Origin of the sequence: Caldicellulosiruptor kronotskyensis 2002 (assembly GCF_000166775.1) — a bacterium.
Classification (GTDB): Bacteria; Bacillota; Thermoanaerobacteria; order Caldicellulosiruptorales; family Caldicellulosiruptoraceae; genus Caldicellulosiruptor; species Caldicellulosiruptor kronotskyensis.
Genome location: NC_014720.1, coordinates 1864559 through 2095244, shown reverse-complemented (window position 1 = coordinate 2095244; position 230686 = coordinate 1864559). Strand labels below are relative to the sequence as shown.

At 34.8% G+C, this 230686-nt stretch carries 209 protein-coding genes, 7 tRNA genes, 9 pseudogenes and 1 riboswitch (2 of these 226 cut by a window edge); of the genes and pseudogenes, 206 read left to right on the top strand and 19 right to left on the bottom strand.

What is annotated here, in order from left to right; genetic code table 11:
- The 5 genes and pseudogenes from clpX to CALKRO_RS13345 form a co-directional block, all read left to right on the top strand.
- A protein-coding gene (clpX, locus tag CALKRO_RS09710) for an ATP-dependent Clp protease ATP-binding subunit ClpX (RefSeq protein WP_013430844.1) crosses the window boundary here: on the top strand, positions 1 to 598 show its 3' end. 704 nt of this gene lie to the left of the window's left edge; the window shows 598 of its 1302 coding nt (coding positions 705–1302); the start codon falls outside the window, past its left edge; its stop codon occupies positions 596 to 598.
- Between the two features lie 192 nt (positions 599 to 790).
- Positions 791 to 1795: a deoxyguanosinetriphosphate triphosphohydrolase gene (locus CALKRO_RS09705; protein ID WP_013430843.1), complete on the top strand. Its 1005-nt coding sequence runs from the start codon at positions 791 to 793 to the stop codon at positions 1793 to 1795.
- Complete coding sequence (gene dnaG / locus CALKRO_RS09700) at positions 1792 to 3645, top strand: DNA primase (protein WP_013430842.1); 1854 nt, start codon at positions 1792 to 1794, stop codon at positions 3643 to 3645. Before CALKRO_RS09705 ends, dnaG begins: the two co-directional genes overlap by 4 nt.
- 3 nt (positions 3646 to 3648) lie before the next feature.
- Positions 3649 to 4902: an RNA polymerase sigma factor RpoD gene (gene rpoD, locus CALKRO_RS09695; RefSeq protein ID WP_013430841.1), complete on the top strand. Its 1254-nt coding sequence runs from the start codon at positions 3649 to 3651 to the stop codon at positions 4900 to 4902.
- A 157-nt stretch (positions 4903 to 5059) separates the two neighbouring features.
- Positions 5060 to 6284, top strand: a pseudogene (locus tag CALKRO_RS13345) (IS256-like element ISCbe6 family transposase).
- A gap of 299 nt (positions 6285 to 6583) precedes the next feature.
- On the opposite strand, the gene CALKRO_RS09680 reads toward CALKRO_RS13345, so the two are convergent.
- Complete coding sequence (locus CALKRO_RS09680; RefSeq protein ID WP_013430840.1) at positions 6584 to 8233, bottom strand: bifunctional metallophosphatase/5'-nucleotidase; 1650 nt, start codon at positions 8231 to 8233, stop codon at positions 6584 to 6586.
- Positions 8234 to 8466: 233 nt separating this feature from the next.
- Here CALKRO_RS09680 and CALKRO_RS09675 point away from each other — a divergent pair, with 233 nt between their 5' ends.
- A complete protein-coding gene (locus CALKRO_RS09675) occupies positions 8467 to 9585 on the top strand; it encodes a metallophosphoesterase family protein (protein WP_013430839.1) in 1119 nt (372 codons plus the stop codon).
- A 241-nt stretch (positions 9586 to 9826) separates the two neighbouring features.
- Here CALKRO_RS09675 and CALKRO_RS09670 read toward each other — a convergent pair whose 3' ends face one another.
- Complete coding sequence (locus CALKRO_RS09670; protein ID WP_013430838.1) at positions 9827 to 10549, bottom strand: glycerophosphodiester phosphodiesterase; 723 nt, start codon at positions 10547 to 10549, stop codon at positions 9827 to 9829.
- A gap of 221 nt (positions 10550 to 10770) precedes the next feature.
- Here CALKRO_RS09670 and CALKRO_RS09665 point away from each other — a divergent pair, with 221 nt between their 5' ends.
- The gene (locus CALKRO_RS09665) at positions 10771 to 11700 is read left to right on the top strand and encodes a carbohydrate ABC transporter permease (protein ID WP_013430837.1); all 930 of its coding nucleotides are present in this window, start codon (positions 10771 to 10773) and stop codon (positions 11698 to 11700) included.
- Complete coding sequence (locus tag CALKRO_RS09660) at positions 11697 to 12524, top strand: carbohydrate ABC transporter permease (RefSeq protein WP_013430836.1); 828 nt, start codon at positions 11697 to 11699, stop codon at positions 12522 to 12524. The genes CALKRO_RS09665 and CALKRO_RS09660 overlap by 4 nt, the downstream gene beginning before the upstream one ends.
- A gap of 305 nt (positions 12525 to 12829) precedes the next feature.
- Here the strand turns inward: CALKRO_RS09660 and CALKRO_RS13340 are convergent.
- Positions 12830 to 14265, bottom strand: a pseudogene (locus CALKRO_RS13340) (transposase).
- 169 nt (positions 14266 to 14434) lie between these two features.
- Between CALKRO_RS13340 and CALKRO_RS09650 the strand changes: the two are divergent.
- From CALKRO_RS09650 to sigK, 6 genes are all read left to right on the top strand, one after another.
- Positions 14435 to 15796, top strand: a complete 1362-nt coding sequence (locus CALKRO_RS09650; protein ID WP_013430835.1) for an ABC transporter substrate-binding protein — start codon at positions 14435 to 14437, stop codon at positions 15794 to 15796.
- Positions 15797 to 16106: 310 nt separating this feature from the next.
- A complete protein-coding gene (gene typA / locus CALKRO_RS09645) occupies positions 16107 to 17957 on the top strand; it encodes a translational GTPase TypA (protein WP_013430834.1) in 1851 nt (616 codons plus the stop codon).
- A gap of 83 nt (positions 17958 to 18040) precedes the next feature.
- On the top strand, positions 18041 to 19048 hold the full coding sequence (gene mltG / locus CALKRO_RS09640; RefSeq protein ID WP_013430833.1) for an endolytic transglycosylase MltG: 1008 nt from the start codon (positions 18041 to 18043) through the stop codon (positions 19046 to 19048).
- A 2-nt stretch (positions 19049 to 19050) separates the two neighbouring features.
- The gene (locus CALKRO_RS09635; RefSeq protein ID WP_013430832.1) at positions 19051 to 19689 is read left to right on the top strand and encodes an O-methyltransferase; all 639 of its coding nucleotides are present in this window, start codon (positions 19051 to 19053) and stop codon (positions 19687 to 19689) included.
- A 29-nt stretch (positions 19690 to 19718) separates the two neighbouring features.
- Positions 19719 to 20948, top strand: coding sequence for a peptidase U32 family protein (locus tag CALKRO_RS09630; RefSeq protein ID WP_013430831.1), 1230 nt, complete (start codon positions 19719 to 19721; stop codon positions 20946 to 20948).
- A gap of 85 nt (positions 20949 to 21033) precedes the next feature.
- Positions 21034 to 21693 carry an RNA polymerase sporulation sigma factor SigK gene (gene sigK / locus CALKRO_RS09625; RefSeq protein WP_013430830.1) on the top strand — a complete coding sequence of 220 codons (660 nt, stop codon included), beginning with the start codon at positions 21034 to 21036 and terminating at the stop codon, positions 21691 to 21693.
- A gap of 2 nt (positions 21694 to 21695) precedes the next feature.
- Here the strand turns inward: sigK and CALKRO_RS09620 are convergent.
- Positions 21696 to 21773, bottom strand: a tRNA-Pro gene (locus tag CALKRO_RS09620).
- A gap of 99 nt (positions 21774 to 21872) precedes the next feature.
- Between CALKRO_RS09620 and CALKRO_RS09615 the strand changes: the two genes are divergently transcribed.
- From CALKRO_RS09615 to CALKRO_RS09270, 70 genes are all read left to right on the top strand, one after another.
- A complete protein-coding gene (locus tag CALKRO_RS09615; RefSeq protein ID WP_013430829.1) occupies positions 21873 to 22337 on the top strand; it encodes a DUF402 domain-containing protein in 465 nt (154 codons plus the stop codon).
- A gap of 9 nt (positions 22338 to 22346) precedes the next feature.
- On the top strand, positions 22347 to 23144 hold the full coding sequence (locus CALKRO_RS09610) for a dihydropteroate synthase (RefSeq protein ID WP_013430828.1): 798 nt from the start codon (positions 22347 to 22349) through the stop codon (positions 23142 to 23144).
- Positions 23145 to 23168: 24 nt separating this feature from the next.
- Positions 23169 to 24470, top strand: a complete 1302-nt coding sequence (locus CALKRO_RS09605) for a DUF512 domain-containing protein (RefSeq protein WP_013430827.1) — start codon at positions 23169 to 23171, stop codon at positions 24468 to 24470.
- Entirely contained in the window at positions 24467 to 25789 is a 1323-nt protein-coding gene (der, locus tag CALKRO_RS09600; RefSeq protein ID WP_013430826.1) for a ribosome biogenesis GTPase Der, read from the top strand. The genes CALKRO_RS09605 and der overlap by 4 nt, the downstream gene beginning before the upstream one ends.
- On the top strand, positions 25786 to 26394 hold the full coding sequence (plsY, locus tag CALKRO_RS09595) for a glycerol-3-phosphate 1-O-acyltransferase PlsY (RefSeq protein WP_013430825.1): 609 nt from the start codon (positions 25786 to 25788) through the stop codon (positions 26392 to 26394). The genes der and plsY overlap by 4 nt, the downstream gene beginning before the upstream one ends.
- A gap of 5 nt (positions 26395 to 26399) precedes the next feature.
- On the top strand, positions 26400 to 27128 hold the full coding sequence (locus tag CALKRO_RS09590; protein WP_013430824.1) for a class I SAM-dependent DNA methyltransferase: 729 nt from the start codon (positions 26400 to 26402) through the stop codon (positions 27126 to 27128).
- A 71-nt stretch (positions 27129 to 27199) separates the two neighbouring features.
- A complete protein-coding gene (locus CALKRO_RS09585) occupies positions 27200 to 27400 on the top strand; it encodes a cold-shock protein (protein ID WP_013290001.1) in 201 nt (66 codons plus the stop codon).
- A 92-nt stretch (positions 27401 to 27492) separates the two neighbouring features.
- Positions 27493 to 28347: an Hsp33 family molecular chaperone HslO gene (gene hslO / locus CALKRO_RS09580; protein ID WP_013430823.1), complete on the top strand. Its 855-nt coding sequence runs from the start codon at positions 27493 to 27495 to the stop codon at positions 28345 to 28347.
- 167 nt (positions 28348 to 28514) lie between these two features.
- Positions 28515 to 28590 (top strand) — tRNA-Val (locus tag CALKRO_RS09575).
- Positions 28591 to 28598: 8 nt separating this feature from the next.
- Positions 28599 to 28675: transfer RNA gene (locus CALKRO_RS09570), tRNA-Asp, on the top strand.
- Between the two features lie 15 nt (positions 28676 to 28690).
- Positions 28691 to 28766, top strand: a tRNA-Phe gene (locus CALKRO_RS09565).
- A 13-nt stretch (positions 28767 to 28779) separates the two neighbouring features.
- Positions 28780 to 28855, top strand: a tRNA-Gly gene (locus CALKRO_RS09560).
- A gap of 23 nt (positions 28856 to 28878) precedes the next feature.
- Positions 28879 to 28953 (top strand) — tRNA-Cys (locus CALKRO_RS09555).
- Positions 28954 to 29116: 163 nt separating this feature from the next.
- A complete protein-coding gene (locus tag CALKRO_RS09550) occupies positions 29117 to 31252 on the top strand; it encodes a sodium-translocating pyrophosphatase (protein WP_013430822.1) in 2136 nt (711 codons plus the stop codon).
- Between the two features lie 190 nt (positions 31253 to 31442).
- Positions 31443 to 31769 carry a hypothetical protein gene (locus tag CALKRO_RS09545; RefSeq protein ID WP_013411584.1) on the top strand — a complete coding sequence of 109 codons (327 nt, stop codon included), beginning with the start codon at positions 31443 to 31445 and terminating at the stop codon, positions 31767 to 31769.
- A gap of 1014 nt (positions 31770 to 32783) precedes the next feature.
- A complete protein-coding gene (locus CALKRO_RS09540) occupies positions 32784 to 33449 on the top strand; it encodes an ATP-binding cassette domain-containing protein (RefSeq protein ID WP_013430821.1) in 666 nt (221 codons plus the stop codon).
- Positions 33427 to 34662: a hypothetical protein gene (locus tag CALKRO_RS09535; RefSeq protein ID WP_013430820.1), complete on the top strand. Its 1236-nt coding sequence runs from the start codon at positions 33427 to 33429 to the stop codon at positions 34660 to 34662. The genes CALKRO_RS09540 and CALKRO_RS09535 overlap by 23 nt, the downstream gene beginning before the upstream one ends.
- Positions 34663 to 34882: 220 nt before the next feature.
- Entirely contained in the window at positions 34883 to 35167 is a 285-nt protein-coding gene (gatC, locus tag CALKRO_RS09530) for an Asp-tRNA(Asn)/Glu-tRNA(Gln) amidotransferase subunit GatC (RefSeq protein WP_013430819.1), read from the top strand.
- A 30-nt stretch (positions 35168 to 35197) separates the two neighbouring features.
- Positions 35198 to 36658 (top strand): Asp-tRNA(Asn)/Glu-tRNA(Gln) amidotransferase subunit GatA, encoded by a 1461-nt coding sequence (gene gatA, locus CALKRO_RS09525; RefSeq protein ID WP_013430818.1) that lies wholly within the window; start codon positions 35198 to 35200, stop codon positions 36656 to 36658.
- Between the two features lie 58 nt (positions 36659 to 36716).
- Entirely contained in the window at positions 36717 to 38159 is a 1443-nt protein-coding gene (gene gatB / locus CALKRO_RS09520) for an Asp-tRNA(Asn)/Glu-tRNA(Gln) amidotransferase subunit GatB (RefSeq protein ID WP_013430817.1), read from the top strand.
- Positions 38160 to 38194: 35 nt separating this feature from the next.
- Positions 38195 to 38530 (top strand): nucleotidyltransferase domain-containing protein, encoded by a 336-nt coding sequence (locus CALKRO_RS09515; protein ID WP_041741688.1) that lies wholly within the window; start codon positions 38195 to 38197, stop codon positions 38528 to 38530.
- On the top strand, positions 38502 to 38903 hold the full coding sequence (locus CALKRO_RS09510; protein WP_013430815.1) for a nucleotidyltransferase substrate binding protein: 402 nt from the start codon (positions 38502 to 38504) through the stop codon (positions 38901 to 38903). The genes CALKRO_RS09515 and CALKRO_RS09510 overlap by 29 nt, the downstream gene beginning before the upstream one ends.
- A gap of 94 nt (positions 38904 to 38997) precedes the next feature.
- On the top strand, positions 38998 to 40272 hold the full coding sequence (yfmF, locus tag CALKRO_RS09505) for an EF-P 5-aminopentanol modification-associated protein YfmF (protein ID WP_013430814.1): 1275 nt from the start codon (positions 38998 to 39000) through the stop codon (positions 40270 to 40272).
- A complete protein-coding gene (gene yfmH / locus CALKRO_RS09500; RefSeq protein ID WP_013430813.1) occupies positions 40256 to 41536 on the top strand; it encodes an EF-P 5-aminopentanol modification-associated protein YfmH in 1281 nt (426 codons plus the stop codon). Before yfmF ends, yfmH begins: the two co-directional genes overlap by 17 nt.
- Before the next feature lie 28 nt (positions 41537 to 41564).
- Entirely contained in the window at positions 41565 to 42368 is an 804-nt protein-coding gene (gene lgt / locus CALKRO_RS09495; protein WP_013430812.1) for a prolipoprotein diacylglyceryl transferase, read from the top strand.
- A 97-nt stretch (positions 42369 to 42465) separates the two neighbouring features.
- On the top strand, positions 42466 to 42645 hold the full coding sequence (locus CALKRO_RS09490; RefSeq protein WP_013430811.1) for a Spo0E family sporulation regulatory protein-aspartic acid phosphatase: 180 nt from the start codon (positions 42466 to 42468) through the stop codon (positions 42643 to 42645).
- Positions 42646 to 42830: 185 nt separating this feature from the next.
- Positions 42831 to 43262: a division/cell wall cluster transcriptional repressor MraZ gene (mraZ, locus tag CALKRO_RS09485; RefSeq protein ID WP_013430810.1), complete on the top strand. Its 432-nt coding sequence runs from the start codon at positions 42831 to 42833 to the stop codon at positions 43260 to 43262.
- A 27-nt stretch (positions 43263 to 43289) separates the two neighbouring features.
- A complete protein-coding gene (gene rsmH / locus CALKRO_RS09480; protein WP_013430809.1) occupies positions 43290 to 44213 on the top strand; it encodes a 16S rRNA (cytosine(1402)-N(4))-methyltransferase RsmH in 924 nt (307 codons plus the stop codon).
- A gap of 22 nt (positions 44214 to 44235) precedes the next feature.
- Complete coding sequence (locus CALKRO_RS09475) at positions 44236 to 44736, top strand: cell division protein FtsL (protein WP_013430808.1); 501 nt, start codon at positions 44236 to 44238, stop codon at positions 44734 to 44736.
- A 37-nt stretch (positions 44737 to 44773) separates the two neighbouring features.
- Positions 44774 to 46933: a stage V sporulation protein D gene (locus CALKRO_RS09470; protein WP_013430807.1), complete on the top strand. Its 2160-nt coding sequence runs from the start codon at positions 44774 to 44776 to the stop codon at positions 46931 to 46933.
- A complete protein-coding gene (locus CALKRO_RS09465; protein WP_083789252.1) occupies positions 46923 to 48410 on the top strand; it encodes a UDP-N-acetylmuramoyl-L-alanyl-D-glutamate--2,6-diaminopimelate ligase in 1488 nt (495 codons plus the stop codon). The genes CALKRO_RS09470 and CALKRO_RS09465 overlap by 11 nt, the downstream gene beginning before the upstream one ends.
- Positions 48407 to 49753, top strand: coding sequence for a UDP-N-acetylmuramoyl-tripeptide--D-alanyl-D-alanine ligase (locus CALKRO_RS09460; RefSeq protein WP_013430805.1), 1347 nt, complete (start codon positions 48407 to 48409; stop codon positions 49751 to 49753). The genes CALKRO_RS09465 and CALKRO_RS09460 overlap by 4 nt, the downstream gene beginning before the upstream one ends.
- 3 nt (positions 49754 to 49756) lie before the next feature.
- Positions 49757 to 50719, top strand: a complete 963-nt coding sequence (gene mraY / locus CALKRO_RS09455) for a phospho-N-acetylmuramoyl-pentapeptide-transferase (RefSeq protein WP_013430804.1) — start codon at positions 49757 to 49759, stop codon at positions 50717 to 50719.
- Between the two features lie 18 nt (positions 50720 to 50737).
- The gene (gene murD, locus CALKRO_RS09450; RefSeq protein ID WP_013430803.1) at positions 50738 to 52114 is read left to right on the top strand and encodes a UDP-N-acetylmuramoyl-L-alanine--D-glutamate ligase; all 1377 of its coding nucleotides are present in this window, start codon (positions 50738 to 50740) and stop codon (positions 52112 to 52114) included.
- Positions 52115 to 52136: 22 nt separating this feature from the next.
- Positions 52137 to 53222 (top strand): putative lipid II flippase FtsW, encoded by a 1086-nt coding sequence (gene ftsW / locus CALKRO_RS09445; RefSeq protein ID WP_013430802.1) that lies wholly within the window; start codon positions 52137 to 52139, stop codon positions 53220 to 53222.
- On the top strand, positions 53219 to 54325 hold the full coding sequence (gene murG, locus CALKRO_RS09440; protein WP_013430801.1) for an undecaprenyldiphospho-muramoylpentapeptide beta-N-acetylglucosaminyltransferase: 1107 nt from the start codon (positions 53219 to 53221) through the stop codon (positions 54323 to 54325). The genes ftsW and murG overlap by 4 nt, the downstream gene beginning before the upstream one ends.
- Positions 54326 to 54405: 80 nt before the next feature.
- Positions 54406 to 55674 carry a UDP-N-acetylglucosamine 1-carboxyvinyltransferase gene (gene murA, locus CALKRO_RS09435; RefSeq protein ID WP_041741684.1) on the top strand — a complete coding sequence of 423 codons (1269 nt, stop codon included), beginning with the start codon at positions 54406 to 54408 and terminating at the stop codon, positions 55672 to 55674.
- 10 nt (positions 55675 to 55684) lie between these two features.
- Positions 55685 to 56419, top strand: coding sequence for a cell division protein FtsQ/DivIB (locus tag CALKRO_RS09430; protein WP_041727350.1), 735 nt, complete (start codon positions 55685 to 55687; stop codon positions 56417 to 56419).
- Positions 56420 to 56425: 6 nt separating this feature from the next.
- On the top strand, positions 56426 to 57169 hold the full coding sequence (locus CALKRO_RS09425; RefSeq protein WP_013430798.1) for a DUF881 domain-containing protein: 744 nt from the start codon (positions 56426 to 56428) through the stop codon (positions 57167 to 57169).
- A 7-nt stretch (positions 57170 to 57176) separates the two neighbouring features.
- Positions 57177 to 57539 (top strand): small basic family protein, encoded by a 363-nt coding sequence (locus CALKRO_RS09420; RefSeq protein WP_013430797.1) that lies wholly within the window; start codon positions 57177 to 57179, stop codon positions 57537 to 57539.
- Complete coding sequence (ftsZ, locus tag CALKRO_RS09415; RefSeq protein WP_013430796.1) at positions 57536 to 58618, top strand: cell division protein FtsZ; 1083 nt, start codon at positions 57536 to 57538, stop codon at positions 58616 to 58618. Before CALKRO_RS09420 ends, ftsZ begins: the two co-directional genes overlap by 4 nt.
- Positions 58619 to 58918: 300 nt before the next feature.
- Positions 58919 to 59752: a sigma-E processing peptidase SpoIIGA gene (locus tag CALKRO_RS09410; RefSeq protein WP_013430795.1), complete on the top strand. Its 834-nt coding sequence runs from the start codon at positions 58919 to 58921 to the stop codon at positions 59750 to 59752.
- A gap of 22 nt (positions 59753 to 59774) precedes the next feature.
- Positions 59775 to 60509, top strand: a complete 735-nt coding sequence (gene sigE, locus CALKRO_RS09405; protein ID WP_013430794.1) for an RNA polymerase sporulation sigma factor SigE — start codon at positions 59775 to 59777, stop codon at positions 60507 to 60509.
- A gap of 85 nt (positions 60510 to 60594) precedes the next feature.
- Positions 60595 to 61362 carry an RNA polymerase sporulation sigma factor SigG gene (gene sigG, locus CALKRO_RS09400; RefSeq protein ID WP_013430793.1) on the top strand — a complete coding sequence of 256 codons (768 nt, stop codon included), beginning with the start codon at positions 60595 to 60597 and terminating at the stop codon, positions 61360 to 61362.
- Between the two features lie 119 nt (positions 61363 to 61481).
- A complete protein-coding gene (locus CALKRO_RS09395) occupies positions 61482 to 63143 on the top strand; it encodes an AMP-binding protein (RefSeq protein WP_013430792.1) in 1662 nt (553 codons plus the stop codon).
- A gap of 85 nt (positions 63144 to 63228) precedes the next feature.
- The gene (gene lysA / locus CALKRO_RS09390) at positions 63229 to 64530 is read left to right on the top strand and encodes a diaminopimelate decarboxylase (protein WP_013430791.1); all 1302 of its coding nucleotides are present in this window, start codon (positions 63229 to 63231) and stop codon (positions 64528 to 64530) included.
- 23 nt (positions 64531 to 64553) lie between these two features.
- Positions 64554 to 65189, top strand: coding sequence for a site-2 protease family protein (locus CALKRO_RS09385; RefSeq protein WP_013430790.1), 636 nt, complete (start codon positions 64554 to 64556; stop codon positions 65187 to 65189).
- 43 nt (positions 65190 to 65232) lie between these two features.
- Positions 65233 to 66210, top strand: a complete 978-nt coding sequence (trpS, locus tag CALKRO_RS09380; protein ID WP_013430789.1) for a tryptophan--tRNA ligase — start codon at positions 65233 to 65235, stop codon at positions 66208 to 66210.
- Positions 66207 to 66917, top strand: a complete 711-nt coding sequence (locus CALKRO_RS09375) for a segregation and condensation protein A (RefSeq protein ID WP_013430788.1) — start codon at positions 66207 to 66209, stop codon at positions 66915 to 66917. The genes trpS and CALKRO_RS09375 overlap by 4 nt, the downstream gene beginning before the upstream one ends.
- A 4-nt stretch (positions 66918 to 66921) precedes the next feature.
- Positions 66922 to 67467 (top strand): SMC-Scp complex subunit ScpB, encoded by a 546-nt coding sequence (scpB, locus tag CALKRO_RS09370; protein ID WP_013430787.1) that lies wholly within the window; start codon positions 66922 to 66924, stop codon positions 67465 to 67467.
- A gap of 76 nt (positions 67468 to 67543) precedes the next feature.
- The gene (locus tag CALKRO_RS09365) at positions 67544 to 68101 is read left to right on the top strand and encodes a hypothetical protein (protein ID WP_041741679.1); all 558 of its coding nucleotides are present in this window, start codon (positions 67544 to 67546) and stop codon (positions 68099 to 68101) included.
- Entirely contained in the window at positions 68085 to 68468 is a 384-nt protein-coding gene (gene ytfJ / locus CALKRO_RS09360; RefSeq protein WP_013430785.1) for a GerW family sporulation protein, read from the top strand. Before CALKRO_RS09365 ends, ytfJ begins: the two co-directional genes overlap by 17 nt.
- A gap of 81 nt (positions 68469 to 68549) precedes the next feature.
- A complete protein-coding gene (locus CALKRO_RS09355) occupies positions 68550 to 69125 on the top strand; it encodes a peptidoglycan DD-metalloendopeptidase family protein (protein ID WP_013430784.1) in 576 nt (191 codons plus the stop codon).
- A 112-nt stretch (positions 69126 to 69237) separates the two neighbouring features.
- Positions 69238 to 70893, top strand: a complete 1656-nt coding sequence (locus CALKRO_RS09350; protein ID WP_013430783.1) for an HD domain-containing phosphohydrolase — start codon at positions 69238 to 69240, stop codon at positions 70891 to 70893.
- The gene (locus CALKRO_RS09345; RefSeq protein ID WP_013430782.1) at positions 70886 to 72010 is read left to right on the top strand and encodes an RNA-binding domain-containing protein; all 1125 of its coding nucleotides are present in this window, start codon (positions 70886 to 70888) and stop codon (positions 72008 to 72010) included. The genes CALKRO_RS09350 and CALKRO_RS09345 overlap by 8 nt, the downstream gene beginning before the upstream one ends.
- Positions 72011 to 72030: 20 nt before the next feature.
- Complete coding sequence (locus CALKRO_RS09340) at positions 72031 to 73416, top strand: tetratricopeptide repeat protein (RefSeq protein WP_013430781.1); 1386 nt, start codon at positions 72031 to 72033, stop codon at positions 73414 to 73416.
- Positions 73417 to 73467: 51 nt separating this feature from the next.
- Positions 73468 to 75387: a threonine--tRNA ligase gene (thrS, locus tag CALKRO_RS09335; protein WP_013430780.1), complete on the top strand. Its 1920-nt coding sequence runs from the start codon at positions 73468 to 73470 to the stop codon at positions 75385 to 75387.
- 116 nt (positions 75388 to 75503) lie between these two features.
- Positions 75504 to 76721, top strand: coding sequence for an iron-containing alcohol dehydrogenase (locus tag CALKRO_RS09330; protein ID WP_013430779.1), 1218 nt, complete (start codon positions 75504 to 75506; stop codon positions 76719 to 76721).
- Positions 76722 to 76764: 43 nt separating this feature from the next.
- Positions 76765 to 77835, top strand: coding sequence for a chemotaxis-specific protein-glutamate methyltransferase CheB (gene cheB / locus CALKRO_RS09325; RefSeq protein WP_013430778.1), 1071 nt, complete (start codon positions 76765 to 76767; stop codon positions 77833 to 77835).
- Positions 77836 to 78162: 327 nt separating this feature from the next.
- Positions 78163 to 81807 (top strand): DNA-directed RNA polymerase subunit beta, encoded by a 3645-nt coding sequence (rpoB, locus tag CALKRO_RS09320; protein WP_049775641.1) that lies wholly within the window; start codon positions 78163 to 78165, stop codon positions 81805 to 81807.
- Between the two features lie 28 nt (positions 81808 to 81835).
- Positions 81836 to 85327 carry a DNA-directed RNA polymerase subunit beta' gene (gene rpoC, locus CALKRO_RS09315; RefSeq protein ID WP_013430776.1) on the top strand — a complete coding sequence of 1164 codons (3492 nt, stop codon included), beginning with the start codon at positions 81836 to 81838 and terminating at the stop codon, positions 85325 to 85327.
- Between the two features lie 179 nt (positions 85328 to 85506).
- Positions 85507 to 85761, top strand: a complete 255-nt coding sequence (locus CALKRO_RS09310) for a L7Ae/L30e/S12e/Gadd45 family ribosomal protein (RefSeq protein ID WP_013430775.1) — start codon at positions 85507 to 85509, stop codon at positions 85759 to 85761.
- 23 nt (positions 85762 to 85784) lie between these two features.
- On the top strand, positions 85785 to 86222 hold the full coding sequence (gene rpsL / locus CALKRO_RS09305; RefSeq protein WP_013290052.1) for a 30S ribosomal protein S12: 438 nt from the start codon (positions 85785 to 85787) through the stop codon (positions 86220 to 86222).
- Between the two features lie 67 nt (positions 86223 to 86289).
- On the top strand, positions 86290 to 86763 hold the full coding sequence (gene rpsG / locus CALKRO_RS09300; RefSeq protein WP_013290053.1) for a 30S ribosomal protein S7: 474 nt from the start codon (positions 86290 to 86292) through the stop codon (positions 86761 to 86763).
- A gap of 29 nt (positions 86764 to 86792) precedes the next feature.
- The gene (fusA, locus tag CALKRO_RS09295; protein WP_013430774.1) at positions 86793 to 88868 is read left to right on the top strand and encodes an elongation factor G; all 2076 of its coding nucleotides are present in this window, start codon (positions 86793 to 86795) and stop codon (positions 88866 to 88868) included.
- Between the two features lie 83 nt (positions 88869 to 88951).
- Positions 88952 to 90154 (top strand): elongation factor Tu, encoded by a 1203-nt coding sequence (tuf, locus tag CALKRO_RS09290; protein ID WP_013403741.1) that lies wholly within the window; start codon positions 88952 to 88954, stop codon positions 90152 to 90154.
- A gap of 156 nt (positions 90155 to 90310) precedes the next feature.
- Positions 90311 to 91837 carry a GTPase HflX gene (gene hflX, locus CALKRO_RS09285; protein WP_013430773.1) on the top strand — a complete coding sequence of 509 codons (1527 nt, stop codon included), beginning with the start codon at positions 90311 to 90313 and terminating at the stop codon, positions 91835 to 91837.
- Positions 91838 to 91929: 92 nt separating this feature from the next.
- The gene (locus tag CALKRO_RS09280; protein WP_013403739.1) at positions 91930 to 92352 is read left to right on the top strand and encodes an NUDIX hydrolase; all 423 of its coding nucleotides are present in this window, start codon (positions 91930 to 91932) and stop codon (positions 92350 to 92352) included.
- Between the two features lie 129 nt (positions 92353 to 92481).
- Positions 92482 to 93102, top strand: a complete 621-nt coding sequence (locus CALKRO_RS09275; RefSeq protein ID WP_013430772.1) for a YigZ family protein — start codon at positions 92482 to 92484, stop codon at positions 93100 to 93102.
- A gap of 21 nt (positions 93103 to 93123) precedes the next feature.
- Positions 93124 to 93735 carry a hypothetical protein gene (locus CALKRO_RS09270; protein ID WP_013430771.1) on the top strand — a complete coding sequence of 204 codons (612 nt, stop codon included), beginning with the start codon at positions 93124 to 93126 and terminating at the stop codon, positions 93733 to 93735.
- Here the strand turns inward: CALKRO_RS09270 and CALKRO_RS09265 are convergent.
- A complete protein-coding gene (locus tag CALKRO_RS09265) occupies positions 93706 to 95193 on the bottom strand; it encodes an oligosaccharide flippase family protein (protein ID WP_013430770.1) in 1488 nt (495 codons plus the stop codon). The genes CALKRO_RS09270 and CALKRO_RS09265 overlap by 30 nt on opposite strands.
- Before the next feature lie 136 nt (positions 95194 to 95329).
- On the opposite strand from CALKRO_RS09265, the gene CALKRO_RS09260 reads away from it, so the two are divergent.
- The 3 genes from CALKRO_RS09260 to CALKRO_RS09250 all read left to right on the top strand — a co-directional run bounded on the left by CALKRO_RS09260 (position 95330) and on the right by CALKRO_RS09250 (position 97157).
- Complete coding sequence (locus CALKRO_RS09260; RefSeq protein ID WP_013430769.1) at positions 95330 to 96061, top strand: YebC/PmpR family DNA-binding transcriptional regulator; 732 nt, start codon at positions 95330 to 95332, stop codon at positions 96059 to 96061.
- Between the two features lie 75 nt (positions 96062 to 96136).
- Positions 96137 to 96709 (top strand): BofC C-terminal domain-containing protein, encoded by a 573-nt coding sequence (locus tag CALKRO_RS09255; RefSeq protein ID WP_013430768.1) that lies wholly within the window; start codon positions 96137 to 96139, stop codon positions 96707 to 96709.
- 85 nt (positions 96710 to 96794) lie between these two features.
- Positions 96795 to 97157 carry a hypothetical protein gene (locus tag CALKRO_RS09250; RefSeq protein ID WP_013430767.1) on the top strand — a complete coding sequence of 121 codons (363 nt, stop codon included), beginning with the start codon at positions 96795 to 96797 and terminating at the stop codon, positions 97155 to 97157.
- A 40-nt stretch (positions 97158 to 97197) separates the two neighbouring features.
- Here CALKRO_RS09250 and CALKRO_RS09245 read toward each other — a convergent pair whose 3' ends face one another.
- A complete protein-coding gene (locus CALKRO_RS09245; protein WP_013430766.1) occupies positions 97198 to 97947 on the bottom strand; it encodes a fumarylacetoacetate hydrolase family protein in 750 nt (249 codons plus the stop codon).
- 262 nt (positions 97948 to 98209) lie between these two features.
- On the opposite strand from CALKRO_RS09245, the gene CALKRO_RS09240 reads away from it, so the two are divergent.
- The 11 genes from CALKRO_RS09240 to CALKRO_RS09190 all read left to right on the top strand — a co-directional run bounded on the left by CALKRO_RS09240 (position 98210) and on the right by CALKRO_RS09190 (position 107788).
- Entirely contained in the window at positions 98210 to 98620 is a 411-nt protein-coding gene (locus tag CALKRO_RS09240; protein ID WP_013403731.1) for a 4Fe-4S binding protein, read from the top strand.
- Between the two features lies 1 nt (position 98621).
- Positions 98622 to 100382, top strand: coding sequence for an aldehyde ferredoxin oxidoreductase N-terminal domain-containing protein (locus CALKRO_RS09235; RefSeq protein ID WP_013430765.1), 1761 nt, complete (start codon positions 98622 to 98624; stop codon positions 100380 to 100382).
- Positions 100357 to 100587 carry a MoaD/ThiS family protein gene (locus tag CALKRO_RS09230; protein WP_013430764.1) on the top strand — a complete coding sequence of 77 codons (231 nt, stop codon included), beginning with the start codon at positions 100357 to 100359 and terminating at the stop codon, positions 100585 to 100587. Before CALKRO_RS09235 ends, CALKRO_RS09230 begins: the two co-directional genes overlap by 26 nt.
- Positions 100588 to 100590: 3 nt before the next feature.
- Complete coding sequence (locus tag CALKRO_RS09225; protein ID WP_013430763.1) at positions 100591 to 101277, top strand: HesA/MoeB/ThiF family protein; 687 nt, start codon at positions 100591 to 100593, stop codon at positions 101275 to 101277.
- Positions 101271 to 101403, top strand: a riboswitch (molybdenum cofactor riboswitch). (Overlaps the previous gene by 7 nt.)
- A gap of 91 nt (positions 101404 to 101494) precedes the next feature.
- Positions 101495 to 102310 carry a substrate-binding domain-containing protein gene (locus tag CALKRO_RS09220; protein WP_013430762.1) on the top strand — a complete coding sequence of 272 codons (816 nt, stop codon included), beginning with the start codon at positions 101495 to 101497 and terminating at the stop codon, positions 102308 to 102310.
- 19 nt (positions 102311 to 102329) lie between these two features.
- Positions 102330 to 102962 carry an ABC transporter permease gene (locus CALKRO_RS09215; RefSeq protein WP_013430761.1) on the top strand — a complete coding sequence of 211 codons (633 nt, stop codon included), beginning with the start codon at positions 102330 to 102332 and terminating at the stop codon, positions 102960 to 102962.
- On the top strand, positions 102955 to 103542 hold the full coding sequence (locus tag CALKRO_RS09210; protein ID WP_013430760.1) for an ATP-binding cassette domain-containing protein: 588 nt from the start codon (positions 102955 to 102957) through the stop codon (positions 103540 to 103542). Before CALKRO_RS09215 ends, CALKRO_RS09210 begins: the two co-directional genes overlap by 8 nt.
- Positions 103539 to 104753 (top strand): molybdopterin molybdotransferase MoeA, encoded by a 1215-nt coding sequence (locus CALKRO_RS09205; RefSeq protein ID WP_013430759.1) that lies wholly within the window; start codon positions 103539 to 103541, stop codon positions 104751 to 104753. Before CALKRO_RS09210 ends, CALKRO_RS09205 begins: the two co-directional genes overlap by 4 nt.
- Positions 104750 to 105913, top strand: a complete 1164-nt coding sequence (locus tag CALKRO_RS09200; RefSeq protein ID WP_013430758.1) for a molybdopterin molybdotransferase MoeA — start codon at positions 104750 to 104752, stop codon at positions 105911 to 105913. Before CALKRO_RS09205 ends, CALKRO_RS09200 begins: the two co-directional genes overlap by 4 nt.
- Positions 105914 to 105918: 5 nt before the next feature.
- The gene (gene moaA / locus CALKRO_RS09195) at positions 105919 to 106854 is read left to right on the top strand and encodes a GTP 3',8-cyclase MoaA (RefSeq protein ID WP_237699156.1); all 936 of its coding nucleotides are present in this window, start codon (positions 105919 to 105921) and stop codon (positions 106852 to 106854) included.
- A 7-nt stretch (positions 106855 to 106861) separates the two neighbouring features.
- Entirely contained in the window at positions 106862 to 107788 is a 927-nt protein-coding gene (locus tag CALKRO_RS09190) for a cyclic pyranopterin monophosphate synthase MoaC/MOSC-domain-containing protein (RefSeq protein ID WP_013430756.1), read from the top strand.
- Positions 107789 to 107796: 8 nt separating this feature from the next.
- Here the strand turns inward: CALKRO_RS09190 and CALKRO_RS09185 are convergent, their stop codons facing one another.
- Positions 107797 to 108291 (bottom strand): MogA/MoaB family molybdenum cofactor biosynthesis protein, encoded by a 495-nt coding sequence (locus CALKRO_RS09185; protein ID WP_013430755.1) that lies wholly within the window; start codon positions 108289 to 108291, stop codon positions 107797 to 107799.
- 120 nt (positions 108292 to 108411) lie between these two features.
- Between CALKRO_RS09185 and CALKRO_RS09180 the strand changes: the two genes are divergently transcribed.
- The 11 genes from CALKRO_RS09180 to CALKRO_RS09130 all read left to right on the top strand — a co-directional run bounded on the left by CALKRO_RS09180 (position 108412) and on the right by CALKRO_RS09130 (position 116822).
- Complete coding sequence (locus tag CALKRO_RS09180; protein WP_013430754.1) at positions 108412 to 108798, top strand: GNAT family N-acetyltransferase; 387 nt, start codon at positions 108412 to 108414, stop codon at positions 108796 to 108798.
- A gap of 24 nt (positions 108799 to 108822) precedes the next feature.
- Positions 108823 to 109605: a CheR family methyltransferase gene (locus CALKRO_RS09175; RefSeq protein WP_013430753.1), complete on the top strand. Its 783-nt coding sequence runs from the start codon at positions 108823 to 108825 to the stop codon at positions 109603 to 109605.
- Positions 109602 to 110114: an ECF transporter S component gene (locus CALKRO_RS09170; RefSeq protein ID WP_013430752.1), complete on the top strand. Its 513-nt coding sequence runs from the start codon at positions 109602 to 109604 to the stop codon at positions 110112 to 110114. The genes CALKRO_RS09175 and CALKRO_RS09170 overlap by 4 nt, the downstream gene beginning before the upstream one ends.
- Entirely contained in the window at positions 110107 to 111087 is a 981-nt protein-coding gene (locus CALKRO_RS09165; protein WP_013430751.1) for an MraY family glycosyltransferase, read from the top strand. Before CALKRO_RS09170 ends, CALKRO_RS09165 begins: the two co-directional genes overlap by 8 nt.
- 108 nt (positions 111088 to 111195) lie before the next feature.
- Positions 111196 to 112179 (top strand): GerMN domain-containing protein, encoded by a 984-nt coding sequence (locus CALKRO_RS09160; protein ID WP_013430750.1) that lies wholly within the window; start codon positions 111196 to 111198, stop codon positions 112177 to 112179.
- A gap of 21 nt (positions 112180 to 112200) precedes the next feature.
- A complete protein-coding gene (rph, locus tag CALKRO_RS09155) occupies positions 112201 to 112977 on the top strand; it encodes a ribonuclease PH (protein WP_013430749.1) in 777 nt (258 codons plus the stop codon).
- Entirely contained in the window at positions 112946 to 113560 is a 615-nt protein-coding gene (locus CALKRO_RS09150; RefSeq protein ID WP_013430748.1) for an XTP/dITP diphosphatase, read from the top strand. The genes rph and CALKRO_RS09150 overlap by 32 nt, the downstream gene beginning before the upstream one ends.
- Positions 113538 to 114014: a metallophosphoesterase gene (locus CALKRO_RS09145; protein WP_013430747.1), complete on the top strand. Its 477-nt coding sequence runs from the start codon at positions 113538 to 113540 to the stop codon at positions 114012 to 114014. The genes CALKRO_RS09150 and CALKRO_RS09145 overlap by 23 nt, the downstream gene beginning before the upstream one ends.
- 6 nt (positions 114015 to 114020) lie before the next feature.
- Positions 114021 to 114572: a GNAT family N-acetyltransferase gene (locus CALKRO_RS09140; RefSeq protein WP_013430746.1), complete on the top strand. Its 552-nt coding sequence runs from the start codon at positions 114021 to 114023 to the stop codon at positions 114570 to 114572.
- Positions 114573 to 114627: 55 nt separating this feature from the next.
- Positions 114628 to 116049 (top strand): rhamnulokinase, encoded by a 1422-nt coding sequence (locus CALKRO_RS09135; protein ID WP_013430745.1) that lies wholly within the window; start codon positions 114628 to 114630, stop codon positions 116047 to 116049.
- Between the two features lie 8 nt (positions 116050 to 116057).
- On the top strand, positions 116058 to 116822 hold the full coding sequence (locus tag CALKRO_RS09130; protein ID WP_013430744.1) for a DeoR/GlpR family DNA-binding transcription regulator: 765 nt from the start codon (positions 116058 to 116060) through the stop codon (positions 116820 to 116822).
- 23 nt (positions 116823 to 116845) lie between these two features.
- Here CALKRO_RS09130 and aroA read toward each other — a convergent pair whose 3' ends face one another.
- From aroA to hisC, 4 genes are all read right to left on the bottom strand, one after another.
- The gene (gene aroA, locus CALKRO_RS09125; protein WP_013430743.1) at positions 116846 to 118147 is read right to left on the bottom strand and encodes a 3-phosphoshikimate 1-carboxyvinyltransferase; all 1302 of its coding nucleotides are present in this window, start codon (positions 118145 to 118147) and stop codon (positions 116846 to 116848) included.
- A complete protein-coding gene (locus CALKRO_RS09120; RefSeq protein ID WP_013430742.1) occupies positions 118144 to 118986 on the bottom strand; it encodes a prephenate dehydrogenase in 843 nt (280 codons plus the stop codon). The genes aroA and CALKRO_RS09120 overlap by 4 nt, the downstream gene beginning before the upstream one ends.
- Before the next feature lie 5 nt (positions 118987 to 118991).
- Complete coding sequence (aroF, locus tag CALKRO_RS09115; protein WP_013430741.1) at positions 118992 to 120005, bottom strand: 3-deoxy-7-phosphoheptulonate synthase; 1014 nt, start codon at positions 120003 to 120005, stop codon at positions 118992 to 118994.
- A gap of 77 nt (positions 120006 to 120082) precedes the next feature.
- The gene (gene hisC / locus CALKRO_RS09110; RefSeq protein WP_013430740.1) at positions 120083 to 121159 is read right to left on the bottom strand and encodes a histidinol-phosphate transaminase; all 1077 of its coding nucleotides are present in this window, start codon (positions 121157 to 121159) and stop codon (positions 120083 to 120085) included.
- A 297-nt stretch (positions 121160 to 121456) separates the two neighbouring features.
- Between hisC and CALKRO_RS09105 the strand changes: the two genes are divergently transcribed.
- The 24 genes and pseudogenes from CALKRO_RS09105 to CALKRO_RS08990 all read left to right on the top strand — a co-directional run bounded on the left by CALKRO_RS09105 (position 121457) and on the right by CALKRO_RS08990 (position 150504).
- On the top strand, positions 121457 to 123127 hold the full coding sequence (locus CALKRO_RS09105) for an ABC transporter substrate-binding protein (protein ID WP_013430739.1): 1671 nt from the start codon (positions 121457 to 121459) through the stop codon (positions 123125 to 123127).
- 111 nt (positions 123128 to 123238) lie between these two features.
- Positions 123239 to 124324, top strand: a complete 1086-nt coding sequence (locus CALKRO_RS09100) for a uroporphyrinogen decarboxylase family protein (protein WP_013430738.1) — start codon at positions 123239 to 123241, stop codon at positions 124322 to 124324.
- 139 nt (positions 124325 to 124463) lie between these two features.
- Positions 124464 to 126140, top strand: a complete 1677-nt coding sequence (locus CALKRO_RS09095; RefSeq protein ID WP_013430737.1) for an ABC transporter substrate-binding protein — start codon at positions 124464 to 124466, stop codon at positions 126138 to 126140.
- A gap of 127 nt (positions 126141 to 126267) precedes the next feature.
- On the top strand, positions 126268 to 127206 hold the full coding sequence (locus CALKRO_RS09090; protein WP_013430736.1) for an ABC transporter permease: 939 nt from the start codon (positions 126268 to 126270) through the stop codon (positions 127204 to 127206).
- A 49-nt stretch (positions 127207 to 127255) separates the two neighbouring features.
- Complete coding sequence (locus tag CALKRO_RS09085; protein WP_013430735.1) at positions 127256 to 128155, top strand: carbohydrate ABC transporter permease; 900 nt, start codon at positions 127256 to 127258, stop codon at positions 128153 to 128155.
- Positions 128156 to 128272: 117 nt separating this feature from the next.
- Positions 128273 to 130105, top strand: a complete 1833-nt coding sequence (locus CALKRO_RS09080) for a sensor histidine kinase (protein WP_013430734.1) — start codon at positions 128273 to 128275, stop codon at positions 130103 to 130105.
- A gap of 24 nt (positions 130106 to 130129) precedes the next feature.
- Complete coding sequence (locus CALKRO_RS09075) at positions 130130 to 131659, top strand: response regulator transcription factor (protein ID WP_013430733.1); 1530 nt, start codon at positions 130130 to 130132, stop codon at positions 131657 to 131659.
- 57 nt (positions 131660 to 131716) lie between these two features.
- Positions 131717 to 133798 (top strand): alpha-glucuronidase family glycosyl hydrolase, encoded by a 2082-nt coding sequence (locus CALKRO_RS09070; protein WP_013430732.1) that lies wholly within the window; start codon positions 131717 to 131719, stop codon positions 133796 to 133798.
- A 35-nt stretch (positions 133799 to 133833) separates the two neighbouring features.
- On the top strand, positions 133834 to 135453 hold the full coding sequence (locus CALKRO_RS09065) for a mannitol dehydrogenase family protein (protein WP_013430731.1): 1620 nt from the start codon (positions 133834 to 133836) through the stop codon (positions 135451 to 135453).
- 43 nt (positions 135454 to 135496) lie between these two features.
- Complete coding sequence (gene uxuA, locus CALKRO_RS09060) at positions 135497 to 136576, top strand: mannonate dehydratase (RefSeq protein WP_041741979.1); 1080 nt, start codon at positions 135497 to 135499, stop codon at positions 136574 to 136576.
- 138 nt (positions 136577 to 136714) lie between these two features.
- Positions 136715 to 139147 (top strand): glycoside hydrolase family 2 TIM barrel-domain containing protein, encoded by a 2433-nt coding sequence (locus CALKRO_RS09055; RefSeq protein ID WP_013430729.1) that lies wholly within the window; start codon positions 136715 to 136717, stop codon positions 139145 to 139147.
- 243 nt (positions 139148 to 139390) lie between these two features.
- On the top strand, positions 139391 to 140050 hold the full coding sequence (gene cbiM / locus CALKRO_RS09050) for a cobalt transporter CbiM (protein ID WP_013430728.1): 660 nt from the start codon (positions 139391 to 139393) through the stop codon (positions 140048 to 140050).
- Between the two features lie 15 nt (positions 140051 to 140065).
- The gene (locus tag CALKRO_RS09045; protein WP_013430727.1) at positions 140066 to 140386 is read left to right on the top strand and encodes a PDGLE domain-containing protein; all 321 of its coding nucleotides are present in this window, start codon (positions 140066 to 140068) and stop codon (positions 140384 to 140386) included.
- A gap of 6 nt (positions 140387 to 140392) precedes the next feature.
- On the top strand, positions 140393 to 141184 hold the full coding sequence (locus tag CALKRO_RS09040) for an energy-coupling factor transporter transmembrane component T family protein (RefSeq protein ID WP_013430726.1): 792 nt from the start codon (positions 140393 to 140395) through the stop codon (positions 141182 to 141184).
- Positions 141181 to 141930, top strand: coding sequence for an energy-coupling factor ABC transporter ATP-binding protein (locus tag CALKRO_RS09035; RefSeq protein WP_013430725.1), 750 nt, complete (start codon positions 141181 to 141183; stop codon positions 141928 to 141930). The genes CALKRO_RS09040 and CALKRO_RS09035 overlap by 4 nt, the downstream gene beginning before the upstream one ends.
- Before the next feature lie 51 nt (positions 141931 to 141981).
- The gene (locus CALKRO_RS09030; RefSeq protein ID WP_013430724.1) at positions 141982 to 142101 is read left to right on the top strand and encodes a hypothetical protein; all 120 of its coding nucleotides are present in this window, start codon (positions 141982 to 141984) and stop codon (positions 142099 to 142101) included.
- 309 nt (positions 142102 to 142410) lie between these two features.
- Positions 142411 to 143850, top strand: a complete 1440-nt coding sequence (locus CALKRO_RS09025; protein ID WP_013430723.1) for an ISLre2-like element ISCbe4 family transposase — start codon at positions 142411 to 142413, stop codon at positions 143848 to 143850.
- A 150-nt stretch (positions 143851 to 144000) separates the two neighbouring features.
- Positions 144001 to 146266: pseudogene (locus CALKRO_RS09020) on the top strand (N-6 DNA methylase).
- 69 nt (positions 146267 to 146335) lie between these two features.
- Positions 146336 to 146486, top strand: a pseudogene (locus CALKRO_RS14225) (ATP-binding protein); the annotation flags it as partial.
- 83 nt (positions 146487 to 146569) lie between these two features.
- Positions 146570 to 147787, top strand: coding sequence for an RNA-guided endonuclease InsQ/TnpB family protein (locus CALKRO_RS09010; RefSeq protein WP_013430722.1), 1218 nt, complete (start codon positions 146570 to 146572; stop codon positions 147785 to 147787).
- Between the two features lie 50 nt (positions 147788 to 147837).
- Positions 147838 to 148077: pseudogene (locus tag CALKRO_RS13335) on the top strand (DeoR family transcriptional regulator); the annotation flags it as partial.
- Between the two features lie 56 nt (positions 148078 to 148133).
- Positions 148134 to 149387: a restriction endonuclease subunit S gene (locus CALKRO_RS09000; RefSeq protein WP_013430721.1), complete on the top strand. Its 1254-nt coding sequence runs from the start codon at positions 148134 to 148136 to the stop codon at positions 149385 to 149387.
- Entirely contained in the window at positions 149384 to 149674 is a 291-nt protein-coding gene (locus tag CALKRO_RS08995) for a nucleotidyltransferase family protein (RefSeq protein WP_013430720.1), read from the top strand. Before CALKRO_RS09000 ends, CALKRO_RS08995 begins: the two co-directional genes overlap by 4 nt.
- Before the next feature lie 155 nt (positions 149675 to 149829).
- Positions 149830 to 150504 (top strand): M48 family metallopeptidase, encoded by a 675-nt coding sequence (locus tag CALKRO_RS08990; protein WP_013430719.1) that lies wholly within the window; start codon positions 149830 to 149832, stop codon positions 150502 to 150504.
- 111 nt (positions 150505 to 150615) lie between these two features.
- Here CALKRO_RS08990 and CALKRO_RS08985 read toward each other — a convergent pair.
- Positions 150616 to 150692: transfer RNA gene (locus CALKRO_RS08985), tRNA-Arg, on the bottom strand.
- Between the two features lie 192 nt (positions 150693 to 150884).
- Between CALKRO_RS08985 and serS the strand changes: the two genes are divergently transcribed.
- Complete coding sequence (serS, locus tag CALKRO_RS08980) at positions 150885 to 152147, top strand: serine--tRNA ligase (RefSeq protein WP_013430718.1); 1263 nt, start codon at positions 150885 to 150887, stop codon at positions 152145 to 152147.
- A gap of 37 nt (positions 152148 to 152184) precedes the next feature.
- Here serS and CALKRO_RS08975 read toward each other — a convergent pair whose 3' ends face one another.
- Positions 152185 to 152895 carry a TVP38/TMEM64 family protein gene (locus CALKRO_RS08975; RefSeq protein ID WP_013430717.1) on the bottom strand — a complete coding sequence of 237 codons (711 nt, stop codon included), beginning with the start codon at positions 152893 to 152895 and terminating at the stop codon, positions 152185 to 152187.
- Between the two features lie 238 nt (positions 152896 to 153133).
- Between CALKRO_RS08975 and CALKRO_RS08970 the strand changes: the two genes are divergently transcribed.
- The 33 genes and pseudogenes from CALKRO_RS08970 to CALKRO_RS08815 all read left to right on the top strand — a co-directional run bounded on the left by CALKRO_RS08970 (position 153134) and on the right by CALKRO_RS08815 (position 189417).
- Positions 153134 to 153712 (top strand): 2-oxoacid:acceptor oxidoreductase family protein, encoded by a 579-nt coding sequence (locus CALKRO_RS08970; RefSeq protein ID WP_013430716.1) that lies wholly within the window; start codon positions 153134 to 153136, stop codon positions 153710 to 153712.
- The gene (locus CALKRO_RS08965) at positions 153709 to 154008 is read left to right on the top strand and encodes a 4Fe-4S binding protein (protein ID WP_013290123.1); all 300 of its coding nucleotides are present in this window, start codon (positions 153709 to 153711) and stop codon (positions 154006 to 154008) included. The genes CALKRO_RS08970 and CALKRO_RS08965 overlap by 4 nt, the downstream gene beginning before the upstream one ends.
- 31 nt (positions 154009 to 154039) lie before the next feature.
- Positions 154040 to 155221: a 2-ketoisovalerate ferredoxin oxidoreductase subunit alpha gene (gene porA, locus CALKRO_RS08960; RefSeq protein ID WP_013430715.1), complete on the top strand. Its 1182-nt coding sequence runs from the start codon at positions 154040 to 154042 to the stop codon at positions 155219 to 155221.
- Positions 155222 to 155238: 17 nt separating this feature from the next.
- On the top strand, positions 155239 to 156177 hold the full coding sequence (locus tag CALKRO_RS08955; protein ID WP_013430714.1) for a thiamine pyrophosphate-dependent enzyme: 939 nt from the start codon (positions 155239 to 155241) through the stop codon (positions 156175 to 156177).
- Positions 156178 to 156325: 148 nt separating this feature from the next.
- Entirely contained in the window at positions 156326 to 157156 is an 831-nt protein-coding gene (pheA, locus tag CALKRO_RS08950) for a prephenate dehydratase (protein WP_013430713.1), read from the top strand.
- Positions 157157 to 157176: 20 nt separating this feature from the next.
- Positions 157177 to 158085 carry a DUF2232 domain-containing protein gene (locus CALKRO_RS08945; protein WP_013430712.1) on the top strand — a complete coding sequence of 303 codons (909 nt, stop codon included), beginning with the start codon at positions 157177 to 157179 and terminating at the stop codon, positions 158083 to 158085.
- Positions 158082 to 160085, top strand: coding sequence for a DHH family phosphoesterase (locus CALKRO_RS08940; RefSeq protein WP_013430711.1), 2004 nt, complete (start codon positions 158082 to 158084; stop codon positions 160083 to 160085). Before CALKRO_RS08945 ends, CALKRO_RS08940 begins: the two co-directional genes overlap by 4 nt.
- Positions 160086 to 160115: 30 nt before the next feature.
- Positions 160116 to 160562 (top strand): 50S ribosomal protein L9, encoded by a 447-nt coding sequence (gene rplI / locus CALKRO_RS08935; RefSeq protein ID WP_013430710.1) that lies wholly within the window; start codon positions 160116 to 160118, stop codon positions 160560 to 160562.
- Positions 160563 to 160587: 25 nt separating this feature from the next.
- Positions 160588 to 161931 carry a replicative DNA helicase gene (gene dnaB / locus CALKRO_RS08930; RefSeq protein WP_013430709.1) on the top strand — a complete coding sequence of 448 codons (1344 nt, stop codon included), beginning with the start codon at positions 160588 to 160590 and terminating at the stop codon, positions 161929 to 161931.
- Between the two features lie 32 nt (positions 161932 to 161963).
- Positions 161964 to 163214 carry an adenosylhomocysteinase gene (locus tag CALKRO_RS08925; RefSeq protein ID WP_013430708.1) on the top strand — a complete coding sequence of 417 codons (1251 nt, stop codon included), beginning with the start codon at positions 161964 to 161966 and terminating at the stop codon, positions 163212 to 163214.
- A gap of 5 nt (positions 163215 to 163219) precedes the next feature.
- Positions 163220 to 164506: an amidohydrolase gene (locus tag CALKRO_RS08920; RefSeq protein WP_013430707.1), complete on the top strand. Its 1287-nt coding sequence runs from the start codon at positions 163220 to 163222 to the stop codon at positions 164504 to 164506.
- A 34-nt stretch (positions 164507 to 164540) separates the two neighbouring features.
- Positions 164541 to 166097, top strand: coding sequence for a murein biosynthesis integral membrane protein MurJ (gene murJ / locus CALKRO_RS08915; protein WP_013430706.1), 1557 nt, complete (start codon positions 164541 to 164543; stop codon positions 166095 to 166097).
- 30 nt (positions 166098 to 166127) lie between these two features.
- Positions 166128 to 167318 (top strand): tyrosine--tRNA ligase, encoded by a 1191-nt coding sequence (gene tyrS, locus CALKRO_RS08910; protein WP_013430705.1) that lies wholly within the window; start codon positions 166128 to 166130, stop codon positions 167316 to 167318.
- 330 nt (positions 167319 to 167648) lie between these two features.
- A complete protein-coding gene (locus tag CALKRO_RS08905; RefSeq protein WP_013430704.1) occupies positions 167649 to 168449 on the top strand; it encodes a hypothetical protein in 801 nt (266 codons plus the stop codon).
- Between the two features lie 43 nt (positions 168450 to 168492).
- Positions 168493 to 168852, top strand: coding sequence for a hypothetical protein (locus CALKRO_RS08900; protein WP_013430703.1), 360 nt, complete (start codon positions 168493 to 168495; stop codon positions 168850 to 168852).
- Positions 168853 to 169368: 516 nt separating this feature from the next.
- On the top strand, positions 169369 to 170436 hold the full coding sequence (locus CALKRO_RS08895; RefSeq protein WP_013430702.1) for an amidase domain-containing protein: 1068 nt from the start codon (positions 169369 to 169371) through the stop codon (positions 170434 to 170436).
- A gap of 37 nt (positions 170437 to 170473) precedes the next feature.
- Positions 170474 to 171229, top strand: a complete 756-nt coding sequence (locus CALKRO_RS08890) for a hypothetical protein (protein ID WP_013430701.1) — start codon at positions 170474 to 170476, stop codon at positions 171227 to 171229.
- Positions 171230 to 171408: 179 nt separating this feature from the next.
- Positions 171409 to 174489 carry an MMPL family transporter gene (locus CALKRO_RS08885; RefSeq protein ID WP_013430700.1) on the top strand — a complete coding sequence of 1027 codons (3081 nt, stop codon included), beginning with the start codon at positions 171409 to 171411 and terminating at the stop codon, positions 174487 to 174489.
- Between the two features lie 450 nt (positions 174490 to 174939).
- Positions 174940 to 175116, top strand: a pseudogene (locus tag CALKRO_RS13545) (IS481 family transposase); the annotation flags it as partial.
- A gap of 292 nt (positions 175117 to 175408) precedes the next feature.
- Positions 175409 to 175792 (top strand): lasso peptide biosynthesis B2 protein, encoded by a 384-nt coding sequence (locus CALKRO_RS08880; protein ID WP_013430696.1) that lies wholly within the window; start codon positions 175409 to 175411, stop codon positions 175790 to 175792.
- 18 nt (positions 175793 to 175810) lie between these two features.
- Positions 175811 to 176086: a PqqD family protein gene (locus CALKRO_RS08875; RefSeq protein ID WP_013430695.1), complete on the top strand. Its 276-nt coding sequence runs from the start codon at positions 175811 to 175813 to the stop codon at positions 176084 to 176086.
- 17 nt (positions 176087 to 176103) lie between these two features.
- Positions 176104 to 177153: a radical SAM/SPASM domain-containing protein gene (locus CALKRO_RS08870; protein WP_237699057.1), complete on the top strand. Its 1050-nt coding sequence runs from the start codon at positions 176104 to 176106 to the stop codon at positions 177151 to 177153.
- A gap of 53 nt (positions 177154 to 177206) precedes the next feature.
- Positions 177207 to 178268 carry a phosphoenolpyruvate carboxykinase (ATP) gene (locus tag CALKRO_RS13905; protein WP_013430693.1) on the top strand — a complete coding sequence of 354 codons (1062 nt, stop codon included), beginning with the start codon at positions 177207 to 177209 and terminating at the stop codon, positions 178266 to 178268.
- 44 nt (positions 178269 to 178312) lie between these two features.
- Complete coding sequence (locus CALKRO_RS08860) at positions 178313 to 179920, top strand: ATP-binding cassette domain-containing protein (protein WP_013430692.1); 1608 nt, start codon at positions 178313 to 178315, stop codon at positions 179918 to 179920.
- A gap of 17 nt (positions 179921 to 179937) precedes the next feature.
- Positions 179938 to 181542, top strand: coding sequence for an ATP-binding cassette domain-containing protein (locus tag CALKRO_RS08855; RefSeq protein ID WP_013430691.1), 1605 nt, complete (start codon positions 179938 to 179940; stop codon positions 181540 to 181542).
- 29 nt (positions 181543 to 181571) lie between these two features.
- Entirely contained in the window at positions 181572 to 183188 is a 1617-nt protein-coding gene (locus tag CALKRO_RS08850) for a nucleotidyltransferase family protein (RefSeq protein WP_013430690.1), read from the top strand.
- 272 nt (positions 183189 to 183460) lie between these two features.
- Positions 183461 to 184671 (top strand): annotated as a pseudogene (locus CALKRO_RS08845) (MMPL family transporter); the annotation flags it as partial.
- A gap of 204 nt (positions 184672 to 184875) precedes the next feature.
- Complete coding sequence (locus CALKRO_RS13900) at positions 184876 to 185238, top strand: hypothetical protein (protein ID WP_237699056.1); 363 nt, start codon at positions 184876 to 184878, stop codon at positions 185236 to 185238.
- Between the two features lie 14 nt (positions 185239 to 185252).
- Complete coding sequence (locus CALKRO_RS13895; RefSeq protein ID WP_237699055.1) at positions 185253 to 185747, top strand: hypothetical protein; 495 nt, start codon at positions 185253 to 185255, stop codon at positions 185745 to 185747.
- Positions 185737 to 185982: a polymorphic toxin type 44 domain-containing protein gene (locus tag CALKRO_RS13890; protein WP_237699054.1), complete on the top strand. Its 246-nt coding sequence runs from the start codon at positions 185737 to 185739 to the stop codon at positions 185980 to 185982. The genes CALKRO_RS13895 and CALKRO_RS13890 overlap by 11 nt, the downstream gene beginning before the upstream one ends.
- Positions 185966 to 186433, top strand: coding sequence for a DUF5412 family protein (locus CALKRO_RS08825; protein WP_011917022.1), 468 nt, complete (start codon positions 185966 to 185968; stop codon positions 186431 to 186433). Before CALKRO_RS13890 ends, CALKRO_RS08825 begins: the two co-directional genes overlap by 17 nt.
- Positions 186434 to 187034: 601 nt before the next feature.
- Positions 187035 to 188234 carry a hypothetical protein gene (locus CALKRO_RS08820; RefSeq protein ID WP_013430688.1) on the top strand — a complete coding sequence of 400 codons (1200 nt, stop codon included), beginning with the start codon at positions 187035 to 187037 and terminating at the stop codon, positions 188232 to 188234.
- Positions 188235 to 188334: 100 nt separating this feature from the next.
- Positions 188335 to 189417: a hypothetical protein gene (locus tag CALKRO_RS08815; RefSeq protein ID WP_013430687.1), complete on the top strand. Its 1083-nt coding sequence runs from the start codon at positions 188335 to 188337 to the stop codon at positions 189415 to 189417.
- 129 nt (positions 189418 to 189546) lie between these two features.
- On the opposite strand, the gene CALKRO_RS08810 is transcribed toward CALKRO_RS08815, so the two are convergent.
- Positions 189547 to 190152 carry an FMN-dependent NADH-azoreductase gene (locus CALKRO_RS08810; protein WP_013430686.1) on the bottom strand — a complete coding sequence of 202 codons (606 nt, stop codon included), beginning with the start codon at positions 190150 to 190152 and terminating at the stop codon, positions 189547 to 189549.
- A gap of 100 nt (positions 190153 to 190252) precedes the next feature.
- A complete protein-coding gene (locus tag CALKRO_RS08805) occupies positions 190253 to 191347 on the bottom strand; it encodes an iron-containing alcohol dehydrogenase family protein (protein ID WP_013430685.1) in 1095 nt (364 codons plus the stop codon).
- A gap of 153 nt (positions 191348 to 191500) precedes the next feature.
- On the opposite strand from CALKRO_RS08805, the gene CALKRO_RS13695 reads away from it, so the two are divergent.
- From CALKRO_RS13695 to CALKRO_RS08790, 4 genes are all read left to right on the top strand, one after another.
- A complete protein-coding gene (locus CALKRO_RS13695; protein WP_013403648.1) occupies positions 191501 to 191671 on the top strand; it encodes a hypothetical protein in 171 nt (56 codons plus the stop codon).
- A 157-nt stretch (positions 191672 to 191828) separates the two neighbouring features.
- Positions 191829 to 193268, top strand: coding sequence for an NAD(P)/FAD-dependent oxidoreductase (locus CALKRO_RS08800; protein ID WP_013430684.1), 1440 nt, complete (start codon positions 191829 to 191831; stop codon positions 193266 to 193268).
- 1 nt (position 193269) lies between these two features.
- Positions 193270 to 194532, top strand: coding sequence for an NAD(P)/FAD-dependent oxidoreductase (locus CALKRO_RS08795; RefSeq protein ID WP_013430683.1), 1263 nt, complete (start codon positions 193270 to 193272; stop codon positions 194530 to 194532).
- Between the two features lie 28 nt (positions 194533 to 194560).
- Complete coding sequence (locus CALKRO_RS08790; RefSeq protein ID WP_013430682.1) at positions 194561 to 194938, top strand: DUF1667 domain-containing protein; 378 nt, start codon at positions 194561 to 194563, stop codon at positions 194936 to 194938.
- Here the strand turns inward: CALKRO_RS08790 and CALKRO_RS08785 are convergent.
- A complete protein-coding gene (locus CALKRO_RS08785) occupies positions 194927 to 195490 on the bottom strand; it encodes a glycerol-3-phosphate responsive antiterminator (protein ID WP_013430681.1) in 564 nt (187 codons plus the stop codon). The genes CALKRO_RS08790 and CALKRO_RS08785 overlap by 12 nt on opposite strands.
- Positions 195491 to 195571: 81 nt before the next feature.
- Here CALKRO_RS08785 and lon point away from each other — a divergent pair, with 81 nt between their 5' ends.
- The 7 genes from lon (at position 195572) to galE (ending at position 203115) form a co-directional block, all read left to right on the top strand.
- Positions 195572 to 197899: an endopeptidase La gene (lon, locus tag CALKRO_RS08780; RefSeq protein ID WP_013430680.1), complete on the top strand. Its 2328-nt coding sequence runs from the start codon at positions 195572 to 195574 to the stop codon at positions 197897 to 197899.
- An 18-nt stretch (positions 197900 to 197917) separates the two neighbouring features.
- The gene (gene yihA / locus CALKRO_RS08775; protein ID WP_013430679.1) at positions 197918 to 198532 is read left to right on the top strand and encodes a ribosome biogenesis GTP-binding protein YihA/YsxC; all 615 of its coding nucleotides are present in this window, start codon (positions 197918 to 197920) and stop codon (positions 198530 to 198532) included.
- A complete protein-coding gene (locus CALKRO_RS08770; protein ID WP_013430678.1) occupies positions 198529 to 198945 on the top strand; it encodes a DUF523 domain-containing protein in 417 nt (138 codons plus the stop codon). Before yihA ends, CALKRO_RS08770 begins: the two co-directional genes overlap by 4 nt.
- 24 nt (positions 198946 to 198969) lie before the next feature.
- A complete protein-coding gene (locus CALKRO_RS08765; protein WP_013430677.1) occupies positions 198970 to 199845 on the top strand; it encodes a PocR ligand-binding domain-containing protein in 876 nt (291 codons plus the stop codon).
- 94 nt (positions 199846 to 199939) lie between these two features.
- Entirely contained in the window at positions 199940 to 200929 is a 990-nt protein-coding gene (gene galT, locus CALKRO_RS08760) for a galactose-1-phosphate uridylyltransferase (RefSeq protein WP_013430676.1), read from the top strand.
- The gene (locus tag CALKRO_RS08755) at positions 200930 to 202099 is read left to right on the top strand and encodes a galactokinase (RefSeq protein WP_013430675.1); all 1170 of its coding nucleotides are present in this window, start codon (positions 200930 to 200932) and stop codon (positions 202097 to 202099) included. It abuts the gene before it with no gap.
- 32 nt (positions 202100 to 202131) lie between these two features.
- The gene (galE, locus tag CALKRO_RS08750; protein ID WP_013430674.1) at positions 202132 to 203115 is read left to right on the top strand and encodes a UDP-glucose 4-epimerase GalE; all 984 of its coding nucleotides are present in this window, start codon (positions 202132 to 202134) and stop codon (positions 203113 to 203115) included.
- 57 nt (positions 203116 to 203172) lie between these two features.
- On the opposite strand, the gene gltX is transcribed toward galE, so the two are convergent.
- Positions 203173 to 204615, bottom strand: a complete 1443-nt coding sequence (gene gltX, locus CALKRO_RS08745) for a glutamate--tRNA ligase (RefSeq protein ID WP_013430673.1) — start codon at positions 204613 to 204615, stop codon at positions 203173 to 203175.
- Positions 204616 to 205196: 581 nt separating this feature from the next.
- On the opposite strand from gltX, the gene CALKRO_RS08740 reads away from it, so the two are divergent.
- Positions 205197 to 206042 carry a DUF6345 domain-containing protein gene (locus CALKRO_RS08740; protein ID WP_013430672.1) on the top strand — a complete coding sequence of 282 codons (846 nt, stop codon included), beginning with the start codon at positions 205197 to 205199 and terminating at the stop codon, positions 206040 to 206042.
- Between the two features lie 19 nt (positions 206043 to 206061).
- Complete coding sequence (locus CALKRO_RS08735) at positions 206062 to 207000, top strand: hypothetical protein (protein WP_013430671.1); 939 nt, start codon at positions 206062 to 206064, stop codon at positions 206998 to 207000.
- 105 nt (positions 207001 to 207105) lie between these two features.
- On the opposite strand, the pseudogene CALKRO_RS08730 reads toward CALKRO_RS08735, so the two are convergent.
- Positions 207106 to 207363 (bottom strand): annotated as a pseudogene (locus CALKRO_RS08730) (glutamate--tRNA ligase family protein); the annotation flags it as partial.
- 437 nt (positions 207364 to 207800) lie between these two features.
- Between CALKRO_RS08730 and CALKRO_RS08725 the strand changes: the two are divergent.
- The 6 genes from CALKRO_RS08725 (at position 207801) to CALKRO_RS08700 (ending at position 215523) form a co-directional block, all read left to right on the top strand.
- Positions 207801 to 209438, top strand: coding sequence for an Ig-like domain-containing protein (locus CALKRO_RS08725; protein ID WP_013430669.1), 1638 nt, complete (start codon positions 207801 to 207803; stop codon positions 209436 to 209438).
- Positions 209439 to 209594: 156 nt separating this feature from the next.
- A complete protein-coding gene (locus CALKRO_RS08720) occupies positions 209595 to 209837 on the top strand; it encodes a hypothetical protein (RefSeq protein ID WP_041741662.1) in 243 nt (80 codons plus the stop codon).
- Positions 209838 to 209900: 63 nt separating this feature from the next.
- Positions 209901 to 211865 carry a hypothetical protein gene (locus tag CALKRO_RS08715; protein ID WP_013430667.1) on the top strand — a complete coding sequence of 655 codons (1965 nt, stop codon included), beginning with the start codon at positions 209901 to 209903 and terminating at the stop codon, positions 211863 to 211865.
- Positions 211866 to 212050: 185 nt separating this feature from the next.
- On the top strand, positions 212051 to 212308 hold the full coding sequence (locus tag CALKRO_RS08710) for a hypothetical protein (protein ID WP_013430666.1): 258 nt from the start codon (positions 212051 to 212053) through the stop codon (positions 212306 to 212308).
- A gap of 115 nt (positions 212309 to 212423) precedes the next feature.
- Positions 212424 to 214649 carry an RCC1 domain-containing protein gene (locus CALKRO_RS08705; protein ID WP_237699053.1) on the top strand — a complete coding sequence of 742 codons (2226 nt, stop codon included), beginning with the start codon at positions 212424 to 212426 and terminating at the stop codon, positions 214647 to 214649.
- Positions 214650 to 214938: 289 nt separating this feature from the next.
- Positions 214939 to 215523: a hypothetical protein gene (locus CALKRO_RS08700; RefSeq protein ID WP_013430664.1), complete on the top strand. Its 585-nt coding sequence runs from the start codon at positions 214939 to 214941 to the stop codon at positions 215521 to 215523.
- Here CALKRO_RS08700 and CALKRO_RS14220 read toward each other — a convergent pair.
- Positions 215480 to 216301: pseudogene (locus tag CALKRO_RS14220) on the bottom strand (transposase); the annotation flags it as partial. The gene CALKRO_RS08700 and the pseudogene CALKRO_RS14220 overlap by 44 nt on opposite strands.
- Positions 216302 to 216622: 321 nt before the next feature.
- On the opposite strand from CALKRO_RS14220, the gene CALKRO_RS08690 reads away from it, so the two are divergent.
- The 20 genes from CALKRO_RS08690 to CALKRO_RS08595 all read left to right on the top strand — a co-directional run.
- On the top strand, positions 216623 to 217738 hold the full coding sequence (locus tag CALKRO_RS08690) for a tripartite tricarboxylate transporter TctB family protein (RefSeq protein WP_013430663.1): 1116 nt from the start codon (positions 216623 to 216625) through the stop codon (positions 217736 to 217738).
- Positions 217739 to 217746: 8 nt separating this feature from the next.
- Positions 217747 to 218109 carry a GntR family transcriptional regulator gene (locus tag CALKRO_RS08685; RefSeq protein WP_013430662.1) on the top strand — a complete coding sequence of 121 codons (363 nt, stop codon included), beginning with the start codon at positions 217747 to 217749 and terminating at the stop codon, positions 218107 to 218109.
- A complete protein-coding gene (locus CALKRO_RS08680; RefSeq protein WP_013430661.1) occupies positions 218096 to 218719 on the top strand; it encodes a hypothetical protein in 624 nt (207 codons plus the stop codon). Before CALKRO_RS08685 ends, CALKRO_RS08680 begins: the two co-directional genes overlap by 14 nt.
- Before the next feature lie 4 nt (positions 218720 to 218723).
- Entirely contained in the window at positions 218724 to 219818 is a 1095-nt protein-coding gene (locus CALKRO_RS08675; protein WP_013430660.1) for an alpha/beta hydrolase, read from the top strand.
- A 37-nt stretch (positions 219819 to 219855) separates the two neighbouring features.
- A complete protein-coding gene (locus CALKRO_RS08670) occupies positions 219856 to 220710 on the top strand; it encodes an ABC transporter ATP-binding protein (RefSeq protein WP_013430659.1) in 855 nt (284 codons plus the stop codon).
- A 174-nt stretch (positions 220711 to 220884) separates the two neighbouring features.
- The gene (gene ylxM / locus CALKRO_RS08665; protein WP_013430658.1) at positions 220885 to 221235 is read left to right on the top strand and encodes a YlxM family DNA-binding protein; all 351 of its coding nucleotides are present in this window, start codon (positions 220885 to 220887) and stop codon (positions 221233 to 221235) included.
- Positions 221228 to 222559, top strand: a complete 1332-nt coding sequence (gene ffh / locus CALKRO_RS08660) for a signal recognition particle protein (protein ID WP_013430657.1) — start codon at positions 221228 to 221230, stop codon at positions 222557 to 222559. The genes ylxM and ffh overlap by 8 nt, the downstream gene beginning before the upstream one ends.
- Positions 222560 to 222595: 36 nt before the next feature.
- Positions 222596 to 222841 (top strand): 30S ribosomal protein S16, encoded by a 246-nt coding sequence (gene rpsP, locus CALKRO_RS08655; protein ID WP_013430656.1) that lies wholly within the window; start codon positions 222596 to 222598, stop codon positions 222839 to 222841.
- Positions 222842 to 222869: 28 nt separating this feature from the next.
- Positions 222870 to 223103: a KH domain-containing protein gene (locus CALKRO_RS08650; protein ID WP_013290831.1), complete on the top strand. Its 234-nt coding sequence runs from the start codon at positions 222870 to 222872 to the stop codon at positions 223101 to 223103.
- Between the two features lie 49 nt (positions 223104 to 223152).
- Positions 223153 to 223662, top strand: a complete 510-nt coding sequence (rimM, locus tag CALKRO_RS08645; protein ID WP_013430655.1) for a ribosome maturation factor RimM — start codon at positions 223153 to 223155, stop codon at positions 223660 to 223662.
- Positions 223663 to 223664: 2 nt separating this feature from the next.
- Positions 223665 to 224402 carry a tRNA (guanosine(37)-N1)-methyltransferase TrmD gene (gene trmD / locus CALKRO_RS08640; RefSeq protein WP_013430654.1) on the top strand — a complete coding sequence of 246 codons (738 nt, stop codon included), beginning with the start codon at positions 223665 to 223667 and terminating at the stop codon, positions 224400 to 224402.
- Positions 224403 to 224510: 108 nt separating this feature from the next.
- Entirely contained in the window at positions 224511 to 224897 is a 387-nt protein-coding gene (gene rplS, locus CALKRO_RS08635) for a 50S ribosomal protein L19 (protein WP_013430653.1), read from the top strand.
- A gap of 52 nt (positions 224898 to 224949) precedes the next feature.
- Positions 224950 to 225798, top strand: coding sequence for a ribosome biogenesis GTPase YlqF (gene ylqF / locus CALKRO_RS08630; protein ID WP_013430652.1), 849 nt, complete (start codon positions 224950 to 224952; stop codon positions 225796 to 225798).
- Entirely contained in the window at positions 225779 to 226399 is a 621-nt protein-coding gene (locus CALKRO_RS08625; RefSeq protein WP_013430651.1) for a ribonuclease HII, read from the top strand. Before ylqF ends, CALKRO_RS08625 begins: the two co-directional genes overlap by 20 nt.
- Before the next feature lie 11 nt (positions 226400 to 226410).
- Positions 226411 to 227823, top strand: a complete 1413-nt coding sequence (locus CALKRO_RS08620; protein WP_013430650.1) for a hypothetical protein — start codon at positions 226411 to 226413, stop codon at positions 227821 to 227823.
- A 4-nt stretch (positions 227824 to 227827) separates the two neighbouring features.
- A complete protein-coding gene (locus tag CALKRO_RS08615) occupies positions 227828 to 228106 on the top strand; it encodes an EscU/YscU/HrcU family type III secretion system export apparatus switch protein (RefSeq protein ID WP_013430649.1) in 279 nt (92 codons plus the stop codon).
- Positions 228107 to 228110: 4 nt separating this feature from the next.
- On the top strand, positions 228111 to 228470 hold the full coding sequence (locus CALKRO_RS08610; RefSeq protein ID WP_013430648.1) for a YraN family protein: 360 nt from the start codon (positions 228111 to 228113) through the stop codon (positions 228468 to 228470).
- Between the two features lie 125 nt (positions 228471 to 228595).
- Positions 228596 to 229474, top strand: a complete 879-nt coding sequence (dpsA, locus tag CALKRO_RS08605; protein WP_013430647.1) for a dipicolinate synthase subunit DpsA — start codon at positions 228596 to 228598, stop codon at positions 229472 to 229474.
- A gap of 4 nt (positions 229475 to 229478) precedes the next feature.
- Positions 229479 to 230075 carry a dipicolinate synthase subunit B gene (locus tag CALKRO_RS08600; protein ID WP_013430646.1) on the top strand — a complete coding sequence of 199 codons (597 nt, stop codon included), beginning with the start codon at positions 229479 to 229481 and terminating at the stop codon, positions 230073 to 230075.
- Positions 230076 to 230171: 96 nt separating this feature from the next.
- Positions 230172 to 230686: the start of an FtsK/SpoIIIE family DNA translocase gene (locus CALKRO_RS08595; RefSeq protein ID WP_013430644.1), read on the top strand. It continues 1672 nt past the right edge of the window; the window shows 515 of its 2187 coding nt (coding positions 1–515); the start codon lies at positions 230172 to 230174; its stop codon lies off the right edge, out of view.

Genomic DNA, 230686 nt, shown 5'->3' with positions numbered 1-230686 from the left:
GATAGACACAACAAACATCCTGTTTATCTGTGGCGGGGCTTTTGAGGGTATTGAAAAGATAATTGAAAAGAGAATTGGTGAAAAGACACTTGGTTTTAACGCAAAGATTGAGAGCAAAAAAGAAAAAAAGATTGGTGATATACTAAGACAAATAATGCCTCAGGATCTTCTAAAGTTTGGAATGATTCCAGAGTTCATAGGACGCGTGCCTATAATAGTTACATTGGATGCACTTGACAAGGAAGCTTTGATAAAGATACTAACAGAGCCCAAAAATGCTCTTGTAAAACAGTATCAAAAGCTCTTTGCAATGGATGGTGTTGAGCTGGAGTTTGAAAAAGATGCATTAGAAGCGATTGCTGACAAGGCTATTGAGCGCAACACAGGTGCAAGAGGTCTTAGAGCTATAATGGAAGAGATTATGCTTGATGTGATGTTTGAGATTCCGTCAAATGATAAGATAGAAAAGGTTATTATTACAAAAGCTGCTGTTTTAAAAGAAGACAAACCTATTGTAATAATAAATGAGAACAAGAAAGCTCAGAAAAGACCAAGACTAAAACAGCGACTTCAGGAAAGAAGAGGAAATGTTTCATAACACAAAAATCTGAAATGTAGAAACTGACAATTGGAATGGAAGGCTGGATGAAAATGCCAGCCTTCTTCTTTTTGAATTTTTCATTTCCAAGAAGGGAAATTTGAGTTTGTAGAGAATTTAGATATTATAATAAGTTTGGCATAAATAAAACAAGTATAAACTTGGCCTTATAAAAAGGTTCGGTGAGAGGTTTTGCTTAAAATAAGAGAGTATCAAGAAAATTTAGAAGAAAAGATTCTTTCTCCCTATGCAACACTTTCAAAAAATACAAAAGGGAGACAAAAGCAAGAACAGAAATGCGATGTGAGAACAGAATTTCAAAGAGATAGAGATAGAATAATACATTCCAAGTCTTTCAGGAGGCTAAAACACAAAACCCAGGTGTTCATATCTCCAGAAGGTGACCATTACAGAACAAGGCTCACGCACGCTTTGGAGGTTGCGCAGATTGCAAGGACAATATCAAGAGCACTGAGACTTAACGAAGATTTGACAGAAGCAATAGCGCTTGGTCATGATTTAGGTCATACACCATTTGGGCATGCAGGTGAGGATATCTTAAACAAGATAACTACAACTGGATTTTCACACAATGTTCAGAGTTTACGTGTTGTTGATTTTCTGGAAGGTGAAGACGGTCTCAACCTTACTTTTGAAGTTAGAGATGGGATTTTGAATCATGTCTGGGGCAGAACGCCCGCTACCTTAGAGGGCAGAGTTGTCCAGTTTGCAGACAGAATTGCCTATATCAACCATGACATTGACGATGCTATGAGAGCAGGTATATTGAAAGAAGATGACCTGCCTAAAGACTGTCTTAAAATACTGGGATATTCTAAGAGAGAGAGAATTAATACATTAATTAGGGATATAATAAAAAATAGTATGGACAAGCCAGAAATCTCCATGAGTGAAGATGTTTTTTATGCTATGCAGACTTTACGAAGTTTCATGTTTGAAAATGTGTATATTGGTTCTGAAGCAAAAAAGGATGAAAGTAAAGCCAAATATATTATACAAGCTCTCTATGAATATTTTATGTCGAACTGTGACGTCTTACCTGACGATGTGAAAAAGAATATCGACAGATTTGGAAAGGAACAGGCAATAGTTGACTATATAGCTGGAATGACAGACAGGTATGCTATGCGAAAGTTTTATGAATTATTCTTACCGTCACCATGGAACAAGCTTTGATTTTTATTAAAAATGCTAAAAGGTATTTTAAAAAATTTGTCGAAATAAAATTAAATTGTTTAAAAAAACGCGAAGGTGAACATGATGTGCTGGAAAGAGTTGTAGAACAGGTTCTAAGCAAAGTCGACATTGTTGATGTTGTCTCAATGTATGTACCGCTTAAAAAAGTAGGAGTGAACTTCAGAGCGCTTTGTCCTTTTCATCAAGAGAGAACACCCTCTTTTTATGTCTCACCGGCAAAACAGATATTTCACTGTTTTGGATGTGGAGTTGGTGGTAATGCTATCCATTTTGTAATGCGAATAGAAAATTTAACTTTCACAGAGGCACTTAAGGTTTTAGCAGAAAAGGCTAAGATTAATGTAGATTTTTCTCAAACTCAGTCGTCAAAAGATAAAGTATTAGCAAAACAAAAAGAAGAGCTTATTTCTCTTCACAATGATTGTTTGGAATATTTTCAGAGGCAGTTATATTTAAGAGAAAACATGGATGCTGCAAGGTATGTTTTGAAAAGGGGGATAAGAAAAGAAACTGCAAAGCAGTTCGGACTTGGATTTTGCCCTGAGGATAACAACTTGTATGAGATGCTTTCAAGAAAGTATTCTAAAGAGATTATTGATAAAAGTGGAATTTTTATTGAGAGAAATGGAAAGAATTATTGTAGATTCGAAGGCAGGCTCATTTTTCCTATATTCGATACAATGAACAGAGTAATTGGGTTTGGTGGTCGTATAATTGACGACTCCCAAGCACCTAAATACATGAATTCACCCGATACTCTTATATTTTCAAAATCGAAGGTTTTATATGGTCTTAACATTGCAAAATCAAGCAAAGAAAAAGATTTTGTAATTGTTGAGGGGTATATGGATGTCATTTCTCTTCATCAAGAAGGTATAGACAATGTTGTGGGAGTTTTGGGCACAGCACTTACACAAGACCATAGTTTTCTTCTGCGCAGGTACAAAAATGAGGTTGTTCTTTGCTTAGATAGTGACCAGGCAGGAAGAAATGCTACATTTAGAAGTGCTGATATACTTTACCAAAATGGGCTTATAGTAAAGGTTATGGAGCTTGAAAATGCCAAAGACCCTGACGAGTATATAAAAAAGTTTGGAAAGGATGCGTTTTTACTAAAGAAACAAAATGCTATGTTTGTAATAGATTTCAAAGTAAAGCAGCTTTCTTCCAACTATGATTTATCAAAATCAGACCAAAAGTTCAGATTTGTACGAGAATACTTTGAAAAGATTTTGATGCCGATTACAAATGAGGTTGAGAGGCAGGAATATATAAGAAAGTTATCGCAACTTACACAAATTGATGAAGAAGCAATATTAAAGGAATTTACCAAAAATGAAAACATAAAACTAAAACGCTTGGAAAGTATTCAACATTTTAAACAAGTTCAGCAAAAAAGTAACTTAACAGAAGAAGAGAGAATCAAAAAAAATGACATAGACCTTTTATCTATCTATGTGGAATGGGCTAACAAGTCAGAAAGCATCAGAAATGCTGTTGCCGAGGATGATTTTTGCACCGAGGATATAAAAATGCTTTTCAGTTCAATAAAAAACTTAATTAATGAGGGGATGGAATTGACCTATTCAATGCTTTTGACGTTTGTCGATGATGAAAGGGTATTGTCAGAGCTCACAAGCTTTTCGTCAAAAGGATTCGAAACAGAAGAGGCTGCAAAAAAAGCGATAGATGAACTAAAGACAAACAATAGTAGAATGTTATGGTTAAAACGCGAGATGTTGGAGGCACAAAAGAGAGGAGATAATGAAAAGGTATTGAAGTTACAAATGCTGATTAGAAAAATCAAAGACAGAAAGGAGGGAATTTAAGGGATGTCAGAGCAGAACATGGAAAACAATGAGGTAAAAAACCTCAATGACAAAAATATAAATAAAAATAGTGAAAACGAACACCAGCAAGAAGCTGAAAAACAATTGCTTGCATCACAGAAAAATGAAAGTCAAGAAAAGCAGTCTACAAAAAAGAGCACAGAAAGTAAATCAGATGGTAAAAAAATAAGTGAAGAAAAGAAGACACTTATAAGAGAGAAGGTCAGAGAACTTATCTCACTTGGTCAGAGCAAGGGTTTTTTGACATATTCAGAGATACAGGAGATTCTTGACAAGGTAGAGCTTGATGCAAGCCAAGTTGAAAATATATATGATACCTTAGAGAGCATGGGAATTGACGTTGTTGACGACAGAGTGTCAGAGGAGGAGCTCTTAAAAGACGATATAGAAAATCTGCCTGAAGGTATTGCAATTGATGATCCTGTTAGGATGTATCTTAAGGAAATTGGTAAAATACCTCTTTTGACTCCTGAAGAAGAAATCGAACTTGCAAAGAGGATTGAACAGGGGGATGAAGAGGCTAAAAAGAGGCTTGCTGAGGCAAACTTGAGGCTTGTTGTTAGCATTGCAAAAAGGTATGTAGGGCGTGGAATGTTATTCTTGGATCTAATTCAAGAAGGTAATTTGGGACTTTTAAAAGCAGTTGAGAAATTTGACTACAGAAAAGGCTATAAATTCTCGACATATGCAACCTGGTGGATTCGCCAAGCAATTACAAGGGCAATTGCCGACCAAGCAAGAACTATAAGAATTCCTGTTCATATGGTTGAGACAATAAACAAGTTAGTTAGAGTATCACGCCAGCTTCTGCAAGAAAAAGGTAGAGAGCCAACACCTGAAGAGATAGCAAAAGAGATGAACATGCCAGTTGAAAAGGTGCGTGAGATTTTGAAGATTGCCCAGGAGCCTGTATCGTTGGAGACGCCAATCGGTGAGGAAGAAGACAGCCACTTGGGTGACTTTATCCCTGATGATGATGCTCTTGCACCCTCTGAAGCAGCGGCATATTCAATGTTAAAAGAGCAGCTTTTAGAGGTTTTGGATTCATTAAACGAAAGAGAAAAGAAGGTTTTAAAGCTCCGATTTGGCCTTGAAGATGGCAGAGCAAGAACCTTAGAAGAGGTTGGCAGGGAATTCAATGTGACACGTGAAAGAATTCGTCAAATTGAGGCAAAGGCACTGAGGAAACTTAGACATCCGAGCAGGAGTAAGAAGCTTAAGGATTTTTTGGAGTAAGAGTGAAAGGGGATTACATGGCATAAATATTTGTGGTTCCTTGGTAAAAGTGATAGAATTTTAGAGACTATAAATAATTTTGTGTAAAGTATAAGAACCTCCTTCTTGGTAAGAATCAGAATATAAACAAAAATATCCAAGAAGGAGGTTTTTTGTTATGGAGAATGTTTTAACAAAAGAGCAGCTCTTAGAGTTTATAAGAAAAAATAATATTCAGAGTGTAAGTGATATTTACGAAAGTTTAAAAGACCTGTTCAAAGATGTACTTCAAAGCTTTTTAGAAGCAGAAATTGAAGAAACTCTGGGTTATGAAAAATATGATATTAAAAACAAACAAACTACTAACTCTCGAAACGGATATACCCAGAAAACCGTAAAAACAAAATTTGGAGAGATGGAAATTGATATTCCAAGAGACAGAGAAGGTGAATTTGAACCCAAGATAATTCCCAAATATAAAAGACATATCTCTGAAATTGAAGATAAAATAATAGCTTTATATTCCAGAGGGATGACAACAAGAGATATTCATGAACAAATAAAAGATATCTATGGTATTGAAGTATCTGCTGAGATGGTAAGCAAAATTACAGAAAAAATAGTACCATAGAATAAGAGAATGGCAAAACAGACCATTGGAAAAGATATATCCGTTTATTTTCATGGATGCAATCCATTACAAGATAAAAGATGAAGGCAAGATTGTAAATAAGGCTGCTTACGTTGTTTTAGGGATTAACATTGAGGGATATAAGGATGTTTTAGGAATATGGATAGGAGAAAGTGAAAGTTCTAAATTCTGGCTTGAAGTTTTGAATGATTTAAAGACAAGAGGAGTAGAAGAAGTCCTGCTGTTTTGTGTTGATGGTCTTACTGGTTTAAAAGAAGCAATAGAAGCAGTGTTTCCAAAGAGTGATATTCAAAGATGTATAATCCACCAGTTGAGAAATTCATTTAAGTATGTTTCGTATAAACACATAAAAGAATTTTCAAAAGATTTCAAGAGAGTATACCAGGCAACAAATGAAGAAGAGGCATTTGAGAATTTTTGTCAAATAAAAGAGAAATGGGGGAAACAATATCCTTATGCATTTAGAAGCTGGGAAAGCAACTGGGAAATGCTGACCTCGTTTTTTAAGTTTCCCCCGGAGATTAGAAGAATAATTTATACAACAAACATTATAGAAGGTGTTCACAGACAGTTTAGGAAAGTTACAAAGTCAAAATCAGTATTCCCAAATGATATAGCTTTAGAAAAGATGCTTTATCTTGCGACTAAAAATGTTGTAAGAAAGTGGACGCAAAGATACAGAAACTGGGATATGATATTAAACCAGCTTTTAATAATGTATCCTGAGCGGTTGAGAGAATATATAAAGTAGAAGCAATCATTTGTTCGCGTTTTTTTAACTGCTTCTATAGAAGCAGTTAAAAAAACAAATAAAAAAAAAGATAATATAACCCAGTATTAAATTTTCTCCATGAAGTTAAAAATTTATGCATAAAAAATATTGAAATGGAAATACTAAAAATAGAAAGTTGGCAATAAAATTTTGAATGATTACTTACCAAGAAGGACGGCTTATCTTAAATACACAAAATTATTTACACACCCGAATTTTAAGAGGGACTGGTTTTTTAACCCAGTCCCTCTTTCAGTTTGGTCCAAATAGTTCAAAATTTATTTCATAATCAGCATAGATTCATTTAAATACCCATGCAAGCTTAAAGATACCTCATCGGAAGAGAATATTCGTCGCTCAAGTGATGGTTTTAATTCTTTTTGTTTTTGTATCTTCTCAATAAAAACATCTCTCAAAAGCTTATAAGTATCAGTATAGGTTTTTGCAACCGAAGGGTCTGTGAACTCCTTAAATCCATCACCCCCAGTTGCCATAAAATTGTTTGTAGCAACAGTATATACTTTATCCATTTCAATAGGTGTTCCATTTGACATTTTCATATCATAAACCCTATTCATAGATGGTTTTTTCATATCATATTTGAATGTTAATCCAGATACCTGAATTCCTTTTCCATTATCTTGCACTGCTTCTTCTAAAATAGTTTTGATTTGACTTCCTTTCATTTTAAGTATAACAATAGTATTATCAAAAGGCATTAATTGGTAAATATCGCCAAGAGTAATTGGTCCTTTTTTGAGGTCAATTCTTAGTCCTCCATTATTAGTAAATGCGAAATCTGTGTGAGCAAATTCTCTGATGGCATCTGTAGCCCAGTTTCCTAAAGCGGAATCACCATATGGTTTTGCCCTCTGTTCACGAGTTATATCTGACACTGCTGTTCCTATGACCTTGCTAAACTTCCGACTCACTTGTTTATCTGCTTTTTCAATAACTTCTAAAACTTCTTTATCCATGGGGGGATTACTAATATTAAATAAAGGAGTTATATCCACATATTCTTGTTTTACTACATTAGCTACTCCGTTTTTTAATTTTACCTTGATATGAATATACCCCTTGCCTTGACAATTAGCTACACAAACAGGTATGCCATTGATTTTAGTATTTACAACTGAATGGGTATGTCCTCCGAGGATGATATCTACTCCTTTCACGTTCTTAGCAAATTCAGCAATATTGCCTGTTAGGATATTATTATTCATATAGCCTCCCATATGAGCAAGTACTACTATTATTTTAACTCCTTCACTTCTCAATTTTCTTGCAAGATTGTTTACTATAAACACAGGGTCTTTAAATTCAACGTTTTTGATATAAGCTGGTAAAATGATGTTGGGAAATTCTTTATTATCTACTACTCCTATAATTCCAATTTTTGTATTGGCTTTATTGACTACTACATAAGGCTGACAGTAGTTTACTATCTTTTTAGTATTTTTGTCATATATGTTGGCACCTAAAACTGGTATATCAGAATTTTTAAGAGTCTTTCTTTTTGTGTCGATTACTGCATCAATGCCCCAATCATATTCATGATTACCTATAGTCATGGCATCAAATCCAATATTTTTCATCATATCTATAACTGGTTTACCTTTTAGTATATTTGAAACCGGAGTCCCTTGAAACATGTCGCCTGCTGCTAAGATTATTGTGTTTGGATTACTGTTTTTTATCTTTTTAATTTCATTAGCTAAAATAGCTCCAATCTGCTGTTTTAGAGTACTTCTATCTTGCATTTTGACAGTATTATATAAATAGCCGTGTAAGTCAGTTATTTCTACAATGTCTATTATTTTCGTAGAAGAAGCAGCAGAGGATATAGGAATATACGTTAAAATAATTGATAACATTGTAATAAGTATAATTAGGAGTTTCAATATACATACATTTTTCTTTTCCATCTTTTTCTCTCCTTTCGTAAAGTTTCTTTTAACTAATACTATATAACTTTTTTGTTAATTTGGTATTAAATTAATGTAAAAATAAGTTTGAAAATCCGGTCTTTTTTGTAATATAATACAGTTATTGTATTAGATAAATTCTTAACAAAGATTTAACGTGTAATTTAATTGAATTTAAAGAAACACCAATATAATATATGCCGTAATAAAAAGAGAGGAGGAGGTGCAGGGTTGTGAGGTTAAGAAAATTACTTCTAAATGTAATAAGTATATGTTTACTTTTGTTTTTAACTTTTTATATCATCCATATAAAAGGAGTTGCAAGGTCTGAGAAATTACAAAGATTATCAAGTATTTCTGAAAAAACATTAAATTTTAAGTTTGCTGTTATTTCTGATCCCCATATTTCAGTGTTTGAAAGTAGCATGTCTCCTACTAACGAAGTTAAAATGTTTAAAGATTCTGTAAGTTTACTGGAAAGCACTGTTAAGGAAATAAACAAAATTCTGGATATTAAATTTGTTTGTGTATTGGGAGATCTCACAAAAGACGCGGAGCCATGGAATGTTGACAAGGTTAAAGAAATTTTGGATAGGTTACAAGTACCATATTATGTTGTATTGGGGAATCATGATGTAAGTGTGGTTGATTCACATCTCAAAAATATGGGACCTTCGGTAACCCGTAGTACAATGATTTGGACTTTTCAAGGACACGGTTTTAGTGGACCCAACCGTTGGTGGAGTTTAGATCCATTACCAGGAGTTCACCTGATTGGTCTTGATTCTACAATGATTGGTGATTGGGGAGGCTATATTGATAACCAACAACTCAAATTTTTAGAGAAAGACCTTCAGAATAACAAAAGTAAGCTTACAATAGTAATGCTTCATCATCAACTTCTTCCATACACTAAAGCAGAAGAAACAGGTGAAAATAATTTTAATAAGTTTGTATTGTATAATAGCAAACAGGTTCGAGAAGTATTAGAAAAATTCCCTCAAGTAGCTGTAGTGTTATCAGGTCATCGACACATCAGTACGCGCTATAAGATGGAAAAGGGTATCGCATATTTTACTTGCGCTTCTACAGTTACGTATCCTATGCGTTATACTATTTTTGAAATAAAAGGTTGGAAGTTAACTTATACAACAAAAGATGTGCCTTGTGACCAAAAGGTATGGGAAGAAGCAAGGAAAAATGCACTTAATACTAACATTAATACCTGGCCTCGCTGGAGTGCTCATCCAAACACACCTTCTGGTGATAAGTCTTTGTTAGAAGAGCTTGAAGGTCCAAGTTTTCAAAAAGGTTTTGTTTCTTTGGCACGTTTAAAAGATATAATAAAATAAATAGTTTCTACAAAAAACACGAAAGGGTTGTCACATAACAAAAGAGGTGACAACCCACTTTTGCTTTTGCAATCACGGGTGTAATGGGAAATAGCGATAGCATAACCCTTAGCTTTCCAGATTGACTTCTTCATATTTGAGTTTAATCAGTTCTATTCCATTTTTTCTTTATTTTCATCTGAGTGATTAGATGAAAAGTGATTAGATGAAAATTTTAGGTCCTCCTAAGTTATTCAACAGTTTATGTATATCCTTTAAAGTTTTTTATAGTCTCTATAACAATATCTGGTACATCTGTTATAAGCCCATCAACACCTAATTTCAGCAATCTTTCAACATATTTCTTTTTATTAACTGTAAATACATTGATTCTAAAGTTTTGTTGTTTAAGATGTGAGACAAATTTCCGAGTGGTAATAAAATAATTTGGATGTACAATTTCGATGCCGAGTGATTTAAGAGAACCAAGCTTTAAAACTTTTGTTGTCAAATATGCGAGTTTGATTTGGGGGTCAATGCTCCTGCACCTTATAAGAGATGATAAGTGAAAGCTTGAAATAATGACATTTTCCTTCATATCATATTTATGTATAGTGTTTATAAGTTTTTCTTCTGTATTTAAAAAAGCTAAGCAAGATTCTTTTAACTCAAAATTAATAACAAGATTTTGATTTTTAGCTAATTCTAAAGCTTCTTCCACTGTTGGAATTTTACATGAAGAGTATTTCATATAGTATCCTGCATTAAATTTTTGAATTTCAGCAAACGTAAGATCTTTTACATATCCAACTCCATCAGTTGTTCTATCGACTTTTTCGTCATGAATTAGAACAAGTACACCATCTTTCGTTACTTGGACGTCTGTTTCAATTCCTGTTGCTCCCATTTCCTTTGCCTTTTCAAAAGCAACGAGAGTATTTTCGGGGAAATATGCGCTTGCTCCTCGATGAGCAAATATCTGCATTTTATATGCCTCCTTTGAATTTTGGATAGAAAAGTAATTTACCTTGTTTCAATCATACTTTACGTATGTTAAATAGAAGTTTAAATATTGTTAAATTTAGATTAAGTAAATATTTGGTACAATATTTAACAAAGACTTAACAGCTTCTTAATAATAATTTAAAGAGGATGTAGTAAATTAATATCAGAAAATTTACGAGAAGGGGGAAAAACCAGAGTGAGATGGAATATGCATATGAGAAAGAGTTGGTAGGGATTAAAGTAAAAAAGCGAAGGAAAAGATCCATGAAAGAAATTTGGGAATTTGTTCTCTTAGTATCTCCTACTTTTATTTTATTGACGAGTTTTGTATTTTTACCATTTTTAAAAACGTTGTACACAAGTTTTTGTATTACTGACTTTAATGCTAATGTAAAGAAGTTTGTAGGATTTGCAAACTATATTAATTTACTTACCTCTCCGGATTTTTTAAATAGTCTTTTAGTTACATCAAAGTATGTTGTAGTTAATACAATGTTCTCTATTGTTGGAGGTTTAGTATTAGCATTAAGCGTTGATAACAACAAATATTTCAAGAAGTTTTTTAAAATCTTCTTCACGTTACCTATTTCTCTTTCATCAGCTGCAGCTGCTATTGTGTGGGGAATTTTATTTAATCCCACTGTAAGCATTATTAACTATGTGTTAGAATCATTTTGCTTTTCCAAAATTGAGTGGTTGACAGACCCCAAAGTAGCTCTATACTCTATAGTATTAATAAATGCATGGCAGAACATTCCCTTTAATTTTCTGTTTTTACTTGCAGGACTTCAGAATATTCCTCAAGAGTTATATGAGGTTGCAGAAATTGATGGAGCAAATTTTGCGAAAAAGTTAACAAAAATTGTTTTACCCCTCCTTACACCATCGCTGTTTTTTACTCTTGTTATAAATGTAATAGACTCATTTCAGCAATTTACGGTAGTTCATATATTAACAAGAGGCGGTCCAGTAAATTCGACAAAATTTTTAGTGTATCTAATATATCAAGATGCCTTTTTCAATTTTAAATTTGCTCAAGCATGTGCTGAATCTATTATATTGTTTGTGTTGTTACTATTGCTTACCATTATTCAGTTTAAAGTACTGGAAAAGAAGGTGTTTTACCAATGAAAAGAAAAATGAAGGTAAAGGATATACAACTTTTGGCAACAAATGTCTTTATAACAGGTCTTATTTGTTTTCCTATAGTGTATATTTTTTACATGAGTATTCAACCGGCGGCTAATATACTTTCTTATCCTCCTCGGTTCTCTTCTAAGAGTATTACTTTAGAGAACTACAAATCAGTATTCGTTCTAACTCCTTTGGTGAGGTTCATTATTAACAGTTTGTTAGTATCTGTTGCATCTACATTTTTACAAGTAGCATTGGCGTGTACATGTGCTTTTGCACTTTCATTTTACAAATATAAGATAAAAGATTTTCTTTTTCTTGTGATTTTATCTACCGTAATGATACCTGCTCAGACAATTTTTATTGGTAATTATTTGATAATTCGCCAAATGGGACTTTTAAATACCTATGCTGCCTTAATTCTTCCCAACAGTGTTTCAGCTTTTGGAATATTTTTTATAAGACAGTATTTTAAGACCATACCATTTGAATTTTATGAAGCTGCTAAAGTAGAAGGATGCTCCAATTTTGATTATCTTTTTAAAATCTTAGTACCCCTTTCAAAGCCGGCAATAGGATCATTTATGATATATTCATTCGTAAGTGTTTGGAATCAATATATGTGGCCGCTTTTAGTAACTGACAAGGATGAAATAAGAACTGTACAAATAGGAATAAGTATGCTGCAAGCGGCAGAACAACAGAACATAGGTTTAATTGCAGCTGGAGTGATAGTAGTAATACTACCAACTTTACTAATTTTTATCATTGGGCATGATCAACTTATCAAAGGACTGACAGCAGGTGCTTTAAAGAGTTAATAATTGGAGAAATTTTTCTTCAATTATTTCAAAAATATAGGCGTTTGCAAAATGGGTGATGATTGAAGGTAAGAGATGCCAATACTAACATTGAATACAATCAAGATACAAAAAGAAAAGCGAAATGATAACCAAATATTATCTATACCAACAAGATTAATCAGCAACAAACATATGACGAAAATTAACAACTTTAAAAAAGACAATAGTACCCTAAACCTTCTAAACTTCTTGATTTTAGAAGGCTAAGTAAAAAACAAAACCATAAATTTTTTGTAAGAAATAGATTCAAAAAAATAGTGGTTTTAAGCGATAAGTTTTTTGAGTTTGTTAAGCTTTTTGATAGTCAATAAAGAAGCAATAAAGCTTAATGTTGTGAGCGAGGATAAACAAGAGCGAAAAAGTAATGGCAGATAGCAAGAAATCAGAGAAAATAGAAATATGGTCATAAGGATAGAATAGTATCAGAACCCATGTAGGATTTTAAGTGGTAAATAGTCTGCTCTACAGCGACACGTTTTTTGTAGAGGTCAAAAAACTCTTGAGAATTTCTGTTTATACCTGGGAAAGAGCGAAAATCGTCAGGGTAAGTGTAAACTATTGCCCCTGATTTAGAGGTAGTACAAGCTTGAGGGCAAGAGCAGACACGTTTGCCATCTTTGTATTGTGACATAGGGCAAGTCCATTTAAGGCGCAAAGAGCGATTTTTACCCTGACATTTGCCTTCAGGTTTAAAAGGTTGATTGAACTTTTTACAAGAAGAAGCACCATCCTCAGAAATAATGATATTGGGGTCTGATGTAGGTGTAGTATTTTTAGAAGCTCTTGTATTTAGAGGGATAACGATTTTGGAGAAGTTAAAAGTATTTTTTAAAGTGGAGTATATGTTGTGGGAATCCAAAGCACTGTCAGCGATTGATGGTAGAGAAATTATTGGGGATGTAGGAGAATAGAGTTTTGAGCGAAGGAATTAAAGCGGCAGAAGTCAGAGATAGCTTTTTCTTGATGTGGGTCGGAGGAAGTAGAATCATAGTTAAATAGAGGAACTAAAGCTAAAGGGATACCAAGAGCATTTGTAATGACAGCAAATTTCAAAGCCCAGCAGAAATGGCCATTTGTGAACATAAGGCGGATGTTAGGATTAGCGTTGGCACTTTTAGGCAAAGAAGAATAGACAGCAGAAGTAGATTTTGTCAGAAGACAGTTCAGGATTAGCTTTTGATGTATTTTTCAGCACTAGATGAATGAACTTAGGGTTATTTTCACGAACCTTTGGAACAATACCAGTTGTGTCGAAGATTAAGATTGAAGAATCTTGGGGGTATTGTTGGAGAGAAATATTGTGTGCATGGATAGAGATATTTTGAAAGAGTTTATGGATTTCACTGTTAAATAGTTTTCTGAAGCGAGAGAAAGTAGAAATAGAGGGGACATTGCCATTTAAGTTACAAAATAAACGGAGTTCATAAGAGTTAAGAAGAACAGCGCGAAGCTGTGTAAGGGTATTTAGTTTGAGTAATTTTTGGACAAGGAAGCACAGAAGCATAGATTCTAAGGAGAAGTATCTATGCTTGCCAAAGTGTTTATAGTAAGCATTGTAGAAAGAAGAAGGTATGTAGTTTGACAAGTCGATGAATTTATTGAACAAGCCCAAGAGGCTTTCAGGCTTGTAGAGAGCCAAAGCCTTTAGGTGGGAAAATAAGTCTAAAAATGAAAGTTGTTTAGGTTTGGTGTTGAACATTTTGGAACCCTCCTCATAGTAGAAAATTTGTTTTATATAATCATATTTTACTACAATTATGAGGAGGGTGACCAGACTTTTTTGATTCTATGTAAAGCTTGATAACGCTCATCTTGAGCGTTTCTGCAAAAGGCTATAATTTCAAAAATAAATAAGGAGGTAATTGAAAATGAGTCGGAATAAAAAGCTTAAAACTTGTTTTTTTGCTGTGATGTCTATATTCATGATAGTAAATTTGCTGGTATTTTATTTTAAACCTGCGTATTCTAAATCATCATCCCCCGTCCAAATAATATTTTGGCATTCGATGGGAAGCAATTTAGGCAAAACGCTTCAACATTTAGTGGATGAATATAACTTAAAGAAAAAAAATGTGAAAGTTGTAGCCCAATATCAAGGTTCCTATGATGACATGATTACAAAATTGAAAACATCCCAGGCTGCAAAAAGAGGTCCTGATATTGTTCAGGTTTATGAGATTGGAACACGATTTATGTTAGATAGTGGGTGGGTCGTTCCAATGCAAAAATTTGTAGACGCAGATAGGTTTAATCTAAAACAAATTGAACCCAATCTTTTGGCATATTATACAGTAGAAAATACGTTGTGGTCAATGCCGTTTAACTCTTCAACTCCTATCCTTTATTACAATAAAACAGCTTTTAGAGAAGTAAACCTTGATCCTAACAAACCTCCGAAAACTTTTAATGATGTCGAAACATATGGGATGAAACTTCTAAAAAAAGATGAAAAAGGCAAAGTAATACGGTATGGCCTTTCAATGGCTATTTATGGTTGGTATTTTGAACAGTTGTTAGCAAAGCAAGGAGCTTTATATGTGAACAATGGGAATGGAAGAGAAAAGAGGGCAACAAAGGTAGTATTTAATAGTGAAGCAGGAAAAAATATTTTAAGATGGTGGAAAAGGCTAATTGATAAAGGAGTAGCAGGAAATTTTGGGCGCAACTATGATGACACTATCAATGCTTTTATCTCAGGTAAGACATGTATGATAGTTGCTTCTACTGCTTCATTAAAAACTATATTAGACGGGGCAGGAAAGAAATTTGAAGTAGGGACAGGCTTTATTCCAGCTTTAAATAATACTAAAAATGGTGGAGTAATAATAGGTGGTGCTTCACTATGGATTTTGAAAAATCGGGAAGATCTATATCAAAAATCAGCGTGGGATTTTGTAAAATTTTTAGTATCAACAACATCTCAGTTATATTGGCATCGAAATACTGGATATTTCCCAATAAATAGAGGAGTCTATTCGTTAAAAGAAATGAATGAACATTTGAAGAAATTTCCTCAGTTCAAAACTGCGATCGACCAACTACATGCGACTCCTATAAATTATGCAACTCGTGGTGCTTTGATCGGTGTGTTTCCAGAAGCGCGCCAGATTATTGAAGAGAGTATAGAAAAAGTAATCGTAAAAAACTATTCTATTGATAAAGCGTTAAAAGAAGCAGAAGCAAAGATAAATAAAGCTATAAAGGATTATAACCAAATTTTTGGATATTAAATTTAGGAAATAGGAAATAATAATGATGATACTATATCTTAATTGTAATTATTATTAGCCCTTGCGTAAATGTTCATTGATGTTTCTTCACGCAAGGGCTACATTTGTATTAAAATCAAGAAAGCGATAATATTTTCTTCTTATTCAAGTTTTTTCTATTTAGTATTATTATAAAACTTTTCACTGCGGTAGATATTTTCACCCTATTCAATATCAAACTTTCTAATTTCCTTGACTTTAAAAAGCAGATTATTTTAAAATTAATAAAGCTCCCTATTAAACTTTCAAAGGAGGCTTCTAAAATACCAAAATGCTAACCCAAAGAGACGACATCAGAAACGTTGCTATAATTGCCCATGTTGACCATGGCAAAACAACTCTTGTAGATAGTATGCTGAAACAAAGTGGTGTATTTAGAGAAAATCAAGTGGTTGAAGAAAGAGTTTTAGATTCAAATCAGCTTGAAAGAGAAAAAGGAATTACCATAATGGCAAAAAACACAGCCATTATGTACAAGGGAATAAAAATAAATATAATAGACACACCGGGGCATGCGGATTTTGGAAGTGAAGTTGAAAGGTCGCTTGTTATGGCAGATGGTGTGCTTCTGGTTGTAGATGCCTATGAAGGTCCAATGCCCCAGACAAAGTTTGTTTTAAGGAAAGCTTTACAACTTAAACTCAAGCCAGTTGTAGTTATAAATAAAATTGACAGGCCTTTTGCAAGGCCTTATGAAGTTTTGGATAAGGTTCTGGACCTGTTTATTGAACTTGGAGCAGATGAAGACCAGCTTGACTTTCCATACGTTTTTGCATCAGCAAAAGAAGGCATTGCAAAGTTTGATTTAGAAGATGAAAATCACAATTTAGAGCCACTTTTTGAGGTGATTATAAACAATATTCCAGCACCAACAGGTGAAATTGATGCACCTTTCCAGATGATTGTGACTTCAATTGACTATGACAATTACCTTGGAAGAATTGCCATTGGAAAGGTTGTAAGAGGAAGTGTAAAACTCAATCAGCAGGTTGCTGTTTGCACAAGTCAAGATGGAGTTTTGCAAAAGACGAGGGTTACAAAACTGTATCAGTTTGAAGGTTTAAAAAGGGTAGAATGTAGCGAGGCAAAGCTTGGTGATATCATTGCAATTGCAGGAATTGAAGGAATAAACATTGGTCAGACTGTGGCAGATGCAGAAAATCCAGAGGCTTTGGAGTTTATAAAGATTGATGAGCCAACAATCTCCATGATATTTTCAACAAACGACTCACCTTTTGCAGGAAAAGAAGGTGAGTATGTAACATCAAGGCACTTACGAGAGCGCCTTTTCAAAGAACTTGAAAGAAACGTGGGTTTGAAAGTTGAGGAGACCGATTCACCCGATTCATTTAAGGTGTCAGGAAGAGGGGAGCTTCACCTTGCAATCTTAATTGAGACTATGAGAAGAGAGGGCTATGAGTTTCAGGTTTCAAAGCCGCAGGTTATAACAAAGATTGTAAATGGTGAGCTTTATGAGCCGTATGAATATTTGATAATTGATGTTCCTGAAGAATTTATGGGCACTGTCATGGAAAAATTGGGTCCGCGAAGGGCACAGCTTCAAAATATAACTATCTTAAACGATGGATTTATGCGTCTTGAGTTTATAATACCTGCAAGAGGACTTATAGGTTTTAGGTCTGAGTTTTTGACAGATACTAAAGGTAATGGCATTATGAACCATGTGTTTTATGACTATATGCCACATGCTGGCGACATTCCTGAAAGAAACAGAGGAGCACTCATAGCATTCGAAACTGGTGAAGCTGTGACATATGGTCTTTACAATGCCCAGGAGAGAGGTCGACTTTTCGTTGGACCTGGAACTCAGGTATATGAAGGTATGATTGTTGGTGAAAGTTCGCGCCCAGAAGATATTGTTGTGAATGTTTGCAAGAAAAAACACCTAACAAATATGCGTTCAGCAACGGCTGATGAAGCTTTGCGTTTAACTCCACCTCTGCAGCTTTCGCTTGAGGAATGTATAGAATTTCTGGCAGAGGATGAGCTTTTGGAAGTGACACCAAAGAGCTTAAGACTTAGGAAAAAGATTTTAGATCATGAGATGAGAAAGAAGATGGAGGCAAGAGCTAAAAAAGAAGAAAAGGAGCCTGTTTATTGACGGCTCTTTTTCTTTTTTGGTTTTTCATTGTGGTATAATATTAGCATAAAAATTAAAAGAAAAGTTTTGAGGTAAATAGTACTATGAGATTATGGCAAAAAAGTTTTAAATATTATTTGGTTGTATTACTCTTCTTAGTCTTAATGGTTTCACTTATTTATGTATTCTTCAAACCTCAAAAAGAAAAAGTAATCGAAGCTATGGTTGAGATTCCACAAAATACATCCACAAAAGATGTTGCTATGATTTTAAAGAAAAATGGAATTATTGAAAACCCATACTTTTTTATGTTTTACGTCAAACTCAACAACTACAAAATAGCAGCAGGAAAATACAAACTTTCATCTGATATGACATATAGAGAGCTTTGCAAAGCTCTTGAAAAAGGTTTTGTTCCAAAAGTTGCTATTAAGTTTACTATTCCAGAAGGATTTACGGTCCAGCAAATTGCCAAAAAACTTCAAAGTCTTGGACTTGTAGATGAAAACAAGTTTTTGGAAACTGTTAATAGTTACGACTTTAATTTTAAGTATAAATACAGTTCGAAAGAAGTAAAGTATAAGCTTGAAGGGTTTTTGTTCCCAGATACATATGAAGTATATCCCGGCGCTTCTGAAAAAGATATTATAAAAATGATGCTAAATAGATTTTTAGAAGTATATGAAAACATAAAAATTAAAAAGATAACAAATTTAGATGACATTCAAACAGTTATACTTGCTTCAATTGTTGAAAAAGAGGCAAAAAAAGATGACGAAAGAGGAATTATTGCCGGTGTGTTTTTAAACAGATTACAAAGAGGTATAAAACTTGAAAGCTGTGCAACAGTAGAATATGTGTTGCCTGTTCACAAAGAGGTTCTTTCTTTGCAGGATGTTAGAATAGAATCTCCATACAATACATACATAAAAAAAGGACTGCCACCTTCTGCTATCTGCAGCCCTGGTAGAAAAAGCCTTCTTGCAGCTTTAACTCCTGCAAAAACAGATTATCTATTTTTTGTTGCAAAAAAGGATGGAACTCATATATTTTCAAAGACATTTGAAGACCATTTGAGGGCTCAAAAACAAATAGAAGAAGGGAAAAAATAAAAATGGATATATCACAGGACATTTTAAACCAGTTCATAAGAAGTAAGCTTACAAATTTGGACCCAAGACTTTCTAAGATTGAAAAGGAGGCTCAAAAGAGAAATATACCAATAGTTTCAAGAGAGGTATCGAGGCTTTTAACAATACTTTCAATGCTGAAAAAACCAAAGAGAATAATGGAGATTGGCACTGCAGTAGGGTTTTCAGCGCTATCCATGCACCTTGGCTGGCCTGAAGCAAAGATTATTACAATAGAGATAGACTTTGACATGGTAATGGAGGCTAAGAAAAATATAAAAGAGTTTGGTGCACAGGACAAAATAGTTGTTATTGGTGGTGAGGCAGAAGAGGTTTTAGAGGCAATTGAAGGTGAGTTTGACATGATATTTTTTGATGCTGCAAAAGCTCAGTATATTGATTATTTCAACCTTGCTAAAGAGAAAATGGCAAGAAATTGCCTCCTTGTATGTGACAACGTGCTTTTTAAGGGAATGGTTGTGGGAAGAAGATATCTTAAAAGAAGGATGATAACAATTGCAAAGAGAATGAACAAGTTCATAAAAATGATAGAAGATGACCCTGACTTTGTAATGACACTTCTTCCCATCAGCGATGGAGTGCTGATAGCCGTAAGGAAGTAGAAAAAAGGTTTGTGGAGGTTTTTGAGAAGATGATGAAGATAAAAAAGCCTGAGCTTGTTGCACCTGCGGGCGATTTGGAAAAGCTCAAAACTGCAATTTTGTACGGGGCAGACAGTGTATATATTGGCGGCAGGGAATTTGGACTTAGAAAATATGCGGGCAATTTTGATTTTGATGAGATGAAAGAAGGCATTGATTTTGCACACAAACATGGCAAAAAGGTGTATCTTACAGCTAACATATTTGCAAGGAATGAAGATATTAAGAAAATAGATGAATTTTTTGACATTATAAAAAGCTTTGAATTTGACGGAATAATTGTGTCCGACCCAGGGATATTCATGAAAGCTAAAAAGCTTGGGATACCAATTCATATAAGTACTCAGGCAAATACAACAAACTATGAATCTGCTCGTTTTTGGCATCAGCTTGGAGCAAAGAGGATTGTACTTGCAAGGGAGTTGTCTTTGGATGAAATCAGAGAAATAAGAGAAAATGTTCCAGATACACTTGAGCTTGAGGCTTTTGTTCATGGAGCGGTCTGCATTTCATATTCAGGCAGGTGTTTTCTAAGTGCGTATATGACATACAGAGACGCAAACAGAGGGGAGTGTGCTCATCCGTGCAGGTATAAATATTATGTCATGGAAGAAAAAAGACCAGGCCAGTATTTTGAGGTGTTTGAAGACGTTGATGGCACGTATATTTTTAACTCAAAAGACCTTTGCATGGTAGAATTCATTGACAAGCTTGCTTTTGCGGGTATTGATGCTTTCAAGATTGAAGGAAGGATGAAAAGTAGTTTCTATGTTGCAACAGTTGTAAGTGTATACAGAAAAGCAATTGACAAGTTTATGAAAGACCCTGAACATTTTGAACCGGAACCTCAGTGGCTTGAAGAGATTGCAAAGTGCTCTCACAGAAGTTACACAACAAACTTTTATTTTGGAAAACCAGGAGCAAATGATTATAGGTTTGAGTCAAGCAAATATGTCAGGGAATATGAATTTGTTGGAATTGTCAAGGAGGTTTTGAGTAACGGCTGGGCTGTGGTCGAGCAGAGAAACAGATTTTTCAAAGGAGATACTGTTGAGGTTATGCTTCCAAACGGAAAATATTTTATACAAAAACTTAATGAAATATACGACTTAGAAAACAATCCTTTAGATGTTGTTCCTCATGCCCAGCAACTTACAAAAATAAAATTTGATAGACCTGTTGTAGAGTTTGCAATGCTGAGAAAGAAAATAGAAAGTTAAAAATTAATGGTGGACATGCAACAAAATGGGGGAATGAGCATAAACTATATGCTGACCTTAAAAAATGTGGCGGGGAATAAGAAAAATGTTTTACATCGAAAATCAAAGCTCATTCCCCCAACCGATGTCTCCTGAAGAAGAAGAAATGTATCTGAACAAGATGTGGGAAGGCTGCAAAGAAGCGCGAAATATTCTCATCGAAAAAAATCTGCGTCTTGTTGCGCATATAGCAAAAAAATACACATTTTCATTCCCAAATTTAACAGATGATATCATTTCTGTTGGAACAATTGGCCTTATAAAAGCAATTGAGACTTATTCTTCAGCTAAGTGCACAAAGCTTTCTACATATGCAGCAAAATGTATCGAGAACGAGATACTGATGTATCTTAGGCAGAACAAAAAATTTTTGTCTCAGCTTTCACTTGAAAATCCAATTGGTAGTGACAAAGACGGAAATGAGATAACGCTCATGGACGTTTTGCAAAACGACCAAAACGATATAGACGAGCAGGTTGATTTAAAAATCCAGATAAAAAATCTTTTGAAAAAGCTTGACAAAATTTTAAAAGGTCGCGAAAAAAAGATCATTGAGCTCAGATACGGGCTTAAAAATGGCATAGAAAGAACACAGATGGAGGTTGCAAACTTGCTTGGTATTTCCCGCTCATACGTTTCACGAATAGAAAAAAAAGCACTTCAAAAGCTCTATGGGGAACTTCAAAAGTTAAGTGATGGTATATAAAATGGTCGGGATGACAGGACTTGAACCTGCGACCTCCTGGTCCCGAACCAGGCGCTCTAGCCAAACTGAGCCACATCCCGACCTTTTTCTTTATATGTTTTTTAAAATAAAGTTTACAAACCTCTATTTAACATTATATAATAATTTTCAAAAAAATCAATCGAAAAAGGGGAATAGATTTGAAACTTATAAGAAAAAGATTTTACCCAGAAGAAGAGATAGATATCTCATCTGATCAAATAGTGTACTTCGACGGACAAATATTAGTTACTAAGTGGTTACCAATCAAAAAAAGAGAGGATATCAAATGGGGAGCTTCTTGCATATACTTTGACAAGGGAATAAAGATTAGCAAGGTCTATGGCCATGATGATAGACTAATTTATACCTATTGTGATATCATTAATACACGAAAAGATGAAGAAAAGATTGTCACAGAAGACTTGCTTGTTGATGTTGTGGTGTATCCTGACGGCAGCTACAGAATAATGGACATAGATGAGCTTGTAATGCTGAGAAAGGAAAACAAAATTTCAGAAGAAATTGTTTTAGATGCGCTGCAAAAGCTCAATTTTCTTTTAAACGACATTTATAATGGCTTTGAACTGGACAAGGTAGAAGAGTATCTTAAGAAAAAGGAGTGAAAACCCAGAATGATAATTATTGGTGAAAAGATAAATTCAACAGTCAAAAACGTTGCAGATGCTATAAAAAATGAGGATTACAATTTCATAGTTTCCCTGGCAGAAAAACAGGCAAAAGCAGGTGCTCATTATATAGATGTAAATGCTGGGGCATTTGTGGACATTGAAACAGAGATACTTAAAAAGATGGTTCAAAGCATTCAAAGCAGAGTTAACATTCCACTTTCAATTGACAGTCCGAGACCAGAGGTAATTTCTGAAGTTATGAAAGTCTACAGGGGTCAAAGAGCAATTTTCAATTCTGTCATATATGAAGAAGCAATATTAGATAAAGCCTTGCCAGTAATAAAAGAGTACGACATGAAAGTTGTTGCGCTTTTGATGGAAGACAGTGGTATTCCTGAAGATCCTAAAAGTAGACTTGAGATAGCAAAACGGCTTGTTGACAGATTTGACAAGGAAGGAATCTTGCTTGAGGACATTTTTTTGGACCCGATGGTTCAGCCAGTTTCTGTGGATAAAAGATATGTTGATATTGCACTTGAGACAATCAGGCTTTTGAGAAATGAATTTGAGAACGTAAATATTATATGCGGACTTTCGAATATATCCTTTGGTTTGCCAAAAAGAAGGTGGATAAACAGAGCATTTTTGCCTATTGCAATCTATTTTGGACTCAACAGCTGTATTGCTGACCCTCTTGACGATGTTTTAATGAAGCTCATTTATGCTTCTGAGACTTTATCTGGGCAGGATGAATTTTGCATGGAATATATAACAAAAGCAAGGGAAGGTTTTTTAGATTAAAAAGGGTAAGCGAAAGGTGAAGAGATGTTAAAAGTTTCAAAAGTTTTGGAAAAAGGTTTGGCATACAAGTGTGGTATCAAGCAAGGCGATATAATTTTGAGCATAAATGGTAATGAAATTTACGACATTCTTGATTATATGTATTACTCTAAAGATGAAATCCTTTTGATAAAGTACTTGAGAGATGGACAAATTCGAAATGTGGGACTTATAAATAGAAAATTAAAGCCTCTTGGCATTGAATTTGAATACGAAAATGTAAAAAGGTGCACAAATAAATGCATATTTTGTTTTATAGACCAGCTTCCCAAAGGAATGAGAGAAACTCTTTATATAAAAGATGATGATACTGTTCTTTCTGTTTTGAGCGGAAATTATATAACTCTCACAAATTTGACAAAGAAAGATTTTGAGAGAATAGTTAAGTTTCACTTGAGTCCATTAAAAATTTCTGTGCACACAACAGACCCGCAACTTCGAAAATTCATTCTTAAAAATCCTAAGGCTTCTTTGATTTTAAAGCAACTTGAATATTTATCAAGCCACAACATTGAATTTGATGTTCAAATAGTTTTGATGAAAAATATCAACGATAAAGATAATCTTGACAGAACAATCTCAGACCTTGCTAATTTTTATCCAAATCTCAGATCAATTGCTGTTGTACCTGTTGGACTTACAAAGTACAGGGAAGGACTTTTTGAACTTGAACCTTTTTCAAAAGAGGATGCAAGAGAGGTTCTTTTGCAGATATCAAAATGGCAAAAAGAGTACGAAAAAAGATTTGGAACCAAACTCGTATTTGCTTCAGATGAGTTTTATGTAAAGGCGGAAGAGAAAATACCTGATTATTGGTTTTATGAAGAGTTCAGACAAATTGAAAATGGGGTAGGGCTTCTTGCACTTTTTAAAAAACAGTTTTTATATAGCTTAAAAAAACTAAAACCAAATGTTAAATTAAAAAAACGTATAACTCTTGTGACATCTGTAGCAGCATATAAGTTTATGAAAGAGCTAATTGAAACTTTTAACCAGAAATACCCAAATATAAAGGTTGATGTTGTGGCTATTGTCAATGATTTTTTTGGTGAAAATGTCACTGTTGCAGGGCTTTTGACAGGCCAGGATATTATAAGCCAGTTAAAATGCAGAGAACTTGGGGATTATGTTTTGGTTCCTGCATGTGCTCTCAATCATGAAAATAAATTTTTAGATGATGTTCATATAGATGATGTTACCAAAGAAATAAAAAAGCCAGTATATCCTGTGCAAAATCATGGCAAAAAACTTTTATATTACCTTTTGAAAGGTGGTGAAAAGAATTGAAACCAACAGTTGCAATAGTTGGAAGACCGAATGTGGGTAAGTCAACACTTTTTAATAGGCTCATTGGCGAAAGACGTGCAATTGTGGATGACACACCGGGTATTACCCGTGACAGGATAATTGGTGAGACAGAATGGAGAGGAATCACTTTTAATGTGATTGATACTGGTGGAATTGAACCATATTCGGAAGATATAATATTAAAGCAAATGAGAAGACAAGCCCAGTTTGCAATTGATATGTCTGACGTTATTATTTTCATGGTTGATGGCAAGACTGGTCTTACTGATGCAGACAGAGAAGTTGCAAATATGCTCAGAGCTTCAAAAAAGCCAATAGTTCTTGCAGTGAATAAAATTGATAATATTTCGCAGCAGGCTATGATATATGAGTTTTATGAGCTTGGGCTTTCTGACCCGATAGCAATGTCTGCTGAGCACGGAGCGGGAGTTGGAGATGTTTTAGATGCTGTTGTTAATTACTTTAATAAAGAGGGAATAAATGAAATAGAGGAAGGAACAATAAAGGTGGCAATAATAGGGAAGCCAAATACAGGAAAATCTTCTCTTGTAAATTATATTCTTGGTGAGGAAAGGGTTATTGTGAGCGATATTCCTGGGACAACGCGCGATGCGATTGACTCTACATTTGAATTTGAAGGTATTCCTATAACTTTGATTGACACGGCTGGACTTCGGCGAAAAAGCAAAATATATGACAACGTGGAAAGGTATAGTATGCTAAGAACTCTGCAGGCAATAGAGAGAAGCGATATTTGTATAATTTTGCTGGATGGGACAGAAAATGTTTCTGAACAAGATGCAAAAGTTGCGGGATATGCTTATGAGGCTGGGAAAGGTTGTATTGTGGCAGTCAACAAATGGGATGCTGTTGAGAAGGATGAAAAAACTGCAGATGAATTCAAAAAACAGATAGAAGAAAAGCTCAGTTTTCTAAAATTTGCACCTGTACTTTTTATTTCAGCAAAAACAGGCTTCAGAGTAAAGAAGCTGCTTGAGACAGTATTATATGTATATGACAATTATACACGACGAATAACCACCGGTCAGCTAAATGATGTTTTAGCAGAAGCAACCACAATTTACCAGCCGCCAAGCGACAAAGGAAAACAGCTCAAAATCTATTACATGACCCAGGTGGGTGAAAAACCGCCCAAAATAGCTATTTTTGTGAACAGCAAGGACCTATTTCATTTTTCTTATCAGAGATATATTGAAAATTATCTTAGAAAGACATTTGATTTTACTGGAGTTCCGATAATATTTCTTATTAGAGAGAAAGGGGAACAGGACAAATGAAAGCACTTCAGATTTTGATTATCCTTGCGGTGGGTTATTTACTGGGAAGCGTTCTTCCAGCCCTCATAATTGGCAAGATGGTAAATGGTATTGATATTAGAAAGTATGGAAGTGGAAATCCAGGAACAACGAATGTTCTTAGGACTCTTGGAATTGGTCCTGCAATTTTAGTTTTTGCAATTGACGTTTTAAAAGGTGTTGTTGCTACCTTGTTCGCAAAGATAGTAATGCCAGATGACGTTGTGCTTGGTGTTACTTTGGCTGGATTTGCAGTTATTTGGGGGCATACTTTCCCACTTTATTTCGGGTTCAGGGGAGGAAAGGCAGCGGCAACTTCAATTGGTGTTGCGCTTGTTGCAACACCTACCATAACACTTGTTGTGATTGCTTTAGCGCTTATTGTTCTTCTACTGAAAAGGTACATGTCTTTGACAGTGATTGTTGGAGCAATATTGTATTTCTTAGCAGTTTTGTTATTCACAAGGGAGTACTGGTTTTTAGCTTTAGTTATTTTAGTGGTTATAATCGTAAGACACAGAGAGAATATTAAAAGGCTTTTAAATGGCACAGAAAGAAAGGTAGGGGAAAGGATTAAGCTTCAATAAACAAAATGAATTCATATAGTAAAATAGCTGCTTACTATTCAAAATTTTCGTCGTCGTTTTTTAGTAGGAAAGATATTTTAAGATTTATTGAAAAAAGTTTTTTGAATTTTGGTTTAAAAAAAGATTGTAAGATATTAGATATAGGTTGTGCAGATGCTAAATTGTTATTTCTTCTAAAAAGAAGAGGTTTTGAAAAACTTTATGGGGTTGATATTTCTTCAAAGATGATAGAGCTTGCTTTCAAAAGAGCCAGTTTTAAAGGGATAAAGCTTTACAATCTGAATTTTTTGAATTTTACACCCAGGAAAAAATTTGATGTTGCATTATCCACAGTAGATGTTGTAAATCACATTTCTAATAAAGAGATATTTAGCTTTTTTAAAAATGTCAACGCTATTTTGAAGAAAAATGGGATATTTATTTTTGATATCAATACCAAGCAATACCTACAAAAGCTTGGCGAGAGAAGATTTGTTGTCAAAAAAATTGGAGGAACACTTTTGAGATGGAAGTTTAGCTTAAGCTCAAGGTATCTCAAATTAAATTTCTCAGTAAGAGAAAAAAATGGTGAGAATGTTTCGGAAGATGTATACCAGTTTATATATGACGAGGAATTTATTGAGAATATCTTAGAAGATTGCGGTTTTGAGGTCTTAAAGAAAGTGTACGATTATAGATTGCCTTTTGAAACCAAATTTTCATCAAAAGTGTGTTATGTGTGTAAGAAGGTTTGATGAATAATAACATCTTAAGCAGAGAATAATATTCCGTGTAAATCATTTTTGGAGAAGGTGGATTTTTAAAGATGCGAGGAAGAGTTAAATGGTTTAATCCCGAAAAAGGTTATGGGTTTATAAGTGCTGACAATGGTGAAGATGTGTTTGTGCATTTTTCTGCTATCAATATGGAGGGATACAAGACACTTGCAGAAGGACAGACGGTTGAGTTTGACATTGTGAAAACAGAAAGAGGCAATCAGGCTATGAACGTAAGAAAAGTAAAATAAGCTTCTGGCAGTTTTGCTGGAAGCTTTTTTGTTTTTGGATTAAAATAGACTTATATAACTACAGATAATTGAATTTCGGAGGGAGAATTTACATGGCACAAATTTTAAGGGCTCTGTCAAAAGACAAAAACATAGCAATCTTTATCATGGAGTCAACAGATATAGTAGAATATGCACGCAAGATACATAATCTTCCACCTATTCCTGCAGCAGCTTTAGGAAGATTATTGACAGCAACATCTATGATGGGCATAATGCTCAAAGGCGAAAATCATTCTGTATCAGTTCAGATATCATGTTCAGGGGTACTCAAAGGTTTGGTTGCTGTTTCTGACTCAAAAGGAAATGTAAAGGGATATGTAAAAAACAAAGAGGTGCTCACAGAGATTGATGAGAGAGGAAAGTTAAATGTAAAAGGAGCAATTGGAGAAGGCACGCTAACGGTGATAAAGGATTTGGGTTTGAAAGAACCTTATATAGGTCAAATTGAACTTGTATCTGGCGAAATAGCCGAGGATATAACACACTATTTTGCCATGTCAGAACAAATTCCTTCAGCTGTTGCGCTTGGTGTTTTAATTGACAGAGATGAAAGTATAAAGTCGGCAGGAGGCTTTATTATTCAGGTTTTACCTGAGACAGATGAGAAGGTTATTTTGGAACTTGAGCAAAAATTGAAGGATTTTTCGAATATCTCATCAGTACTTGAAAATAAAAGTATTGAAGAAATTGTAAAAGAACTTTTTGGCAATATAGAATATGAAGTGTTAGCTAAGTATCATCCAATATACAAGTGTGACTGTTCTAAAGAAAAGGTGGAATCTATAATTCCGCTTTTAAAGGACGAAGAAATTTCAAATGAGATAATAGAAATTGTATGCATTTTTTGCCAGAAAAAATACTATTTTTCCAAGGAAGAAGCTTTTAAAATTAAATATGGTGAATAATTGAGAGAAAAATCGAGATTTTTTTAGCAATAGTAAGGAGAAGCTAAAATTTGAGCTAAAACGGCTGAATTTAATAAAATTTTGCCCAAAAAACGCTATTGAAAAAAACACGCATCTTAAGTATAATAAAACATGTCGCCGCTGATTGAAGCGGCGATTGGAAAAATGGGCGGTTAGCTCAGCTGGGAGAGCACCTGCCTTACAAGCAGGGGGTCGCAGGTTCGAGCCCTGCACTGCCCACCATATAAAATGGCCCAGTAGCTCAGTCGGTTAGAGCGCCAGCCTGTCACGCTGGAGGTCGAGGGTTCGAGTCCCTTCTGGGTCGCCAGCTAAAAGTAAATGTGCCTCGGTAGCTCAGTTGGTAGAGCAGAGGACTGAAAATCCTCGTGTCGGTGGTTCGATTCCGCCCCGAGGCACCATCTTTTAAAATGAGCGGGAATAGCTCAGGTGGTAGAGCGCTACCTTGCCAAGGTAGATGTCGCGGGTTCGAGTCCCGTTTCCCGCTCCAAAATTTTATATAAGAAAAAATACGGCGCCATAGCCAAGCGGTAAGGCAAGGGTCTGCAAAATCCTGATTCCCCGGTTCAAATCCGGGTGGCGCCTCCAATATGAGAAAGTTATAAAACCTGCTCATAAAAGCTTGAGCAGGTTTTTGTTTTTCTAAAGAAGGATTTTTTGAGCTTTGTGTCGAATAAAAATATATTGTACGCTTTTTTAAAGGTTGTCAAATTATTGACAAGAAATTTTATTCTAAAGAGGAGGGATTATTGTGGGAGCCTACATAGCTTTAATCTATGGAGTTATTGTATTTGCAATTCTTGTAATCATTGGTCTTGTCAGATTTATCTTTTCCCAAGAAAAAGGCAATGAAAAGATGCAGGAGATTGCAGGTGCAATTAGAGAAGGTGCAATGGCATTTTTAAACAGGCAGTACAAAACTATAGGTATTCTTGCGTTAATTGTTGCTGTTATTATCGTTATTGCAAACTATTTTGGTAACCTTTCAAAAGGTTCGTCACAGGCTGCTTCGATTGCTTTTCACATAGGTTTTGCTTTTATAACAGGTGCACTCTGCTCAGCAATATCTGGGTATCTAGGAATGTATATTGCAGTGAATTCTAATGTCAGAGCTGCAGCAGGTGCAAGAAAAGGCCTGAACAGAGCCTTGCAGATAGCTCTTCGTGGCGGTGCAGTGACAGGGTTGGCTGTGACCGCGCTGTCGCTTTTGGGTGTTGCGACACTGTTTTTACTGTACGGAGGAGCTTCTGAAAAAGAAAATCTTATAAAAGAGGCACCTTCGCTGATTGTTGGTTTTGGCTTTGGTGCATCGTTTGTGGCTCTCTTTGCTCAGCTGGGCGGAGGAATTTATACAAAGGCTGCTGATGTAGGTGCTGACCTTGTAGGTAAAGTAGAAGCAGGAATTCCTGAGGATGATCCGAGGAACCCAGCTGTTGTTGCTGACCTTGTTGGTGACAATGTTGGCGACTGTGCAGGCCGTGGTGCAGACCTTTTTGAGTCAACAGCAGCTGAGAATATAGGTGCTATGATATTGGGTGTTGCACTGTATCCGGTGTTCGGATGGAAGGGAATTTTGTTCCCGCTTGTTGCACGTGCTATAGGTATTGTTTCGTCTGTTATTGGTCTTTTCTTTGTCAACACAAAGGATGAAAGCAAAGACCCAATGAAGGCTTTGAATAAAGGTTATTTTGTTACTACAATTTTGAACTTGATAGTATTGATTTTCATAGTAAAAGCAATGCTCTCTGGCAAGCTTCCAAACGGTCAAGAGGTTAACTGGTGGCTTTTGTATGGCTGTGCAGTTGCAGGAATAATTCTTAGCTATATTTTCGTATGGCTTACAGACTTTTATACCTCATACCACTACAGACCTGTTCAGGAGATAGCTAAAGCATCAACAACCGGTCCTGCAACAAATATCATAACAGGTATGTCTGTTGGTATGGAATCAACTGCACTACCGGTTATATTTATCTCAATTGCGATTTATATCGCATACAAGCTTGGTGAACATGCACTTCCTGGGTTTGCAAACGGAGGACTTTACGGAACAGCAATTGCGACAATGGGTATGCTTTCAACCTGTGCATACATTTTAGCAATGGACACATTTGGACCGATTACAGACAATGCAGGTGGTATCACTGAGATGTCAGGTGCACCTGAAGAGGTAAGAAATGTTACAGACAGGCTTGATGCCTGCGGTAATACTACAAAAGCCTTGACAAAAGGTTATGCTATTGGTTCTGCGGCACTTGCAACTTTCTTACTTTTCTCTGCTTACCTTGATGAGGTCAAAAAGATACTGGGAAGACCACTTGAGTCTTGGTTCTCTGTTGATATTGGAAAACCTGAAGTATTCATCGGTGCATTTATCGGTGCGATGGTTGTTTACCTTTTCAGCTCAACAGCAATAAGGGCGGTTGGAAGAGCTGCTCAGTATGTTATCTTGGAAGTAAGACGTCAATTTAAAGAGATACCTGGTATTATGGAAGGAAGAGCAAAGCCTGACTACGCAAAGTGTGTTGATATTGTTACAAAAGGTGCTTTGAAAGAAATGGTTGTTCCTGGAATGATAGTTGTAATTGCACCTATTTTGGTTGGGATTTTACTTGGGAAAGAGGCAGCAGCAGGCTTTTTAATGATAGGAACAATTGCAGGTGTAATCTTGGCACTTTTCCTCAACAACGGCGGTGGTGCTTGGGACAATGCAAAGAAGTTCATAGAGCTTGGCAACTACGGCGGTAAGAGGTCAGATGCACACAAGGCAGCAGTCGTTGGCGATACAGTTGGTGACCCATGCAAAGACACAGCAGGTCCGTCCTTGCATGTGCTTGTAAAGCTTATATCTACAATTACTCTTGTATTTGTATCACTCTTTAGATAAAAGATTTATTTGGGAAAATAGAGGCAAAAGGGAAGAAGGGAAGCTACAATCCTTCTTCCCTTTTTTTGTTTTTGAGAATTGAAGATAGGGACTGAATTTAAGTTTGCTTATACAGAAAATAAATTAAAGTTGTTAAACAATTTTAAAAAATGGTATAATAAAATTAGGAAATGAATAGGGGGGAGCACAGATGGGCCTGTTTGGTTTGGGTGTTCCAAAACAGATAAAAGAGCTTGGACGCGACATCTGTGAGCCGCTTGATGTTGAGTACATTGAGGGTCATCCCGATATCAAATACCAGGGTAGAATGAAACTGCATGTATGTCAGAATGGTTTTTATCTGATTGACCCATCTAAAAAGCATTTCGGTGTTGTCAAGTGGACAGATTTTAAAGATGCATACCCCAGCAAGACAGGTGACAGAAGAACAGTGATTGCAACAAAAGACTATAAGATTTACTTACTTGGTATTGAAGAAAGGGTTTGTGAGGTTTTGACAAAGAGAATGGCAAGCTAAGGTAAGTATATGCTTGAAAGGTGTTTTGTAAGGAGAGGGACTGCACTTTGCAGTCCTTTATTTTTTGGTCTAAATATGTCAAAATGATTACTCTTCTACAGAAAAATATATTGAGGTGGGAAATTTTAAATTAATCGAGACCTAAACTCAAAAAATGGGATTACTTTAACAAAAAAGCAAAATTGATAATTGACAAAGTTGCAAGTGGTTATATAAAATTTTAACAGAAAACTACTGGGAATAAGTGGTTAAAAGATTAATTGTAGCAAAAATCATAATAGAACAAGAAAAAACATAAAAGCTATATTTAGCAAAAGTATACGGATAATGAGTGGAAAATACTGCTATGTAAGACAGAGGAATATACTAAGATTAGAGCAATCTTACTTTTGATGTACGGTCACAATTTCTATTGTGCTCATAGGAGGTGTGATAAAAAAATTTAACGAGGACCTTCTGCTTCGATTTCTAATGTGGGACTCAATGGCGCTGGCTATTCACTTAATGTATCTTACTCCCATGTCAATAAATGTTGGCAAAAATGCAGCGGTGGCCAAACAATTAATTAAAATTCAAATTTTAGGAGTGATTCAATATTGAACAAAAAAAATGATTGGAAAGGCGCTTTAACCATTATAGGAACAATAACCTTTGTTTTTATGTTTACAGCCTTTATATTCCAAGATACAAACGTAAGTCTTTTGTTTATTCTTTCAGTTTTAACTGCTACCTATATATATCAAACTATTTTTAGTCAGAAATAAAAATATGATTCAATGACAATAGTTAGGGTGGCAAAAAGTAAATAATTGCCTACCTCTGTTTATTTTGTTTATTAGTTTGATCTTGGTACAAAAATTTTGTCCGTAAAATACAATAATTAAATCCAAAAACATACTTCTCAGTATATTGTCATAGCTGTTTCTAAAGTTGCATATTCTCTTGATTTTCACAAATGTAAATGGAAAGAACAACTGAGAAGAGACTTAGTAACTTTTTTGGAGGGTAATTGTAATGTCTTTTCCAATTTATATTGCCACTGAATTAACAAAAAAATCTGGGAATAAAATGGTTATAGATAAACTGAGTTTTGAAATATATGAAAATGAATTCGTTTATTTAAAAGGAGCAAATGGCACAGGAAAGACTACGTTACTCAATATTATTGCAAAGTTAGATAATTTATGGAGTGGTGAATTAAAATTTAAAGGCATAAGCTTAAAAAAGATAAAATTACATAATTATCCAATCAGTTATATACCAGACGCACCTATTTTTTATGAAGGTTTAACAGTAAAAGAGCATTTGAATTTTATATCCTCAATGTATGGCTTAAAAGATGAAGAAGCAAGAGAAATTGTGAATATATATGTGAGTGTATTTAATTTAAAAGAATATTTGAATTATTTACCTTCTCAACTTTCGCGTGGTAATAAGCAAAAAGTAATGCTGTGTTGTGGCTTGCTAAAGGATTTTGAGGTGTTAATAGCTGACGAGCCGTTTAATTTTTTGGATTCTGCTTCTGTTAAGGCTTTATTTGAAATATTATCTATACTAAAAAGTAGTGGGAAGACTATAATATTAACATCGCACGAGGTTGAATATGTAAAAGGTTTGATAGACAGAGAAATTGAACTTAAGAGGAGTGTAGAAAAAAGTGTTAAAGTTGCTTTTAGTTGAATATAAAGATAAACTGCGAATGCAAATGTTGATATTTAAACGTTTTGGAGTAATAATTGTATTTGGATTAATATTATTATTTTGGATAATGCCAAATTTGATTGATACCCATTATTTAAATAAATTAAATTATTTAGCAAATAGATGGATGATCTTTTCAGCTATTACATTATTCTTTACTTTGAAGATATATATATCTAAAAATACTAACATCTATATTTATTTTCCTACATTCGTTCATTTTTATACGCAAAATTTTTATAGACTTGTACTTGTAATGATAATCAGACTCATTAACTACTTAATTTCAAGAATTTTTTTATTTTACTTTTTATATAAAATAGCAATATATGTATTTGGTGAAAATTTATATTCGTTCATAACAAACGAGATTCTATTTCTATTTATTGTAACAGACATTTTTTCTGAGCTGATCAGGTTTATCTGTTCGTTTACTCTTCTTTTAAAATATTCTTTCATAGTAAAAATGCTATCGTTGTTGGCGTTTGTTTTATTGGTTTACGTTTTGAAGGAAAAGGTTTTTCTTATATTATTAGCAATTGAGATAGTGTTAATACCCATAATTTTGAAAAACATTGATATACAGAAATTGCTAAATTATAGCAAGATTATATATAAATCAAACTGGGGATTTGCAAAAGGTGACTGGGGATTACTTGTAGAAGTAAGTGAAGAATATAAGAAGTTGATTGATTTTGATAAAAAGAAATCTTATGATTTTGTGCTATCATTCCCATTTAATATCTTTTTACACCAATTTTTGATTTTTAAGAGAGTCTATTTGAGGCAATTAATATTGTTATTGTTGATAATGGTATTATCAGTTATTATTCTGCCAAAACTGCAATTAAGTGTACAACTATATTGCTATTTTATCATTCATAGCTTTATGTTATTTTACCTTTTACTATTCTACCTGATGGATACAAAAGAACATATATATTTCTATATGCATAGATTGAACAACTTAAAATTAACATTTTCGGCATTGTCTTTTGTGCTTATTAATATATTTTTAAATTTCTTACTACTTGCCTTTTTACAACCGTTTTGGTATTACAAAGTGATTTGGTATTTAGTATTAGATTCACTCTTGTTTTTTGTGTTAAAAATTTTTTGGCAAAATGAGAAAGTTAAGTTCTTAATGTTGTGTGGCGTAATAATTCTACAAGGTTTGTTACTTAAATTTTAATTTTCTTTTAGAAATAAAATTTTTGCTGTAACACTTTGTTAACTTACCAATTTCAAAAGCCTCCTTAATTGCGATTAAAGGGAATAAGAGCCTTAGCAGAAGGCTTTATTTTTTTGTAGATAAGTACCCCTCTTCTTTTTCTTGATAATGAGATTTTTTTACTATAAAATAAAAAAGAGTAGCAAAAAAGCTTTAGAAACAAAAGGAGATGAGATAAGGCATGATTACAAGAAACGATGTTGAATATGTTGCAAACCTTGCAAGGCTAACTTTGACAGAAGAAGAGATAGAGAAGATGACAAAAGAGCTTGGGGCTATAATCGAGTTTGCCAATAAACTATCTGACCTTGATACAAAGGATGTTGAACCAACTGCGCATGTTCTTAACCTTTACAATGTGTTCAGAGAAGATGAGGTAAAACCTTCATATCCACGTGAAGAGATTTTGAAAAATGCTCCATCTCATGACGATGTTTGCATAAAAGTCCCAAAAATAGTAGAATAAATCTTTATATGTAAGGAGGCAAAACAAAAGATGCTCTACAAACTGACTGCTCACGAAGCAATTGAACTTATCAAGAAAAAAGAGGTCAAGTGTCAAGAAGTTGTTGAAAGTGTTCTTGAGAGAATTAAACAGGTTGAAGATAAAGTAAAGTCGTATATAACAATCACAGAACAAGAAGCTTTAGAAAATGCAAAGAAGATTGATGAGAAGATAGTAAAAGGCGAAGATGTAGGGGTGCTTTATGGTCTTCCAATTGCCTTGAAAGATAATCTTTGCACAAATGGAATAAAAACAACCTGTGCATCTAAAATCCTTTACAACTTTGTTCCACCTTACGATGCAACTGTTGTAAAAAAGTTAAAAGAAAATGACATGACACTTTTAGGAAAGCTCAATATGGACGAGTTTGCAATGGGCTCATCAACAGAAAACTCTGCTTTCCACACAACAAGAAACCCGTGGGATTTGGAAAGAGTTCCAGGTGGCTCAAGTGGTGGGTCTGCTGCAGCTGTTGCGGCAGATGAAGCATTTTTCACACTTGGTTCTGACACAGGTGGGTCTATAAGGCAGCCAGCTTCACTTTGTGGAGTTGTTGGTATGAAGCCAACATATGGAAGAGTTTCGCGATTTGGCCTTGTTGCATTTGCGTCCTCTCTTGACCAGATAGGACCTTTGACGAAAGACGTTGAGGACTGTGCTTTAGCGATGAACATCATATGCGGACATGACCCATATGATGCAACATCAGCACCTATTGATGTTCCTGACTTTACAAAGGCTCTTGTAAATGATGTCAAAGGTCTTAAGATTGGCGTTCCAAGAGAATATATGGAAAAAGGAGTTAATGATGAGGTAAAAAAAGCTGTTGAGAAAGCACTTGAGCTTTTAAAATCTTTGGGTGCAGATTATGAAGAGTTTTCAATACCAATTGTTGAGTATGCTCTTCCAACTTACTACATCATTGCTTCATCTGAGGCAAGTTCAAATTTAGCAAGGTATGATGGAATCAAATATGGGTACAGGACGCAAAACTATGAAGACCTAATAGATTTATACAAAAAGACAAGGTCTGAAGGGTTTGGAGCTGAGGTAAAAAGAAGAATTATGCTTGGCACATATGCACTTTCTGCGGGGTATTATGATGCATACTACAAGAAAGGGCTTCAGGTGAGGACATTGATTAAGAGGGCATTTGATGAAGCTTTCCAAAAGTATGATGTTATTATTACACCAACAAGCCCAACAACAGCTTTTAAAATAGGTGAAAGAGTTTCAAACCCTCTTGAGATGTATATGTCGGATATATGCACAGTACCAGTTAACATTGCAGGGCTTCCTGCAATATCGATTCCGTGCGGTTTTGACAGCAACGGACTTCCGATAGGTCTTCAGATTATAGGTAAGGCATTTGATGAACAGACGATATTAAGAGTTGCATATACCTATGAACAGAACAGCGGATATAGAAACTTAAAACCTCAGAATTTATAATACAGGACCCTATAGATTGAACAAAACCATTATTTTAAACAAGAGGTGAAAAAAGAAGATGGAATATGAAGTTGTAATAGGGTTAGAGGTTCATGCTGAGCTTGCGACAAAGTCCAAAATATTTTGCAGCTGCACAACAGAGTTTGGCGGTGAGCCAAATACCCACTGCTGTCCTATTTGCACTGGTATGCCAGGAGTCTTGCCAGTTTTGAACAAAAAGGCGGTTGAATATGCCATAATGGCAGGTCTTGCAACAAACTGCCAGATAGCAAGATATAGTAAGCAAGACAGAAAAAATTATTTTTATCCTGACCTTCCAAAGGCTTACCAGATTTCACAGTATGACTTGCCACTCTGTTACAATGGTTATATAGACATTGAGGTAAATGGGCAGAAGAAGAGAATAGGAATAAAGAGGATTCACATAGAAGAGGATGCCGGAAAGCTTCTTCATGACCAGTGGGAAGAAGGGAGTCTTGTTGATTTTAACAGGTGCGGTGTTCCTTTGATTGAGATTGTTACAGAGCCGGATTTACGTTCAAGTGAGGAGACACGAATTTTTCTTGAAAAGCTAAAAGCAATTTTGCAATACACAGAGGTTTCTGACTGCAAGATGCAGGAAGGTTCTCTCAGAGTGGATGTGAACCTATCTGTGCGTCCAAAAGGTTCAAAAGAATTCGGTACAAGAACAGAAATGAAAAACTTAAACTCTTTCAGGTCTGTTGTGAGAGCAATAGAATATGAGGCAAAAAGGCAAATAGAGGTTTTGGAAAGCGGTGGTGTTGTTGTTCAGGAGACAAGGCGCTGGGATGATGCGAAAGGTATAAGTTTATCCATGAGGTCAAAAGAAGAAGCGCATGACTATAGATATTTTCCAGAACCTGACCTACCACCTATAATTGTAGATGAAGAATGGATTGAAGAGATTAGAAAGAGGATTCCTGAACTTCCTGACCAGAAAAAGGAAAGGTATATAAAAGAGTATGGGCTTCCAGAATATGATGCTGGGGTTCTGACTTCATCAAAGGCTATAGCTAACTATTTTGAAGAGTGCATAAAATATACGCAAAACATAAAGGCTGCAAGCAACTGGATGATGGGAGAAATTATGAGGATTTTAAATGACAAAGGATTAGAACCTGAGGAAATTAACAATATAAAGATTAAGCCAAATCAGCTTGCAAGCCTTATTAACCTTGTTGATAACAAGACAATTTCCAACACTATTGCAAAACAAGTCTTTGAAGAGATGTTCGAAACGGGAAAAGATCCTGAAGTTATTGTAAAAGAAAAAGGACTTGTTCAGATAACAGACAGAAACGTAATTTTGGAAGCTGTAAAACAGGCAATAGCAAACAATCCAAAATCAGTAGAGGATTACAAGAATGGCAAAGACAAGGCGTTTGGCTTTTTGGTTGGGCAGGTTATGAAGATAACAAAAGGCAAGGCCAATCCACAGCTTGTAAATGAGATTTTAAGAGAGGAGCTTGAGAAAATTTAAGCTCCCTCTTTTTTAAATTTTTTAAAAAGGTGAGAGTGAAAGTGGAAACCAAAAAGTTTGGAATAGAGGAAGATATCTTAAATAAGATTATCGAAATTTTTAAGAAATACAAGCAAGTTAAAAAAGCTTGTATCTTTGGTTCAAGAGCAAGAGGAGACTATAGAAGAGGTTCTGATATAGATATATGTATTTGGCTTGAAGAAGAGAGCGAAAATCCAATTTATAAAATCCAGGATGAATTAGAAGAAGTTAATACAATATTGCTGTTTGATGTTGTTGCGTTCAATAGCATTACAAAAGAAAGTCTCAAAGAAAGTATCATAAAAGAAGGAGTAATTATATATGAAAGAGAGAATAGTAGAGAAATTTGAAGATTTTAAGAGTGCTTTAAAAAGATTAGAAGAAGGTATGAGTATACAGCCGGACAAGGATATTATTATGGACGGGGCAATCCAGAGATTTGAATTTGTCTTTGAACTTTCATGGAAGCTCATGAGGGAATATTTGAAGTATACTGGTTTGGAGATTAACAATCCTCGGACCGTTATAAAGTACGCATATCAAAATGGCATTATAGAAGAGGGTGACAAGTGGCTTAAAATGCTTTCAGATAGAAATATGACTTCACATTTATATAACCAAAAAATGGCTTGTGAGATTTATAACAACATTAAATATGAGTATATAGAACTATTTAGGAAGTTACTTTTAAAATTTGAAGAGATAATATCTTCTGAACTATGAAGATGGCAAATTTGTTGATGGATTTGCAAAAAAAGGGTAAAATAAAATTAAGAAAAGAAGCTTTTAACAAGCAGACATTTGAGGAGATGGGAAGATGCAAAAGAAAGGAAAAAACAACAACTTTTACATGGCATTTTGTGATGACAGGTTCAAGATAAATAGAATAGCAGTTACCTTTATAGACAGGCTTGAAAGAGAAAAAAATACTTTGAATGCCCTGTTTCCAATGGTTTTAATAAGAGGGAACAACAAGTACAAAGATATGAAAGAAATAAATAGATTTTTGGACAATATGTATGGTGCATCTTTGAGCATTGATGTGGATAAAAAGGGTGACCTACAGGCAATTTCATTTGCAATAAGCTTTTTAAATGATAGATTTGCAGGAGAAAACCTTTATACAAAAGCGCTACAGTTTTTGTATGACATCATATATGGTCCAATAAAATATGGCGGTGGATTTGAAGAAGAAGCTATATTGCAAGAGAAGAACAATCTAAAACAGGAGATTGAAAGCAGGATAAACGACAAGGTTCAATATGCAATTGACAGATGTATAGAGATTATGTTTGAGGGGCAAAATTATGCTCTTTATGAAAAAGGAAATGTTGATGATTTGCAAACCATCACAAAAGAAAAGCTCTTTTCACAATACCAAGAGGTTATTACCAAAAAGCCTATGTACGTGTTTGTCTATGGTGACTATGATGAAGAATGGGCAACTTCAAAAGCATTAGAGATTTTTGGAGAGGAAAAGAGAGAGAGTATACACAATGATTTTTTTGTAAACATTCCATTTGAAAACACAAGATATGTAACAGAAGAAATGGAAGTAAATCAAGGCAAAATTGCCCTTGGGATAAGAACAAATGTGGATGTGACATCTGAGGATTATTACAAACTTTTGATGCTCAACGGAATTTTAGGAGCATCTCCAAAATCAAAACTTTTTGAAAATGTTAGAGAAAAAGCTTCTTTGTGCTACTACGTATTTTCAAGGATTGACAGGTTCAAATCTGTAATGATTATTAGCTCTGGAATTGAGATTAAAAACTATGAAAAGGCTTTAAATCTGATTTTGCAGCAGATAGAGGATATCAAAAATGGGAATATTGATGATATCGAATATGAAAGTGCAATAAACTATTATAAAACAGCCCTGATGGCTATATATGACAGTCCAAGAGATCTTCTGAGTTTTTATTTAAATCAGGCATTAGTTGGACAAATAATAGAACCCATGGAAGTCTTTGAAAACCTCAGAAATGTGAATATAGAGGATATAAAAAGGATAGCGAACAGGTTTGAGCTTGATACTGTATATTTTTTGAAAAACAGAGGTGTTGCTAAAGATGGAAAGGATTTATGATGATGCTCTCAATGAAGAGATTTATATAAATTCATATTCAAATGGACTGAAAGCTTTTGTCATAAAAAAGAAAAACTTCAGCAAGGCATTTGCGGGGTTTGCAACAAAATACGGTTCTGTTGATAGCAAGTTTGTTCATCCAAAAACAAAAGAGGTTGTTGAGGTTCCAGATGGCATTGCACATTTTTTGGAACACAAATTGTTTGAGGAAGAAGAAGGAAATGTGTTTGACAGATTTGCAAAGTTTGGTGCAATGGCAAATGCATTTACTTCATTCAAAGAAACAGTCTACTATTTTATATCCACTCAAAACTTTTATGAAAATTTTGAGATTCTCTTAGATTTTGTTCAAAATCCATATTTTACTGATCAAAATGTCGAGAAAGAAAAAGGAATAATTGGACAGGAGATAAGAATGTACCAGGATAATCCAAACTGGAGGGTTTATTTTAATCTCTTGAATGCACTTTATGTAAACAATCCTGTGAAAATTGACATTGCAGGAACCTTAGAAAGTATTCAAAAAATTACAAAAGAGGATTTGTATTTGTGTTATAATACATTCTATCATCCAAGCAATATGATAATTGTTGTATGCGGTGATGTAGACCCTAAAAAAATTTTTGATACAATTGAAAGGATGGAAAAGACAAAAGAATATCAAAGCCTGATAGAAAGGATTTATCCTGATGAGCCCGAAGAAGTAAATCAAAAAAAGATAGAGGCAAGGCTTTCGGTGGCAGTGCCAATCTTCTATATAGGCTTTAAAGACAATCAAAATGACCTTCCGCCATATGAGATGATAATGAAGGATATCCAAACACAGATAGTGGCTGAGATGCTATTTGGGAAATCCACAGATTTTTATGAAAAGCTTTATAAAGAAGGGCTTATCAACCAGAACTTTGGGTTTGAGTACAACTGTGAGCCTGAATATTCATTCTTTATGATTGGTGGAGAGAGCAAAGATCCTGAAGAGGTTTACAGAAGAATAATTGAGCACATTGAGGATGTCAAGAAAAAAGGAATTGATAGGAAAGAGTTTGAGAGGGCAAAAAAGGTTGTGCTGGGAAGCCACTTGAGAAAGTTTGACAATCCTGAAAAACTCTCTGTTGAGTTTATATACAGCTATTTCAAAGGAGTCAATATTTTTGAATATGTTAAGGAAATCACTTCTGTATCATTTGAAATGTGCGAAAAAAGGTTCAAAGAATTTTTTGATGAGAGCTTGAGCTGTATATCAATTGTATGGCCTGCAGGTTGAAAAAAATAAAAGTATGGAGTAAAGGAAAATGATAGATGATAGCATAGTCTTTCCAGGACTTGGTTTGAGGTTTGACTTCAGTCCTATAGCATTTAAGATTTTTGGACTTGAGGTTAGATGGTACGGGATTATAATTGCAATTGGTTTTTTATGTGGTTTTCTTGTAAGCACATATTTTGCCAAAAAAGAAGATATAAATCCAGAGATTTTACTTGACATTGCAATAATTGCAACGCCTGTTGCAATAATCTTTGCAAGGGCTTATTATGTGATTTTTAATTTTAAAGAGTTCAAAGGAGATATTTTAAGTATATTTGCCATTCGCCAGGGTGGAATTGCGATATATGGAGCTCTGATAGGTGCAATTTTTATCACATACATTTATTGCAAGATAAAAAAAATAAATTTTTTCAAAATATGTGATGTGGGTGTTCACGGTCTGATATTAGGACAGGCAATAGGAAGATGGGGTAACTTTGCAAACAGGGAAGCTTACGGGTATGAAACAAATCTTCCGTGGCGTATGCAGATTTATAGCAGAGAGGCGGGAAAAAGAATAGAGGTTCATCCAACATTTTTGTATGAATCTCTATGGGATTTTCTTGTCTTCTTACTTTTGATATTCTTAAGAAAGTATAAAAAGAAAGAGGGGGATATTTTAGGGTATTACTTTATACTTTACTCTCTCGGCAGATTCTTTATAGAAGCCTTAAGGTCAGACAGTTTAATGATAGGAAATTTTAGAGTTTCTCAAATTGTTGCAGTTTTGTGTATTGTTGTAGGAAGTGCGATTGTGGTATCGAACAGCAGGTCATTTTTCGACAAAATATAGCAAAAAAATAGTACAATGTATTTTTAGAGTATTTTTGTTGACAAAATACGCGTTTGGGTTTATAATTAAAATACAATCTTTGTAAGATGGTGGGAATATGATAACAGAAAAAATAATGAAACTAAGAGAGAAGTTGGATGAACTGATTAACAACAATGCTGATTATGAATCGATATATCATGTCAGTACAGAGCTGGACAAGCTTATTTTGGATTATTACAAGGAGAGAAATGAAATGGTGATCAAAAAACTAATCAAAAAGGAAGGGAATGTGTAGAAAAGTTTGCTTTGGTCAAAAAAAGCCTGATAGCGGGGGGCAAAACACAAAAGATGAAAAGTTTTAAGATATAAAAAATAGGGCAGATAAAAATCTGTCCTATTTTTTTTTCATTTGTTGAAGGATTTTTCAAGTTGGTATAGAATATTTTTATAAAGTGGTTCAAAGTGGAGTAAAGTGGTTGAATGTTAATAGGAGAATACAAACATGTGGTGGATAGTAAAGGTAGAATAATTCTTCCTTCTAAATTCAGAGAAGAGCTTGGTGAGAGATTCATACTTACAAAAGGACTTGACAACTGTCTTTTTGGTTATTCTTTAAAAGAGTGGGCTGTACTTGAGGAAAAGCTCAAAAAACTTCCACTTACAAGCAAAGAAGCACGAACATTTTTAAGATTTTTCTTTGCGGGAGCCTCTGAGTGCGAGGTTGACAAACAGGGAAGAGTCCTCATTCCCCAGAACCTCAGAGAATATGCAGGTATTCAAAAAGAGGTATTTATAATTGGAGTAATGACAAGAATTGAAATATGGAGCGAGGATAACTGGCTAAAAGAAATGACCAATGAGAACCTTTCTGTTGATAGGATAGCACAAAAAATGGAAGAATTGGGTATATAAGTTTTGAGAGGAGCAGATGAAATTCTGATGTTTGAGCATATACCAGTACTACTTGAAGAGTCTGTATCTTTTTTGATTACAAATCCGGATGGAATTTATGTTGATGCTACTTTTGGTCTTGGTGGACATTCAAAAAGAATTCTTGAAAAGATTTCAAATAAGGGTTTTCTTATTGCCATTGACAGGGACTTGGAAGCCATTGAGCTTGGAAAAAGAAAATTAGAAGCATACAAGAATGTAAAGATTGTGCATTCTTCATTTTCAAAAGTGGATGAGGTGCTGGAATGTTTAGGAATTGAAAAGATAGACGGAATACTTTTCGATTTTGGAGTTTCCTCTTTGCAGCTTGACAAGCAGGAAAGAGGTTTTTCATACAATAAAGAAGCGTTTTTGGATATGAGGATGGATACAACATCAAAGCTCACAGCATATGATGTTGTTAATTACTATTCCCAGGAAGATTTGGAGAGAATAATCAGAGAGTACGGTGAAGAGAGATTTGCAAGAAGGATTGCAAAAGCTATTGTTGAAAGAAGGAGTAAAAAACCTATTGAAACTACAACAGATCTGAGCAGATTGATTTCTTCTGTAGTACCGAAGCCAAAAGATGGTTCACATCCCGCACAGAGAACTTTCCAAGCTATTAGAATAGAGGTAAACAGAGAGCTTGAGGAGATAAAGATTGCGCTTGAAAAGAGTTTGAGGTTTTTAAAATCTGGGGGAAGAATTTGCGCAATTTCTTTTCATTCTCTTGAAGATAGAATAGTAAAAGAATTTTTCAAATTTCATTCTCTTGAGTGTATTTGCCCGAAAGATATTCCTGTATGTAGATGTGGCAAGAAAAAAGAGCTTAACATCATTACAAAAAAGCCAATAACCCCTTCTAAAGAAGAGATTGAGAGTAACAAAAGAAGTCACAGTGCAAAACTTAGAGTTGCCGAAAAGGTCTGAAAAATATAAAGGGGGTTTTAAAATGCCAAAAACAGGTTCGGTAATTTACAGTGAGGATTACTGGGAAAATTATCAGGTTGCAAGAGAAGAGATTGAACAAGAAATTGCCAGAAAAAATCATGTAAGGAAGCAAATATTAAAACAAAAGAGGATTGAAAAAACAAATTTTTTTAGGAAGATATTGTTTGTTTGCATATTTTGTAGCATGTCAATAATTATTATGTGCGGGTATGTGAATATTACTCATGAGAGGGCAAAACTTGCTCAGCTTCAGAATGAGCTTAAATTACAAACTGATATGAACAAACAGTTAAAGCTTGAGATAGATGGCAAGCTTACTCTCTCAGAGATAGAAAAGATTGCACAGCAGAAGTATTCAATGACTTATCCTGACTTTTCTCAGGTTGTATATATCACTGTCCCTTCAGCTGAAGAAAAAAATCAAAGGGTCGCAAAAGAAGTAAAATCGAATTATAATAATAAAGTGTCTTTGATAATAAACTTTATTAAGAAAATCTTTTAAATTTTTTTAAGACCCAAGAAGCTGGAGGAAATAAGACTTGAAAGAAGCGTCTTTAAAGGTAAAAAAGAGAATCCTTTTTGTCATGGCAGTGTTTTTTTTAAGCTTTGTGTTGCTGGTGGGACGCCTTTTTTATCTTCAACTGATAAAAGGAGAAGAACTCAAAAAAAGAGCTTTTTCCCAGTGGACGCGGGAGAGACTTGTTGCTCCTAAAAGAGGAAGCATTGTAGACAGAAACGGCAAGATCTTGGCAATGTCAATCACAGCTGAGACAGTTGTTGCATCTTTGAATCAGATTAAAGACAAAGAATGGACAGCTAAAGTGCTGTCTGGTATTTTGCAGATAGACTATAAAAAGATTTTGAATAAGCTTAATACAAAAGGAGTTTCAGACATCTACATAGCACGCAATATTGACAAAGAGAAAGCAGATAAGATAAGGAAGTATGCCCTGCCAGGGATTTACTTAACAGGCGGAACAAAAAGGGTGTACCCAAACGGAAATTTTCTGGCTCAGGTTCTTGGTTTTACAGGAATAGACGACCAAGGACTTTCTGGGCTTGAACTTTATTATGATAAGTATCTTCGCGGCAAGCCCGGTGCTATTTCAGCCCAGACTGATGCAAGCGGCAGGGCTGCGCCGTTTTCGGAAGAGTTTTTTAAAAAACCTGTTGATGGATATGACCTAATGCTTACAATTGATGAGACAATACAACATTTTGCTGAAAAATATGCTCAAAAGGCTTTGTATGACAACAAAGCAAAAAATGTGACCATAATTGTCGAGAAGGTTAAAACAGGCGAGATTCTGGCCATGACCTCAAAACCTGATTTTGATCCAAATAAACCATTTGAGCTTATATACAAAGATAAGTTTCCTGATTTTGATAAGCTTTCTCAAGCAGAGAAAAACAAGATAGTCCAGTCGATGTGGAGAAACAGAGCACTGACAGACACATATGAGCCCGGGTCAACATTTAAGATAGTCACCGCAGCTGCAGGACTTGAAGAAGGGGTTGTCAATGAGAATTCTCAGTTTTATTGCAGGGGATATGTTAAGGTTGCAAATGCAATATTAAAGTGCTGGAGATATTACAACCCGCATGGTAGCGAAAACTTTGTTGAGGGTGTTCAAAATTCATGTAACCCTGTGTTCATAGAGGTGGGGCAAAGGCTGGGAAAAGAGAAACTTTACAAATATATAAACCTTTTTGGGTTTGGTCAAAAGACAGGAATAGACCTTCCCGGTGAGGCAAAAGGGATTGTTCAGCCACTTGGAAAGGTTGGACCTGTTGAACTTGCAACAATTTCTTTTGGCCAGGGAATTTCAGCAACTCCCATTCAGGTTATCAGCATGATAAATGCAGTTGCAAACGACGGTGTGTGGGTCCAGCCTCATGTTGTAAAGGCCATATATGATAAGGACAAAAAACTGATCAAGTCTTTTGACACACCACAAAAAAGAAGAGTTTTAGACCAAGATGTTGCGCGAAGGCTTAAAGTAATACTTCAGTCTGTTGTGACAAACGGAACAGGGCACAATGCTTATCTTCTGGGTTACAAAGTTGCAGGAAAAACAGGAACTTCGCAAAAGTATGACAAAACATCTAAAAAGTATATAGCATCATTTGGAGGGTTTGCACCAGCTGACAATCCCGAGGTGTCGGTTCTTGTCATAATAGATGAGCCTGACCCTTCACTTTATTATGGAGGTCTTATAGCCGCACCGGTTGCAAGAGATTTGTTAAATGATATACTAAGATATTTGGACATACAACCACAGTATACAGCCGAAGAGTTGAAACAGATTGAGTTTTATAAAGAGTATATAGTGCCAAATACAATCGGGATGAATGTTGAAGATGCAAAGAAAGAAATAAACGATAACAAGTTCAACGCAAAAGTCATAGGTAATGGTAACAAAGTGATTGACCAGGTTCCAAAAGCTGGGTTTATGTTGAAAGAAGGTTCAACGATAATATTGTTCACTCAAGAGATGTCGCAGACAACTGTAGCTGTTCCAAATGTAGTGGGCTTGAGTTTCCAGGATGCACAAAAGGTGCTTTCAAATAGTCTTCTCAACATAAAAGTGAAAGGAATAAAAGGAAAGATTATAAGACAAAATCCACAACCAGGAACAAAAGTTTCAATAGGTTCAATTATTGAGGTTGAAATTGCTGACAAAGAGAATGCAGAATAGAAAGGGTGAAGACTTCTTGAAATTAAAGGATTTGATTGAGAATATTGATGTTTTAGAAACAAATGTTGGAGATTTTGGTAAAGATATAACTGATATTGCGTACAATTCAAAGAATGCAAAAGAAGGCTGTGTTTTTGTGTGTATAAAAGGCTTTAAAACAGATGGGCATGAATATATAAATGAGGCAATCCAAAATGGTGCATGTTTGGTGGTTGTAGATGAGTTTTTTGACACATCTAAAATTGAAGGGAAGATTGATTATATAAAGACTTCAAATACCAGAAAGGCCCTTGCTGTTATGTCTGCAAACTTTTTTGGTCATCCTTCAAAGGACTTTTTGCTAATAGGTGTAACAGGTACAAACGGCAAAACTTCAACAACATTTATGATAAAATCTATACTTGAAGCTCATGGGCAAAAAGTGGGGTTGATTGGTACAATCAAGAATATGATAGGTAGCATAGAAATTGAAGCTCAGCATACAACGCCTGAGTCTTATGACCTGCAAAAACTCTTTTGGCAAATGAAAAACGAGGGTGTTGACAGTGTTGTGATGGAAGTTTCTTCGCACTCTCTTGAACTTTTTCGAGTATATGACTGTGATTTTGACGTTGGAGTTTTTACAAACCTCACTCAGGACCATTTAGACTTTCATGGAACAATGGAAAATTATTTTGCTGCAAAGTTGAAACTTTTCGGTATGAGCAAAAAGAGGGTTGTAAATGCTGATGATATGTGGGGAAAAAGGATTATAGAAATGTATCCTGACAGTGTGACATACGCTAAAGACAGCGATGCCCAAGTTTTTGCACGAAATATAAAACTTTTTGTTAACAAAAATCAATTTGAGTTGTGGTACAATGGGGAAAAAGAGGAGATAACACTTAACATTCCTGGTGTTTTTTCGATTTACAACAGCCTTGCTGCTTCTGCATGTTGTATTTCGCTTGGTATAAAGCTTGATGATATAAAAAAAGGGCTTGAAAATCTAAAAGCAGTGCCAGGAAGGTTCGAGATTGTAGAGTCAAACCAAAAGTTTACTGTGGTGATTGACTATGCACACACACCAGATGGGTTATTAAATCTCATGAAGACAGTAAATGAAGTTACAGACGGCAGAAAAGTGTTACTTTTTGGATGTGGCGGAGACAGAGATAGGACAAAAAGACCAATTATGGGTGAGATTGCTGGAAGAATGGCAGATTTTGTGATTGTTACATCTGACAATCCACGAACAGAAGACCCGCTCAAGATAATTGCTGATATCTTGGAAGGGATAAAAAAGACAAATGTTGAGTATGTGGTTATACCCGACAGGTATGAGGCTATTAAATATGCTATAAAGAATGCAAGAGAAAATGATTTTATTGTTCTTGCCGGGAAAGGACATGAGACTTACCAGATTTTAAAAGATAAAACTATACCATTTGATGAGAGAGAGGTTGTGAAGAATATCTTAAAGGAGATAAGAGAATGAACCTGTGGCTTTCTGAGATAGCAAAAGCTGTAAATGGAGAACTTAAAATTTTTTCTACTGATGTTCTTGTTAAAAATTTTTCAATTAACAGCAAAAGTATAGGAAAAGATACTTTGTTTATTCCCTTAAAAGGAAGCAGATTTGACGGACACGATTTTGTAAAAGAAGCACTGCAAAACGGTGCAATTTCGTTTATTTCTCAGAAAGACTTTGATGATTTAAAAGTACCTTATGTTAAGGTAGGAGATACGCTTTTAGCACTGCAAAGTTTGGCTTATTTTGCAAGAAGAAAATTAAATGACTTGAAGGTTGTAGGAGTTACTGGTAGTGTAGGCAAGACCTCAACAAAGGAGTATATATTCAATGTATTGAGTTTGAGGTACAGAGCTTTTAAAAACCAGGGCAACTTTAACAACCACATAGGTCTTCCAATTTCTATTCTGAACATGCCAGAAGATACACAGGTTGCTGTATTTGAAATGGGAATGAGTAATTTTGGAGAGATTTCTAAACTATCCCAAATTGCAAAACCCGATATTGGTGTTATTACAAATATTGGTGTTGCTCACATTGAAAATTTAAAGTCACGGTACAACATTTTTCTTGCAAAGTCAGAGATTCAGGACGGAATGCCGGAAAGTGGAATACTGATTATAAACAACGACAATGATATTTTGAACCTTCACAAAAAAGAATTCAAAAGAAAGGTTGTTACCATTGGGATTGAAAACGAGAGCAATTTCAGAGCGCAAAACGTGCAAAAACATCAGAATGGATTTTCATTTGAGGTAGGAGGCTACACCTATTTTATAAAAAGCTTTAATTTTCATGACATTTATAACTCTCTTTTTGCAATTGCAGTGGGGACAATCTTAGAGATAGACAGAGAGCTTATAAAAGAAGCAATCCTTCAAAAGGAGAGGCTAAAAAGAAGGTTTGAGGTTATCAATAAAGGAAGCATTACAGTTGTGGATGATACTTACAACGCAAGCACACATTCGATGCTGTCTGCCATAGACAGTATATGTGAGTTTGACGGCAAAAAGATATTAGTGCTGGGTGACATGCTTGAACTTGGCGAGTTTTCTGAAGAGGAACACAGGAGAGTTGGCAGATACATATTGCAAAAGCCGATAGATGTTGTCATATGTACAGGTAAAGACGCGTTTTATATATTCGATGAAGCAAAAAAGAAAGATGGTGTAAAAGCTTATTTTGTTTCAAAAGATGAGTGTTTAGATGTGTTGAAAAGAGAAGTTACAAGCAACTGTACAATCCTTTTTAAGGCTTCGCGGGGCATAAAACTTGATGAAGTTGTAGATGAATTTCTCAAGGAGAGATAAAAGATGCTTGACATAGACACAATACTTGCAATAATAATTTCATTTTTGATTGTCTTAATTGTTATGCCAATTGTAATTCCCTTTTTAAAATATTTAAAATTTGGTCAGGTTGTGAGAGATGATGGTCCAAAAACACACCACAAAAAAAGTGGAACACCTACAATGGGCGGGCTTGTTATAGGTCTTGCTATTATTGTGACATCGCTAATTTTTTACAAAAAGTATCCTGCAATTGGAGCACCTCTGATAGCCACAGTTGCGTTTGGGCTTATAGGTTTTATAGACGATTTTATAAAGGTAGTGCTAAAAAGGTCGTTAGGTCTTCGCGCACGCGAAAAGTTGGTACTTCAATTTTTGATTAGCATAACGTTTTTGTATGTTATACAAAAACATTTGGGAAGCGATGTTTACCTACCCGTTGTAAATAGATACATTGATTTGAAATGGGCATATGTTCCTGTGATGTCAGTTTTAATGGTGTTCACTGTAAATGCTGTGAACCTTACAGATGGACTTGACGGCTTGGCAAGCGGCGTGACAATGATAGTTTCTTTGTTTTTAGCCATCATCTCTATATTTTCGAAAAACCATGATATGGCAATATTTAGCGGAGCTATTGTGGGAAGCTGCATGGGATTTTTGAGGTACAACGCCCACCCGGCAGTTGTGTTTATGGGAGATACTGGTTCTTTGATGCTGGGAGGAAGTATTTTTGCAATTGCTGTGATGTTAAAGCAGCCTGTACTTGTTTTGGTAATAGGTGGGCTATATATAATAGAGGCAGTATCAGTAATGCTTCAGGTATTATATTTTAAGCTCACAAAAAAGAGAATATTTAGAATGGCACCTTTGCACCATCACTTTGAACTTTTGGGCTGGGATGAGGCAAAGGTTGTTGTTGTGTTTTGGATATTTACAATTCTGTTTTGCCTTCTTGCCTTGGCAATGATACAGCTAAAAATTTAGGAGTTGGAGGTTTATAAATTGGATTTAAAAGGGAAAAATGTTTTGGTAGTAGGTCTTGGTAGAAGCGGATTGGCTTCTGCGCGGTTTTTAAAAAAACATGGTGCTTTTGTGATAGGCTTTGATGAAAAAGCAGAAGAACAGTTCAAAGAAGAAGAAAAAAATGATGCACAAAAGTTACTTGATGAAATCTATTATTGTGAGATTCCTGATGAATTTATAGACAGGGTCCAACTTGTTATTGTAAGTCCTGGAGTGCCACTTAGCAAAAGACCTTTGGTGCTTGCTCATAAAAAGGGCATTGAGGTTATTGGTGAGATTGAACTTGCGTACAGGTTTTGCAAAAGTAAAAACATAGTTGCAATCACTGGGACAAATGGCAAGACAACAACAACAACTCTTGTAGGAGAGATTTTAAAAAAGCAGTATGAAGATGTGGTTGTATGCGGCAACATTGGTCTTCCATTTATTGATACGATAGAAACATCAAGTGAAGATACTATTTTTGTACTTGAAATATCAAGTTTTCAACTTGAAACAATTAAGTACTTTAAACCGAAGGTTGGGTGTATTCTCAATATAACTCCCGACCATCTAAACAGACACCTAACAATGGAGAATTATACAAAAGCAAAGATGAGAATATTTGAAAATATTGATGAAATGGGATATACAGTCCTCAACTATGATAATAACATAACCCGTGACTTAATAGGATTGGCAAAAGGAAATGTGATAGTGTTTTCAAAAACAAAGACTCAGTTTGAAAATGTAGTGTTTGTCGAAAATGATGTAATCTATTTTACTTTTGAAGGAAAAACACAAGAGGTTATGAAAAAAGATGAGATATTTATCCCGGGGCAGCACAATTTAGAAAATGCTCTTGCAGCAATTAGTTGTACTTTGCCGTTTGGAATAGAAAAAGATACAATTGAGCAGGTACTCAAAACCTTTAGAGGAGTTGAACACAGGATAGAGTTCGTGGCAGAGATAAATGGTATAAAATTTTACAATGATTCAAAAGGTACAAACACTGATGCGGCTGAAAAAGCACTCAATGCTTTTGAAAATCCAATAATTTTAATTGCTGGAGGGTATGACAAGGGAGAAAGTTTTGAAAAGTTTGCAAGCTTAGTTGCCAAAAAGGTTAAGAAAGTATTTTTGCTCGGTCAGACAAAACAAAAGATTGCTAGTGAGCTTGAGAAAATTGGGTATAAAAACTTTGAGCTTGTCTCTACTTTGAAAGAGGCAGTTAGAAAAAGCTTTGAATGTGCGCAAAATGGTGATATTGTACTTCTGTCACCTGCGTGTGCGAGCTGGGATATGTTTGAAAACTATGAGCAAAGAGGAAGGATGTTTAAAGAATATGTAAATGAGCTTTTAACAACAGGGATGTGAATGTTAAAAAATGGAAAGGAAGATGATTGACTATCCGCTTTTGTATATTACTCTTTTGCTTTCGCTAATTGGGGTTGTGATGATATTTAGCGCAAGCTATTATTACGCTTATTACCATTTTCATGACAGTTACCATTTTTTAAAAAAACAAATAATAGGTCTTGTACTTGGTTTGATAGTAATGTATATAACAAGTCAGATTGACTATAGAGTATGGAAAAAGTTTGCTATTATGCTCTATATAATAGCTGCAATATCGCTTGTAGCAGTTTTAATTCCGGGCATAGGCAAGCTTGTAAACAACGCGCGTAGATGGATAGATATTGGTCCAATTCAGTTTCAGCCATCAGAACTTGCAAAATATGCTCTTGTGATAACACTCAGTACTTATTTTGACCATATTGAAAAACCAAAGTCAAGGTTTAAAGTTTTTGTCTTTTCAATGCTTTTGACAGGGCTGTTTTTTGTCCTTATTTATAAAGAGCCAAACATGAGCACTTGCATACTGATACTTGGTATTTCAATGCTCATGCTCTTTGCTTGGGGGTTAAATCTTGGATATTTTATCACGATGGGTGCTTTGGCTGTACCAGTTTTGTATTACCTCACAACAAAAGAGCAGTACAGGGTTGAAAGAATTCAGGCGCTTTTTAACCCGTGGGCAGACCCAACAGACAAAGGATACCAGATAATACAATCATTGTATGCAATTGGTTCCGGTGGGCTTTTTGGAATGGGACTTGGGCAGAGTAGGCAAAAATTGCTGTACATTCCTGAACCCCACACAGACTTTATATTTTCAATATTATGTGAGGAGCTGGGGTTTATTGGAGCTATTTTTGTGATAGTCCTATTTGTACTTTTTGTATGGAGAGGGATTGTTATTGCGCTAAATAGCCCTGACAGGTTTGGAACACTTTTGGCATTTGGTGTCACAAGCGTAATAGCCATGCAGGCAATCCTGAACATAGCTGTTGTTACAGCTTCAGTGCCGGCAACAGGTGTGCCACTACCTTTTATAACATACGGGGGAACTTCAATAGTGTTTCATCTTTTTGGTGTAGGGATATTACTGAGCATTTCAAGAAGGATAAAGGTGATAAAATGACACAAAGAAGTAAAACATTGATATTTAGTGGTGGCGGGACAGGTGGTCATATTTATCCTGCAATTTCTGTTGCTGACTGTCTGAAAAAGATTGATAGTCATGCGAACATAATCTTTATTGGGACAAGGGAAGGACTTGAAGCAAAGATTGTACCAGAGACAGGATATAAGATAGAATTCATAGAAGTAAAAGGTCTTAAAAGACAGATAAAAATAGAAAATATTACTGTAGCAGCAAAATTTTTGAAAGGATTTTGGCAGGCAAGGAGGATATTAAAGCGATATAAGCCAGCTTGTGTATTTGTAACAGGCGGGTATGTATCACTTCCTGTTGCATTTGCTGCAAAAAGTTTTGGGATAAAGATTATTTTACACGAACAGAATGCTTTTCCGGGGCTTGCCAACAGGATAATTTCAAGGTTTTGTGACAAGGTCTTGATAAGCTTTGAGGAGAGCAAAAAATACTTCAAAAAAAGCAAAGATATCATTTTAACAGGGAATCCTATCAGGCTTGAGATTTTGAATTACGATCAAACTCAGGCAAAACGTGAAATTGGAACGGATGGCAAGACCACCATTTTGATAGTAGGTGGAAGCAGAGGAGCAGAAAATCTAAACAGGGCAGCGATAAAACTTGCAAAGTCTTTTGAAGGTAACAATGATGTACATTTTATCCTTTCGACAGGTGAGAAGAAGTTTGATGATGCAAAGAGTTATGCCGAACAGTTGAATGCGGGGGCAAACATAAGTCTGTATCCGTACATTAAGGAAATGCCAAAGTACCTTGCCGCTGCTGATATTGTTATTTCAAGAGGTGGTGCTATAGCCATCTCAGAGATAACTGCACTTGGTAAGCCAAGTATAATTGTTCCATCACCATATGTTGTTAACAACCATCAAGATTACAACGCAAGGGCTTTAGAAAAAGAAGGTGCATGTTTTGTGGTACTTGAAAGTGAACTTGAGGGCGATAAGCTCAGAATTCTTTTGGAAAAGCTTATATATGATAAACAGCTATATACTTCTATGCAGAAAAAAAGCAGAAACCTGGGAAGACCTGATGCAACCGAGAAAATAGCGAGGTTATTGAGTGAATATATCTAATAAGTTTTTTGTAACAGTCAATGCAGTTTGAGAATAAAATAATATGCGACGGTTTGCTAAATAAAAGTTTGGAAGTAAAAATGCAAAAACTTATCATATATGGTCCGGCAAGCCTCATGGGAGAAATTGAGGTTGAAGGTGCAAAAAATGCAGCACTTCCCATATTGACGGCTTCTATTTTAGCTCAAAATAAAGTTATTATTACAAATGTACCTGATATTGTTGATGTAAAACATACCATAGAGATTCTAAAGTATCTTGGGTGTAATGTATTATTTGAAAACAATACGGTGGTGGTAGATAGTAGTTCAATTGGAAGATTTACCATTCCACCAGAATATGCAAAGCTTATGCGGTCAAGTGTACTTTTTATGGGAGCACTATTGAGCAAGTTCAGAAGAGTAGAGTTATCTAATCATCCAGGGGGGTGTGAGATAGGGCAAAGACCAATTGACCTTCACATCTCAGCTTTTAGACAGCTTGGAATAGAGGTATTTGAAAATAATAATAGAATAATGTGTCGCTGTGATAGAATTAAAGGTAGTGAAATATTTTTGCCAATTCCCTCAGTTGGAGCAACAGAAAATATAATTCTTGCTTCCATATTTTGTGACGGTGAAGTAGTAATAAAAAATGCGGCAAAAGAACCAGAGATAGTTGACCTTTGTCATTTTTTAAATAAGCTTGGTGCAAAGATAAAAGGTGCAGGTACACATATAATTAAGATTGAGGGTGTGAAAAGGTTAAATAGTGAAGAGGTAATTCACAAGGTTATTCCTGATAGAATTGTAGCAGGGACGTACCTGTGTGCAGTTGCTGCGTGCGGGAAAGAAGTAGTTTTAAAAAGTGTATTTCCAAGACATTTAGATTCAATATTGCATATTCTCAAAGGTTCGGGATGTAAAATTAAAGAGTCAAAGAATGAAATTTGGATAAAGAAAGAAGGAAGATTAAAAGGCGGTTTGCGGATAACCACACATTATTATCCTGGTTTTCCCACAGACCTTCAGGCTCCTGTTTGCAGTGCGTTTGCAGTAGCAAGCGGAGTTACAATAATCAAAGAAACCATCTTTGAAAACAGGTTCAAACACGTACCCGAACTTGTCAAAATGGGTGCTGATATACATGTTGAAAAGGATATTGCAGTTATAAACGGTGTTGAGAAGTTAAGAGGTTGTAAGGTTTTTGCACGTGATTTGAGAGGTGGTGCAGCACTTTTTATAGCGGGGCTTTCTGCTCAAGGGGTAACAGAGGTTATGGATGCAGACTATATCGACAGGGGATACGAGAAAATAGAAGAAAAATACTCATTGCTTGGAGCAAAGATTCTCAGAGAAAAAGGTGAGTGAATATTTAAAAATGGGTAGATTGAGTGTAAAGATTAGTGTATTATTAATGTTAGGAGTTGTATTTTCTCTTTTTATTTTTAATTTGGACTACTTTGATGTGAAAAATTTCAGTATACATAATTTGCAAAGAGTTAAAAAAAATGATATTATAAAAATAATACAGCAATATCAAAACCAGAACATATTGAGTGTGAACACAAAAGAGCTTAAACAAAAGTTTTTGGAAAATCCGGAAATAGAAGATGTTGTAATAAAAAGAAAGCTACCCGATACCCTTTTAATATATGTGAACGAAAAAAGGACAGTTGGTCTTATAAAATATTTAAATTCGTATATAGAAATCGACAAAAAAGGGTATGTAATAAGAATAGAAGGAGATTTACCACAAAATTCGATTGTGTTCGAAGGGCTTAAAGTAACTCAAGCAGCAGTTGGCAAGAAAATTGTGGTCACAGATGAAGTACTTTTGCAGAGGGCAATTGATGTAGCTGAGAGTCTTTTACGTTTTAATGCGCTAAAGGTTTTTAAAATAGAAAAGATCATTTTGCTTTTAAAAAATGTCAGCGACCTTCAACTTAAAATGGGCAAGCTAACTATAAAACTTGGAGACGGGTCAGATATAGATTACAAATTAAGACTTTTGAAAAGTGTATATGATAAATTGCCAAAAAATGTTGAAGGGATTATTACACTAAATTCTAATGGTATTGCCACATTCAGTCCAGATACTGGGGAGGACAATTGAAAGAATATGAAGGTAAAGATTAAAAAACCGACGGGTGGACAGGTTGCCATTGCTATTTTGCTACTGGTTTTAGGGATTTTAATGTCAATGCAAATTAAAAGTGTTAGACAGAGCAATGAATTGAAAAATTTAGAAAAAGCAAGAGCCATTGAACTTGCTGAACAGATAAACAAGCTTAGAGAAGAAAATGTAGGTCTTCGCCAGCAGATTTATGATTATGAGAAAAAAATCAAAGAATATCAGGACTCAGCAGCAAGTATTAGCAAAACAACCGAGCTTTTGAAAGAGGAGCTTGACAAAGTCAAGATTTTAGCAGGGCTTACGGATGTAGAAGGACCAGGTATAATTATTACACTTGATGACAGCAAAATGCCTACCCAGCCCAATGTTGATCCGAACAGTTTTCTGCTACATGACTCTGACATTTTACAGGTTATAAACGAACTTCGGGCAGCAGGAGCTGAAGCAATAGCGATAAATGACCAGAGATTGGTTTCAACAACCGAGATAAGATGTGCAGGGCCGACCATTAGTATAAACAACACAAGGTATTCTGCCCCGTACATAATAAAGGCAATCGGTGACCCTAAGATTCTTAAAAATTCTCTTGAGATGCGGGGAGGTATCATAGATCTTTTGAAGGAATTTTCTATAGAGGTTAAGATTGAAGAAGCTTCAAAAGTTGTGATTCCACGTTATACTGGAAGCTTAAGATTCAACTACGCAAAGATAAGAAGTGAAGGAAGCTGATGAAAAGATGATAGTACTTGTAATTGCTCTTTTGGTTGGAATATTGATAGGACTTTTTATTCCAATAAGTATTCCTCAGGATTATTCATCTTATGTTGCAGTTGGTCTTCTTGCAGCACTTGATTCCATATTTGGTGCTTTAAAGTCAAATCTAAAGGGTGATTTTAAGATTGACATATTTATTTCAGGGTTTGTGGGCAACACTCTCATAGCCATGCTTCTTGCCTACATGGGTGACATGCTTGGCATTCCGCTGTACCAGGCAGCGGTTGTGGCTTTTGGTGTTAGGATTTTTCAAAATTTTGGGGAGATGCGAAGAAGTATTTTGATAAAAAACAAGAGTTTTTCTAAGGAGGAGAAAAACCAATGATTAGTTTTGACACAGAAAAAATGACTGTTGCACAATTGAAAGTTATTGGTGTTGGTGGCGCAGGAAACAATGCGGTAAATAGAATGATTGACGTTGGTGTGTCAGGAGTAGAGTTCATAGCAGTTAACACCGACAAGCAAGCTCTTCAGCGTTCAAAGGCACATTATAAGATTCAGATAGGTGAGAAGATTACAAAAGGACTTGGAGCGGGGGCAGACCCGGAGATTGGAAGAAAAGCTGCAGAGGAGAGTAAAGAGGATATAGCGCAGGTGTTAAAAGGAGCAGACATGGTATTTATTACAGCAGGAATGGGTGGTGGGACCGGTACGGGTGCTTCACCTGTTGTTGCTGAGATTGCAAAAGAGCTGGGGATATTAACTGTTGCTGTTGTTACAAGACCGTTTAAAAGTGAGGGTGCGAAACGAAGAATTAACGCAGAAAAAGGAATAGAAGAGCTGAAAAAGATTGTTGACACAATAATTATTGTGCCAAACGATAGACTCTTTATGCTTTCGACTAATAAGAGCCTTAAAATTTCAGATGCATTCAGAATGGCTGATGATGTGCTAAGACAGGGTGTTCAGGGAATTTCTGATATTATATTGAATGCTGGGTTAATAAATGTGGACTTTGCAGATGTGAAAGCTATCATGATGAATAAGGGATATGCTCACATGGGAATAGGCAAGGCAAAAGGCGATGAAAAAGTACTCAAAGCTTTAGAGCAAGCAATCAACAGCCCGCTTCTTGAGACTTCAATAAAAGGTGCGAAAGGTGTTCTTGTAAACTACACGGGAAATCCAGAAGAACTTATGCTTGACGAAATTGAAAGAGCAAACGAGCTTATTTCTTCCGAAGCTGATGAGAATGTCAACTTTATAATGGGTATTGTTTTCAATGAAGAAATGAAAGACGAGGTTCAAGTTACTGTCATTGCAACAGGGTTTGACACAACCAATGAAGAGTCGTCATCTGCCCAGGTAAATAAAGCCTCGATGCAAAAAATGGGCAATCTCCAAAATCTGTTCCAAGATGATGATATATTTGAAATCCCTATATTTTTGAAAAATAAGAAGTAAAAGAGAGTAACATACAAAAAATTATACATTATACGATTAAGGGGCTATCCAGTTATCTTTTTGCTGGGTAGTCCCTTTTTGCTTTAAAGTACTCTTTAATAAAAAATTCTTTTATTTTATAAATACACAATTGCGATGGGTATAAAACAATTAAGAATTTATTTTTTGCAAAAAATTGTTAGAAAATTGTTTTTTACTAAGGAAACAATTGAAACTATTTTGACATAATTTTACCCTTTTCAGGAATATAATTATTACTTAGAGGTGCCTATTTTGAGGATAAAGAGTTGATAGAATAAGATGATTATTTATGCAGATATATATATATTGGAAAATTTAGTTATAAATTATTTTATTCTACTTGCAACATCATATTTACTTAAAGCCAATGTGAACAGTTTTAAGATTTTACTTGTAAGCATACTTGGAGCTTTTTATTCACTATTTCAATTTTATCAGCCTTTACAGTTATTATATTCTCCAATTGGGAAAATAATTGTTTCGGCTTTCTTTGTATATCTTACCTTTTCGCCGAAAAATTTTTATGGATTTATTAGACAGTTTCTTAGTTTTTACCTTGTTACAATCATGTTTGGGGGAATGGGATTTTTTCTTTATTACATTTCGGAAAATAGTATTGAATACTCTGTTCAGCTAAAACTAAAAAATGTTCTACTTGCACTTGGCATTTCACTAATTGTGTTCAAATTATCATATGAACTTATAATCAAAAAGGTTTACAAAGATTCACTCATTAGGTATATAAGATTCAAGATAAATCAATTAGAGTATAGCTGTGTAGGATATATAGATACAGGCAATAACTTAAAAGAACCTTTTTCAGGCAAACCTGTTGTAATTGTTGAAAAAAAGCTACTTGGAATGGAAGAAGAGGCAAAAGACATATCTTCCAAGGACCTTGAGAAGCTTCAAAAAACTTTTGGTAGCAGAATTGTTTTGATACCTTACAATTCAATTGGGCAGGAACATGGGGTTTTGGTAGGAGTTATACCTGATGAGTTTTATGTTTCAGAAAACAAAAATACATGGGTAAGGAAAGATGTAGCGATTGCCTTGTATGACAAAAAAATTTCAAACAGATACTCGGCACTTCTTGGTCCTGATTTAATTTGATTCTTAAAGGAGGAGTGATTTTATGAAACTTGATTCTAATATTTTGCAATATGTATTAAAAATATTTAAAAAACTTGGTTTTAAACTTTCAAAAAATCAGGTAATGGAGATTTTCTATATTGGTGGATGTGATACTCTTCCGCCGCCGCTTACACCTGACGAAGAAGCCCAGATTTTATACAAGATTCATTACCAAGGGAAAGAAGAATTAAAAAAGATTTTAGTAGAAAGGAATTTGAGGTTGGTTGTCTACATTGCTAGAAGGTTTGAAAATACAAAGATTAATCTTGAAGACCTTGTTTCAATAGGCACAATAGGTTTGATTAAAGCAATAAATACATATAATCCAAACAAGAATATAAAACTTGCTACTTATGCTTCAAAATGTATTGAAAATGAAATTTTGATGTTTTTAAGACGAAATTCAAACAAAAAGCTTGAGTTGTCGATAGACGAGCCACTAAATGTAGATTGGGATGGCAATGAGCTTTTACTTTCTGATGTTCTGGGAACTGATACAGAAGAAATTTATAACAGGATTGAGAGTAGTGTGGAGAGAGAAGCACTTTTACGAGCAATTCAAAAACTTCCGTCAAGAGAAAAAAGGATTGTTGAACTGAGGTTTGGATTTGGAGATGGTGGAGAAAAAACACAAAAAGAGGTTGCAGATATGCTGGGGATATCACAAAGTTATATCTCGCGCTTGGAAAAAAAGATTATAACAAGACTAAAAAAAGAACTGGCAAAAATTATATAATATAGAAATCTATTTTAGAATAATTACCTTCCCCAAGGTTAATAATAACCATAGTGTAAAGTAAAAAAAGGGGGAGGTAATTAAATTGAACAAAGTAGAAATTTGTGGTGTGAATACATCAACACTCCCCGTTTTAAGCCATGAAGAAAAGCTTGAACTTTTGAAAAGAATGAAAGAAGGAGACAAAGAAGCACGAAGAATTTTTATTGAAGGAAATTTGAGGCTTGTTTTGAGCGTTGTACAAAAATTTGCAAACAGGGGCGAGAATTTAGACGATTTGTTCCAGGTAGGATGCATTGGTCTTATAAAGGCAATTGACAATTTTGACCTTTCTCAGAATGTAAAGTTTTCGACTTATGCAGTGCCGATGATAATTGGGGAGATAAGAAGATATCTGAGGGATAATAACTCTATGAGAATTTCGAGGTCTTTGAAAGATACAGCCTATAAAGCTTTAAAAATAAAGGAAAAGTATATAAATAAAAACCAGAAGGAACCAACATTAGAAGAGATAGCAAAAGAATTATCAATAACTAAAGAAGATCTTGTTTTTGCGCTTGATTCTATACAAGAACCAATCTCTCTTTATGAGCCAGTGTTTCAAGATAGTACTGATACAATGTATGTTGTGGAAAGACTGTGTGACCACAAATCATGCGAAAGTGTTTGGCTTGAGGAGATTTCACTCAAAGATGCTCTCTCGAAACTTACAAAGCGCGAAAAAGAAATTCTGTATTTGCGTTATTATAAAGGAAAAACCCAAATGGAGGTAGCAAAAATTGTAGGAATTTCTCAAGCACAGGTCTCAAGAATTGAAAAAAGTGCAATAGGACATATTAAAAAGTATGTTTAAGATTTTGTTGTTGACAATTTATGCATTCAAAATTTATAATAATCTAAAACTGACAAAAAGCCTTTTACCTTAAAAGTAAGGTAAAAGGCTTGTAAATTTTTTAAGGGGGCAATGTTTCAATGTCTCTTATAGAAATGACTATTCCAGACTATTTTGATATGATAGCTACAAAGTTTGCTGACAATCCCGCTGTCATTTACCATCATGAAAAGATTTACCTTACATATTCCCAGTTCAAAAAAATGGTTGATGATGCAGCAAAAGGGTTTATGGCGATTGGGATTCAAAAAGGAGAACATGTGGCTGTATGGGCAACGAACAGGCTTGAATATCTTATTTCTATCTTTGCTTTAGCCAAGATTGGAGCAGTGCTTGTTACTGTAAATACCAACTATAAGATATATGAGCTTGAGTATCTTCTCAGACAATCTGACAGTTCCACTTTAATATTCACAGAAGGATTTAAAGATTCAAATTATCTTGAGATTGTTAAAAAACTTAATCCTCAGCTTCAGGTGTGCAAAAAAGGAGAACTTGAAAATCCTAATCTGCCTTATCTAAAAAGACTAATTTTTATCGGGCAAGACTCTCATAATGGAATATACAACTGGCACGAGGTAATTGAACTTGGAGAGAATATCCCTGATGAGGATCTCATTCAAAGACAAAAAAGCCTTGAGCCAGATGAAGTAATAAATATGCAATACACTTCTGGTACCACTGGATTTCCAAAAGGTGTTATGCTTACACACAAAAATATTCTCAACAATGCAAACGCTATAGCAGATTGTATGAAACTAACATACAAGGATAGACTTTGCATTCCTGTGCCGTTTTTCCACTGTTTTGGACTTGTATTGGGTATAAGTGCATGTATGACAAATGGTGCCACCATGGTGCCGCTTGACCATTTCAATCCTCTTAAAGTTATGGAGACAGTCCACTTTGAAAGATGCACAGGCTTACATGGTGTGCCAACAATGTTTATTGCAATATTGCAGCATCCTGAATTTAATAAGTTTGATTTTTCTTCTCTTCGTACTGGTATAATGGCAGGAGCACCTTGCCCTATCAAGGTTATGAGAGAAGTTATCGAAAAAATGCACATGAAAGAGATTACAATAGCATATGGTCAAACTGAGGCATCACCTGTAATAACTCAGACAAGGGTTGACGACCCTCTTGAGTTTAGGGTGTCTACAGTTGGAAAACCACTTGAAGGTGTAGAGGTAAAAATTGTGGATATCCACACTAAAAAAGAAGTTCCAAACGGTGTTATTGGCGAGATATGTGCAAGGGGATACAACGTTATGAGAGGGTATTACAAAATGCCAGAGGCAACAAAACAAGCCATCGACGAGGATGGTTGGCTTCACACAGGTGATTTAGGATACATTGACCAAAATGGATATTTAAGAATTACTGGTAGGCTCAAAGATATGATAATAAGAGGTGGAGAAAACATATATCCACGTGAAATAGAGGAGTTTTTATATACACATCCGGCAGTGAAAGATGTGCAAGTTGTAGGTGTACCAGATAAGGTCTATGGTGAAGAGATAGCTGCATTTATAATCCTCAAAGATGGGTGTTATGCAAGCGAGGAAGAGATAAAAGAGTTTGTAAAAGCAAATCTTTCACGGCACAAAACGCCACGATACGTTGTGTTTGTTAGCGAGTTTCCCACAACTGCAAACGGAAAAGTACAAAAATATAAACTAAGAGAGATGGCTATAGAAATGTTTGGTCTTCACGATGCGGCAAATATCGAAACAGCTTAAGTTTTTGCCCCCGGTAATATTGAATTTTTCTTTGATTGTATGATAGAATTATTTTCAACATTAAAATTGCGAGGGGAGAAAATACATGCAACTAAGATATAATCTTGAAATTTCACCAAAAGGTAATCTTTCATGGGAAGGAATTGACCTTCTTGACTTGATAGAGATGTATGGAACTCCTCTTTATGTTATGAATGAGACAATGATAAGAGAAAATATCAATATATTTAAGTCTTCCCTGAATAAATATTTTGGAGAAAATGGTCTTATAATTTATGCATCAAAAGCTTTTTGCACAAAGGCTATGTGCCAAATAGCAAAAGAGGAAGGAATTGGTCTTGATGTTGTATCAGGGGGGGAACTTTACACAGCACTTTCTGTAAATTTTGACCCAGATAAGATATTCTTCCATGGAAATAATAAAACATATGATGAGCTTGAAATGGCAGTTGAAAAGGGTGTAAAGATTGTACTTGATAATTTTGATGAGCTCGAGATGCTAAGTCTGATATGTAGAACAAAAAACAAAAAAGCAGATGTTTTGATTCGAATAAAACCAGGAATAGAAGCTCATACACATGAGTTTATTAGGACAGGGCAGATAGACTCAAAGTTTGGGGTTGCGCTTGAAAATGGCGAAGCATTCTCTATTGTTCAAAAAGTTTTGCAAAAAGAGGAGCTAAACTTGGTAGGTCTTCATTGCCATATTGGCTCACAGATTTTCGAAACAGCTCCGTTTAAGCTTGCTGCAAGGGTCATGCTTGAGTTTATGCTCAAGATTAAAAATGAACTTGGCTATGAGATAAAAATATTAGATTTAGGGGGCGGATTTGGAATAAAATACACCGCTCATGATGAACCACCAAGAGTTGAAAAGTTTATAGAAGTAATTACTGAAGAGGTAGAAGAATTTTGTAGCTTGAAGGGGCTAAAAAAACCGTTTATTGTTTTAGAACCTGGAAGGTCAATTGTGGGTGAAGCTGGAATTACGCTTTATACAATTGGAAATGTCAAAGAAATACCAAATGTTAGAAACTATGTATCTGTTGATGGTGGAATGACAGACAATCCACGATATGCGCTGTATCAGGCAAGATATGATGCATATGTTGTTGAAAATCCTCTGGGGCAGCGGACAAAAGTTTATACAATAGCGGGAAGATGCTGTGAGTCTGGTGATATACTCATCAAAGACATAAAGCTTCCAGAGCTTAAGACTGGTCAACATCTTGCCATTTTGGCAACAGGAGCATATAATTATTCTATGTCGAGCAATTATAATAGGTTCCCAAGACCTGCAGTTGTACTTTTGAAAAATGGTCAAGCAAGGGTTATTGTAAAACGTGAAACATATGAAGACCTTGTGAGAAATGATGTTGAGATTTAACAAAATATATTTGGAGAGAATTTATGATGATTGTGCCAAGTATTATAACTATGCTTTTGAGAATTCCAGGGCTTCTTTTTGCAATATCTGTACACGAGTCAGCACATGGATTTGTTGCGTACCTGCAAGGAGATGATCTTCCTAAAAGACAGGGGAGAATAACCTTAAATCCATTGCCACACATAGATTTGTTTGGTGCAATAGCATTGATTCTTTTTGGGTTTGGATGGGCAAAACCTGTTGTGACTGACCCCACAAAATACAAAAATCCAAAAATAGGTATGGGACTGACTGCCTTAGCAGGCCCTGCTGCAAATATTCTTTCTGCAATTGTCTTTGCTGTTGTGCTAAAATATGCTGACAAATACAATATTATTGCGAATAAATATTTTTTAATTATGATCCAGCAGGCATACCTGATTAATGTTTATCTTGCTATATTCAATTTACTGCCAATACCTCCTTTAGATGGTTCAAAGATTTTGTTTATCTTCGCACCGAACAGATATGTAGAATTTTATTATAGATATGAAGTAGTAGGGCAGATAATATTGATTGCATGCATATTATTTGCTCCTTACTTGCTTTCGTATGTGTTACAACCAATTGCTCATGTTATTTTCGCCTTAATTGAATTTATTTTGAGCTTATTTCCTTAGAAGCATAATTTTAGCAAATTCTTGGGGATAGGAGAATGAAAAGATGAGACGAGTTTTGTCTGGTACAAGGCCGACAGGAATTTTACATCTTGGGAACTATTTTGGAGCTATAGAGAGTTGGGTAAAGCTTCAGGATGAATATGAATGTTTCTTTTTTGTTGCGGACTGGCATGCACTTACAACAGGATATGAAGATACTTCGAATTTAAGAGAATATACAAAACAGGTTGTGATAGACCTTTTGGCGTGCGGTCTTGACCCGAAAAAGTGTACAATATTTGTGCAGTCGCATGTTCCACAGCATGCTGAGCTTCATCTTTTGTTTTCAATGATAACTCCTCTTTCTTGGCTTTATAGGTGTCCAACTTACAAAGACCAGATGAGAGAGTTAAAAGAAAGAAACATAGCAACATATGGTTTTTTGGGGTATCCGTGCCTTCAGGCAGCTGATATATTGATATACAAAGCAGAGTTTGTACCGGTTGGTGAGGATCAGCTTCCGCACTTGGAACTGACACGAGAGATTGCAAGGAGGTTTAACTTTTTATATGGTCAGACTTTTCCAGAGCCACAGGCAATTCTTAACACCGTAAGAGTGCTTGTTGGGACAGACGGACGCAAGATGAGTAAAAGCTATGGAAATACAATCGCACTTTCTGAAGACTTAGAAAGTGTCAGGAAAAAGGTAATGAACATGGTAACAGACCCTGCAAGGATTCGCAAGAACGACCCTGGGCATCCTGATGTATGTACAGTTTTTGCATACCATCAGATATTCAGTCCAGAGATTGTTTCAGAGACAGAAGAGAACTGCAAACAGGGTAAAATAGGTTGTGTTGAATGCAAAAAAAGGTTGTTTGAAAATATTTCAAGGTTTTTAGAGCCGGTTCAAGCAAGGAGAAGAGAGCTTGAAAATGACCTTGACTATGTTTTGGGAGTTATCAGTGAAGGTGCAAAAAAAGCAAGAGAAATAGCAGCAAGAACATTACAAGAAGCAAAGGACAGGGCAGGTCTGTTATGAACTTTGAGGTTAAACTTCCCAACTTTGAAGGGCCACTTGACCTGTTGCTTTATTTCATAAAAAAAGAGAAAATAAATATATATGATATTCCAATATCCGAAATTACAAGCCAATATCTGTCATATCTCAACCATTTAGATACCATCAACGTTGATTCTGTTTCTGAGTTTATGGTAATGGCAGCAACACTTTTAGAGATAAAATCAAAAATGCTTTTGCCCAAAGTCCAGGAAGACCAAGACCCACGTCAAGAACTTGTGGAAAGGCTAAGAGAATATCAGAAATACAAACAGGCAGCCATTTACTTAAGAGAAAACTTTCCTTACAGGGAGTGCTATAGAAAGACAAACCAAGATTATTTACTTTTAAAAGAAAATAAGAAGGAGCTTGTAACTCAACTTGATATTAAAAAGCTTTGCAGAGCATATTTAGCAGCTGTCCAGAAAAATGAAGATTTTTCAAAAGAAAATGTTCAAAAACTTCAGGAAATTACCAAGAAGCAGTCAGTATCTATTTTGAAAGTTGTAAAACAAGTATTTGAATATATTAAACAAAAAGGAGTTTTGTATTTTAGTAATCTCATAAAAGGGATTTCAAAAGAAGAAATTATCTACAGATTTTTGGCTATTTTAGAACTTTGCAAGCTTGGTCATATCTTTGCTCATCAGGATAAAATGTTTGACGATATAAAGATTTTAAAGAGGTAACAGGATGGTAATGGAGGCTGCAAAAATAAAATCGATTATAGAAAGTATACTCTTTTTGGTTACAGAACCCTTGGATGTACAAAAACTGGCAAAGATTTTAGGATTAGAGTATCAAGAGGTTAAAAATTATGTCGAGCTGCTGAAACAGGAATATCTACAGCAAAACAGGGGATTCTTAATAACTGAATGGGAAAATGGATATATTTTGGTTACTAATCCAGAAAATTCTGGATATATAAGAGAATACTTTGATTTGGAGCAAAAGTCTGTATCACTTTCTCAAGCAGCATATGAGGTGTTATCAATTGTTGCGTTTAAAGGTCCTATTACAAGACAAGAGATAGAAAAGATAAGAGGAGTAAATAGTGAGAATGTCATAAAAAGCCTTATAGAAAAAGGGCTTATCAAGGAAGCTGGAAGGCTTGACACAATAGGTAAGCCTGCTTTGTATGAGGTAACCTCGCTTTTTTACACTTCTCTTGGTATTAAAGATTTAGAGGAACTTAAAGAGAAGATTTTAAAAATACAGCAAGAGGATACGTCAATTTGATGTATCCTCTTTTATTTTTGTGGAAATAATTTTAATAAAATAAAAAAAGTTTGAGAGGGTTAATAAGTGGTAAAAATTGAAAACTTTCTTCTATTTCTTGCCCTTTGCGTTTTTGCTAATTTATCTTTTCCTGCCAAAAATATTTTTAGTTGACATAAGGGCTGAAAAGGCAATTTATGTTAAAATAAAGTTTAACATCTTAGGAATTTATGTGCATATATTTCACAAGCAAATTCAAATTTCTGGGCACAAAAGAGGTAAACATTTTTCAATTGAGAGAGAAACCAGAAAGGAAAAATCAAAGCATATTTCTACCAAGATGATATTTAGCCTTATTAAAATCTTTCTTTTATCAACTTTGATAAAAATAGAAAAGATTTTTGTGCGCATTTACTGTAAAGATGCTTTTATTTTGAGTATTTTAAGTGCAAGTATATATTCAATTTGGGGAATATTAATGTCATGTGGTCAAAATACTAATCTTGATTATAAAGCCTTTTTGAGAGATGATTTTTTTTCAAGCATTTTGCAATTAAATGTTTATGTAAAAATTTTTCCTGTCAAGCTTTTGACTGTTTGGTTTAAGGTAATTAAAAAACAGAGGGGTGGTGTTAAACTTGGCACATCCAATTGAAATGCTTATGCAGACAACAATGGAAAACCTAAAACAGATGATTGACGTTAACACAATTGTGGGTGATGCTGTTCAAAGTTCGGCTGGAGCTGTTATAATTCCGGTATCAAAAGTTTCGTTTGGTTTTGTAGCAGGTGGAGGTGATATAAAACAGGATATTACTAAGATGAACAAAACCGACGAAAATACTCCACTTTTTGCAGGCGGAACTGGTGCAGGAATTTCTGTTATGCCCATTGCGTTTTTGGTTGTAACACAGGACCAGATAAGACTTTTAAATGTTTCAGCAAACAGCAGTATTGAGAGAATAATTGATATTATTCCAAATATAATTGAAGATATCAAGGAAATTATTCAAAGAAGATGATAGTAAGGTAACCTTGCTATCATCTTTTTTTATGTAAAAGAATAGAAATTAAATTGAAAATGATTTAGAGAGGTAATGAAAATGAGAAAGAAGAGAATAGCTGAAAAGAGTTCAAAAGCACCGATAATAAAAGCAGTAACAGTAGCCTTGATACTTCTTTTTATCCTTGCATTAAAGTACAAATATATTCACATTGAAAATTTTTCATTTGAGAAAGCTAAACTTTATTTTCAACGTGATGAAAAAGTTTATTCGGACTTAGTAAAATGGGTAGAAGATTTATTACAGCCCTTATCTTTTTCAAAATCGGCAAGCAAGCACAACTTGACAAAAAGTTTATCTTCCACATCCTACATATATCCTGCAGATGGACAAATTCAGTCCTCTGACGATGGAGGAACTTTTATTATAGTTAAACAGAAGACTAATATTCTCAGTCCCTGTGATGGAAAGATGGTAGAAGCTATTAAAAAAGGTGAAACTTTTGATATTATTATACAGCAAGGAAGCAGGATACTTTATAGGGTTGAAAATATTGATGTTTTAAACATTCAAAAAGGGCAAGTTTTAAAAAAAGGTGATATAATAGGATATAAACTACCATTTGACCTTGTGGGAAAAGATTTTATATATTTTAAGAGAGAAGAAATAATGTAGTTTAGAAATATTTCACAAATGACATTTCAAACTAATTTATGCTATACTAAATTTAGACAAAAATCGACAAATGAGAATAACAAATCTAAGTAAAAACAGAGGATGGGGCAAGGTGGAGCTGAGATTTAAAATACTTGTTATTACACTGATAGTTGCATTCTTACCATCAACCATTGTTGCTGTATATGTAATGAATAACATAATTCCTCAGTATGAAAGAATTACCTATGATTACTTTGTAAATAAACAACAACAAACCTTAGAGAGAATAACTCAAAAGATTTTTGATGATATGGGAAATATAGCGAAAGAATATACTGTCTGGAATGAACTTTACAGAGCTGTTGTCACAAATGATAAAAAGACTATTGACTTTTACTGGACAAACTGGCTCTATCAAAAACCTTACAGTTTTTCTTTAATAATTGGTTTTTCGAAAGAGGGGAAGATTATTTCGTATCATTCCCCATTTGGGGATATTAAAAGCTCTGACAAGACAAAAATATTAAAAGTATTCAAAAAAGTATTAAATAAAGTCTATTCTGATAACGATATAAATCTAATACCTGTTGAAAGAGGTTTTCTAAAAATAAATGGTAAAATTTTTGCGTTTGTTTGTTCGCCTGTCTTGGATGATAAAGATTTAACAAAACCTGTTGCTGGAGCTCTTTTTCTGGCAAAAGATGTTGACGAGTTTGTGTTTTTGATACAGCCTTACATGGTAGATAGAATATATTTAGTGGATAAGACAACTGTATCTTCTGAAGAAAACCTTCTTAAAAATCATGTTGAGCTATTTGATATTGATGGCTATAAGATAGGAACACTTGTAATCAATTATAATGAAAAAACACTTGTAAATATAAAAAGACACTTTGAAAAACTACTTATTATTACTTTTTTATTTCTAATGATTTTGACCTTACTTATTGCATTTTTAAGCGGAGTATATCTTACAAAAAGGATTGTTCAGCTTGAAGATTATGCTATTTCGCTATTTTCTGGCATAAATGGTGATGCAACCTTTCCAAAACCAGACATAAAAAAAGAGGGAAAGTTTAGAAATGTAGAACTTGTTTTGGAGTATTTTTCGAACGAAATAAAAAGCAAGATTTCGATACTAAAGCAGCAGGATAATCTTTTAAAAGAGCTATTTGAGAAAGAAAAGAGAAACTTTGAAGGAGCGATAAAACTTTTAATATCTATTATTGAAATGAAAGACCCTTACACTAAAGGACACGCAGAAAGGGTTATGAGATACAGCAAAAAAATAGGTGAAAAGATGTTTTCAAAGGGATATAAGATAGACCTATTTGACCTTGAAATTGCTGCATATCTTCACGATATTGGCAAGATTGTAATTCCAGAAAACATATTAAATAAACCTGACAAGTTAACGCAAGAAGAATATTCTATAGTCAAAAGACACTCCTTAGATGGTTATAACATCCTTTCAAACATTGAATATTTTGATAGTATAAAAGAGATTGTTCTGTATCATCACGAGAATGTAGATGGAAGTGGCTATCCGCTGGGGATAAAAGGAGACAAAATTCCTCTTGAGTCAAAGATAATCTCTGTTGCAGATGTTTTTGATGCTCTTACCACAGACAGGCCTTACCGCAAGGCATTTTCAGAGGAAAAGGCTTTAGAGATTATGAAAGGAGAGGTTGGCAAGAAGTTTGACCCTGAAGTTTTTGAGGCATTTTTAAATGTTCTAAAAGAGGAAAAAATCTCAAAAATAGTAGAGATGAAGATAGATGGATAAGTATAAGCTTAAAATGCTATTGGAGTCTGATGAAGGTCCAAAGCTTGATTTTAAACAGTCTCTTTCTGTTGAAACTGATGGTGAAAAGAAAGAGCTTGTAAAAGATGTAATTGCCATTGCAAATTCAAGAGGCGGAAGGGGCTATATTATCTTTGGAGTTGAAGATAAGACAAAAAGAATTGTTGGAATCAAAGACGAAAACATCTCTGAAGAAAAAATTCAGCAGATAATATCGGGTAGGTGTGACCCGCCTGTATCTATTAAGTTTGAGATTGTAGAATACGATGGTAAAAAACTTGGTGTGCTCACGATATACAAAAGCAGTCTAAGACCTCATCAGATGGTCCAAAATGGTGTATTTTATATAAGACGGGGGTCAACAACAGACGTAGCAAGAAGAGAAGAGATAGCATCTATGTTTGAAGAAAGTGGGAGTATCAATTTTGAAATGTCTATTATAAGAAATGCAAATTTAAATGACCTTGAACCTGAGCTAATTTCTATGTTTTTTAGGAGAAGTGGCATTTCATCAGAGTGGGATAACTTAATTTTGCTTGAAAGTTTCGGGATTGTCCAGAGAGATAGAGAAAATAATAATCTTTATCCTACCTTAGCAGGTATTCTTGTGTTCGGAAAATATCCGGAGAGATTTTTGCCGTCAGCGTATCTAACAATTGAATTTTTTGACCAAATTCAAATTATTTGTGGTAACATATATAGTATAATCAAAAAGACTATAAATTTTTTTATTCAGAAGTATCCTCAGAAGGATCTGTGGGCTTTGTTTGAAGCAATTGGAAATGCGCTTGTTCACAGGGATTATTATGACCTGACAAGATGCACGACAGTCAAAATTTCTGAAAGAAATATAGAAGTTGCAAATCCTGGATGTCTTCTTGAGAACAACATGATATTTAGTATGGGTAGAGAAATTATACCAAGGCGTCGAAACCCATGGATTTATCAAAAAATGATAATCTTAGACGACAATAACCTCTTTTTAAAAGCTGGTAAAGGGATATCAAAGATAAGAAGAACATATCCAAATGTTAAGATTATAAATATAAATTCCCAAAATGCATTTAAAATCATATTGCCGTCTATTGATAAACTGTAAAAAAAGAGGAGTAATGAAAAATGGTCAAGGGAAAGGTAATTAGTCTCAATCCTACATCGTCAATGTATTTTAAAATTGGGATTAAACATTACGAAAAGGGAGAAGTGGATCTTGCCATAAAAAGGCTCATGAAAGCTCTTGAACTTGATAATAAAAATGTTGAGATAAAATTTAATCTTGCTGGACTTTTAGCGCAGGTTGGGGATTTTGAAACTTCAAATAAGCTTTTGAGCGAGCTTACAAAAGATAACCCGGAGTTTTATGATTCGCTTTTTGGGCTTGGGTGCAATTTTTTTGAGATGGGCAAATTTAAGGAGGCAAAGAATTTTTTAAAGAGGTATGTAAAACTTTCTAACAACATTGAGTTTAAAGAGGCGGCAGAAGACCTTATTGATTTTATTGAAAGCCAAGAAGAGTTTGAAAAAGAACAAAAAGAAATTGAAAAATATTCAAAACTATTAGAGAGAGGAAATTTCCTTCTTGAAAGTGGAAGATATGAAGATGCAATGAAATATTTTAAAATGATATTGGCAAAAGATGATAGCGTCCTTGCTGCAAGGAACAACCTTTCACTTGCTTATTTTTATATGGGTGATGTTCAAAGAGCGATTGAAGAAGCAAAAAAAGTTCTTCAAATTGATAAGTACAATGTATATGCAAACTGTAACTTAGCATTTTTTTACAGCAGCATAGGAAAAGAAAGAGAGATGAAAAGGCATTTAAAAGCGGTATTGGAAATAAAAACATACGATAGTAAAGATAAAATAAAGATTTTAGACACTCTTATCAAGTTAAATCAGCACAGTGAAATTGCCCAGCGTGCAAACGAGCTTTTTGAGATCACAAGAGAGCCATATTTTAAACATATTGAAGCAATAAGCCTTTACAACATGCGCAAGTATCTCAAAGCAAAAAAAATTTGGGAGTACTTAAAAAAGAACTTTGAAATGCCTGAGATAAGGATTGACTATTTTTTGAAGAAAGTCGATAATGTAATAAAGACATTTGAAAAAGATACTATAGATTATTTTGAAACAGGTTTTAAATTTTTGGAAGGCATGGACGAAAAGGAGTTTAAAAGACAGCTCCAAAATCATATTGACAATTATTTTTCTCAAACTGTCGAAGAAAACAGACAAAAAGTTATAGAAATTTTAAAACAGCACACAGAATTGACTAACAAAGACCAAGAAACTATCTTTAATCTTTTAAAAAATCTTCCGCTTGAAAAACCAAGATTAAATATTCAAGCCATTGCTGCAATTGTTTGGTATGTGTTCAAGAAACACGTGAAAAAAGAAAGGATAAAGCAAAAGGAAGTAGCAAAAATTTTTGGAATTTCGCAGGCCGTCTTCTCTAAATGGTTTAGTGATTTCAAAGAACTTTTGCTAAACAAGGAAATATAAATAAAATAATAATAAATATTATTTTTCACAAAAGGAGGCATTGCTGGTACAATGGACAAAATCACTGTAACTCTTCCTGATGGGAAGGCAGTAGAAGCAGAAAAAGGAATATCTGCTATGGAGTTTATAAAGACAATCTCTATGAGACTTTACAAAGAAGCAGTTGCGTGTAAGATAGATGGTGTTTTGAAGGACTTGTGGACTTCTCTTCAAAAAGATTGCAGCTTTGAGGTTGTGACATTTTCAAATGATGAGGGTAAAAAGGTTTATTGGCACACAACGTCTCATATTTTAGCTCAGGCTGTCAAAAGGCTCTTTGGCGATAAAGTAAAGCTTGGCATAGGACCTGCAATTGACAATGGTTTTTATTACGACTTTGATATTGAAGAGTCAATTACGAGGGAGATTTTAGAAAAGATTGAAGAAGAGATGCAAAAAATAATAAAAGAAGATTTAAAGATTGAGAGATTTGAACTTTCAAGAGAAGAAGCAATAAAACTTATGCAACAAAGGGGAGAAAACTACAAAGTTGAACTTATAAATGATATTCCAGAAGGTGAAGTTATTTCTTTTTATAAGCAAGGTGAATTTGTTGATCTTTGCACAGGTCCGCATCTTCCTTCAACAGGAAGGGTAAAAGCATTCAAATTGCTCTCTGTAGCAGGTGCTTATTGGCGTGGAAATTCAAAAAATAAGATGCTTCAAAGAATCTATGGAATATCTTACGAGAAAAAGTCGCAACTTGATGAATATCTTACAATGCTTGAAGAAGCAAAGAAAAGAGATCATAGAAAGCTTGGAAGAGAACTTGATTTATTTGATATTTTTGAGGAAGGACCAGGATTTCCTTTCTTTTTACCCAAAGGAATGATTATAAGAAACATATTAGAAGACTTTTGGAGAGAAGAACATAAAAAAAGAGGTTATCAGGAAATAAAAACTCCTATAATGTTAACAAAAGACCTTTGGGTTCAATCTGGACATTGGGATCATTATAAAGGTAATATGTATTTTACCAAAATAGATGATCAGGAGTTTGCAATAAAACCTATGAACTGTCCGGGCAGCATATTGGTTTATAAAAGAAAATCACATTCATACAGGGAACTTCCTGAGCGACTGTGTGAACTTGGGCTTGTTCACAGACATGAGCTATCTGGTGTATTACACGGGCTTATGAGAGTAAGATGTTTTACACAAGACGATGCTCATATATTTATGTTACCTTCACAGATAAAAGATGAAATAAAAGGTGTAATTGATCTTATTGATTATTTTTATAGTGTATTTGGTTTCAAATATCATGTTGAACTTTCAACAAGGCCTGAAAATTCAATGGGAACAGATGAGCAATGGAATATGGCTGAAACTGCCCTAAAAGAAGCTTTAGAGGAAGTAGGTATAGATTATAAGATAAATGAAGGTGATGGAGCTTTTTATGGTCCTAAGATTGATTTTCATCTTGAAGACAGTTTAAAAAGAACGTGGCAGTGTGCGACAATTCAACTTGATTTTCAAATGCCAGAAAGGTTTGACTTATATTATATAGGTGAAGATGGTGCTAAACATAGGCCAGTAATGCTACACAGAGTAGTCTTTGGCAGCATAGAGAGATTTATTGCAATACTTACTGAACACTTTGCTGGTGCATTTCCGGTGTGGTTAGCACCAACTCAAATAAGAATAATACCTGTATCTGATAATTTCAATGATTATGCAGCTAAAATATCCCAAATATTAAAGGAAAATGGATTCAGAGTTGAAGAAGATTTTAGGTCAGAAACTGTAGGGTATAAAATACGAGATGCTCAATTACAAAAGATACCATACATGGTGATTGTAGGCGAAAAAGAACAAAGAGATAATACTATAGCAGTACGAGATAGAAAAAAAGGAGATTTAGGTTCGTTTACCATTGATGAATTTGTTTCAATGGTTAAAGATAAGGTGGAGAAAAAGGCTTTAGAATGAAAATTTAAAAAGGCTGCCAGAATATTATTAATTGATATTAAACGGGTTGTTTAATGTGGCAGCCTTTTTAAATTCATTCTGTTATATACATTAATTTTTGAAAAGGGGCGACCGATATGGAAATTATATGGCAAGAGCCATATGAGTCTTTTTTAAGGTTTATAAACAAAAATGGATATAAGTCTTTGTTAATTATATGCGATAAAAATACACTTGATGTGTGTGTCAATAAAGTCAGGGAAGCAGTCGAAAAAACTAATATTAAGTATAAGATTGTGTGTTTTGAGCCAGATTGTGTGGCAGATGAGTATTCGCTTGGAAGGATTTTGTTTGAGATAGAACAAACAGATATATTTGTTGGAGTAGGTAGTGGAACAATTTCTGATATTACACGGTATACAGCATACAAGTTCAAAACCCCGTTTGTTTTATTCCCTACAGCTGCTTCTATGGATGGGTTTGCTTCTTCTGTTGCAGCACTTACTATAAATGGTTTGAAAACAACAGTCTTGGCATCATCGCCAGCAGCTATCTTTGTGGATATGGAGGTGATAGTGAATTCACCTGAAATTTTAAAAAAAGCTGGATTTGGAGATTTGATGGGTAAGATAACTGCTCTTCTTGATTGGCAACTTTCGCATATTATCTTTGATGAAATGATAGACTTAGAAGTTTTACAGATTGTGAAAGATACATATCTAAAAACTTTGAAATCAGTGGGCGAAAACCACTTTTACAAGAATTTATTAGAAGGACTGATAACATCTGGGCTCATGATGTCAAGAGTTAACTCATCTCGGCCTGCGTCAGGCAGTGAACACCATCTTTCTCATTTTTGGGAATATCACAAAGTAAAAACTTATCATGGGATGAAAGTTGGACTTGCAACCCTTTATGTGCTAAGGTTTTATGAGCACTTTTTAAATCTTGATAAATCCAGAATTATTGAAAGGAAAGAATATAAAGTAGATACTAAAGCGTGGGAAGATATGATAAAGAGAGGATTTCAACCAACTTTTGAAAGTATAATAAAGCAAAATATTGGAAGAGTAAACAAGTTAAATGATAAAGAATTTAGGAGTAATGTGATAAACAGGCTTGTTGAAAAGAAAGAGAGTATAGATGACTTGATAAGAGATGCAATCGGTGTGTATGGTGAGTTGGTTGATGCTTACAAAAAACTTAAAATACCCATGAATTATTGGGAGATTGGTATAGATGAGAATCTTTTTAAGATGTCATTTATGTGCGCACCAAATATTAGAGAAAGGTTTACTATACTACATTTGTATGAATTTTTAGGCTTGACAGATGAGGTTGTACAAAGCTTTTGAGAATTTTTTGTTTTGATACCAGCAATTTTGGGAATAAATATTAATGAAAAATGATTGTATTGGTGATGAGTTTATGTACAAGATATTGGTTGTTGACGATTCAGCGTTTATGAGACAGCTCATAAAATCGGTTTTGGAGAGTACTGGAAAATTTGTTGTTACAGTTGCTCAGACTCCTCTCATTGCACTTGACAAAGTTAGAAAGTTCAAGTTTGATGTGATAACAATTGACTATGAAATGCCATATATGAACGGCGTTGAGCTTATAAAAAAGATAAAAGAGATAACAGATACAAAGATTTTGATGATAAGTGCGTACACACGTCCAGGAGCTTATACAACATTTGAGGCATTGTCAGCAGGTGCTTTCGATTATATTTTAAAGCCGTCTTCTGAAGAAGAACTTGAAGAGTTCAAGTATGAGCTAATCAAAAAACTTACTGCGGTGTGCGAAGAGTGTAAAAAGGAAGACACATCAAAAGTCTATGGACTTCCAGCTGCTGTTGAAGGGAAAATTTTACTGGAAGAGAGTATTGTTGAGAGGGTAAGGTTGGCAAGGGTTATCGGTATAGGTATATCCACAGGTGGTCCACCAGTTTTAGAAAGGATGTTTAAGTCACTGAAAAAAGATTTTCCTATTCCTATTCTTGTAGTTCAGCATATGCCACCCAACTTCACAAAACCATTTGCTGACAGACTTGCTGCCATTACATCAAAATGTATAAAAGAAGTTTCTGATAATGAAGAGATAAATGGTGGTTGCATCTACATTGCTAAAGGTGGTTATCATTTAGCGGTGGAAGAAATGAATGGAAAGCTCTATACACGGGTGCTTGACCTTGAGAAAATAAAAAGCCACAAACCTTCGGCAGACATTCTTTTCAGTTCAATTGCAGAAGCCTGTGGAAGAGCTTCTGTTGGAATTGTGATGACTGGGATGGGTTCTGATGGGAGTGACGGGATTTTAGAGATGAGAAAAAAAGGGGCGCTCACAATTGCACAGGATGAAAAGAGTTGTGTGGTTTTTGGAATGCCAAAGGCAGCCATTGAAAAGGGAGCGATTGAGCTTGTTTTAAACCCTGACCAGATTGTTGATCTTTTAAATAGAGTATGAAGGTTTTAAAGAAATTAACAATTCTCAAAAAAGATGACCACTTAAAAAAGTTATTGAGCAAGTGGTCATCTTTATTTTTTAAAACTTGGACAGAAAATTTTATTCACTTCATTGACACAAAAGAGTGCTTATGTTATAATAACAAAATGCGTTAATATGGGTATAACTTCCTTTCAACTTGGACTATTCCGATAAAAGCTGAGATATGCTGAGGCTTTCAAGAATAGATTGTATTTTTAAGGAAACAATAATAAAGATAAGGAAATTTTTTAAGAGGTGATATAGTTGGCACTACCTCGTCCTGTGCAATATGGCAAAGTTCAAAGAATGAGTTATGGTAAGGTTAAGGAAGTTCTGGATTTGCCATATCTTTTGGAAATCCAGAAAAAATCATTTCAATGGTTCTTAGATGAAGGGCTGAGAGAGGTTTTAAGAGAAATATCTCCGATTAAAGATTACAGTGAGACTTTGCTTTTGGAGTTTGTAGACTATTATTTTGACGGACCACCTAAGTATTCTGAACAAGAATGTAAGGAAAGAGACGCCACATATGCAAGACCTTTAAAGGTAAAGGTAAGACTTATAAACAAAGAAACAGGTGAGATAAAAGAACAGGACATTTATATGGGCGAATTTCCAATTATGACTGAAACTGGAACATTTATTATCAACGGTGCGGAAAGAGTAATTGTAAGCCAGCTTATCCGTTCACCTGGATGTTACTTTGCATCTTCCATTGATAAACAGGGAAGAAAGATATTTTCAGGAACTCTTATTCCAAACAGGGGTGCATGGCTTGAATTTGAAACTGATACAAGCGAGCTATTGTCTGTCAGACTTGACAGGACGAGAAAAGTTTCTCTCACAACCCTTTTGAAGGCTTTTGGTCTTTACAATCAGCAGATGATATTTGAAAAGTTTGGTGAGGATGAGAGACTGAAAGCTTCGCTTGAGAAAGAAGCAAATAAAGGTGAGCTTGGAAATCCAGTTGAGAATGCACTTTTAGAGGTATATAGAAGACTTAGACCTGGTGAGCCACCAAATGTTGAGAATGCTCGAAACCTTCTTTATAATATGTTCTTTGACCCAAGAAGGTATGATTTAGCAAAAGTGGGAAGATATAAATTCAATAAAAAATTGTCGTTATGGAAGAGAATTTTCAATAAAAGAGCAGCTCAGGATGTAGTTGATCCCAAGACTGGAGAGATATTAGTAAAAGAAGGAGAACTGATTACAAGAGAGATTGCTACTCAAATTCAAGATGCTGGCATTAACGAGGTATGGGTTTATGCAGATGAAGAGAGACCATTTAAGGTTGTGGGGAACAACACAGTAAAACTTGACAGATATGTAGAATTTGATGTGTCTGACCTTCACATAAAAGAACTTGTTTATAAGCCTGTTTTGGATGATATTCTTAATACTACAAATGATGTTCTTGAGATTAAAAGACTCATAAGAGAAAGAGAGAGAGAACTTGTTCCATATTGCCTTACAATAGATGATATATTTGCAGCAACAAGCTACTTTTTGGGTCTCAAATATGGCATAGGTACAACTGATGATATTGACCATTTGGGCAACAGAAGGGTCAGAGCTGTAGGCGAACTTTTACAAAACCAGTTTAGAATTGGTCTTGCACGAATGGAAAGAGTTATTCGGGAGAGAATGAACATACACGATATTGATACTGTAACTCCTCAGACGCTAATAAACATAAGACCGGTTACAGCAGCTATCAAGGAGTTTTTTGGTTCAAGCCCACTATCACAATTTATGGACCAGGTAAATCCACTTGCAGCACTTACAAACAAGAGAAGGCTTTCTGCTTTGGGACCAGGTGGACTTTCCAGAGACAGAGCTGGGTTTGAGGTCAGGGACGTACATCATTCTCATTATGGAAGGATGTGCCCTATCGAGACGCCAGAAGGGCCAAACATTGGTCTTATTACTTCTTTAGCAACATATGCAAGGGTTAACGAGTACGGATTTTTAGAGACACCTTACAGAAAGGTGGACAAGAAAGAAGCAAGGGTGACAAACGAGGTTGTGTATCTTACAGCTGATGAGGAAGACACTTACAAGATTGCTCAGGCAACAGAACCTGTTGACGAAGAGGGAAGGTTTATAAACCAGAGGGTTACAGTAAGGTTTGGCGAGGAAATTATAGAAGTTGACAAACATGAGGTTGACCTTATAGATATATCACCTAAACAGATTGTATCAGTTTCAACATCACTTATTCCGTTTTTAGAAAACGACGACGCAAACAGGGCACTTATGGGTTCTAACATGCAGCGCCAGGCAGTGCCACTTTTGATGACAGAGTCTCCGATAATTGGAACAGGAGTTGAATACAGGGCTGCGGTTGACTCTGGTGTATGTATTCTTGCAAAGAAAGATGGTGTTGTTGAAAAGGTATCTGCTGATGAGATTGTTATAAGAAACAATGATGGAACAAAAGATGTATATCATCTTTTGAAGTTCAAAAGGACAAACCAGGGGACATGTTTTAACCAAAGACCAATTGTAAGAAAAGGACAAGAGGTTAAAGCTGGAGAGGTTATTGCAGACGGACCTTCCACAGACCATGGTGAACTTGCGCTTGGCAAAAACGTCCTTGTTGCTTTCATGCCATGGGAAGGGTACAACTACGAGGACGCTATCTTGATTTCAGAAAGGCTTGTAAAAGAAGATGTTTATACCTCTATTCACATAGAAGAATATGAGTGTGAGGCAAGAGATACAAAACTTGGACCTGAGGAGATAACAAGAGATATTCCAAATGTTGGCGAAGATGCAATAAAGGATTTGGATGAGAGAGGAATTATAAGAATCGGTGCCGAAGTAAAAAGTGGTGATATTTTGGTTGGGAAAGTTACTCCCAAAGGTGAGACAGAGCTTACTGCAGAAGAGAGATTGCTTCGTGCTATATTTGGTGAAAAGGCAAGAGAAACAAGAGATACTTCATTGAGAGTACCACATGGCGAAGGCGGAATAGTTGTAGATGTAAAAGTATTTTCGCGCGACAAAGGAGATGAACTTCCACCTGGCGTAAACCAGCTTGTGAGAGTTTATGTTGCTCAAAAAAGAAAAATCTCAGTTGGTGACAAGATGGCAGGCCGCCATGGTAACAAAGGTGTTATTTCAAGAATTCTTCCTGTTGAAGATATGCCTTTTTTACCTGATGGTACACCTGTTGACATAGTTCTAAATCCTCTTGGTGTGCCGTCGCGTATGAACATTGGTCAGATTTTGGAAACACACCTTGGATATGCGGCAAAAGCGCTTGGATGGAAAGTTGCAACTCCTGTTTTTGACGGTGCAAAAGAGGAAGATATTGAAGAAGCATTAAAACTTGCAGGATTAAATCCTACAGGTAAGACAATTCTGTATGATGGCAGAACAGGTGAACCATTTGACAATGAAGTAACTGTTGGGTATATGTACATGCTAAAGCTTGTGCACCTTGTTGACGATAAGATTCACGCACGTTCAACAGGACCGTATTCACTTGTTACTCAACAGCCGCTTGGCGGTAAAGCTCAGTTTGGCGGTCAGCGATTTGGCGAGATGGAGGTTTGGGCACTTGAAGCATACGGTGCGGCATATACTCTACAAGAGCTTTTGACTGTAAAATCAGACGATGTAACAGGAAGAGTCAAGACATATGAAGCGATAGTAAAAGGAGAAAATATTCCAGAACCAGGAATCCCCGAATCTTTCAAGGTACTTGTAAAAGAGCTTCAAAGCTTGTGTCTGGATGTAAAGCTCTTGTCTGAGAATAATGAGGAGATTGAGCTAAAAGAGTCTGTTGATGAAGATGAGCAGCCACAAGGGCTTGGAGCTTTTGAGATAGGCGGCGATGAAATAGAGGAGGATAAAGAAGACGACAAGGAAAAGTTTTATGAGGATTTGATGAATGCAACACAAGAAGACGACCAGGGCGAGATAGATGATATAGACGAGTAAAACCTCAAAAAGGTGGGTGTTAAGACCGATGGATTTGTTCAATTTCGATGCTATTAAAATTAGTCTTGCTTCTCCTGAAAAGATAAGAGAATGGTCGCGCGGTGAAGTAAAAAAACCCGAGACTATAAACTATAGGACACTCAAGCCTGAAAAGGATGGGCTTTTCTGTGAAAAGATATTTGGTCCAACGAAGGACTGGGAATGCCACTGCGGAAAGTATAAAAAGGTCAAATATAAAGGTGTTGTTTGTGACAAGTGCGGTGTTGAAGTGACAAAAGCGAAGGTAAGACGTGAGAGAATGGGGCACATTGAACTTGCTGCCCCTGTCTCTCACATCTGGTATTTCAAAGGTGTTCCAAGCAGAATGGGACTTATTTTGGACATTACACCCCGAAATTTAGAAAAAGTGTTATATTTTGCTGCATATGTTGTAATTGACCCGGGCGATGTGCCAAATTTAGAAAAGAAACAGATTCTTTCTGAAAAAGAATACAGGGAACTAAAAGAGAAGTATGGTGACAGGTTCAAGGCAGGGATGGGAGCAGAGGCAATCAAAGAGCTTTTGAAGGAAATTGACCTTGACAAGCTATCGCAGGAGCTGAGGCAAGAACTTGAGACTGCAACAGGACAGAAAAAACTAAAGATTATCAAAAGACTTGAGGTTGTTGAAGCTTTTAGAAAGTCTGGTAACCGTCCTGAATGGATGATACTTGATGTTATACCAGTCATTCCACCTGAACTCAGACCAATGGTCCAGCTTGACGGTGGAAGGTTTGCAACGTCAGATCTGAATGATCTTTACAGAAGAGTAATAAACAGAAACAATAGGCTTAAAAAACTAATGGATTTAGGTGCACCGGATATAATTATCAGAAATGAAAAGAGAATGCTTCAAGAAGCTGTTGATGCTCTTATAGACAATGGAAGGCGTGGAAGACCGGTAACAGGTCCTGGCAACAGACCGCTCAAGTCACTTTCCGATATGCTCAAAGGAAAGCAGGGAAGGTTCAGACAGAATCTTTTGGGAAAGAGAGTTGACTATTCAGGGCGTTCTGTTATAGTTGTTGGGCCTGAGCTTAAGATTTACCAGTGTGGGCTTCCAAAAGAGATGGCTTTAGAGCTTTTCAAACCTTTTGTCATGAAAAAGCTGGTTGAGAAAGGAATCTGCAACAACATAAAAAATGCAAAGAAAGCCGTTGAAAGACAGAGAAGTGAAGTCTGGGATATTTTAGAAGAGGTAATAAAAGATCATCCAGTCCTGCTAAACAGAGCACCCACTTTACACAGGCTTGGTATTCAGGCTTTTGAGCCAGTGCTTGTTGAAGGAAGGGCTATAAGACTTCACCCACTGGTTTGTACAGCGTACAATGCTGACTTTGACGGTGACCAAATGGCGGTGCACGTTCCACTTTCTGCCGAGGCTCAGGCTGAAGCAAGGTTTTTGATGCTTTCTGCAAATAACCTATTAAAACCAGCAGATGGCAAACCAATTGTGGTTCCAACCCAGGATATGGTTTTGGGAATTTACTACCTCACTCTTGAAAAGGAAGGTGACAAGGGTGAGGGGATGATATTCTCATCAGAAGAAGAAGCGCTTTTGGCATATGAGCACAAGGTTGTTGGACTTCACGCAAGGATAAAAGTTAAGAGAACAGCAGAAGTAGATGGGGAAGTTATCTCTGGACTTGTTGAGACAACTGTGGGGAAGATTATACTAAATCAGGTAATTCCTCAGGATCTTGGTTTTGTTGATAGAAGCAAGAGAGAAAATCTTTTGAAGTATGAAATTGACACACTTGTTGACAAAAAGATGCTTGGGAAAATTATTGACAGGTGTATAAAGGTTTATGGAAATACCCGAACGGCAGAGATACTTGACGAGATAAAAGAACTTGGATTTAAATTTTCAACAAGAGGAGCAATTACCATTTCAGTTTCAGACATGGTTATTCCAGAAGTCAAACAAAAGCTCATAGCAGAGGCTGAACAAAAGGTTGAGAACATTGAAAAACTATACAGACATGGTTTGATTTCTGACCAAGAAAGGTATGAACAAGTAATTTCTATATGGAACGAAACAAAAGACAAGCTCACAGAAGAACTTATCCAGAATCTTGATGAATTCAATCCAATATTTATGATGGCTAACTCTGGTGCAAGAGGTTCTAAAAACCAGATATCACAGCTTGCTGGTATGAGGGGACTAATGGCAAACCCATCTGGAAAAACAATTGAGATGCCTATAAAGTCAAACTTTAGAGAGGGGCTTAATGTTATAGAGTTTTTCATTTCAACACATGGTGCACGAAAAGGGCTTGCTGACACAGCGCTCAGAACTGCAGACTCAGGATATCTGACAAGAAGACTTGTAGATGTTGCACAGGACATAATTGTAAGGGAAGAGGATTGTGGAACAGAAAAAGGCATATGGGTTGAAGAGATAAGAGATGGCACAGAGGTAATTGAAACACTTGAAGAGAGGATTATAGGAAGATATGCAGCTGATGATATAAAAAATGAAAAAACAGGTGAGGTAATAGTAAAGAAAAATGAGCTAATTACAGAAGAGGCAGCAAAAAAGATAGTAGATGCGGGGATCAACAGGGTATATGTAAGGTCAGTTTTAGAGTGCAAAACAAGATACGGAGTTTGTACAAAATGTTATGGACTTGACCTTGGTACAGGCCAGCCGGTGAATGTTGGAGAAGCAGTTGGTATCATTGCTGCACAGGCTATAGGTGAGCCGGGTACTCAGCTTACAATGAGAACATTCCACACAGGTGGTATTGCTGGACAAGACATTACGCAAGGTCTTCCAAGGGTTGAGGAGTTGTTCGAGGCAAGAAAACCAAAGGGTGTTGCTGTGATTTCTGAAATAGAAGGGTATGTTTCAATAAAAGAAGACAAAAAGAGGACAATAACAGTTCGAAATGACAATGGTGAAGAGAGAACGTATGAAATACCGTACGGTGCAAGATTAAAAGTAAACGATGGTGATTATATTCAAGCAGGGGATGAGTTGACAGAAGGTTCAATAAATCCACATGACCTTTTGAAAATAAAAGGACCAAGAGGTGTTCAGAGCTATCTTTTAGCTGAGGTACAGAAAGTTTACAAGATGCAGGGCGTTGACATAAACGACAAGCACATAGAGATAATAATCAGACAGATGATGAAGAAAGTCAAGATTGAAGACCCAGGCGATACTGAACTGTTGCCAGGCGACATTGTAGAAATACACAGATTTGAAGAGGAAAACGACAAGGCAATAGCAGAAGGAAAGCGTCCTGCACTTGGAAGAAGGGTACTACTTGGCATAACAAAAGCAGCACTCTCTACTGAGTCGTTCTTGTCTGCTGCATCATTCCAGGAAACAACAAGAGTATTGACAGATGCAGCAATAAAAGGGAAAGTTGATCCTCTAATTGGTCTTAAGGAAAATGTCATCATTGGTAAGTTAATTCCTGCAGGAACTGGAATGGCAAAGTACAGAAATATTGTTATTGAAGAAAATCAGTAGTGATATTGGTTGCGGGTATGCCTCAAAGAAAAGGTATGCCCGCTCCAAAATAAAAATTTTTAAAAGTTGCAACAAAACAAAAGATGTGGTTTTAAACTTTCTTGACATAAAATAATTTGAGTGTTATTATATTTGAGTGTAATTTTACACCTTCCATGTAAAAGAGGGAGGAAGTGAATTTGTCATCATCAGACATTGAAGCTTTAAAAACTTCACCAAAGACAGTTGGTGCGCGCCAGACTGCCCAAGCTATCCAAAAAGGCAAAGCGAAGGTTGTTTTTGTCGCAAAGGACAGCGATGAGTGGGTAGTGAGGGATATAATAGATATGTGCAAGCAAAAAGGGATAAAACTTGTGTTTGTGGATTCCAAAAAAGAGCTTGGCAAAATTTGTGGTATAAGTGTGGCAGCATCGTCTGCCGCAATAATTGAATAAGATTTTTTCAAGGAGGTGCAAGAATGCCAACAATAAACCAGCTTGTTAGGTACGGCAGAGAGAAAAAGGTTGAAAAGTCAAAGGCACCAGCACTTCAAAAGGGGTTTAACTCTTTGAAGAAGAAATATTATGATATCAGCTGTCCTCAGAGAAGAGGAGTTTGTACAGTTGTAAAAACTGTTACGCCTAAAAAGCCAAACTCAGCTTTAAGAAAAGTTGCAAGGGTAAGACTTACAAATGGTATTGAAGTGACAGCGTACATCCCTGGTATTGGTCACAACTTACAAGAACACTCAGTTGTGCTTGTAAGAGGCGGAAGAGTCAAGGACCTGCCAGGTGTCAGATACCACATTGTAAGAGGTACTTTAGACTGTGCTGGTGTTGCTAACAGAAGACAGGGCCGTTCCAAATATGGTGCAAAAAGGCCAAAACAACAAGCAGCAGGCGCTGCAAAGAAATAAAATATGTAAAAAGTATACGAAAAGAGCAGCATGAATATTTACAGTTTTGTAGAAGGAGGGAAATAGCTTGCCAAGAAAAGGACCGGTTAAAAAGAGAGAAATATTGCCGGACCCGGTATATAATGATAAGGTGGTTGCAAAGCTTATTAACAAAGTTATGTATGATGGTAAAAAATCAATTGCGCAGAAGATTGTATATGGTGCGTTTGATATTATAAGAGAAAAAACTGGCAAAGACCCACTGGAAGTACTTGAGGCAGCTCTTAATAATGTAATGCCTGTATTAGAAGTTCGTCCAAGAAGAGTTGGTGGTGCAACATACCAGGTGCCAATTGAGGTTGCACCAGATAGAAGGCTTTCTCTTGGAATTAGATGGCTTGTTGAGTATGCGAGAGAGAGAAAAGACAAAAGGACAATGAAAGAGAAACTTGCAGCAGAGATTATGGATGCAGCTAATAATACAGGTGGCGCAGTCAAAAAGAAAGAAGATACACATAGAATGGCAGAAGCAAATAGAGCATTTGCACATTACAGATGGTAATACTATTTTGACAAGGAGGACAGAAGAAATTGCCCAGGCAGTTTCCGCTTGAAAAAACAAGAAATATAGGTATTATGGCTCATATAGATGCGGGGAAAACAACAACAACAGAAAGAATTCTCTTTTACACAGGTAAAGTTCACAAGATGGGTGAAGTCCACGAAGGAACTGCTACCATGGACTGGATGGAGCAGGAACAGGAAAGAGGTATTACAATCACCTCTGCTGCTACAACATGTGAATGGAAAGGTCATAGAATAAACATTATTGACACACCAGGACATGTGGACTTCACTGTTGAGGTAGAGAGGTCTCTGCGCGTGCTTGACGGTGCAATTGCTGTGTTTTGTGCCAAAGGCGGCGTAGAACCCCAGTCAGAGACTGTTTGGAGACAGGCTGACAAATACCGTGTTCCAAGGATAGCTTATGTTAACAAGATGGACATAATGGGTGCAAATTTTTTCAATGTCATTGAGATGATGAAAGAAAGACTTGGTGCAAACCCAGTTGCAATCCAGGTTCCAATTGGGAAAGAGGATACTTTCAGAGGTATTGTTGACCTTCTAACAATGAAGGCTATAATCTATGTTGACGACCTTGGAAAAGTATCTCAGGAAACTGATATTCCAGAGGAAGTAAAGGATATTGCTGAAGAATATAGGATTAAACTTTTAGAAGCTGTAGCTGAGACTGATGAAGAGATTATGGTGAAATATTTAGAGGGTGAAGAGATTACAGTTGAAGAGCTCAAAGCTGCAATAAGAAAAGCTACAATCAACATGCAAATGACACCTGTACTTTGTGGTTCATCATATAGAAACAAAGGTGTTCAGCCACTTTTAGATGCAGTTGTTGATTATCTGCCATCACCTGTTGACATTGCTGCAGTAAAAGGATTTTCACCTGATACTGGCGAAGAAATTGAAAGAAAAACAAGTGAAGATGAACCATTCTGTGCACTGGCATTTAAGATTATGTCTGACCCATATGTTGGTAAACTAACATTCTTGAGAGTTTACTCAGGTGTTCTTCATGCAGGATCATACGTTTATAACTCAACAAAGAATAAGAAAGAAAGAGTAGGAAGACTTTTGCATATGCACGCAAATCACAGAGAAGATGTTGATGCGGTATATGCTGGTGATATCTGTGCAGCAATTGGTCTTTCCAATACTACAACAGGCGATACCCTCTGCGATGAAAATCATCCAATTGTATTAGAGTCTATGGAATTTCCAGAACCTGTTATACAGGTTGCTATTGAACCAAAGACTAAAGCTGACCAAGAGAAGATGGGTATTGCACTGCAAAGACTTGCAGAAGAAGACCCAACATTCAAAGTATCTACAAATCACGAGACAGGACAAACTCTCATTGCAGGTATGGGAGAACTTCACCTTGAGATTATTGTTGACAGAATGAGAAGAGAGTTCAAGGTAGAGGTAAATGTAGGTAAACCTCAGGTTGCTTACAAAGAGACAATCAAGAAATCTATCAAGGTTGAAGGTAAGTATATTAGACAGTCTGGTGGTAGAGGTCAGTACGGCCACGTTTGGCTTGAGCTTGAACCACTTGAGAGAGGTGCAGGGTATGAGTTTGTCAACAAGATAGTCGGTGGTGTGATTCCGAAAGAGTTTATACCATCTGTCGATGCAGGTGTCCAGGAAGCAATGCAATCAGGTGTATTGGCAGGATATCCTGTTGTGGATGTAAGAGTTACACTGTTTGACGGTTCGTACCACGAGGTTGACTCGAGCGATATGGCGTTTAGAATTGCAGCAGCTCAGGCGTTCAGAGAAGGCATGAAAAAGGCAGACCCAGTACTCTTAGAGCCTATTATGAAGGTGGAGGTTGTTGTACCTGAGGAGTACATGGGTGATGTCATGGGTGATATCAACTCCAGACGTGGAAGAATTGAGGGTATGGAACTTAGAGGAAATGCCCAAGTTATTCGTGCATATGTTCCGCTTGCAGAGATGTTTGGTTATGCAACAGACCTGAGGTCAAAGACACAGGGTCGAGGAACATACACCATGCAGTTTGACCACTATGAAGAGGTTCCAAAGAATATTGCTGATAAGATTCTTGAAATGAAGAGTAAATAAGTGTTAAAATAATCTTAAACTGCGGTTGCAATTTTAAAAATTCACATAAATAAAATATTATTGTGAAGGAGGATAAAATCAGGATGGCAAAGGCTAAATTTGAAAGAACAAAACCACACGTAAACATAGGTACAATTGGGCACGTTGACCATGGGAAAACAACATTGACAGCTGCAATTACAAAGGTTTTAGCTCTCAAAGGTAAAGCACAGTTTATGGCTTATGACCAGATTGACAAGGCTCCAGAGGAAAGAGAAAGAGGTATTACAATCAACACAGCACACGTTGAGTATGAGACAGACGCAAGACACTATGCACACGTTGACTGTCCAGGTCACGCTGACTACGTTAAGAACATGATAACAGGTGCTGCTCAGATGGATGGTGCAATCTTGGTAGTTTCTGCAGCAGACGGTCCAATGCCACAGACAAGAGAGCACATTTTGCTTGCACGACAGGTTAACGTTCCATACATCGTTGTATTCCTCAATAAGGTTGACATGGTAGATGATCCAGAATTGATTGAATTGGTTGAAATGGAAGTAAGAGAGCTTCTTTCCAAGTATGGCTATCCAGGAGATGAAGTACCAATAGTAAAAGGTTCAGCTTTGAAGGCTTTAGAGTCAACATCACAAGACCCAAATGCTCCAGAATATCAGTGCATCTTAGAGCTCATGGATGCAGTTGACAAATACATTCCAACACCACAGAGAGACATTGACAAACCATTCTTGATGCCAATTGAAGACGTGTTCTCAATCACAGGTAGAGGTACTGTTGTAACAGGTAGAGTTGAAAGAGGAACACTCAAGACAGGCGAAGAGGTCGAAATAGTTGGTTTTGCTCCAGAGCCAAGAAAGACAGTTGTAACAGGTATTGAGATGTTCAGAAAGGTATTGGATGAGGCTGTTGCTGGTGACAATGTAGGGTGCCTTCTCAGAGGTATTCAGAAGAATGAGGTTGAAAGAGGTCAGGTTCTTGCAAAGCCAGGCACAATTAAACCTCATACAAAGTTCAAAGCACAGGTTTACGTCTTGACAAAAGAAGAAGGTGGAAGACATACACCATTCTTCAATGGTTACAGACCACAGTTTTATTTCAGAACAACAGACGTTACAGGAACAATCACACTACCAGAGGGTGTAGAGATGTGCATGCCTGGCGACAACGTTGAAATGACAGTTGAACTTATCTCTCCAATTGCTATTGAGTCAGGACTCAGATTTGCTATCCGCGAAGGCGGAAGAACTGTTGGTGCAGGTTCTGTTACAACAATAATTGAATAATCAAAAAAGCCCAAGCCTAAGGTCAGAAAAGCTTTAAAGCTTTTTAAACTTAGGTTTGGGCTTTTTTTGGCTCAAAAGATTTTTTCCAAGTGAATGCACATCAAGGAGGTGTTTTTAACAAATTCTATGCCACGAATAAGAGAGTATTACCACAATATGATTCAAAAACTCAAGTCCTATCAGACAGAAGAATATATGATTGATGAGTTTATTTATAATACATTGAAAGAATTTTCGACAAATCTTAATAAAGAAATAGCAATTGCTTTGAATAGAAAAGGAAGAATTGAAGAGGTTCTAATAGAAAAAAAGGAGTTTGATGAATTGGAAAATCAGGACTCTTTCCCTAAAAAAGCAGCGTTAATCTTTACAAGATTATCTTCTTTATCACATCCTTCAATATCTGAACTTTCTACACTTATAATGAAAAAGTATGACTATGTAATGACAATCTCTCTCAAGACAGAAGAAGCTACAATAGCTTTTTGGGGAAGGTATTTAAAAGAGGTTGAAACGATTGGACCGCACAGAATAGAATATTTTTACAATCTTGATATTTCATCCAAGATATCAGAAGTAGATGAAAAACAGAGGGAAAGAGAAAAAATTCACGAGATTTTTGCAGAAGAAGAGAGAGCTTTACTTGTTGATGTGTGGTCAAAGAGTTCATCTGAGCTTGACAGACACCTTTTAGAAGAGCTTGAGAACCTGTGCAAGACAGCAGGGGTTAAAGTTGTTGACAAGGTGGTACAGGTAAGAAGGAGCATAGACCCTGCGTATTTTATAGGAAGGGGTAAGGCAGAAGAGATACTTTCTATCTGTCAGCAAAAAGACATTGACGTTGTGATATTCAACAGAGAACTTTCGCCTGCTCAGATAAAAAACTTAGAAGAACTGCTTTTGAGAAAAGTGATAGATAGAACTGATGTTATACTTGACATATTTGCAAGGCGTGCAAGGACCAAAGAGGGAAAACTTCAAGTAGAACTTGCACAGCTTTTGACCTTGCTTCCGCGCCTGCGTGGGACTGGAGTGCTACTTTCAAGACTTGGTGGTGGAATAGGAACAAGAGGGCCTGGTGAAACCAAGCTTGAGATTGACAGGAGACATATCCAGCGTAGGATTGAAGAGATAAAAAAGGAGCTTGAAAAGGTGAAAAAAAACAGAGAAGTACAAAGAAAAAGCAGAATAGAGAATCAGGTGCCGGTGGTCTCAATAATTGGTTACACAAACGCAGGCAAGTCTACACTCATGAACAGAATCTCAAAAGCAGATGTTCTAATAGAAGATAAACTATTTGCAACACTTGATACTACAACAAGACGAGTGTACCACAAGGGCAAAGAATTTTTGCTCACAGATACTGTTGGGTTTATAAGAAACTTGCCGCATCATCTTGTTGAGGCATTTTCCTCGACATTAGAAGAGGTCAAGTATTCAAACCTTATACTGAACGTTGTAGATATTTCTGACCCATATTATTATGACCACATAAAAGTATCTGAGGATTTGCTAAAACAGCTTGGAGCAGAAAATATCCCTGTTATAAGGGTTTATAACAAGATAGATAAAGTTGACCTTTCAAGTATAGATGTGTTTGACAATCTTCCACATGTTTTTATCTCTGCTCAGGATGGCAGAGGCATTAGCACTTTACTTGATATGATTGTTGAGAGGATTTAATTATATGAAATTTGTTGAATATGGTGAACAAAGAGGGTATTATTAAAGTAGGGGGAAATTTTTATTAAAATAAAAGAAAGGGGTTGTCCGCATTGCTTATCCGTAATTGTGCTGGTGGAGTTGTGTTCTACCAGGGAAAAATCTTTATCATGAAGAACGAGAAGGGCGAATGGGTGTTTCCAAAAGGTGTTATTCGAAACGGCGAGATTGCGCCCGAAGTTGCGGTAAGAAGGGTTAAGGAAGAAGTTGGGATTGATGCTTCAATTCTCTCTACAGCAGGTCAAACAAGCTATGAGTTCTATTCTGTCACACGTCAGAGACCAGTTTGTAACAAGATTATATGGTATATTATGGAAGCAAAATCTCCAGAATTTTTAAAAGAGAACAAGGAAGAAAACGTTTTTGATGCTGGATATTTTGACATTGAAGAGGCTATCCAGAAGATTACTTACAGCCAAGACAAGGCTCTGGCATCTTGTGCGTATGAACAGTACAAACAGCTTGTGAATATTTAAATCACAATTTATAATATATATGGTACAAAATTTTGACGGGCTGTCATTTAATTTAACATAAAATGACAGCCCTTTTTGATGTAGAAATAGTTATATAATTAATTAGGGCAAAGGGGCTTAAAATAAAAAATGGGATTTAAAACCGTTGCACAAAATGTCCGAGTAGAATTTGTTGAAAAAAAGTCAAGGTTCATTGCATCAGTTTTCAGGGTAGAAAATCAGTATGAGGTTAATACCTTCCTTGACAAGGTCAGAAAAGAGTTTTATAATGCAACACATAACGTGTATGCGTATACCTATGGCATTGAATATCCTGTACAGAAATATTCGGATGATGGTGAGCCACAGGGAACAGCCGGGCTTCCTGTCATGGAGGTAATAAGAAAGAATAATGTTTCAAATGTTCTGATTATAGTAACACGCTATTTTGGCGGAATCCTGCTGGGTGCGTCAGGACTTGTCAGGGCATATACACAAGCAGCCAGCCTTGGGCTTGAAAAAGCAGGTATTTTGGAGTATCATGAGTGTGAAGAGGTTTTACTGAGTGTAGAATATTATGATTTTGAGAAAATTAAATGGCTTGCTTCAAGATTTAATACAAAGATAGAAAAGATTGAATATTCGCAAGTTGTAGATTTGTTGCTGGCAATCAAAAAAGAAGAGGTGGATGAGTTTATAAAGAACGTTTCGGATATTACATCCGGCAACTTCCTGGCTGACAAAAAAGGGATAGTTTTAAGAGCAATTTAGGAAAAAGGATGTGTATGTGCTGTGTACAAGAAAGAGAATGTGTGTAAACACCTTTTTACAAATCCACTTTATTTTGTTCAGAACATTTCGCTTCTTAACAATTTTGTAGCAGGAATAGTAGTGTTTTTGATATATATTGCACTTTTTACAATCTATGTTTACCTTCAGATAAGAAAAGGGTATGAAATTATGCCAGGGGAAGCAGGTCTTGTATTTTTCACAGACAGGATAAAATCTGATTTAGAGAATTTAAGACTGGTAAGGCTTATCATTACCCTTTTTTCAAACCAAATTTTTAAGCTTTTTATGCTGGTAATTATAGTCTTTTTAGCAGCTTCCATTGCTACAACAAAAAGAGCTAATGTTTCACAAGTGATAACCACACTGACAGTATCGTATCTTCTTCCGTCATATACATTTTTAATAGGTATTATCTTCTGGTTTTTACCAATTGGCTATGCAGTTTTTAAAGTGTCAGAGATGTTTTTCTTGATATCCGTTTATGAAGCACTTTCAAAGGGTTTCGGAATAACAAGGGCAAAGGCCTTGGCAGTAGTATTTGTAATTGTGCTTTTTTACAGTTTGCTTTATATATATTTGCCTTCAGTCTTTCTTACGCCTTTTCTGATATAGAAGGATAAAATAAACGCTGAGAAAATATCCTGCTGAAAACAGGATAATGAAGATTTGCATTGAAGTTATGTTCAGATAAATAAGTATGGTAAATATAAGCAGGCACACAACTGCAAATTGGAATATGAGAAAAATTATCCTTTTTTCAAGAATAAATTCAAACTCAAGCTTTGATATCTTTTCAATCATTATGATGCATGAAATAAGAGCAAATAGGTTTGAAATCCAGATATAAGGGGTTTCACTTTTGAAAAGTAATATTGCCGGGATATAGGCTATCAATCTTGCTACTGTCAGTACTGTATTTAAAATAAAATTAAAATAGACCTTGTCAAGTGCATTAAGTAAACTTGAAAGTACAACAGAAAGATAATAAAATGCTATTGCAGGTGCAATGTGTTTAAGATACACTCCTGCTTGAGGGTTTTTGTATAGTAAACTACAAATCTGTAAAGGAAAAAGTAAGAATATACATGTTGCTGGCAATGAAATAGCAATGGTAAGCAAGAGAAAAGAGTTTATTCGAGAGTTTAGAATTTTTGTGTTTATCTTTGTTTCAGAGATGGTAGGAACAATTATTATGGATAGTGAATTTATTATTACAAGTGGCAAAGTTGCTGCTGGGAAGCTCATTCCATTAATTATTCCGTAGATAGAAATTGCTTGAGTTTTTGTATTACCAATGATTTCAAACATTTTAGGAATTATCATGTTTTCGACCGATTGAAAAATCATTCCAAGTACACTTGCTGTGGCAAGAGGAATAGAAACTTTGAATACATTAGAAGATATTTGGACAATGTCAGATAAATTAATTGAAATCTGAGTATTTTTATTTTTAAGTCTATATGATATCCAAAGGAAACTCAGGCTTGAGAACTCTCCTATAAGAATTCCCAAAAAAGATAAAAGAAGTTTTGTGTCAAGTGAAGATGATTTTGCTACTGTTAAAAAAATGGGACAGGTGATAGAAAGTCTGACGATATTTTCAAATACTTCTGCCAAGGCAGGTGGAGTAGGATTTTGAATGCCATAAAAAAAGCCTTTTAAAATAGCTGACTGTGTTACAACCACAATACACACAATAAGAGGGTATACTAAGTGTTTGAGATGTGGAGTAGCAAATACAATATCACAGAAAAATGGATTTAATGCACAAAACAATATGGCAATTATAATGCTCCAGAAAAAGAGTATCCTGCTCATCACAAAGACAACTTTTACTTTTAGTCCAGCTGAATAGCAGATTTCAGCAATATATTTTGAAATAGCTGTCAAAATCCCACCACTTGATATGCTGTAAAACAGGTAATAAAGTGTCATACCAAATGTATAAAGTGCCATACCAACAGAACCAATTCTGCGCGATATGAATATTCTATAAAAGAAAAATAGGCTATATGTTAATATATTACAAAGTGTAAGTATTACGATTTGCTTTAAAATCTTTTTATTCATCTTTCTCTCATCACAAGCTAATCTTTGTTCATTATTAAATCTTATGTACCAATTTCATTTGACATTAGCTTTAAATCTAATTTATAATTCCATATTGAGCAAAATAGGAGTTTAAAAAGTAGGGGGAAGTAAGAATATGGCTGGACATTCAAAGTGGGCGAATATAAAACACAAAAAAGAAAAGACAGACGCACAGAAAGGGAAACTTTTTACAAAACTTGGTAGAGAGCTTATGGTTGTTGCAAAGATGTATGGCCCTGACCCTGAGACAAACCCAAAGCTCAGGGATGTAATCGCAAAAGCTAAGGCAAACAACATGCCCATGGATAAGATAATGGGGTTTATAAAGAGGGCAGCTGGTGAGATTGACACAACAGGATACGAAGACATTACGTACGAGGGTTATGGACCTGGTGGAGTTGCAGTTATTGTTGAGGCAATGACGAACAACAGAAATAGAACTGCAGGTGAGCTAAGACACATTTTTGACAAAAATGGTGGTAATCTTGGTCAAACAGGCTGTGTTTCATGGATGTTCAGCAGAAAAGGTGTTATAGTTATTGAAAAAGAAAGTTTTCCGGATGAGGACTTTGTGATGGAAAAGGCGTTAGAGTATGGTGCTGAGGATTTCTCCTCAGAGGACGATATATATGAGATAATTACATCACCTGAGGATTTTTCAAAGGTCAGAGAAGGTCTGGAAAAAGAAGGTTTTACATTTATAAGAGCACAGATAGAGATGATTCCCCAGACATATGTAAAACTTTCAAGTGAGGATGCCCAGAAGATGAGAAGACTTATTGATATGCTCGAAGACAACGATGATGTGAAAGAGGTATATCATAACTGGGAAGAAGATGAGGAGTAAATTCTATGTATAGCAGTGGGTTTGGCAGGGAATAATAGTAAAAAAAGTTTGAGTTATTGATGGGGGCTACAAGAAATGAAACTGTATTTTAAAACTGCCACGCTCACTGCTATTATTATTTTCTTGTTTATAGTGTCATTTGCAGTGGGGTTTACTATAACATTAGAAAGAGGAAAAGTAAAATCTGAAAAGGATGTAAAGGGAAAGAATGTAACCCAGATTGCGTATATAAACAAAGATAGAGAAAGCAGGATAGTTGATAACACTTTGTTTATTGTAAGAAAATATTTTAAAGGATGTGGACATGTCATTGAAGAGAAAAAATTAGTACCAAAAGAATATGTAGGGATGTCAAAACAGGACTTTAAAAATATGTTTGCAGAATGGGAAATAGATGCATTTAGCTCTAAGTATGTGGTGATAAGCCGTGTATTTGACGGTTTTTGCCCCAATCATTTTATAATTTCTATAAAAGACGGAAGAGTAGCTATATTTTATTCGCAGCCTGTCGATGGTGATACTCTAAAGCTCATTACTCCAATTGGTATTGAAAACTTACCAGAACAAGAGGTCAATGATTTAAAAAAAGGAATCGTGGTTAACTCGTTTGAAGATGCAATAAAGATAATTGAGGATTTTGGAAGTTAAAAAATTTTATGTAACACAGTTTACTCATAATTCATATTATGTCAATAGAAGAAGACATAATATGAATTATGGGAGGTAGGAATGTATGTCAGAAGAATTGGATTTGAGGTATGAAGGTCATGAACATCATTACCACGACATTTGTGAGCACATGAGAAGATACTTGGGTGAGACAGTTACAGTTTTCACAGAAAGCGGAGGAGAAAGCGGACAGGGATTTACAGGTGTTTTGGCACTTGTCACACCAAGGTTTATAAGGCTTATTGTAACTATAGGGACACCACCAGATGACCCCTTCTGGTACAGAGGATATGACTCTAGAGAAGAAATTGATGGACATCATCGAAGAGAAAGATGTTGCCCACCACACAGAAGATTTTGCGGACTTGGTTCAATAGTTGACATTCCATGCAGAAAGATAGTTGCATTTGTTCACAATGCTGTATAAAAAAGTCTTGAGAGGCTGGCACAATTAAAACTGCCAGCCTTTATTTTACATAATTAATAAGCTTTCCAATTCCCTCAATTTCAACTTCAACAACATCTCCTTTTTTCATACTTCCAATGCCAGAAGGTGTTCCTGTAATTATCACATCAAAAGATTTTAAGGTCATTATAGAGCTTATATAACTTACAAGCTCCTGCACGGTGAAGATGAAATTGCTTGTATTGGAATTTTGAACAATTTTGCCGTTAAGATAAGTTTTGATTGGACTATTGTTTGGGTCAATTTCATCTGTTATAATAGGACCAAGTGGCAAAAAAGTATCAAAAGATTTTGCTACAGTCCACTGACCGTTTTTGGGTTGTAAATCCCTTGCAGTTACATCATTTGCGCATGTATAGCCAAGTATGTACTCATCTACCTCTTGGGGTTTTACATTGCGACACTCTTTTTTTATGACAACCGCAAGCTCTCCTTCATAGTCCACCTGGCTACTCATGTGCTGCGGATAAATTATACTGTCGTTGTGACCAATCACACATGTTGAAGGTTTTAGGAACAGCACGGGACTTTCAGGAAGCTCAAGTCCCAGCTCTTTCGCATGGTCTTTGTAGTTAAGACCTACACATACAATCTTTGAAGGCTTGATAGGCGGCAAAATTTTCAACTCTTCTATGGGATAAGATTGATCGCTTACTTTAAGTGGGGCAAGACTTTTCAAAACCTTCACTGAGCTACCTTCAACAAGTCCGAAAAATGTTTTGTTTGCATAAGAAAATCTTCCAAGCTTCATTTGCCTTTAGCACCCCTCAATAATGTGAAATATAATTTGGTTAAAATTATATAATATCCTGACCAAAAACACAAATAATAAATTGCAAGTAGCCTCTTGTAAACTTTCATTTTAGGTGATATAATAAAATTGTTAAATTTTAAACGAAATTTGATTTTTGGGTGATTAAAGGTTTAATATTTTGGGTATTAATTAAAATAGTATTTTTGGAGGATAATAATATTGGAAAGTTTTAAATATGATTTTACAGGTGGTGATTTAATTGCCAAAGGTTCTTCGAGCTGATAACATGAACAAGTGCTTGGGGTGTTTTACATGCATGCTTACATGCGCAGCGGTGAACCATAACAATCACAACCTTGCAAAAAGCTCAATAAAAGTTAAGACAAGAGGAGGACTTCAGAGTAAGTTTGCAGCAACAATTTGTGTTGCGTGCAAAGAACCAGCGTGTGCAGAGGCTTGTCCTACAAATGCTCTTGTTAAAAGGCCAGGTGGCGGTGTTAAGCTAATCGAAGAAAAATGCATTGCATGTGAAAAATGTGTTAGCGCGTGTATAGTTGGCTCAATTCACATGGACTATGATAGGAAAATCCCAATTGTTTGTAAACACTGTGGGGCATGTGTGAGAATGTGTCCACACAATTGTCTTTCAATGGAAGAGGTGAGCGAGTAAGATGATAGGCAAAGACTTTATAAAAGTGCTTTATATAGACCTTACAAACAAAAAAGCAGACATTCAAGAAAGGAAGGATCTTTATAAATACTTAGGCGGAGCAGGTGTTGCTGCAAAGCTTTTAGAGGAAAACATGAAAAAAGGTGTTGACCCTTTGCATGAAAGCCAGCCGTTAATCATTTCAATCGGACCTCTTTCAACAATCTTTCCTGTTGTGACAAAAGCTGTAGCAACCTTTATTTCACCTCACACAGGCGAGTATGGTGAAAGTCATGCAGGTGGAAGACTTGCAATGGCTATAAGAAATGCGGGATATGATGCAATAGTAATAACAGGAAAGGCTCAAAAGCCAACATACCTTGTCATTACAGATAAGAATATTGAATTTAAAGATGCAAGGGCTATGTGGGGACTTGACATAGAAGAAACAGGAAGAGTGATAAGAGAAAGAGAGCCAGGTCCAGGTAAAAGAAGCATAATCAGAATTGGCAAGGCAGGAGAAAACCTTGTAACATACTCTTGTGTCAATGTTGATACCTACAGGCATTTTGGAAGACTTGGAATTGGAGCGGTCTTTGGAAGCAAGAACCTCAAAGCTATGATGATAATGGGAGAAGAGGACTTGCCAATTGCCAACCTTAAAGAATACTTTAAGACTTATCAGGAGATATACAAAAAAGTTACACAGACAGATGCAATGGCTAAGTATCATGAGCTTGGAACACCTATGAATATCAAAGTTCTAAATAGCATAAGTTCTCTTCCAACTAAGAATTTACTTCAGTCAACATTTGAGCATGCGGACGATATCTCAGGTGAGACATTTGCTGAGAAAAACCTTGTCAGAAAGGTTTCGTGTGTAGGTTGTCCTATTGGATGCATCCATATAGGACAGTTCAGACGCGAGTTTGACAAGGGATATGAGTATGAATCTATTTCTGTTTCATATGACCATGAACTTATATACGCACTTGGAAGCCTTTTGGGAATAAAAACAACAGACGAGGTTTTGCAGATTATAGATGAGGTTGAACTTGTAGGACTTGATGCTATTTCAACAGGTGTTGTATTGGCATGGGCAACAGAAGCGCTCAAAAAAGGGTTTATCTCAAGAGAAGACACTCTTGCTGACCTTGAGTTTGGCAACACTATGGAATATGTTAAAGCAATTGACAATATTGCAGATAGAAGCAACGAGTTTTACTTCACAATTGGTAAAGGTTTGAAAGAAGCTGTAAAAAAATATGGAGGGGAAGAGTTTGCGCTTTTGTATGGTGGAAATGAAATGGCAGGATATCATACAGGCTATGCATTTGCGCTTGGTCAAACAGTTGGTGCAAGGCATTCTCATTTAGACAATGCAGGTTACTCTTATGACCAGAGTGCAAAAGAATTAAAAGATGAAGAAATAATAGATTATGTAATTAATGAAGAAAAAGAAAGGGCAGTGCTCACATCACTTTGCATATGTCTGTTTGCCCGAAAGGTGTATGACAGGCCAACCATTTTGAAAGCATTAAATTCCGTTGGTATAAACTGGACAGACGATGACCTAACAAGACTTGCGAATGACATATTTTTTACAAAGCTGAAAATCAAGAAAGAACTTGGATATTCACTTGAAAATTATAAGTTTCCTAAGAGAATATTTGAAACACCGACAATGTGGGGTAAGATGGATGAAGAGAGGTTAAATAGGCTTTTGAAGATGTATATCGAGAGGGTGGAGAAGGAATATGAAGATTGGAGTAGAGGTAAATAGTTTTTTTGGAAGGTACGGTAGCAAAATTGGGAAAATGGAAGTTGAGATTGCCCCGAACACAAATGTAGAAAAGCTTCTTGAAAACTTAAACATTCCAAAAGACAAGGTTGGGTTTGTGATTGTCAATCAAAAAAGAGTTGACTTTGACTATGTTTTGTCGGAAAATGATAGTGTGTATATAACTCCTTATGCAACTGGAGGCTAATATATGGCTGTGCAAAAAAGATATCTAAAAAATCTGGGTGCCTTGAGTATAGATGCTCAAAAAAAACTTCTTTCAACAACAGTTGCGGTTGTTGGAGTGGGTGGAATAGGTGGTTTTTTGATAGAAGGACTTGCGCGGCTTGGTGTGAAAAAGATTATTGCTGTTGATATGGACTCTTTTGATGAGACTAACCTCAATAGGCAGATAATTTCTAACGTAAACAACCTTGGAAAATTCAAAGTGTTTGAGGCTGAAAAAAGGGTAAAAGAGATAAACCCTGCAGTTTATTTTGAGCCAATAAAGGAAAAGGCTTATTTAGAGAACCTTGATATATTTTTGATGGAAGCAAGTTATATATTCGATGCAACTGACAATATAGAAATAAGAAAGAGTCTTTCAAAGTTTGCACAAAATATGGGAAAAATATTAATTCACGGCGGATGTGCTGGCTGGTATGCTCAGATTGCCGTCATAACAAAAGACACACCAGGGATTGAAAAACTTTTGGGAGAGACAAATGTTGAAGGTGCTGAAAAAGACATGGGCAACCCTATTTTTGCACCAATGCTGACAGCAGCTTTGGAACTTTCTGAATTTTGTAAGCTGATATCAGTTCAAGGTGAGAACTTAATCGGAAAGTGTATGGTTGTAAATCTTCTGACAAATGAATACAGAGTTTTTGAATTTTAGAATCTTTCCGAGCCACAGAAGCCTAAAAAGAGGGTGTATCCTCTTCATGGAGCTGTGGCCGATAGGGTGCAGATTTGGGAAACCTCTGCGCCTCCCGCTTTGGAAAGGAAAGATTCTTCTAAAACTTGGTTTTAGAAGGATACTCTTTTGCTTCAAAATTTCAAAGCGGGGGAGTATCCTTTTTTGTTTTGGAAAATATAAATGCGAGGTTATAAAGATGAAAGAAGGTAAATTATTCAAAATTTTGGCATCGTTACTTGCTTTTATTTTGGTTGCTACTTTTAGCTATCTTTCATTTTCATATTCTAAAACTTACAGGATAGCTACAACTACAAGTATATATGACAGTGGTTTTTTGGACTTTGTTACACCTGCCTTTGAAAAGAAAAATAATGTAAAGTTCAATTTCATTTCAGTAGGAAGCGGTCAGGCGGTAAAAATATTCAAAAATGGTGACGTTGATGGGATAATAATACATGAAAAGTCGTTTTTGAATGAGCTTAAAAAAGAGAAGCTTATAAATGGTTATACTGCGTTTGTTTTGAATTATTTTATACTTGTTGGACCCAAAGATAAAAAAGATCTACTTAAAGAAGTAAAAAGTGTCCAAGAAGCTTTTGCACTGATAAGAAAAAATAACTTTAAATTTGTGTCACGTGCAGACAACTCAGCAACTTACATTAGAGAAATTGAGATATGGAGACTATCCAAACTCAAACCTGATTTTGAAGGTTATATAAAATCAGGTCTGGGTATGGGAATGAGTCTAAATCTTGCAAATGAGAAGGGAGCTTTTATTCTCACTGATGAAGCAACATTTTATAAAATGAAAGATAAATTAGATAGCTTGGATGTAGTTTACCAAAATCCAAAGGAGCAAGTACTTACAAATATTTATTACTTTGCTTACTCACCTAAAAAAGCACAGCTTTCCAAATTTGCCTCTTACTTAAAAAGCAAAGAATTCAAAAATCTTGTAAATTCTTTTAACCAAAAATTCTTCAAAAAAGAAGTCTATAGAGTTGTAAAATAAGTGGTCAAGAGGTAGCAAGATGCTGGCTAATGTAGTTATTTCAACCTTGGCTGTTTGTATTCCTTCGACATTCTTGGCAGTTTTGATAGGTGTTTCTGCAGGGTATTTTCTCAAAGTCAAAAGGTTTAAATACAGGAAAATACTAATTAGAATAGTTTATACTCTATCTGGGTTACCGCCTGTGCTTGCAGGGCTGCTTATATACATACTTTTTTCCAGAAAAGGTCCTCTTGGTTTTTTGGACATGCTTTTTACCAAATGGGCTATGATAATTACCCAGGTAATATTAATTGTTCCTATAGTGATGCTTTATACCCTGTCTGGACTTAAAAACATAGATAAGGTTCTTGAAAACTTAGATTATTTGAACATAAAAGGACGTAAAAGGTATACAGCCATTATGAAGGAATATTCAAAAGAAATAATGTATGCTATTGTTTTGGGACTATCAAGGTCAATTTCTGAGGTTGGTGGAGTTTTGATTGTTGGAGGTAACATAGAAGGAAGCACACGAATTTTGACAACAGCCATAATTTTTGAAATTACCAAAGGTGAGTTTTCAAACGCTCTTTTGCTGGGTGCGGCGCTACTTGCCATCTCATTTACTTTTAATACATTTTTGCAAATATTGCAGGGTGATGTTGTTGATTGAGGTAAAAGATGTGAAAAAGAGTTTTGGACAGAAGATATTGTTTGAGTGCAAAAGTCTCATATTTGGGAAGAAAGGTATTTATATCATAAAAGGACCAAACGGTTGCGGGAAGACCACATTTTTGAAAATGTTGTTTGGAAAAGACAAAGAATATTCAGGGCGGATACACAATCTGTTTAAGAAAAACATTATGCTTCCGCAGCAGCCATATTTTTTTAGAGGGTCGGTTGAATATAATCTTGCACTTGCTCTTTCGCATGAGAGGCTAAAGTCTGCACAAGAGGTTTTAAAGATGTTTGGTGTTCCTCTTAAAACCAACATAAATCAGCTCTCGGCTGGGCAGAGACAGCTAGTAAGTTTCTTAAGAGCGTTTTATATACCTTCTGATGTACTTTTTTTGGATGAGCCCGATTCCTTTCTCGACAAAGATGTAAAGGAGTTTGTATATAGACTTATAGAAGATGAAGCTCAAAAAAGGTGTATAATAGTTGTAACGCACCATCAAAGTGCAACTTTGAGGGGTAATATGATATATTTTGAAAATGGTCAGATTATTATAGAGGGTGATGTTGCCAGATGAAGGTATTAAAAACATATTTTGAGGTCTTTGAGATACTTAAAGATGAGTTTTGTAATTTTAATCTTCCATCAGAAAAGGTATCTATCCAAGAAGCTGTTTTTAGAATTTGTGCTCAGGATATTATAGCAGAGATAGATGTTCCTCACTTTGACAAGTCCACTGTTGATGGATATGCACTAAGATGTGAAGAGACGTTTGAAGCAAATGATGAAAACCCGGCCGTGTTTGAAATAGTAGGCGAGGTGAAAACCGGTAAGGTACCAAACTTTCAAATACAAAAAGGACAGGCTGCAAGGATATTCACAGGAGGATGTATACCACAAAATGCCAATGCCATTGTGATGATTGAAAATACTATTGAAGAGGATGGGAAACTCTATGTTTTCAAGCCAGCAAAACCTGGCGAGAATATACTTAGAAAAGGTGAGGATATAAAAAAAGATAGCATTGTCATTAAGAAATATCAGAAGCTTGAGCCTGCTCAAATTGGTGTGCTGGCTGCAATAGGGAAAAAGGAAGTGGAAGTTTTTAAAAAAATAAGAGTGGGTATCGTCTCAACAGGAGACGAGATAATATCACAGGATGAAAAGCTCGATAGCGCAAAAATTTATGACGTAAACTCATTTACCTTATTTACATCATGCTATAAGGAATATGCTCTGCCAAAAATGTACGGGATTGTAAAAGATGATTTTGAGGCTTTGAAAGATCTTCTTTCCATAGCTTTGCAGGAAAATGACATTGTTCTTATTTCAGGTGGAAGTTCTGTTGGCACATACGACAACACTTTAAAAGCTATTGAGAGCCTAAAAGATTCTAAGGTGCTTGTTGACGGTGTTTCAATAAAACCGGGCAAACCAACAATAATAGCAAAGGTTGGAATAAAAGCGGTTTTTGGGCTTCCTGGTCATCCTGTGTCTTGCCTTTTTATATTCAACTTTTTTGTAAAAAAACTTATGGACATAATATTACATCAGCAGGACACTTCCAGAAAAGTTCTTGCAAAGATGAAGACAAGCATTGCAACTTCATCCGGCAGAACCGAGTTTGTGTTTGTAAAACTTCATTTTGGTGATGAGATTTTAGCTGAGCCTCTTTATGGAAAATCAGGTTCGATAAATCTTTTGAATAATGCAAGTGGATATATAAGAGTTGATGCAACAAAAACTGGTATCAGGTCAGGAGATATTGTTGAGGTGATATTGATATGAAAGATTATCATTTTTCGGCTGTGCTTCCCCAGCAAGCAAGAGCTTGTATACAGGAAATTTTAAAGAAATATCTGGTATTAAAAGAAGAGGAGATTTCATTGTATGATGCAAAAAATAGATTTGTTGCAGAGGATTACAAAGCTATTCACACGTCCCCACCTGTAGATGTTGCTGCAATGGATGGATATGCTGTGATGGCTGAAGAAACATTCGACGCTTATGATACAAATCAAAAATATATTGAAAGTTTCAAGGTCGTCCAAACAGGCGAAAGTATAGAGAATTTTAATGCTGTTATTCCTTTTGAAGATGTCCAAGTTGAAGGCGGTAAAATAAAAATTTTTCAAAGCTACTATCCGCGTCAAAACGTTCGTTCACAGGGCGAGGATATAAAAGAAGGTGATATGGTAATCAAAAAAGGTGAGTTTTTGACATTTTTTGACAAGGTATATCTGAAAGCTGGTGGTTGGCTTACTGTCAAGGTTTACAAAATGCCAAAAGTTGCTTTTCTGCCAACCGGAGATGAACTTGTTGACATAATTGAAAAATCTAACCAGCTTGTAGAATTCAATTCGGTTATTTTTAATGAGCTTCTATGTCAGTACGGTTTTGAAATTGGTATTTTCAAACCAGTAACCAACCATTTAAATGCTATTAAAGAAACTTTGAAAAAACTTTTAGATGAATTTGATATTGTGTTTGTAAATGCTGGGTCATCTAAAGGTGACAAAGATTTGACATATGAGGCAATTCAAAGTCTTGGCAAAGTTTCAATACATGGCATAGCTATAAAACCTGGAAAGCCAACAGTCATAGGTGAGATAAATGGGAAACTTGTGATAGGACTTCCCGGTTTTCCTGTTTCTATGTTTTTTGCTCTTAAAGAGATTTTTTTAAAGGCTTTCTTTGACACATATTTGTTGAATCCGAAAGAAAAGACGGTTATGGCTGTACTGGAAAGAAGAGTTGGGTCAGACGTTGGAGCTGAGGAGTATATAAGAGTACAGGTTGAAAACAAGGATGGCAAAAACCATGCAAGAGTTTTAAAAAGAGGAGCAAGCGTGATTTCAAGTTTGATACGGGCAGATGGGTATATAGTTGTGCCAATAAATGTGGATGTGGTGGAAGAGGGAAGTTTGGTTGAGGTCAAGATGATTTGAAAAAGGTGATGAAAATGTTTGATGGTTTTTCAAGAAAAATAGACTATTTAAGGCTTTCTGTGACTGATAGATGCAACTTTTTTTGCATGTATTGCCGAACAAAGGATTTGTATTATGAAAGGATAGACCAGCTTTCAAAAGAAGAAATATTTAGGATAATCTCTGCATTTAAAAAGCTTGGAATACAAAAGCTTCGGATTACTGGCGGAGAGCCTTTTTTGAGAGATGACATTGTTGAGATAATTGAGTTTGCACACAGTATTGGTATAGAAAATATAAATATAACAACAAATGGTTGGTTAGATACCGAAAAGATTAAAAAGATTATTAAAAGTCCGCTCAAATCAGTAAATATTTCTCTTGATACATTGGATAAAGAAAAGTACAGGTCTGTAACAGGAATTGATGGTTTAGATAAGGTTTTGACAGCGATAGATGAGTTGAGAGAGCACAAGAGAGTGAAAATAAACACTGTGCTCATTCGCTCTGTTAACCTTGATGAGATAGAAGATTTGATTTCCTTTGCGAAAAAGAGGAATGTTATTATTCGCTTTATTGAACTTATGCCTATTGGTATTGCCAACCAAATCTTTGAAGATGAATTTGTAAGCAAAAATGAGGTTATCAAAAGGTTCAAAGGAATAAAAGAAGTGGCTACAGATGAAGTTTCAGCTGCTAAATATTACTATGTTGAAGATTTTGACTACAATGTAGGATTTATAAGTTCTGTATCAGACCATTTCTGCAAAACGTGTAATAAAGTCAGAGTCTCATCAACTGGCGTGCTTTACAACTGTCTGTTTGATAAGAATGGTTTAGAGCTAAGAAAGTTTCTGGATGATGAAAAACTCTTGCTGAAAAAGATAGAAGATTTTGTCAAACAAAAAAAGCTAATAAGAAGTTTAGAATCAGATATGCCGATGTTCAAAATAGGAGGGTAGATTGAAGATGGAATTTTCACATATTGACAAAGATGGTCTTCCCAAGATGGTAGATGTGACATCAAAAGAAGAAAGTTTTAGGGTTGCAAGAGCAAGCGGGAAGATCTTTGTAGGAAAGGATGTTATTGAAGCAATTGAAAATGGGCTTTTACCAAAAGGGGATGTGTTTGCAACTGCTAAGGTTGCAGCTATTAATGCCGCCAAAAAGACGTTTGAACTCATACCTCTTTGTCACAACATATTTTTGTCTTTTGTTGATGTTTCGTATAAAATAGACAGGGAAGAAGGGTACATTGAAGCGGTATCAGAAATAAAAACTGAGGCAAAAACAGGTGCTGAGATGGAAGCAATCACAGCAGTGGTTATTTTTTTAGAGACAGTATATGACATGTGCAAAGCGGTAAAAAAAGATATGGTAATTACTGATGTCAGGCTTATAGAAAAATCTGGGGGAAAATCTGGACATTATATTTTTGAAAATGAAAATAAAACTGCAAAGGTTGTGTCAATCAACATCAGCAGACAAAAAGGGACTCCAAAAGAACCAGTGAGTGAGGCCATTTTGATTGAAGACTATGGGATTGAAGGTGATGCCCATGCAGGGTCTTCTCATCGTCAGGTGAGCCTTCTTGATATATCAAGCATAAAGAAACTAAAGCAGTACGGTCTTAAAGGTCTTTGTTATGGAAAGTTTGCAGAAAATATAACAACAGAGAATTTAGACTTGCAAAGGATTTCACTTGGAACAAAACTGAAAATAGGGAATAATGTGTTGCTTGAGATAAGCCAGATAGGGAAAAAGTGCCATGGCAGTGGCTGTGAAATTGCTCGGACTGTCGGTGTTTGTATAATGCCAAAAGAAGGTCTTTTTGCAAAGGTATTAAAAGGCGGCAAGATTAAGACAGGAGATATTATAGAAATTCTAAATGAGTGAGGAAATTTTTAGTAGCCGCTCCCACACTCTTTTTCATTTTCTAAAAGGATATTAAGACCATGCTCTAAAATTGGCAAAACTGCCTCTAAACATTCTTTAACTGCTTTTGGTGAACCTGGGAGATTTATTATTAAGCTATTTTTATATATTCCTGAGACTGCACGGGAAAGGTAGCTTTTCATGTTTATCTTTCCCGTTTCATATCTTATAAGCTCTGAAATACCTGGGGTTTGTTTTTCTACAATTTCAAGTGTTGCCTCGGGTGTCACATCTCTTTTATAAAATCCTGTTCCACCAGTTGTCAGTATCAGGTTTGCTCCGCTTTTTTGTGCCTGAACTATAGCTTCTTTTATCATTTCTTTCTCATCTGGTACAATCTTATAAAATACATTTATAAAACCTTGGGATGATAATATATCAATTAACACTTTTGCGCTCAAATCCTCTCTTTCTCCTTTTGAAGCTTTGTCCGAGCATGTGATTACTGCAAATGTAAAATTCATTCTTTCATCTCCTTCCTGCAATGCTTCTGCTTAAATATTTTTTAATTGGCATTTCAAAGTCAACATGAATTTGTTATAATTATATAAGATATTTTCTTGTATTGAAAGAGGGAAAATTTGATGATTGAGATCAAAGAAGTACCACTGGAAAACCGAGAGAAAATCAAAAATTTTTGTAGTGTCAACAATGTACCTTTTAATGCAGACGCAATTTCACATGTTGTGTTAGATGGCAGCAATATATTAGGAGTTGCTCAGATCAAGATTGAAAATGGTATAGCTGAGATCTTGTCCATTTTTGTAAAGGAAGAATATAGAAACATGGGATTGGGAGATGGGCTTTTAAAAATGCAGATTAATTACTGTTATAGAAATTCAATAAGTTTTGTTAAAGTAAAAAAGGGGCTCAATGACAATTTTTTCAAAAGAGTTGGGTTTGTAGAAGAGGGAGTATATCTTGTTTTAGATGTTCAGGCATTTTATGCGAATCTAAAATGTCAGCAATAAAATTTTGTAGAAAGAGGGTAAGAGATGCAACTTGATTATGAGTGGTTCAAGAAAAAGATCTGGGAGTATGTAGGAATAAATCTTTCGTATTATAAAGAAAAACAAATGAAAAGAAGAATTGAGTCTCTTATGAAAAAAAATGGATATGAAACTTTTGCAGATTATTACAATGCGTTAACAAAGGACCAGAAACTTTTCAACGAATTTATAAATTATTTAACAATCAATGTCTCAGAATTTTATAGAAACCCTCAACAGTGGGAGATACTTGAAAAAGAAATAATGCCGTATATACTAAAGAGGACAAAGAAACCCAAGATATGGTCTGCTGCCTGTTCCACAGGTGAAGAGCCATATTCAATTGTAATGCTTTTGACAAGATTTTTCCCTTTGAGTGAAATAAAGATTTTAGCAACCGATATTGATGATGATGCTATAAGAAAAGCCAAAGAAGGAGTATATATGAAAAAGAGCTTAGAAGGACTGCCTCAAGAATTTGTAAGAAGGTTTTTTAAAGAAAATGGAGAATTATATTACATAAGTGATGAAATAAAAAGATGTGTTGAATTCAAACACCATGACCTATTGAAAGACCCTTATCCAAAGGATATTGACCTGATTGTATGTCGCAATGTTTTAATATACTTTACTGAAGAAGCAAAGGATATGGTCTACAGAAATTTTAATATGTCACTTGTTATGAACGGTATCTTATTTGTAGGTTCAACCGAACAGATAATAATGCCTCAAAAATATGGGTTAAAACCCATAAAAACCTTCTTTTATGAAAAGGTGATGAATATTTGAGCACAAGGAAAATAACATACGCAGGTATGATGGTGGCACTGACAATAATCTTTTTGATATTTGCTTCAATCTTGCCGCGGGCAAATAGCATATTTTATATACTTTGTTCTGTAAGTATTATGATCATAGTTTGGCTCTTTGGGATTAAAGAGGGATTTATTGTATATATTGCAAGTTCTTTGTTAGGGGTATTTTTAATTCCTAACAAGTTTGTGGCAATGGTTTATATTTTAATTTTTGGTCTATATCCCATAATAAAAGCTTTGTGTGAAAGAGGGTTTCCTATTTATATAGAGTTTTTTTTAAAGTTTTTGTATTACAACCTTGCATTAATTATTTTATATTTCATGTTCAAACTAATTATAAGGGAACTTCCCCATTTCAAGTTTGGAATGCTTCTTACAGTTGTTTCTTCAGAAGTTATTTTTATTCTGTATGATTATCTTCTTACGCTGATTTTACAAAAACTAAAAAGTTTTAAAATCTTTGGAGGGACTACCCATGGCTGAACTTGTGATAAAAGACGCACTTTCGTTTTTGGTAGCATTTGTCCTTGTAACCATCATCACACCATATGTGCAGAAAAAATCTATTGAGCTTGGTTTTGTAGACAGACCAAACGCGCGAAAAATTCATTCAACACCTATCCCGGTGACAGGTGGTATAGCTCTCTTTTTAGCTTTTTTCATATCTCAATTTTTAATAAGAGGTTTAAGTAAAGAATTTTTGGGATTTTTTATTGCTTCATGTTTGATTTTAGCAATAGGTCTTTTAGATGACTGGTATAAATCACAAGGGAAAGAACTGAGTGCCCTGCCAAAATTCATTGTTCAGATTTTAGCATGTTCAATAGTATTCTTTATGGGAATACAGATTGAAGGGATTACAAATCCCTTTACTCATAAATTCATAAGCTTTCCTGTTTGGTTCCAGTATATAGCAACAGTTATTTGGCTTTTTGGAGTAACAACTGTTATAAACTTTATTGATGGTATAGACGGACTTGCAGCTGGTATTACCACAATTTCCGGGACAACCCTGTTTTTTGTTGCGCTAATGAACCTGAGCATAATATCAACCGCAAGAGTTTCAACATATATGGCAGCAGCTTTAGTGGGTGTGTCTTCTGCTTTTTTGATATTCAACCGTCATCCAGCTAAAATCTTTATGGGTGACAGTGGTGCCACTTTTTTAGGGTTTGTGCTTGGGACAATTGCTGTGGAAGGAACATTTAAAGTGGCAACGGTAGTGTCGTTGATAGTACCTATTTTGACGTTGGGTCTTCCTATTTTTGATAACCTTTTTGTTATCTTCAAGAGAATCAAAGAAGGTAAGCCTATTTATCAAGCTGACAGAAGCCAGGTACATTTTAGGCTTTTGGAGGCAGGTTTGAATCAGAAACAGACAGTCTTGTTTTTATACCTTGTTAGTATTTGTTTTTCTTTGACATCCCTGATTATCATGCTTCTTGCCAGAAGATAAGATATTAAATATTTTTTAAGTTCTTTTTCTTGTTCTAAGCCGCCCATTGATTAAATATTTTTCTTAATATGAAAGAATTAGCATAACTTTTTGAAAGGGTGGTTTGGAATGAGAAAAAGAATTATTTTTTTTGCTGTGCTTTCTTTTTTATTCTTCTTGGCAGGTTGCAGCTGGAAAAGTCTATTTTCCACCTCACAGGAAAGTAATTACAATAACGACAGCAGTCAAACAGACGATAGCATCAAATTTGAGATTGTGGAAAGTGGTGCTTATTTTTCTCAACAAACTGGACAAAGTGAGAATCTTACAAGCATTAAAACTATTTTATGCGATAAAAAACATAATTTAGTATTAATAGAAGTTATATCAACAAAGACGTTTGATGTTGCAAAAAGAGGGCTTGAACTTTCAATTTTTTCTGCTTCGCGACAGCGCAATCTCAGAAGTTTTGGGCTTTTTTGTATTTTTCCTGACAGTATAAAGATTAACTCCTTGAAAATTGAAAATGGCACTGCAACTGTTGACTTAAATAATGAGTTTTTCAAACAAAAATATTTGGATTTTTACATCAAAGCAATAACCTTTTACTTGACATCGTTTGAAAATATAGATAGAGTATACTTTTATAATGAAGGGAGAAGGTATATAAACAAAGCCTTTGAGCGAAAAAAAGCAGGACAGGTTATAATTTTTGTTCCTCAAAAGGTTTCGACAGAGATTTTTCTAATTCCTAAATGGATAGATATTCCAGAAAAGTTTAAAAATATTCCCATGACATTTGCACAAAAAAGTTTAATCAATAGTCTTAGCTATAGATTTTCTAAGTTAAATGGGTTAAAATTGAATAATGTAAAGATAAAAGAAAATACTTTGTATATTGATCTGTCAAAAGAGCTATTAAACCTGAAAGGTAGTAGCCAGGTAGATATTATTCTTTCTTCAATATGTTTTACTGCAAGGGAAATAGACAAAACTCTTAAGTATTTAAAGATCTCAATAGATGGGAAAGAACCTTATCTTGACCAGTATGATTTGAAAGAAAATATAGATATGGACCAGTTCAAGTATAACAGTTTAAAAATAAGACTGTAAAAGGAAAGGAGCAAAAAGATAATGAGACAAGACCAGAGAGCTTACAATGAGATTCGACCAATAAAAATAACAAGAAACTTCATCAAATATGCAGAAGGTTCATGCCTTATCGAAATGGGCAACACAAAAGTAATTGTCACAGCAACCATTGACGACAAGGTACCACCGTTTAAAAAGGGAAGTGGGGAAGGATGGATAACAGCTGAATACTCAATGTTACCCCGTGCAACCCAGCAGAGAAATGTAAGAGATATAAATAAACTGAGGCTCAGTGGAAGAAGTCATGAAATTCAAAGACTCATTGGAAGGGCACTCAGAGCAGGTATAAATTTTAAAGCGCTTGGAGAAAGAGTAATAATCATAGACTGCGATGTAATCCAGGCAGACGGTGGAACACGCACAGCTTCCATAACTGGCGGGTTTATTGCCATGTTTGATGCGTGCAAAAAACTTTACGATGAAAAGATAATTGAAAACTTTCCTGTAACAGACTTTGTTGCGGCTGTATCTGTGGGAATTTGCGACGGCGTTGAAATGCTTGACCTTTGCTTTGAAGAGGATTCAAAAGCTGCAGTTGACATGAACCTTGTTATGAACGATAAAGGTGAGTTTATTGAGATACAGGGAACTGCTGAAGGAGCGCCTTTTTCGTGGGATCAATTTCAGAAACTATTAGAACTTGGAAAGCAAGGCATACAAAAGATAATAGAAATACAGAGGGAAGTTTTGGGTGAGGACTGCAATCTTGTTGGGAGTGTGCCAAAAGATGAGAAAACTTTTCGTTGCGACCAAGAATGAGGGAAAAGCAAAGGAAATAAAGCAGCTCATTGGAAGTTATTTTGACGACGTGGTTACACTAAACCATTTTGACAGCAGTATAAACATTATAGAAGATGGCAGAACGTTTGAAGAGAATGCTCTAAAAAAAGCAAAGACTATTTATGCACTTTACAGACAAGTCACACTTGCTGATGACTCTGGGCTTGAGGTGGATGCTTTAGGTGGAAGACCAGGTGTGATGTCTGCAAGGTATGCAGGAGAGAGAGCCACAGATGAGGATAGAATAAAAAAACTTTTGGATGAGCTAAAAGATGTGCCAGAAAGCAAAAGAGGAGCGCAGTTTGTATGTGTTCTTGTTTTTATTGACCAGCAAGGTAGGATATATCAGACAAAAGGTATTTGTCGTGGCAGAATAGCATTTGAACCGAGAGGTAAAAATGGTTTTGGTTATGACCCTATATTTGTACCTGATGGATTTGACAAGACATTTGCAGAGCTGGATAGCCAAATCAAGAATCAGATATCTCATAGAGCAAAAGCTTTTGAAAGCTTAAAAAAGATTCTGGGTGAGATTTACAATGAAGGTACTTGTGATAAGTGATACACACGGAATTGTATATGATGCAGAGAGAATTATAAGAAAATACGAAAAGAACGTAGAGATGTGCATTCACCTTGGAGATTTGGTAAAAGATGCAATTTATCTACAAAGCAGGTTTCCCAATCTCAAGTTTGAGATTGTAAGAGGCAACAATGACTTTACAAAGGATTTTCCGTCAGAGAAGATAATTGAGCTTGGTGGCAAAAAGATCCTCATTACCCATGGTCATATGTACTCTGTGAAGTCTACATATGACCTTATTGTAAATCATGCAAAAGCGTTTAGAGTAGATGCCTGTTTTTTTGGTCATACTCATCAGCAGGAGGAATTTTATTCAGACAGCATCCTCTTTTTAAATCCGGGAAGTTTAGCTTTTTCAAGGGATGGTTCAAGATCGTTTGCAATAGCAGAAGTTACTCCTTACGGGGTTGTAGCATATTTGGAAAAGGTGTGAAAGAAATTGGTAATAGCACAAGGTGAACTTGTGAATATAAGAGAGGTTAGGTGGGGGGACTTAAAATATCTTCAAAAATGGGCAAATGATCCAGAAGTTACCTACTGGGCAAGGGCCGAAACAAATGTTTCAAGTGTTACAATAGGGGAGTTTAGAAGATGGTATTACAGGCGTTCCTCCTCTTCTGTTAAAAGATTTATCATAGAAACAAAGGAATCAAAAAAGCCGATTGGTTCTATTTCCTATAGAGATTATGATTCTATTAACAAAGTGGTAGTTCTTGGCATACATATTGGAGAAAAGAACTACTGGGGAAAAGGATTTGGCACCGATGCAATTAAAGCGTTTGTGAAATACCTTTTTGATACACTTGATATCAATAGGATAGAACTTGATACTTTCGATGAGAATATAAGGGCAATTAAAGCATATCAAAAGTGCGGTTTTAAGATTGAGGGCGTTTTAAGAGAAGCAAGGCTTATTGAAGGAAAATTTCATGATGTAATTATTATGGGAATGACAAGAAAAGATTATTTAAAAATAGCAAACAAAACTTAAATGTGATATAATAAAAACAAACACAAAATAACTCAAACAGAATAAGGAGGAAAAAATGAAAAGTATAAATTGCATCGGTGCTGATTTTGGTGCGTCAAACGGAAGGGTTTTTGTTGGCAGGTTTGACGGGTCTGTTTTGGAGCTTTGTGAGGTTCACAGGTTCGAAAACAATCCTGTGCGGCTTGGTAAAAGTCTTTTTTGGGATTTCCTTTACCTTTTTAACAATCTTAAGATTGGAATCTACAAAGCAAAAAAAGAATTTGAAAGTATAACAAGCATAGGGGTTGACACATGGGGTGTGGATTATGGTTTGATAGACAAATGTGGAAATCTTATTTCAAACCCCTATCATTATCGTGACCTGAGAACAAAATCAGCTATTGAGGAAGTAGGAAACATTATACCCCTCAATCAGTTGTATAACACCACTGGTATTCAATTTATGAATTTCAACACCATTTACCAGCTGTACATAGACTACAAAACAAGACCTGAGATAATGAAAAATGCTTCATCGCTTTTGTTGATGCCAGATCTTTTTGCTTATTTTTTAACAGGTGAAAAGGTAAACGAATACACTATCGCTTCAACTTCTCAGCTTTTAGATGCCCACAAGAGAAAATGGAGTTTTGAGATCATTGAAAAACTTGGGTTTGAAAAAGATTTATTTAATGATATAATTTATCCAGGAAACATTTTAGGAAAACTTTCAAAGGAGATTCAAGAAGAGCTTGAGGTAGAAAGCATACCTGTTATAGCAGTAGCAAGCCATGACACAGCTTCAGCTGTTGTGGCAGCACCGTTTTCTGACGGAAAACAAACAGTTTTTCTTAGCTGTGGCACATGGTCGTTGATGGGGGTTGAACTTGACAGTCCTTTAATAAACGAGAAAACATTTGTAAAAAACTTTACGAACGAAGGCGGGGTTGAGAACAAAATAAGGTTTTTGAAAAATATCACTGGGCTTTGGATTATCCAGCAGCTAAAAAGCGCATGGAGCAAAAAGTTCGAAGAAGTAAATTACAATCTCATAAGTGAACTTGCACAAAAATCCAATGTTGATTACGCAATCGACCCTGACAGTGAACAGTTTTTAGCACCTGTCGATATCATTTCGGAAATAAAGAACTTCTGCAAAACACACTTTGGAAAAGAACCAGAAACACTTGGCGACATTGCAAAAGCAGCTTACAATGGCATTGTTAAAAAATACCAAAATACAGTTGAGGAGATAGAAAACTTAACAGGGCTTAAGATTTATACAATAAATATGGTTGGTGGAGGCATTAGAGATAAGTATCTTTGCGAGCTTACATCAAAGATTACACAAAGAGATGTTGTGGCAGGACCTGTTGAGGCAACAGTACTTGGCAATATTATTATGCAACTTATAGCTTTAGGTGAAATTAAGGATCTGCAGGAAGGAAGAGAGCTTCTCAAAAAGAGTATACAGTTTGAATACTACAAAGGGAGGTAAGAGGAAAAGTGCTTGCGATTGAGCGAAGACAAAAGATTATGGCGATGTTGAATGAAAACAAAAGTGTGCTTGTACCTGAGCTTGCAAAGCTTTTCAATGTTACAGAAGAGACAATAAGACGTGACCTTGAAAAGCTTGAAAAAGAAGGTCTTCTGAAAAGAACGTATGGCGGGGCGGTATTGGTTGAGAACTACAATGTTGATATTCCTTTTGAGTTTAGAAATGTTACAAACATAGAGGGTAAAAAGCAGATAGCACTGAGCTTGATAAAGTACATCGAGGATGGCGATACTCTTGTTATGGATTCGAGCACCTCTGCACTTCAGGTTGCAAAGCTTTTGAAAACAAAGAAAAAAATCACTGTTATTACAAACTCAGAGCAGATAATCAGTGAGCTAAAAGTTTTTGAAGACACAATAAAAGTTATCTCAACTGGTGGGACACTTAGAAACAAATCTTTGTCGCTTGTCGGACCAATAGCTGAACAGACTTTGCGGTCTTTAAATGCAAACAAAGCAATAATATCCTGTAAAGGTTTTGATATTGAAAAAGGGTTTACTGAGTCAAACGAGCTTGAAGCTCAGGTCAAAAAACTCATGATTGAGATAGCAGATAAAGTCTACATGATAGTAGACCATACAAAGATGAACAAGACAGCTTTAGTAAACATTGCAACACTTGACGATGTTGATTTTATCTTCACAGACAAGATACTGCCGCCAAGCCAAGAAAATGCAATCAGAGAGAAAAATGTAGAGATTGTATATTGCTAAAAAAGGGGCAAATAGCCCCTTTTTTATATCTTTTTTGTTAAGGAAAAAAGAATGTCGTAAAAGTTTGGAAAAGAGATTGATACGCAGTCTGCATCCAAAATGGTACTTTCACCCTCCACTGCACATGCCATGATAGATGCTGCCATTGCTATTCTGTGATCTTTATATGAATTTACAACTGCACTTTTGAGTTTTTCTCTTGAACCTATTATTTCGAGTCCGTTTTCAAGTTCATAGCACTCAGCTCCAAAACTTTTCAGCATCTCAACTGTTGTCTTTATTCTATCACTCTCTTTTACTCTTAGCTCTGAAGCATGGTCAATTGTGGTTTTACCTTCGGCAAATGCCGCTGCAACTGCCAAAATAGGTATTTCGTCTATGATACGCGGAATATCGTTTTTTTCAACCTTTACACCTCTTAGGTTGCTGCTTCTCGCAACTATTTTTCCCACAAGCTCTCCATTTCTATTTTCCACATCTTCAATTTTAATCTCAGCACCCATTTGTTTTAGAACATCAATTATACCTGTTCTTGTTGGGTTTAAAATGCAGTTTTCAATTACCACTGAGCTACCTTCACATATCAGTGCAAGAACAATAAAAAATGCTGCAGATGATATATCTGATGGAATTTTTATCTTTATACTGGAAATTTGACTCGGCAGTATCTCTACTGTATATACCCCATCTTTTTCCCAGCTTTTTATATTTGCTCCTGCATGCTTTAACATAAGCTCTGTGTGATCTCTTGACTTAGGACTTTCTTTTATGACACTTTTGCCTTCAGCTTTTAAAGACGCAAAAATCAATGCAGATTTTACCTGCGCACTTGGAATAGGTAAGGTATATTCAATCGGTTTTAATTTTTTGCTGCCTTTTACCTTAATAGGCAAGAAATCTTCTTTTTCTAAAAACTCAAACTCAGCTCCCATTTGAGAAAGAGGTACTGTGACCCTTTTCATAGGTCTTTTTTTAAGGGAGCTGTCACCTGTCAAAATAGATTCAAATTCCTGGGTTGACAAAATACCAAGGAGAAGTCTTGTGGTTGTTCCTGAATTTTGACAGTCCAGTATCTGTTTTGGAGCACTAAGAGCAAAGCCATTTCCTCTAACAATTATTTTGTCATTTCGAATTTCTATATCAGTGCCAAGATTTTTGCAACAGTTTATGGTGGCTAAGCAATCGTCTGAAAAGAGAAAGTTTTCTATTTCTGTCACACCATTTGCCAAACTTCCAATCATGATACTTCTGTGGGATATTGACTTGTCAGGCGGAACAATTACATTTGAGTTTATTTTTCTTCTTCCATCAATCTTAACATTCACTTTCTATCACTCACAATCTTATCTCTAATTAATTTTGCTTTTTCAAAGTAAGAGTAAATTTGGTTATAGTTTTCATATTGCAAACTTAATTTAAAATTTTTCAAAAGTTCAATATAAGCATCAATAAGTTCAAGTAACACGTTCTTGTTGGAGATTGATATATCTGCCCACATTTTTGGACTGGAGGAAGAAATACGAGTTATATCTTTAAAACCTCCTCCAGCAAATTTGCAATATATCTCGCTACTACTTAACATATTCACAAGCCCTGCAGACACAACATGAGGAAGATGTGAGATAACACCAGTTATTTTGTCGTGAAGTTCGAAGTCAATCTCCTCAACTTTGCATCCAATTGATTGTAATAGATTCTTAAGCTTTTCAATATCCTCTTCTCTATTGATACCAGTTGGGGTTATGAAGTAGTATGCACCATTAAAGAGTGTATCAAATGAATATTCATAGCCTATCTTTTCAGTGCCTGCCATGGGATGTCCACCGATAAAATTGGTAATTTTATGTTCGATGGAATATTTGCAAATTTGAGTTTTTGTACTTCCAACATCTGTTATGATTCCATTTTTGATTTTTGATGATAATTTGCTAAGAATAGGTATACTTTCTAATACTGGGACGCATATGAAACTAAAGGCATACTCATCTTCTGCTTCATCTAAGTCTTCAATCTTTTCTTTTACAATGCCCTCACAAATAGCTTTTTCAACTGCACTTTTGTTTATATCGTAAGCATGAATTTCATACCCGCATCTTTTGAACGCTTTTGCAAGTGAACCACCAATGAGACCAAGCCCTGCTATGAGTATCCTTTCCCTTACCATTTTCTCTATACACTCTTTCCAATTGATTTTGCTATTAAAGATATCTCTTTTACAAGTTTGTCAAACTCCTCAGGTGTGATTGACTGAGGCCCGTCAGATAAAGCCTTTTGCGGATTTGGATGGACCTCAATCATAAGCCCATCAGCTCCTGCTGCAATTGCCGCTTTTGAAAGTGCTGGAACATACTTTGCTTTCCCTGCTGCATGGCTCGGGTCAACTATTATTGGAAGATGACTTTTTTCCTTTACAACAGGGATTGCTGAAATGTCCAAAGTGTTTCTTGTTGCTGTCTCAAATGTCCTTATTCCTCTTTCGCATAAAATAACATTTGGATTTCCTTCGCTTAAAATGTATTCAGCAGCATTCAGCCACTCTTCAATTGTTGCTGCAAGCCCTCTCTTGAGAAGAACTGGCTTGTCTTGTCTTCCTACATATTTTAGCAAATTAAAATTTTGCATATTTCTTGCACCAATTTGGAAAATATCTACATAATTATACGCTCTGTCAACAGCGCTTTCACTTATTACCTCTGTTATTACTAAAAGATCATACTTTTGTGCAGCTTCTTTTAATATTTTCAGTCCTTCTTCCTCAAGACCCTGGAAAGAATATGGAGATGTTCTTGGTTTGTAAGCTCCACCACGCAGAATCTTCGCACCGCTTTTTTTAATCTTTTCTGCAACTTCAAACATCTGCTGATAACTTTCAATTGCACAAGGACCACCAATGAGCGTAAGTGTGTCTCCACCAATTTCTACATTTTTAATTTTTACAACTGTAGGTTCGGATTTGAATGTTCTGCTTGCAAGTTTGTAGCTCTCAAGGATTGGTATTATCCTGTCGACACCTGGTAAAAGCTCAACAGGAACATCAGACAGAATTCTCTCATCGCCAATGACACCAATCACAGTTCTTTCAACGCCCTGTGAAATGTGGGGCCGCAGGCCAAGTGATGTGATAAGTTTTACAACTTCTTCAATATCTGACTCTTTACAATCCTTTTTCATTACAATAATCATATTCATCGCCTCCATACTACCATTTTTTATTTTACTATAGTTTGCATCCGTTCTACCATTCTTCAAATTTTCTTTTTCTATAGAATTTCTTTCAAAGCCTTTATGAATCCCATATTATCACCTTCCTGCCCAGTTGTGACTCTCAGATATGTTGGCATACCGAATATGTCGCCTGGTCTTACTATTATACCTTTTAAAAGAAGCTTTTTGAACACATCAACAGCATCCTTCTTTACATCTACCATTACAAAATTTCCATATGATTTTATATAGAAAAGACCCATTTCTTCAAAGTTTTTATAGAAAAATTCAAGAGACTTTTTATTAAGTTCTTTTGCCTTTTTTACATGTTCTTCATCGTCAAGAGCAGCAGAAGCTGCAATCTGTGCCAGATGATTTACATTAAAAGGTGGTCTTACTCTGTTTAATTTTTCAATGATTTCCTCTGATGCTATTGCATACCCAATTCTTAAAGATGCAAGACCATAGATCTTTGAAAATGTCTGAAGAACAATAAGATTTTCAAATTCATAAAGCCACTCTGTAGCATCTGGGTATTCAGGGTCATCTATATACTCTTTATAAGCCTGGTCAACAACAACCGCAATGTGTGAAGGTACTGATTTTATAAAATCATATAATTCTTTCCTTTTAACAATAGTACCAGTTGGATTGTTTGGATTGCAAATCCAAATTACTTTTGTTCTTTCATTTATATTGTTATAGAAAGCCTCTAAATCATGGGTAAAGTCTTTTAACGGAAGTTCGATTGGTATACCGCCCATCACTTTTGTAACTGTTTCGTATCGGGGAAAAGAAGGTTTTGCCATTATTGCATTGTCCCCTGGATTAATAAATACAGCTGCTATAAATTGAGTGATTTCATCAGACCCTGCCCCCAGAAGTATCTGCGATGGTTTTACACCCAGCTTTTTTGAAAGTTTGAGTTTTAGCTCTGTACAGTTTCCATCCGGGTAAATACCAAGTTCATCCAAGTTTTGCATCAAAGCTTTTTTAACATTTTCGGATGGTCCTAAAGGATTTTCATTTGAAGCAAGTTTTATTACCTTTTCAAGGCCAAGCTCTCTTTTCACCTCAGAAATAGGTTTGCCAGGGATATAGGGTGAAATTGTATTAATTACTTCTCTGAACAAATTAACACACCCCTATTTTACGATTTTCAATAATTTTATTATCAACTATTAGTAGTTGTCAAGAAAAAAGTGATGGACAAAAAATAGAGTAGATTTAATTTAGCAGAAATGTTTGTGGATTAGTTATAAACTTTTTAATTTATCAGGCTCCAAAAAAGTCAATTTTTCAGGGGGAAAATATAAAATTTTTCAGGGTTACATTTCTACAATTTATAGTTATAATTTATTTCAGATTCACAATTTTTAAAGTCTTTTTGCTCGTAGAAATGTCAAAATATACAGTGAGGAGGGTTTGAGATGTCAAAAAAATTAAAATCGTTTGCTTGTTTTATTTGTTTTGTGTTCATTTTTTCAACTCTTGTTACATTCCCAAGTTTAAAATCTGATTCTGTGAAAGCGGCTTCAAGCAATCAACCCGTAAAGACATTGACATTTTTCTATGGAGATTCAAATGCAGATCCTCATCCAGACCTGTTTAGCACTCCTATTGGTAAAGAAATTACAAAGCTTACAGGTGTAAAACTCAAAATCGAATACTTAGCAGGACAGGATGAGGCGACAAAGATTGGTCTTATGTTAGCATCTGGTGATTTGCCAGATTTGATTCATGGTCATCAGGAGCATGGAAAGTTAATAGAAGCTGGTGTATTGGTACCACTTGATAACTATATTCAAAAATACGGGAAATATTGTAAACAGATTTACACTGATAAAGATCTCAAAAGACTCAGACAGAAAGATGGAAAAATTTATTTCTTGTCTCCTTACAGAAACGAAATAACTCCAGACTTAAAACCAGATGGTTTCTGGCTACCAATTGATCTTCTTGAAAAAGCAAAATGGCCGAAGGTAAGGTATTGGGAGGACTATCAGCAGCTCATTAGAGATTATGTAAAGAAAAATCCAACTATTGATGGCAAACCTACTATAGGATTCACATTTATAACAGAAAGCTGGAGATTCTTTACATTAGAAAATCCGCCTTCATATCTTATGGGATATCAAAATGACGGTGATGTGATAGTTGATCCAAAAACTTACACAGCAAAAGTATATTCAACAATGGAAGGTTCAAGAAGATACTATAAAGATTTGAATAAGATGTGGAAAGAAGGGCTTATTGACAAAGAGGTATTCGTTCAAAACTATGACACATATCTTTCCAAGATTGCTCAGGGTAGAGTTGTAGGATTCTATGATCAGTGGTGGCAATTTGGATATGATGCAGAGGCTTCACTGAAGAATGCAAAGAAATACAATAGAATGCATATTTCATTCCCAGTTGTTTACAAAGGTGTTCAAAGAGCAAGATATCTTATGATTCAGCCGATTGGCGCAAGAGATGGTATTAGCATAACAAAGAAGTGTAAAGACCCTGTCACAGCATTTAAGTTCTTGGACAAACTGTGCTCTTTAGAAGCTCAAAAACTTATGTATTGGGGAATAAAAGGTGTTGATTACAGTGTAGACAAAAACGGAAAAATGTACCTAACAGATAAACAGAAAAAACAGAGAGAAGACCCTGTTTACAGGAAGAAACAAGGTCTTGGATACTGGTGGGTATTTCCACATGCATATTTGAAGCTGCAGGATGGAAATTACAGAGAGCCAGGATTTGACCCAGAGTATGTATACAAGAACTTCTCACCAGCTGAAAAGAAAGTTCTCGATGCATATAAAGCTAAATACTTCATGCAACCTCCATTTACAGATCCTCCACTTGAAACACCTTATGGATTTGCATGGGAAATCAATATTCCTGCTGATAAGCCTCAAGTTACAATTGCTCAACAGAAGATGAGCGAAGTGAGAAGAAAATATCTACCACAACTTGTAATGGCAAAGACAGATGCAGATTTTGATAGAATATGGAAAGAATTTGTTCAGGCATTTGAAAAAACAAATTACAAAGTTTATGAGCAGTTCAAGACAGAAATGATTCGCTGGAGAGTAAAGAATTGGAACTAAATATGGAATAAATTTGTGGTATATTCTATAGGGAAGGCCTCTTATTTTAGAGGTCTTCCCTATAAATTTTTGTAGCCTAAAAAATAATTTCAACAAAGGAGGAGAGTTCTTGTGGACTTATCTAAATTTGATGTAAAAAAATTCTGGGAAGAAAATGATTTTTGTAGGCTTAATTTTGACAAAAAAACAAGGATTCCTATCCACTTTTGGCTTGATGACCATTTTCTGTTTGAGCTGGTGGGTCCTTTTTCAACAGTTGATTATTATTCTGACAAATCATACAGACTTCAAATTCATAAAAAAGCTAATGAAATTTTGGAAAAAGAGCTTGGCAGAAGATTTTATTCAGAAGAAGAGCTTGACCCTCTAGAACCAACAAGATTTGAGGTTGTAATGGGTTCAAAGGTTGTGATATCAGAAGGTGGAACGCCTTGGCTCGAGCCTGCAGTTGAAAGTTTAGATGAGGTAAAAAGTTTTATAGAAAAAATGGAGAGGATTGATGTAAAAAAGGTGATTACACCTGAACTTTTGAAAGCAAAAGAAGATTATGAAAAAGCGACAGGGAAGAAGCTAAAATGGGGGCATATGACAAGAGGACCTGCTACAATTGCAACAAGTTTGTTAGGTACAACAAATCTTTGTATACTTTTGATGGATGAACCCGAGTTGATGGATATATTTTTTGAGATTTTGAAAGAAAAACTTGTGGAGTATATAAAAAATTTAAGAGGTTATTGTAACGTTGAATATGATGGAATTGCAATTAACGATGATAACTGTTTTTTATTTTCGCCCAAGTTATATGAAAGATACTGTGCACCTATTTTAGAGAGTTTGTTTAAAAATTTTGCACCAAGAAAAGAAGATACTCGCTATCAACATTCGGATAGCAATATGCAGCACCTACTTCCTATTTTAAATGACCTTGGAGTAAATAGCGTTAATTTTGGGCCTGAAATTCACCCTGCAACGATAAGAAAGTTTATGCCAAATGCATTGATTTATGGACAGATGCCACCATTTATATTGAGAAATGGGAGTGCAGAAGAAATTATCGAGTACGTAAAAAGAGATATGCAAGTTTTAAAAGATGATGGAAACTTTATCGAAACACCAGCAGGTTCTGTTGCATCAGGTACTCCTCTTGAAAATATAAAAATATACATGTGGGCAGTTCAAGAATATGGAAAAATATAGACTTTTGACATATCAATTTTATGGGGGAAATATGTTAGATTTTAAGGGTTGTTTTTATCTAAATACTATGTAAAATGAACAGTAGAGGATGATAATTGTTCATCCTTGATAAAAATTCAAAGAGAGGAGGCGTTTCAATTTGAAATTTTTAAGAAAAATTTCGATTGTGGTAGCGCTTGTTTTCATTATTTCCGCGGTGCTGGGTGGGATTGTACCTGTATCTTCCCAGAAGGTTGAAGGTGCATCAAAAAAGGTTGTAACTTTTACAATGTTTAGTGCAGATGCGACAGTACAATATCACCCAGATATCTTCAGTACTGCTATTGGGCAAGAGATTACAAAAAGGACAGGCGTAAGATTGAAAATCGAACACTTTGTAGGAATGGACCAGGCAACAAAGATATCACTTATGCTTGCATCTGGTGATTTACCAGACTTGGTTTATGGCAGTGGTGAGCACAAACAATTTATTCAGAACAAAGCTTTAGTTCCGCTTGATAACTACATTCAAAAATATGGTCAGTGGACAAAGAAGGCGTACTCTCAGGCAGATTTGAGGAAACTTCGCCAAGCTGATGGACATATTTATTTCTTGAGCTACACAAGAGGTGAAGTGTCACCTAGTGCAAGTGGTGAAGGTTTATATGTAATGATTGACATGTTACAAAAGAATAACTGGCCAAGATTAAAGTACTGGGAAGATTTGGTACCAATGTTAAGAAATTATGTTAAGAAATATCCAAAGTACAAAGGTATGCCTGTAATAGGCATGTCAGCAATTACAGAAGGCGCAAGATTCTATGTAATTCAAGATCCTGCAACAGGTTTGAATGGTCTTATAGCAGATACTGTACAAGTTGATCCGAAAACATATAAAGCAAGCTATGACCCTGCAGGAATAGGAATGTACAAAGCTTACAAGGCGCTAAATGCTCTGTGGAATGAAGGTTTGTTTGATAAAGAGGCATTTGTTCAGACATATGACCAGTGGGCTGCGAAAGTTGCTCAAGGTAGAGTTGTGACAAGCTGGGGAAGGTCATGGCACTTTAACACAGCATTCAATACACTACGAAAGAATGGCGAAGATGATAGAATCCTTGTTCCATTTGGCATTGTATTTAAAGGGGTTAAAAAATCAAGATATGTGATGCTTCAGTCAATTGGAACAAGAGATGGCATAAGCATTACAAAGAAGTGTAAAGATCCTGTAAGAGCATTCCAGTTCTTAGACCAAATGCTCAATCCAGATATTCAGAAACTTATGTTCTGGGGTATTAAAGGAAGAGATTATCTTGTTGACAATAAAGGTAAGATGTACAGAACACAAGCTATGATTGACAAAGCAAGAGACCCTGTTTACCAGAAACAAGAAGGGCTTGGCTACTGGAACATCTGGCCAAGATGGCAGCTCAAGCTTCCAGATGGAAATTATGTAAAACCTGAACTTGATCCAGATATTGCATATATGCAATGGGCACCAGCACAAAAGAAAGTGCTTGAAGCATACAAAGCAAAAACATTTGTTGAACCACCATTTGCTGATGAACCTGAATGTCCACCTTGGGGATATGCATGGGAGATCAACGTTCCACCTGAAAAGCAAAAAGAAATCCAGGTTCCACTCAACATTGCTAACGACCTTGCAAGGAAGTATATACCAATGCTTATAATGGCTCCAAAGGGCAAGTATGATGAGGTATGGAACAAATACAAAGCAGAGGTTAGATCAAAGATTAACACAAAACCAATTGAAGAGTTCTATACACAGGAAATGAGACAGAGAATGGCAGATTGGTACGGGATTAAAGTTAAGTAATGTTTCTGAAACCTCAAAGGGAAGAGGTAAAACCCTCTTCCCTTATATAAAATTTCTAAATTATTAAGACTTCATTATAATGGGTACTAATCTTGTAGGAGCAAAGTTTTAAAAGGAGGTAATTACATTGGATGCAGTATACTACAATGGTTCAAAGAAAACGTTCTGGCAAAAAGTAAAAGAGCAGAAAGAACTTGTTTTTATGATATTTCCATTTGTCTTGTATGTAATTTTGTTTCACTACATACCACTTTGGTGGTGGGTCATTGCATTTAAAGAATACAGGCCATTCCAAGGTGTTTGGGGTTCAGAATGGGTAGGTTTGCAGCAATTTAAAGATTTATTCAGCGACTCTGGTTTTTGGCTTGCTATGAGAAATACAATTGTTATAAGCTTTTTGAAGCTTGTTACGTCCTTTGCAGCAGCTATCTTACTTGCATTGATGCTTAACGAAGTGAAGAATATGTTATTTAAAAGAACTATTCAAACAATTTCATATCTTCCCCACTTTGTTTCTTGGGTTGTTGCGGCAAGCATAGTTATAAGTGTGCTAGCACCAGAGTCAGGTATTCTCAATCAGATTTTAATGTCACTCAAGATTATTAAACAGCCAATTGTCTGGATGGGTGAAGGACATTATTTCTGGTGGATATTGGCTTTCTCGAATGTTTGGAAGGAAACAGGATGGAATGCTATAGTGTATTTGGCAGCAATGACAAGTATAGACCCTGAACTTTACGATGCGGCAAGCGTAGATGGTTGTGGAAGGTTGCAAAAGATAAGGTATGTAACACTGCCGGGGATTGCGCCAACAATTAGCATGCTTCTTATTCTCAACGTTGGTTGGCTTTTGAATGCTGGTTTTGAACAGGTTCTTTTGCTCAGAAACCCGCTTGTTCAAGATTACTCTCAAATTCTTGACACATATGTTCTTGACTATGGTATTACAATGTACAGATATTCATATGCTACAGCTGCTGGTATGTTTAAGAGCATCGTAAGTATTTTGCTTGTTTTGTTTGCAAATAAAGTTGCTGCAAAATTAAATGCATCCACTGTAGTATAAAAAGTCAGGTAGCGTTTTTCAACAATATAAACAGGAGGGAATGGGTAAGATGTTTAAGAAAAAAACAGCCGAGGATATTATAGTTGACTTGGTTGTTTATATAAGTTTGATTTTTGTCGGTATTGTGACTTTATATCCATTTTTAAATGTATTAGCTGTTTCATTCAACGATGCACTTGACACAGTTCGAGGAGGAATTTATATCTGGCCAAGAAAATGGACATTAAAAAACTATGAAATTATTGTTAGCAATCCACAGATATATAATGCAGCTTTAGTATCTGTTGCAAGAACAGTTCTTGGTACAGTGCTTGGTATTATTTGTACAATGTTTGTTGCTTATCCACTTTCAAGAAAAGATTTTGTTTTAAGACGTCCGTTTTCAGCAATAATGGTTCTAACAATGTATTTTGGCGCAGGATTGATTCCAACCTACTTATTGTATAGGTCATTGGGACTTTTGAATACATTTTGGGTTTATATTGTTCCTGCACTTTTGGGAATGTTTAATGTTGTTGTAGTCAGAAGCTATATAGAGTCACTTCCTTCAAGTTTGATTGAATCTGCTAAGATTGATGGAGCAAGTGAATTTAGAATTTTGTGGCAGATAATCTTTCCACTTACCCTGCCAGCAGTTGCAACAATAGCCCTGTTTATAGGAGTTGGACATTGGAATTCGTGGTTTGATGTGTATATCTTTAACTCACAAAGACCTGACCTGAGTACTCTTCAGTATGAGCTTCAAAAGATTCTGGCATCTGTAAGTATGCAGGTTGGAAGAAATCCTGACTATCAAATGGGAGCAATGGCTGAAACTCAGCAGGTTACTCCAAACTCGGTAAGAGCAAGTATGACAATAGTTGCCACAGCTCCAATTATTATGGTTTATCCATTCTTGCAGAGATATTTTGTAAAGGGTCTTACTCTTGGTAGCGTTAAAGGAGAGTAATCAAAGCTTTTTAAAGTGGGTGATTTTCGCCCACTTTGATTTGTTTTTTATAAGTAAATAAAATACAGTTATTATCCTTATGTATTATGATATAATTAAACTTAGGAGATATAAAACTTGTGGTGGAATAAAGTGTTAAAAAAGTTTTTTAAATTTTCAAAAGAAAGAATACTTGACAGATTAGATAATCTTTCTGTCCGAAAGAAATTGTTACTTGTATACATTCTATGTGTTTTAATCCCCACAGTAGTGAGCCATTTTATATTTACCATTTTCATTATAAAAAATCTTCAGCAACAAAAAATTACCCAGATAAAAAGTGCTTTTAACATCTTAAATACTAACATAAAAAAGGTAATAGATGAAGCTATATTGTATTCAAATACATTGTATACAGATGATTTACTTAACGATATGCTTGACATTAATTACCATGGTATGGATGATTTTTATTCTAATTATGTTCAGTATCTGAGAAATAGGATATATCAGGGTAGAAATGTGTATTCAAACATTGCTCGCGTAACAATATATACAAACAATCCTACAATTTTAAACAGTGACGGGTATAGAAAGTTAAATATACAAGAGGTTAAAGAATGGTATGATAAAGTAATTAATAATCTGCAAGGAATAGTTATAATACCTACCAGCGACAATGGAGTTAATGGAGAAGAAGGATATGTGTCATTGATAAGAAATCTCAATCAATATGAGCAAAGAAGTACTTCGACGGGAAACAATAGTAAATATACGAAAATAGCAAAAATTGATATTTATCTTTCAAGCTTTTTTAATTCCATAAATTTTGAGGTATTTGGTGGAGAGATTTACTTAATAGACAGCAGTAACAGAATAATTGCAGCTCATACATACAATAATTTAATTTTTACCAAGCCTTTTGTAAAATTTGAGACGAGTAAATTTGTGCCGAAAGGTTCGTATGTGTTTGTGAATAATCTGGATATAAATCTTTTAAATGGATGGAAACTTGTTGGAGTATTTTCGCGATCGTATATGATGGGAGAGATATACAAAGCTATTGAGTTCATATTACTTATTTCCCTTTTGAGCTTGATATTTGCAACCTTTTTAATAAGACTCATAACTTCTTCTATATCAAATAGACTGGAGCTTTTAGAAAGACATATGAGAAAAGTTAAGAAGCAGCGCTTCGAGATTCTGACATGCAGAGAAGGGAACGATGAGATTGGAAATCTTATAAGAGAATTTAACAATATGACAATAAGACTTAAAGAACTTATAGAGAAGGAAATGCTTTCTGAAATTCAAAAGAAGACACTTGAAGTTGAAAAAAAGCAGGCAGAGATAAATGCGCTTCAGAGTCAGATAAATCCACATTTTCTTTTCAATACACTGGATTCAATAAGAATGCGTTCTGTTTTGAAGAATGAACTGGAAACAGCTGAGATAATTAAGTATCTAACAAGGACTTTAAGGAGGCTTATTTACTGGGGAAATGATATAACCACAGTTCAGGAAGAAATCAATTTTGTAGAAGATTTTCTAAAAATACAGCAATACAGATTTGGTGAAAAATTGACATATGAAATTTTTGTAGAAGAGGATGCTAAAAATTGTTTGATTCCTAAGATGACAATCCAGCCACTTGTTGAAAATGCGTGTATACATGGTATAGAAGAAAAAGAAGACAGTGGTAAAGTAATAGTTAAAGTAAAAAAAGGGGGTATAAATTTAATAATAGAAGTTGCTGACAACGGGATAGGGATGGACGAGAAAAAGCTTGAGGAGCTTTATGCTAATCTTAACAATCCACTCTATGATAAAAGTATTGGGCTTAAAAATGTTTACAGAAGGTTAATGCTGTACTACAACGACAATGCTGAGTTTTATATTGAAAGTTCTATCAATAAAGGGACAAAGGTTGTTATTAAACTTCCTTTAGAATTGCCAGCATTTGTTTCATAAGAATATAGTGAGGGTGTGTAAACCATGATAAAAATTCTTTTGGTTGAAGATGAGATATTCATGAGAAAGGGTATAATTAAACTTATTGATTGGGAGAGGCTCGGGTTTGAAATTGCATATGAAGCGGGAAATGGGCAGGAAGCCCTTGATATTCTCAAAAGTAAGAAAGTAGATGTAATAATAACAGACATAAAGATGCCAGTGATGGATGGAATTGAGCTGATAAAGAGAGTTTCAGAGGAGTTTGAAAACAAACCTGCAATAATAATTATCAGTGGGTACAATGAGTTTGAATTTGCAAAAGCAGCTATAAAGTATGGTGTAAATGATTATCTATTAAAACCTATAGATGAGATTGAGCTTATGCAAACATTAGAGAGGATAAAAACGAGGATATCAAGCGAAAAGGAAGACTATAAAAAGAAAGAATTATTTGAATATGTAAGAAGGAACTCAGCTTTTATAAGAGCTCTTGAAATACAAGATGATGATTATATTGTAGATAGTACTGAAAATGGAGTAAAAAAATATCTTGGAATTTCCAAACAGGAAGCTTTTCAATATGAAGACGATTTGACAGTTTATGAGAAGTTAATGGAAACAGAAAAAAATATAAATGCCAATTATTTGGTCAAAGGCATTGAGATTAAGTGCTATTGGGATAATTACTTTAACTTAATTTTATTAATTAATGCCATTCAAGGGCAAAAGAAAAATAGTTTAGTTAAACAGGCTTTTGACGAAATAAGGAGTTTATTAGATTTGCAGACAATAATTGTGCAGGAATATACATCTGGTCAGAAGATGCATACATTATATAAACAACTTTTGAAAAAATTTAACTTTGCTCAATTTTACGAAAAGAGTGGTATTATAGAGGCGTCCGAGATTGGAGAATTTGAACACTACCTTGAGGATAAAAAACTTTCAAAAGAACTAATTAGGCTTATTGAAGAAAAGCGATTTGATGATATAAAAGTAAAACTTTCAAGATTTTTTGATGAATGTCAGAACAACAAAGTATCACCAGAAGTGATAAAAGGTTATATTCTCTTTGCTGTGCTTGAAATAATAGATTACTTTGAGGTATATCAGCTATTCGAAACTGATAGTATAAAGTTTATATTTAGAACAGACATACAAAAAAGCAAATTTATTTCTAAGGTTATGGAAATTTTAGACCAGGTAATAAATTGTATTGACCACAATTCAAAATTTAGTGGATCAAGCTTTATGAAAAAAATAGAGTTATTTATAAAAGAAAACTACAACAAAGACTTAACAATAAAAAGTATAGCCCAGCAGTTTTTTATTAACCCCATCTACTTAGGCAGGATGTTTAAAAAACATTTTAATATGCCATTTAATAAATATTTACATTTTGTACGTATTGAAAATGCAAAAAAACTGCTATTGACAACTGATAAGAAGATTTATGAAATAGCAAAAGAAGTAGGCTATAGTGACCCTGACTACTTTTCATTAAAATTTGAAGAGTATGTAGGAAAAAGTCCTTCTAAATTTAGGAATTCTGTATCTGTCAATGAAAGTTAATTTTCAGAAACTAAAAAGAAATCGTTTTCTAAAATAAGCAGGGGGAAGTGATTTGTTATGATTTTATCAAGGAGCAGTAACCCAAAATATTCTACGTGTTGGCTTTCTTATAAACCTATAGAGGAAATTGAATATGTCCAGGAAATCGAAAAATTTTTAGATCAGATAGTATTGCTTGAGAAAAATATATATTTTCAGAATGCAGGAAATGAATTAAAGAAAGCTTTATGTGCACTTTTTGGAACTGAGCTGAGGCTCAGCAATTCTATAAATATTAATATTGACAGTGGAATCATTTTAGGCAAAGTAACAGATGAAAGACTCAACAATTTTATAACTGATGAGGAGAGAAAAGAAGTAAGCGAGGAAGGATTTTTGATAAAAGTTATAGATGAAAATAAACGAAAATACATTATTGTTGCATCAAAAAGTGAAAAAGGAATAATATATGGGATATTTCATTTGATAAACAAGATTATACTTAAAACAAGCTTAAAAGAACTCAATTGTGTAGAAAATCCAAAGGCCCCGTTACGAATTATTAACCATTGGGATAATATGGATGGAAGTATTGAAAGAGGATATGCAGGCAAATCTATATTTTTTGCTAATGGTAGAGTAAAACGCAATTATAAACGTATATTGGATTATGCAAGACTTCTTGCATCAATTGGAATAAACGGTGTTGTTATAAATAATGTAAATGTAAGAGATAAGGCTATATGGTTAATTACGCCAAAATATCTAAATGACCTCTCGAAAATAGCAGAAATTTTTAGACTCTATGGGATAAAACTTTACCTTAGCATAAACTTTGCAAGCCCAATTTATATAGGAGGTCTTAACACTGCAGACCCACTTGACAAAAACGTTCAAATTTGGTGGAAAGAAACTGTAAAGAATATTTACAGCTACATACCAGACTTTGGTGGATTTTTGGTAAAAGCCGATTCTGAGTTCAATCCAGGACCTTATGTATACAGAAGAACGCACGCAGATGGGGCAAACATGCTTGCAGAGGCACTTTCGCCTTATGGAGGAGTTGTTATCTGGCGTGCGTTTGTTTACAACTGCTTGCAGGATTGGAGAGATACTAAGACAGATAGAGCAAAGGCTGCATATGACAACTTTAAGCCGCTTGACGGAAATTTTTCTGAAAATGTCATTTTACAGATAAAGTATGGTCCGATGGATTTTCAGGTAAGAGAACCTGTCTCACCTCTTTTTGGCGCTATGGAAAAGACAAACCAGATGATAGAGTTTCAAATAACCCAAGAATATACAGGTCAACAAATTCATCTGTGCTATTTGGGGACGCTATGGAAAGAGATTTTAGAGTTTGACACATATTGCAAAGGAAAAGGTTCGTACGTAAAGAGAATAGTGGATGGAAGTCTTTTTGGAATGAAATATGCAGGATTTGCAGGTGTTTCGAATATTGGGGATAGCATCAACTGGACAGGTCATGACCTTGCACAGGCGAATCTGTGGACGTTTGGAAAACTTGCGTGGGACCCAGATAAAAAGATTGAAGATATAGCAAGAGAGTGGACCATTTTAACATTTGGAGATGACAAAAAAGTGGTTGACAACATTTTATGGATGCTTCTTAATTCTCACGCAATCTACGAAAAGTATACAACGCCGCTTGGGCTTGGCTGGATGGTAAATCCAGGTCATCACTATGGTCCAAACCCGGAAGGGTATGAGTATTCAAAGTGGGGAACATATCATCGGGCAGACATAAAAGCAATTGGGGTTGACAGAACTTCAAGAGGGACAGGTTATACGTTGCAATATCACAAGCCCTGGCAGGAAATATTCGATGATATAAATAAATGTCCTGAAGAACTTCTTTTATTTTTCCACAGAGTGCCGTATGATTTTAGGCTGAAAAATGGAAAGACGCTCCTGCAGTTTATGTATGACTCTCACTTTGAAGGAGCTGAGATGGTAGATAAACTTATAGAAAAGTGGGAGGAACTGAGAGGAAAGATTGATGAGGAGATCTTCAACAGAGTATATGAAAGATTGAATATGCAAAAAGAACATGCAATGGAATGGAGAGATGTTATCAACACATATTTTTATAGAAAAACAGGAATACCTGATGAAAAGGGAAGACTAATATATCCGTAATATATATTTTTTGAAAGCGAGGTTGAGAAGTTGAAATGTTTGAACTGAAGATAAAAGATATATCAAAGCAAGATTTATGGCAAAAAGCCAATATTATTTTGCCTAAGTTTGACATTGAAAAAATAAAAAATGCTACTTACACAAATCCTGTTTGGGTACATTTTGGAGCAGGTAACATCTTTAGAGGGTATATTGCAGCAATAGTTCAGGATTTAATTGAAAGAGGAGAACTTGACAGAGGAGTGATTGCAGCAGAGCTTTTTGACTATGAGATAATTGACAGAATATACAAGCCTTATGACAATCTCTGCTTGGTTGTGACATCTGATGCAAAAGGAAATTTAGAAAAAAGAGTGATTGCAAGCATTACAGAAGGGCTAAAGTGCGATAAAAGTTTTGAGGGAGATTGGAAAAGACTTTGTAGAATTTTTGAAAGTTCCACTCTTGAGCTGGTGACATTCACAATAACAGAAAAAGGATACAACCTGTTTGACCTCAAAGGAGACTATCTGCCTACAGTTAAAGAGGATATAGAAAATGGACCTCAAAGTCCAAAAAGTTCAATGGGCAAGGTTGCAGCCTTGGCATATGTTCGATACAAAAGCGGCAAAAAGCCAATTGCATATGTGAGCCTTGACAACTGTTCTAAAAATGGTGAAAAATTGCAAAGTTCAATAGTTCAAATAGCTAAAGAGTGGGCAAAAAGAGGTTTTGTTGAAGAGGATTTTGTTAAATACTTGAACGATAATTCTTTGGTAAGTTTCCCGTGGAGCATGATAGACAAGATTGTCCCAAGGCCATCGGAGAGAATAAAGGAACTTTTAGAGAAAGATGGACTTGAAAATATGAATATCATTTGCACATCGAAAAATACATACATTGCGCCGTTTGTCAATACAGAAAAGGCTCAGTATCTTGTAATAGAAGATAGTTTTCCAAATGGAAGACCGCCACTGGAAAGAGCAGGAGTATTTATGACAGATAGAAAGACTGTGGAAGACTCTGAGCGGATGAAGGTTCAGACATGTTTGAATCCTCTTCACACGGCTTTGGCTATATTTGGCTGTCTGCTTGGGTATAAGACAATTTATGAAGAGGTAAAAGATGAGCATTTAAAAAGGCTTATCGAGAAGATAGGATATGATGAGGGATTGAAGGTTGTTGTTGACCCAAAAATAATAAATCCAAGGGAGTATATAAGGGAAGTGATAGAAGAGAGATTTCCGAATCCGTATATACCTGATACACCGCAGAGGATTGCAACAGACACATCACAAAAGATGCCAATTAGATTTGGAGAGACTATAAAAGCATATTTAGAAAGCCCGGATTTAGATGTGAAAAGCCTCAGATACATCCCTCTTGTAATAGCAGGGTGGCTGAGGTATTTAATGTGCATTGATGATGAAGGGAGAGCTTTTGAGCCAAGCCCAGACCCACTTATACTTGAGCTTAAAAAACATCTTGAGGGCATAGAACTTGGCAAAGAGTATGAAGATTTGGAAGAAAGGCTAAGACCAATTCTAACTAATGAGGTTATTTTCAGGGTTGACTTATTTGAAGTGGGACTATCTCAGAGGGTAGTGGAATATTTTAAAGAGATGATACAAGGCATTGGAGCTGTGAGAAAGACATTGCAAAAGCATGTAAATTAAAAGATTTTAAAAAAGAAAGGGGTTTTTAAAAGTGGGTTTTAAAATGACATTTAGGTGGTTTGGACCAAAGGATGATAATATTCCACTTGAATACATACGCCAAATCCCAGGGATATATGGTGTTGTAACAGCGCTTTTTGATATTCCAGTTGGAGAGGTATGGCCGGAAGATAGGATTTTTGAGCTAAAAAAATTGGTAGAAGGTGCAGGGCTTAAGTTTGAGGTAATAGAAAGCGTAAATGTCCATGAGGACATAAAACTTGGTCTTCCAAGTCGAGATAGGTATATAGAAAACTATAAGCAGACCATAAGGAACTTAGCAAAAGCGGGTGTAAAAGTAATATGCTATAACTTCATGCCTGTATTTGACTGGCTGAGGACAGACCTTGCAAAAAAGCTCCCTGATGGTTCTGAGGTTATGGAATATAACCATGAGATACTTAAAAATATGACACCAGATGAACTTGTAAAAAGCATGGAAAGGGGCTCACAAGGATTTTCTCTTCCTGGTTGGGAGAACTACAGGTTAAAACAGCTCCAGAGCCTGTTTGAGATGTACAAAGATGTTGATGAGAATAAGCTTTTGCAAAATCTTATCTACTTTTTGGAGAATATAATTCCTGTGTGTGAGCAGTGTGATGTTAAAATGGCAATACATCCTGATGATCCGCCTTGGTCACTTTTTGGTCTTCCAAGGGTTGTAACAAACAAGAAAAATATAGAAAAGTTTTTAAAAGCGGTTGACAGTCCGTACAATGGGTTGACTTTGTGCACAGGGTCGCTTGGGGCAAACAGGGAAAACAACATTCCGGAACTTATAAGGTATTTTGGCAAAATGGGAAGAATACATTTTATGCATGTGAGAAATATAAAATTTACAGGTGAGAGATCTTTTTACGAGACATCACACCTATCGACAGATGGTTCATTTGACATGTTTGAGATTATAAAGGCTATATACGACATAGGTTTTGACGGGTATTTGCGACCTGACCATGGAAGGATGATTTGGGGCGAAAAAGGAAGACCTGGTTATGGACTTTATGATAGAGCACTTGGCATTGCGTATTTGAACGGGCTGTGGGAGGCAATTGACAAGATGTCAAGAAATGGGAAAAAGTAGTGAGTAGAAAAGAGAAAAGTTTCCCCAGAAAACCGCCTGCTGGGGCTGGGAGACTTTGATGTGGCGGACTATAAATACCCCAGCCATCTTGAGCCGCTGATTTTCTGAAGCGGCTCAAGATGTTCTTGAGTTTCAAAAATGCAGAAGATAAATTTGGACAGGTCATGGGAGTATCTTGAGCTTGGTTTTGCAAATGTATTAAACTTAACAAGTTCAGAATATGAGTGGAAAAAGGTGGATCTGCCACATGATGCTGTAATTGAGAAGGAAAGAAGTGAGGTCAATCCCTCAGGTGCTGGGGAAGGGTATACTGCAGGATGCAGTTTGTATTACAAAAAAGAATTAATTTTAGATGAAGAGTGGCAAGGCAAAAACTTAATACTTGAGTTTGAAGGAATCATGGGTATAGCTGAGGTTTTTGTAAATGGTAGGTTAGTTGCTAAACACTTCAATGGATACACAAGTTTTCTAATTGATATAACAAAGCATGTCAAGTTTGATGATAAGAACATTGTTATTGTGCGTGTAGAAAATACTCATAAGCCAAGCTCAAGATGGTACGCGGGTTGTGGCATATACAGACATGTGTGGCTACACATTGGTGGCAAGGTGTATATAAAACCATGGCATTTGCATGTTCAAACTAAAGCAATTGAAAATGGAACTGCAAAGTTAGAAGTAAGAGCTGTTGTTGTCAACAGTGTTAATGAAAAAGTTCAAGGGGTAATAAAATTTGATGTATTTTCAAAAGATGAGAAACTAATTCTCAGCAGTGAAGAGAGGTTTTTGATTGGTAAAAGTGAAGAAAAGATAATTGCCAAATCCTTAGTACAAAAACCATTTAAATATTGGGATATAGAAGACCCATATCTTTATAAAATTCAAGCAACTATTATTTGTGATGAGAGTATTGAAGATAGTGCTTCTACATTATTTGGTATTCGGACAATTTCAGTTGATCCAAAGAAAGGATTTAAATTAAATGGTAAGCCATTAAAATTAAAAGGTGGCTGTATTCATCATGACAATGGACCACTTGGAAGTGCGAGTTACGATAGGGCAGAAGAGAGAAAAGTAGAACTTTTAAAAGCTTCTGGATTCAATGCGGTAAGACTTGCTCATAATCCGTTTGCCCCAGCTTTTTTGGATGCATGTGATAGATTAGGGATGCTTGTGATAGAAGAATTTTTTGATGTATGGCATGCTGGCAAGGTTAGCTTTGACTACCATCTATTTTTTGACAAGTACTGGGAAGAAGATTTGGAGTCCACCATAATGAGGGACTATAATCATCCTTCGATAATAATGTGGTCAATAGGAAACGAGATTACATGGGGAGTTGGAGTTGATGTTGACGATGATAGCAGCTACTCAATATACACCTGGTGCGAGCGATTAGCTAAAAAGGTAAAAAGTTTGGATTCATCAAGGCTGATAACAGCGGCACTGTGCGCAATTCCGGATGATTATAAAAGGCTTTTTGCTATAATTGAAGAAGGTGACTATGTAATTAGAATGCTTAAACAAGAAGCAGATGTTATTGAAGATAAATGGGGCGAATTTTCAGAAAAGTTTTCGAGGTTTCTTGATGTAGTTGGTTATAACTATAAAGTAGATAGATATGGATACGATAGGTATAAATATCCTGACCGAGTAATCTGTGGCACAGAAACTTATCCATATACTCTTTTTAAAAACTGGAAACAAACAATGGAAAATTCGAATGTTATAGGTGATTTTGTGTGGACGGCTATTGATTATTTGGGCGAAGCAGGTCTTGGTAGGGTAAGTATTGAAGCAGATGACCTTAAATCTTTCTGCGGGTCTTATCCATGGTTTTTAGCAAATTGTGGGGATATTGATATCTGTGGTGAAAAACGTCCTCAATCGTATTATAGAGATGTTGTTTGGGGAAATAGAAAAGACCCTTATATTGTAATACTTCCACCGCAAATGTATGGCAAAAAACTATACTTTAAACCCTGGGCATGGGAGCCAGTTGAACGAAGCTACACTTTTCCTGGATGTGAAGGGATGCCAATAGCGATACATGTCTATGCAAATGCAGATGAGGTTGAGCTGTTTGTAAATGGCAGAAGTTTGGGAAGAAAAGAAGTAGGGATTAATACTCAGTTTAAAATGGTTTATGACACAATTTATGAACCAGGAGTGATAGAAGCTGTAGCATACAAAGATGGTAAAGAGATTGGCAGAGACAAAATAGAAACAACAGGTGAGCCCATAGCCTTAAAACTGTTGCCTGATAGAGATGTTATGTCCTCTTCTTATGGCGATTTGTGTTATATAAAAATAATTGCAGTAGATAAGAATGGAAGAGAGGTTGTTTTTGCAGATAACAGAATAGTTGTAGAAGTTGAAGGTGTTGGTGAACTTGTTGCTTTAGGAAGTAGCAATCCTTTGTCAACAGAACCATTTGTTAGCCGAGAGAGAAAGCTCTATAAGGGGCGAGCATTGGCAATAGTAAAGAGCATTGGCAAAAAAGGAGAATTTAAATTGAAAGCTTGGGCAGAAGGATTGGATGGTGCACAAGTTTTTGTAAAATGTATTTAAGGGGATTTAATTATCAATTTTTTCTAATTTAGTTAAATGGATATTTTGGGTATAATTGCCTTTCAACAAAAAGTATTGCTCAGTAATCGAGTTATATGATAAAATTAAAAACGACAGAGTAAATAGGGATTACTAAAAGAACAAAATATCTGAATCAAAGCCCACGAAGGGCTGAAGTAAGCAGCTTTTCGTGGGCTTTTTTATTTTTTCACAAATACTTTAAAAAAAGGAGGAAAGGTACAAATGCACATTCCTGATGGTTATTTAAGTCCGCAAACTTGTGCTACATTTTATGCTGCATCTGTGGCATCAGTTGGCTTTGCATTTGCAAAGTTTAAAAAATCAGTTGATGAAAAGACCTTTGTTCATCTTTCAGTGGCATCAGCATTTACATTTATTGTTATGATGTTCAACTTTCCGGTAGTGGGAGGAAGTTCTGCTCATATTACTGGAATACCGCTTATAACTTATCTGTTCGGGCCGTTTGCTTCAATCATAGCATCTACAGTGGTCTTGATAATTCAAGCTCTTTTGTTCAGAGATGGAGGAATTTTAGCACTTGGAACAAATGTGTTTAATATGGCCATTGCTATTCCGCTGGTTACCATTTTTGTCGACAGCCTTTTAAAAATGGCTAATCTCAAGAATGAAAAGGTGAGAATGTTTATAAGCACATACATTTCAACAAATGTGGCTGCACTTTTGACAGCAGTTGAGCTTGGACTTCAACCAATTTTATTTACAAAAGCAGGAAAACCCTTATATTTTATGTACGACTTGAAAACAACCATTCCTGCTATGATGGTTCCACACCTTTTGATTGTTGGGGTGGTTGAAGCAGTTTTGACAGTTTTGCTATATTCACCTTTAAAAAATTTTGCTAAGATAAAAAAGGAAGTTTAAAGGGGTGTTTTTGTTATGAAAAGGGGAGTTGACAATAACCTCAAGGTGAGTATAATAATTCTGTTTGCCCTTGCTATTTTGACACCGCTTGGGCTTTTGACGCAAAACCCGGCGTTTGGCGAGTGGACTGAAGAAGAAATAAAGAAGATGCTGGGGTTTGTGCCTGAGGGATTAAAAAGGTATGCTGAGGTTTATAAATTTGACCTTTTTGATGGCTATTCAGTTAAATTTATTCACAACCAGTACATTGGCTATATTTTATCAGCACTAATTGGAATAGCAGTGATATTCGCGATATTTTTATTATTAAAACATTTGATGACTGAAAGGAAGTAAGATAAAGTGCTGCCAGATTTTTTGAGAGAAGAAGATAACGCTAAAGTCAAAGTTGCAAAAGAAGGATATGTGGAAAAGAGTCTTTCTGGTTACTTGAAAGTTTCACAGTGGTTTTTCAAAAGAAGCAAAAGTTCATTTACAAGAATTGATGAGTGGGCAAAACTTTTGTTTTTAATATGGTTTAGTTTACTTGTGAGTATCTCTGATAGTATTTTGTTTTTAGCAGTTGCTTTTACTTTTGTATTGGTAGTTGCAGCAATATCAAAAGCTGATATCAAAGCATTGATTGTTTCATCTTGGGGGTTTGTGCCGCTTGTTACATTTATAATAAGTATTCCTTATATGCTTATAACAAAGAATATTATGCCAGCTATTTTGCAGGTTTTAAAGACAGGTATCATTATAATGACAGGTGAGGTTGTAATATATAACTCAAGAATTGACAGGCTTTTTAAGCCTTTTTCTTTTTTTGGGGGATTGAAAGAATTCATATGGCTTGTTGAGCTCACGATAAGGAACATCTTTGTACTTTTACATACAATTACAGATATTTTGTTCGCAAAAAAGATAAGGACGGTGGGTGTATCAAGGAATAGATTAGATTTTGTAAAATCTATGATAAAGGCCTTTGCTCAAAAGACCATGTATATTTCAGAGGTTACTTATATCTCCATGAAAACGCGTGGCTTTTCATCTGGAAATATTAAATCTGAGTATAGATTTAAGGTCACTATCTCAGAACTTTTGGTGGTATTTTCATTAATTATTATGAGTATTTTGGAGAGGATTTTAAAATGAGTGCAGTGTTCAGGGGAAAAGATATAACATACAGGGTAAACAACAAAACCATTCTTGAAGTAGCAAGTTTTGAGATTGAGAAAGGAAAGGCTTATGCGCTTGTAGGTTGCAACGGAAGTGGAAAAACCACACTAATGAAAATACTTTCTGGAATCATACTTGATTTTGAAGGAGAGCTTTACTTTTATGATAAAAAAGTTGATAAAACTTCTTTTAATGAGCTTTTCAAAAACGGATTTTACAAAAAGGTAGGTTATATGTTTCAGGAGACAGAACTTCAGCTTTTTAATCTCACTGTGTTTGATGAGATTGCTTTTGGCCCAAGGCAGTTTATGAATGATGAAAGCAAAATCCAAAAAAGAGTTTTGGAGGTAGCAAAGTTTATAGGTATTGATAATTTACTTGAAAGTGATATACTGACATTGAGCGGTGGGGAGAAAAAAAGAGTAGCACTTGCTTCAATACTTGCAAATAACCCGGAGGTTTTAATACTTGATGAGCCAACAAACGACCTTGACCCCAAAAGCATAAGGTTTTTTGCAAGGATTTTAAAACAGCTCAAAGATGTCGGGAAAACTCTAATTGTTTCTACACACCACTTTGACTTGCTTTTTCGCTTAGCTGACTATACAATTTTGCTTTCACCAGACCACAGAATACTGAAGATTGGCACTACAAAAGAGATTTTAGAGGATAAAAATCTTTTGATTGAAGCTGAGGTCATAGATGAAGAATTTGAGGTTTGAGATGTTAGGGCTACTAAATCAAAAATTTTTAAAGGGAAGTGAGCAGACCATATGAGGATTAGTAGACTTGATGATGTGGAAAAATTCAAAATCGAAAATGAAAGATTATTTTTTTCTGTCCAACATGAAGAGATTAAAATGGGTTTGACTACAGGTATGTACTTTTTATGAAAACATTGAAGTACCTTCAACTAACATGACAGTGGATATAAAAAATTTAGTAGTAAATATGCAGAATAACAGGAAGAATTCCTGGTGTGACTATTAATACAAGATTGAAGAGGGTAAAGTGATTTCTATGTATACCAAATTCAAAGCTATATAAATTGGAAATTCTCACAGGTCTTAGTGTAAAATATTTATAGGACATTGGATGGAAAAAAGCTCCCTCCTCTTGGTAGAAGAGAAAAAATGAAGTAGAATATAATGATGAAAAATAAAAAAAAGAAAAAGGAAAAACAAACCAAAGGAGGGAGCAAAATGACTGAAAATATTGTATCAAAAATAGAAGAACTTTTAAAGACTTTTGAGGAAGGATTAGAGAAGATAGTGAAAAGGGAGAAGGATTTAGCGGAATATTCAATTGAACTTAAGAAGCAGTTAGACCTGATAGGCAAGGAGATGATAAAGGAAGCATGTGAACTTATAGATGAATCATTGAAAGAGAACGAAGAGAGGAAGAAGAGGTATGAGGTTGTGAGGAGAGACAAGAGGGGTTTAAAGACAATATTTGGTGATATTGAATATGAGAGAACATATTACAAAGATAAGGAAGGCAAAGGATATGTTTATTTAGTTGATATAGTTTTAGGGATAGAGAGATATCAAAGGATAGACAATGCGGTAAAGGGAGCGATAATAGAGAGAGTAGTAGACATGTCATATGAGAAGGCAGCAAAGGAAGTATTAGGGGAGGATAGGATTAGTAGACAAAGTGTAATGAATATTTTGAAAGGGATAGATAGTAAAGAATTAGATGAAATCCAGCATAGCAAGAGTGTAAGAGGAGAGAAGAAAGTTGTAAAAGAGCTTTATATAGAGGCGGATGAAGACCATATTTCATTACAGAATGGAAAGAAAGAGATAGCGAAGCTTGCTTACATAAATACGGGATATAAGGAAGAGAAGGGCGTTGTTATTAGGAAGGAATTAAAGGATTTGCATTATTTTAGCAGTGTAAAAGAGGATGCAGATGATTTTTGGGCAAAAGTGGGTAAGTATATTGAAGAGAATTTTGAAGTTGAGAAGATAGAAAACATATATCTTTTAGGAGATGGAGCTAATTGGATAAAGAAGGGATTAGAGTGGATAGATGGAGCGGAATTTGTATTAGATAAGTTTCACTTAACGAAGGAGATAATGAAAATAGCAGGAGGGGATAGAAAATTATTTAATGAGATTTTGAAAGCATTAAGAGAGAAGGATAGAGAGGGATTTGAGGCATTAGTAAAAGAAAAGATGGAGGAGGTTAAAGAAGATGAGTTAGCTAAGAGGAGGATAAAGAAGGGAAGGAGATACATACTTTCGCACTGGGATAATATAGTATTAGAAGCAGCGAATGTTAATATAAAGGGATGTAGTGCAGAAGGGCATGTAAGTCATGTATTAGCAGAGAGGATGAGTTCAAGACCAAGAGGATGGAGTGAAGATATAGCAGAGACCATGGTAAAGTTATTGAGTTTAAAATACAATGGTTTTGAACTTATGAATGTATATTTAGAGAAGATAAAAGCTAAGAAAGCAGAAAGGCAAGAAGTTAAAGAAATAGCAAAAGGAATTATAAAGAACGGGAAAAGAGTACGAAAAGGTACGGAAAAATGGAATAATATACCAGTTATAGCAAATGGTAAAGTTAACCAGTTACGAAGAGCACTAAAGTCTTTGATTAGTTGTAGCTTCTATAATGCAGGTATATTCTAATAAAATTTTTTCCTACAAACTCTTGACACTATCCTCACAGGTTGAATTGATTGAAAAATAATTTAGTAATTGGTAAAATAGATAACAAAGAATAAAATGATTATAATGAAAAATTTGTTGTGTCAATAAAGTTTAATCGGAGGGGTTGATTTGGCTGGTGACAAAATAACCTTAAGACAGATAGAAACACATCTTTTCAAAGCAGCTGATATACTCAGAGGTAAGATGGATGCCTCTGAGTATAAAGAATATATTTTTGGCATGATTTTCCTAAAATATACTTCGGATGTTTTTGAAGAAAAAAGACAGGAGTTAAAAGATAGATTTAAAGTTATGGGATTTTCTGAAAAGCAAATACATGAACTATTAGAAGATCCAAGCTCTTATGGTGATGCCTTTTAATCTTATTAACCATTTCAACAAGTATAAACTAACACCTTCAAACTTTGAATTTCCTGATCTGCTTGGTGCTGCTTATGAGTATTTGTTAAAGGAATTTGCCGATTCAGCTGGTAAAAAAGGAGGAGAATTTTACACACCATCACATGTTAAAAAATTGATGGTAAGGTTAGTCAAACCCCGTGAGGGTATGTCAATTTACGACCCAACTGTGGGCTCTGGTGGTTTCTTGATCGAGGCATTCCACTACGTTGAGGAACAAGGACAAAACCCAAGAAACTTAGCACTTTATGGTCAAGAACTTAACGGATTGACATGGTCTATATGCAAAATGAATATGATTTTGCATGGCATCAATGATGCGCACATAGAAAATGAAGATGTGTTGACAACCCCCATGTTTTTGGAAAATGGATACATAAAAAGGTTTGACAGAATATTAGCCAATCCGCCTTTTTCAGAAAACTATACCCGCGCAAATATGCAGTTTGAAGAAAGATTTAAATATGGCTTTACTCCTGAGAATGGAAAAAAGGCAGACCTTATGTTTTTGCAGCACATGATTGCAAGCCTGAAAGATGACGGAGTAATGGCAACAGTTATGCCTCATGGAGTTTTGTTCAGAGGTGGACAGGAAAAGGTTATAAGGGAAGGGATTGTAAGAGATGATCTAATTGAGGCAATAATAGGACTGCCGCCGAAGCTTTTCTACAACACTGGAATACCAGCTTGTATTATTGTGGTTAATAAAAACAAGCCAGAACATTTAAAAAATAAGATCTTGTTTATCAACGCTGATAGAGAGTATGGAGAAGGTAGAAATCAGAATTTCTTGAGACCAGAGGACATAGAAAAAATAGTTACAGTGTTCGATGAAAAGAAAGAGATACCTAAATACTCCAGGTTGGTTGATATAAAGGAGATAGAAGAAAACGATTTTAATCTGAATATTAGACGTTATGTGGACAATTCCCCAGATCCTGAAATTGAAGATGTTCGTGCACATCTTTTTGGTGGTCTACCCAAAAAAGAAGTATTGCTGTATGAAAAACAGTTGAGGAAATTTAACTTGAGCTATGATATTTTGCTGGCAGAGAAGAGTGAAAATTATTTGGAGTTTAAAAAAGATATTACTGACAGAAATCAAATTAGGGAACTGATTGATAATTGCACTGAAGTGAAAGCTACAATAGAAAAACACAAAGAAAAACTTTTGGAGTGGTGGCAGCTTGTAAGGACTGAAATTGAACAGTTTTTTGGCAGAAATAATCTTTGGAAGTTTAGAAATGAAGCTTTGGAAAAATTGAAAGATAGCTTATTGCCAATTGGAACATTTGATGAGTTCAAAATAGCGGGCATATTTGCAAATTGGTGGGAAGAGCTTGTTTATGATTTTAAAAGTATAGTTTCTGCTGGTTGGAACAAGAATTTGGTTGAAAGAGAAAGAATTAAAGAAAAATATTTTAAAGAAGATATAGAAAAAATTGAAGATGTTGAAAGCAGGCTTGCCGAAATTGAAGCAGATTTAAGTGAGCTTTTAGAAGAAGTTGAAGATTGGGATGAAGAGCAGCAGGGAGATAAAACTGCAAGCAAGGTCAAAGAGTTTCTGAAGGACTTGGTTAAAGATTTAAAATCAAAAGACAGCGAGGCTGCGAGAAGAGAAGCAAAAAAATGGGAAGATTTGTTAGAAAATATTGCTCAAAAAGAAAAGGAAATTAAAAAGGTGAGAAGTGAGATAAGCAGAAAGCAAAAGGAAATTGAAAATAAGATAGATGAAAAGATTGAATCTATTACCGAAGAAGAAGCGAAGGAGCTATTGCTTGAAAAGTTCTTTGAATTAATTAGCAATCAACTTGAAAAGTACTTAAATGCAGAGAAAAAAGAACTGATAAAGATTTTTGAAAAGCTTTGGGATAAATATCATGTGTCTCTTGAACATCTTTTAAAGGAACGAGAGCAGGAAGTCAGTAGGTTAAATAAATTTTTGGAGGAACTTGGATACTATGAGAGAGTCTAAACAAGTGGAATTTAAAGCACAGTGGAGCGACGAGCATCTTAAAACAATCTGTGCATTTTAATACTATGCAGTAGGCATATTGCTTATGTATTTTTCCTTGCAGGATTGATTGAAAAATGGGGAAGCGGCACAAAAAGAATGGTTAAACTTTGCAAAGAAGCAGGACTGCCAGAACCTGAGTTTAAAGAAGAAGGCGGTTTTGTGGTCGAATTTTATCAAAGAAGTCAGCAAGAAGATTCCATCTTCTGCAAGATGGAGATGAATTGCAAAAGATATGATACAATATTCTTCGGGTGAGGTCAAATGTATAAAACTCAAAAAAATCATATAAGGTGTCACAAACAAACATACAAGTTGCTAAGAATCCTGTGTCATTTTTCGAAAAATTTGTATAACTACACACTCTACCAAGTTAGGCAGCATTATTTCACAAATCAGCAATACCTAAGATATGAAATTGTATATCATCTTGTGAAGGGAAACGAAAATTATAGACTGCTACCTTCTCAGGTTGCCCAGCAGACAGTAAAGGCAGTAGATGAAGCTTTTAAATCATTTATTGCAATACTTTCAGCAAAGAAAGAAGGAAAAGTTGAAAGGAAAGTTTCACTGCCAAAATATTTGCCCAAAGGCGGAATGTTTCTTCTTAGTTTCCCAAAAGACCAGTTCAAAGTAAAACAAGATAAATTAAGATTAAGTTTAGGCAGGAGTTTTTACAAAGAGTTCGGAGTAAGATACCTGTATTTTAATTTGCCACCTGCAGTTTTAGGTAATAGAATAAAAGAAGTCAGGATAGTGCCAAAATTCGATGGCAGATGGTTTGAGATTGAGTATGTATACGAAGAAACAACACAACCCTGCAATTTCAATAAAGACAGGTGCTTATCAATAGACTTAGGACTTGATAATTTTGCAGCAGTAGTTGATACCATCGGGACTGCCTTTTTGATAGAAGGCAGGTATATAAAATCAATTAACCGATGGTATAACAAAGAGAGGGCAAGACTGCAGAGTATATACTCAAAGCAGAGGATTAAATATGGCAAAAAACTTGCTCAAATTTCTCTTAAAAGACAGCATATAATTGACAATTTTTTAAATCAAGCAGCAAACTTAATAGTCAAGCACTGCTTAAGTAATCAAATTGGCAGAGTAGTGATTGGCGAACTGAAGGATATAAAGCAAGGAATAAACCTTGGTAGAGTAAATAATCAAAATTTTGTAGCTATTCCGTATGAGAAATTTAAGAGAAAGCTTGGGGCAAAGTGTCATTTCTATGGCATAGAGTACGTAGAAGTGGATGAAAGTTTCACGTCGCAGAAGTGCAGCAGGTGTGGGATAGTAAGTAAAAGCAATAGGAAATTTAGGGGTTTATATGTATGCAAGGAGTGCGGGAATGTTGTAAATACGGATATAAATGGAGCAATAAACATATTGAAAAAAGTAGCTGGTGAGTCTGCTTTAAAGCAGATAGCCAGTAGTGGGTGTGTGAACCATCCTGTGAGAATAAGGGTGGCATAGTGCTACCAAACTTCTCACAAAGCCTCCACCTCTTTAGGCGGATGGTAGTTCACAAAGACATATACACAGAAGAGTATTAAGCCAAGCTTGGGTTAAATGAAAGGCAGATAAAGGCAGTTATGTATGTAAAGGAGAAAGGGAAAATAACGAATAAGGAGTATCAGGGAATATGTAATATCTCAAAAGCAACAGCAACGAGAGATTTGACAGAACTTGTTAATATGGGTATTTTCTCGATTTGTGGAGAGGGTAAAAGGACATTACATTATATACTTATGAATCAAAAATGAGCCAAAAATAATCCGAATGAGCCAAAAAACCAAAGGAATTAAATGGAGGTATGACTGTGAAAGTGGATAAGAGAAAACTTCCTGAAGGTTGGAAATGGGTAAAGTTGGGGGAAGTTTTAGCGTATGAACAGCCTAATAAGTATATAGTCAAAGATGAACAATATGATAAAAGACATGGAATACCTGTTTTAACTCCAGGGAAAACTTTCATATTAGGATTTACTCAAGAGCATCAAGGAATATACAACAATATTCCTGTGATAATATTTGATGATTTTACCACTGAAAGTAGATATATTGCATTCCCATTCAAATTAAAATCTTCTGCGGTTAAAATTCTTAAGTCTAAGTGTAACTTTGTGAACCTTTATTATGTTTATAATTCAATGCAATTACTTAATTTTAAACCGGGAAGTGAACATAAAAGATTTTGGATTTCTGAATATTCTAAATTTTTAATTCCTCTTCCCCCTCTCCCCGAACAACGCAAAATCGCTGAAATACTTGAGACAATTGATAATGCAATTGAAAAAACTGACGCTATTATAGAAAAGTATAAACGCATAAAGCAAGGTTTGATGCAAGATTTGCTTACTAAAGGAGTGGTAAATGAGGGTGAGGGTGAAAGTGAGAGGTGGAGGTTGAGAGATGAGAATATTGATAAATTCAAGGATTCACCGCTTGGGAGGATTCCAGAGGAGTGGGAAGTGGTGGATGTCTACGGACATGTCAACTTAATTAATGGAGGAACTCCAAGCACAGAAAGGCCCGAGTTTTGGAATGGAAGTATACCTTGGCTATCTGTAGAAGATTTTAATATAGGCAAAAGATGGGTTTTCTCAAGTTCAAAATACATAACTGAATTAGGATTAAAGCAAAGTGCAACAAAGCTACTTAAAAAAGGTATGTTGATAATATCTGCACGCGGTACTGTAGGTGTGTTAGCACAACTTGGGGCGGATATGGCTTTCAATCAGTCATGCTACGGCCTTGATGCAAAAGATAAAATGAAGCTCTCCAATGATTTCCTATATTATGCTTTAAAACATTTTATTACTTCATTTTTATCATTAGCATATGGAAATGTATTTAATACAATTACGAGAGAAACCTTTAAGGAAATTTTAATTCCTCTTCCACCTCTTCCCGAACAACAACGCATAGCTTCAATTTTATCTCAAATAGATGAAGTCATAGAAAAAGAGCAAGCCTATAAGGAAAAACTTGAAAGAATCAAAAAAGGCTTAATGGAAGATTTGCTAACAGGCAAAGTCAGGGTAAACCACCTTATTGAGGAGGAAGAAAAATGAACAATGATATACAAGTAATTCTACAAGAACGAAAAAATTATTTAGTGGAAAAGTTCGGAGTAACTGAAATTGCTATCTTTGGCTCCTATACAAGAGGCGAACAAAGAAAAGATAGTGATATAGATATCATTGTTGATTTTAAAGAGGGTTACAAAACATTCGATAATTATATGAATTTGAAATTCTACCTTGAAGAACTTTTTGGTAAAAAGGTTGACCTTGTGATTAAATCAGCTATAAATCCACGTCTAAAGCCTTTCATAATGGAGGAAGCAGTATATGTCTAAAAAGCGTATACTAAAAGTAATTCTTGAAGACATCATTTAAGAAATGGAAGTATTGAGAGTTTACACAGGATAGAAAAATACTATAATTTTACAGAAAATAAACAGGTTTTAATGCTGTATTAAAAGACAATTGAAGATATTTTGGGGTGACATTTATGCTAGACATTAAAATTGAAAAAATCATACGCTCAAATAGAAAAACCATAGCTTTGCAAATAACAGAAAATAGCACACTCATAGTCAAAGCTCCGATCAATGTGGATGAAAAAACAATATGGGATGTTATTCAAAAACATAGAAAGTGGATTGACAAGAGAAAGAAAGAGATAGAATTAAGAGATCCCAAAGTCTTGCCAAAAGAATTTGTCAGCGGAGAGGGATTTTTATACCTTGGCAGGTATTATAAACTGCACATAGTTGAAAACCAAGATGTCCCGCTCAAATTCGAAAATGGGTTTTATCTCTCAAGAAGTGCTTTGCCAGAAGCAAAGAATGTATTCATAGATTGGTATAAAAAAGCTGCCTATGAGAAGATTCTTGAGAGAGTAAACTGGTGGGCTCAAAAAAGAGATTTTAAATACAACAAAGTAAATATAACAAATGCACAGAGAAGATGGGGTTCTTGTTCTGCAAAAGGTAACTTAAACTTTTCTTGGAGACTTATTATGGCACCGCTGTCTGTAATAGACTATGTGATTGTTCATGAGCTTGTGCACCTTGAAGAGAAAAATCATGGCAAAAATTTTTGGACAAAGGTAAAACTGCTCATGCCTGATTACAAGAAACATGAGGATTGGCTGAAGAAAAATGGGTATCTGCTAACTTTATAGGGACTAAGCTCACTACTTTACATAAGACAAAAACCTGTGCTGACCATTTTTTAGACTTAGCTTTCTTCGTAGCACAGGTTTTTTGCTTACTTAAAGATATTTACTTTTCACTGGTGCGCCCGAGAGGACTCGAACCTCCGGCACATGGTTTAGGAAACCATTGCTCTATCCTACTGAGCTACGGGCGCACAACGTTTTTGCAAACAATATAATACAACATTTTGAGGCTATTGTAAAGATCCTTGACACAAAAATCAAGGTAGCTTGGAAAGAGGCGCAAAGATATTTACAAGCTCTGAAAATACTGATAAGATAAAATGTATACAGTTTGTCAATTTTCTTTGCCAAAAAATTACAATTACAAAGGAGAGGCGAGTGTAATGCTTGATTTAAAATATATAAGGGCAAACCCGGAAAAGGTACAAGAAGGACTTTCTAAGAGAAACAAAGACATTTCGATTGCGCCCATTTTAGAGCTTGATGAAAGAAGAAGAAAGCTATTGGCTGAGGTTGAAAGCCTGAAAGCTCTACAGAATCAAAAATCAAAAGAGGTCCCAAAGCTCAAAAAGGAAGGAAAAGATGTTACAGATCTCATGAATGAGCTAAAAGATTTATCTGATAAAATTAAAGAATTAGATTGTAAAGTCAAAGAGGTTGAAGATGAGATAGAAAATATTTTGCTCACAATCCCAAACATTCCTCATGAGTCTGTGCCAGTTGGTAAAGATGATACAGAAAATGTTGAAGTAAGACGCTGGGGTGAGGTAAGAGAGCCTGAATTTGAAATAAAGCCTCATTGGGAAATTGGTATAAATCTTGGAATCTTGGATTTTGAAAGAGCCTCAAAAGTGTCAGGAAGCCGTTTTACATTTTATAGAGGACTTGGTGCAAGGCTTGAGAGAGCCTTAATCAACTTTATGCTTGACCTTCACATTGAAAAGCATGGCTATACTGAGTTATTCCCGCCTTTTTTAGTTGTGAGAAAATCTATGATAGGCACAGGACAGCTTCCAAAATTTGAAGAGGATGCATTTAAGACAACAGATGATTATTTTTTAATACCAACAGCAGAAGTTCCTGTTACAAACTATCACAGAGAAGAGATACTCAAAGAAGAAGATTTGCCAATAAAATATGTTGCCTACTCAGCATGTTTTAGGGCAGAAGCTGGTGCTGCTGGCAAAGACACAAGAGGACTTATCAGACAGCATCAGTTTAACAAGGTTGAACTTGTAAAATTTACAAAGCCAGAAGATTCTTATGATGAGCTTGAAAAACTCACAGCTGATGCAGAGGATGTTTTAAAGGAATTAGGGCTTCCTTACAGAGTTGTTTTGCTTTGCTCGGGTGATTTAGGTTTTTCTTCTGCAAAGACATACGACATTGAAGTTTGGATGCCAAGCTATGGTAGATATGTTGAGATTTCTTCTTGTTCAAACTTTGAAAGCTATCAGGCACGAAGAGCAAACATCAGATTCAGAAGGAAAGACGGAAAACTTGACTATGTTCATACGCTAAACGGCTCAGGCCTTGCTGTGGGAAGAACCTTAGCAGCAATACTTGAAAACTTCCAGCAAAAAGATGGAACAGTAGTTGTTCCAGAGGTTTTGAGAAAGTATATGGGTACAGATGTGATAAAGTAAAAATTAGGGAAGAACAAAGGTAGCAGCAGTACATCATTTAAAGATTGCTGCTACCTTTTTTGTGCACACAATTATGAATGGTTTTTATGATTTTGTCTCTGTATACAACACCCAAGACAAACAAAATAGCAGCTGCAGCAGAAACTACAATTGCCATTGTGTAGTTTTTTTCTTCAAGGCTGCTTCCAATGTATGATGAAAAAAATATTCCTGGCAGTCTTGCAATGGCTACAATTGCAAAAAATCTTAGTGGTTTTATTGGCGAAAGTCCAGCAATGTATGTCAGAATGTCTTTTGGAAGTCCTGGAATTAAAAAGAGTAAGAATATGGCTATTTCTCCTTTTGGTGAATTAATAAGCGAGTAAAATTTTCTGAGCTTTTCCTCGGAGACAATTTTCCTCACAAGACCAAATCCCAAAAGCCTTGTTATATAAAATACACACACAGAGCCTATCATGATGCCAATTAGCGAATATACTGTGCCAAGCAGCGTACCATAAAGGTATCCGCCAGAGATTTGCACAGCTTCACCTGGAATAGCAGAAATAATAACCTGAAGAATTTGAGTTAGGATAAAGACAAGCACACCAAGATGACCAAAAGACAAAACCCAGCTTTTAAATTTCTGCGGATTTGAGACAATATTTACAAGAAAATGAGAGTATCGTATGGCTACTGCCGTTGCCAGTAAAATAAATCCTGCAATTGCAATGATATTTAAGACAATTGAAAGATTTTTCCTCTTCACTTTTGCCCTCCAATGTCATACTTAAGATGTTTTATAATATAACTCTCACCATATTACTATAACCTACTTACAGATTCTTTGCAATCCCTAATCCATATATATACAATTATGGTGTATTCAAAAATATGTTGATTTTTTAACATTCAAAATATATAATAAAAAGGTAAGTAGCCTTATAGTGATGAGTTTATCTTTTTCAAATAAAGTTTTCAAATGTTTTTTTGAGGGAGGTTTGAACATGGGCAAGATGATTGAAATAAGATGGCATGGTCGAGGTGGCCAGGGTGCAAAGACAGCTTCTCTTCTTTTAGCTGAAGCTGCTTTCAACACAGGCAAGTACGTTCAAGGTTTTCCTGAGTATGGTCCAGAGCGAATGGGTGCTCCTATCACAGCTTACAACAGAATAAGCGATGAGAAGATTACTATTCACAGCAACATTTATGAACCTGACTATGTAGTTGTTGTTGATGAAACGTTAATCGGAAGTGTTGATGTAACAAAAGGGCTCAAAAAAGATGGTGCGATAATTGTCAACACTTCAAAGTCTCCTGAAGAAGTAAAGAAGATGCTTGGGAACTTTGATGGAAAGGTTTACACAATTGATGCAAGAAAGATTTCAATGGAGTGTTTGGGCAAGTACTTCCCCAACATCCCTGTGCTTGGTGCAGTTATTAAGGTAACAGGTATTATTCCCGAAGAAGAAGCAATAAAGGATATGGAAGGGTCGCTCAAGCACAAGTTTGCAACAAAGCCAGATGTGATTGAGGGTAACCTCAAAGCGTTTGTTAGAGGAATGCAGGAGGTGCAAGGAGAATGAGAAAGATGAAAATAACAGAGGATGTTACATGGAAGGAAATAACACCAGCAGGTGTAATTATAGACCCGGGTAATGCAGAGGACTTTAAAACAGGCGACTGGAGAACAATGAGACCTGTATGGCATGAAGATAAGTGCAAGCAGTGTCTGTTCTGCTTCTATGTATGTCCAGATTCATCAATAAAGGTTGAAAATGGGAAGATGGTCGGAGTTGACTATGACCACTGCAAAGGTTGCGGGGTTTGCACAGAGGTTTGTCCATTTAAAGCTTTCGATTTTGTAGAGGAGAAGAAATAAGAATTTTGAATTTGAGGAGGGGAAACTACAGATGGCTATTCGTGATAGACTTTCTGGTAACGAAGCGATAGCTTTGGCAATGAAACAGATAAACCCTGATGTTGTTGCTGCTTTTCCAATTACACCTTCAACTGAGGTGCCACAATATTTTTCTCAATATGTTGCAAATGGTGAGGTAGACACTGAGTTTGTTGCTGTTGAGTCTGAGCACAGCGCAATGAGCGCATGTATTGGTGCATCAGCTGCGGGAGCTCGAACTATGACAGCAACATCCTCACAAGGTTTGGCGCTGATGTGGGAGATGCTCTACATTGCAGCGTCAATGAGACTTCCAATTGTCATGGCAGTTATAAACAGAGCTCTTTCTGGTCCTATTAATATTCATAATGACCATTCAGACTCAATGGGTGCAAGAGACAGTGGCTGGATTCAGATTTACTGCGAAAACAACCAGGAAGCTTACGACTCTTTGATTCAGGCAATAAGAATTGCTGAACACAAGGATGTAAGACTTCCTGTGATGGTATGCTATGACGGATTTATCACAAGCCATGCTGTTGAAAATATAGAGCTTTTAGAAGATGAACTTGTAAAGAAATTTGTGGGCGAATACAATCCAGAGTTTTATCTTTTGAACGAACAAAACCCAATTTCAATGGGTCCGTTAGATTTACCACCGTACTACTTTGAGCACAAAAGACAGCAGGCTGAAGCTATGAGAAACGCTAAAAAGGTAGTCCTTGAAGTTGCGGAAGAGTTTGCTGCCTTGACAGGAAGAAAGTATGGTCTTTTCGAAAGCTACAAGCTTGACGATGCAGAGGTTGCAATTGTTGTTATGAACTCAACAGCAGGAACAGCTAAAGCTGTTGTTGATGAGTACAGAAGCAAAGGATACAAGGTAGGTCTTTTAAAACCAAGACTTTTCAGACCATTCCCTGTTGATGAGATTGTAGGGGTACTCAAGCACTTAAAAGCAATTGCTATAATGGACAAGTCAGATGGGTTTAACGCAGCTGGCGGTCCACTTTTCACTGAGATTACAAGCGCTCTTTATGGAAGAGCAGATGGTATAAAGGCTATCAACTACATCTATGGTCTTGGTGGAAGAGATGTCAAGACAGATGACATCGCAAAGGTTTATGACAGGCTTCTTGACATTGTCAAGACAGGAAATGTTGGTGAAGTTTACAACTACATTGGTGTGAGAGAATAAGGAGGTGCAAATTAAAGATGGCATACAATATAAAAGAGCTTGCTACAAGGCCTGAAAGGTTTACAGGCGGGCACAGAATGTGTGCAGGGTGCGGTGCACCTGTTGCTGTAAGAGCAATATTACGCGCACTCAAACCAGAAGATAGGGCTGTTGTTGGTGTTGCAACAGGATGTTTGGAGGTTTCAAGCTGTATTTATCCATACACAGCATGGAAGGATTCATTCATCCACAGCGCATTTGAAAACGCTGCTGCAACAGTTGCCGGTGCTGAGGCTGCATACAAGGTTTTGAAGAAAAAAGGAAAAGTCCAGGGCGAGTTTAAGTTCATCGCGTTTGGTGGCGACGGTGGAACATACGATATTGGGCTTCAATCTCTCTCTGGTGCAATGGAAAGAGGTCACAACATGGTATATGTCTGCTATGACAACGGTGCTTATATGAACACAGGTATCCAGAGATCTTCTGCTACACCGCTTTACGCTGATACAACAACATCTCCACAGGGAAAAGTGATTCCAGGTAAGATGCAGTGGAGAAAGGATTTAACAGAAGTCATGGTTGCGCATGGAATTCCGTATGTTGCACAGACAGCTTTCATCACGCCAAACCTCAAAGACTTAATTGAAAAGGCTGAAAAGGCACTTTATACAGATGGACCAGCATTTTTAAATGTTTTGGCTCCATGTCCAAGAGGTTGGAGGTATGAGACATCAAAGCTCATTGAAATTTCAAAGCTTGCAGTTGATACATGTTTCTGGCCACTTTATGAGGTTGTAAATGGTCAGTACAGGCTCACTTACAAGCCAAAAGAAAAGCTTCCTGTTGTTGAGTTTTTAAAGACTCAAGGAAGGTTCAGACATCTGTTCAAAAAGGGAAATGAACACTTAATTGAGCAGATTCAGCAGGAAGTTGACAGAAGATGGGAAAGACTTTTAGAACTTTGTGGTGAAAAATAATCGATATAATGTATAGCAAAAGCAAAAAGGCTCTCTGCCTGAGAAGTTTGTAATAAATTTTAGGCGGAGAGCCTTTTTGATATGTTTGTCTTTTATACTTTCACAATCAATGTTAAAATATATAAAAAGCAGGTTATGAGGTGAAAAGGTGAAGGTTGCATATTTAGGTCCTATTGGTTCATATTCATATGAAGCTGCAAGAAGATTTTTTGGCGAAGAAAGAGAAAAACTTATCGCATGCGAGACTATAGATGATGTGTTTGAGACCATTGAAGAAAATAGAGCTGAGTTTGGAGTTGTTCCTGTTGAAAACTCCATTGAAGGAAGCGTCTCAACAACCCTTGATTATCTGTTAAAATCCCAGGTTTATATAGTAAAAGAGATAGTTTTGAAAGTAGAGCATTATCTTAGCGCAAGAGAAGAAAAAAAACAAATTTTAACAATTGCCTCACATCCGCAGGCATTTTCTCAGTGCCATGACTATTTGAGAAAGAATTTTAAACAGGCAAAACTGATACAAGTTAGCAGTACCTCATATGCAGCAAGGATGTGTGCAGAAGGTGAAGTAGACGCTGCAATTTGTTCATCTTTTGCAGCACGGCAAAATAATCTTAAAATCTTGGCTGGGCCAATAAACCACGACAACAATTACACAAGGTTTTTTATTATAAGCAAGAACGCTAACTTTGAAAAGGGCGAGAAGAATAAGACATCAATTATCTTCTCAACCTATGATAAGCCAGGAAGTCTTTACAAGATTTTGGCTATTTTTAATCTTTATGACTTAAATTTGACAAAGATAGAGTCACGACCGGCAAAGACTAATCTTGGTGAATATGTTTTTTTTGTTGATATAGATGGATTTGTGGATGATGAAGATGTAAGTGATGCGCTGAAAGTGGTTCAACGAAAATCTACATTTTACAAACTTTTAGGTTCTTATTCTGTTATCTGTTCAGATTCAGATAATAAAAATTAGTAAATGGATGTGAATGAAGTATGAACAATAAACTTTTAAAAGAAGGTCTTATATCGGTAGTAATTGGAGTTTTTCAAATAATTTTATTTTTACTTCAGTTTAATCCTGTTTTGACATTAGCAGGTTTTCCTCTTTATGTTGTAGCAGTAAAAGAGAATTTTGTAAAAAGGATGGCTATATCATATGCCATTTCTGTTCTAATTCTTATGATTATTGGTAAATCTCCAATTAATTTTCTTTTTCTCTTAATTACATTTATCTTGCCCATATGCGTATTTTTGCTTTTGCAAATTTCAAAGACCACTGTTATGGATTTTGCAACGCTGACAGCAGGATTTTTGCTCTACCAGGTGCTTGTTATAAAAGCTATAAAGGTTCTTTATAAGAAAGATGAAGTTGCCCAAGTTCTTTCTCTTTTAAAGGGGATGTTTGAAAGTTATTTTAGAGTAATTGGTGACGACAATCTCTCAGATAGGTTAGTTGAATTTTTTAAACTCATGATGCCTGGATTTGTAATTGTTGAAGCAATCGTATTTGCGCTTTTTGGATATTATATTGCTAAATTTGTTGCAAACAAAGTTGGAATTCAGAAGGAGTTTTTACCTTTTTCAAAGCTATTTATGCCCAAAGAAGTTACAGTTGGAGTTGTAGTATTCTTTATTCTTTCTCTATTTCCAACAACCGTTGGTGCTTTTTATGTTGTTGTGAGCAATATGATAATAATCCTTTTATTGCTTTTGTTTATTCAGTCACTTTCTTTGATATATGCGGTGATAGAAGAAAAGATTAATTCACAATTTATTAGAGGCTGGCTTTTTACAGTTTTAATCATATTCGGTATGCAATTTTTAATTTTAATGATATTTATAGGTTTTCTGGACCTTATACTTGATTTTAAAAAACGCAAACCAAAGAGGGTGGAATTGTGAAAGATAAAAAGTCTCACTTAAGATTTGACTTTTCTGTCTCCCAGGCAGGTTTTATACTTTCTTTACTTTTTGATTTTATAATCCTATATTTTGATATCAAGATTGGCTTGATTTGTCTTTCACTGATTGTTCTGCTTGCCATTTACAATTTGAGGCTCAACAGAAAAAAGAACAAACAGCTTTTAGAATATATAGAAACTCTCACTCTTAACATAGACACAGCATCAAAAGATACACTCTTGAAGTTTCCATTTCCGATTCTTATTTCAGAGTACAATGGGGATATAATATGGTACAATCATAAATTTCTAAATACAGTAAAGAACAAGAAATTGATTGGCAAAAATCTCAAAGATGAGTTTCCTGAGCTTTATTCAGCTGTTTTGGAGGGAAAAAATAAGATTGAAAAGTTTGAATATGAAGGTGCTTTCTTTGATGTTTTGGTAACCGTTGTTGAGGTGGAGGAAGGGAAGAACGAGAAGAGGTTTTTAAACCTATTTTACTTTGTTGATGTTACTGATTTTGTTATTCTTCAAAAGAAATATGAAATACAAAATGTTGTTTTTGGTTATTTGACCATTGACAACTATGAAGATGTTCTGAATTCAGCACCGGAGGTATCTAAATCTTCTATTGTTTCTGAGATAGAAAAACGTATCACTGATTGGTTTTACAATCAAATAAGGTCAGATGTGTTTTTAATGAAGTATGAACGGGACAAGTACTTTTTTATATGCAATAAAGAAGCCTTTTACAAGATGCAGGAAAGAAGATTTAATATTTTGGAGCAGATAAAAGAAGTAAATTTGTACAATAAGATAATTCCTACCATAAGCTGCGGTATTGGCATAAGGCAAGACTCTATATTCCAGGCACAAAAGGATGCAAAAACAGCTCTTGACATGGCACTCAGCCGCGGCGGTGACCAGTTTGTAATATTTCATGATGGTAAATTTGAATTTTTTGGAGGTAAAACAAAAGAACACGAAAAGCGTTCAAAGGTGCGCTCACGTGTTATGGCACAGACAATAAAAGAGATTGTGAAACATTCTGATAAGATATTTATTATTGGCCATCAGTATTTTGACCTTGACTGTTTGGGTGCAGCTGTGGGTTTGAGCAAGTTGTGCCTAAATTTGGGCAAGGAAGTGTACATTGTAATTAATTCTTACAATCCTACGATTAAAAACTTTCTTCAAGTTCTGCTTGATGACCCTCAATACCAGAACATAATAATTGACCAGCAGAAAGCTCTGAAGATGAAAACAAAAACCTCTCTTTTGTTTGTGGTAGACACTCAAAGAACAAGTTACATCGATATGCCGCAGATGATTTTGGAGTTTGAAAAGATAATTGTAATTGACCATCACAGAAGACCTGCCGACTGGATAGAACAGGCTCTCATTTGCTATTCAGAGACATACGCTTCATCTGTATCTGAACTTGTTGCAGAGCTTTTGAGCTATGAAGGGATAAAGCTGAAAAAATTTGAAGCAGAGATATTATTAGCGGGTATAATGATTGACACGAGAGGATTTACAAAAAATGTTGGTGTGAGGACTTTTGAGGTTGCAACATACCTCAGAGAGAATGATGCAATGCCAGAAGCTATTAAAGAGTACTTAAAAGAAGACTTGGAAAGTTACATTTTAAAAAGTCAGCTCATATCCAACCTGGAAATCATTTATAGCAATATTGCGCTTGTGGTTGATTATTCACAAGTGTGCCGGGATAATGTTATAATAGCAAAGGTGGCAGATGAGCTTTTGAACATAAAAGGGATTGACGCTTCTTTTGTTGTGTGCAAAATAGAAAACAGTGTGCTAATAAGCGGCCGGTCGAATGGAAAGATAAATGTTCAGGTTATATTAGAAAAAATTGGCGGTGGAGGTCATTTAGAGACAGCAGGAGCAAGACTTGAAAACAGAAGCATTGAAGAGGCAAAAGAGGTTCTTTTAAAGGCCATTCAAGAATATATTAACGAAAACAGAAACATCTAAATTGAAACAAAAAGGAGTGTGTATTCTAAGATGAAGGTTGTACTTTTGCAAGATGTAAAAGGACTTGGGAAGAAAGATTCAATAGTTGAAGTAAACGATGGGTATGCCAGAAACTATTTAATTCCAAGAAAGCTTGCTCTACCGGCAACAGAAGGGTTAGAAAAGCATATAAAAGAAAAGAAAGAGGCTGAACAAAAGAAAAAAGAAAAAGAATTGCAAGCTGCAAAGGATTTGGCAAGTAAGCTTGAAAAGAGCCAGATTATTATAAAAGCAAAAGCAGGTGAAAATGGAAAGCTTTTTGGTTCTATAACAAACAAAGAGATTGCTGATGAGATAAAAAAGCAGCTTGGGTTTGACATTGACAAGAAGAAAATAGAGCTTGATGACCCTATAAAGCTTATCGGAAGCTATGATGTTGTTATTAGACTATATCAGGGAGTTGTGGCAAAGCTTAAAGTTCATGTGACAGCAAGCTAAGTAGATTTGAGGAAGTGAGTAAAAGATGGAGCCCGACATTGTTCAAAACCAGGGTCAGATGCCCGAAAGCCGCGAAGCAGAAGAAGCGGTTGTAGGTGCAATGCTTTTGAGCCGCGAGGTAATTTCTGATGTTGCAGAGATTTTGACAGAAGAAGATTTTGCAACGCCACAGCTTAAAGAGATTTTTGCTGCTATAATGGACCTTTTTGAAGAGGGCAAACCGGTGGATGTCATAACTGTGGCTGAAAGACTGAGAGAGAGAGGAACATTCGATGGCGTTGGAGGAAGTGAGTATCTGACAAGCCTTGTGATAAATACTCCGACAACTGCAAATGCTACATATTATGCAAAGATTGTTGAAGAAAAATCGCTACTTAGAAAGCTCATAAACTCTTCAATGAAGATTATTGAAAAGTGTAAGAGCCAGACAGAAAGAGTTGAAGACATTGTTGATTTTGCTGAAAAGACAATCTTCAATGTGATTTCTCACAAGAATTCAAAAGATTTTTCTCATTTAAAAGAGATTTTAATTGAAACATACAACAAGATAGAAGAACTATACCTCAGAAAATCACATATAATAGGTGTTCCCACAGGATTTGCTGAGTTTGACAGAATGACAGCAGGTCTTCAGCCATCAGACCTGATACTTATTGCAGCAAGACCTGCAATGGGCAAGACAAGTTTTGCGCTAAACATTGTCCAGCACGCAGCTTTGAGAGCTGGCGTGCCTGTTGCTATTTTCAGTCTTGAGATGTCAAAGGAACAGCTTGTAACCCGTATGATTTGCTCAGAAGCAATGATAGACAGCCACAAGCTTAGAACTGGCAACTTAGAGGATGAAGAGTGGAAAAAGTTTGCAAAGGCTTTAGCACTTTTATCAAACGCTCCAATTTATATTGACGACACGCCTGCCATAACAGTTAGCGAGATGAGGGCAAAGTGTAGAAGGCTCAAGCTCAAAGAAAAAGGGCTTGGTCTTGTGATGGTTGACTATTTGCAGCTTATGACTGCTCGTGGCAGGTTTGAAAGCAAACAGCAGGAGATTGCTGAGATTTCAAGGTCATTAAAAGCCTTGGCAAGAGAACTAAATGTCCCAGTACTTGCTCTTTCACAGCTATCCCGTGCACCTGAAACAAGGGCTGACCACAGACCGATTCTCTCTGACCTTCGCGAAAGTGGAGCAATCGAGCAGGATGCTGACATTGTTGCGTTTTTGTACAGGGATGAGTATTACAATCCTGACACTGACAAAAAACACATAGCAGAGCTTATAATTGCAAAGCACAGAAATGGACCCACTGGTACAATTGAGCTTCTTTTCTTGGACAAACATACAAAGTTCAAAGATTTGGAGAAAAATAGATAAGTAAAATAACTATAAAATCAAAAAAGGGTGTGATGCTGTTGTCAATTATCAAAGATTATTCTTTGTGGGAAGATGGGCTCAAAAAAATTAACTGGGCAAGAAGGTTTATGCCTATCTTAAATCAGATAAGAAAAGAATATGAAGACAAAAAACCGCTTAAAGGCTTGAACATAGCAATTTCTGTTCATCTTGAGGCAAAGACAGCAAACCTTGCCCTGCTTTTGAAAGACTTAGGTAGCAATGTTTTTGTTACAGGGTCCAATCCTTTATCTACTCAGGATGATGTTGCAAGCGCTCTTGTTCATGAGGGCATTGAAGTATTTGCGATAAGAGGTGTGGACACATCCGAATATTTTAGTCATCTTGAGAAAACTCTTGAAAATGATATAGACCTAATCATTGATGATGGCGGAGATTTGACGTATCTTCTTCATACCAAGCGAGAAGATTTGGGAGATAGAATAATTGGTGGCTGTGAAGAGACAACAACAGGGGTAATAAGGCTCAGAGCCCTTGAAAGGGAAGGCAAGCTCAAATTCCCTATGATTGCAGTCAACAATGCTTATTGCAAACATCTTTTTGACAATCGAATTGGAACTGGTCAGTCTACTTGGGATGGGATAATGAGAACCACAAATATAACAGTTGCAGGTAAGTATGTGGTTGTTGCGGGATATGGTTTTTGCGGCAAGGGAATTGCAAAAAGAGCCCAGGGACTTGGTGCAAAAGTGATAGTTAGCGAGGTTGACCCGATCAAGGCTTTAGAAGCGTATATGGACGGGTTTGAGGTAATGAAGATGCAAGATGCTGCTAAGATTGGGGATATATTTGTTACTGCAACAGGGTGCAAGGATGTAATAAGGTATGAACATATCTTGCAAATGAAAGATGGAGCAATCTTGTGCAACAGTGGGCATTTTAATGTTGAGATTGATATTGCTACGCTTGAGAAAAAGGCAGTCAAAAAGTACGAGGCAAGAAAAAATATCCAGGGGTATCTTCTTGAAAATGGCAAAGAGGTTTTTGTAATAGCAGAGGGAAGGCTTGTCAACCTTGCAGCAGCAGACGGGCACCCAATTGAGATTATGGATATGTCGTTTGCAATTCAAGCACTGTCGAGTATATACGTTGTCCAAAATCATAGACAATTGGAAAAGAAAGTATATAATGTTCCAGAGGAAATTGACAGGTTTGTTGCTGAGGTTAAATTGAGGTCTCTTGGGATTGAAATAGACAGGCTTACACCTGAGCAGGAAAAATACCTTGAAAGTTGGGAAGTGTAAGTAAAATGGATATATTAATTAAAAACGCAACAGTTATTACTTGTAATGCGCAAAATGAGGTTTTAAAAGGTGATATTCTTATAAAGAGTGGCAAGATTGCAAGGATAGCAGAAAATATAGAGCTGTCCTTTAGTGAGCAAGCTTTTGTTAAAGTCATTGAAGGAAAAGATTTAATAGCCATACCGGGACTTATAAATGCCCATACACACTGTGGTCAGACAGTTTTGCGTTCTTTTGCAGATGATTTGCCTTTGTATGAGTGGTTATTTGAAAAGATTTTCCCGGCAGAAGAAAAGCTTACGAAAGAGATGATTTATTTTTCTTCTCTTCTTGGTATTGCAGAGATGCTCAAAAGTGGCACAACAATGTTTTTTGACATGTATTTTCATGAGGATATGACAGCAAAAGCTGTGCAGCAAACAGGTATAAAGGCAGTTTTATCACGAGGGCTTCAGACAGATGAAAAAGAAGATGTTAGACTTGATGAGACAAAAGAGCTGATTTATAATTATTCAAGTGACAAGATAAAAGTATTTTTTGGACCGCATTCTATTTATACATGCTCATATGAGCTTTTAGAAAAAGTTGCACAGCTTGCACAGGAGTTTAAAACAGGTGTGATGATACATCTTAGTGAGTCAGAAAATGAAGTTAATGGATGTTACGAAAAATATGACATGTCACCTGTAAAACTATGCAATCAGGCAGGGCTTTTTGATACAATTTGTATAGCAGCACACTGCGTGTATGTCGATGATGAGGATATCGAAATTATGGCAGAGAAAAATGTATCTTGTGTTTACAACCCGACAAGCAATCTCAAGCTTGGCAATGGCTTTGCACCTGTGCAAAATATGATAAAGTCTGGTGTAAATGTTGCCATTGGCACAGATTCTGCAGCAAGCAACAACAACTTGAATATGCTTGAAGAGATGCACATAGCATCTTTGCTTGAAAAGGGAATGTATAGGTTATCAGATATTTTGAATGCACAGCAGATTCTAAAGATGGCAACAGTAAATGCAGCCATAGCAGCAGGTATAAAAAAGACAGGCGTTCTTCAGGAAGGTTTTTGCGCTGATATAGTACTGCTGAAAGCAAATGATTTTAACATGCTGCCATGTTACAATCCGATTTCAAATGTTGTTTACAGTAGCAATCCTTCGAATGTGTATGCTACAATAGTGGATGGTCAGATACTTTACATGAATGGAAAGCTTTTTACACTTGATGAAGAGGCTCTTGTAAAAGAGGTAAAGAGCATAGAGAAGTTTTTGAAAGAGAGTGTTTAGAAATCTTTTTAAGCCATGAAAGGAAGGACAAGAATTGCAGTATAAAAAGGCAACAAAAATAGCATTGCAGCTTTTTGTTGTAACAGTCTTTACAAAACTAATAGGATTTATAAGAGAGGTAGCATTTGGTGCAAGGTTTGGTACAAGCGTAAAGGCAGATGCTTTCCCCCTTGCACTGCAGCTTCCGAACATCCTTTTTGCTTCTATTTTTGCTGCTTTTTCAACCTCATTTATACCGTTTTACACAGATATACGTGAAAAAAAAGGTGAGGATGAGGGAATAAAATTTACAAACAGTGTGATAAATACATTGCTTCTTGCATCAAGCATTGTTGCAATCTTTGGCTTTATCTTCTCAAAACAACTTATTATGCTTCAGGTGCACCAAAGTAAAGAACTCCAGATAATGTATGCGTCGAGAATTTTGAAAATTACAATCTTTATGATAATATTTACAAGTTCAGCAAACATACTTCAGGGTTTTTTGCAAGCAAACGGGAACTTTACAAAGCCGGTACTATCAAGCATTCCTTTTAATCTCTCAATTTTTGTCGCGATATTTTTATCATACTTTGAACCGTTCAAGAAATTTGATATATATATAGTGGCAGTAGGATTTGTTGTCGGGTATTTTTGGAGCTTGGTTTACCAGCTTAATAACTCAAAGAAATATGGCTTTAAATTTTATCCTGTGGTCGGGCTGAAGGATGAAAACATAAAAAAGATGATAAAATTTTCTTTCCCGGTTTTCATAAGCAGCAGCATGGCTCAGCTTTACACATTCATTGATAGATACCTTTTGACAGGGACATCAACCGGTGCTGTTGCGGCTGTTGCATATGCAGGGAAGCTGAACGATGTGGTGGTTGGAGTTTTTTCATCCTCAATTTCTGTTTTAGCTTTTTCAACCCTCTCTAATCTGCAGGCAAAAGGAGATAAAGAGAATTTTAGAAAGTTCTTTGTTTCTGCTGTAAACTCGATTATTCTGATGATGATGCCGTTTGCCATAGGTGGAATAATTCTATCGAAGGAGATAACAAGACTCATTTACCAGAGAGGAAATTTTACCATTGAGTCTACCTTGCTTACAGCCTCACCACTTATGTTTTACTGTTTGGGTTTTGTAGGCCTTGGTCTTAGGGATATGTTAAATAGGACTTTGTATGTTTTGAAGGATTCAAAAACAGCTGTAAAAAACGGTGTTATTGCTATTGTTTGCAATATTATACTTGACATAATATTTATTCATAAGTTCAAGCACACCGGTGCTGCTATGGCATTTGCTTCGGCGAACTACATTGCAGCAGTTTTATTGTTTATTTCTCTTAGAAAAAAACTTGGTTCAATTGGCTGGAAAAGGATTGCAGGTGTGTTTGTAAAGGCGCTTGTTGCAAGCTTAGTAATGGGCGTCTTTGTATATGCATTTAAACAAAAATTTATTTATTTAACGATGCCATTTAAATACTTTGCCATTTATACCTCGGCAAGTATTTTGCTTGGAATGGGAATATATGCAGGGCTTATATACCTTTTGAAGGTAGAAGAAGTAGGTTTGATTGTTAAAATGGTAAGAGAAAAATTTGGAATTTGAAAAACTACAGAAAGGGGAAGAAGCTTTAAGATGGATATCGAACATCAATTGAAGGTTTTTAAAAAAGGTGCTGCTGAGATAATTACAGAAGAGGAGCTTGTTGAAAAGCTAAAACAGGATAGACCATTAAACATAAAACTTGGTCTTGACCCGAACGTGCCAGACGTTCATCTTGGGCATGCTGTTGTTTTAAGGAAACTTAAACAGCTTCAGGACCTTGGACACAATATAATCTTGATAATTGGTGATTTTACTGCAATGATTGGTGACCCGACAGGAAAGTCGGAGACAAGAAAACAGCTTACAAAAGAAGAGGTCCAAAAAAATGCAGAGCCTTTCAAACAGCAGATTTTAAAGATTCTTGACCCGCAAAAGACCACAATAAGATATAACAGTGAATGGCTTGAACCCATGAACTTTTTAGATGTAATAAACCTTGCATCAAAATACACAGTTGCAAGAATGCTTGAAAGGGAAACTTTCAGACAGAGAATGGAAAAGAACCTTCCACTTTCTATCCATGAATTTTTCTATCCACTTATGCAAGGTTATGACTCTGTTGTGATTGAAGCTGATGTTGAGCTTGGTGCAACCGAGCAAAAATTCAATATATTGATGGGAAGGACGCTGCAAAAGGAGTATGGATGCAAAACAATCCAAGTTGCACTTTTGATGCCCATCTTGGTTGGAACAGACGGAGTCAACAAGATGAGCAAAAGCCTTGGAAACTATATTGGAATAAACGAACCGCCAAATGTAATGTATGGGAAAGTGATGTCAATCCCTGATGAGATTATGATTTCGTACTATGAACTGACAACCGATTTAGAGCCTGAAGAGATTGAGGAGATAAAAAGAAAGCTTGAAGAAGGAACTTTGCATCCAAGGGATGCAAAGATGAGACTTGCAAGAGAGATAGTAAAGCTTTACCATGGCGAGGAGGCGGCGCTGAAAGCTGAAGAGGAATTTATAAAAGTGTTCCAGAAAAAAGACATACCAGATAACATTCCAGAGGTTGAGCTTGAGAGCTCCAAGGTTTACCTGCCAAGGTTTATGGTAGAAAATAAACTATGTTCATCTACAAGTGAGGGAATGAGGCTTATAAAAAGCGGTGCTGTTAAACTCAACGGTGAGAAGGTAAATGACCTTGACATTGAACTTCAAAACGGAGATGTCTTACAAGTTGGGAAACTCAAATTTGTGAAGATAAAGCTTTTGTAAAGGGTTTTTCCTTTGCAAAAGCTTTTTATTTTGCATAAAACAGTGGTTGTATTTTTGTTGCAATATTACAAGCACTCTAAATAAAAATTTGGGCAGTTTGCATATTGTTATTGTTATTGTTGTTGTGATATAGTAAAAGTAAATAAATAGTTAAAAAAGTAACATTGTTATAAAAAGTTTTAATTTGAACTAAAGAAAAAGTGTTGCCTGTGGTAATTAAAATTATTATTTTTGCCCTTTGTAGCCTATAGAAGTTATAAGGATTTTGTTATTGGTTATGTAGATAAAAAAAGAATTATAGTGTAAAAAATAGAAAGGAGATTTGGGGATATGAGAAAAGGCATCTTAAGACTTACAAGTATGATAGCTGTAATACTTGTATTAGTAGGAGTTTTTTGTACAGGAACTTTAGCAAATGTAGCAGATGATTTAAGAGCACAACAAGTTATTAATATTACCCAGAACTATGGCAATGTAATTTTAGGTAGTTCAGATAGCAGTTCTGAAATTAGAGAAATTCAAACTAATAAAGGCGAAGAGAAAATATTAGGAAACACATTACCAAATTATGTAATATTAAATTGGGTTGCAACAGAAGATTCGATTATTTTCGATATAACAAATTTAGGAATAGATTCAGTAGACTTGGTATATGGTACTATAGATACTGGGAACATGAAGAAAAGCTTCCAATTTTCTAATGTTGGGATTGGGAAGAACAAATACACTGTAAGTGGAGTTCCGCTTTTAACTTGTGAAGAAAAAATTAAAATAACATGGTATGCTAAAGATGGGGGAGAAACTTTTGGAAGTGCCACATCAACAGGAAGTCGTCAAATTCCCCAGAGTTTACTTAATCTATGGGGACCAGGAAGTTTTGGTTCAAGAGCTGAGTGTTTAAATTATCATTTCAAAACACACGGTAAAGAAGTAGCAGCATCAAATATATGTGAGTATGTAAGAAAGGCTGATGAATTTAGGAAAAGAGTTATTGAATTGAAATTAACGCCACAAAAACTTGTTGATGGTAAAACTCCTAATGTGTACAGATTCAGATACAATGGGTATTATTTAGATGCAGTATGCGTGAACTTAGTTCCAACCGGGGATTTAATTAGTTTTGGTAAATAATAAAGTTGTGTTAATTTATTACATTATGGAGGTGTTTTTATAAATGTACAAAGGTACAATGTGTGAATTTGGTATTATTGACGAGATAGATAGAAACAAATATTATGGTGAGTATGAGCCTGAAAAGTATGATTGTATATATGTGGATAGTGATATTGTATTGGACTGGTGGGAGATGGGGCTGAGGAGAGTAAAAACCTATGTTGGAGGAGGTTTTGATAAAGAGTTTTATGGTATAGACGTAAATGGAGTCACATTGATACCGCCCGAGTCTCTTCCTGAATTAGAGAAAGTAGTAGAAAGTGACCCGAGGACAAAAGAAGACCAAAGTCTTAAGGAACTTTTGAAGAAGATTAAAAAAGCAAAAGAGGAGAATAAATATATGATTTGTTTTGGAGTGTAAATTTTGAAATTGACATTTAAAAGCTTTGATGCCATACAGCTAAAAGACAAAATTTGTAAAGCCAAAACTAAAGCTTTTGTGAAGGTAAAACCTTCGCAAAAGCTTTTTGTTTTTGTAAGGCTATAAAGCCGAAATTGAGGATATTTAAAATAAGTGGCAATTTTAATTAATGGTAGGTTCAAATTTTTATATCAAATTCTCCTTTTAGTTCAATTATATAGCTTCCACTGCAGATGATTTATCATTTTAAGTATAATCATATATTTATAACTCTAAGATATGCAATATATACAGAATGAGCATTTTAATTTATTATAGTTTTACAAATACCAAAATTAAAATTTAGGCAGTTTGTATATTGTTGTTGTTGTTGTTGTTGTTGTGCTAAAGTAAAAGTAAACAAATTACTCAAGAGGTGAGTTTGGTTATGTAAAGTTCAATTTTGTGCCAAAGAAAAATTTTTTAACTTACAATCACAAATTGAAAATACAAAAGAGTGAGAGGGGTGTTTATTTGATGAAAAGGGTTTTAAAATGCTTCTCTAAATTTTTAATGTTTTTAATTGTATTTACATTAACAATTTGGTATAATGAGATTGCAAAAGCAGGGGAGGTATATGAACAAGAGAACAACAACAGCTTTTCAACAGCAAATACAATTAATTTTGGAGATTTTGTAAAAGGATTAATATATCAATCTACTAATCCATCGCAAGACAAAGATTATTTTAAGATTTATTTTAGAGCAGGGGACATAGTAGCAATAAGTTTTATTAATGCGCATGAGCTTGTAGATTACAACATATATTTATACAATTCATCACAGAATTTAGTAGCATCATCTACGAATCCAAAAGGTAAGAATGAATTTATTCAGTACACAGTTCCAAGTAGTGGGAATTATTATATTTTAGTATCAAGTGCGTATGGACATTCAGGTTCTCATTATTATTCTCTTCAATTAATGAGGTCATCATATAATTCGGGTAATACGAATACGAGCTACAACAGGACAGCAGCAAAGAATTATGCTATAGACAATGCAACGTATAAGAATAGTTATACATGCAGGGGTATTACGTTTGCTAATTTTGCGAACTATGGAGGAGATTGCACAAATTTTGCTTCACAGGTGCTGTTTGCGGGGTATATGGATATGATATATTCTACATCTTCGGGGATAGAAGGTAATGTTAACTACTGGTTTTACCGGACATCAACAAACCGAACTACAACGTGGACGGGTGCGAATTATTTTAGGCAGCACTGGGGCAATTTAGATGGTGCCGGAAGAAACAGAGCGTATCAGATGAGAATATATCCTGTATGGTATGCATTGGAGAGATATAGCAGTGTAGTATTAGGGTTTTTAAAAGAGGGGGATATTGTTCAACATGTACGATATGATAACTGCGAAGCTTATCATTCACAGGTAATAGTTAGTAAGACAGCAACAGATCTTTTGTACGCACAACATTCCACTACACCAGAGTATTTCTATTCTGGTAGGAGTTTTCGCGAGTACTTAAATAAAGACACATTACCCATGAACTGGGTAATCTTATATAGGATAAGTTCAAATTAGCAAGAGAGGTTAAAAGAAGAAGAGAGGGGAGATATAAATGAGGCGAAAAGTGATTATATTGGTGTTGGTATGCACATTTATATTTGCTGGTTGTGCAGGTATAGGTTGTGCGATATATAGAGGGAAGGCAGGTACAGGCAAAGGTGTTGATGCAGGAGCTCAGAAGGTGGTATTGGCATCAGAACAGGCGGAGAGAGAGGGGAATATAACAGATGTCAATCAAGATAACCAGAATTTAACTGAGAATCAGCAAAAAGAAGATGTTGATACTGCAGTATACAGTGACCCTACAGACAGATTTACTGATAAGCGTATAAAAGAACTGTATGGTATTATATTGGTTTCAAGTTCTGCTTTAGCTGATTTTTATTATTCTGATTCTTGGAAGAGAACCTCTAAAGATATAGCAGAACATCCAGAAAAATATAGTGAGTTGTATATTCTTGAATGGAAAAGTAGAGAAGAGCTTGCAATGGAAGCGATAAAGGTGTATGAGGGCTTGTTGAAGGAACTGAGGGAAAATCCACAAAATTGGAGAGAAGTGTGGAAAAGATATAAAGAGTTTACACTCGACATTAGACCGAAGTTATTGAATGTGCAATATGACTGGAAGATAAAAGAGAAATGGTTTTTTAACACTGAAGAGGGGAAGATACATGCGAAAAGGAATGATATAGACAGGGGAGATGTTGAGCAGTGGAAGAAGGATTATGAGATAATGCTGGAGAAGTCGAGGAAAGAGACTGAGGAGTCTTTGAAAAGTTTTGCTGAAGAAGCTGGAATAGAGTATTGATTGGCGATGTAATTTTTTGCAGGTTGGTAAACTCAAGTTTGTAAAGATAAAGCTTTTGTGAAGGCAAAGACCTTCACAAAAGCTTTTTATTTAATTTTTAAATTGACTTTTAGTCATTGACGTTTGGCCAGTGCATATGTTAAAATAGGCTGTGTAAAATTTTAAAAGAGGTGAGGTGTGTGAGAGTAATTTTAAAGCGTCCGTGGCTGAGCACTATTATATGGGCTATTTTAACAGTAATATTTGTAGTTACTATGCCAGATATAAATAAAATAGTGCGACTCAAAGGTGAACCTAAAATTGGTCAGGAATACCCATCTCAAGTTGCAGCAGCGTTAGAAAAAGAATATCAGGGAGTACCAAAGGATAAAAAGCTTTCAACAGTAGCAATTGTATTTTATGACAAAAATGGTCTTTCAGATGAAGACATTGTGGCAATTAAAAAGATAATTTATGGACTTAACAGTAACAGAGAAAAATACAACATTGAAAATATTTCAACTCATTTCAAGAATCCTGAGCTAAAAAACTACTACGTATCAGGCAACAACAAGGTTATCCTTGCAAGCATTCAGGCAGACAAGTCAAAGAGAGAAATTATTGAGATAAGAGACGATATTTATAAGTTTATAGATTCTGTTAGAAAACCAAAGAGTTTAGAAGTGTATCTGACAGGTGGAGATTTAATTACCCAAGACTTTGTAAAGGCTTCAGAAGATGGTGTTAAAAAGACCGATGTCATCACAATTGTATTTATAATCATTGTGTTGGTCCTTGTTTTCCGCTCGCCTGTCACTCCAATTGTTTCACTTTTAACAGTTGGTGTTTCGTTTTTAATCTCACTTAGCATAGTTGGGCACTTAGCAGATAAGTTTAATTTTCCAATCAATACTTTTACAAGAACATTTATAGTTGTATCCCTATTTGGAATTGGGACGGATTATAATCTATTGATTATTTCAAGGTTCAGAGAAGAGCTTGCAAATGGGAAAGATGTTGATGATGCAATAATAACAACGTTTAAAACAGCAGGAAAAACAGTGGTATTTAGCTGTCTTGCGGTTTTTACAGGTTTTGCGGCTTTTGCGGCAGCGTCTTTTAACTTTTTCAGGGCAATGTCAGCAATTGCAGTAAGTGTGCTTGTGCTTTTACTTGTGCTTTTGACACTGGTTCCTGCTGTACTCAAAATTTTTGGTAAAAATCTTCTCTGGCCATTTAATAAAGAAATACAGCACACCCATAGCAGACTCTGGGAAGCTGCTGCAAGACTTTCAACTAAATATCCTTATGTGGTGTTGACAACAGTTATTTTAATCTTGATACCTTTTCTCTTATCAGTGAGAGGCGATTTATCATTTAACACACTAAACGAACTTTCTGAAAAATACAAATCTGTGAAGGGATTTAACATAATTTCAAAAAACTTCAGTAGCGGTAAGACATTTCCTGTTACCATTTATTTGAAATCTAATAAGAGTTTAGCAACTTCTGACGCATTATCTGACATTGAAAAAATAACTGAGATATTGAGTAAGCAAAAAGGTATAAAAGATGTGTATTCAGTCACAAGACCTGAAGGGCAGATTATAAAACAATTTAGTTTGTCAAACCAAGCAAATACTGTTATAAAAGGTATTGATAGTTTGAGAAATGGTCTTTTGAAAGTTAACAATGCAATTGAGACTATAAACAAAAATTTAAATATGTCAACAAAAGAATTTGATGTTCAAAAACTTGTAACTGGCATTTCACAGCTTGAAAATGGTGTATATGAATTGAAAATTTCTTTAGAAAAACTAAACAGTGGATTTGAACAGGGGTTAAATGGTTCTAAGAAGATATATGATGGTCTTAATAAGCTTTCAATTGGAAGCAGCAAGCTGTCTGAAGGCTTTAAAGAATTCTATTTTGAGTATACAAGGTCAATAAATAAGGTAAAAAGTGAATTACAGGGATTTGATGTAAATCAAATTGAACTTTTATTGACAGGTATTAATACTGCTAATAACAATTTAAAAGCACTTTCAAATAAGTATCCGGAAATCTCAAGGGATATCAATTATATTACGGCATCTGAGATTTTATCAAAAATTGAAACTGAAGCAAATAAGTTTGCTCCAAAGTTAAAAGAGTTTTCTTCTGAATATGAAAAGATTTCAGCCCAGATAAATGAAGCTGACAAAGCTCTGAAGCTTATTTCAAATTCTATTAATAGCATAGCTTCAGCTTCAAAACAGCTTGCTGATGCTCAAGGGAAGGTTCTAAGTGGCTACTATCAAATTGACAAAGGTCAAAAACAAATAATCTCAGGTGTAAAACTTATGTATTCAAAACTTCAGGAATTTGAGAAACAAAAAGAACAGATTCTAAAAAAAGTTGATGAACTTCAGACAGGGTTTACAAGCTTAAAATCAGCTCTTTTACAGATTTCTGATGCACTTAACAAGATGGCAAATTCTATGCAGAGTATGAAGAGTTATTTTGAAGGATACAAAACAACAAACATCTTTTACGTCCCACCAGAAGCTATAAAAAGCAGTAGCTTCAAAAAGGCTTTAGATTCATATATGAACAAAGATAGAACAATAACAAAGATAATCTTGATTCTTGACACAAATCCGTATACAAACAAGGCAATTGATATTGTTGATAATGTGGAAAAGGTTTTAAATAACTCTTTAGAGTTTATAAACACAAAGTTTGTGTCGGTAGGAGTTGGTGGGATATCATCTTCAAACCATGATTTGAAGAGCATTTATTTTAAAGATTTTAAGACTTTGAGACTAATAATGATAATAAGCATCTTTATTCTCATGTTCCTAATTTCAAGGTCAATCTTTAATGCTGCAATAATGGTGGTGATAGTTTTTGTCGACTACTACCTTGCACTCTCTATAACAGAGATGATTTTCAAAGGAATATTCAAGTACGAAGCACTCAACTGGGCAGTGCCATTTTTCACCTTTGTTGTGTTCTTAGCTCTTGGAATAGACTACAGTGTATTCTTGCTGATAAGGTTTTATGAATATAAAGACTTAGAGATGAACGAAGCACTCAGGCTCACTTCAGCAAACATTGGTCATGTTGTAACATCAGCAGTGATAATTTTAGCCGGCACATTTGCGGCAATGCTGCCATCTGGGATTTTGACACTCATGCAGGTTTCCATCTGTGTTGTGATAGGCCTTGTTCTGCTTGCATTTTTCCTGCTGCCATTTTTGTACAATACTTTGATGAGGATAAAAAGGGATATAGTTTAAAAATGCTTTTAAAAAGCAATTTAGATAGCTGCCTCCAGAGAAGGGGGCAGCTTTTTGTTTGTGAAAAAACAAGAGAGAATTTAAGAAATTTAGAGATATTAAAAGAAAGAGGGAGCTGATAGCTAAAAATTGCATGAAATTAAACTAAAAAAAAAAAAAAACGAAGTTTGACAGGATAAAAATTAATAAAGTAAAATTGAGGTGAAAATTCCAAGGAGAATATTAATAAATATAGCAATTTACATATTGCCTCTCGTAAATGAGATAGTTTATATGCAAATAGGATGGTATACCAGAGAATATAAAAAAGAAAATATTAAAACATGCTTAATATATAATTATTGAGGTTCAATTTTATCTTACAAAAGAATGATTTGACACTTGGTAATCTAAACTATTACATAAAACGCTCATAATGAGCGTTTTATAACATTACAAAATATTCTAACAAGAGGGATGAATGTGAGAACACCATTTGAAAAGTTCAAAGGCTCTAAAACTCTGGTTTCCTCCCATGTGTTTCAATTTCCTACTTTACTCCTTGAGGATATACTAAAAAAGGTTGGTATTTTTTACTCTCTGTTTTGTAATAAATTAGGTGGTAAATATGTCTTCAACACGTGCTAAACAAGATATAGTGACAGAGGGGCTAGATTTTTTGAAATTAGCAAAGAGCTTGATAACGCTCATTTTGAGCGTTTATGCAAAAGGTTAAAAATTAATATAGTAAGAAGGAGGTGAAAGAATGAGTAAAAAAATATATGTAAAGCCTGAAATAATAGAAATTGGTAATCTTGAAACAGTAGTATTAAGTGGAGGCAGAAGTAGTAGTCGTTGTAGAACGTGGTGCAGATGAATGTCTTGAAACAACTAAAGAGCCGGGGGAGTCCCTCGGCTCTAAAGAAAGGTGAAATTAATTATGATTATGGGAATATTTTATATTTTAGTATTATATAAGTTTGCAAATTTGCAAAAGGTAGTAGAATACATAAAGAGAAAATCTAAAAAAAATAAGGAATTAACAGATATTATCCAAGTAGCAGAAAAATGTTGTAAAATTATAGATAATAATTTTATATTTGAAAAATTGAAGTTAACATGTTTAAAACGGTCATTGATTTTATTCTATTTATGTAGTAATTACAAAGGAAAAGTATCCTTAGTAATTGGTTTTCGGTGCGAAAAAACAGAAAATCATAAAAAAATTTTAGGGCATGCTTGGATAGAAATTGATGACATACCTATGTTTGAAAGAGGAAATGTTCAGCAAATTTATAAGAAAGCATACATTTATACAATATAGTAGAAGGAGTGCTGTTAAATGAAAAAAGAGCATATAGTTCCTGCTCCAGATATTGGTTATGCAAAGATTGACGACTTAATTGTTGTATACTCATTAAAAAATGAAAATTATTGTATATTCAATGAAACTGCTACTTTTATATGGGAGTGTTTAGTAAATGGTATAACTGATCCTGAAGAAATAGCAACGAATTTAGCAAATAGTTTTGATTGCTCAATTGAAACAGCATTAAATGATGTTAACGAGTTTATAAATGAGTTAATTGAAAAAAAGTTAGTACTTGAGAACAATTAATGGAGGTTGACAAAATAGTGAATGTTTATAGAATTTTAAGCAAGATAATAGAAGATAATTACCCAGTTGAAATTGTTTGTGAGATAACAAGAAAATGTACTTGGGATTGCAGATTTTGCTATATTGAGAAGCATGAAGAAGGTGAATTAAAGACAGATGAGTATTTTAATATTTTAGATGAATTATCTTCTATGGGAACTTTTGTTGTTACAATAACAGGCGGGGAACCGTTATTGAGAAATGATATATTTGATATTGCTAATTATGCAAGAAAAAAAGGAATGGGGTTGATATTGTATACAAATGGGGAATTAATTCAAGATAGTGTGGTTGCAAAGGACATAACTAGACTATTTGGGAAGATTGAAATTAGTATTCATGCTGGTGAACCGTCGATTCATGATTTTCTTGTAAGAAAAGAGGGGGCATGGGAAAAAGCATTAAATGCTGTATATCTTTTAAAGATATATAATGCTAATTTAGTCATTAAAACAGTAGTTACAAAACAAGGATTACCTTCTTTAAAGAAGTTAGAAGAAATAGTTTCTAAATTAAATGTTGAATGGTTTGCTGATGTAGAAATTGCCCCAACTTATAGTGGAGATTATTTCAAGAGGAGTATGTATATGCTTAATTTTGATGAAGTAAAAACGTTCAGAAGCATGTTTGAAAAGTTTTCTAGAACAATCAAGGAAAATTCCTCTAAAAAAAGAATAACATGCAAAGCGGGAAGAAGTTCGTTTTTTATAGATTATAAAGGATATGTATATCCTTGTCCGGAGTTTGTAATTGATAAAGAACACTATATCAAAAACGTAGATAATTTAAAGGAAAAATCGTTCAAAGAAATAATTAATGGAAATACTTTAATAGAGGAGATAAGAAAAGTCAAAGATCATGCATTTCAAAAATGTTTAAGATGTGAATTATTGCATGATTGTGTTGTATGTATAGCAAAAAACTATAAATATTGGAATGATATAACATATCCATCTCCGCTTGTATGTATTCAAACGTTGTTTAATAATATCTATAGAGATAAACTTACTCCGTTTTTATTTAGATAATCCTATAAATTTAATAATTTAAACTAAATTATTATAAAGAGGTGAACTGTAATTTGAAAAATAGCAAATCATCAATTACAATTAAAAGATTTAAATTACCAGTTTTGGATTTAATTATAAGGTGTGATGACATAAATTTAATTGAGAGATTTTGTAAATTTATGGATTATAAAAATGTGTTACAAAAAAATGAAAGAACTTTATTAATAGATATAAGAACAAAATTTAAAATACAAAATAACTTCAATGAATTCGTATCAAAATTAAAGAATTACAATAAAACTTTGAATGTTACTTATATACCGGAATTATATCATTTCGAAAACAATAAATTTAGAATAATAGTGCAAAGAGAAAAAGATGTAATTCTTTCTTGCTTAGTATATAGTTATGAAAATCGATATTTAAAAGTATTTTTAAATCAAAATAGTCCAGCTTCAATTACTTGTTGTGAATCAATAATTGAATTTTATATTGCTAGTTCACTGTATTCTCATTTTAGTTTACCTTTGCACGCTTCTGCTGTAAAAATAGGCGATAAAGGTATAATTTTTGTAGGTGAAAGTGAAGTAGGGAAGTCAACCTTGGCGTTGCAATTAATATATGAGGGAGGTAAATTGTTATCAAATGATCTTATTTGCTTAATAATATCAAATGATATAACTGGATATTGTATTGATGAAAGCATAGGATTGAGGGTTGATAGAAATAATAAGTTATTGTATAATTATTGGTCTTTGTTAACGAATAATCATAAACCATTATATTGTGATAATTGTCAAACATATTATAAAGCAAGAGAGGTTTTGGGAGATAAATTTATTGCTTTTTCAAAGATTGATTATGTTATATTTGTAGAAAAAGTGCCAATAAGTGAACCGAAAATAAAAAGATTAAATAGGAAAGAAGCGTTATATTTTTTTTTGAAGAATAAAATTAATCCTAACAAACGAATTGTTGATTTGTACATTCCACTTGAGTTATTTGAGAAGCTTTCTAATAAATGTACCTATTACAGATTACTTTTGCCAGATTGGAATTTAGAAGAAAAGGTGATTGATTCAAAAGTAACATGTAATTGGTTATTAGATAATTTATATAACAATACAGAGTAGAATTATTGAATAAGCTTATATTTATTGGGGAAGGGTGCAAAAGGATGAATTTTAAATACTATGTAAAAATAGTATTGTTATTACCTACTATTTTCATTGTTTTTATAAATTTAATTGAGGGTATCATAAACATATATATTTCTAATACCTTTGCTAAATTATTTTCATTAGCTATCCAAAAAGATATGGAGGTTTTTATATGTAATGTAGTTACCTTTCTTTTAATTTATCTTATTATTATTTCTGGCAAATTATTTTTTTCATTGTTAATTGAATTTTTTAAAGAGAATAGAATTATTGAACTAAAGAAAAAGTTATTTATGTTGTTTTTGAATAACAAATATTCATTAATAGAAAAATATGGACAAGGTGAGATTTTAAATAGATTAGAGCAGGACTTTAATGATATAGTAAAGTGTTTTTATGTTCATTATTCTTCAGTTTTTTCAGCCTTAATATGTTTAGCAGGTTATTTTATTTTTTTGGGTCTAAAAAATTTTTCTCTTTCAGTTATTTTTTTTGGTCTTTGGATTTTACCTATATTTCCACTGTTTTTTACAATAAAATATATGAATAAAATAGTTGAGGAAAGTCATCGTGCAGATGATGAGTTAACAGGTTTTATTAAACAGTCTTTTGAAGGAATTGAAGTAATAAAAGCATATAATCTTTATGAATGGGCCTCTTTAAGATTTCTTTCCTTGGAAGAAGTCAGTAAAAAATGTGCAAATGAAATGGAAAAAGTAGGAACAATTGAAGATATACTTTACAACTTATGCAACAATATAGCAAAATTTGGTACATATATCATGTTAGGTTTATTTTTATATAAAAAATTAATAACTCCTGATTTGGTTGTAGTGTTTATATCACTTTTTCCTATTGTAATTGATAATTTTAAAGTAGCAGCAAAAGGTTTTCAAAATTTGAGGGTTGAAAAAAGTTCTTTTGAAAGAATTAGTGAAATACTAAATTTTGATATAGAAAATCAATATGGGAATATGATACAAATAAATGAAATTGAAAATATTGTGTTTAAAAATGTTTCGTTTTCCTATGAAAATTCTAAGAGTATCTTCAACAAAATAAATTTTCGTATCAACAAAGGAGATAAGATATTGATTATGGGTTCTAATGGAAGTGGAAAAACTACTCTTTTGAAGCTTATAATGGGGCTTTATGAATCTTTTAAAGGTGATATTCTTATTAATGGTGTACCACTTTCAAAAGTAGATTTTAAGAGTTTCAGTAAACACATTTCATTTATTCCCCAAAATTTTACTTTCTTTACACAGGATATAGATAATAACCTCAATATGGTGATTCAAGACAATTTGGAAGATAGAAAAAGAAGTTTACTGCACTTGTTTGGTTTGGATGATATTTTATCAAAAAAAATTAATCAACTTTCAGATGGGCAAAAACAGAAAATATCAATAATAAGAGGGTTGTTGAAAAAGTCTTCAATCTTAATAATTGATGAACCGACTAATTATCTTGATACTAAAAGTATAGAAATTTTGAAAGATATTCTTTGTAAAAGTGAAAAAACAATAATAATTGTTTCACATAATATTGAATTGACAAGTTGTGTAAATAGAATTTGGAGAATCGAAAACCAATCAGTAAACGAAATTGCTGAAATTTATTAACAGTGAGGTAGTATTTTATGGTGATTAAAGAAAAAAATAAATTAGTTAAAGATTTTTTGGTTAAATATTGGTATGTATTGTTGTGTGATATAATTATTTTCTCTCTACAAAATATTGTAGACATATATTTGGTATCAAAATTAGGAGTTTATATGGATGCAGCATTAAAAAGAGATTTTTATTTATTGAAAAACAACATAATTAATCTTCTATTTATTCTGTGTATTGTTATTTTTGTTTTGCCGTGCATATCTTCTATATATAGAGCTTTATTGTTTGGGAAGGTAGTAGTCCTACACGATACTAATATCTACAAAAAATTTTTGTGTCAAAAGCTTTTGAAATTAAGTAAATTGACAGTTGGTGAAGTGCTGACAAGATTTAATGATGATATAAGATTATTTAGATTTGCAATTTTGGATGTTGTTGAAATTTTATTTTCTTGTATATTCATACTTTACGTACTATATGTAATGATAAAAATAGAAATTTTTTATTCAATATTATCTTTTATATTAGTTTTACTTCCTATAATAGTTCCTCTAATCACAAAAAAACAAAACCAGAGAATTACAAAATATGGTCAGGAGAGGAAAGATGAATTAAGAGAATTAGAAAATCAAGTTGTTCAAAGTTTTATGTATATCAAAGTTCATTCATTAGAAAAGGAAATAGAGGAAATGATAAAAAAGTGCTACCAAGACTTTATTGAAAAGTATGTAAAAGAGAAGATCAAAACTTCAGTTATTTTAAAGACAATGGATGATACTTTCTCTCAGATTTCAATGCTATTTATGTATATTTTGGGCAGTTATTTTATGTTAAGAAATAAAATTTCCTTGGGAGATTTTATAAAAATAGCTGGATATTCAATTTTGATAAAGGGAATGATAAATTACATCATTAATACGATTAACCAGTTTTATAAACTTAAAATATTCTCAAAGAGGATATTAGATTTAATAAACTCTCCAGAAAGACATGGAGGAAAAGTACTAACAAAGGATATAGAAATTGTAGAGATAAAAAATATAGGATATAGGTTTGATAAAGATTATATTTTCAAGAATATTTCTCTTGACATAAAAAAAGGAGATAAAGTAGCAATAATAGGTGAAAATGGGTCTGGAAAGACTACTTTTTTAAAAATTCTTTTGGGTTTCTATGAGGACTATGAAGGTGAAATTTACATTAATGGGATTGAACTCAAGGAAATAAATTTAGAGAGTTTAAGAGAAAGTATTGGGTATTGTTCTCAACAGCCATTTATATTTAACTTTTCAGTGGAAGATAATATCAAGATGGTGAAATTCAACAAAGAAATAAATACTTTAGAGAGCGTTATGAAAAAACTAATGTTGGAAGAAATAAAAGACAAACGTGCGGGTGATAATGGAATTTATTTATCAGGTGGGCAAAAACAACGAATTTCTCTTGGGAGAGCAATGCTCAAAGGGAGGCAATTTTATTTGTTTGACGAAGTAACTGCAAATTTAGATGAAGAGGGGAAAAAAGTTATTTCCAGTCTGCTAGAAGATCCAAACACTACTATTATTATGGTTACTCATGAAAGGAACTTATTGAGATATTTTAATAAAATTTATCAAATCGATTTCAATTAAATTTTATTTTAGGAGGAGAATGGTATATAATGAAAGTATATGAGGTTTTATATAATTACTTGATAAATTATATAAAAGATGAGAGTCTTCTATATAAATTTGCTGAAAGTTACGAACTAGATAGAGTATTATTTTCAAAATATAATTTAGATGACGAAATCTTAAATAGAACAACCGCAAAAATAAAATTTCAAAAATTTATCAATGATATTATATTTAACGAGATGTTAAATATAAATGAAATTTGTTCGAAGATAAAAGTTTTGTTTTTGAAAGGTATTTTACTAAGCTATGATTTATATAAATACCCAGAAATTAGAAAAACAAGTGATATAGATATTTTAGTTACTTGTGACGATTTACCAGTATTATTAGACCATTTAGGTAAGTTAGGATATAAAGATGAAAAAGGATTACATGTAGGTGATAATTTAATTAACGTTTATGATTTAAAACTACGAGGACATAATCATTTACCTTCTATGAACAAACAATTAATTATTGGGAGTATGCTAGTTAATGTTCCGATAGAAGTTCATTTAAAATTTACATGTAACTGGGATGATGAAAATGAGTTTATAAAACAATTGATAAATAAAGCAGAACAATATAAAGTTAAAGGGAAAATTTTCTATCGGTTAGATGTTAACAATAATTTTTTATATTTATTATATCATTTTTCAAAGGATTTTATCTTGGATTATTATTCTATGTTAACAGAAGGGAAGGAGCCATACTTAAGATTATTACTACTTATAGATATTTTACTTTTTGAGAATAAGTATAGAAATAAGATTGTTTGGGAGGAGATATTAAAAAATGCCGAAAAACTAAATATAGTAGGTGAAGTTCTATTTGCATTAAAGTTAATTTCAGAAATATTTCCTAAAGGAATGTATCAAAAATATATAGTTGAACTCCAAAATGTCTATCATAACTCTCTTCATAATGTAAAAGAAGGTTTTAGAAAAAAAGTTATTAAAGAGTTATTGAAATATAATGCTTCAAAGCTTATTTTTAGTAACAAAGCAGACATAATAAAAACAGCTATTTTTAAATTGAGAGAAGATATATTTCTTATTTGCCCATATAAAATTAGAAAATCTTGCGAAAATATATTATTTTATAATTTGAAATGTTGTTTGTTAAATACAGAAACATATGAAAGGAATGAAATAATTTTAAATGGAGAAAATATTTCTATTGGAGTTAGCTGGGACTATAGTTTTTTCATTATTGTAATAAAATTACCATCATCAGAATTAGAGCATTGGTATAAAAAAGATATGGAAATTATTTTAAGTTTTTACAATTATCAAATATTAAAGATGATAGATATTAAAATCAAAGATGTTAGTGGGGAGAAAAGAATAATTGAAGGTGAGTATAATGTTAATCAAGATAAGATGTTAGAAAATATACTTGATAAAGTACAAATAACAAAAAACGATGATAGCTTTTTACTTCAGCTAAAAATTCCTTGGAATGTTATATTAATTAATCCAAAACAGGGCAACAGATTTTTATTTGATATTCAAGTTAATGAAAAAGTAGATAAAAATATTGATAAAATAAATTATTTGGGTTGTTGGTTTTTAGCAATAAATGATCCTACAACAATGGCAGAAGTAATATTAGTTAAATAAAGATTTGTTTTGTTATATCTATGAATTAGAGCGATGAATTAGATTGATAGAACGATGACGAAATATCAATAGTAGACTCAATTTTTATAGAAGTTAGATTTATTTTTTTGCGCAAGGGTATATTTATTGTTGGTTCAATGTTGGGTAAAATAGATAATAACAAAGCATTACCGGTAATATAAAATGTGCATTTTCAGCAAAGAAAGTAGTTTTATTTAAAAACAAAAGAAAGTTGAAAGCATCCATAAATTTATGTAAATTTTGCAAGCGAAAAGTGTATCAATTATATTATGGCTGCAGAGATTCTATCGAAGATTGAAAGTGAAAGCAGCAAACTTGCCCTTAAGCTAAAAGAATTTTCATCTGAATGTGAAAGGATTTCATTACAAATTTCAGAGGCAGATAATTCTTTAAAACTTTATCTCAAATTCGATTGACAGTATTGCTGTAGCTACCAAACATCTTGCAGATGCTCAAGGAAAAGTTGTAAGTGGTTATAACAAAATTGACAAGGGGCAAAAGCAAATAATCTCAGGTGTAAATCTTATGTATTCAAAAATTCAGGAGTTTGACAAACAAAAAGAACAGATTGTAAAAAATGGATGAACTTCAGACAGGGTTTACAAGCTTAAAATCAGCGCTTTTGCAGATTTCTGATGCACTTAACAAGATGGCAAATTCTATGCAGAGTATGAAGAGTTATTTTGAAGGATACAAAACAACAAACATCTTTTATGTTACACCAGAGGCTATAAAAAGCAGTAGCTTCAGAAAGGCTTTAGATTCATATATGAACAAAGATAGAACAATAACAAAGATAATCTTGATTCTTGACACAAATCCGTACACAAACAAGGCAATTGACATTGTTGCTAATGTGGAAAAAGTTTTAAATAACTCTTTAGAATTTGTATATACCAAGTTTATATCAATAGGAGTTGGAGGAATATCATCTTCAAACAATGATTTGAGAAGCATTTATTTTAAGGATTTCAAGACTTTAAGACTAATAATGATAATAAGCATTTTGATACTCATGTTCATTATTTCAAGGTCAATCTTCAATGCAGCTGTGATGGTAGTAATAGTTTTTGTCGACTACTACCTTGCACTCTCTATAACAGAGATGATTTTCAAAGGAATATTCAAGTACGAAGCACTCAATTGGGCAGTGCCATTTTTCACATTTGTTGTGTTTTTAGCTCTGGGTATAGACTACAGTGTATTTTTGTTGATAAGGTTTTATGAATATAGAAATTTAGAGCTTTCTGAAGCACTAAAGTTTACCTCAGCAAACATTGGTCATGTTGTAACATCAGCGGTGATAATTTTAGCCGGCACATTTGCGGCAATGCTGCCATCTGGGATTTTGACATTAATGCAGGTTTCCATCTGCGTTGTGATAGGCCTTGTTTTGCTTGCATTTTTCCTGCTGCCATTTTTGTACAATACTTTGATGAGGATAAAAAGGGATATAGTTTAAAAATGCTTTTAAAAAGCAATTTAGATAGCTGCCTCCAGAGAAGGGGGCAGCTTTTTGTTTGCGAAAAGACATGAGAAAATTTAAGGAATTTAGAGATATTTGAAGAAAGAAGGAGCTAATAGCTAAAAATTGCTTAAAATTAGCCTAAAAAAGAAAAAAACAAGTTTGAAAAAGTAAAATTACTAATGTAGAATTAAAAGAGAAATGCCAAGGAGAATATTAATAAATATAGCAATTTGCACATTGCCTCTCGCAAATGAGATAGTTTATATGCAAATAGGATGGTATGCCAGGGAATATAAAAAGAATATATTGCAACATGTTTATGTTTGTTACCATTATTTGTCTATTTGTTTATTATACTTAAAAGATTTCAAGTTACAATGGCATCAACTTTTCATGGGCGCTCATGAGAGGATGCAAAATAAAATAGGTAGGAGGAATGGGAATATGAAAAGCAGTAAAAAGAAGTTAGCTTTTTTAAGTATCATGACGATTTTTGTATTTATATTTAATGTATTTAACTTCTCTTTGTCATATGCTGAAGATGAAAAATATATAAGATAGTTGGCAACTATACATTGCAAGATAGTAAATTGATAGAAAGTTTGCTCAACATTAATAGTCTTGTGCTAAAAAGTCCCAAAAATTATTTAAGGATTAATGATGATGGAAGTATTACTGTCAATGAATCAATAAAAGATATAGTCAAAGATGATAATTTAATATTGAAGTATAAAGAATGCATAAAATACCTTAACTTAGCTATAGAGGAAGGAATTATAGAAGTAAAAGATGATTTTAGTATACAGCTTTCAAAAAATATACAACTAAAAAATAAAAGTGAAAAAAGCGATAAAAATTCAATTGTTATTCAGCGTGATCCAGATGAGCCAGAGCGTGTATATTTGATAGAAATGTGCAGAGCTAATGTAAATGAATTGAACTGTATTTATTTATCAACATTAATTATTAGTGGAAATGCTGCCTTAGCGTATTCTGCAAAAGTTGCATATTGGACATCTAAAGTAAGAGAAGGTGGTGATTGGGATTACAAAAGAATATATGGTATATAAAATCGTTGTTGATGGTAAGATAGAGTATATACATGGAGAAGATATTGGTAATATTCATTATGGATATACAGGTAGATCATTACCTCTTCCAGCAGAAGTTTTATGTGCAGCTGCTGGACTTGTTCAAATAATATCTGGAACATGGGATATTTCTTACTATAAAAGCTATTTTGATGATCCGAAAGATCAAGAAGCAATTAGGAAAGGGATATCATGGTATGAGCAAGGTTTATAAATCTAATGGTTCAGCTGAAGTAAACAATGGTTCTTTTAAAAGAATATTAATCAAATTACTGAAAACAATATTAATGCTTATATTATTATTTTCTTTTTTTGTCTACTGGCTATTTTTTGATATAAACAGACTTCCGCATGGCGAATTTTTAAGTGAATCTTTATCCCCTGATGGAAAATATAAAATTAAATTTTACTTAATCAATGGTGGTGCAACAACAGCATATGGAGTTAGAGGAGAGCTGTGTTATAAAAATGGCTTAAAAATTAGAAACATATACTGGAACTACCCGGAAGATAAAGCTGATGTTAAATGGATAAATAATCATGTAGTTATAATTAATGGTCACAGATTAGACATTTTTAAAGACTCTTTTGATTTTAGAAAAGAATCTTTAAAAAGGCTGATAGAAAAACTTCGAAGTAAAAAACAAAAATTTCACGGTAAGTGATTAAGGCGGTGATGTTTTTGTATTGTTGCCGTGTGAAAAGAATGTATATGTATTAAAAGTCGATTCATGGATGACAAGTGAGCAGTATATCAAATATAAATAATCATTGAGAAGTAATGAAAATTTAATTGAAAACAAGAACTATGCTACACAGTTTAAAGAGCAAACTACTAAATATAGTATAGGTACTTCTGGTCTGACAAGAGACCAAATAATGTCTATTGCTTACCAGTACAATAATTACAAATGGTATTGTTTGAAATAAAATTATGATGGTACAAAGGTAGCAAATCCTAATTTGTAGCGAAGACCAGGTTATGGTCAAGTTATTCATCGCGCGCGAAGTAAGTCTGATGTAGAAAGTTCATATGGTGCATACAAATGTCCTTTTGTAAGTAATTAAGTATATTTTTATTGATTGCATTATGCGTGATAGTGATGCCTCTCTTGTGGTTGTATATCTAATTGACCATAAGAGAGGATTTTCATATTTCTTAACTTTAAATTTGTTAGGTTTACGATGTTTAAAAACGTCTATTGCAAATGTGTTAAATAAAATTTTGATAATTTTATAACAAAATAAGAAAAAGGATGTGAGTACATGAAGTCATATAATAAAGTTACTATGAAAAAGTTTCTTTTTGCTGGACTGACATTATTTGCAATAGTTTTAATAGAATTTGTATATGCATATTTTCTTCAATCAGACATTGAAAAAATAGGATATGTAAGAGTATTTAATAACAAAAATCAAGATTTATTGTATGGTAGAGAGTTTGAGGGAAGACTTGTTGACGGCAGGAGAGATGATAAATTATTATTCAAATTTAGAACAACAGATACTGAGATTGACAAGAATTTTACACTTTTTCCACGTCGATTTTTTGCATGGGGAAAGAATTATGTAGCTTATACACAAAATCTCAAAGAAGTAATCCTGATTGATTATCAGACTGGGAAAGAAGTTTATAGGCAAAGACTGAATGAGAGAGTTGAGTATATTAATGTAGATAAGGAAAAAGAAGAGTTTTTAGTAGCTACTGAAAAAGCACTGTATATATTGAAATATCAGAATGAACGAGAAAACGAGAAAAAATTTCCGTTCATATTGGAACGTGTAGCAGAAGGTAAATTTTGGTGTCCTTCAATTTCAAATGATTCAAGATATATAGTATGTGGTGAAATAGAGAGTAATAAAGTTTCTGCAATGTCGCTTGTTTTGATTGATTTGTTGAGTAATACAAAGAAAAAGCTTATCTCTGAAAAAATAAATAATTTACCTTTAACACAAGATTATAGATTGATATTTTCTACTGCTATAAGCAACGATAATAAGTGGGTTGTAATTAGCACCTCCTCATCGGCGTCTCCACCATATGTATATCTAATGGCTGTAAACTTAAAAAGCGGAACTGTAAGAGAATTTTCTGAAATTACAGGTTTATGCAACTCACCAGGTTTCTTTATTTCAAATGATAAATACATGTTTGCACAGGGAGAACCAGAATATCAAGAATTTGGGGATTATTCTTCTATTATTGACCCGTTTAGATCAAAACCGGTTATTCTTGACCTTAATACTGGAAAGTTGGAGATTGTTAACGATGTGCCCAAAGACATTAATGCCTATTGGCCGATATATGGAAATGATAAAGCAATTTATTTTATTGACAGAAACTATCAGTCATTTGTACCTAATAAAATTTTTGATACCAATATTTATAGACTAAAAAATAAAAAGGTTGAGCTATTATTTCAAATAAAGGGCGGTATTGTGAGTTATGATGTTATTTCAAAATGAAGTTTTTATTTTAGTCCAACGGCGTTCACCTTTTCATGAGCGCTCATGAAGGCACGTAAAATAAATTTAAATTACAAAGGATTTTTAGGGGAAAAATAGAATGGCCTATTCAAAGTTAAAAATAGATGTAATAAGGATAATAGCAATTTTATTGCTACTATCCTTATCTTTAGGAATTTATAATAAAGCAGAAGCCGGTAAAGAAGAGGTAGTGGAAAAGTTACTTGTCTCAGTATATGATAAAAATGGAAAGACTCATATGTGGAAGGTTATACCTAAAAAGAAAAAGGAAGAACTAATTCTTAAAAACAGGGAAGTCATGACCTTTGGTGATATTTCCACAAATGAAGAATGGCTTGCGTATGATGATGCAATTGGAACTGGGCCTTGGGAGTTGTTTGTGAAGAATTTAAAAAATCGAAAAGTATTTCAAGTTACTAATAATGATCAAGCTGGAGAAATAGATATTGAAATTCTCAGTGAAAAACCTTTGAAAATATGTGTATCAAGAGGTGGATTGAGTTCTCCAATACCAAGAATATGGATTTTTGATGTTGAAATGAAAAAAGCTCAAATGGTAAAACCTATAAATTCTGATATGGTATTTGATAGCATTGAAGTAATTGATAGTAATCATATTTTGACTATCACGTATTCATCTAAGGATGAGAAAAAGATGTATGAGGATAATTCCTCTGTTGATTCAATAAAACATACTTTTTACATCATTGATTTAAAAAATCAAAAATATACGAAAATTACTGAACTCAAAGCGGGGTCAATTGGAGCTTTAAGTTTTGTACCAAAGAGTAATATTATTACTTTTAGTGCAACCAATATTTATCTAAACTCTACCAGAAAAAAGGGAGAAACGGGCATATACAAGTTAGATCTAAAGTCAAAAGTAATAGTGCCAATACTAACTGAAAGTATGCTAAAAAAAATAAAAGATACACCTGTTGAGGAGTTTGCCTCTCCGATAGAAGGTTATTTAAGTAATGATGGGAAAAAACTCTGGTTTATCGGTATTCCTAAAGATGCAAAGAGAATGATGTTTGGTGAAGGGATTGAAGCTTATCCAAGCGCTGTTTTTGAATATGATTTAAAAGAGAAAAAGGTGCGAAAGATATTTGAAAAAAAGAATACTTTTATAACAAGCATGACAGTTTCATATGGGAAATAAAAAGAGTGTTAAATTTAATTACTGTATCAAAGTATTAAATAAACAAACACTTTGTATTGCAAGAAAGGGGCTATCAAATTATCTTTTTTTGACAGCCCCTGTTTTAATTCTTTCTCCAAAATTTTCTTTTTAAAATCCTTTTGCTATCTCCTCAGCCTCTTTCAGAGCATTTGATATAATCTTTTCTACATCCTCACCTACGATGTCAAGCCGCTGAGCTGTTATCGTCTGAAAATCCTCAACTCCCATAAAACCCAAAATTGTTTTCAGGTACCTGTTTGCCATCTCAAAGTCCGAAAATGGTGGTGTTTTGTACTCTCCGCCTGTTGCCATGATATGAACTGCTTTTTTACCGTGAAGAAGACCCACAGCCCCTTGTTCAGTGTATTTAAAGGTTATTCCTGAGACTGTGATGTAGTCTATATATGCCTTAAGGATTGCGGGAATGCCCAAATTCCACATAGGTGCTGCAAACACATACTTGTCAGCTTCAGCAAACTGATAGGCATACTTCAAAATATGGTGATGCTTTGATTCCTCAGTCTTTGGAGCGAAGATATTGTTGATGTCCTCTTGAGAAAGAAAATGAATTCCTTCTTTGTAAAGGTCTAAAGTAATAATCTGGTCGTTTGGATGAAATTCTTTGTATACCTTTATAAAATGTTCCGAGATTATAAATGTTCTTGAACTCTGGTTGCTCTTTGGATTAGCTTTTATATACAGTAGCTTTGCCATTCGAACTTCTCCTCTTCTCAATATACCTCTCATATAAGTAATTTTCTTGATTATATTATACCCTTGTAAATCGATTATATAACTATGAATTTATTTTAAATTACTCAACCGAACCTTTTACAACATCTATCATTTCATCAAGCGAGACTGCATGTCTTAAATTTGCTACATTTTTAGACTCGAGGGCTCTTTTTGCATAATATTCTATTCTGTCACTTGACAATTTTGGAATAGATTCTTTAACAAAAAATCTTACAAACTCAGAAAATTCGTCTATGCTTTCAAAGCCCATGCAGTTTAAAGCAAAGCTTACTTCTTCTTTTAAATATTTGCTCTCAAGCCTCAAAAAGCTTGAAAGTAAGATTGCATTGGCTCTTCCGTGTGGGATGTCATGGTAATAAGTAAGGTTGTAACCTAAAGGATGAACAATTAAACTACCTGTCTGTGCAATGATTATTCCACCAATCAATGATATCCATGCAAACTTTTCAAGGTCAGTTTCTTTTAGAGTGTTTTCTTTTAGATTACCTTTTGAACTTGCAAACAAGCTCAAGGCTTTTTTAGCGTAAGCTTCAATTATATGGTCTGAGGATTTTGAAAGGTAGCCTTCTATCACATGAGAAAGAGCATCAAAGAGGGTGTTTACAATAACGTTATGTGGCAATGTTAAAAGATATTTGTAATCCACGATTGCTATTTTCGGGAAAATTAATTCTGACGCAAAGCTCTTTTTGTTTTCAATGGTTTTAATTGTAAGAATTGAATATGGAGTAACCTCGCTTCCTGTGCCACATGTTGTTGGAATTGCAACAATAGGTAAGCACTTTTCAAATTTTGAGTCAAAAAGTTCCTGAGCTTTTAGATTTTTTTCAGCACACAGCACTGCTACTGCCTTTGATGAGTCAAGAGGAGAACCTCCACCAATTCCAATTATAAAGTCTGGGGAAAACTCTCTTGCCAATTTTGAAACTTCATCTATCTGTTCTACGCTTGGGTTTTGAGCAATTTTGCTGTATATTGAATATTCAATTGAAAGTTCCTTTAATACAGTTGTTACATCTTCTAAGGAACCATTCATAAGAGAAGATGGAGATGTCACGATAAAAGCTCTTTTGCCAAGCTTGAAAAGGTCTTTATTCTTCAAAACACCATCTTTTTCAAATATGACCTTTGTTGGCATAAAAAATTTGCTCATTTTTAAAGCCTCCTTCACATTACTATACTATTTGTGCTTTAAAATAAATTATAGCACATATTTTGTGTTAAAGACGTATAAAAGACCATCTTCACAGGAAAAGTTATTTATTATAGAAAGTATTTTAAGACCAAGCCAGGGGTGATAAAAAACATGGCGAGCAAGGAACAGCAAAGAGCAGTTGCAAAACTCTGCCCAGAGTTTAACGATGGTGGTTATTCTCACAAAGGTGATATAAGCTGTGAAGTTTGTATTCACTGGGATGGGAAAAGGTGCAATATAAACTATTTTGATAATGTTCTGACCAGCATGGACCAGACATAGAGTTTGTAATGGGTCTTTGAAAATTTTTATTGATTTTTTGCTTGAATTGTCTTAAAATAAAGCTTGGCAAGAGATGTGGAGAGCCTGCAAATAGCTTCATTTAAAAAGAGGCTATTTGCAGGCTTTTTATTTACCATATTTTGAAAAGGGTGATAATATGAGCAGAATTTATGATGTTGCTGTAATAGGAGCGGGAGTTGTTGGCATGTCAATTTTAAGAGAGCTAACACGTTACAGATTAAAAGTATGCAGTCTTGAAAAGATGGAAGATGTTGCAGAAGGTGCGTCCAAAGCAAACTCCGCAATAGTGCATGCAGGTTATGACCCAATTGAGGGGACCCAAAAGGCAAGATTCAATGTTGAGGGTAACAATATATTTGCAGATATTTGCAATGAACTTGATGTTGAGTATAAGATAATTGGTTCGCTTGTGGTTGCGTTTGATGACCATGAAATAAATGTATTGGAAGAACTTTTGCAAAGAGGAAAAAGAAATGGTGTTAAAGGGCTTGAGATAAAAAGTCAAGAGTGGGTTTTTGCAAATGAGCCGAATTTGAGCAGAAACATAAAAGCAGCACTTTTTGCTCCATACTCTGGAATTACAAATCCGTATAAATTAACAGTCGCCCTTTTTGAAAATGCTATTCAAAATGGAGCAGATGTGATATTTGGCTTTGAAGTCTGCAAAATAGAAAAAGATGGAGACTATTTTGTGGTTCATTCAACGGACAGTCGCTTTATAAAAACCAGGGTTTTAATAAACTGTGCAGGAGTGTATGCAGATGAAATAAGTAAATTGGCAGGAGCAAAGCTTTTTAAAATATATCCAAGACGCGGACAGTACTACATCTTAGATAAACCTGAGAAGATGCCAGTTACCAGAGTCATTTTTCAGGTACCCACAGAAAAGGGAAAAGGAATTTTAGTTGCCCCGACTGTAGATGGAAATGTACTTATTGGACCAAACTCTGAGTATATAGATGACAAGGATGACACAGCTACAACCCAAAAGGGGCTTGATGAGGTATTTGAAAAGGCAAGGAAAGTATTGCCAAACTTAAGCAAGAGAGATGTAATAACAATCTTTTCGGGAATCAGAGCAACACCGGATACTCATGACTTTATTATTGAAGAAGACGAAGATGTCAAAAACTTTATAAACGTTGCAGGAATTGAGTCACCAGGTCTTACCGCATCGTTGGCAATAGGAAGGTATATCGCTGGACTGGTAAGCAGAAAACTTAACGCGAAGAAAAATCTCAATTTTAATCCTTATAGAGAAGATATAAAAAGGTTTTCAAAGCTTTCTAATGAAGAAAGAGAAAGAATGATAAAGCTTTATCCGAGCTTTGGGAACATTGTGTGCAGATGTGAGCTTGTGTCTGAATATGAGATAGTTGAAGCAATAAAAAGAGGTGCAAGGACCATAGATGGTATTAAAAGAAGAACAAGAGCTGGTATGGGAAGGTGCCAGGGAGGATTTTGTCTACCTCGTGTGATGGATATACTTTCAAGGGAGCTAAAAATTGACAAAACTCAAATAACAAAGTTTGGGAAAAACTCTTATATTCTGACCGAGAAAAGGTGGGAAGACTGAGATGGAAAAATATAAAGTAGTTGTCATAGGTGGTGGACCAGCCGGACTTGCGGCTGCTTTAGAAAGTTTTAAGAGCTTGGATGATAAAAAAGTGCTGATCATAGAGAGAGACAAGTTTTTAGGAGGGATTTTAAACCAGTGTATTCATCCTGGCTTTGGACTTCACTATTTCAAGGAAGAACTAACAGGACCTGAGTATGCCCACAGGTTTATTGAACAAGTGATTGAAAGCCAAATTGAATATCTTACCGAAACTCATGTGATAGACATAACCCCAGAAAAGGAAATAGTAGCTGTCAATAAAAAAGGGCTTAAGAGGATAAAAACAGATGCTATTGTGTTTGCAATGGGATGCAGGGAAAGAACAAGGGGTGCTATAATGACACCTGGAACAAGACCTGCGGGGATTTTCACAGCAGGTCAGGCTCAGAGGTTTATAAACATTGAAGGGTACAGGATTGGCAAAAAAGCAGTAATTGTTGGGTCTGGGGATATAGGTCTTATCATGGCAAGACGTCTTACTTTAGAAGGGATAGAGGTAAAGGCAGTGGTGGAGATAATGCCCTACTCTACAGGGCTAAGAAGAAACATTGTTCAATGCTTAGATGATTTTGGGATACCTCTTCTTTTATCGCACAAGGTTGTAAAGATTCACGGAAAGTACAGAGTTGAAGGTGTTACAATTGCAAAGGTGGACTCTCAACTGCAAGAAATTCCGTCAACAGAAAGGTTTATCGAATGCGACACGGTGCTATTTTCTGTTGGGCTGATACCTGAAAATGAACTGAGTAAAAAAGCTGGAGTTGTTCTTGATTCAAAAACAGGAGGTCCAGTTGTTGACAATACATTTTCAACCTCGCAAAAAGGGATATTTGCCTGTGGAAATGTTCTTCATGTTCATGACCTTGTTGACAATGTTACAAAAGAGGCGCAGACAGCAGGAAGGTATGCTGCAATATATTCTCAGTACTCTGAGCTTTTTGAAAATAACATTCATATAAATATTGTGGCAAAAGAGGGTATAAGATATGTTGTGCCGCAAAAGCTAAACAAAAATTTTGTCCAGCCCTTTGTTCTCAGGTTTAGGGTAGATAATTTTTATAAAGATGCTGTTGTGACTATTTCCAATGCAGGCAAAATTCTTATTGAGATCAAAAAAAGCATTTTAACACCTGGTGAGATGGAGGGTATAGAAATTTCACAAAAGATTCTCTCTCAGCTGGAGTTTTCTAATGATATTGTGGTAAGCTTGCAAAACATTTAAAGGCAAAAAAAGGAGAGTAGAAGCCAAAATGCAGAAAAATAAAGTCACATGCATTCTTTGCCCAAGAGGCTGCACAATTGAAAAAAAGGCACAAGGTGATACTTTTGAGTTTACTGGATTTGGGTGCAAAAGAGGGATGAAGTGGGCAAAAGAAGAGTTTACAAACCCTAAAAGAATTCTTACAACTACCGTCCATGTTAAAAATGGTGAAATAGACTTTGTGCCTGTTCGAACTAACATACCTATTCCTAAGGAGAAAATTTTTGAAGCTATCTCAATCTTAAAAGGCATAGAAGTTTTAGCACCAGTTGAGATAGGAAGTGTGATTGTGAAAAATATTCTTGATACTGGTGCTGATGTTGTTGCAACAAGAAGGGTTGGCAAAAAAGACTCATCAGATGATTGAAAAGAGGTCAGGTTTGCTTGTTGAGATTGCAACAGCACCGGAAGAGAGAGCCTGGATTACCTCTTCTTTTGTTTCAATCATCCCGCCTGCAATAATAGGGATTGTAGTTGAAATGGCCAGCCTTTGTATTGCTTTTGGTATTACACCTGGCAACACCTCAATTAGTGTTGGCTTAGAGTTTTCAATTATCTTAAGACCGGATGTTATGGACTGCGAGTCTATCAAAAATATTCTTTGAACGCAAGGTACAGAAAGAGAAGAAGCATAGTTGATTAAGTTTTGCCTTGTTGATATAATACCATCAGCACCACAGTTTATAACAAACTCAATCCCTTTTTCGTCTTTTCCCACACCTTCAATTAGGTCTATGTGGACGAAAACTGTTTTGTTTTTTCGTTTTATCATATTAATTTCATCTTTTATGGTTAAAATAGAAGAGTGAAGAAGAAAAATGACACTGCATTCAGAATTTATTGCATATTCAAGTATTGCTTTGTCTCTTATAGCTGGTATAATAGGATTTTGAATGAGTTTGTCTATCAAGTTTTCCATCATAGCCATTAGCTCCTTTGAAGAGTTTTAATATAATTATACACCCAGAAATAAAATTATAAAAACGGAGGCAGATAAAATTTGAGCAGCACAGTATCTACAAGAACAATACCAGTAATTCCTCTGCGTGGGCTTGTGGTTTTTCCATATATGATGCTTCACTTTGACGTTGGAAGACAAATTTCTCTTAAGGCATTAGAACAAGCTATGGAAAATGACCAGCTTGTTTTGCTTCTTTCTCAAAAAGACCCAAAACAAGAAGAACCAACACCGGATGATATGTATCAGTTTGGCACAGTTGCAAAGGTAAAGCAGATGTTAAAACTGCCGAGTGAGACTTCAAGGATACTTGTTGAGGGGCTCTATAGAGCACGGGTAATAAAATATTTGTCAACAGACCCATATTTTTTGGTTGAGGTTGAAGAGTATAAAGAAAATGAAATTAAATTAGAAGATGACCCTGAATTAGAAGCGCTCATAAGAAATGTGGTTGGAGCATTTGAAGAGTTTGCAAGACTTACAAACAAAATTCCACCTGATGCTATTTTGTCTGTCACTACAATTCAAAGCCCTGACCAGCTTGCAGATGTTATAGCCGCAAATGTTGTTGTGAAGCTTGAAGATAAACAGCTTTTACTTGAAAAAGTTGACTTAAAAGAAAGACTTGCAAAGCTATATGAGCTGATACTTAAGGAAAAAGAGATAATTGAGATTGAAAGAAAAATTGCTATCAAGGTAAAAAAACAGATTGATAAAACCCAAAAAGAGTATTATCTGAGAGAACAGCTAAAGGCAATCCAGAGCGAACTTGGTGAAAAAGACAGCCTTTTTTCTGAGGCAGAGGAATATAGAGAGCAGGTCAAAAAACTGGGACTGAGCCAGGAAAGCCTTCAAAAGGTGTTCAAAGAAATAGACAGGCTTGAGAAATTGCCTCCAAACTCGCCCGAGGTTGGGGTTATAAGAACGTACCTTGACTGGATTGTTGACCTTCCATGGAATGTGAGAAGCGATGAAAAGATTGATATAAATGTGGTCAAAAAAGTGCTTGATGAAGACCACTATGGGCTTACAAAAGTAAAAGAAAGGATACTTGAGTATATTGCTGTAAGAAAACTAAAAAATGACATGAAAGGGCCTATTTTGTGTTTAGTAGGACCACCTGGTGTTGGGAAGACATCAATTGCAAAATCAATAGCACGTGCACTTAACAGAAATTATGTAAGAATTTCGCTTGGTGGTCTTCGGGATGAAGCAGAGATACGAGGACACAGGAAAACCTATGTTGGTGCAATGCCAGGAAGAATTATTTATGCTCTTCGTCAGGCAAAAACAAAAAACCCTCTTATACTTTTGGATGAGATTGACAAGATGTCGAACGATTTTAGGGGTGACCCTGCATCTGCGCTTTTAGAGGTCTTGGACAGTGAACAGAACTTTGCATTCCGCGACCATTATATTGAAATTCCTTTTGATTTGTCTGAAGTAATGTTCATAGCAACAGCAAACACACTTGAGACAATTCCAAGACCTTTACTTGACAGGCTTGAAGTGATTGAGATTACAGGGTATACTGAAGAAGAGAAGCTTGAGATTGCAAGAAGGTACCTTTTGCCCAAGCAATTAGAACAGAATGGGCTTAAAAAATCTCAACTGAGATGTGAAGAGAGTGCTATAAAGGATATTATAGCATTTTATACACGTGAATCAGGTGTGAGAAATTTAGAAAGAGAAATTGCGAGATTGTGTAGGCGTGTTGCTAAAGAAATTTTAGAAGAAAACAAAAAAATGGTAAAAATCACATCAAAGAATCTTGAGAAGTACTTAGGTACACCTAAGTACAGAAGAGATGAGTTAATAGAAGAAAATAGGATTGGTATTGTGACGGGTCTTGCATGGACTCCATTTGGTGGTGAAACTCTTTTTGTCGAAGCACTTGTTATGCCAGGGTCTGGCAAGTTAGAACTTACAGGTCAGCTTGGCGATGTTATGAAAGAGTCAGCAAAGGCTGCAGTGAGTATTATAAGGTCAAGGGCGAAAGAACTTGGAATTGACCAAAACTTTTACAAAGAGTGTGATATTCACATTCATGTTCCAGAAGGTGCTATTCCAAAAGATGGACCGTCTGCTGGAGTGACAATGGCAACTGCAATGGTTTCGGCACTGTCACAGAGAAAGGTTAGATACGATATTGCCATGACAGGTGAGATTACTTTGAGCGGCAGAGTACTTCCAATTGGCGGGGTTAAAGAGAAGGTTTTAGCAGCAAAGAGAATGGGTATTAAAAATGTAATACTACCTATCGGAAATAAAAAGGATGTAGATGAGCTTGAAGACTATGTAAAAAAAGATATGAACTTTATATTTGTAAAAACAATTGATGAGGTGTTTGATGTTGCAATAGTAAAGTAAAGGGGGGTGAAAATTAATTTGAAAATCAATCTTTCCAATGCGAGGCTTGAAAAGATTGCTGTGAAAAAAGAAGACTATCCGCCAATTAAAATGCCAGAAATGTGCATATGCGGAAGGTCAAACGTAGGGAAATCATCATTTATAAATGCTGTGTTCAAAGACAAGCTTGCAAAGGTTGGGTCAACCCCGGGGAAAACCCGAACAATCAATTTTTTCAATATAGACAACAAGTTCAGGGTTGTGGATCTTCCAGGTTATGGTTATGCTAAGGTTTCAAAAGAAGAAAAACGAAGATGGAAAAGTATGATTGAGGAGTACCTGCTTGAAAGGGAAGAACTAAAACTATCTGTTTTACTTTTAGACTCAAGACATATCCCCACTGAGGATGATAAAATAATGCTGAGCTTTTTTGACAAAAAAGAAATTCCTATCATGATTGTACTAACAAAGTGTGATAAACTTTCGAATAATGAACTTACAAAAAATACAGAACTTATTTCAAAAGAGCTTGGAATTGAGAAGGAGTTATTTTACCAATTTTCTGCTAAGTCTGGCATGGGAGTAAAACAGGTCCAATATGCCATAATTAAGTTTATGGAAGAGGCAATTTTGCAGGAGAAGGGAAGAAAATGAAATATGCACTTATTAGCAGCTGTCTTATAGGTCTTAATACAAAATATGATGGGACAAACAATTTGAGAGAAGAAGTTGTTGAAAGATTGAAAAATGAGTACATTCTTATTCCCATTTGTCCTGAACAGCTTGGGGGACTTCCAACACCACGAAATCCCTGTGAGATAAAAGATGGCAGGGTTATAGATATACATGGCAATGATTTTACCGATAATTTTTATAAAGGTGCGTATGAAGCTCTAAAACTTGCAAGTTTTTTCGGTGCACAAATTGCATTTTTAAAGTCTAAAAGTCCTTCTTGTGGCTGTGGCAAAATCTATGATGGTAACTTTTCAGGAAAACTGGTTGAAGGAAGTGGCATTACAGCTGATATTTTTATGCAAAATGGTATCAAAGTGGTCTGTATTGATTAAGATTATAGAGGGTGTAAAAAGGATATGGATTTTAAAGAGATTATCAAGTATGACGATTTGATTTCGGTTTTAGATAACTTTTCTTACATTACAGGAATCTCAGCAAACTTTTTGACAGCTGACAACGAATGGGTAGAAAATAAGAAGAAAGGCACATGTGAATTTTGTACTATAATGAAAAACTATTATAAAAATGGTGAAGCGTGCAGAGAATCTGATATAAACGGTGCACAGACTGCTCAAAAGAAAAAGGGTATACATGTTTATAAGTGTCACATGGGTCTTGTTGAGGCAGTTATTCCACTGTTTTTCAACACAAGCTATATAGGCTCACTTTTTATTGGTCAGATTCTTTTGGAACCACCATCAGAAAAGATGTGGGAACAAATTGCAAAGAAATTAGACGGTCAGCCAGTTGATATACAACGAGCAAGAGAGAGCTTTTTCAAGCTTACCTTCATTGACCAGGAAAAACTGAAAAGTGTACTTGATATGATGCATATAGTGGCAAAATACATTATAGACTCAGAGATGATAAGAATTTCTTCTCTCTCGTCAATTGAAAGGATAATTGAATATATTAAAAACCACTATATGGAAGAGATAACACTTGATGATTTGGCTAAAATGGTATATTTATCTCCAACTTACTTGAGCTATCTTTTCAAAAAGCAACTTGGTGTGACATTCAAGGAATATCTTATTAACATAAGGCTTAAAAAATCGAAAGAGCTCATAGAAACAACAGACCTTCCGATAGGAGAAATCTCAAAGATGGTTGGAATAGAAGACCAGAACTATTTTAGCAGATTGTTTAAAAGAAAGTATGGAGTGTCTCCAATGAATTACAAGAAGGATAAATATATTTATGATACACCTAAAAAAAATGCTAATACATAAAAAAGAAGTGCATTCAAATTGCACTTCTTTTTTTTTAGAATGAAAAATAGGAAGAAAGGAGAAAAAGTTTTATTTTGATTGTGGGGGAGAAAAAATGGCAGAACTTAGATGGAATCCTCTTTTGCGTGACTGGGTAATGATTGCATCGCACAGACAAGAAAGACCCCAAATGCCCAAAGACTGGTGTCCGTTTTGTCCTGGTTCTGGCAAGGTTCCAGAAAGTTATGATGTTTTAGAATATGATAACGACTTTCCAGCTTTGATGCAAAATCCACCACAACCAGATGATGTTGCAACATCTTTTTACAAGGTTGCACCTGCGTACGGCAAGTGTGAGGTGATTTTATACTCTCCAAATCATACCATAACACTGCCTGAGCTTGAGGTCTCTCATATAAGAAAGCTTGTGGACTTGTGGGTTGAAAGATTTGAAACCTTAAGGAAAGATAAAAACATAAAGTTTATATTCATCTTTGAAAACAGAGGTGAGGTAGTGGGTGTCACAATGCCGCATCCACATGGTCAGATATATGGATATTCATGGATACCACTAAAAATCTTGCGTGAACTTGAAAGTGCTAAGATGCACTATGAAGATCATGGTGAGTGTTTAATCTGCAGGATTGACAGAGAAGAGATGGAGTTTAAAAAGAGAATAATCATAGAAAACGACCATTTTGTAACATACCTACCTTTCTTTACTGAATATCCTTATGGTGTGTTTATATCTCCAAAACGACATGTGGGGACGATTGCTGACCTTTCAGAAGAAGAAAAAGACAGCTTTGCAAAGATATTAAAAGAGACAACAGGAACATTGGATAGTCTTTTTGACTATCAGTTCCCGTACATGATGTGTATGCATCAGCTACCTGTCAATGTCGATGAGGACTATTCAAAATTTTACCATTTTCATGTAGAATTTTATCCACCTATGCGGTCGAAAGATAAACAAAAGTTTAATGCGTCGAGTGAAACAGGGGCATGGGCACCGTGTAACACCACCTCACCCGAGGAAAAGGCAGAAGAGCTGAGACAGGCTTATAAAAGATTTATGAAAAAGATGCAAGGAGGAATCAAGTAAATGAAGATTGAAGAACTTTTGAAGATGTTCAAAGATGTGTATGGCGAAAATAAAGAGCCTATCAGGTGCTTTTTCTCAAGTGGGAGAGTAAACCTAATCGGTGAGCACACAGACTACAACGGTGGGTATGTTTTCCCTGCGGCACTCAATGTTGGTACCACTGTTCTTGCTCGAAAAAGAAACGACAAAAAAATTTGTTTGTATGCAACCGACCTAAAAGAGCTTGTTGAAGCAGACATCGATAGGATTGATGAGTATAAAAATATCAGATGGGGAAATTACCAGCTTGGTGTTGTAAAAGAGCTAAAAGAGGCAGGATATGAAGTTGGAGGTCTTGACATGCTCTTTCACGACACTGTACCGCACGGAGCAGGGCTTTCATCATCTGCTGCAATTGAGTGTGCAACTGGAATAGCAGTTTACTCCCTGTTCAATAGCAAGCCAATTGACAGGCTCAAGCTTAGCTTCATATGCCAAAGAGCTGAGAACAGGTTTGTTGGGGTAAACTGTGGTATTATGGATCAGTTTGCTTCAAGTCTTGGGAAAAAAGACCATGCCATTTTTCTCAACACACGCACTATGGAGTACAGGTATGTACCTTTAAAACTTGGTGATTACAGGATTGTCATTAGCAACACTAACAAGAAAAGAAGTCTTGCAGACTCAAAATACAATGAAAGAAGGTCTCAGTGCGAAAAAGGACTTGAACTTTTGAAAAAGGAACTTAACATTTCGTGTCTTGGCGAGCTTGACGTTGAGACGTTTGAAAAGTACAAAGATTTAATTGATGACAAAATAATCCTAAAAAGAGTGAGACATGTTGTGTACGAAGACGATAGAGTTTTAAAATCCATTGAAGTTTTGCAAAAAGGTAACCTTGAAGCTTTTGGCAAGCTTATGATACAATCTCATATATCACTAAGAGATGACTATGAGGTAACAGGACTTGAGCTTGATACACTTTTTGAAGAAGCTCTGAAAATAGAGGGTGTAATTGGTACACGAATGACTGGTGCTGGTTTTGGTGGTTGCACAGTTTCAATTGTTCATAAGGATGCAATAGAAGAGTTTATAAGAAAAGTAGGGGAAAGCTATTATGCAAAGACAGGTCTTAAAGCAGATTTTTACACATTTGAGATTGACGATGGTGCAAGGGAGATAGAAATTTAAAAATTCTTTTAATAAGAAAGGATTGATAAGAGATGATTTTGGTTACTGGTGGAGCAGGATACATTGGAAGCCATATGGTTTGGCTTTTGCTTGAAAAGGGATATGATATTGTAGTTATTGACAACCTTGAAAAAGGTCACAAGAAAGCCGTTTTAGGCGGAAAGTTTTATAATGGTGACCTCAAAGATAAAGAATTTTTGGAAAAAGTATTTTCTGAAAATGACATCTCGGCAGTTATCCATTTTGCTGCGTCTTCTTTGGTGGGAGAGAGCGTTCAGAATCCTATAAAGTATTACTATAACAACGTTTATGGTACTCTCAACCTTGTTGACACAATGATAAAACACAATGTAAAAAAACTTGTGTTTTCTTCAACAGCTGCCGTCTATGGAGAACCAGAAAACATCCCTATACTTGAAGAGGACAAAACCCAGCCTACAAATCCTTATGGTGAGACAAAACTTGCAATTGAAAAGATGCTAAAATGGATGGATATTGCCTATGGAGTAAAATTTGTCTCACTGAGGTATTTTAACGTTGCAGGTAGCCACCCCGACGGGATTATTGGAGAAGACCATAATCCTGAGACACACCTTATTCCAATAGTGCTTCAAACAGCACTTGGTATTCGTGAAAAGGTTATTGTATATGGCAATGATTACAATACAAAAGATGGCACTTGTATAAGAGACTACATCCATGTTATTGACCTTTGCGATGCACACCTAAAAGCTATGGAGTATTTAGAAAAGAGCAACAAAAGTGAAATATTTAATCTTGGAAATGAGATGGGATTTTCTGTAATGGAAGTAATCGAAAAGGCAAGTGAGGTTGTTGGCAAGAAAATCCCATATGAAATTGGACCAAGACGAGCAGGTGACCCTTCAATCTTGGTTGCATCATCACAGAAAGCTCAAAAGCTTCTTGGGTGGCAGCAGAAATATAATAGTTTGGAGACAATAATATCTACAGCGTGGAAATGGCATTCAACACATCCCCATGGATATGAAGAATAAACAAAGAATAAGGGTTGGAAGAAGTTGTGCATTTTTTCCTTCCAACCCTTTTTGTATTTACGCAAATATTTTAAGTGTTTTTTCTATTCTATTTATTACTTCATCTTTACCGAGAACTTCCATCATTTCGAAAAGGCCAGGTGTTACAGTTCTTCCGCTTATGCACATCCTTATTGTATGAATAAGATTTGCAGCTTTTGTATTAAATTCTTCAGCTTTTGACCTCACAAGTTTTTCAATTTCTTCTGCTGAAAAAGGTTGTACATTTTTTAAATCATTAAGAAGAAGTTGAAGGTATTTTAGGTTATCAGCCGTAAAATATTTTTCCACACCCTTTTGTTCATATTCATAATTTGAGTCAAAAAAGTAACTGCTTGCACTAACTACTTCAGCAAGTGTTTTGACCTTTTCGCGCACAAGCTTTAAAACAGATTTCACATATTCTTTATCAAAGCTTGATATATCAATACCATTTTTGGAATAAAAATATTTCATCCTCTCATATAAATCATCAATGTCTATTTCTTTGAGGTAGTACCCGTTTATCCAAGTAAGCTTGTTTATATCATAAATAGCTGCATTTTTTGAAACATTTTCAAGTTCAAATTTCTGTATTGCTTCGTCAAGACTTATGATAGTTCTGTCTTCGCCAGGTGACCAGCCAAGGAGCAAAAGGTAATTGACAATTGCTTCTTTTAAGTATCCATTTTCAAAAAACTCTTCAACTGAGGTTGCACCGTGTCTTTTGCTGAGCTTGCTTCTGTCGGGTGCTAAAATCATGGGAACATGTGCAAACTGTGGCGGCTGAATATTTAAGGCTTCATATATTATTAGCTGTTTTGGGGTGTTCGAAAGATGCTCTTCAGCCCTTATAACATGCGATATTTTCATAAGATAATCATCAATTACACAAACAAAGTTGTATGTTGGATTTCCATCAGACTTTAAGATTATAAAGTCATCTAACTGGTCATTTGAAAATTCGACATCTCCGCGTATGATATCATGCACAACTGTTGTTCCTTCCACAGGTGCTTTTATTCTAACAACTGCCTTTTCGCCGTTTTTGATTCTCTTTTTTGCTTCTTCTAAACTGATGTTCCTGCACTTTTTGCTGTACTTGTACGGTATTTTTTGCTGCCTTGCAATTTCCCTTTCTCTTTCTATCTCTTCCTGTGTACAAAAACAGTAATAAGCCTTTCCTTCTTCTAAAAGCTTTTTAATGTATTCAAGGTAGATTTCCTTTCTCTGAGATTGAAAGTACGGTCCAAAGTCACCGCCAACATCAGGTCCTTCATCCCATTCAATTCCAAGCCATCTCAAGCTTCTCATAATACCTTTTGCCCACTCTTCTCTTGACCTTTCAAGGTCGGTGTCTTCTATACGTAAAATAAATTTTCCATTGTGTTTTTTGGCAAATAGATAGTTAAAAAGTGCTGTCCTTGCACCGCCTATGTGAAGCTGACCTGTTGGACTTGGTGCAAATCTAACTCTTACCATCTTTTTACTCCTTTCATTTAAAGCTTTATTTTGGTTCAGTGTTAGTTTTGTGACAGATTGTATTATAACATAAAAATGTTAATGAAAGAGTATCTTATCTTTTTATCTACCTTATAATTCACGATAGAGCAAAAATATATTACATTTGCAAAAAACTGTTTAGGATTTGTAAATAAAAAATTAATTTTAATTTATGAAAATTTCCAATTATAACATAAAAAATTTATCTAATTTGCCCATTGCATTATGTTTTTTTTTGATATAACTATTTACAGTTACTTTATCCAATGAAAGGAGTTGATGATTGTTTGTATATATGACACCTTTTAAATACTTCAAAACTATTTCCCGTCAAAAAGGACTCAAAGTTGATTAATTAACATTAAAAATTTATTATTCTAACAAGGTTTATTTTGATAATTCTGATATTAATAACTATTAGCAATAACTGTTACCTTGTTCTTCTTAAATTACTTTAATGGAATATAGACAAAGGAAAACTTTTAGAAAGTTCTTATAATAACACTCATATTGAGTTTTTACTATAAAAAATTTAACAAAAGCAAGGGGGCTAAGTAGAATTGATTAAAAATAAATTTTATATTTCTCTTGCTTTAATTATAATACTGATATTTAACTTTTATGTAGCTTTTTCGGCAAATTTAAAAGGTATTTACCTTGGCGTTAGCACTTACAGTAGTCCAAATGGCTCATGCACATATGGCGATAGAGCAGGTGCTCATTATGTTTATAATTTAGCTGATAGTTTATGGAGAAATGCATGGGTAACTGCTTATCTTATAAAACTCAATAGTGAAGCGAATGAGTCCTATTTGAAGAATACTTCGCTTACATCACAAGCTGATTTGTTAGTTTATTCTGGACATGGACTGTGTTTTTCTAAAGAGAATGCTGCTCACTTTTTTGCAAGAAGTACAGGTGAAACTTGGCATAACAGTTCAATGGAATATAATGATGAGGTAAATGCAAGGACAAACGAAGTTCGATTTGGGCACAGTAATCTAAAATGGGTTATAATGTATACATGTAACTGGCTAAATAGCAACGGGGATCAAGAAAAATTAGAGAATATTTATAAAACATTTGAGGGCGCAACACTTGTTATGGGTTTTGCATCTACCATGTATTTAGATAGTCGTGAAGCAGTTGATTTTGTAAAGTTTTTAACGGGATACAAATATAGCTTTGTAAAAGCATTTGTGGAAGCTGCAAAAATTTATCAGCCACAAAGGCAAGATGGGCAAAGCAGTATTGTTCGTATAATGGGATATAAATTAGCAGCAAATGATACTCTTTATAGTTTTTATGGTTGTCGACCTGAAAAAGAATGGTATAGAAATTACAAGCAAGGATATGGTATAATAGCAGAGGAAAAAATAGCTCCAACTGGAGTTGTTATCAGGTAAATGAAAGGAGTTGAGCTAAATGAAGATAAAAACTGCTAAAATACATAGTATATCAAAAATATCTTTTATAGTGCTAATAATTGCTTTTATAGCAGGTTATTTTTTGTATATAAGACCAAACAGGATACCGCCGCTTAATATTCCTATGCCAGGGAATGAAATACCTGAAATAGACTATAAAGTGACAGCCAAATTTGACAATTTACCTGTTGAAGCTATGGTATACAGATTTATAAAGCCAAAAAACATAGATATAGAGATTAAATCTTTAGCTAAAATATTTGGACTAAAAGGTGAAATGGAATATCAACCTATATGGAGAACTTATTTGATAAAAGAGAAAATAGATGAAAAGTATTATCGTGCATTGGAATATGAAATTGACACAGGGAGATGGCATTATGAAGATAGCAAAGGACTTGATAATGATGATCCACAAAATCTACCTTCTGATGAAGAAGCAAAAAAAATTGCACTTGACTTTTTGAAAAAGAATGGTCTTTATGATAAAAGATTTATTTATTGTGCAGTTACAGACTCTTCATCTGGCGATAAAATTACAAATGATTATAAGGTTCATCACAAGAATGTATATTTTTATCCCGAGATAAAAGGAAAGCCTGTGTATGGTGTTTCAAGGATAATAGTGGTTGTAGGTGATAATGGAAAGATAGTAGAAGTTTATAAATGGTATAAGGAGGTTGAAGAATACAAAAAGGTAAAGATAATGCCTGCAGAGAAAGCTTTTGAAAAAGTTAAAAATAGAAAATCATCGAATAGTATCAATCCTATGGCAAAGTCTGCAACAATCAAAGAAGTTTTTCTTGCTTACTGGGAAGATGCAGGTACAATTGAAGAGCAGCCATATTTGCAACCTGTTTGGGTATTTGCCGGGGAGGCTGTGACTGAAGATGGAAAAGTAGAAAAATTTGATGCTGTTGTTCCGGCTATAGAGTAAAAGTTCGGACTGGTTGTTTATGTAGAGGTGTCTCAAGACAGTAATTTTTGATAATTAATATACAGTAAAAAATAAGAGGGTTGAGGTAAAGTTACCAACCAACCCTCTTGCTTTTTCTATTTCCTCTTGGCTACAAAAACAATAATAAGCTTTTCCTTCATCCCATTCAATTCCAAGCCATCTCAAGCTTCTCATAATACCTTTTGCCCACTCTTCTCTTGACCTTTCAAGGTCGGTGTCTTCTATGCGTAAAATAAATTTTCCATTGTGTTTTTTGGCAAATAGATAGTTAAAAAGTGCTGTCCTTGCACCGCCTATGTGAAGCTGACCTGTTGGACTTGGTGCAAATCTAACTCTTACTATCTTTTTACTCATTTCATGCTAAGTTGCGTTTTGATTAGCATTATAAGTTGTTTGGTTTATAACAGATTGTATTATAACACAAAAATGCTGTTGAGAGGACTGATTTTTTGTTTTCAATTTCATAGACTGCATAGAAATTTTAATAAATAAATGAGCGAATTGAAGTTTGAGTCGGCTAAATTTGTGAAATGAAAGTTAAAAACAAAAGATGGATGTTGGCATATTATGAAATGTTTTGATAAAATCTTAGCATAAAATTCAATCCAGAAAGTGGACAAATAAAAAGATTTAGTTTATGTATCAAGGAAGCAAGAAAATATTACAAATATGAGGAAAGTGACCAGACTGTTTAGATGTTTTAAATGATTGATAACGCTCATATTGAGCGTTCTGCAAAAGGCTAAATTAAATTTTAAAATTTGGAGGAGGAAAGTGTAATGAATGCAAGAAATAAGAAGTTTTTAAGTATGATTTTAGCAATGTTTTTGGTACTCCAATTTTTACCGTTCAATACGTTTGCTGCTGATGAAGAAGTTCAGATGTCTGGACGGGAAGCTGTTGATTATGCTTTGTTTTCTGCAAGTCGAGAGAACGCATTATTACTGAATGGTTCAAGAATCAGCATAAAGGGTGATGTGCATACTAATGCGGACTTTGTGTATCAAGGTTCAGAGCTTGTTATTGACGGTGTATGTGAAGCTTCAGGTAAAGTGAGTGCAAAGAATGCAAAAGCTTTAATAACCAAAGAAATTGAATGTGCACCCATTATTGAAATGTCGGATTATACTACTGAGATTAAAACAATAGCAAGTGAAAATGCTGAGATATTTGAAGCTGACCAGAAATACCATGGGAACAGTATAGTATTCGAGAAATCTATCATTGCTAATGGGAGTATTTTTGTAAATGGTTCGAAATTTACAACTAATGACTATATAATAGCAACGAAAGATATTTCAATTAATGTGGCGAAAAGTGAAATTGGCTTTAAAGATGGGAGTGTTATTTGTTCTGAAACAGGTAATATTACCTTTAATGGTTCTGAGGTAAATATAAAGGGTATCATTTATGCGCCTAAAGGAACTGTTACTATTAATTCGGGAATATTTACTTTGAAAGGAAGGTTACTGGCAAATAAAATAATTTTTAGAGGAAGTACTTTAAATGTACAGAGTAGCAAAGAGGATATAGATTTAATTTACAGAGAAACAGATATAATTTTTGATCAAATTCGAAATGAATATGAATGCAATATTGAACATAAAATATCATTTACGATAGTGGACAAGTTTGGCAAACCAGTACCGAATGTTATCTGTTCAATAAGTGTTACAGGCAATGCAACTGCACCAAGTTCTGTTACGACCAATAGTGATGGAAGAGCAACTATTATTATTTCGGATAGTATGAATGAATCAATTACGCTAACTATAACCACAAAGAAGGGTTTGAGCAAATCTATAGTACTTAATTTTGTGAAGAATCAAGCAATTATTAATTTATACATTGTGGATAATAACAATTTACCTGTAAGTGGAGCCCAAATAACCGTTTTATCCTTGGATAGTGCGGCTGATAATGCAAGTAAAGTATTTTATTCTAATGAACAGGGTATTGCTGATTTTAGTTTGCCTGAGGGAAATTATACCTTTAAAATAGGGAAAGATAATTACAAACAAGTTGTTTATGAAAAGATAAGTTTAACAGCAGGTAATGTATATTCGAATACAATCATTCTGCAAAAGTTACTTAACGAGATATTTGTTCAATATAAAACTATTTTAACAAATCAACCGGTTAAAAACCGAATAAGCGTAAAAGTGCTTTACGAGAAGAACCAGTTAAGAAGCGAAACACAAAACAGTACACCTGTGGAGCTATTTATGATGAATGCTTCAGGCGAGTGGTTATCAAAGGGTTTTCTTTTTGACAATGGCAATTTAAGTATAAATGGCGATGAAATCAAAGCTGACCAAGTGTACACAAATATTTTTGACTTTAATGAAACTCAGCAGGGAAAACTAAGATTGAAAATTGTAGTTTACAGAGCTGATGGAACTCAAATTAGCAAATAGTTTAGCATAGAAGTTATTGAACCTTTACCTGATGTGGCATTCCAAACACTTATTGATATTAATAACTACGTGAGGGAATATATTCAAAGTTATTTTACTTTCAATGTTAACACAAGCGTTAATGAATTAGCAAATCTACTAAAGCTGGAACTGAGTGTGGATGACAGGATAAAAGAAGTAAATGTTGTTAATGATTCATTAGAAATCACATTGACGAGCGGTTTGAAGTTATATGTTCTAATAACAGAAAATAGCAGTATTGAGACAATGGTTAGAGGTAGTGGAAGTTTTCAACAGATAGATTTAAAACCAGAATCTGATTGTAAAATTATTGATTTTAATTATGACTTTACATTATCAAAGGACATTCTGCTGTGGGCACCGTTTGACACAAAGTAGGGCGAGGCCGACGAGACAAGATATGTTGAAGAGATTGTAAATTCTTCGCCGTATGGTTATAAGTTGGACATAGTAAGAGATACTGAAGCCAATGTAGAGTCACTGAGGGATGTTACAAAATATGGTATGATTATATTTGCAACTCATGGTCATAATGGTCAGTGGTTGGTGACAGGAGAAAAATTGGGAGAAAACATTAAATACAAAATAGAACAGCAGAAAGATGAAGTTGGTATATTTACAATAGCAGATATAGATAATAAAAATTCTGAAACCTATTATGCAGTAAGCAACAAATGGTTTGAAAATAATCTTTCTGATAGATTTGCCAAGAGCATAATAGTAAATAATTCTTGCTATAGCACAGCAACAGATTTACTTTGGAATGCATTTGCTCAAAGAGGAGCATGTGCATATTTTGGTTATAGTGATAAAGTAACGAATGAATGTATAGTGATAAATAGCGTGCATTTACTTACAGAGATAATTTTGAATGGTAGGTGTACAGTTGAAGCCTATGTACCAACTTTAGATACTTATTATAATGATAATGGGATGTTTCAGATAAAAGGTCAGACAAATTTGAAGATGCCATATGGATTGATTAATGGTAGTTTTGAAAATGACCTTATTGGGTGGCAAACGGACGGAGATGGGAGAGCAACAACTGGGCTTGGCTTTGTAAAGCCGACAGATGGAAGCAAGATGGGGATTATTTCAACAGGTTTAGGCTATACGTTAGAACATGGTGAGCTAAAGCAAAGAATATTTATACCTGAATATGCCAACAAGTTAATATTTGATTGGAATGTTTTATCAGAAGAATTTTTAGAATGGATAGGTTCACGCTACGATGATCCATTTGTTGTAACAATAACCTTAGAGGGTGAAAATGGGCAGGAGGTTAAGATTTTAGATTTGGACATAAATAAAATAGCTTCAATGTTTAATGCGACAGAAACTAACGGTGGGAATTTAATAAAAGTTTCACCTGAGATAGTGTTTGATAAAGGCGATGTATGGATGACAGACTGGCAGACCACAGAATTTGATGTAACACCATTCAGAGGGCAGAATGCAGTTCTGAAATTTAGCGTTAAAGATGCGGTTGATACCATATATACGACAGCTGTGTTGATAGATAATATTAGATTTGATGTAAATTACGGATATTCAGGGCGACCAGTAGAAGTTGATCCACTGATGTTTAGCAAAGATTTTAGCAGGGGTATTTTTAATAACACAAAGGGAATAAGTTATATATTTTATGATCCAAAAAACTTTAAATCACAAGCAGAGTTTGCGAGAAAATGGGTTAGATTTAAAAATGGATACAAGAGTATAGAACAGGTTAAATCCATCCAAGTAGAAACAGAGGAAGTATTTGTGAGGGAATGGAATAATATGAGAGATGAAGGGATTGACAACGTAATTTTGTTTTTTCACAGTAAGTATTATGCTATAATGATAAATAATGATAGAGACGTTGATCGTGATAATAAAACAGATAAAGAAAACCTAACAGTCAATCCAGACGGGAAGACACTACATGATGATTTAGCAACTGAAATAAGGAAATTAAAGGAAAAGAAAATAAAGGAACTAGTACTGCTAAGTTGCAATAATGGTTTGCTTGATGCTATAGACACAAAAGCAACAATAAGTGAAAAAGATAAAAAATTAGTTACCCTTGGTAACGTGGCACAGGCATTTTTAGAAACGCAGAATGTTGAGAAAGTAGAGGGGTTTGATGGTTCATTGAGTTTTTTCGGGGGCACATGTTTTCCAAGAATTGCTTTAGACCAGAGTTCTTTTCACGAACAGCTTGAGCAATTAGAGAATTATAAAAGGCACAAAAATTTTCCAAGGCCGGTTGGACTCTCGTATAATCCTTTCGGAATAAAAGTATTACCTGTTGGGAAGGTCATATATTTTAAAGATAGAAATGGAAAGACGAAATGTTCATATAAGTGTGATAAATTTTTAGTAGAGATAGAGGTGATAGGTAATTATGAAGGAAAAGAGTGAAAGCAAAAAAGGGATGGGTTGTTGGGCAATATTAACAATCAGTGTAGGTATGTTTATTTTTTTGGTGGTATATATATCCTATTATACCTTTTGAAGTTAAAACTTATTATGTTGGTTGGATAGAGAGTGACAAAGAAATAGAAAAAATTATTTGGCGAGACGAGCTTATAGAAGACGAAGTTAGTATGTTATTAAGGTTAGGAGATGATAAAGATAAAAGCTATCGTATCCAGAAACTATTAGAAAAACTGAGAAAGGTGGATAGTAATAAATATAGATTGGCAATAGTCCATGGTTCACGGATTAAAAGAATTAAGAAATCAATGGACAATATTTGTACTTTTGATGTGTTAGAATTTGAAAGAAATATACCTGAAAACAAAATTCATTATTACTTAATAGACAGAAGAATCACTGCAACAAATTTTGATCTTTGGAGATAAGTATAATTGGTTATAGTGCCAAATTAGCATGCTGAATGTTATTATACAAAATGTTGTAATATAAAATATAAAAAGGTAAAACTATAATTAATTTTGGTAGAGGTGCAAAATGAAAATGAGAAAAATAAAGTATGCAGTATTATTGTTTTTAATTTTTAGTTTTCTAAGTATGACCTTATCAAATGCAAATTCAAAGAATAAAGAAAACAGCAAAGAGTTGCAGGGAGAAAATTTTAAGGTTATTTCATCAGGTGCCGGGAGTCTTCACACGTTGGCAATTAAAGATGATGGAACAGTGTGGGCATGGGGATATAATGGTTTTGGGCAGCTTGGCAATGGCACATATAAAGATTCGTGTATTCCTGTTCGTGTTAAGGGGCTCAAGGATGTGGTGGCAGTATCAGCAGGGACGTTTCATTCTTTGGCGTTAAAGAAGGATGGGAGTGTATGGATTTGGGGTCATACTAACTATGGACAGAGAAAAAGCGATGTATATAGAGATTTTACAACACCAGTGAAGGTAAAAGAACTAAAAAATATAGTTGCGATTGCAGCTGGGTGGGATTTTTCATTGGCTGTTGGTTCTGACGGAAGCGTTTGGGCATGGGGTATAAACAATCATGGGGAGCTTGGAATTGGGAGTTTAAAACCATCAGCTGTTCCAGTAAAGGTGAAAGGGTTAAAAGATGTAGTAGCAGTTTCAGCAGGACTTTATCATTCATTGGCACTGAAACGTGATGGTACTGTTTGGAGTTGGGGATATAATGAAGATGGTGAGCTCGGGAACAGACCAACTGAAGATTATACTGTTTCTGTTCCTGTCCGTGTAAAGGGATTATCTGATGTTATAGCAATCTCAGCAGGTGGTTTTCATTCTATAGCACTAAATAAAGATGGCGCTGTTTGGATTTGGGGTGGAGGTATAATTGAGAAAAATGGGAAAATAGATAATTCATATATTCCTGTACGTATAAGATGGTTAAATAAGGTTGTAGCTATTGCTGCCGGTTATCGTCATTCAATAGCATTGAAAGATGATGGGACAGTATGGGTATGGGGACATAATTCTTATGGTGTGCTTGGTAGTAATGTTGGTGAGCATTCATTTTTGCCTGTTCAGGTTAAGGGTTTAAAGAACGTTGTAGCAGTTGCCGCAGGCAGATTGCATTCAGTTGCTTTAACAAAAAATGGTACTATTTGGGCATGGGGGAATAATGCTTTTGGTCAGCTGGGAAGAGAGAATAATAGCTTTTCTTTAAATCTTCCATATAAAGTGAAATGGCTTGACAATGTTGTAGCAATTGCTGCGGGTGGTTCTCATACGTTAGCAATAAAAAGAGATGGAACAGTTTGGTCATGGGGTGCTAATAACAAAGGTCAGCTTGGTAACGGGACTTATAAATCTTCGTATATTCCTACGTGTGTAAAGGGACTAAACAAAGCTGTGTTAGTGGAGGCTGGATCTCAACATTCATTAGCAGTAGATAAAGATGGCACTGTTTGGGTATGGGGATTTATTGAAAGTGTGTGGAGTGAAAAAAATACTAAAGATATATTATCTCCACTACCAATAAAGATTGGAAAATTAAACGATATTACGGAAATAGCTGGTGGATTAGATTACATATTGGTTTTAAGAAAAGATGGGAACATATGGGGGTGTGGTAATGATTTTTATTTTCGCAAATTTACCGACAGTTCAGTAAGTTCTGTGACTAAATTAATACGTTTAGATAATATAAAAAATGTGAGGTCAATTGCAGCAGGTTACTTTCATTCATTGGCTGTGAGAACTGATGGGACTGTTTGGTCATGGGGTGATACTAATTTAGATAATAAAGAGAAATATCTTAATTTTTCAGAAAAGCCAGTTAAAATAAAGGGATTGAGTGGAGTAGTAAAAGTAGCGGCTGGTAAATATCATTCTTTGGCTTTGAAAAAGGATGGTACTGTTTGGAGTTGGGGATATAATGCTTATGGTCAGCTTGGGAATGGGACAAGAGAGACATCTTTTGTTCCTGTACGTGTGAAAGGTCTAAACAATGTAGTAGCAATTGCTGCAGGGGATTACCATTCAATGGCACTGAAAAAAGATGGAACTGTTTGGGTATGGGGTTCAAACATTAGAGGGCAGCTTGGTAGAAGAAATATAGAATTTTCAACAGTTCCTTTAAAAGTAGAAAAGCTTGACAATGTTGTGGCAATTGCTGCAGGAGATACTCATTCAGTAGCGCTTAAAAAAGATGGAACAGTATGGGTGTGGGGGATTGAATGTGACAGAGATCTTAGCAAAGAGATTCTTTCCTCTTCATCTATTCCGGTACAAATAAAATTCAGATGAAGATTGAGTATTAGACTATAAATAATTTTGTATAATAGACAAACAGCAGAATGTCAAGAGGTAGGGGATATAATATACCAAATAAAAATAACATTCAAATTTTACTTAATTCAGCTTTTAAGAAGTATTTAGCTTAACTTATTGGTATTAGTAAGTGTTTTATTTATGGTTTTCGGAATAAAAGTATTACCTGTTAGGAAGGTCATATATTTTAAAGATAGAAATGGAAGGATGAAATGTTTATATTGGTGTGATAAATTTTTAGTAGAGATAGAGGTGATAAGTAATTATGATGGAAAAGGGTGAAAGCAAAAAAGGGATGGGTTGTTGGGCAATATTAACAATCAGTGTAGGTATGTTTATTTTTTGGTGGTATATATATCCTATTATACCTTTTGAAGTTAAAACTTATTATATTGGTTGGATAGAGAGTGACAAAGAAATAGAAAAAATTATTTGGCGAGACAGTTTTGTAGAATATGAGGTTAATATGTTGTTAGTGTTAGGGTATGATAAAAATAAAAGCTATCGTGTCCAGAAACTATTAGAAAAACTGAGAAAGGTGGATAGTAATAAATATAAATTGTTAGTAGTCTATGGTTCACGAATTAAAAGAATTAAGAAATCAATGGACAATATTTGTACTTTTGATGTGTTAGAATTTGAAAGAAATATACCTGAAAACAAAATTCATTATTACTTAATAGACAGAAGAATCACTGCAATAAGTCCTGAATTTTGGGGGATAAGAATAATTGATTATAGTACCAAAATTAGTTTGTTAAATGTTATTGTACAAAATGTTGTAGATATTTATTATGGACAATCAATTAGGTTGTTGAATAATAAATATTACCAACAATACATAAAATAAACAAAAGTTTTTGATTCCATTCATAAGTAAAAGAAAACTTCTTACCTTCTAATTTTCTAAAAAGTTGCTCAAATAGAAAAGTAATTAATATCCAATCAATAAATCTTTTATGATTTCTAAATTCCTTGAGCCTCACATTCTCAGGATTATATTCTCCTTTTAATTTGCTAAATAGTCTTTCAATCTTTGTTCTCTGCTTGTATAGCTTTTTACCCTCTTCAGTTTCTAAAAATCTTATGTTCTTGCTTCTAAAACTATTGCTAACATTGTTTTTATTTTTCATGTTTCTTTTATTTATCCCAGCAACAAATTTAACTTTAAGCTTATTTGCTATATTAAATCAGCTGCTACAATCGTATCCCGCATCTGCTAAAACAATCTCACAGCTCAAGCCCCATGCCCTATACAAAAGCTCTTTTTGTCTTGAGTCATGTTCGTTTGCTGTTGCTAAAATTCAGAAAAGTGGTATTACTTCTTCTTTACCTGCACACAAAAGATGTAATTTGTATCCCCTGAAAAATCCTATTGTAATATGTATACATATTTTTGCTTCTAAATCATTTTTGGCACTTCTCAGCGACGGCGAGTCAACTTTTGCTATACTCATATCAGGTTTTATTTCAGCTATTACTATGTCCTTTATATCTTGCATGTATTCTTTCTATATTGTTCTTGACAACTTTGCAAAATATGAATAGTTTGGACTTTCTTCCATACCTATTGCTCTTTTAAACTCTGTGTCTTAGTTTATTCGATATTTTAATTCTCTGAAATTTTTCCCCCTTGTGTTTTGTTGTGATTTTCTCTTAAATTAAAATTATAACACAAGAGGGGTATTTTCTTTTGTTGCTACGTTTACTATAACATGGTTATTTCTTTTATTCAACAACCTCAGGATAGAAATAATTTCATATAATACATTATATCGTAATTATATTTATTAGAAATATTAGTTTAGAATTCCGTTTATCCATATCAAAAGTACTCGGAATATATAATTTAAAAATTTTAAAAATCATCGAAAAATACAGTTGACAGAATCAAATTTTAGTGTTATATAATTATATAACACTATAAAAATCAAACAGGAGGGTAGGTTATGCATTTTAATCAAAATGTTTTAGGACTTATTGGTTTGCTGGTGGTCATTTTTTTCATTGTACTTGGGCTTTTCTATCTTATATCCAAAAATAGCTCTAACATATTTCAGATTAAAAAATTTCACACCAGCCAAACAATGAGACTTGTTTTATCACTGTTGTCAATTTTATTTGCATGGATTTTTCCGTGGACTGCATTAAAGGTTTTGTTTGTATTGAGCTGCATTTTGTTTTTATTTAGTATTTTTCCAATAAAGAAAACTTCTTTGGGAATGGTTATTGCTATAATCTTAGTCATATTGGTTGTTGTTGGTTCAATTATATCTCAACTTCACTACTACTCTTCTGATAAGCAAGATTTTAAGTTTTCTAGGTTATCAAAAAGTATTTCACAAATAATTTCTGATGTGATTACCAGCAGCGACTTTATTGAGGTTTATCATTCAATTACTTATTCTGCAGACCAGGATATGTCAATTAAGAATTTTGATGAAATTGTAATTAGCTGTTCAGGCGGAATAGATTTAGAACTCATTGATGATGAAGATACCATCTATTTTCCTTCAGTGCTCAAAACAAAAGTTTCAGGAAAAACTTTGAAAGTCTTTGACAGAAATACAGAATTTGATACAACATATGAAGTAAAACTTGGTACAAAATCTTTGAGAAATGTAAAAATTTCCTGTAGAGGGCTAAAAACAAGAGGTGATGGGAAGTTCAAAAATCTAACAGTAAATTCAACTGGCAGCTTTATTCAAGGGCAGATTGAAGCAACAGATGATATTTCTTTAGACTGTGCAGGGCTTGAGCTGAGAGCTGATTTTAAGGGGAAGCATTTGAAGGTTAATTCTTCTGGGGCAAATATAAATTCACAGTTGATATTTGATAAAATTGAGATTGATTCAACAGGATTGAATATCAGGGCAAAAGCAAGGTTTGAGGAGTTTGATATTAATGCAACAGGATTGAATGGATCAATTAATATTTTAAATAGCGAAAATGAAAAGGGCATTTTGAACATTGAAGCAACAGGTGGTATTGTAAAAATCAATAACCTTTATAGTGCACCTGTTACAACTAAAACTTCAGGTTATGTAAAACTTATAAGAGAGTGATGATTAAAATGCTGAGAAAAGTTGATAAACACAGCGGTGTGCCTGCATACGTGCAGATTGTCAACATGATTAAATCAGAGATAATACTTGGAAATCTTCAGCAAGGTTTACAGCTTCCAACTGTGAGAGAACTTCAGGCAATTTTTGATGTGAATATAAACACTGTCTTAAAAGCACTGGAAAAACTAAAAGCTGAAGGTTTTATTGAAGCAGAGCAAGGGATAGGGTATTTTGTGAAGAAGGATATTGATGTTGATAAAAAGATAATTGAGATAATAAAAGAGTGTGTTAGGGAACTTAAAAGTCATCAAATAGATTTTTACACAGCCATGATTTTATTTGAGGAGGTGTGGAAAAATGAGGAGGTTTGAATTTTCAAGAATTTTAAATTTTAACATCGAAGAAAATCTAACAAAAATGGATATTTATATTGGAAAAGAATTAAAAGAAAAAACAGGTCAAATACTATTTTTCACGCTAATATTGTTTATACCGAGTTTTACCATAAGAGTTATTGGCATAATACTTCTTTGCTCTGCAATGCTTGTGAATGATATTAAGAATAAAAATGTTGAGCTTTTGTATTTTTTGCCGTTCTCAAAAAGAGAGCTTTTCCTGTATAATCTAATGTTTTTAGTTCTTATAATTTCAATAACATCGGCAATTGATAAAATATACTATAACCTGACCATTTTAGAAGGATTATTGGCTATTTTAAAAACAATCATTGCGCTTTTAGCAATTTACGGGATAAGTATGTTATTCACGACATTAGGACATGATGGTTTTATTTGGAGTATTGTAATAACAATTGCAGATGCTTTGCTGGGAGATTTAGGCTCAACTAATTTGAATGCAGCTGATTTTAATCCATATAGTTTAATAAGCTTTACAAAGCAGGGAAGCATGATTTTAGCCTTTTTGTATGCTGCTCTGATTTGCTTTTTTGCATATTTTGCATATGTAAAAAAGGAGGGATAGAAAGATGAATTTAATAGCAAAGACTCAAAAAAATAAAAACAAGATTATAGCTGCAATACTTTTTATTATCTTAATAAGTTTTTCAATTTGTTTACTAATTACCACTGTTTTATATAGTCAAGCTTTTAAGAGATGTACCTCCAAAGATGATAAAGTGTATTCTCTTGTGAAAAAGTATCCTAATTTAGTTTACAAAAGAGTACAATTCAAATCAAATGCAGGACAAATGTTAAGAGGTTATATTTATTATAAGAAAAATAATATCGAAGCTAAAAAAGGTTTAATTGTTGTATCACACGGATTTGGCGGAACCCATATCAATTATTTAGATGAAATAAATTATTTTACGAACAAAGGATATTACGTTCTTGGATTTGATAATACTGGATGTGGTGAAAGTGAAGGGGATTCAATGATTGGGCTTCCACAGGCTGTTGTTGATCTTGATTATGCGTTACGTTTTATTGAAAAGAATAATGAATTTAAAAACATGCCCATATTGCTTTTTGGACATAGTTGGGGTGGTTATGCTGTTTGTGCTGTTTTATCCTATTCTCATAAAATTGCAGGTGTGGTTTCGTGTGCTGGTTTCAATTCCCCGGATGAAATAATAAAAACAACTGCAATGGACTCTTATGGAAGATGGGGGAAAGTTATTTTGCCTTATTTAAGTTTGCTTGAAAAAATAAAGTTTGGCAAATTAGCAAACGTATCTGCAATAGATGGGATAAAGAAAAGTTCAGTACCTGTGTTGGTCATACATAGTAAGGATGATGATACAGTGAAATTGGAAAATAGTATTTTTGAGGCGTGCAAACATTTAAATAAAACTAATGTTAGTTTAAAACTATTTGATAATAAAGGACATGATATTTTTTTATCAGACAATGCCTTGAAATATATTCGACAAAAAAGAAATGAATTTAAAGAGTTAACAAGTAAGTATGGCAGCTACAAAAAAATTCCTAAAAAAATACTTAAGGACTTTCAAGCTAGTATAAACCGCAAATTAATGTCTGAGATTGATCAAGACATGATGGAGCAAATAGTTGAGTTTTTTGATAATGCAATAGAATTACAAAAAAATAGAAGTATGTAGCGAGGTCTTAATAAAAGAGAAGGCGGTGAGTACTGAGATGGTAGTATTAGAAGTCAAAAATTTGAGCAAAAGAATAAGCGGGAAACAGATTTTAGCCGACGTGAATTTTTCAGTTCAAAAAGGTGAGATATTGGCTCTTGTTGGACCAAATGGGGCTGGTAAAACGACAACTCTAAAGTGTATAATAAATGCAGCTTCCAGAGATACCGGAGAAGTTTTGATTTTTGGCAAGCCTTTTGAGCCTTCTTTAAAGAAGAACATAGCATTTGTTTCTGAGCACAGAAAAGTTTTTTCAAGGTTGACATTAGGTGATTACTATAAGATGTATCAAGCCTTGTATCCAAATTGGGATGATTTATTTTTCAAAAATTTTCTTTCAAGCTATGGGTTTAGTACAAGTCAAGAACTTTCTAAATTTTCAATGGGACAAAGAACACTTATCCTTGTTATCTTAGCATTGGCAACAAATGCAGAGCTGGTGCTTTTAGATGAACCAACTCAAAACCTTGACCCAACTGTAAGATTTGAGTTGATACAACTTATAAAACAATATGTTCAAGAGAAAAATATAGCAGTTATTGTGTCTTCACACGAGATTTTTGAACTTGAAGAGTATGCAACAAATATTGCGATAATCAAAAATGGCACAATTTTATACTGCGATTCAATTGATGATGCTAAACAAAAACACAGAATAGTCTCTTCAATGGCAAACTTGAAGGATGCAGAAGTTATAGGTTTGCTTGACGGTGAGGTTTTAGTAAGAACTGAGAAGGATATGGGAGAATATCCCCGATTAAATCAAATTATAATTGGCTATTTAAGAGGAAAAGAAGGTATGCAGGAAATTAAAAGTGGTTACTACCAGATAACAGATTTAAATTCCGTATAAGTTTGACTTGAGTTGCCTGAAAAAGCGTAGCACCTTTGCCCTTGAAGTTGCGAGCAAAAATGGCGAAGGTGCTTTTTTGTTGTTGAACACAAAAAATTTTTGACAAAAGAGCAGAAGTTTATTATCATATAATAGTGTCAAGTTTTTAAGCTTTACAGAGAGATGAAATTAAAAATGCGGCAAGAAAATAAGGTGTATTTGAGCCTTCTTTACGATTTTTATAAGGACTTTTTGACCGAAAGACAAAAAAAGATTATAGAGCTGTATGTAAATGAAGATTTAACCTTGGGAGAGATATCAAAAGAACTTGGCATATCACGGCAGGGTGTTTTTGATGCATTTAGAAAAGCAGAAATAGCCTTAAAAAGATACGAAGCCAAGCTTAGACTGGCAGACAAGTATTATAAAAACAGGAGCATAATTGAAGAAGTCCTTCAGAAACTAAGGAGAATATACGAAAGATACAAAGATGAAGAGATTATGAGCATAATAAATAGTATTCAGGAGTGGCAAGAAGATGTTTAGTAGTCTTTCTGAAAAACTGCAAGATGTATTTAAAAAGCTGAGGGGAAAGGGCAAGCTTACAGAGAAAGATATCAAAGAGGCAATGAAAGAGGTAAAGCTTGCTCTTTTAGAGGCTGATGTAAACTACAAAGTGGTAAAAGATTTTATCAACACTGTGACACAAAAGGCTGTGGGCGAAGAAGTTTTAGAAAGCCTCACTCCTGCCCAGCAGGTAATAAAGATTGTATATGATGAGATGGTAAACCTTCTTGGTGGAAGCGACACAAAACTTGCATTTTCACCAAGCGGATTTTCCATCTATATGCTGGTGGGGCTTCAGGGCTCTGGTAAGACCACCACAGCTGGAAAGCTTGCCGGGCTTTTAAAAAGGCAGGGCAAAAACCCTTTGCTTGTTGCCTGTGATATATACAGACCTGCTGCAATAAAGCAATTAGAGATTGTTGCACAAAAGGTTGGAGTGAAATGTTTTGCAGATTACAACAGCAAAGATGCTGTTAAGATAGCAAAGGAAGGCATTGAGTTTGCAAAGGCAAGCAGGTGTGATGTTGCCATTGTTGACACTGCAGGAAGACTTCACATAAATCAAGAACTTATGGACGAGCTGGTTGCAATCAAAAATGCAATAAAGCCGACAGAAATTTTGCTTGTATTAGATGCCATGACAGGACAAGATGCTGTGAATGTTGCTGCAGCTTTCAATGAGCAGCTTGGCATAGATGGAATTATTATGACAAAGCTTGATGGTGATACACGAGGCGGAGCTGCTCTTTCTGTCAAAGCTATAACTGGCAAACCAATAAAGTTTGCCGGTGTTGGCGAGAAGATGGAAGATTTAGAAGCTTTTCATCCCGACAGGATGGCTTCCCGAATACTTGGAATGGGAGATATTTTGACTCTAATAGAGAAAGCTCAGGAAGCTATTGACCAAAAAAAAGCTGAGGAGCTTGAAAAAAAGCTCAGAAGCATGCAGTTTACTCTTGAAGACTTTTTAGACCAGCTAAAGCAAATAAAGAAGATGGGACCTTTATCTCAGATTATTTCCATGATACCTGGCGTGAAATTAAAAGGTGATGTGGATTTTGATGCTGGCGAGAAGGAACTTAAAAAAATAGAAGCAATCATAAATTCCATGACAAAAGAAGAACGCCAAGACCCAAGCATTATTAATTCCAGCAGAAAAAGAAGAATTGCGATGGGGTCAGGTACCACTGTTCAGGATGTAAACAGACTTTTGAGACAGTTTGAGGATATGAAAAGGATGATGAAGCAATTTTCAAATCCCAGCTTTGCCAAGAAAGGAAAATTTAAATTTCCTTTCATGTAATACATCAAAAAATTTAAAAGAGGAGGTGATTTTGAAGTGGCAGTAAGAATAAGACTCAAGAGAATGGGTGCAAAGAACAATCCTTTTTATAGAATTGTTATTGCAGATTCACGCACACCGAGAGATGGAAAAACAATTGATGAAATTGGCTATTACAATCCTTTGAAGAATCCTGCTGACATCAAAGTTGATGTTGAAAAGGCAAAAAAATGGTTATCATACGGTGCTCAGCCAACAGATACTGTTAAAATTCTGCTTAAAAAAGCTGGAGTAATTGAATAAAACATTTTAAAAGGAGGGGTAGCTTGTCATGCTAAAAGATTTAGTTGAAGTCATAGCAAAATCTCTTGTTGACAATCCAGACCAGGTAAAGGTAAGCGAAATTCACGGTGAGCAGTCAGTAATTATTGAGCTTAAAGTTGCTCCTGAAGATATGGGAAAGGTCATTGGCAAGCAGGGAAGAATAGCAAGAGCTATAAGAACAGTTGTCAGAGCTGCAGCAAACAAAGACAACAAGAGAGTTATAGTTGAGATTTTACAATAAAAGAGTTAGGCGTATCTTGCCTAACTCTTTTTTAAAAAGGAGGTAGACTATGTATAAGTACCTCCAGGTAGGCAAGATTGTAAATACTTTTGGACTCAAAGGTGAAGTGAAGGTAATACCTCTTACAGATGAAGTTGATAGGTTTTCTGAGCTTGAATATGTTCTTTTGGAAGACAACCTTTCAACAAAGCTCACAATTGAGAGGTATAGAGTAAAAGATAATGTTGTGATTATTAAATTCAAGGAAATTTCCTGCATAGATGAAGCACAAAAGCTGAAAAACAAGTATATAGTTATAGAAAGAGAAAGAGCCAAAAAACTGCCAAAGGATGCTTATTTTATATGCGATATCATTGGACTTGAGGTGTATGATTTAGATGGCAGAAAACTGGGTAGAATAAAGGATGTTTTAAAAACCGGAAGCAACGATGTTTACATTTGCGACAGCTATATAGGAAAGAAAGACATACTGATTCCTGCCTTGAAAGAGATTGTAAAAGAGGTTAATATCGAAGAGGGATATATGAAAATAAAGGTTGTTGAAGGGTTGTTAGATTGAAAATGGTATTCAAAGTTCTAACTTTATTTCCAGAAATAATTTTGTCTGCGACAAACTACAGCATATTAAAAAGAGCTCAGCAAAAAGGGTTGATAAAGATAGAGGCAATTAATATACGAGATTTTACTATGAACAAGCACAAGAGGACAGATGACTATCCATACGGCGGCGGGTTTGGAATGGTTATGACTGCTCAGCCAATAATTGATGCATATGAGAGTATAAAACCAGCCAAACCTCACAGAGTTATTTATCTTACACCTCAAGGCAAAACATACACTCAGCGCTATGCAGAGCAGCTGTCAAAAGAAAAAGAGATTGTAATAATATGTGGGCACTATGAAGGAATTGACCAGAGAGTAATTGACATGATTGTGACAGATGAGATTTCTATAGGAGACTATGTTTTAACTGGAGGAGAGTATGCTGCACTTGTGGTGATTGACTCAGTTTCACGGCTTGTAAAGGGTGTCATTGAAGAAAAGTCAGCTCAAGAAGAGAGTTTTTCAACAGGGTTTTTGGAATATCCGCAGTATACAAGACCGGCTGAGTTCAGAGGGAAAAAGGTTCCTGAGATACTTTTGTGTGGAGACCATGAGAAGATAAGAAAGTGGAGAAGGTATCAGAGTTTACTGAAAACAATAAAAAACAGACCTGATTTGCTTGAAAATTTTGAGCTAACCAACGAAGACAGAGAATTTTTAATAAAATATTGTGAGACGCAAAAAATTGTGTTATAATTACACATGTTCATTTTTGGGCTTTTTTATTGTGAGTAAAGTACATGGTCCTCTGCAAACACGGTTTGCAAGAACATCCTTATTTGCTGGAAGGAGGGAAAGTGAAAGATGGATATAATTAGAGAGATTGAAAGCGAAATGCTAAGAAAAGATATTCCTGATTTCAAACCTGGCGACACAGTAAGAGTTTACTTTAAGGTTATTGAAGGTGGAAGAGAAAGAGTGCAAGCTTTCGAAGGGCTTGTCATAAAAAGAAGAGGAAAAGGACTTTCGGAAACTTTCACAGTCAGAAGAATTTCATATGGTATTGGTGTTGAAAGAGTATTCCCTCTTCACTCACCGAGGCTTGAGAAGATTGAAGTTATAAGAAGAGGTAAAGTAAGAAGAGCAAAACTCTATTACATCAGAGAAAAGATAGGTAAGGCTGCAAAAATTAAGGAACTTGTTCAGCAACCAGATAAAGAAAATAACAATACCGAAGAGACTAATGCTTAAAAAAGCTTAGTCTCTTTTTTATATTTACAACAAAAAGAGGAGGATTTTTGCTTTGATCGTTCAGTGGTATCCTGGACATATGCAAAAGGCAAAAAGAGAAATTTTAGATCTAAACAAGTATATTGATTTGTATCTAATTTTACTTGATGCGAGAGCGCCTTTGAGTTCCAGAAACGAACAATTAGAAAGCTTAATAAAAGATAAGCCTAAAATCTATGTTCTGAACAAATCAGATTTAGCCGACGAAACAAAAAACCAAGAATTTGTAAAGTATTTTCAGGAAAATAACCAGGTTGCTGTGTGCATTGATTCTTTGAAAGGTACAAACGTAAAGAATATATTGAAAATAGCCGAAAATTTATTAAAAGACAAGATTGAAGAGGCAAAACAAAAAGGAAGAAAGAAAATTATAAGATTTGGGGTACTTGGTATACCAAATGTCGGAAAGTCGACACTTATAAACAAGATAACAAACTCAGCCAAGGCAAGAACAGGTGACAGGCCTGGTGTTACAAGGGCAAAACAGTGGATAAAAATCAACGACTATTTTGAAATGCTCGACACCCCTGGAATACTTGTGCCAAAGCTTGAAGATGACAATGTTGCTATAAAGCTTTGTGCGATAGGTAGTATTAAAGAGGACCTCTTTGACAAAGAACTTGTTGCAAAGAAAACAATTGGAATGATAAAAGAAAGGTATTCTCACCTCTTGAATACCAAGTATTTAATCGATTTTTCCACCCTTTCGGAGGAAGAGTACCTAACAGAAATAGGAAAGAAGAGAGGATGTATACTCAAAGAGGGTAGGATTGATACTCTTAAAGCAGCAACAATGTTTTTGGACGATTTGAGAAAAGGAAGGATTGGGAGGATAACACTTGATGAGGTTGTCAGAAGATGAAAACTATTTTGAAATAGAAGAAAAGCTTTTGAATGAAGGTTACAGATTTATTTGTGGAGTTGATGAGGCAGGAAGAGGCCCTTTGGCAGGACCTGTTTTTGCTGCAGCAGTTGTTATGGACAGAAAAAGGATAATTGAAGGTGTGAGAGATTCAAAAAAGCTGACTCCTAAAAAGAGAGAAAAACTCTTTGAAGAGATAATAAAAGAGAGTATAGCGTATTCTGTTGCGATGGTAGACAGCAAAGTCATAGATGAGATAAACATAAACAATGCAACTTTTTTGGCTATGAAAAATGCTATTGAAAACTTAAAAATTGAGCCCGACATAGTGTTAGTGGATGGTTATAAAATTCCGAACCTGAGCTTTAATCAAAGGGCTATCATAAAAGGTGATAAAAAATCCTACTCTATTGCCTGTGCGTCAATCTTAGCAAAGGTTTCAAGGGATAGATTTATAGTAGAGATTTCTTCAAAGTACCCACTCTATAAATTTGAAAAACACAAAGGATACGGCACAAAGGAGCACATAGAGATTCTGCAAAAATATGGTCCATGCGAAATTCACAGGATTTCGTTTTTAAAAAATATTCTTTCTCTTTAAGGTGAAAAAGTATGAATTATACAAATAATCTCATAACCTTCTTAAAACAAAATAACATAAAAGAGATACTTAACCTTTTTGGCAATCAAGAAAAAGAATTTGACGCTGAGGTTGTCGGGGTCGAAGGAGATAGACTTATTCTGAATGTAGGTTCAAAAACAATTTTAGCTCAAAATAGCTCCTCATTTTTTTTCAATCCAGGTGACAGGGTGCGTCTTGCAAATCCTGTGTGGGAAGATGGCAAGCTTACATTCAAGATAAAGGAGGTTGTTTATAGACAAGAAAATTTTAATAGTATATCTTACTTTGAAAATAAACTACATGAAGAGACTTTATTTAAAACCTTCGATGCTGTAAAGTTAAATAACGTGTTTGACCTTGCACAAAATGCAAAAGAAGAGATTTTTACTATTCCTAAAGATAGGTTTACAGCTGAGTTTTTGGAGTTTGCAGAGAAAGAAAAAATGTTTGTTGCTTCTTTGGAAATTGAAAATGATGAAAATGTCTTTTTGAAGTTGTCTGATAAAACCTTTGAATTTAGAAAAGAGGTTTTTTTGGGAAGTCAAAATGAAAATAGGATATTGGAAAAGCTGAAATTTTCTGACTACAAAAGTGAGAGTTTTATAGTGGTATTCGAAAAAGGGGAAGGATTGATTTTTGTTCCTCAGAAGAATTTCATGAAGGATTTTTTTAAAAGTATGTTAAATGATCATATAGGAAAGTTTGATGTTAAAATAGATAATGAAAATGACTTATTTGCTTTTCTGGGCTTGATTTTTTCTAAAAAGCCTTTGTCAAAAGAGGAATTTATAAAAGAAAAAAGTGAATTTATAAGGTTTGTGGAGAAGATTAAAGAGATTTTTGAAAGATTTCAAAATAAAGAAGAAGTTAAAAATCAAGATATTACTTTGAATAAGAAAGAGGAATTCTTACTTTTCAAGATAACTGACTCTCACAAAGAGTTTTCAGAACAAAAGATGTTTCAGTTGCTGGAGAAGATGAACTCAAATCAAAACCAGCAAACCACACTTGATTTTGATACCTTTTACATGAATATTCTTAATCTCAAGTATGAGCTTAATAACCACCAATATGAAATTTCAGTTTTTGTTAACAAAAAGAAGGGAGTTTCAAACTTCAAAGCAAATTCCATTATGCTAAAATTGGCAACCCAGAACATTGGGACAATAGGCATTTATGTTAAAAAGGTTTCCCAAGGTAGTTTCAAATCAATCATAGTTTGTGAAAGGCTGTCAACTCTGAATTTGATAAGAGAAAACCAGCAGAAGCTCTTAGAGCTTCTAAAAGAAAATGGGTATAAACTTGATATTGAATACAAGATAGACCAAACCTCTAATTCTTCTCTTGCGTTCGACTATTTGATATTTGATAATACTTTAAGCAGGCTTGATTTGAAGGTGTGAGATAATGAATAAGAAGAAGTTAAAAAAAGCTGTGGCTATAAAGTATGACCTTGAAGATATAGCACCAAAAATCATTGCAAAAGGAAAAGGTTATGTTGCCGAAAGGATTATAGAGAAAGCAAAACAAGAAGATATTCCTGTATATGAAGACCAAAAGGTGGCAGAAAAGCTATTTAATTTAGAGCTTCAGGAGTATATTCCGGAAGACTTGTATGAGGTTATTGCGCAGATATTAGTTTTCATTGGGTATCTTGATAAAATTAGTAAGAATGGAGCAAAGTAAAAAAATGAATTTAAAACAGGTGGGAAGATTTGGTGAGGATTTGGCGGTTGATTTTTTAAAGAAACAGGGATATGAGATTTTGAGAACCAACTTTCGATGCAGGCTTGGCGAAATTGACATAATAGCAAAAGAAGGCAAGACAATTGTATTTGTTGAGGTAAAAACAAGGAAGAGCTTGAAATTTGGTTTGCCTTCAGAATCTGTCAACTTTAAAAAACAGCTTCACATAAAAAAGGTTGCTGAGTATTTCATTGCATACCATCTTTCGCAAGATAAGTATTTGTACAGATTTGATGTTGTGGAGATATTTATAGATGGCAAAAATAATGTAACTAAAATAAATCTTATCAAAGATGCATTTTAAAAAAAGATTGAGAGAGATAGAAAGCCACTAAAAGTGGCTTTTATTTTTTTGTCCAAGCACCTTTTTTGAAATTAATACATAGATTATATTAGCTTTGCAGCAAGAACAAAAAAAGAGGGATAATGATGGAAAAACATATAGGTGTTATTGGTGGGGACCAAAGGATTTTGATTTTAGCGGAAAGCTTGGCTGATAAAGGATTTGATATTTTGCTCTGGGCAACTGATAAAAGCAAAGTGCTGAGTAGCCCAAATATAAACTTTGCAAAAAGTTTAGATGAAATTATTGAAAAATCAAAGGTATTAATAGGACCAATTCCCTTCACACAGGATGGAAAGCATATATTTGCACCTCTTTCACAGCATTCAATAGAGATACAAAGTTTAATAGAAAAACTGTCTGGCAAAGAGATTGTGCTCATTGCAAGTGTAATTCCTGAAAGTGTGAAAAATCTTTGCAGGGAAAAAAGTGTAAAATTTTTTGACCTTTATGAGAAAGAAGAGCTTGCAATTCTGAACGCAATACCTACTGTTGAAGGATGTTTGATGATTGCAATTGAGAAGATGCCGATTACCCTTCACTCCTCGAATATCTTAATACTTGGATATGGAAGAATAGGCAAAGTCCTTACTAAGGTCTTGAGAGGATTTGAAGCAAATATATATGTGGCTTCAAGAAAAAGCTCAGATTTGACATGGTGCAAAGCATTTGGTTTTCTACCGGTCCGCCTGTGTGATATAGCAGAGTATGTAAATAAAATGGATTTGATTATTAATACCATTCCTGCTGTGGTTGTTACAAAAGGAGTGATAGATAGGATAAGAGCCGATACTCTTGTAATTGACCTTGCTTCAAAACCGGGTGGAGTAGACTTTGAATATGCAAGGGAAAAGGGTATTGAAGTGGTACATGCGCTTTCTCTTCCTGGCAAGGTGGCACCAGTTACAGCTGCCAAATATATATCTGAGGTGCTGTTGAGTTTGCTGGAAGAAATCTGGGGGTGATAGAGTGGACTTGAACAATTTGAAAATTGGGTTTGCTATTACAGGGTCGTTCTGTACATTTGACCAAATAATACCTGTAATTGAAGAACTCAAAAAACAAGGTGCAATCATAACACCAATATTCAGTGAAAAAGTACAGACAACCGATACACGCTATGGAAAAGCGGAAGAATTTGTGAAGAGAATAGTTTCTATTTGTGGGAATCCGCCAATAACAAATATTGTAGAAGCAGAACCTGTGGGACCTAAAAAACTATTTGATGTGATGGTTGTTGCACCTGCAACAGGGAACTTTATCGCCAAGTTTGCAAATGGAATTGTTGATGAAACTCCTGTTATGTGCGCAAAAGCCCACCTTAGAAATCAAAGACCGGTGGTTGTTGCGATATCTACAAACGATGCACTTGGTCTTAACTGCAAGAATATTGCTACACTTCTTAACACAAAAAATATCTACTTTGTCCCATTTAGGCAGGATGACCCTTTGGCAAAGCCAAATTCACTTGTTGCAGAATACACTCTTCTCATTCCCACAATAATTGAAGCACTTTCTGGCAGGCAAATTCAGCCGCTTTTGCTTTGTCCTGGTGCAAAAAAGTGATTGAGCCCCCGCAAAAGAATATTTTTGGGGGTTTTATTTTTTTGGAAAAAGGCTATAATATTCTTAGAAAATGCGAGAGAAGAAGTGAAGGGATTTATGAGAGCAAAGGCAGTATCAAAAAAGAAGAGATATAAGATAAAAAAAGAGGTTTTTGACAGGTTAAATGCCGAAGTGTATGGGACTTTTTTATTTTTTGTTTTTCTAATTTTTGTTTTTTCAGTTGCAACAGATAAAGTTGGAATAGTTGGCGATTTTGTTAAGAAGACCTTGCTGGGATGTTTTGGAGTAGGTGTTTTCTTAATTCTTGCTTTCATGCTCTATGTATCACTTGATTCAATTTTAAGAAGACCAAGAGTATTTGACAAAAGGGATATAATTGTATTTACCTATATACTTCTTATATTTATGATTTTTACCACCTTTATTCAAGCAAACATAAAACCTTATGATTCATTTATAAAGTTTTTAAAAGATGCATACTTTGATGGCTTGAACTTCAAGGGATTTGGTGTTTTTGGTTCTGCCATTACATACCCTTTTGTATCGTTATTTGGTTTTACAGGCACGCTAATTATTTGTTTTTCTACGCTTATAATCATGAGCATGATTGT

Bases quoted from the DNA above. Each gene is read 5' to 3' on its own strand.
- rpoD (WP_013430841.1), top strand. From the start codon at position 3,649: ATGTCAGAGCAGAACATGGAAAACAATGAGGTAAAAAACCTCAATGAC.
- CALKRO_RS09680 (WP_013430840.1), bottom strand. From the start codon at position 8,233: ATGGAAAAGAAAAATGTATGTATATTGAAACTCCTAATTATACTTATT.
- CALKRO_RS09670 (WP_013430838.1), bottom strand. From the start codon at position 10,549: ATGCAGATATTTGCTCATCGAGGAGCAAGCGCATATTTCCCCGAAAAT.
- CALKRO_RS09665 (WP_013430837.1), top strand. From the start codon at position 10,771: ATGGAATATGCATATGAGAAAGAGTTGGTAGGGATTAAAGTAAAAAAG.
- CALKRO_RS09660 (WP_013430836.1), top strand. From the start codon at position 11,697: ATGAAAAGAAAAATGAAGGTAAAGGATATACAACTTTTGGCAACAAAT.
- CALKRO_RS09650 (WP_013430835.1), top strand. From the start codon at position 14,435: ATGAGTCGGAATAAAAAGCTTAAAACTTGTTTTTTTGCTGTGATGTCT.
- typA (WP_013430834.1), top strand. From the start codon at position 16,107: ATGCTAACCCAAAGAGACGACATCAGAAACGTTGCTATAATTGCCCAT.
- mltG (WP_013430833.1), top strand. From the start codon at position 18,041: ATGAGATTATGGCAAAAAAGTTTTAAATATTATTTGGTTGTATTACTC.
- CALKRO_RS09635 (WP_013430832.1), top strand. From the start codon at position 19,051: ATGGATATATCACAGGACATTTTAAACCAGTTCATAAGAAGTAAGCTT.
- CALKRO_RS09630 (WP_013430831.1), top strand. From the start codon at position 19,719: ATGATGAAGATAAAAAAGCCTGAGCTTGTTGCACCTGCGGGCGATTTG.
- sigK (WP_013430830.1), top strand. From the start codon at position 21,034: ATGTTTTACATCGAAAATCAAAGCTCATTCCCCCAACCGATGTCTCCT.
- CALKRO_RS09610 (WP_013430828.1), top strand. From the start codon at position 22,347: ATGATAATTATTGGTGAAAAGATAAATTCAACAGTCAAAAACGTTGCA.
- CALKRO_RS09605 (WP_013430827.1), top strand. From the start codon at position 23,169: ATGTTAAAAGTTTCAAAAGTTTTGGAAAAAGGTTTGGCATACAAGTGT.
- plsY (WP_013430825.1), top strand. From the start codon at position 25,786: ATGAAAGCACTTCAGATTTTGATTATCCTTGCGGTGGGTTATTTACTG.
- CALKRO_RS09590 (WP_013430824.1), top strand. From the start codon at position 26,400: ATGAATTCATATAGTAAAATAGCTGCTTACTATTCAAAATTTTCGTCG.
- CALKRO_RS09585 (WP_013290001.1), top strand. From the start codon at position 27,200: ATGCGAGGAAGAGTTAAATGGTTTAATCCCGAAAAAGGTTATGGGTTT.
- hslO (WP_013430823.1), top strand. From the start codon at position 27,493: ATGGCACAAATTTTAAGGGCTCTGTCAAAAGACAAAAACATAGCAATC.
- CALKRO_RS09545 (WP_013411584.1), top strand. From the start codon at position 31,443: ATGGGCCTGTTTGGTTTGGGTGTTCCAAAACAGATAAAAGAGCTTGGA.
- CALKRO_RS09540 (WP_013430821.1), top strand. From the start codon at position 32,784: ATGTCTTTTCCAATTTATATTGCCACTGAATTAACAAAAAAATCTGGG.
- gatC (WP_013430819.1), top strand. From the start codon at position 34,883: ATGATTACAAGAAACGATGTTGAATATGTTGCAAACCTTGCAAGGCTA.
- gatA (WP_013430818.1), top strand. From the start codon at position 35,198: ATGCTCTACAAACTGACTGCTCACGAAGCAATTGAACTTATCAAGAAA.
- gatB (WP_013430817.1), top strand. From the start codon at position 36,717: ATGGAATATGAAGTTGTAATAGGGTTAGAGGTTCATGCTGAGCTTGCG.
- CALKRO_RS09510 (WP_013430815.1), top strand. From the start codon at position 38,502: ATGAAAGAGAGAATAGTAGAGAAATTTGAAGATTTTAAGAGTGCTTTA.
- yfmF (WP_013430814.1), top strand. From the start codon at position 38,998: ATGCAAAAGAAAGGAAAAAACAACAACTTTTACATGGCATTTTGTGAT.
- yfmH (WP_013430813.1), top strand. From the start codon at position 40,256: ATGGAAAGGATTTATGATGATGCTCTCAATGAAGAGATTTATATAAAT.
- lgt (WP_013430812.1), top strand. From the start codon at position 41,565: ATGATAGATGATAGCATAGTCTTTCCAGGACTTGGTTTGAGGTTTGAC.
- CALKRO_RS09490 (WP_013430811.1), top strand. From the start codon at position 42,466: ATGATAACAGAAAAAATAATGAAACTAAGAGAGAAGTTGGATGAACTG.
- mraZ (WP_013430810.1), top strand. From the start codon at position 42,831: ATGTTAATAGGAGAATACAAACATGTGGTGGATAGTAAAGGTAGAATA.
- rsmH (WP_013430809.1), top strand. From the start codon at position 43,290: ATGTTTGAGCATATACCAGTACTACTTGAAGAGTCTGTATCTTTTTTG.
- CALKRO_RS09475 (WP_013430808.1), top strand. From the start codon at position 44,236: ATGCCAAAAACAGGTTCGGTAATTTACAGTGAGGATTACTGGGAAAAT.
- CALKRO_RS09465 (WP_083789252.1), top strand. From the start codon at position 46,923: ATGCAGAATAGAAAGGGTGAAGACTTCTTGAAATTAAAGGATTTGATT.
- CALKRO_RS09460 (WP_013430805.1), top strand. From the start codon at position 48,407: ATGAACCTGTGGCTTTCTGAGATAGCAAAAGCTGTAAATGGAGAACTT.
- mraY (WP_013430804.1), top strand. From the start codon at position 49,757: ATGCTTGACATAGACACAATACTTGCAATAATAATTTCATTTTTGATT.
- ftsW (WP_013430802.1), top strand. From the start codon at position 52,137: ATGATTGACTATCCGCTTTTGTATATTACTCTTTTGCTTTCGCTAATT.
- murG (WP_013430801.1), top strand. From the start codon at position 53,219: ATGACACAAAGAAGTAAAACATTGATATTTAGTGGTGGCGGGACAGGT.
- murA (WP_041741684.1), top strand. From the start codon at position 54,406: ATGCAAAAACTTATCATATATGGTCCGGCAAGCCTCATGGGAGAAATT.
- CALKRO_RS09430 (WP_041727350.1), top strand. From the start codon at position 55,685: ATGGGTAGATTGAGTGTAAAGATTAGTGTATTATTAATGTTAGGAGTT.
- CALKRO_RS09425 (WP_013430798.1), top strand. From the start codon at position 56,426: ATGAAGGTAAAGATTAAAAAACCGACGGGTGGACAGGTTGCCATTGCT.
- CALKRO_RS09420 (WP_013430797.1), top strand. From the start codon at position 57,177: ATGATAGTACTTGTAATTGCTCTTTTGGTTGGAATATTGATAGGACTT.
- ftsZ (WP_013430796.1), top strand. From the start codon at position 57,536: ATGATTAGTTTTGACACAGAAAAAATGACTGTTGCACAATTGAAAGTT.
- CALKRO_RS09410 (WP_013430795.1), top strand. From the start codon at position 58,919: ATGATTATTTATGCAGATATATATATATTGGAAAATTTAGTTATAAAT.
- sigE (WP_013430794.1), top strand. From the start codon at position 59,775: ATGAAACTTGATTCTAATATTTTGCAATATGTATTAAAAATATTTAAA.
- CALKRO_RS09395 (WP_013430792.1), top strand. From the start codon at position 61,482: ATGTCTCTTATAGAAATGACTATTCCAGACTATTTTGATATGATAGCT.
- lysA (WP_013430791.1), top strand. From the start codon at position 63,229: ATGCAACTAAGATATAATCTTGAAATTTCACCAAAAGGTAATCTTTCA.
- CALKRO_RS09385 (WP_013430790.1), top strand. From the start codon at position 64,554: ATGATGATTGTGCCAAGTATTATAACTATGCTTTTGAGAATTCCAGGG.
- trpS (WP_013430789.1), top strand. From the start codon at position 65,233: ATGAGACGAGTTTTGTCTGGTACAAGGCCGACAGGAATTTTACATCTT.
- CALKRO_RS09375 (WP_013430788.1), top strand. From the start codon at position 66,207: ATGAACTTTGAGGTTAAACTTCCCAACTTTGAAGGGCCACTTGACCTG.
- scpB (WP_013430787.1), top strand. From the start codon at position 66,922: ATGGTAATGGAGGCTGCAAAAATAAAATCGATTATAGAAAGTATACTC.
- CALKRO_RS09355 (WP_013430784.1), top strand. From the start codon at position 68,550: ATGAGAAAGAAGAGAATAGCTGAAAAGAGTTCAAAAGCACCGATAATA.
- CALKRO_RS09345 (WP_013430782.1), top strand. From the start codon at position 70,886: ATGGATAAGTATAAGCTTAAAATGCTATTGGAGTCTGATGAAGGTCCA.
- CALKRO_RS09340 (WP_013430781.1), top strand. From the start codon at position 72,031: ATGGTCAAGGGAAAGGTAATTAGTCTCAATCCTACATCGTCAATGTAT.
- thrS (WP_013430780.1), top strand. From the start codon at position 73,468: ATGGACAAAATCACTGTAACTCTTCCTGATGGGAAGGCAGTAGAAGCA.
- CALKRO_RS09330 (WP_013430779.1), top strand. From the start codon at position 75,504: ATGGAAATTATATGGCAAGAGCCATATGAGTCTTTTTTAAGGTTTATA.
- cheB (WP_013430778.1), top strand. From the start codon at position 76,765: ATGAAAAATGATTGTATTGGTGATGAGTTTATGTACAAGATATTGGTT.
- rpoB (WP_049775641.1), top strand. From the start codon at position 78,163: ATGAGTTATGGTAAGGTTAAGGAAGTTCTGGATTTGCCATATCTTTTG.
- rpoC (WP_013430776.1), top strand. From the start codon at position 81,836: ATGGATTTGTTCAATTTCGATGCTATTAAAATTAGTCTTGCTTCTCCT.
- rpsL (WP_013290052.1), top strand. From the start codon at position 85,785: ATGCCAACAATAAACCAGCTTGTTAGGTACGGCAGAGAGAAAAAGGTT.
- tuf (WP_013403741.1), top strand. From the start codon at position 88,952: ATGGCAAAGGCTAAATTTGAAAGAACAAAACCACACGTAAACATAGGT.
- hflX (WP_013430773.1), top strand. From the start codon at position 90,311: ATGATTCAAAAACTCAAGTCCTATCAGACAGAAGAATATATGATTGAT.
- CALKRO_RS09275 (WP_013430772.1), top strand. From the start codon at position 92,482: ATGGGATTTAAAACCGTTGCACAAAATGTCCGAGTAGAATTTGTTGAA.
- CALKRO_RS09265 (WP_013430770.1), bottom strand. From the start codon at position 95,193: ATGAATAAAAAGATTTTAAAGCAAATCGTAATACTTACACTTTGTAAT.
- CALKRO_RS09260 (WP_013430769.1), top strand. From the start codon at position 95,330: ATGGCTGGACATTCAAAGTGGGCGAATATAAAACACAAAAAAGAAAAG.
- CALKRO_RS09255 (WP_013430768.1), top strand. From the start codon at position 96,137: ATGAAACTGTATTTTAAAACTGCCACGCTCACTGCTATTATTATTTTC.
- CALKRO_RS09250 (WP_013430767.1), top strand. From the start codon at position 96,795: ATGTCAGAAGAATTGGATTTGAGGTATGAAGGTCATGAACATCATTAC.
- CALKRO_RS09245 (WP_013430766.1), bottom strand. From the start codon at position 97,947: ATGAAGCTTGGAAGATTTTCTTATGCAAACAAAACATTTTTCGGACTT.
- CALKRO_RS09235 (WP_013430765.1), top strand. From the start codon at position 98,622: ATGATAGGCAAAGACTTTATAAAAGTGCTTTATATAGACCTTACAAAC.
- CALKRO_RS09230 (WP_013430764.1), top strand. From the start codon at position 100,357: ATGAAGATTGGAGTAGAGGTAAATAGTTTTTTTGGAAGGTACGGTAGC.
- CALKRO_RS09225 (WP_013430763.1), top strand. From the start codon at position 100,591: ATGGCTGTGCAAAAAAGATATCTAAAAAATCTGGGTGCCTTGAGTATA.
- CALKRO_RS09220 (WP_013430762.1), top strand. From the start codon at position 101,495: ATGAAAGAAGGTAAATTATTCAAAATTTTGGCATCGTTACTTGCTTTT.
- CALKRO_RS09215 (WP_013430761.1), top strand. From the start codon at position 102,330: ATGCTGGCTAATGTAGTTATTTCAACCTTGGCTGTTTGTATTCCTTCG.
- CALKRO_RS09205 (WP_013430759.1), top strand. From the start codon at position 103,539: ATGAAGGTATTAAAAACATATTTTGAGGTCTTTGAGATACTTAAAGAT.
- CALKRO_RS09200 (WP_013430758.1), top strand. From the start codon at position 104,750: ATGAAAGATTATCATTTTTCGGCTGTGCTTCCCCAGCAAGCAAGAGCT.
- CALKRO_RS09190 (WP_013430756.1), top strand. From the start codon at position 106,862: ATGGAATTTTCACATATTGACAAAGATGGTCTTCCCAAGATGGTAGAT.
- CALKRO_RS09185 (WP_013430755.1), bottom strand. From the start codon at position 108,291: ATGAATTTTACATTTGCAGTAATCACATGCTCGGACAAAGCTTCAAAA.
- CALKRO_RS09180 (WP_013430754.1), top strand. From the start codon at position 108,412: ATGATTGAGATCAAAGAAGTACCACTGGAAAACCGAGAGAAAATCAAA.
- CALKRO_RS09175 (WP_013430753.1), top strand. From the start codon at position 108,823: ATGCAACTTGATTATGAGTGGTTCAAGAAAAAGATCTGGGAGTATGTA.
- CALKRO_RS09165 (WP_013430751.1), top strand. From the start codon at position 110,107: ATGGCTGAACTTGTGATAAAAGACGCACTTTCGTTTTTGGTAGCATTT.
- CALKRO_RS09160 (WP_013430750.1), top strand. From the start codon at position 111,196: ATGAGAAAAAGAATTATTTTTTTTGCTGTGCTTTCTTTTTTATTCTTC.
- rph (WP_013430749.1), top strand. From the start codon at position 112,201: ATGAGACAAGACCAGAGAGCTTACAATGAGATTCGACCAATAAAAATA.
- CALKRO_RS09150 (WP_013430748.1), top strand. From the start codon at position 112,946: ATGAGAAAACTTTTCGTTGCGACCAAGAATGAGGGAAAAGCAAAGGAA.
- CALKRO_RS09145 (WP_013430747.1), top strand. From the start codon at position 113,538: ATGAAGGTACTTGTGATAAGTGATACACACGGAATTGTATATGATGCA.
- CALKRO_RS09135 (WP_013430745.1), top strand. From the start codon at position 114,628: ATGAAAAGTATAAATTGCATCGGTGCTGATTTTGGTGCGTCAAACGGA.
- CALKRO_RS09120 (WP_013430742.1), bottom strand. From the start codon at position 118,986: ATGGTAAGGGAAAGGATACTCATAGCAGGGCTTGGTCTCATTGGTGGT.
- aroF (WP_013430741.1), bottom strand. From the start codon at position 120,005: ATGATTATTGTAATGAAAAAGGATTGTAAAGAGTCAGATATTGAAGAA.
- CALKRO_RS09105 (WP_013430739.1), top strand. From the start codon at position 121,457: ATGTCAAAAAAATTAAAATCGTTTGCTTGTTTTATTTGTTTTGTGTTC.
- CALKRO_RS09085 (WP_013430735.1), top strand. From the start codon at position 127,256: ATGTTTAAGAAAAAAACAGCCGAGGATATTATAGTTGACTTGGTTGTT.
- CALKRO_RS09075 (WP_013430733.1), top strand. From the start codon at position 130,130: ATGATAAAAATTCTTTTGGTTGAAGATGAGATATTCATGAGAAAGGGT.
- CALKRO_RS09070 (WP_013430732.1), top strand. From the start codon at position 131,717: ATGATTTTATCAAGGAGCAGTAACCCAAAATATTCTACGTGTTGGCTT.
- CALKRO_RS09065 (WP_013430731.1), top strand. From the start codon at position 133,834: ATGTTTGAACTGAAGATAAAAGATATATCAAAGCAAGATTTATGGCAA.
- uxuA (WP_041741979.1), top strand. From the start codon at position 135,497: ATGACATTTAGGTGGTTTGGACCAAAGGATGATAATATTCCACTTGAA.
- CALKRO_RS09055 (WP_013430729.1), top strand. From the start codon at position 136,715: ATGCAGAAGATAAATTTGGACAGGTCATGGGAGTATCTTGAGCTTGGT.
- cbiM (WP_013430728.1), top strand. From the start codon at position 139,391: ATGCACATTCCTGATGGTTATTTAAGTCCGCAAACTTGTGCTACATTT.
- CALKRO_RS09045 (WP_013430727.1), top strand. From the start codon at position 140,066: ATGAAAAGGGGAGTTGACAATAACCTCAAGGTGAGTATAATAATTCTG.
- CALKRO_RS09035 (WP_013430725.1), top strand. From the start codon at position 141,181: ATGAGTGCAGTGTTCAGGGGAAAAGATATAACATACAGGGTAAACAAC.
- CALKRO_RS09030 (WP_013430724.1), top strand. From the start codon at position 141,982: ATGAGGATTAGTAGACTTGATGATGTGGAAAAATTCAAAATCGAAAAT.
- CALKRO_RS09025 (WP_013430723.1), top strand. From the start codon at position 142,411: ATGACTGAAAATATTGTATCAAAAATAGAAGAACTTTTAAAGACTTTT.
- CALKRO_RS09010 (WP_013430722.1), top strand. From the start codon at position 146,570: ATGTATAAAACTCAAAAAAATCATATAAGGTGTCACAAACAAACATAC.
- CALKRO_RS08995 (WP_013430720.1), top strand. From the start codon at position 149,384: ATGAACAATGATATACAAGTAATTCTACAAGAACGAAAAAATTATTTA.
- CALKRO_RS08990 (WP_013430719.1), top strand. From the start codon at position 149,830: ATGCTAGACATTAAAATTGAAAAAATCATACGCTCAAATAGAAAAACC.
- serS (WP_013430718.1), top strand. From the start codon at position 150,885: ATGCTTGATTTAAAATATATAAGGGCAAACCCGGAAAAGGTACAAGAA.
- CALKRO_RS08970 (WP_013430716.1), top strand. From the start codon at position 153,134: ATGGGCAAGATGATTGAAATAAGATGGCATGGTCGAGGTGGCCAGGGT.
- CALKRO_RS08965 (WP_013290123.1), top strand. From the start codon at position 153,709: ATGAGAAAGATGAAAATAACAGAGGATGTTACATGGAAGGAAATAACA.
- porA (WP_013430715.1), top strand. From the start codon at position 154,040: ATGGCTATTCGTGATAGACTTTCTGGTAACGAAGCGATAGCTTTGGCA.
- CALKRO_RS08955 (WP_013430714.1), top strand. From the start codon at position 155,239: ATGGCATACAATATAAAAGAGCTTGCTACAAGGCCTGAAAGGTTTACA.
- CALKRO_RS08945 (WP_013430712.1), top strand. From the start codon at position 157,177: ATGAACAATAAACTTTTAAAAGAAGGTCTTATATCGGTAGTAATTGGA.
- rplI (WP_013430710.1), top strand. From the start codon at position 160,116: ATGAAGGTTGTACTTTTGCAAGATGTAAAAGGACTTGGGAAGAAAGAT.
- dnaB (WP_013430709.1), top strand. From the start codon at position 160,588: ATGGAGCCCGACATTGTTCAAAACCAGGGTCAGATGCCCGAAAGCCGC.
- CALKRO_RS08925 (WP_013430708.1), top strand. From the start codon at position 161,964: ATGCTGTTGTCAATTATCAAAGATTATTCTTTGTGGGAAGATGGGCTC.
- CALKRO_RS08920 (WP_013430707.1), top strand. From the start codon at position 163,220: ATGGATATATTAATTAAAAACGCAACAGTTATTACTTGTAATGCGCAA.
- tyrS (WP_013430705.1), top strand. From the start codon at position 166,128: ATGGATATCGAACATCAATTGAAGGTTTTTAAAAAAGGTGCTGCTGAG.
- CALKRO_RS08905 (WP_013430704.1), top strand. From the start codon at position 167,649: ATGAGAAAAGGCATCTTAAGACTTACAAGTATGATAGCTGTAATACTT.
- CALKRO_RS08900 (WP_013430703.1), top strand. From the start codon at position 168,493: ATGTACAAAGGTACAATGTGTGAATTTGGTATTATTGACGAGATAGAT.
- CALKRO_RS08895 (WP_013430702.1), top strand. From the start codon at position 169,369: ATGAAAAGGGTTTTAAAATGCTTCTCTAAATTTTTAATGTTTTTAATT.
- CALKRO_RS08890 (WP_013430701.1), top strand. From the start codon at position 170,474: ATGAGGCGAAAAGTGATTATATTGGTGTTGGTATGCACATTTATATTT.
- CALKRO_RS08880 (WP_013430696.1), top strand. From the start codon at position 175,409: ATGATTATGGGAATATTTTATATTTTAGTATTATATAAGTTTGCAAAT.
- CALKRO_RS08875 (WP_013430695.1), top strand. From the start codon at position 175,811: ATGAAAAAAGAGCATATAGTTCCTGCTCCAGATATTGGTTATGCAAAG.
- CALKRO_RS08860 (WP_013430692.1), top strand. From the start codon at position 178,313: ATGAATTTTAAATACTATGTAAAAATAGTATTGTTATTACCTACTATT.
- CALKRO_RS08855 (WP_013430691.1), top strand. From the start codon at position 179,938: ATGGTGATTAAAGAAAAAAATAAATTAGTTAAAGATTTTTTGGTTAAA.
- CALKRO_RS08850 (WP_013430690.1), top strand. From the start codon at position 181,572: ATGAAAGTATATGAGGTTTTATATAATTACTTGATAAATTATATAAAA.
- CALKRO_RS13900 (WP_237699056.1), top strand. From the start codon at position 184,876: ATGCCAAGGAGAATATTAATAAATATAGCAATTTGCACATTGCCTCTC.
- CALKRO_RS13890 (WP_237699054.1), top strand. From the start codon at position 185,737: ATGGTATATAAAATCGTTGTTGATGGTAAGATAGAGTATATACATGGA.
- CALKRO_RS08825 (WP_011917022.1), top strand. From the start codon at position 185,966: ATGAGCAAGGTTTATAAATCTAATGGTTCAGCTGAAGTAAACAATGGT.
- CALKRO_RS08820 (WP_013430688.1), top strand. From the start codon at position 187,035: ATGAAGTCATATAATAAAGTTACTATGAAAAAGTTTCTTTTTGCTGGA.
- CALKRO_RS08815 (WP_013430687.1), top strand. From the start codon at position 188,335: ATGGCCTATTCAAAGTTAAAAATAGATGTAATAAGGATAATAGCAATT.
- CALKRO_RS08810 (WP_013430686.1), bottom strand. From the start codon at position 190,152: ATGGCAAAGCTACTGTATATAAAAGCTAATCCAAAGAGCAACCAGAGT.
- CALKRO_RS08805 (WP_013430685.1), bottom strand. From the start codon at position 191,347: ATGAGCAAATTTTTTATGCCAACAAAGGTCATATTTGAAAAAGATGGT.
- CALKRO_RS13695 (WP_013403648.1), top strand. From the start codon at position 191,501: ATGGCGAGCAAGGAACAGCAAAGAGCAGTTGCAAAACTCTGCCCAGAG.
- CALKRO_RS08800 (WP_013430684.1), top strand. From the start codon at position 191,829: ATGAGCAGAATTTATGATGTTGCTGTAATAGGAGCGGGAGTTGTTGGC.
- CALKRO_RS08795 (WP_013430683.1), top strand. From the start codon at position 193,270: ATGGAAAAATATAAAGTAGTTGTCATAGGTGGTGGACCAGCCGGACTT.
- CALKRO_RS08790 (WP_013430682.1), top strand. From the start codon at position 194,561: ATGCAGAAAAATAAAGTCACATGCATTCTTTGCCCAAGAGGCTGCACA.
- CALKRO_RS08785 (WP_013430681.1), bottom strand. From the start codon at position 195,490: ATGGAAAACTTGATAGACAAACTCATTCAAAATCCTATTATACCAGCT.
- CALKRO_RS08770 (WP_013430678.1), top strand. From the start codon at position 198,529: ATGAAATATGCACTTATTAGCAGCTGTCTTATAGGTCTTAATACAAAA.
- CALKRO_RS08765 (WP_013430677.1), top strand. From the start codon at position 198,970: ATGGATTTTAAAGAGATTATCAAGTATGACGATTTGATTTCGGTTTTA.
- galT (WP_013430676.1), top strand. From the start codon at position 199,940: ATGGCAGAACTTAGATGGAATCCTCTTTTGCGTGACTGGGTAATGATT.
- CALKRO_RS08755 (WP_013430675.1), top strand. From the start codon at position 200,930: ATGAAGATTGAAGAACTTTTGAAGATGTTCAAAGATGTGTATGGCGAA.
- galE (WP_013430674.1), top strand. From the start codon at position 202,132: ATGATTTTGGTTACTGGTGGAGCAGGATACATTGGAAGCCATATGGTT.
- gltX (WP_013430673.1), bottom strand. From the start codon at position 204,615: ATGGTAAGAGTTAGATTTGCACCAAGTCCAACAGGTCAGCTTCACATA.
- CALKRO_RS08735 (WP_013430671.1), top strand. From the start codon at position 206,062: ATGAAGATAAAAACTGCTAAAATACATAGTATATCAAAAATATCTTTT.
- CALKRO_RS08725 (WP_013430669.1), top strand. From the start codon at position 207,801: ATGAATGCAAGAAATAAGAAGTTTTTAAGTATGATTTTAGCAATGTTT.
- CALKRO_RS08710 (WP_013430666.1), top strand. From the start codon at position 212,051: ATGTTATTAAGGTTAGGAGATGATAAAGATAAAAGCTATCGTATCCAG.
- CALKRO_RS08705 (WP_237699053.1), top strand. From the start codon at position 212,424: ATGAGAAAAATAAAGTATGCAGTATTATTGTTTTTAATTTTTAGTTTT.
- CALKRO_RS08700 (WP_013430664.1), top strand. From the start codon at position 214,939: ATGATGGAAAAGGGTGAAAGCAAAAAAGGGATGGGTTGTTGGGCAATA.
- CALKRO_RS08690 (WP_013430663.1), top strand. From the start codon at position 216,623: ATGCATTTTAATCAAAATGTTTTAGGACTTATTGGTTTGCTGGTGGTC.
- CALKRO_RS08685 (WP_013430662.1), top strand. From the start codon at position 217,747: ATGCTGAGAAAAGTTGATAAACACAGCGGTGTGCCTGCATACGTGCAG.
- CALKRO_RS08680 (WP_013430661.1), top strand. From the start codon at position 218,096: ATGAGGAGGTTTGAATTTTCAAGAATTTTAAATTTTAACATCGAAGAA.
- CALKRO_RS08675 (WP_013430660.1), top strand. From the start codon at position 218,724: ATGAATTTAATAGCAAAGACTCAAAAAAATAAAAACAAGATTATAGCT.
- CALKRO_RS08670 (WP_013430659.1), top strand. From the start codon at position 219,856: ATGGTAGTATTAGAAGTCAAAAATTTGAGCAAAAGAATAAGCGGGAAA.
- ylxM (WP_013430658.1), top strand. From the start codon at position 220,885: ATGCGGCAAGAAAATAAGGTGTATTTGAGCCTTCTTTACGATTTTTAT.
- ffh (WP_013430657.1), top strand. From the start codon at position 221,228: ATGTTTAGTAGTCTTTCTGAAAAACTGCAAGATGTATTTAAAAAGCTG.
- CALKRO_RS08650 (WP_013290831.1), top strand. From the start codon at position 222,870: ATGCTAAAAGATTTAGTTGAAGTCATAGCAAAATCTCTTGTTGACAAT.
- rimM (WP_013430655.1), top strand. From the start codon at position 223,153: ATGTATAAGTACCTCCAGGTAGGCAAGATTGTAAATACTTTTGGACTC.
- trmD (WP_013430654.1), top strand. From the start codon at position 223,665: ATGGTATTCAAAGTTCTAACTTTATTTCCAGAAATAATTTTGTCTGCG.
- rplS (WP_013430653.1), top strand. From the start codon at position 224,511: ATGGATATAATTAGAGAGATTGAAAGCGAAATGCTAAGAAAAGATATT.
- CALKRO_RS08625 (WP_013430651.1), top strand. From the start codon at position 225,779: ATGAGGTTGTCAGAAGATGAAAACTATTTTGAAATAGAAGAAAAGCTT.
- CALKRO_RS08620 (WP_013430650.1), top strand. From the start codon at position 226,411: ATGAATTATACAAATAATCTCATAACCTTCTTAAAACAAAATAACATA.
- CALKRO_RS08615 (WP_013430649.1), top strand. From the start codon at position 227,828: ATGAATAAGAAGAAGTTAAAAAAAGCTGTGGCTATAAAGTATGACCTT.
- CALKRO_RS08610 (WP_013430648.1), top strand. From the start codon at position 228,111: ATGAATTTAAAACAGGTGGGAAGATTTGGTGAGGATTTGGCGGTTGAT.
- dpsA (WP_013430647.1), top strand. From the start codon at position 228,596: ATGGAAAAACATATAGGTGTTATTGGTGGGGACCAAAGGATTTTGATT.